The following is a 228,403-nucleotide window of genomic DNA, read 5'->3' as shown; positions in this document are numbered from 1 at the left end:
TGGCCTGCTGTTTCGCGGCGAGCGCGGAGGCGGCCCGCTCGGCCTTGCTCTTGGCCGGGCGGTCGTTGGCGATGAGCACGGCCGCCCAGGGCAGGAAGACCATGCCGGCCGCGCAGAGGACAAGCCACAGTCCGAGCAGCGGCGGGCGGATGCTGACCAGGATCGCGCCGAGGATGAGGCAGAGCGCCCGGACGGTCATCATGGTGACGTAGCGGACCTGACGGCTGCGGTATTGCTCGTCGGGGCTGCGGGCGGCGTCGGTGATCAGAACCGGCTGTTTCTTCACGATGGGGTCTCCGATCGACCCCCCATCATGGCACCGATCCCCGGCCGTCGCCCAGGGACCCCGCAGAGATCGCGCTCAACCGCCGGCGGCGACCCTCGATTCAATCCGGTCGATGACCTCGGTCGCCAGGCTCTCCATCATCGCGATCGCCTCCGCCGGGAAGTCACGCGGGACCACGTCCACTGCGCACAGTCCGCCGATGACGTGTCCCCGATGCGAGATCAAAGGCACTCCGATGTACGCCCGGGCGCCCTCGACCTTCACCAGCCGGGTGTCCCGCCACATCGGGTCCTCCGACAGATCACGCACGATCCGGGGCTGCCGGACGGTGAGGAACGGACGGCAGAACGCCCACTCGATCGGGGTGCCACCGGCCTCGGCGATCCAGGGCGGCAACGGGCCGTGGCCGGCCAGGAACACCTGAGCGCCGTCGAGCAGCACGTCGATCAGGGCGAACGGCGCGCCGAGGCGCCCGGCGAGCTGGTCGACGATGTCCTGGAGGTAGGGCCGCGGCTCCTCGTGGTCGAGCCCGAGGCGGGCCACGTCGAGGAGGCGATCGTGTGGGGCGAACGCGACGCGCGGCCGCTCTTCGAGAAGCATCATGGCTGTCCTCCTGTCGGTGATAGTGCGTCGTAGGTGATGGCGCGGACCTTCAGCGAGCGGCCGGCGACCCGCACCAGGTCACCGGTGATCATCATGTGCTCGGCGACCTGGCGCAGGTCGCTGACCGACTCGACCGGTCGGCGCAGGCCGAGCGCGCGGACCGTGAGATCCCACATCCCGGCCGCGGTCTCGTCCCCGACGAGCTCGGCGAGGGCCCGCAGGGCGTCGGCCTCGGTCGGCCGCTCGGTGTTCGGCGCCATGTGACGTCCCCTTCGCGCTCTGCCTAGAAAAGCTCGATCACTGGTGTGTCGTCGGCGGCCGCCGCGACGCCGGCCTTCTCGCCGTGCGTCACCCGCTGCCGGGACATCACATGCCGGCTGCGCAGCTCGTCGACCGAGATCGTCCGCGCGATCAGCGCGTCGGCCGGCACGCCGCCCTCGGCGTACCCGATGGTGTCCTCCACCTGGCGTTTCACTTGGCTGACGGCGTCTGCTACATGTTCCAGCATCTGACGGCTGATGTCCTGGAACTGGACATGCCCGACGGCGCCGGTGGTCTCGACGGTGAGCGCGTCCGAGCTCTGCCGCACCTGCAGGGCGGCGTCCACGGTGTCGTGCAGGATGCCGGCCACCATCTCCGACATCTCCCGCTGGGCCTGGGCGATGCCGCTGAGGCGGCGGGTCATCGCCGTGTCCTCGGCCGACAGGTCAGTCTTGACGTTCTCGTCGAAGTTGCTGTCGTCGGTGAGCACCGCGTCGAGGCGGGCGGTCAGGTCGGCGATCGTCGTGCCGATGCCGCTGGCCGCCTGGGCCGACCGGGTGGCGAGCTTGCGCACCTCGTCCGCCACGACCGCGAAGCCCTCGCCCGCGTCGCCCGCCCGGACCGCCTCGATCATGGCGTTCAGGGCGAGGATGTTCGTCGCCTTGCTGACCTCCTCGATCTGGGTCACGTGCTTCTTGAGCCCGCGCATCTCGTCCACCAGCGCGCGCACCTGCTCGTCGCGGAAGAGGAAGTAGCGGACCAGCCGGTCGACGAGCTGAGCGTTGGAGTCGCCGGCCTGGGCCAGCTGGTCCTCGGTGCGGTCCAGGGTGCCGGCGAGGCGGACCACGTCGCCCGCCATCACCTCGGCCAGCGAGTCGATCTTCAGCATCTGCCGCACGATCGCCTCCGCGGCCTCCCCGGTCTGCTCGATCACGTCGTGCAGATGCGCGTCGACGATCTGGCAGAACTCGGGGACGGGCCGCAGGGAGCCGGCGACGACGTCAGCCCGCACGGCCGCCTCCGGCGTGGACGGCACCGCCTGTCGGCGGAGTAGGCCGGCCATCGAAACCTCCCATGAAAAGGCTCAACTCAAGCGCCCGGAACGACCTGCTTGATCACGCCGAGGAGCTGGTCCGGCGCGACCGGCTTGACCAGCCAGCCGGTGGCGCCCGCGGACTTGGCCTCGTTGCGCTTGGTCTGCTCGGACTCGGTGGTCAGCATGAGCATCGGGGTGAAGCGCATGCCTGGTGCCTTGCGGGCCTCGCGGACGAAGGTGATCCCGTCCATCTGCGGCATGTTGACGTCGCTGATGATCAGGTTGGGCTTGACGCCCTTGGCCAGCTTCTCGAGCGCCTCCTTGCCGTGGCCGGCGGTCTCGACGGAGTAGCCGGCCTTGGTCAGGATGGACTTCAGGCTCATGAGCATGGTGGCCGAGTCGTCGACGAGCATCACTGTGGTCATGGAGGTTCACTTCCTTGTCGGCTTGCTGTGCCATTGCCCCCCGCGAGCAGTGGCAGCACCTGCTCCGCCAGGAAGGCGTTCGCTGGTGCCGAGCTAATCTTCGGGCGGAAAAGCAGCAGGGCCTGGAGCGCGCCGGTGTGCAAATGGTTGCAACGGCGCAGGTTGACCTTCGGCTTCTCGGTGGCCCGCAGCCAGGCTGCCAGCGGCTCCACCTCGTCGACGGTCACCACGTCGGTCAGGGTCGCGGTCGCCTCATGCAGCTCGAGCGGCAAGGCCGAGCACCTCCTTCATGTTCAGCACCAGCAGCACCAGCCCGTCGCCGAGCAGCGCCGTGCCGGAGAACTCGTCCGCGTACGCGAGCAGGCCCTCCATCGGCTTGAGGATCACGTCGACCTCCCGGTGGAACTGTTCGACCAGCAGGCCGACCCGCTGACCGTGCAGGCTGACGATCAGGATCCGCCGGTCGTCGTTCTCGTCCGGCGTCCACGGCATCCGCAGGGCGGCGGCCAGATCGATCACCGGGACCACCTCGCCACGCAGGACGACGACGTCCTGGTGCAGCACCCGGCCGATCTCACCGCCGGGCACGCGAACGGTCTCGACCACCAGGTCAACCGGGATGCCGAACCGCTGCCCGGCCACGCTGACCACCATCACCTGGGTGACCGCCATCGACAGCGGCAGCCGCAGGCGCGTCACGCTGCCCGTGCCGAGCTCGGATTTCATCGTCACGGTGCCGCCGAGCTTCTCCACGCTCGCCCGGACCGCGTCCATGCCGACTCCCCGCCCGGAGAGATCCGAAACCTGGTCGGCGGTGGAGAACCCGGCGCGGAAGACCAGCTCCACGGCCTCCTGGTCGCCCATGCTCTCCAGCTCCTCCTCGGAGATCAGGCCCTTCTCGTACGCCTTGCGCTTGACCTTGACCGGGTCGATGCCCCGGCCGTCGTCGGCGATCTCCACGACCACCGCGTCGCCGTCGGCGACCGCGCTGAGGGTGATCCGGGCCTGGGGCGGCTTGCCGGCCGCGGTCCGCTCGTCGGGCAGCTCGATGCCGTGGTCGAGGCTGTTGCGCACCAGGTGCACGAGCGGGTCGGCGAGGGCCTCGATGACGTCCTTGTCGGCCATCGTGTCCTCGCCCTCCATGACGAGCTCGATGTTCTTGCCGAGCCGGCGGCTGAGGTCGCGGACGAGGCGGGGGAAGCGCGAGAAGGCCACCGACAGCGGCAGCATCCGGACGTCCATCACCGCCGCCTGCAACTCCTCGGCGATCCGGTGCAGGCCCGAGTACTGGTCCTTGATGCGCCGGCTGAGCACACGGCTGCCGAACTCCTCCTCGGCCGAGTCGGCCAGGAAGGTCAGGCCGTTCTTGGCCACGTTGAGCTCGCCGACCAGCTCCATGAGGTGGTCGACCTTCTCCTGGTCGACCTTGAGGATCTTGGTACCGACCTGGCCGCCGGGATCGTCGGCCCGCCCACGGTCGATCCGTTCCTCCGGCGCGGACCGCTCGATCAGCGCGGGCGGCGGTGGTGCTGCCGGTGGCGCTGGGGTGGAGCCGAGCAAGCGGTTGACGGTCTCGGTCAGCTGCTCGGCGTTCAGATCTGACAATTCAGATATGTCACCCAAGGCGGCCGCGGCGGAGGCGATCGAGTGGGCGATCGAGGCCAATCGGACGCCCCCGACCTCCTGCTGGTCCCGCAGGGAGGTCTGAGCCGCGGCGAGGATCGCGTACGCGTCCTCGACCACGGCCGGGTCCTGAGGGTCGTCGACGACCGGAGCGTCCGCGGCCTCCACTGGTTCCGGCGCCACCTCGCCGTTCAGGAAGCGCCGGAGCGCGTCCCCGTCCAGCTCGACCACCTCGACCTGGTCCGGCACGTAGCGGAACAGGTGGTCGAGCTCGCCGTGCCCGGCCCGGGTGGCCAGCACGAAGCCGATCAGGCAGGCGTACTCGTCGTAGTCGTCCGGCGAGGGCCACTCGTCCGGCGGCACCACGGCGATCCGGGCCAGCGCCGGCACCTGACTGATCAGGTGCAGCGGGTCCTCGGCGCGGAAGAAGCAGCCCTCGTCGGGCAGGTAGCGGGCGAAGCGCAAGGTCGAGGAGGTGGTGGTCAGCCAGGTCGCGGTCGCGTCGAGCCACTCCTGCTCGAAGTGGCTCAGCCACTCCGGCGGCGGGGCGATCACGTGGACGATCGGGGCCTTCTCCACCACCGGGGTGGTCGCGTCGCCGCCGAGCGGGCCGCGCAGCTTGGTGATCAGGATGGCGGCGTCGGCGCCGGCGCTCGCGGGCAGCCGCTCGTGCTGGGTGACGTGGGCCAGCCAGCCCCGGATGAGGTCGAAGGCGGCGAGCAGATCGTCGGTCATGCCCGAGTCGAGGTCGAGCTTCCCACCCCGTACGGCGTCGAGAAGATCCTCGGCGGCGTGGGTGAGCCGGGTCAGCTCGGGGAAGTCGAAGAGGCCGGACGAGCCCTTGAACGTGTGTGCGGCCCGGAACACCTCGTTGACCAGCTCCGGATCGCCCGGGTCGCGCTCGAGCTGGAGCAGGCCCTCGTCGACCGAGGTGAGCAGGTCGGCCGCCTCGGCGAGGAACTGGGCGAGCAGCGGATTCATGCCGGGATGCCCCGTCCCGCGGTGAGCATCCGGGCGACGCGGACCAGGCGCTCGGCCGACACCGGCTTGACCATGTAGAGGTTGGCCCCGGCGGCGTAGGCCCGCTCGGCGTCGCCCGGCCGGTCCTCGGTACTGATCATCAGGACCGGGGCCGGCGTGCCGACCGTCTCCGAGCGCAGCGTCTCCACGCAGGTGTAGCCGTTCATCTTGGGCATGTTGACGTCGACCACGAACAGGTCGAACGCGGTGGTGAGGGCGGCCTCGACGGCTTCCAGCCCGTTCGCGGCCTCCTCGACGGCGAAGCCGGCCTCGGACAGCAGGCTGGTGTGATAGAGCCGCACCGTGGCGGCGTCGTCGACGACCAGCACCTTCACTGGGGTCTCTGTCATCGGTTGGCTCCGGTCGGTCGTTGGTAGACGATGCCCTCCGGCAGGCGGGTGGGTGTGAAGATCGGTGAGATACGGCTCATCGACTCGGAATGACCGAGGAAGAGATAGGCGCCGGGCCGCATCGCGCCGTAGAGGTTCTCGGCCGCACGCCGGCTGGACAGCTCGTCGAAGTAGATGAGCACGTTCCGGCAGAAGATCACGTCGAAGTCGCGGAACGCCCGCATCGCGAGGGTGTCGGTGACGTTGACCTGGTGCAGCGTGACCGCGCCGCGGATGCCCTCGTCGAGCTGATAGCGGCCGCCGCCGACCGGGCTGAAGTACTTGTCCCGCCACTTCTTGGGCACGCGCTGAAGCGAGCGCTCGCCGTAACTGGCGTGCCGGGCCCGGTCCAGGACCGAGCTGTCGATGTCGGCGCCGTGGATCTCCACGTCGAGCCGGTCGATCAGGTCCCACTCCTCGAGCAGGCGCAACGCGATCGAGTACGGCTCCTCGCCGGTCGAGCAGGGCAACGAGAGGATCTTGATCGGCCCGACGATGCGGTTCGCCCCGCCCCGCGCCTCGACGACGTCCGGCAGCACCGTGCGCAGCATCGAGTCGAACTGGTAGTCCTCGCGCAGGAAGTACGTCTCGTTGACGGTGAGCTGGTTGATCAGCTCCTGGAGCAGGTCGTCCCGGGCGCTCAGGCGCAGCGCGGCGAACCAGGTGGTGAAGGTGTCGAACTCGGAGTTCTTGATGCACGTGTCGATGCGCTTGTCGACGAAGTAGCGCTTGGACGGTGCGAACTGGATTCCGGTCCGCTTGTAGAAGTACTCGCGGAACTTCTCGAAATCCGCCTCGCTGAGGCCGGCGCCGGCCGTGGCGGCACTGGTCATTTGACCGCCGCCTCGACCGTGAACCGCAGGAACGGGTCGTCCGGGAAGCGCTCGACCGCCCCGCGCAGCAGCTCGTGGTGCTCGGGCCCGATCGAGGGCAGCAGCGCGTCGATGGCGGCGGTGACCACGTTCGGGTGCGGGTCCTCCCGGATCATGACGGCCAGCCAGGTCATCGCCTCGGGATGCGGCAGATCGGCCAGGACCATCGCGGTCATCACGCGGACGTCGTGGTCGTCGTCGTCGATCAGGCGCGGCAGCAGGGCCGGCACCGAGTTCGGCATGGTGGCCAGCGTCTCGGCCACGGCCGTGCGCAGGCCGGCGTCGTCACTGGCCAGGTGGACGGCGAGCCCCTCGGCCACCTGGGCCGTGTCGTGCGCGGCGAGGGTGGTGAGCATGGCGTCGCGGACCGCCGCCTCGGTCTCGCCGGCGACCCGGTCGAGCAGCGGGGCCACGGCCTCGGCCGAGCCGTCCAGGCCCAGCGCCGCCTCCCGGCGCAACTCCGGGTCGGGGTCGTCGAGCTGGCTCAGCAGGGTGTCGGCCGACGGCGGCGCGGCCGTCTCCTCGGGTGGCGGCGTGTTGCGGCGAACGAGTCCCACGGTGGTCCCCCTTCTCTCTCAACGAACCCAGTCAGCGAGGCGGTCGGCGATCTCGTACGAGGGCAGCGTGAGCGTCGCCCCGCCGCGGCGGGACAGCTCGCCCGGCATGCCCCAGACGACCGCCGTCTCCTCGGCCTCGGCGATGGTGCGGCCGCCGTCGGCCTTCACGGCGGCCATCTCGGTGGCGCCGTCGTCGCCCATGCCGGTCAGCAGCGTGCAGACCAGCCGCTCGGCCGCGATGTGCCGGCGGGCCGAGCCGACCAGGCGATCCACGCTCGGATGCCAGCGGTACTCGGCGGCGGCCGGAACGCTCTTGACGATCAGGCCGTCGGTGCGCCGGGCCACCACCACGTCCGCGCTGCCCTTGCCGAGGTAGATGTGGCCGCGCTCGATGTTCATGATCCGGTCGACCTCGTGCACGCGCAGTTGGCAGATCTCGTCCAGCCGGCGCGCGAGCGTGGCGGTGAAGGAGGCCGGGATGTGCTGCGCGATCACCACCGGCGCCCCGAGCGTGGCCGGCAGCTGCGGCAACAGCTCGTTCAGCAGCGCCGGTCCGCCGGTCGACGAGCCGATCAGCAGCAGGTCGACCTCGCCCGCCTTGCTCGGCTTGCCGGGCGGCGCCTTTTTCTCCGGCGCCGCCTTGAGACGCTCCCGAAGCCCGCGCGACCGGTTGATGCGGGCCGAGGTCGCCGCCTTGACCTTGCTGACGATCTCCCGGGCGACCTCGTCGATGTTCAGCGAGACGGTGCCGCCCGGCTTGGCCACGTAGTCGACCGCCCCCAGCTCCAGCGCCTCGAACGTGACCAGGGCGTTCTTCTCGGTCAGGGACGACAGCATGACGACCGGGGTCGGCCGCTCCGCCATGATCTTCGAAAGGCAGGTGAGGCCGTCCATCTCGGGCATATTGATGTCGAGAGTGATGGCGTCCGGGCGTACGCGATCAAGTTGTTCGAGGGCGTCGACCCCGTTGCGGGCCGTGTGCACCTCGAAACCACCTTCCTCGAGGATGCCCTTGACCGCCCGGCGCATCAGGGCCGAGTCGTCGACGACGAGGACCGACGGTGCCACAGTGGAGTCTCCCGGTCAGACGGTGACGAGGTCGCCGGCCTCCACGACGACCTCCTCGCAGACGACGTCGAGGGCGGCGGCCTGCTCGGCGGCGAGCAGCTGGTCGACCTGGACCAGCAGCAGCATCCGCTTCTGGTCGGGCAGGTTGGCCACCCGCGACACCAGGCGGGCCTGCTCGGCCGAGAGCTGCGGCGCCGGCTCCAGCACGTGCCGGCCGACCCGGGCCACCTCGGCCACCGAGTCGACGATGAAGCCGGTACGGACCCCGTTGATGATCAGGACCACGATGCGCTGCCGCTCGTCCCGCTCGCCGCGGGGCAGTCCCAATCGCGTCCGCAGATCGACCACCGGCAGCACGGTGCCGCGCAGATTGACCAGCCCCTCGACGAACTCGTACGACTTCGGCACCCGGATCAGCGCCTCGGGCACCCGGATGATCTCCTGTACGGCGTCGACGTCGACGGCGTACTCCTCCTCGTCGAGCCGGAACACGACGAACAGCTCCTCGTCGCCCCGGCCGTCGTCGGCCATCCGCTCCTCGGCCATCTGCGGCATGTCCCCCTGACCCTGGTGTTCGGCGATCTCGTTGCGTACCTCGGGCGAGTCGAACATCCGGTTGACGCTCAGGACGGAGACCAGGCGCTTGCCGTCCTCGAGCCGGCACACCGACTCCACCTCGCTCTTGCGCCCGTCCCCCGCCATGAAGGCCGGCAGCGGGGCCACCAGCTGGTGCGGGACGCGCAACACCTCGCGCACGGTGTCCATCACGACGCCGACCACACCGCCGTCGATCGAGACGACGACGATCCGGTTCTGCGGCTCCAGCGGCGTGACCGGCAGGCCGAACACGCGGCGCATGCTCACCACCGGCAGCAGCCGGCCCCGCAGGTCGATCACGCCCAGGACGCGGCTGCCCGCGTTGGGCACGTGACTGACCGACTCCGGCGCCTGGACGATCTCCTGCACCTGGTCGATCGGCAGGGCGTACTCCTGGCCCTGCACGGCGAAGCTGACCAGCTCGAGGGTGTCGTCGCTCTCGCCGTCGCCCTCGTCCTCGCGCTCCATCGACATCCGGCCCGAAGCGCCGGCATCGGCCGCCCGGACCCGCTCGGTGAGCTGGTCGAACTGGCTGCCCACGAGGCGGTCGACGTCGAGGATCGTGGTCATGTTGCCGTCGTCCGCCTTGATCACGCCGACCAGCACGTCCGAGCGGACCGTCGACTGCACGGAGTCGGCCGATTCCAGCGCCGCCGGGTCGATGCTGATCACGCTGGCGACCCGGTCGACCACGAAGCCGAGCGGCACGCCGCCGTCGACGATGATGACCCGCGTGGTCTCGTCGTGCTCCCGCGCGTCCATGTCGCAGCAGTCGCGCAGGCTCACCACCGGCAGCACGCGGCCGCGCAGGTTGGCCAAACCCTCCAGCGAGGGCGGCCCGAGCGGCACCTTCACCACGGCCGGCATCCGGATGATTTCCTGGACCCGGCTCATCGGGAAGGCGTACCGCTCGCCGGCCATGTCGAACGTGACGTAGTCGGTGTTGTCGTCCTCGACGACTGATTCCTCTTCGACGCTCATGAGTGCGCCCCCTTCCTCAGGCGGCGGCGTTCTGAAGCTCGTCGGCAAGGGCGGCGATCTCCTCGACCGCGGCGGCCAGCTCCTCGGCGCCCTGTGACTGTTCGCGGGCCGCGGTGGACGCCTGCGCGGCGAGTTGCTCGGCCTCGTTGGCGGCCGACGAGATCTGTTCGAGCCCGGTCTTGACCTCACCGAGCACGCCGGTGATCTCCTGAGCCGACTCGCGGACCTCCTCGTTACCGGCCCGCACCTGCTGCATGTCCCGCTCGATCTCCTCGAGCCGGGCCGTGGTGACCTTGGCCGCCTCGACCTCGGCCAGCGCCTGGCGGCTGGTCTCCTCGAGGTCGGAGCGGACCTCGACGATCCGGTCCTGCACCGCTTTGACGAGATCCTTGATCCGGTCGGCGTTGTCGGCCGAGTCGCGGGCCAGGTTGCGGATGTCGGTGGAGACGACCGCGAAGCCCTTGCCGAACTCGCCGGCCCGGGCCGACTCGACCGAGCCGTTCACGGCCAGCATGTTGGTCTGGATGGAGACGTTGGCGATCGCATCGACGATCTTGTCGATCCGCCGGGAGATCTGCTCCAGCTCGGTCACCTTGCGGACGCTCTCGATGCCGTCGCGGGACGCCTGGGCGATCGCGTCGATCATCGAGTCGACCGCGTCCTTGTTCGTGTTGAGCAGGCCGAGGATGCCGTCGGCCCGCTCAACCGCGTTGCCGGCCCGGGTCATCGACAGCTGTGCGCCCTGCTCGATCTTCGAGACGGCCTCGGAGGTCTGCTGGCCCTTCTCGGCGGCCGTGCGGGCTCCCGAGTTGATCTCGTTGATCGCGACGTTGATCTGGCTCGCGGCGCGGTTGATCTCCTCCACCGCGGCCGACAGCTGCTCGGCCGCCGAGGCGACCTCCTCCGCGCTCTTGGAGACGTCGGTGCTGTTGCGCAGCCCCTCGGAGATCTCGGCCAGCGACTCGGCGGCCTGATCGCTCTGCCGCAGCGCCTGGGTCTGCTGGTTGACCGTCTGGAGCGACTCCTCGCAGGCGGCCGACTGCTGCTCGGCCGCCGCGGCGATCTCCTCCGAGCGGGTCTTGGCCGACTTCGTCGCGTCCTGCGCCTCGACCGCCGCCCTGGCCATCTCCGTCGCACCGGTCATGATCGTGCCCATGTCGGCCCGGATGGTCTCGAGCTGCTCGGTGATCGACTTGCCCTTCTCCACCTCGCTGCGCGCCGTCTCGGCCGACGACTGCACGCCGGAGGCGATCGTGGTGACGCTCTCGCGCACCTCGTCGATCAGGTCGCGGATCTGCCGGGCGCTGCGCTCACTGGTCTCGGCGAGAGTGCGCACCTCGTCGGCGACCACGGCGAAGCCCTTGCCGTGTTGACGGGCCCGAGCGGCCTCGATCGCCGCGTTCAGCGCGAGAAGATTCGTCTGGTCGGCGATGTGTGCCACTGTCTTGACGATCTCGCCAATTTCGTCGGCTTGCTTCTCGAGCTCGGTGATTGTCACGACCGACGCCGTCTGCCGGGTCGAGGCGTTGTCGACGTTCGCGAGCAGGTTGTTGATGCCGCCGCGGGTCTCGTTGAGCAGGTTCTGCAGGGCCTGGCTGAGCTCGGCCACCTGCCGGGTGGTCGCCTCCTGCCGGCCGACCCGCTCCTCGACCTGGTTCATCGCGGCCAGGCTCTGCTGAGTCGCGCCCGACGCCTCCTCGGCGCCCGCGGAGATCTGCTGCATCGACTCCGTCAGCTGGCGCGAGGCCTCGGTGGCCTCGGCGTTCTGCGCGGAGATCTCGGCGGTGGCGGCGGCGATCCGCTCGGCCGCCTGCTGCTGCTTAGCCACGGACCGGGCCTGCCGGCGACCGGCGTCACTGTCCCCGCCGCGACCGGCGGCGGGGCGGGCCGAGGCCGGCGCCGACGCGGGCCGGCTCGCCCGAGCGCTATCGGTGGCCCGCCCGTTGGCGGAGCTCGTCGTCAAGGGCATGGGGGTGGTCTCCCCTCTCTCTTTCAACTGCCGTGCGCATACGCGTCATGGACAACCGGAGTCGGGGAAAACCGCTGCTAACGCGGGCTTTCCTCACCTCCGGAAATCCTGGCACCGCAGGGTTGACGAGAGAGGAGAAATGGACAGACTTCGACGCAATACCTTCACTTGGCCTTGGCGGCCGCCTTCATTTCCTTCTTGTACGCGCGGACCTTGCCAAGCGACTCACCGTCGACGATGTCGGCCACGGACTTGAACGAGCCCTCGGCCCCGTAGCCGCCGGCGGCCTCGCGCCAGCCGGACGGCTCGACACCGTACTGCTTGCCCAGCAGCGCGACGAAGATCTGCGACTTCTGCTTGCCGAACCCGGGCAGCGAGGCGACCCGCTTGATCAGCTCGCCGCCGTCCTCGACGCCGGCCCACAGGTTGGCGGCGTCACCGTCATAGCGGTCGACCAGCGCGCGGCACACCTCCTGCACGCGGGCGGCCATCGCCTTGGGGAAGCGGTGCAGCGCGGGTGGCTCGGCGAAGATCGCAATGAGCGCCTCGGGGTCGAAGTCGGCCAGCTCCTCGGCCGTGTACGCGTGGCCGAGCCGCTGAGCCAGCACCCACGGCGACGTGAACGCCTTCTCCAGCGGAATCTGCTGATCGAGCACCATGCCGATCAGCAGCGCCAGCGGGTCGGACGAGAGCAGCTTGTTGGCCTCGGCCTCGATCGGCAGGGAAATCGTCATGGCGCTCATCTTCGCAGGCGCCCGTTTCTCCGCTCGCGCACAACCGCCCGGGAGCGCGAGGCTCACCGGGCGGCAAGGGGTTTCAGTCGTCGGCTTTCTAGCTGGCGTAGGCCTCGAGGCGCGACGCGCGCTCGGGGTCGCGGAGCTTGAGCATGGTGACCTTCTCGATCTGGCGGATGCGCTCGCGGCTCAGGCCGAACTCGCGGCCGACCTCGTCGAGAGTGCGCTGGCGGCCGTCGTCGAGACCGAAGCGCAGGCGGATCACGGCCGACTCGCGCTCCGACAGCGTGGCCAGCACGATCTCGACCTCGCTGCGCAGCTCGCCCTGGCCGTGGCCGACGCCCGGCTGGTGCTCGACGGCGGCGACGAAATCGCCCAGGGCGCTCTCGCCGTCCTCACCGACGGCCTGGTCGAGGCTGACCGGCTCGCGGTCGTACGAGATGAGCTCGATGACCTGGAATTCCTGGACGCCCATGGCGGTGGCGATCTCGGCGATGCTGGGCTCGCGGCCCAGCGTGGCGGCGAGGTCGCGACGGCTGCGGACCATGCGGTTGACCTGCTCGACCATGTGCACCGGGATGCGGATGGTGCGGGCCTGGTCGGCCATGGCGCGGGTGATCGCCTGGCGGATCCACCACGTCGCGTACGTCGAGAACTTGTAGCCCTTGGTGTAGTCGAACTTCTCGACCGCGCGGATCAGGCCCAGGTTGCCTTCCTGGATCAGGTCGAGGAAGGCCATGCCGCGGCCGGTGTAGCGCTTCGCGATGCTGACCACGAGCCGGAGGTTGGCCTCGAGGAGGTGGTTCTTGGCCGCCTTGCCCTCGGCGATGATCACGCGCAGCAGGCTTGCCAGGTCGTCGGATGCCTCCGGGAGCTTCTCGTCGGCGTAGAGGCCGGCCTCGATCCGCTTGGAGAGCTCGACCTCCTCGACGGCGGTGAGCAGGCGGGTCCGGCCGATGCCGTTCAGGTAGGCCCGGACAAGGTCCGCGGAGACGCCACGCTCGTCGGTAGCGTCCAGGTCGGTGAGGAGCTCGACACCGTCCGTCATGCTGTTGTCGGTCGCCTTCATCTGCAGGACCACCTTTCAGTCCCCTCCCCGCTGATAAACCGTCTCGAGCTGTCCAGTCACTTGCGTGCCGGTGATCGATAGCTTGGCCCGGGACGCGTTAAGCCGAGGTGAGGCAAGCGTCCAGGTGGCATGAATCAGGGAGAACCCTGACGTCGCCAAGCCGACAAGTGCCCGAAATGCCGGTACCGGTCGGTTGCTGTGCGTCGATACTGTTCCCCACACGCCCTCGAGGAGGAGATGGTTCAGTGGTCTTCAAAAAGATGTTGCAGGCACTGGGAGTCGGCGGCCCGTCGGTCGAGACGGTGCTGGCCAACCCCAACTGCCGGCCGGGCGGATTCCTCGAGGGACAGGTGCACGTCGTCGGCGGCGATCACGCGGTCGACGTGGAATATCTCGCGGTCGGCCTGGTCACGCGGGTCGAGGTGGAGAGCGGTGACAGTGAGTACAACACCGATCAGGAGTTCCACCGCCAGCGGCTGACCGGTTCGTTCCGCCTGGAGCCGGGTGCGAAATACGACGTACCGTTCCGCTTCGACGTCCCGTGGGAAACCCCGATCACCGAGGTGTACGGGCAGCATCTGCACGGCATGACGATGGGGCTGGCCACGGAGCTCGAGGTGGCGCGGGCCGTCGACAAGTCCGACCTGGACGCGGTGGCGGTGCATCCGCTGCCGGCGCAGGAACGGCTCCTCGACGCCCTGCTGCGGCTGGGCTTCCGGTTCAGCCGGGCCGACGTGGAGCGCGGCCGGGTGTACGGGGCGCAGCAGAGCCTGCCGTTCTACCAGGAGATCGAGTTCTACCCGCCGTCGGCTTACGCGAGCGGGATCAACCAGCTCGAGCTGACGTTCATCCCGACGCCGCAGAAACTCCAGGTGATCCTCGAGATCGACAAGCGGGGCGGGCTGTTCACCGAGGGGCACGACGCGTTCGGGCGCTTCGACGTGGACTACGCGACGGTCGACCACACCGACTGGGGTGCGCAGCTGGACAACTGGTTGCGGCAGTCGGCGCAGCGGCGGGGGCTGTTCTTCTAAAGCTCGATCCAGATCGAGCGCGGTCCCACGTTGACGCTCTCGACCAGCATGTGCGCCCGGAAGCGGCCGGTCTCGACCGTCGCGCCCCGGGCGCGCAGTGCTTCGACATAGCGGTTGATCAGCGGCTCGGCCATCTCGGCGGGCGCGGCGGCGGTCCACGACGGGCGGCGGCCCTTGCGAACGTCGCCGTAAAGCGTGAACTGGCTGACCACCAGCAAGGGTGCTTGGGTTTCCTGGGCGGATCTGTCGCCGTCCAAAATGCGCAGTTCATGCGTTTTGCGGGCGAGGTGCTCGGCCTTCTCGGGCGTGTCGTCGTGGGTGACACCGACGAGCACGAGCAAGCCGTCCTCGATCTTGCCGACCACCTCGTCGTCGACGGTGACGCTGGCCCGGCTCACAGTCTGCACAAGAGCACGCATCTACTTCACTCCTCGTACTCGGGCGGCGGCCACGGAGAGTTGCTCGATCTCCTCGGGCGACATGGTGGGCTGCCCGCGCCTGATCTCGACGGCCTCGGGAAGGAGCCGGACGGGGTCGCCGGAGGCGCGCTCCAGGAAGAGGTCGAGGAGCTCGCCGGCGTGACTGCCCAGCTCGTGGTCGATGGCGCCGACGGCGACCTGGGCCAGGATCAGGGCGGCCAGGGCGGTGTCGAGGTCGGCCGGGCCGTCGCCGGCGTTGCGCCAGTCGATGAGGACGGGGCCGCGCTGGCTGAGCACCACATTCTCGGGGTGCACATCGAGGTGGACGAGCGTCTCACCGTCACGCATCGGCGGCAGGTCGTGCAGCTGCCGCAGCAGATCGGCCAAGATCGTGGCGCCGCGATCGACGGTCAGATCGCCGGCGAGCAGGGCCTGAGCCAGGGTGGGTCCGTCGAGGCGCTCCATGACGAGATCGGCGCCGCCGGCCCGGAAGACCTCAGGGACGGGAAAACCGTGCTTCCCGGCGTACGCCATGACGGCCGCCTCAGGCGCAGCGTCACCCCCATGCCGGTAGCGCCGCAGGACCCGGCCGTCACCGAGCGCATAGACATCCGCTTCACGCCCCGAGGCAAACGGCAGCCCCACCGATTCAGGAACCGCCACATCAGGGCCCACCGCATCAGAGCGGGCCGGATCCGCGCCCGTCACGTCGGGGCCCGCCGCACCCTCGCCCGTCAGGCCAGCGCCCGCCGCACCCTCGCCCGTCAGGCCAGCGCCCGCCGCACCCTCGCCCGTCGCGCCGGAGCCCGCCGCACCCTCGCCCGTCAGGCCAGCGCCCGCCGCACCCTCGCCCGTCGCGCCGGAGCCGGCTGCACCCGGGGCCGTCACATCCCGTTCCGTCACGTGCGTGACGGTATCGGAACCGTCGCCCTCTCCGCGCCGCGCCCGTTTTGTCGCGACCGGCGCGCCGGGACCACGCGCAGCCGTGTTCGCGGGCCACGCGCGGCCGTTTTGCGGGCCACGCGCGGCCGTATTCGCGGACCACGCGCGGCCGTATTCGCGGACCACGCGCGGCCGTATTCGCGGACCACGCGCGGCCGTATTCGCGGACCACGCGCGACCGCGGGGCTGTCAGTCGACGGCGTTGCTGCTCGCGTCGCTCGTGTAGCCGTCGACCGGGGTCTCCATGGCGCCGGTGGTGGCGTCGCCGGTCGTCGTGTTGGCCACGCCGGGGCCGGAGCGCGGGCGGGTGCGGAAACTGTTCGGGCCGGCGGTGCCGCCCGTGGTGGTCATGATGCCGTGCTCGGGGTGGGGGCCACCGTCCTGGAGCTGCTCGGTGTCGGTGCCCGCGGCCAGGGTGCTGGACAGGCCGGCGTCGTCGTCGCCCTTCTCGGGGCGGTAGGTGCTGGGCTCGTCGAAGATCCCGGGACCGTAGTCGCCCCCGGCGATCTCCCGCTCGATGCTCTCCTGCGAGTCGCTCATCTCGTTCTTCCTTCTTCCGAAGTCGGCCGCTGCATCGTGCCCGAGCGGCCGGGCCGTAAACCCTCGCTGTGGCCGCCATCATGCGCCCGGGCGACCGTCCCCCGCATGAGCCAGATGACTGCACGCCTGATGACACCACCCGAGCAGAGCGCCGCGAGGGCCGAGCCCAGGGCGTCACCCTCACGGGCGCTGCGGCGGAGTCTGAGCCGGGGCCTCAGCCGGGCGGGGCGAAGAGCAGGGTGCGGACGTCGGGGATCCGGGCGCATGCGTGCTCGATCACGGCGCAGACGTCGGGCCAGGCTAGGCCGCCGGCGCCGCAACCGAGGGCGGGGATGGCGAGCGAGTCGAGGCCGGACCGGGAAGCTCTGCTTGAACTGGAGCGCTGTGCCCGCCCATGACCCCGGCCGTTGACCAGCGCATCGACATCGGCCGCCAGAGGTCTCCTCGCCCTGCCTCGATCATCGCCCGGCCGTCCCCTCGTGAATTGCCGAGCCGGGCGACCGTATCGCCGGGGTACGAGCGGCACGGCAAGGTGGCCGGTGCGGCTTCAGGGGGTGCGCAGGCGGCGGGGGCCCGTGTCGGGGCGGCGGGTGGGGTCGCCTATCTCGGTGGCGGCGTGCAGGACCGAGAAGCCGTCGGGGCGGGCCAGGACCGGGTTGAGGGAAAGGCTTCGGAGGCGGGGGTGGTCGTCGGCCAGGCGGCCGACGCGGAGCAACAGGTCGGTCAGGGCGGCGCGGTCGACCGGGGCCGAACCCCGGTAGCCGTGCAGCAGTGGGGCGGCCCTCGGCTCGTCGACCAGGGCCTCGGCGGCCCGGTCGGTGAGAGGGGCCGCGCGCCAGGCCAGGTCGCCCAGGAGCTCGCTGGCCACGCCGCCCAGGCCGAAGCCGACCACGGGGCCGAAGGCGGGATCCTCCATCACCTCGATGCGGCACGCCACACCGGGGGCGACCATCGTCTGGACCAGCACGTCGGGGCCGAACGCGCCGGCCAGTTCGGCCCACGCGGCCCGTACGTCCTCCTCGTCGGCCAGGGCCAGGCGGACCGCGCCCAGGTCGATCCGGTGCCGCAGGGCGCCGCCCGCGGCTTTCAAGGCGACCGGGTAACCCAGCGACGAGGCGGCGGCCACCGCCTCGTCGGCCGAGGAGGCCAACGTGGACGGGACGACGTCGATCCCGTACGCCGAAAGCAGATCTGAAGGTGGGCCGTCGAGCTCGGCCGCCTCGGGGGCTATGTCGGGCAGCGCGGGCAGGACGCCGGGTGGGCGGCGCAGCCAGTCGGCGTAGTACGCGACCCGGGCCAGGGCCCGCACCGCCTCCTCGACCGACGGGTAGGAGGGCACCTTTGTGGACAGGTCTTCGAGCAGGAACGTGGCCACCGTCGGTTTCTCGCCGGCCAGGGCGATGCTGGCCAGGGCCGCGGCGAAGTCGGCGTCCTCGTCGGCGAGCTGGCCGGGCAGGGGCGGGGCGAAGACGACGACCAGGGCGTCGGCGCGGTCGTCGACGGCGGCGTCGGCCAGGGCGTCGGCGAAGTCGTGGGCGCCGGCCATCGGGCTGATGTTCACCGGGTAGCCCTCGGCCACGGTGAGGCCGTCGGCGCGGCAGGCCGAGACGGCCAGCTCGGAGAGCGCCGACGAGTTGCCGACCACGGCCACCCGGCGGCCGCCGGGCAGTGGCTGGTGGGCGAGGAGCAGGCCGACGTCGAAGAGCTCGCGCACGGTGTCGACGCGGATGACGCCGGAACGGGCGAACAGGGCGGTCACCGCGTAGGGGTCGGGGCCGGGACCGTCGCCGGCCAGGCCGGCCGGGCGGGTGGCCGAGGCGACCGCCACCACCGGTTTGACCCGGCTCATCCGGCGGGCCAGGCGGGCGAACTTGCGCGGGTTGCCGAACGTCTCGAGATAGAGCAGGACGACGTCGGTGCCGGGGTCGTCCTGCCAGTACTGCAGCAGGTCGTTGCCGGAGACGTCGGCGCGGTTGCCGGCCGAGACGAAGCTGGACAGGCCCAGGCCGCGGCGGTCGGCCTCGGCCAGCAGGGCGACGCCGAGCGCGCCGCTCTGGCTGAAGAAGCCGACCCGGCCGGCGGCCGGCAGTCTCGGGGCGAGGGTGGCGTTGAGGCGTACGGCCGAATCGGTGTTGGCCACGCCCATGCTGTTGGGGCCGACGACGCGCAGGCCCGCGTCGTGGGCGCTCTGGATCAGCTCGCGCTGGGCGGCCGCTCCCTCGGCGCCGGCCTCGGCGAAGCCTGCGGAGACCACTACCAGGCCGCCCGCTCCGCTCGCGGCGGCGTCGGCCAGAGCGTCGGCGACACCCTCGGGTGGCACGGCGATGAGCGCCAGGTCGACGGTCGCGCCGGCGTCGGCCGCGGACCGGTAGGCCCTCAGGCCACCCACCCGCTCGGCGCTGCGGTGCACCGGGACGATCGTGCCGGTGAAGCCGCCGTCGCGCAGGTGGCCGAGCATGGCGGCGCCGATGCCCTGGCCGCTGGCGCTGGCGCCGTAGACGGCCACCGCGCGCGGGGCCAGCAGGCGGGCGATCGAGCGGGCCTCGGTGAGTTTCTCGCGGGACTCCTGCACCTCGCGCGATTTCTCGGTGGGCGCGATCGGGAAGCTGAGGTGGACCACGCCGTCCGCGTATTTGCGCTGCACCTGGTAGCCGAAGTCGCTGAAGACCCGCAACATGCCCGAGTTTTCCGGGAGGACCTCGGCCACGAAGCGGGTGATGCCGTTGGCCCGCGCGGCCTCGGCCAGATATTCGAGCAGGACCGAGCCGATGCCGCGGCCCTGATGGGCGTCCTCGACCACGAAGGCGACCTCGGCGTCGGGCGAGTCGGGCCCGAGCCGCTCGTAGCGGCCGACCGCCATGATGCGCGGGCCGGTGACGATGACGAACGCCTCGCGGTCGCGATGGTCGACGTTGACGAAGCGCTCGAGGTCGCGCTCGGGAATGCGCGGGTACGGCGAGAAGTAGCGCAGGTAGCGGGTCCGGTCGCTCATGCGGGAGTGGAACTCCACGATGGCCGGTGCGTCGCCCGGCCGGATCTGCCGGAGATGGACGGCGGTGCCGTCGGAGAGCAGGACGTCGGCGCTCTTGTCCACGGTGGCCGCCCCTCAGTCCCGGGGGTCGTGCGGGTCGAGGCCGTGCAGCGGGAACACCTCGGTGCGGCTGGCCAGGATGGCCCGGTCGACGGCGTCGGGCGTCGTGCCGGGCTGCCAGCGCTCGACCGGCGGCTCGGTGCCGTCGGTCATCGACTCGGGGACCTCTGAGCGGGGGCAACGCTCGGCGGCCAGCTTGCGCCAGGGTGCTGGGGTTCGGGTGTACGGGTCCAGAGGCTCACCGGTCGCGACGGCCAGCAGATGGGCCCAGGCCCGTGGCACGACCTCGACCAGCGCGTATCCCCCGCCGCCCATGGCCACCCAGCGCCCGTCGCACAGCTCGTCGGCCAGCTCGCGCATCGCCACGTACGCCGCGCGCTGGCCGTCGACCGACAGCCGCAGGTCAGCCAGGGGGTCGAGCCGGTGGGCGTCGGCGCCGCACTGACTGAAGATGATCTCGGGTGACCACGCGCGCAGGATCGACGGGACGATCGCGTGGAAGGCCCGCAGCCAGCCGCCGTCGCCCGTGCCCGGCGGCAGCGGGACGTTGACGGCGGTGCCCTCGGCGCCGGGGCCGCCCGTCTCGTCGGCGAAGCCGGTGCCGGGGAAGAGGGTCAGCGGGGTCTCGTGCAGGCTGATCGTCAGGACCCGGGGGTCGTTGTAGAACGCGGCCTGCACGCCGTCGCCGTGATGGACGTCGACGTCCACGTAGGCCACTCGCTGGGCGCCGAGGTCGAGCAGTTTCGCGATGGCGACGGCCGGATCGTTGTAGACGCAGAAGCCGGAGGCGCGCGCGGCCAGCGCGTGATGAAGGCCACCGGAGATGTTGACGGCCCTGGTCGTCTCGCCGTGCCAGACCGCCTCGGCCGCCGCGATGCTGGCCCCGCAGATGCGCGCGGAGGCCTCGTGCATGCCGTCGAAGACCGGGTTGTCGGGGGTGTTGAGGCCCCAGCCGGAGAAGAACGGGTCGATCGGGGCGGCGCGGACCGCGTCGAGGTAGTCGGCGCGGTGGACGCGGGTGAGCTCGGCCTCGGTGGCCGGGACCGGTGTGATCATCCGCACGCCGGGCCGGTCGAGGACGCCCAGCTCACGGGCGAGCGCCATGGTCAGCTCGACACGCACGGGGTTGAGCGGATGGTCACCCATGTCGTAGTCGAGGAGCGCTCGGTCCCACACCACCGCGGTCGTCCGGTCCACCATGCCCGTCATGCTGCCACGCACCCCCGACATCTTCCGGCCGGTGGCGGCGTCCCGCGGCGAACTGTCCGGGTCGGGTAGGGTCTATGCCCACCAGCTCGGGGCCGCTGTCAACCCCATGTAACGAGGTAATATCGCTGCTGGGAGGGCCACACCGTGAATTATCTCGTCGACACCCGGGGCAGGCCGGCTGTTGGCCGTGAGCACTGGGGGGTCGAAGCATGAAGACGTCACTACACAAACACGACCTCGTCGACACAACCGAGATGTATTTGCGCACCATCCTCGAGCTCGAGGAGGAGGGTGTGCCCCCGCTGCGGGCCCGGATCGCCGAGCGGTTGCACCAGAGCGGTCCCACGGTGAGCCAGACGGTCGCGCGCATGGAGCGCGACGGCCTGCTGACCGTCGAGAACGACCGTCACCTCGTGCTGACCGACGAGGGCCGCAACACGGCCGTCTCGGTGATGCGCAAGCACCGCCTGGCCGAGCTTCTGCTGGTCAATGTCATCGGCATGCCCTACGAGGAGGCCCACGAGGAGGCCTGCCGCTGGGAGCACGTGATGAGCGACTCGGTCGAGAAGAAGGTCTACGAGCTTCTCAACAAGCCGACCCGTTCGCCGTACGGCAACCCGATCCCCGGCCTCGAGGCGCTCGGCGTCCCGGACGAGGAGGACGAGGACGTGCTGGACAGCGCGGCCCAGGTCAGCGCCGGCGAGCGCAACCTGGCGTTCCCGGGCCTGACCGGCAGCGTCGTGGTGCAGCGCATCTGCGAGAGCGTGCAGACGAACTCCGACGTGCTGCGCCAGCTGCACGCGGCCGGCATCGACCCGGGCACGACCGTGACGGTCGCCCAGGAGCGCGACGGGGTGACCATCGACCGGTCCGGCGACAAGATCCGGCTGCCGCGGGAGGTGGCGTCGCGCGTGTTCGTCGCGGCGCACTGACCTAGCCGTTCGTCGTGTCCATCGCCTTGGCGTAGGTGAACAGATCTCTGGTCATCGCCGTCACGGCGGTGGACTTCGCGTTTGCGGCGAAGGTGAAACGCAGGGTGCGTATCTGCTTCGCCGCGGTGAGCCAGCCGATCTCGGTGACCGGGCCGTGCCCGCCGCCGGCCGGCGTCTTGAGCAGGTAGGCGGCCTTGCCCAGGCCCTTGAGCTTGATGCCCTTGGCCGGCTTGAGGTCGTCGAGGAACTGCTCGGCGGTGGCCGCGGTGCTTCCGACGACCGACAGCGTCAGGTCCGGATAGGTGGCGTCGACGGTCTGCACCACGCACGTCGAGGTGGACTCGACCTTGGTGGCCGCGGCCACGGTGAACCGGACGCCGATCGCCTCTTGGATGGAGGCGTAGTCCCAGAGGGCGCAGGCGCCGCCGGCCGAGGCCGCGGGCAGCTGCTCGGCCTTTTCCACCGGCGGCAGCGCCGCGGGCTGGTCCACGGGCTTGTCGTCGCAGGCCGCGAGCGCGAGCAGCGTGACAGCGCCGAGCACGACGAGACGCGAGCGCACGGGCGATCCTTCCGGTGTGATCCGGGCACACCGTACTGGTCCGCCTCGCGCAGCGAAAGGCCACCAAAGCCACCCTTAATGTACGGAGGGTAACTTGACACCCGGCGTCAAGGCCCGGGAGGATGGCGCCGTGAGCGAGGACGAGCTGGCCGGGCAGATCGTGCGGCTGCTCGACATCCGCCTGCTCGACCCGCTCGAGGTGCTGCTCGAGGGCGACGACGCGGTCGACGCCCTGCGCTCCCTCGTCCAGGGACGGGCACGGCGCTGGGCCGCCACACTCACCGGCGACGACGAGCGGGCGGCCGTCATGACGGCGGCCCGGCTGATCGCGACGCTCCACCCGGGCGACCGGCCGTTCGACCCGCCGGCCGAGTGGTGGGCGACCCCGCTGGGCCGGGCCGTGGCGCGGCAGGCCGGGCATCCGGGGGCGGAGTCGGTGTCGTACGCCACCGCCGGCGCCATGCTCGGCATCACCCGGCAAGGGGTACACGACCTGGTCAAACGGGGACGGCTCCCCCGCCATCCGAACGGCGGCGTGCCGTCGGCGGCCATCCGAGACCGGCTACGCGGCGACGCGCCGCGAGGAGGACACCATGATTAACGACCGCCTGATCGACGCCGGCGACCTGCCGCTCGCGGTCCGCGACTTCGGCGGCGACGACCCGCCGCTGCTGTTGCTGCACGGCGCCGGCGGCAACCTGGCCCAGATGACCACCCTGGCCCGCGCGCTGCGCCAGAGCCACCGGGTGATCAGCGTCGACCTGCGCGGGCACGGCCGCTCCGGTGAGGGCACGTGGACGTGGGACGCGGCGCTGGGCGACCTGGCCGCGGTCTGCGTCCAGATGGAGCTCGACCGGCCGGCCGTCGTCGGGCACTCGCTCGGCGGCATGCTCGCCGCCCTGTGGGGCCAGCGCCACCCCGAGGCGCCCGGCGTGGTCAGCCTCGACGGCAACCCGCCGCCCACCCGCGTCGAGCACCTGCCCGGCATGGAGCCGCCGAAGGCCGCGGCCGAGCTGAAGCGGCTGCACGCGATCTTCGATCAGCTCGAGGCGCAGGCGGGCCAGGTGATCGAGGCCGACCAGCTGCCCGACATCGTCGAGGCGCAGCGCATGGCCGCCCGCGACATGGGCGCCAACGAGAAGGTCTGGATCGAGGGCTTCCGCCGCAACCTGGTCCACGAGAGCGGCGAGACCTCGACCCGCCCGTCCGCGGCCGCCACGGCACAGCTGCGCGCGCTGATGAACGAACTGGACCTGGGGCCGGTGTACGCGAGCACGACCTGCCCGGAGCTGCTGGTGCTGCCGACCCGCAACCTGCCCGAGCAGGAGCCGTTCGCGGAGCTTTACGCGGCCCACCGCCGCTTCGTGGTCGAGCAGGCCGAGGCGGCCGGGCACCCGCGCTACATCTCGCTCGAGGACACCTCGCACGCGATGGTGATGGAACAGCCGGCCGTGCTGGCCGGGCTGATCACCGACTTCCTGCGTACGGCGTGAGACGCGCAAGGCAGCTGGACCAGCCGGCCTCGTACATCCTCGCGGTCTCCTCATCAAGCCCGGAATGAACGACGCGCACGCCGGTGCCCGCGCCGGCCGGGGTCAGCTCGATGGTGACCCGGCTGTCGCGGTCGTCGCCGGCCCAGCGCCACGACTGCACCAGGCGCCGCGGCGGGTCGAGCTCGAGATAGCGCCCGGCGAAGCCCATGCCGTCGGCGTCGATGCCGAACCCGCCACCCGTCACAGGGTCGGAGAAGGCCTTGGGGTGCAGCTCGGCCGGCCAGTACCAGGCGGCGAGCTCGTCGGCGTCGGTCAGGGCGGTCCAGACACGCTCGGGCGGCGCGTCCACATGGGACGTGATGACAGCCTGCTTGTCTTGGCTCATCACCCGACCCTAGAGCCTCGTGCATGATCGTGGGCATGACTCGTGCTGTTCGGGCTCTGGTCGCAGTCGGCCTCCTGCTGACGACAGTCTCATGTGTCCGGTCACGGCCCGAGTCGATCCCGGAGCGCGCCGGCCTGGGCACTGTGCCCGCCTCCGACCTGGGCTTCGAGCGCCACGCCGGCGCGGTGGACTGGCCGGCGAGCTCGGACTGGGTGCCGCCGGGCAGCGGCCTGCGCGCGTTGGTGCCGCTGTCGTCGTGCGTGCTGGCCCTCGGCGACTACCAGAACGGCTACCGGGCGGTGACCGCGAACTGGACGGGCGGGCCGGCATGCGACCGGCTGCGACTGGACCCGGCGCCCTCGGCCCCGCGTGACAGTGGCGAACGTCCCGACGGGTGGGCGGGCGGCGGAGTGAGCGCGGACGCGGTGATCGTCGAGCCCGGCGGCGCGATCCTCGCGGCTTCCAGCAGCGGCCTGGCTCGGTACCGGGGCGGCAAGCGGGAAGAATTGGCCCGGGCTGATCTGTCGAAGGCCGGCTTCGAGGGGCAGGGCTCCCGCAGCCGGGTGGGTGGCATGGTACGTACGAGCAGTGGGCGCATCATCATCAACGCCGACCTGGTCGACACGGCCGGGCCGCCGCCGGCGGTGCTGGTGTCGGACGACGGCGGCCGGTCGATGCACCGCGTGGACCTGCCCGCACCCGCCGGCCCGCACCCGCCGAGCCGGCAGCTCCTGGCGGTCCTCGCCGCCGACGGCGACACGGTCGTGGCGATCGGATACGGCTGGCAGCATCCTGGGGCCTGGCGCTCCACCGACGGCGGCCGCACCTGGTCGGTGTCGGCGATCGACGGCCTGCCCGAACAGCTGATCCTGACCCGCGTCGTCCACAGCGGCGGCCGGTGGACGGCGTTCGGCGGCGTGGACCGGACGGAGAAAAGGTCGCAGGACACGACGTACGTTTTGACGAGCACCGACGGTCTGCACTGGAAGCCGGGGCCGACCGCGGGCATGGGCGCGGGCCGGATCACGGACGTCACGGTCGACGCGTCCGGCACACTCGTGGCGACCGGCGTGATCGACGACTCCCGCCCGCACGTCGAGGGAGTCCGCGACGACTACTGCGGCGTCGTCTGGCTGGGCGACGGCACCCATCCGTGGCGGCGCGGCGAGCTGGGTTGCGGCGACGCCCCGCCTCAGGCAGTGACCACCTTGCGCGACGGCCGCGTCCTCATAGCGGGCAACCGCGACCTGTGGCTACGCGCCACCACGACCTCATAGCGGGCAACCGCGCCCCGCGGCTACGCGCCACGGCGTCCCCATCGCGGCCATCCCACCCCGCAGCCACGCGCCACCACATCCCATCGCGGACACCACGACCTGCGGCTACGCCCCACCGCGTCCCCATCGCGGACACCACGACCTGCGGCTACGCGTCGCCGGCGCTTTGCGCGCGCCTGGCCCCGGATCGCCCGGGCCGGCGCAGGCAGGCCCAGCGCAGGCAGGCAAGGCATAGGCCCACCCCGCGTAGGCGGGCACGGCGGCAGGCACGACGCAGGCGGGCACGACGCAGGCGGGCACGCAGGCGGGCACGACGCAGGCGGGCACGCAGGCGGGCACGCAGGCGGGCACGACGCAGGCGGGCACGACGCAGGCGGGCACGACGCAGGCGGGCACGACGCAGGCGGGCACGACGCAGGCGGGCACGACGCAGGCGGGCACGACGCAGGCATCGATCTGGGTTACTCGCCGGATGTGACTGGGTGGGCGGCGAATGAGGCGAACAAGCCGATGGCGAGAGCGGCGGAAGACACAAAGGATCGCGCGCAGAACGCCCACATGGTCGGCCAGCAGGCCGACAAGGGGGCGGCCCGGCAAGGAAAGCCCCGTACCCGATGGAACCGGTCGACCGAGACGCGGACGGCGGCCCAGGCGGGCAGTGCGGCAGATCTCGGTGCGGGTCAGCCACCGGATTTGAGTGGGCAGCGGATAAGGGCGAACAAGCCGATGGCGAGAGCGGCGAAGACGCAAAGGATCGCGCGCAGAACACCCACGTGGTCGGCCAGCAGGCCGACAAGGGGGCGGCCCGGCAAGGAAAGCCCCCTACCCGATGGAACCGGCGACCGAGACGCGGACGGCGGCCCAGGCGGGCAGTGCGGCAGATCTCGGTGCGGGTCAGCCACCGGATTTGAGTGGGTAGCGGATAAGGGCGAACAAGCCGATGGCGAGAGCGGCGAAGACGCGAAGGATCGCGCGCAGGACGCCGACATGGTCGGCCAGCAGGCCGATGAGGGGCGGGCCGGCTAAGAAAGCCCCGTACCCGATGGAACCGGCGATCGAGACGCGGATGGCGGGCAGTGGGGCAGGTCTCGGTCTGGGTTACTCGGCGGATTTGAGTGGGCGGGCGGCGGATGAGGCGAACAAGCCGATGGCCAGGGCGACGAAGACGCAGAGGACGGCGCGCAGGACGCCGACATGGTCGGCCAGGAGGCCGATGAGGGGTGGGCCGGCCAGGAAGGCCCCGTATCCGATGGAACCGGCGACTGAGACGCGGATGGCGGCGCGGGCCGGGTCGTCGGCGGCTGAGCTCATGCCTATCGGGAAGCCCAGCGAGGCGCCGGCGCCCCACAGCAGGGCGCCGGCCATGGCGACCGGCACCGAGAGCTGGGTGACGACCAGGAGCAGGCCCAGGGCGGCCGAGGCGGCGGTGACGCGCAAGGTGAGGACGCGGCCCCAGCGCTCGATGGCGTAGCCGCCGAACAGCCGGCCCAGGGTCATCGCGGTGACGAAAACGCCGAAGGCGACGGCGCCGACGGTCTCACTGGCCTGGTAGCCGTCGACGAGGCCGATCGCCAGCCAGTCGTTGGCGGTGCCCTCGGTGAAGCCGAAACCGAGCATGATGAGACCGATCAGCACGGTACGGGGTTCGCGCCAGGCCTGGCGCACGCTCATCGCGGGCTTCTGGCCCGCCGGCAACGGCTGGTGGGGCAGAAATCGGCGTACCACCGGGGTCGTGACGCAAGCCGTGAGAAGCGCGGTGAGATAGAGCTGCGCCCAGATCGGCAGGCCGGAGGCCGCCGCGACGGCGCTGAAGCCGGCGCCGAGCACAGTGCCCAGGCTGAAACCGGCGTGGAAGCGCGGCATGAGGGTGCGACCGACGCGCCGCTCGACGTCGGCCGCCTCGACGTTCATGGCGACGTCCCACGTGCTGTTGCCCATGCCGGCCAGCACCAGCCCGAAACCGGCGAGGGGCACGGAGCCGAGCAGCGTGCCGGTGGCGAGGCCGGTCAGCCCGAGAACCATGGACGTGCTGCCGATGAGAATGGCCCGGGCCGGACCGACCCGCTGCACCAGCGGCCCGGCCAGCGGAATGGCCGAGATCGCGGCTGCGGACAGGCACAACAGAAGCAGCCCGAACCCGGCCGGTGACAGATCGAGCCCGTCGCGCACGGCGGGCGCGCGGGCCAGCCATCCGGCGTACGCCAGGCCGTTGGTGGCGAAGGTGAAACCGACCGCGAACTTCGCTCGGTCGAGGCGCTGGCGATCGAGGTCGATAGCGGTCACGTCTTGAACTTACACGTTAAAGGTCCCTACGCTCGTTTCCTCTAACGGAACGGGGTTTCCCTTATGATGAGCGTGGTGTTCGGACTGATCGCCCTGGCCGAGACGGTGCTGCTCGTTCTGGTTCTCCGGCTCCCGCCACAGTGGACGCGCACCTTGCAGGCCTTGGTCGTGGGCGCTTTGATCTGGGACAACGCCGTGATCGCCCTCGGCTCCGCGATCGGCCCGGGCGCGGCGCTGCAAGCCTTGTCGGTCCCCCGCTACGTGACTCACGCCTTGCTGGTGCCGTTGCTGGTCCTGATCGCGGCGGGCCTGACCGGCGTGGCCGACCTGCGCCCCTTCATCCTGGTGACGGGCCTGCTGATTTCCGTCGGCATCTACGCGGACATCGTCACCCTCGCCCTGGAACCGGCGACGTACGCGGGCACGCTCCGCTACACGAACGCCGCCTCGAACGGCCCGCCGATCCCGGCGATCGTCGTCATCCTGATCCTGATCGCCTTCGGCGTGCTCCTGCTCAAACGCCGGCGATCCCCGTGGCTGCTGACGGGCGCCCTGACCATGCTGATCGCCGCCGCCACCGGCATCCCATGGCTGGCCAATCTCGGGGAACTCGCCTTGGCGGCAACTGTCTGCGTCACCGCGATACAGGCAAGTCCTCACCGTGACCTGGAGCCGCTTCCCACGAACGGCCGAGGTCGACGTTAGCTTGTTGGCCTGTGCACCATCCGAAGACGGCGTCATTGCCCACTAGTTATGGGTACGCATACCCTCAACTAATGGTCGATCTGTTGTCTCTCAACCTGGAAACCCCCCTCACCAAGGAGGAGCTGACCTCTCTCGAGGCCAGCGGCACCGGCCTGATCAGTCGTCCGGCCGGGACGCTGCTGATCGGGGAGGGCGAGGTGACGGACGATCACGCCTTGCTGATTCGCAAGGGCGTGGTGAAGGTGCTGGCCGGAAGCCCTCGCCGGATCGTCTATCTCCGCGGGCCCGGTCAGATGGTGGGCGAGATGGCGGCGATCCGGCGAAAGCCTCGTTCCGCGAGCGTGGTAGCCCTGACGGAGGTCCAAGCTCTACATATCTCAGGCGCCCGGTGGGTGCAGTTCCTCGTCGAGCAACCCCGGGCCGCCCTCGCTCAGATCTACGCACTGGACGAACGCCTTGCCGAGGCGACGCGCAAGAACGTCGACTCATTCCTGGCCGCGGAGCGGAAATTCGCGAAGTCCTTGCTGGAGTTGCACGCGATGGGGGTCGGTGAGGTCACTCAGGCCGGCGTCCAACTGCGATTCAGTCAACGCGACATAGCCGAGATCGCCGGTATCTCGCGTGAGTCGGCGAAGGACACGATCGGCCTGTTGAAGGCACGCGGAGTCATCCAGACCGGCCGCTCGACACTGACGATTCGCGACATGGCCGCGATCGAAGCCATCTCCCTCGGTCACGCGACGGCATGACGTGAAAGCGGGTTGCTGTGGCTGATCTCGATGCACTGAACACGGCGTTCCTGGCGTTCGCCATGCTGGGTAGTGCCGGCTTCAGCTATCTCAAGTCCAGGAACAGGGAGAAGGAGCGAACGATCCGGCTCCAATCACTCCTTGCGAAAGTCTCGGACTCGAATCTGTCCAAGGCCGTCGCCGCTTGGGGCAAACATGAGGAAAGCCGGGCCACGCCGAGCATCCTCTTTCGAGTGCTCGGAAGGAAGTCCGTTGACTCTTAGCCCTCATCCCCGACTGACCCGGCTGCTGAAACTGGAGCTGAATCCGGACCACTTCGTCGTGTTCGGAAGCGCCCCCCTGCTCATGCACGGGCTACGCGACGAGGTGAGCGACCTGGACGTCGTGGCGAGGGGAGCGGCCTGGGAACGAGCGTCAACTCTGGCCGAGAGCCTCGTGACCAGCTCCCTGGGCGGCATGATGGCGAGCTTCGACAACGGCGCGATTCAGGTGTCCACCGGATGGATCTCACCGGGCTGGCGCCCCGACGACCTCATCGACGGTGCCGAGATAATCGCCGGGATTCGCTTCGCGCGGCTCGACCAGGTCTTGGAATACAAGCGCCAGTTGCGGCGGGAAAAGGATCTGAAGGACATCGAGGTCCTGGAACGCAGACTGCAAGCAGGAGACGACAACGACCGCCCCACCCCTTGACGGGATGAGGCGGTCGCTGCCTGGCAATCGCTGATCAGGTTCAGCTGCAGCCGGAGGTGGAGCCGCAGCCCTCGCAGACGTAGCAGCTGCCGGCGCGGCGCATCTTGGTGCCGCAGGTGAAGCAGAGCGGGGCGTCGGCGGACTGGCCCATGACGATCTCGAGGAGCTCCGTGGAGGAGCCGACTGAGGCGGGGGCCGCCTTCTCGGGGTCGGTCGTGGGCTCGGTCACGGTGGCCTTGACCTCGGCCGCCACCTCAGCGGCGACCTCGGCCGGAGGGGCGACCGGGGCGGAGGCGGCCATGCCGGCCAGGTCGACCGCGGCGGTCTCGGCGGCGGCCTCGGCCTGCACCTGGGCGGCGCGCTCCTTGGCCGTGAAGATGCCGAGGTCGGCCCGGGTGTCGTACGGCAGGAAGTCCAGGGCCAGGCGGCGGAAGATGTAGTCCATCACCGAGCTGGCCATGCGCACGTCCGGGTCGTCGGTCATGCCGGCGGGCTCGAAGCGCATGTTGGTGAACTTGCTGACGTACGTCTCGAGCGGGACGCCGTACTGCAGCCCTATCGAGATCGCCACCGAGAAGGCGTCCATGACGCCGGCCAGGGTGGAGCCCTGCTTCGACATCTTCAGGAAGACCTCGCCCAGGCCGTCGTCGGGGTAGGACGACGCGGTGAGGTAGCCCTCGGCGCCGCCGACCGAGAACGACACCGTCTCCGACGGGCGCTTCTTCGGGAGGCGCTTGCGGACCGGGCGGTACTCGATGACCTTTTCCACGACCGGCTCGACAGCGGTCGAGGCCGTGGCCGCGGGCTCGGCCGACGTGGTCGACGCCTTCTTGCCGGCGGCGGAGAGCGGCTGGCCGACCTTGCAGTTGTCGCGGTAGATCGCGAGCGCCTTCAGGCCGAGCTTCCAGCCCTGGTAGTGGATGTTCTCGATCTCCTCGATGGTCGCCGTCTCGGGCATGTTGACCGTCTTGGAGATGGCGCCCGAGATGAACGGCTGAACCGCGGCCATCATGCGCACGTGGCCCATCGGGGCGATCGCGCGCTCGCCCATGGCGCAGTCGAAGACCGCGTAGTGCTCCGGCTTGAGGCCGGGGGCGTCGACGACGTTGCCGTGGTCGGAGATGTGCTCGACGATCGCCTCGACCTGCTCCTCGGGGTAGCCGAGGCTGCGCAGGGCGCGCGGGACCGTCTGGTTGACGATCTGCATCGAGCCGCCGCCGACGAGCTTCTTGAACTTGACCAGGGCCAGGTCGGGCTCGATGCCGGTGGTGTCGCAGTCCATCATCAGGCCGATGGTGCCGGTGGGGGCGAGCACGGACGCCTGGGCGTTGCGCCAGCCGTTCTTGTCACCGATCTTGTTGCCGGCCTGCCACTGCTTGGTGGCCTCCTTGACGATCGCGGTCGCGACGGCGTTGGCCGGGCGGATCGCGTCGTTCGCGGCCGAGTGCTTGCGCATGACCCGCTTGTGGGCCTCGGCGTTGCGGGCGTAGCCGTCGTAGGCGCCGACGACACCGGCCAGCTCGGCCGAACGGCGGTAGGCCGTGCCCGTCATGAGCGAGGTGATCGCGGCGGCGACGCTGCGGCCGGCCTCCGAGTCGTACGGCAGGCCCGACGCCATCAGCAGGGCGCCGATGTTGGCGTAGCCGATGCCGAGCTGGCGGTAGGCGCGGGTGGTGACGCCGATCCGCTCGGTCGGGAAGTCGGCGAAGCAGATCGAGATGTCCATCGCGGTGATGATGAACTCGACGCTCTTGACGAACTTCTCGACCTCGAAGCCGCCCTCGGCGGTCAGGAACTTCATCAGGTTGAGCGAGGCCAGGTTGCAGGACGAGTCGTCCAGCGACATGTACTCCGAGCAGGGGTTGGACGCGGTGATGCGGCCGGTCTCGGGGTTGGTGTGCCAGTCGTTGATCGTGTCGTCGTACTGCAGGCCGGGGTCGGCGCACTCCCAGGCGGCCTTGGCGATGTCGCGGAACAGCTTCTTGGCGTCGACCCGCTCGATCTCCTCGCCGTGCAGGCGGCCGCGCAGGGCGAAGTCGCCACCCTCCTCGTACGCCCGCATGAACTCGTCGGAGACGCGGACCGAGTTGTTGGCGTTCTGGTACTGCACCGAGACGATGTCGGAGCCGCCCAGGTCCATGTCGAAGCCGGCGTCGCGCAGGGCGCGGATCTTGTCTTCCTCGCGCGCCTTGGTCTGCACGAACTCCTCGATGTCGGGGTGGTCGACGTCGAGGATGACCATCTTGGCCGCGCGGCGGGTGGCGCCACCGGACTTGATGGTGCCCGCGCTGGCGTCGGCGCCGCGCATGAAGCTGACCGGGCCGCTGGCCGTGCCGCCGGAGGAGAGGAGCTCCTTGGACGAGCGGATGCGGGAGAGGTTGACGCCGGAGCCGGAGCCGCCCTTGAAGATCAGCCCCTCTTCCTTGTACCAGTCGAGGATCGAGTCCATCGAGTCGTCGACCGAGAGGATGAAGCAGGCGCTGACCTGCTGCGGCGACGACGTGCCGACGTTGAACCAGACCGGCGAGTTGAAGCTGAACACCTGGTGCAGCAGCATCCAGGTCAGCTCGTGGTCGAAGACCTCGGCGTCGGCCTTGGTGGCGAAGTAACCGAAGTCCTCGCCCGCCTTGCGGTACGTCTGCACGACCCGGTCGATGAGCTGGCGGAGCGACTGCTCGCGCTGCGGGGTGCCGACCGCGCCCCGGAAGTACTTGGTGGTGACGATGTTGGCCGCGTTGATGCTCCAGTCCTTCGGGAACTCAACACCGCGCTGCTCGAAGTTGATCGAGCCGTCCCGCCAGTTCGTCATGACGACGTCGCGGCGCTCCCACTCGACCTCGTCGTACGGGTGGACGCCCTCGGTCGTCCAGACCCGCTCGACCCGCAGCCCCCCGCTGCCGGCCGGCGCGCCGTTGCCGTTCGCCCGGCTGCGCTGCCTGCCTGCTGTTACGCCGTCCCCGGCCATACTGCTCCCCCTCGTAACTACTACGTCTGCCACTCGAAAGCCTGCTCTAGCTGTTGATCTTGGGTGCGCGACCGCCGGATCGCGGCGCCACGGCGTGCCGCACCGCGGCCTCCCGGGCGATCGCCGCCTCACGGAGAGCGGTGATCTCCTTCTCGAACTCGTCGAGCGAGTCGAAGGACTTGTACACACTGGCGAACCGGAGGTAGGCCACCTGGTCGAGGTCTCGCAGCGGGGCGAGGATCGCCAGCCCCACCTCGTGGCTGGGGATCTCGGCCGCGCCCTTGGCCCGGACGGTCTCCTCGACCTTCTGCGCGAGCAGCGCGATCGAGTCCTCGTCGACGGGCCGGCCCTGACAGGCCTTGCGAACCCCGCTCATGATCTTCGTACGGCTGAAGGGCTCGGTGACCCCGCTGCGCTTCACGACGGCGAGAACCGCTTCCTCGACCGTGGTGAACCGCTTGCCGCACTCGGGGCACGAGCGGCGGCGACGGATCAGCTGACCGTCGTCGGCCTCACGTGAGTCGACGACGCGCGAGTCGGCGTGACGACAGTACGGGCAGCGCACCGTGAACCCCCTCCAGCAACCCCGCGCAACGGAATCCGGACACGGCAAAACACAGCGTCGCGCTGGTGGACACCAGCTCGCCGCTGTGGACGGCCTGTGGATAACCGGTGGGAGGTAACCCCAACCTGTGGATGACTTACACCCTTGTAACTACTAGATGTTGGGGTAGACGCTATGCCGATGCGGACGCGGGCGCAAGTTCAGCGGCGTGCCGACGCGCCGTATTTTCCGGCTCAACACGAGCGGTTGATCTTTCGTTACGGTTCGAGTCGATCAAGAGCCGTAAGGCAAGATCAAAACATCGCCCGGGTGTACGCCGTAACCGCTCAAGCCATTGAGCCGGCGCAACTCGTCGACGCCCGCTTGACCATGACGGCCAGGCAGCTCGCGCGCCGCGACATCCCAGAGCGTGTCACCCGGCCGGACGACGATGGTAGGCGGCGGGCCGGCGGGCGGCTCGTCAGCCCGCGACGCCGTGGTGAACAACACGGCACTGGCCAGTGACGCCAGGAGGACGAGAAAACCAAGGACCACGGCGCGCCCGCGCCGGGTGAGCCGCAGGGGCGGTTCGACATGCCGTACGCCGTTGGTCACCATCAGTCTCGCCACCCCGCTCGACCTCGGAAAATGATCACGGGAAATGTGATCATCGTACGGGCGTTCGATCGAACGCCCGTACGACGGTCTATCAGAACAGGCGTACGGAAGTCGAGCACTTCCGGGCGACACGCCGGAAGAATGTCGTACAGATGTTTGAATATGTCGTACCGCGCCATTACGGTTCTCCCTCAAGAGGGGTCAGCCGGGCAGGCGCCATCCCCACGGCGTCGCGTTCCGGCTCCGCGAGAGCACCACGTGCCGACGAGGCACTGGCCGACAGGGAGGGCGGACGTGTCGACCGACGACCGGACGAGCCGGCAACATCAGAGCAAGCCTGACAACGGAGCGACCACCACGGCCGCCCTGCGACGTCGCTCGCCGAGCCGCGGACGCGCCGCCGACGCACCGCAACTGCGCTCCGTCACCCCCGTGGTCAGCCAGTTCCCCGACCCGGTCACGGCCGAGCTGACCGCGCGCCAGCGCAAGATCCTCGAGTTCATCCGGGGCTGGGTCGAGCGCTACGGATACCCGCCCAGCGTCCGCGAGATCGGCGAGGCGGTCGGCCTGGTGTCGCCGTCCAGCGTCGCCTATCAGCTGAAGGCGCTCGAGACCAAGGGCTTCCTGCGCCGCGACCCCAACCGGCCGCGCGCGGTCGACGTGCGCTCGCCCAACGAGCTCGTCGACGACGAGGCGCTGCGCTCGGCCCGTCCCCAGCCGGCCTACGTGCCGTTGGTGGGCCGCATCGCGGCCGGTGGGCCCATCCTGGCCGAGCAGGCCGTGGAGGAGTTCTTCCCGCTGCCGCGCGAGCTGGTCGGCGAGGGCGACGTGTTCATGCTCGAGGTCAAGGGCGACTCGATGATCGACGCCGCGATCTGCAACGGCGACTGGGTCGTCGTCCGCCAGCAGCCCACGGCCGACGCGGGCGACATCGTGGCCGCGATGATCGACGGCGAGGCGACGGTGAAAAGCTACCGCCAGCGCGACGGCCACGTCTGGCTGATGCCGGCCAACCCGGCCTTCGACCCGATCCCCGGCGACGACGCGACCATCATGGGCCGCGTCGTGGCCGTGCTGCGCCGGGTCTAGCTAGCGCAGGCCGTAACCCGGGCCGTAGCCCTGCTGCGGGTTGTCGAAGCGGCTTTCGGGGCGGCGGTGGTAGTCGGCGTAGTCGTTGCGCTGCCGTCCCGGCTCCGGGCGGGCCTGCTGCTGGCCGCTGCCGCCGTAGACGCCGCCGCCCTGGGCGCCGCCGCGGGGCGGCTGGCCCTGGGGGCCGCGCGGGGGCTGCTGACCGCCGCGGGGCGGCTGGCCCTGCGGGTTGCGCGAGGGCTGCTGTCCACCGCGAGCCGGCTGTCCCTGCGGACCACGCGCGGGCTGGCCCTGCGGACCGCGCGGTGGCTGAGGCGCACGACCCGGCTCGCCCTGCGGGTTACGCGGAGGCTGCTGACCGCCCCGGGCCGGCTGGCCCTGCGGGCCGCGTGCCGGTTGCCCCTGCGGGCCGCGAGCGGGCTGACCTTGAGGGCCACGCGGCGGCTGACCCTGGGGACCACGCGCGGGCTGACCCTCGGAGCCACGCCCCGGCTGACCCTGCGGACCACGTGCGGGCTGGCCCTGAGGCCCCCGCGCGGGCTGACCCTGGGGACCACGCGCGGGCTGACCCTGCGGACCACGAGCGGGCTGACCCTGAGGCCCCCGCGCCGGCTGACCCTGCGGACCACGCGCGGGCTGACCCTGAGGCCCCCGCACCGGCTGACCCTCGGGGCCACGTCCCGGCTGACCCTGCGGACCACGCGGCGGCGGACCCTCCGGGCCTCGCCCCGACTGACCCTGCGGACCACGCGCGGGCTGGCCCTGCGAGCCACGACCCGGCTGCCCCTGCGGACCGCGACCCGGCTGGCCCTGGGGGCCTCGGGGCTGCTGGCCCTGGGGACCGCGCGGGCCCTTTGCGCCGCCATAAACTCCGGCGCCGGCCGCTGCCGGGACCGCGCCGGCCGGGGCCTTGCCGCCGCCGTAGACCGCGCCCGAGTTCGCGCCGTCCGTCGACGGGCGGGCGGGGGCGCCGCCCTTGCCGCCGTAGACGCCCCTCGGCGGGGCGCCGCCGACGCCGATCAGCTCGGTCTCGGGCTCGCCGTCGAGCGGGTTGTCGAAGCCGTCGACCGGCTCGTCGGGCTCCTCGGCCACCCGCTTACGGAAGCGGACGATGCCGAACACGCCGACGCCGACCAGGATCAGGCCGAGCACGCCGACGCCGGCCACCGCGTACGTGATGTCGCTCAGCTCGAGGTCGGCATACCACTTCTTCTCCTCGCCCGTCCCGCCGTTGGCGGCCGCCTTCGCCACTGTCGTGGCCGGCGTGTAGCGCAGGATGTAGTTGGCCGCCTCGGTGTCACCGCTCATGTCCGACGTCGTGTAGAAGAACTTGCCGTCGGGGCTGTAGGTGACCGCCTCGCCGAGCGTCTCGTTGGGCAGGCCGGTCGTGCGCGGCTTCTCCTTGAGCGCGGCGAGCACATCGCCGTTCTTGACGTCCCACTCGAGCGCGTCGGTGTACGTGCGCAGGGCGACCTTGCCGCCGCCGGGGGCGACCGCGCCACCCGAGATCGTCTTGTTGCCGATGCGGGCGTACGGGTTGCCGGCCGTCTGCGTGCCCGAGACCGTGAGCTTGGCGACGAGTTTCATCGGCACGCCGGTCTTGCCGGTCTTGAGCGCGGCGGTGGGCTGGTAGACGTACGCCGAAGCGTCCTGTTTCTGGATTTCCTTGGTGACGATCAGGGGGGTGCCGTTGCCGTTGAGCAGCAGCGCCTCGGCGTCGTGGTGGGCGTCGGGATAGGTGAGGCGGTAGAGCACCGGCTCGGAGGCGCCGCTGACCGGCATCTTCCACAAGCCGATGGTGTCGCGGCTCTTCTCGTTGTCGTAGTCGTTGTCGCCGATGTCGGCGATCCACAGCGTCGCGCCGTCGGCCGAGAGAACCATGTCCTCGGTGTCGAGCGGGCCCTTGCCGCTGTAGTCGACCTTTTTGACGACCGCGCACTTCGAGTTGAGGAAGAAGATCTTCTTCTTCGCGTCCTCGAGCGAGCCGTCGTTGACGGCGATGAAGCCGGTCTTGGTGGCGACGAGCCCGGAGATCTCGTCGAGCTGCTTGTCGACGATCTTGCAGACCTTCTTGCCCGCGACCGAGGGCGCGCTGACAACAGGTGCCGGATCGTCGGCAAACGCACTGGACGGACCGGCCACCACGAGCCCGGAGGCCACGATGACCGGAAAGACGAGACGCCGCATCCGATCAGTGTCGCATGCGGCGTCCCGTGCCGGTGTTACGCGTGGATCACCTCATCGGTGACGCCGCACGCTCAGTTGCGGAACGACTCCAGTTCGCCAGCAAGTCGCTCGTCGACCCGGATCCGGAGCTCCGTGCCCTCGTCCAAATGGCGGGTTTGCAACACCTGACCGGATCGATGAATTCGGGCGACCAGATCGCCACGGTCATAGGGCAGCAGAACACGCAACTCGACCGCCGGCTTCGGCAGCCGCTCCGCGATGGCCGCGTGCAGCTCGGCGATGCCCTGACCGGACCGGGCCGAGACGAACACCGCGTCCGGCCACGTCCGCTTCAGCCGCAGAACCGTCTCCTCGTCGGCGGCGTCCATCTTGTTGATGACCAGCAGCTCGGGCAGCTTGTCGGCGTCGACGTCGGCCAGCACCTCGCGGACCGCGCTCACCTGACCCTCGGGATCGGGGTGCGAGCCGTCGACGACGTGCACGACCAGGTCGGAGTACGACACCTCCTCGAGCGTGGAGCGGAACGCCTCCACGATCTGGTGCGGCAGGTGCCGGACGAAGCCGACGGTGTCGGACAGCGTGTAGACACGGCCGTCCTCGGCCGCCGTGCGCCGGGTGGTCGGGTCGAGCGTGGCGAACAACGCGTTCTCGACCAGCACACCGGCCTGGGTCAGCCGGTTGAGGATGCTGGACTTGCCCGCGTTGGTGTAGCCGGCGATCGCCACCGACGGCACTCCGCTGCTCTGGCGGCGGGAGCGCTTGGTCTGGCGTACGGTCCGCATGGCCTTGATCTCCCGGCGCAGCTTGGCGATGCGCTGGTTGATGCGGCGGCGGTCGGTCTCGAGCTTGGTCTCACCCGGACCACGGGTGCCGACGCCGCCACCACCGGAACCACCGCCGGCGCCACCGCCCTGCCGGGACAGCGACTCACCCCAGCCGCGCAGACGCGGCAGGAAGTATTGGAGCTGGGCCAGCTCGACCTGGGCCTTACCCTCTTTGCTCTTCGCGTGCTGGGCGAAGATGTCGAGGATCAGCGCGGTCCGGTCGACCACCTTGACCTTGGTCTGCTGCTCGAGGTTGCGCAGCTGGGACGGGGACAGCTCGCCGTCGCAGATGACGGTGTCGGCGCCGGTGGCGACGACCGCGTCCCGCAGCTCCTGCACCTTGCCGCGGCCGATGAAGGTGGCCGTGTCGGGGCGGGAGCGCCGCTGGATCAGTCCCTCGAGCACCTGGGAGCCGGCGGTCTCGGCGAGCGCGGCCAGCTCGGTGAGCGAGTTGTCCGCGTCCTCGACGGAGCCCTCGGTCCAGACGCCGACCAGGACGACCCGCTCGAGCCTCAGCTGACGGTACTCGACCTCGGTGATGTCGGTGAGCTCGGTGGAAAGGCCGGCGACCCGCCGAAGCGAATGCCGCTCCTCGAGCTCGAGCTCTCCGGTCGTGGGATCCGGCTCATCCAGTTCGAGTACGGGTGCCTGGTAAGAGTTTCGCAAAAGTGTGACCTCCTCGGCCCCGATCGTGGCACGTTCCGCCTACGGAGCGCATCCACATAACGTGGCCGGGCGTTATCGATGGAGTGTTGGGATCAGGCATAACGCCCCGAATGGAATCTGCTATTCCACAGGAGCAAGATTACGGTGAAGCACCCGCCAACGTCGGAGGGAACACCGTGGTGACCACCCGCCTGCCCAGCGCAGGATTCTCGATCACGATCCGGATAGCTGTGACCGCGGACGCCTCGTCCATCGGCCGGCTCACCACCTGCGTCGGCGAGGCCGGCGCGATCGTGACCGCTCTGGACGTGGTCGACTCCGACCCGAACCACGTCCTGGTCGACCTCACCTGCGACACCGCCGACTCGGGCCACGCCGACCAGGTCGTCAAGCAGCTGGAGGAGCAGGACGGCGTCGACGTCCGCAAGGTCTCCGACCGCACCTTCCTGCTGCACCTCGGCGGCAAGATCGAGGTCAGCTCCAAGGTCGCGCTCCGCAACCGCGATGAGCTCTCCCGGGCGTACACACCCGGTGTGGCAAGGGTTTGCATGGCCATCGCGGAGAATCCGGCCGACGCCCGCCGGCTCACGATCAAGCGCAACACGGTCGCCGTGGTCAGCGACGGCTCGGCCGTGCTGGGCCTGGGCAACATCGGCCCGGCCGCCGCGATGCCGGTCATGGAGGGCAAGGCCGCCCTGTTCAAGCGCTTCGGCGGCGTGGACGCGTGGCCGGTGGTCCTCGACACGCAGGACACCGACGAGATCGTGAAGATCGTCAAGGCCATCGCGCCGGCCTACGGCGGCATCAACCTCGAGGACATCGCCGCGCCGCGCTGCTTCGAGATCGAGGCCCGCCTGCGCGAGCAGCTGGACATCCCGGTCTTCCACGACGACCAGCACGGCACCGCCATCTGCGTGCTGGCCGCGCTCACCAACGCCCTGCGCGTGGTCGGCAAGCGCCTCGAGGACGTCCGCGTGGTCGTCTCGGGCGCGGGCGCGGCCGGCACGGCGATCATGAAGCTGCTGCTCCGTCAGGGCGTGGGCGACATCATCGCGTACGACCGGAAAGGCGCCCTTCATCGCGGCATGGCCGACATGTCGGAGACCTGGCAGTGGCTGGCCGACCACACCAACAAGAGCAACTACGAGGGTGATCTGGCCGGCGCGATCGTCGGCGCCGACGTCTTCATCGGCGTCAGCGCGCCGAACCTGCTGACCGGTGACGACATCGCCAAGATGGCCGAGAAGTCGATCGTCTTCGCGCTGGCCAACCCCGATCCCGAGGTCGACCCGCGTGAGGCGCGCAAGCACGCCGCCGTCGTCGCGACGGGCCGCTCGGACCAGCCCAACCAGATCAACAACGTGCTGGCCTTCCCGGGCGTCTTCCGGGGCATGCTCGACGTCAGCGCCGAGGAGTTCACCGAGGAGATGGCCCTGGCCGCGGCCAACGCCATCGCGGACGTCGTCGGCGAGGACAAGCTGAACCCGACGGTGATCATCCCCAGCGTCTTCGACCCGCGCGTCACCCCGGCGGTCGCGGCGGCCATCCGTGCCGCCGTCCGGGGCCCGGCCCAGCACAACGCGGCCGCGCTTCCCGAGGTCGAGCTGGAAAAAGCGCCAGAAGAAACCTTTTAAGTACGGATCGTCCGACACCACCCGCCGCAGCGGACAGCTGGGCGGGTGGTCCGGGCCGTCGCGGGCCTCCGGGTTGTCCTGCGACGAAAGCTTCAGGACCAGCCGGTCAGCTCGGCCACGTGGTCGGTGATCAGGCCGGTGACGCCCGCGTCGGTCAGCGCCGGCCACTCGCCCCTGTCGTTGGCGGTCCAGGGCATGACGCCGATGCCGCGGGCGGCCAGGGAAGCGACCGTGTCCGGGTCGCCCAGGACGTCCGCGGTCGACGGGTTGCAGCAGACGACGCCGAGCTCGGTGGCCAGCGGGATCGTGCCGGCCTCGAAGCGGAGGCGGAGCAGGCCGCGGCGGACCGAGGGGGCGGCTCCGCGGACCAGGCGGATCACCTCGGGGTCGAAGCTCTGCACGATCGTGCGGTCGGCCAGGCCGGCCGCGGTCACCATCTCCATGATCGTCTTGACCTCGGGGAGGGTGGCCGGGGGCTTGATCTCCAGAAGGAGCTGCGGGCCGGGCGGCGCCAGCAGAGACAGCGTCTCGGTCAGCGTCGGCACCCGCACGCCCGCGTAGGCCGGTGAGAACCACGAACCGGCGTCGAGCCGGGCCAGCGACGCCGAGTCGAGGTCCCAGACATGGCCGGCACCGGTCGTGGTGCGATCCAGCGTGCGGTCGTGGATGACCACGGGAACGCCGTCGGCCGTCGTGCGGACGTCGAACTCGACGAAGGTCGCGCCGCCGCGCACGGCCGCCACGAAAGCCGGCAGCGTGTTCTCCGGCGCGACCGCCGAATAGCCCCGGTGCGCGACCCGGTGCAGACCGGACCCGGTGCCGCGCTCGGCCGCGTTGGAGCCGGCCGCGCCGGGACCGGCCGCGTTGGAGCCGGCGGGGGTGCCGCCGGGCGGCGTCATCGGGTGAGTGCGTCCAGGTCGGTCTCGCCGGTGGCGACCAGGACGGCCGGGCCGGCCAGCCACCAGGCGTCATTCTCGTCGTGGGTCACGGTCAGGCGACCGCCGGGCAGGTCGACCGCGACGACGCCCTGGGACAGGCCGGCGTCGCGCAGCGCCACCGCGCCCACGGCCAGGGCGCCGGAGCCGCACGCCATGGTCTCGCCGGAGCCGCGCTCGTAGACCCGCATGTCCACGTGCAGGTCGGCGCCCTCGATCGGGGACGCCGGTGTCACGAACTCGACATTCACGCCCGCCGGGAACAGCGCCGGGTCGAAGCCGGGTGAGACGGACAGGTCGAGCGACGGCAGCTTCAGGCCGTCGTGCAGGGCGCAGACCAGATGGGGGTTGCCGCAGTCGACGGCGACGCCCGGGAATGTCAGCGGCCCGGTGGTGGCGGTGCTGGCCGCGTACACCCGAGGGGGTGCCATGCGCACCCGCACCTCGTCGCCCACGAAGAGCGCGACCACGACGCCCGCCCGCGTCGCGATCGGAAGGCCCTCCGGACCGGGAGTGGCGAGCCCGTGGGTGACCAGATAGCGCGCGAAGACGCGGGTGCCGTTGCCGCACATCTCGGCGATCGAGCCGTCGGCGTTGCGGTAGTCCATGAACCACTCGGCCTCGGCCGCGTAGCCCGCACCGTCGGAGTCCTTGGCGGTGCGCACGACGCGCAGGACGCCGTCGGCGCCGATGCCGAAGCGGCGGTCGCAGAGGGCGGCGACCTGCGACGGCGTCAGGTCGAGCGCGCCGTCGGGGTCGGGGACGATGACGAAGTCGTTGCCGGCGCCGTGGCCCTTGGTGAACAACACGCCGTCCATCATCGCGCAAGCGCTAGCGCGTCCGCCACGAGCGTGCCGGACGCTCCGTCGAGCCAGTGGATCGCCGGGTCCCGCCGGAACCACGACCGCTGCCGCCTGACGAACCGTCGTGTCCCCCGTACGGTGTCCTCCTTCGCTTCCGGTGAGGACATCCGGCCGTCGATCTCGGCGATGGCCTGCTGATAGCCGAGCGCGCGACCGGCCGTACGCCCTTCGCGCAGGCCCAGCGGAAGCAGACCCCGGACCTCGTCGAGCAGCCCGGCCTCCCACATCAGGTCCACCCGCAGGGCGATGCGCTCGTCGAGTTCCGCCACCTCGCGATCGACACCGATCTGGAGCGAGGGGTAATGAGGTACCGGATCGGGCAGCGACGCCGTGAACGGTTCGCCGGTCAGCTCGATCACTTCCAGCGCCCGCACGATGCGCCGGCCGTTCGACGGCAGGATGGCGGTGGCGGCCGCGGGGTCCAGGGAGCGCAGCCGGTCGTAAAGGGGCGCGGCGCCGACCGCGGCGAGCTCCTCCTCGAGACGGGCGCGCACCACCGGATCGGTGCCGGGGAACGAGAACTCCTCCAGCACCGCCCGCACATACAGGCCCGACCCGCCGACCAGGATCGGGACACGCCCCCGGGCGATGATGTCGTCGATCGCCGCGCGGGCCAGCCCCTGATATTCGGCCACCGCCGCCGGCTCGGTCACCTCCCAGATGTCCAGCAGGTGATGGGGCACGCCCTCGCGCTCGGCGACGGTCAGTTTCGCCGTGCCGATGTCCATCCCCCGGTAGAGCTGCATGGAGTCGGCGTTGACGACCTCGCCGTCCAGTTCGTGGGCCAGAGCGATACTCAGGGCGGATTTGCCCGACGCGGTAGGCCCGACGACGGTTATCACGCGTGAAGGGGCTGGCGACGGCACGAAGCCACGGTAGGACACTGTTTGGCCACGGTCATCGTCGGGCGCTTCCCCGTAACCCGGTTGGACCTGTGACAATGCGCGAGAAAGAATGCCATGGAGAAGCTTGGCGTTCGACTGTGCTGTGGCGGTGGTCACCGGTCTTCGAGACCGGCGACGCCGGGAAGACGAGGATGGGTCATGAACGACTGGACGGCCTTCGGGCGCGTGGATGCCGACGGCACCGTGTACGTGAAGACCGCTGATGGCGACCGCGTGGTCGGCTCCTGGCAGGCGGGCACCCCGGAGGAGGGACTGGCCCACTTCGCCCGGCGCTTCGCCGACCTGGTGACCGAGGTCGACCTCGTCGAGGCGCGGCTGAAATCCGGAGCGGCCGACGCGGCACACTCGCTGAGCAGCGTCAAGCGCCTGCGCACCGAGCTCGCCGAGGCGCACGTGGTCGGCGACATCGACGGGCTCAACGCCCGGCTCGACAAGCTCGCCACGCTCGCCGAGGAGAAGGCGGGCGAGGCCCGCGCGGCCCGCGAGGTGGCCCGGGGCGAGGCCCTGGCCCGCAAGACGGCCCTCGTCGAAGAGGCCGAGAAGATCGCCAACGAGGCCACCGGCTGGAAGACGGCCGGCGACCGCCTCAAGGAGATCCTCGACGAGTGGAAGACGATCCGCGGCGTCGACAAGAAGACCGACGGCGAGCTGTGGAAGCGCTTCGCGACCGCCCGGGACGGCTTCACCCGCCGCCGCGGCGCACACTTCGCCACCCTCGACGGGCAGCGCAAGCAGGCCCAGACGGCCAAGGAAGAGCTGGTCAAGGAGGCCGAGAGCCTGTCGGAGTCGACCGAGTGGTCGGCCACGGCCAACCGGCTCAAGGACCTGATGGCCGAGTGGAAGGCCGCGCCGCGCGCCGCCAAGGAGGCCGAGCAGCGCCTCTGGGAGCGGTTCCGCGCCGCTCAGGACGCGTTCTTCACCCGCCGCTCCGAGGTCTTCTCGGCCCGCGACGCCGAGTACAAGGGCAACCTCGACCGCAAGCAGGCCATCCTGGCCGAGGTGGAGGCGCTCGACGTCGACGCCGACCCGCGCGGCGCGCAGAACAAGCTGCGTGACGCCCAGGCCGCCTGGCACGACGCCGGCCGCGTCCCCCGCGAGTCCGCCGCCTCGCTCGACCGCCGCTGGCGGGCCGCCGAGGAGCGCATCCGGGTGGCCATGGACTCGGCCTGGCGCAAGACCTCGCCGCAGGACAACCCGCTGCTCCAGCAGATGCGCGAGCAGGTCGCCGAGGCCGAGGACAAGCTGGCCCGGGCCCAGGCGGCCGGCGACGCCCGCCGCATCAAGGAGGCCGAGCAGGCGCTCAACTCGAAGAAGCAGTTCCTCGCTCTGGCCGAGCAAGCGAACTGATCGCCGTCGAACGGCCCGGTCCCCGCGGGGGCCGGGCCGTTTCGTGTCTCAGGCGACCGCCAGGCTGAGGGCGCCGATCGTCTTGGCCCGCTTGGCCTCGTACATCGCGGTGTCGGCGCGGGCGACGACGTCGTCGGTGGAGTCGCCGGCCCGGGCGTGGGCGACGCCCACGCTGACGCCGATCAGGGCCGGCTCGTTCCCGGCCGGGAACGGCTCCGCCACCATCGCGCGGATCCGGTCGCTGATCACGTCGACCGCGTCGGCCCCGCGGCAGACGATGACGAACTCGTCGCCGCCGAACCGGCCGATCAGGTCGTCCTCGCGGACGCAGCCCCGCAGCCGGGCCGCGACACCGACCAGCAGCTCGTCGCCGGCGGCGTGGCCGAGCCGGTCGTTGACCGCCTTGAAGCCGTCCAGGTCGCAGAAGAGCACGGTGAGCCCGGCCGGGCGGGCGGCCAGCTCCGCGGTCACGTGCTCGATCCAGGCCGCGCGGTTGGGCAGGCCGGTCAGCGCGTCCGAGGTGGCCAGCCGGTGCAGGGCCTCCTCGGCCGTGCGCCGGGCCCGGGACAGCCGGCCGATACGCACCATGACGAGCGGGATCAGGGCGGCCGACGAGACCGCCAGCAGGACGCCGTCGGCGGGCTCATCCAGCAGCACCCGGCCGCCGCCGATCAGGGGACCGATCGCGAGCATGACGCCCAGGAAGGTGAGCCGGGTCCCGCTCAGGCGGTCGTCCGGGGCCGGGCCGGGCCGGGTGACGACCGCCACGGACGGGTGCAGCGCGGCGCATCCGAGCGCCATGTAGGCCGCCAGGAACACCATGTTCGTCCAGTCCGCGCGCAGCCCGGACGCGTCGACGGCGAGCGTACCGGCCACGTTGCCGATCAGGGTGAGCCCGACCCCCGCGGCGAGCAGACGGACGGCGGCGACCCGCCCGGCCCCGACGGACGAGACCCGGACCAGGGCACCCAGCGCACCGGTCAGAACGATCACGTTGACGAACGCGCCGATCTGCCCGCCCGTGGAGACCCCGTCCGAGGTCAGCGCCGGGAGGAGAACGAAGTCCCACAGCACGCCGCTCAGCGCCACCGCCGTGATCACCGAGTCGATCACCCCGCCGGCGTCGCCCCGGCCCCGTTTGACCACCACCACGAGCGCCCCGGCCAGGACCACCACGTCGGCCACGGTGAACAGGAGGCTGGCCCCGCTGCCGTCGCCGGTCTCCCGGCCGCGCACGGTGACCAGCCAGATCCACCAGAAGTTGCCGGCGTTGAACAGCGTCAGGGCCGCCAGCAGCAGCCACCACGGCGACCGCTCACCGCGCGGTGACCGCCGCAGACCCGCGCCGACGGCCGGCAGGGTCGCCAGCGTCACCAGCAGAAACGGCCATTGCCGCAGCTCGTACGGCCACAGCAGGTAGCTGGCGACCATCGCGCCGGCGAAGGCCACGTACCACCGCAGCACCATGAACAGCTCATCGGCCGTCCCCGGTGCGGTCTGAGGATCAGACGGCGCAGCCGCCGGTCGACGCCGGCAGCGGGGCCGGGACACCGATCGTGGGCAGGCCGAGGGAGACGCCCTTGAGTTTCGGGGTGCGGCCGGCCTCGAAGGCGTCGCCGGCACGGGTGCGGCGGTAGCTCAGCGGGGCGCCGTCGGCGTTCAGGTGGTGAGGGGCGGCGTACGTGACCACGGTCTCGACGATGTCGCCGGGGCGCGGGGTCAGGTCGCCGGTGGCGAAGTGGACCAGGCGGCCGTCGCGGGCCCGGCCGCTGAGACGGCCCGTACGCTCGTCCTTGCGGCCCTCACCGACCGCGACCAGGACCTCGACCTTCTCACCGACCAGCTTTTTGTTCTCGGCCCAGGTGATCTCTTCGAGGAGCGCGACCAGGCGCTCGTAGCGCTCCTGGACCACGGCCTTGGGCAGCTGCTCCTCCATCACGGCAGCGGGGGTGCCGGGCCGCTTGGAATACTGGAACGTGAACGCGCTGGAGAACCGCGCCCGGCGTACGACCTCGAGGGTCTGCTCGAAGTCCTCCTCGGTCTCGCCCGGGAAACCGACGATGATGTCGGTGGTGATCGCGGCGTCCGGCATGGCGGCGCGGACCTTGTCGATGATGCCGAGGTATTTCTCCTGGCGGTAGCTGCGGCGCATGGCCTTCAGCACCCGGTCGGAGCCGGACTGCAGCGGCATGTGCAGCGAGTGGCAGACGTTCGGCGTCTCGGCCATCGCGGCGATCACGTCGTCGGTGAAGTCCTTGGGGTGGGGGCTGGTGAAGCGGACCCGCTCCAGGCCCTCGATGGCGCCGGCCGAGCGCAGCAGCTTGCCGAAGGCGAGCCGGTCGCCGAACTCCACGCCGTACGAGTTGACGTTCTGGCCCAGCAGGGTGACCTCGAGGACGCCCTCGGCGACCAGGGCCTCGACCTCGGCCAGGATCTCGCCCGGGCGGCGGTCCTTCTCCTTGCCGCGCAGCGACGGCACGATGCAGAACGTGCAGGTGTTGTTGCAGCCGACCGAGATCGACACCCAGCCGGCGTAGGTCGACTCGCGCTTGGTCGGCAGGGTCGACGGGAACACCTCGAGCGACTCGAGGATCTCGACCTCGGCCTCTTGGTTGTGCCGGGCACGCTCGAGCAGCGCCGGCAGCGAGCCGATGTTGTGGGTGCCGAAGACGACGTCGACCCAGGGCGCCTTCTTGACGATGTCGCCGCGGTCCTTCTGCGCCAGGCAGCCGCCGACCGCGATCTGCATGTCGGGGTTCTTCACCTTGGTCGGGCGCAGGTGGCCGAGGTTGCCGTAGAGGCGGTTGTCGGCGTTCTCCCGTACCGCGCAGGTGTTGAAGACCACCACGTCGGCCGACTCGGGATCGGCCGCGCGCACGTAGCCGGCGTCCTCCATCAGCCCGGAGATGCGCTCGCTGTCGTGCACGTTCATCTGGCAGCCGTACGTGCGCACGTCGTACGTGCGGGTGGCGCCTTGAATTTCGGTAGTCATGACAGTTGACCAGGGTACTGCTTATCTCCCCGTGGTGGCGGGGCGCACGTTCCGGCGTTCCGGGCCGTCGTCCGTCTCGATCTCGTCGACATGGACGGCGATCAAGCTGCCGTCCGGCGTCGCCAGGACGTACGCCGAAGGGTCCAGCGAATCGTCGGGCAGAAGGACCGCGGCACCCAGCCGGACCGAGACGGCGCTCGCGGCCGTGGCCTCGTCGACACGCGAGGGCGCCAGATAGACGTCGACCAGTGTCGGAAACTCGCCACCGACCTCGTAGACGTCGCAGAGAACGTCACCCTCGGCTTCCAGGGGGACCACCGAACGCTCCAGCGTGCCCGCCAGAGCGCCGCGCACACGATCCGGGTCGAGGGGGCAGGCGACCGCCCAGTTCCAGAGGCCACCTGTCGGATCGGTGTCAGCCATACCGAACATGGTGGACAATGATGGCCCATTGCGAGAAGTGAGTTACCAGTCCGTGACCATTCTCGGCGTGAACCGATACAAGAGCCCACATAGAGTGTGCCCATCCGGGTGAACCCCAATGACGGGACGGTGGTCCAGCAGTGTCCGACGAGGCTCTCATCGTCCTCGACAAGGTGAACAAGTACTTCGGGCCGCTCCATGTGCTCCAGGACGTGGATCTGTCGGTGGCCCGGGGAGAGGTCGTCGTCGTTATCGGACCGTCGGGCTCCGGGAAGTCCACGCTCTGCCGCGCGATCAACCGGCTCGAGCCGATCAACTCCGGCACCATCACCTTCGACGGCCGGCCCCTGCCCGCCGAGGGCCGCTCCCTGGCCCGGCTGCGCAGCGAGGTCGGCATGGTCTTCCAGTCCTTCAACCTGTTCGCGCACAAGACGATCCTGCAGAACGTCATGCTCGGGCCGCTCAAGGTGCGCAAGGAGAAGCCGGCCGAGGTCCGCGAGCGGGCCATGTCGCTGCTCGACCGGGTCGGCATCGGCAACCAGGCCGAGAAATATCCGGCGCAGCTCTCCGGCGGGCAGCAGCAGCGCGTGGCGATCGCCCGGGCCCTGGCCATGCAGCCCAAGGCGATGCTGTTCGACGAGCCGACCAGCGCCCTCGACCCCGAGATGGTGGGCGAGGTGCTCGACGTGATGACGTCGCTGGCCCGCGAGGGAATGACGATGGTCGTCGTGACGCACGAGATGGGATTCGCGCGGCACGCGGCCAACCGCGTCGTTTTCATGGCCGACGGCCAACTGGTCGAATCAGCGCCGCCGGCGGAGTTCTTCGCCAATCCGAAAAGCGATCGCGCCAAGGACTTCCTTTCCAAAATCCTCACGCACTGATCTGTTGGTCCAACTAGAAATATCGAGGAGCCCAATGATGCGCATCACCCGATTGGCAGCGGCGCTCGGCGCGCTCACGATGGCGTTCGGCGTCGCGGCCTGTGGCGGCGACGACGACTCGGGTAGCAGCGGCAGCGGCGCCACCGGCATCGTCAAGAAGGCCGAGAGCGGCAAGCTGGTCATCGGCGTCAAGGCCGACCAGCCCGGCCTCGGCCTGCAGACCGGCAGCACCTACACCGGCTTCGACGTCGAGATCGGCAAGATCATCGCGAAGGGCCTGGGTCTGGCCGACAGCGGCATCGAGTGGAAGACCACGGTCTCCGCCAACCGCGAGCCCTACATCCAGCAGGGCCAGGTCGACCTGGTCGTCGCGACCTACACGATCAACGACGAGCGCAAGAAGGTCGTCAACTTCGGCGGCCCGTACTTCGTCGCCGGTCAGGACCTGCTCGTCCCGACCGCTTCGACGATCACCGGGCCCGAGTCGCTGGCCGGCAAGAAGGTCTGCTCGGTGAGCGGCTCGACGCCGGCCAAGCGGATCCAGACCGACTACAAGGACGCCAAGCTCCAGCAGTTCGACTCGTACTCCAAGTGCGTGACGGCGCTGGCCGGCGGTCAGGTCGACGCGGTCACCACCGACGACATCATCCTCGCCGGCTACGCCGCGCAGGAGCAGTACGCGGGCAAGTTCAAGGTGGTCGGCAAGCCGTTCAGCGAGGAGCCGTACGGCATCGGCCTCAAGAAGGACGACACCGCCGGCTGCAACAAGATCAATGACATCCTGAAGGCGGCCGCCGCCGACGGGTCGTACAAGAAGGCCTGGGACGACACCCTCGGCAAGAGCGGCAAGGCCGCGCCCGAGCTCGACGCCACCAAGCTGACGAACTGCTCCTGATCCCTCTTCAGTGCCGCGGGGGCCGGTGATCCGGCCCTCGCGGTTTTCTTCGCTCGAAGGTGCCGATGGACGTCTTCTCCGATCCCCTCAACCGTGAGGTCTACCTCACCGGGTTCCTCTGGATCCTGAAGCTCACCCTGGCCGGCGGCGTCGGCGCTCTCCTGCTCGGCGTCCTGTTGGCCGCGATGCGGGTCTCGCCCGTCCCGGTGCTGCGCGCCTTCGGCACGGCCTGGGTGAACATCTTCCGCAACACGCCGCTCACCCTGATCATCTTCTTCTGCTACTTCGGCCTGTTCTCGACGCTCGGCGTCGCGTTCTCCGACGACATCGACCTGAACAACTTCTGGCTCGGTGTCACCGGCCTGGCGGTGTACACGGCGGCGTTCGTCTGCGAGGCGATCCGCTCCGGCATCAACACCGTGCCGGCCGGTCAGGCCGAGGCGGCCCGGGCCATCGGCATGACGTTCCGGCAGACCCTCACGATGATCATCCTGCCCCAGGCCGGCCGCGCCGTGATCGCGCCGCTGGGCAGCATCATCATCGCGCTCTGCAAGAACGCCACGATCGTCGGCACGATCGGCCTCATGGAGTCGTCGAACGCCATGAAGCAGCTGATCAACGAGAACGGCGACGCGGTCGTCCCGATCTTCCTGGTCTTCGCCGGCACGTTCGCGATCGTCCTGATCCCCACCGGCTACGCCTTCGGCTGGCTGGCCAACCGCCTGGCGGTGAAGCGGTGAGGGAGCGGAGCGACCGAACAATTCGGCTCAGCGCACCCGGGGCTCATGCCGTCGCGGAGCGAAGCGGAGAGACAAAATGAGCACCGACGCTGTTCTCTACGATCACCCGGGGCCCCGCGCGAAGGCGCGCAACCGGATCCTCACGGTCGCCTTCGGCGTCCTCCTGCTGGCGCTGCTCTACTGGATCTACCGGAAGTTCGACGAGAAGGGCCAGTGGGCGGCCGCCCTGTGGAAGCCCTTCACCCAGTCGAGCACGTGGACCGACTACATCCTGCCCGGCCTGCTGCACACCCTCGAGGCGGCCGCCGTGGCGGCGGCGCTCTCGCTGGTCTTCGGCGTGATCTTCGCGGTGGGGCGGCTCTCCGACCACTGGTGGGTCCGGGTGCCGGCCGGTGCGGTCGTCGAGTTTTTCCGGGCCGTACCCCTGCTGCTGATGATGTTCTTCATCTTCTTCGGCGTGCCCTACCTGACCGAGAAGCCCATGTCGATCTTCTGGGCGGTGGTCATCGGCCTGACCCTCTACAACGGGTCGGTGCTGGCCGAGGCGTTCCGGGCCGGTGTGAAATCGGTGCCGGCCGGGCAGAGCGAGGCGGCGTACGCCATCGGCATGCGCAAGGGGCAGGTGATGGGGCACATCCTCATCCCGCAGGCGGCCCGCGCCATGCTCCCGGTGATCGTCAGCCAGCTCGTCGTGCTGGTCAAGGACACCGCGCTCGGCTACATCATCTCGTACAACGAGCTGCTCCAGCTCGGCGTCAACAACGTGGCGGCCAACTTCGGCAACGTGGTCCAGGCCGCGATCGTGGCCGCGATCATCTACATCGCCGTCAACTCGCTGCTCACCTCGTTCGCCGGCTGGCTCAGCCGCCGCACCCGGCGCAGCGGCAAGGCGCCCCGCGCCACCGGCCGCGGCGTGATCATGGGAGCAACCGATCCGGGCATGGGTGGTGGCGGCGGTGCCGTCTGAGATGCTGAGCGCATGATTTCCGCCGACGACGCCATTCACGAGCCCGCCAAGGTCCAGTTCGAGGCATTTCTGGACGAGCACCGCAAGGCGCTCCTCGACAGCCTCGACGGCGTCACCGAGGAGCAGGCCCGGGCCTCCCTGGTGCCTTCGCGGACCACGCTGCTCGGGCTGGTCAAGCACGTGACGATGGTGGAGAACGTCTGGTTCGGCGAGGCGGTGACCGGGAAGTCGCGGGCCGAGCTCGGCATCCCGCTCACCGCCGACGAGTCGTTCCTGCTCGACGACGACGACACCATCGAGAGCATCCAGGACGCGTACCGCGAGACCATCGAGAACTCGCGGCGGGCGGCGGCCTCGATCGGCCTCGACGACCTGCTGCCGGGCAACCGGCGCGGGCCGCTCCCGCTGCGCTGGGCCTACATGCACCTGCTGCGTGAGCTGGCCCAGCACTGCGGGCACGCGGACATCCTCCGCGAGCAGCTCGGCCTAACGAGCGAGCTCGGTGACGCGTGACTCGCGCACCACGGTGACCCTGATCTGACCCGGATAGGTCAGCTCCTCCTCGATCTGCTTGGCAACATCCCTGGCCAGGACGGCGGCGCCGATGTCGTCGACGTCGTCCGGCCGGACCATCACGCGGATCTCCCGGCCGGCCTGCATCGCGAAGACCTTCTCCACCCCGACCTTGCTCGCGGCGATCTCCTCGATCCTCTCGAGGCGTTTGACGTACGCCTCCAGGCTCTCCCGCCGAGCGCCGGGCCGCCCGCCCGAGCACGCGTCCGCGGCCTGCGTCAGCACGGCCTCGATCGTCTGCGGCGGCACCTCGTTGTGGTGCGCCTCGATCGCGTGCACCACGTCCTCCGACTCGCCGTACTTGCGGGCCAGGTCGGCGCCGATCAGCGCGTGGCTGCCCTCGACCTCGTGGGTGAGCGCCTTGCCGATGTCGTGCAGGAAAGCGGCCCGCTTCATCGTCGGCACATCCAGGCCCAGCTCGGCGGCCATGATGCCGGCGATGTGGGCGGTCTCCACCAGATGCTTGAGCACGTTCTGGCCGTAGCTGGTGCGGTAGCGCAGCCGGCCCAGCAGCTTCTTCAGCTCCGGGTGCAGGTCGGTGATGCCGACGTCGACCAGCGCGTCCTCGGCCGCCCGGTCGCACAGCACGTCGACCTCGTTCTTGGCGCTCTCGAAGACCTCCTCGATGCGGTGCGGGTGGATGCGCCCGTCCAGCACCAGCTTCTCCAGGGTCAGCCGGCCGACCTCACGGCGAACCGGGTCGAAGCACGACAGGAGCACGGCCTCCGGGGTGTCGTCGATGATCAGGTTGACGCCGGTGACCGACTCGAAGGCCCTGATGTTGCGGCCCTCACGGCCGATGATCCGGCCCTTCATCTCGTCGCTGGGCAGATGAAGGACGCTGACCACGCTCTCCGAGGTCTGCTCGCTGGCGATCCGCTGGATGGCGTCGACCACGATGTGCCGGGCCCGGGTGTCGGCGGTGCTCTTCGCCTCGGCCTCGATGTCCCGCACGATGATCGCGGCCTCGCGCTTGGCCTGCGCCTCGATGCTCTCGACCAGCTCGGCCCGGGCCGCCTCGGCGGTCAGGGCGGCGACCCGCTCCAGCTCGCGGCGCTTCTCCTCCTCGGCGCCGGCCAGCTCCGCCTCCTTGGTGGAGAGGGCGGCCTCGCGCGAGGAGAGGTCGGTGTCCATGCCGGCGAGGCGGCGCTCCCGCTCGACGAGGCGCTCCACCTCCTCGGCGTGCAGCCGCTCCCGCTCGTCGATGCGGGCGGCGCGGCGCTCGACCTCGGCCGCCTGCTCCTTGGCGGTGGCGTTCAGGAGGGCGACCTCCCTCTCGCCGGAGCGGCGGGCGGCGGAACGGACCTGCTCGGCGTCGGCCTCGGCCTGGCGGTGGGCGCGCTCGAGGATGGTGTCGGCCTCGCTGTGCGCGTCCTCGAGGACCCGGCGGGCCTCGGCGCGCGCGGCGTTGGCCTCGGCCTTGGCGGCGGCAGCCTCCGCCCGTACGGAAGCGGCCTTGGCATTGGCGTCGTCGACCTTGGCCAGCGCGTCGTCGACCGCTTGACCCGAACCCTGCGCGTCGGTCTTCTTGAGGTGACGCAGCGCCCGGGCGCCGAGCAGCATGCCGCCCACCACGAAGGCGGCGAGGACGACGATCGCCACCACCAGCACCCAGTCCAGGGCGGTCAGCACGCCGCGTCTCCCTTCGCCGCCCGGCACGACACGCGCGCGGGCCATCTGTGGGATGCCCGACCAAGGCCGCGGATGCGCAGGAGAGATCAGGCCCCTCCGCTGGCGTGGGTACGCCGGGGCCGACCGCTGGTATGTCAAGCCCTCGGCGCCTCGGGTTTCGCGGTTTGGCGCTTCGGGCGGCATCTTACTGGATAAGTGATGCCGTAATGTAATGCGATCTATGTTGTGCGTGTTGCATGCGATGGTCGAACAAACCTTGTGTAACGCGAGGCTAGGTCGCGGATGCCACTTCGGTCAAGGATCCATGATTCGGTGCTGCTTACCCCCAGGTCACCGCAATTCAGGCGTACCTGGACCAGAGATCGCGCATCGGCTCCCACTTCTCACCGAGACCCTCCTTCCAGTACGCGAGCAGGAAGCCCGCCACCGGTTTCGCGGAGTCGTCCCACCAGAGGCCGCTGACGGTTCGGGTGGTTCCGCCCTCGGTGAGACGATACGCGTATTCCACGTAGTTGCCGGTGGTTCGCCCGCTCGGAGTAGGCCCTTCGGTGGCCGGCCCCACCCCCGGCGTGAGCGTGCGGGCGTCGACGGCCTGCCCCATCGCCTTGACACGGGCCTTGTCCCGCTCGGCGACCGAGTCGTACTCGACGAAGATCGCGCTCATGCCGTCCAGCGTGCAGCGGACGCGGACCTTCTCACCCGGGCTCAGCTTGGGGCCGCCCGGGGTGCCGCTGCGGCCGCAGGTGGAGAGATAGGGAAGCCAGCCCTCGGAGAGGGTGACGAGACCGGTGCCGGCGAAGTCAGGCGCGTTGAGAGAGGCCTGGCTCTGCTCGAAGACACCGAGGCTGGTGGGTGCGGCTTCGGGGGTGGGGGCCGCCTGCTCGGGGGCGGTGGCGCGGCCGGCGAAGAATCCGCCGGCACCGAAGAGCAGCAGTCCGGCGATCAGCCCGGCCAGGAGACCGAGGAGGAAGCGGCCGCGGTTGGGAGGCGGGGTCGGCTCGATGCGGCGCCCGGGGGGCGCGTCGAAGCCGTAGGGGTTGCTCTCGGCCGGCCTTTGGTAGGGATCCCCATGGAACGGGCCGTAGGAGGCGCCGCCACCGGACGGGCTCGCCGGATTCGTCGGAAATGGCGGACTTGAGGGTACGCCGGGGTAGGGGGTGCCGCTCGTCGGATCAGGCACTCCGCTGCTCGGATCGGGCGACCCACTGACCGGCCACAACCCACCACCACCGGACGGGCCGCTCGGGGCGCCGCCACCGCTTGGAGCGCCGCCGCTTGGGGAGCTGCCGTCGGCCGGATGGCTGCCGGCACTTCGATACGGCTGGTCGCCGCTCGATGCCGGCGGCCCACTCTCCGCCCAAGGACCAGTGCCGCCCGCCGGGACGCCGCCCGCCGCCGGGACGCCGCCCGCCGCCGGGACACTGCCGCCAGCCGAAACGGGCGACGCACTCACCGGCCAAGGTCCGCCAACGGCCGGGGTATTGCCATAGCTCGCGGCCGGGACGCCACGACGTGCCGGGAGGCCGCCCCCCGCTCGGAGGTCACCCTCCGCTGGGAGGCCGTTCGCCGCCGAGGCACCATCAGGTGCCGGGAAGCCGCTCGCCGCCGGGACGCCACCAGCCGCCAGGGGGCCACTCGCCGCTGGGAGGGCGCTCGCCGCTGGAAGGGCGCTCGCCGCTGGAAGGGCGCTCGCCGCCGGGACGCCACCAGCCGCCAGGGGGCCACTCGCCGCTGGGAGGGCGCTCGCCGTCGCGGCGCCACCAGGTGACAGAGCACTGCCAACAGCCTGGGCGGCGCCAAGTGGCGGAGCGCTACTGGGTGCGGGAGCGCCGCTGTCTGCTGGGTGGGGCGGGACGGTGGGCTGACCGGGGAGGCCGCGGGGTGGCTGGTCGTTCGGGGCCGGCGAAGGGTGCGCAGCCGGGTGGGGCTGCGAGGGGATCGGCGCGGTCGGCTCGGTGCCTTCCTGGAAGGGACCGTAGCCCGGTATACGGCTCTGATCGGTCACAACGTCGCAGATTACCAGGCAGTGGCCAGTGCCGATGTCCTGTCAAGATCGTGATTCGCCGGCGCCGATGCGGTCTCATCCGGCCGTGACCCTGGAGGTCACGGCCGGATGTCGCCGTCAGGCCTGCGACTCGGCGCGGCGCCGCCTGGTCACGAGCAGCAGGACCACGCCGCCGACCACTACGGCCGCGCCGGTGCCGGCCATGCCGGCCGAGTTGGCGCCGGTCAGCGCGAGGATCGGGTTGCCGTCGCCCGAGCCACCGGTGCCGCCGGCATCGTTGGTGTCATTGTCCGGGGTGATGCCGCCGTTCTGGTCGGCGTCGCCGTTCTGATCGCCGTTGCCGTCCGGGCCGGGGTCGGCCGCGGGCGGATTGTCATCCGGGCCGTTGTCGCCAGGCGGGGTCCCGCCGCCGTCGCCGGGCGGATCCTCACCGCCGTCGCCGCCACCGCCGCCGGGCGGGTTCTCACCGCCGCCGCCGGGAGGATTCTCGCCACCGTTGCCGGGCGGGTTCCCACCGCCGTTGCCGGGCGGGCTTTCGCCACCGTTGCCGGGCGGGTTCCCACCGCCGTCACCGGGCGGGTTCCCACCACCGTCACCGGGCGGATTCCCACCACCGTCACCGGGCGGATTCCCACCACCGTCACCGGGCGGATTCTCACCGCCGCCACCGTCGCCGGGCGGCGTGTCACCGCCGCCATCACCACCGCCATCGCCCGGCGGAGTATCGCCGCCACCCGGTGGAGTGTCACCACCGCCGTCACCCGGCGGAGTGTCGCCGCCACCGTCACCGGGCGGAGTGTCGCCGCCGCCATCGCCGGGCGGAGTGTCGCCGCCACCGTCACCGGGCGGGGTATCGCCACCTCCATTGCCGGGTGGGTCTTCGTCGGAGGCCGGGTCGTTCTCGTCCGCGGTGGGGGCCGGGTCGGCCTCGTTCGCGGCGGGCGTGGTGCCGGCCTCGCCGGTGGTGGTCGTGGGCTCCTCGGTGACGATCACGATGCCGCGGGTGGCGGCGTTCGTGGTCGCGGCGCCGGCCGCGTGGGCGCCGGTCAGCGCCGCGACGCCGACCGCGCCGGCCAGCACACCGAGTCGCACGACCGCGCGTACTCCGCGGCGCCGCGCAAGCTGATTGATCCGCATGTTCCTCCCCGTTGTCGCACGCGGAGAGACCACACACATTTCAGCGATCCCCCCGCGATGTGAGGAAGCAACTTAACCGAGGTCAACCCACTCGCGCCATCCACACCCGACAATATGGAGGTATAGAAATACTGGTTGTTATCTATTCCACATTCTCGAGTCGCGCGTACACCAGCGGAACAAGCGCGGGCTGGCCCTCCCACGAGCCGCTCAATCGCAGTCCCTTCCGCGCGCCGCCATCCCCGACCCGCCGGATCACCGCGAACTCGGCCGCCTCGGTCACGACCAGGGCCGGATCACCCGGCACCACCTGATCGTTCAGCGCCGGATCTCCTTCGGCCGCTGACCCGTCGACGGCGATGGTCATGCTGAGCGCCCGTGGTTCGAGCCGCCCATCGGTCTCGAAGAATTCCTGCGCCTGGCCCTCACCACCGAGGATCGCCGTCACCAGCGCCGCCGCGTAGACCGGGTCGCCGGTGGCGTCGTACACCCAACGCGGCCCGAGCACCGAATGCTCGCACGTGCCCACCAGCCAGGAGTCCCCTCCGTCGAGAGGAGCCCCCCGATAGGTGAGCGGGACCTGAAGCGCCGGCCCCTCCCCCGCCCGCACCAGGAGGGTCTCGATGCCGACCTCTCCCGCCGGGTCGTCGAACCGATAGGCCGCAACCCGTTCGAGCCCTGAGCCACCCCCGACGGCCCACTCCCGCGAGGGAAGCCACCCTTCCAACAGCTCGAGTTTGGTGGGACGGATCTGAGCCCGATGAATCAACGCCATGCGCGGCATCGTAGATCCCTCCCACCGGCCGGGTGGGAGGCGTCAGGAGAGGTCGGTGTTTTCGTCGGCCAGGGCGTCGGCGTCCACGGCGTCGGCGAATTCGGCGGCCTCGGCGTCTCGGGCGGCCAAGGCGTCTTTGACGGCGCGGAAGGCGATGCCCGCGGGGTAGCCCTTGCGGGCCAGCATGGCCACCAAGCGGCGGAAGACGGCGTCGGGCGGGCCGGTGGCGGTACGGAGTTTGCGGTCGACCAGGGCTCGGGCGGTGGCAGCCTCGTCCTCGTCGTCGACGGCCTCCAGGGCCTCGCCGGCGGTTTCCGCGTCCACGCCGCGCTGGCGCAGCTCGTTGGCCAAGGCCCGGCGGGCCAGTCCACGGCCGTGATGGCGGCTCGAGACCCAGGCGCGGGCGAAAGCGGCGTCGTCGATGATGCCGACCTCGTCGTAGCGGTCCAGGACCTCCGCGATCACCTCGTCGGAGATCTCCTTGCGGGCCAAAACCTTCGCCAGCTCGGCCCTCGTGCGAGGGCGCACCGCCAGTTGGCGCAGGCAGATCTCCCGGGCGCGCTCCCCCTCGCTCTGCGCCGGCTGAGCCTGCCGCCCGGAGCCACCGCCGCTGGAGCGAGGCTGCTGCGGCTCGTCGCCGCCGAAGCCTTCCCCCTCGGAACCCGACCGGCTGGAACGGGCCTGACGGGAACCGCTGCTGCCGAAACCGCCTCCCCCGGAACCCGAGCGGCTGGAACGGGACTGACGGGAACCGCTACTGCCGAAACCGCCACCACCTGAGCCCGGCCGGCTGGAACGGGACCGGCTGGAGCCGCTGCTGCCGAAGCTGCCCCCGCCGGAGGCGGAACGGCCCGGGCCGGGGTCGTCAGGGTCGTCCGGCCAGAAGCCGGCCTGATCGGCGTCGTCCGGAGTGGACTCGGCTCGGGCAGGGCTGTCCGAGGAAGTCAGGCCCACGCCGAAAGGGTCGGAATGGGACCACGGGAGGCCCTGGCGGGCGGGGCGGGAGGTTCCGCCCGGCGAGTCGCCTCGGTGACGGGGCGGGACGTTGCCGCGTTCCGTTTCGTCGCCGGGGGAATCGCCGGGCGGATGCTCATCGGAAGGGCGGGGCGGCCGGGGCGGGATGGCATCCCATCCGCGCCCGGCTCGCGCGCCGCGTCGTCCGGCCATGTGGTGGACCTGCCTCGATCAGATCAGAAGTCGACCGGCGGGAGCTCCGGGCCGCCGGCGGCGTCGCCGGTGGTCTGGCCCACGCCGAGCTTCTCCAGGATCTTCTTCTCGATCTCGGCGGCGACGTCGGGGTTCTCCTTGAGGAACTCCCGCGCCTTCTCCTTGCCCTGGCCGAGCTGGTCGCCGTCGTACGTGTACCAGGCGCCGGACTTGCGGATGATGCTCTGCTCGACGCCGACGTCGATCAGCGAACCCTCACGCGAGATGCCCTTGCCGTACATGATGTCGAACTCGGCCTGCTTGAACGGCGCGGCCACCTTGTTCTTCACGACCTTGACGCGGGTGCGGTTGCCCACGACGTCGGTGCCGTCCTTCAGGCTCTCGATGCGGCGCACGTCGAGGCGGACCGAGGCGTAGAACTTCAGCGCGCGGCCACCGGTCGTGGTCTCGGGCGAGCCGAACATGACGCCGATCTTCTCGCGGAGCTGGTTGATGAAGATCGCGGTCGTGCCGGAGTTGTTGAGGATACCGGTGATCTTGCGCAGGGCCTGGCTCATGAGCCGGGCCTGGAGGCCGACGTGGCTGTCGCCCATCTCGCCCTCGATCTCGGCGCGCGGCACCAGGGCCGCCACCGAGTCGATGACGATGATGTCGAGCGCGCCGGAGCGGATCAGCATGTCGGCGATCTCGAGCGCCTGCTCACCCGTGTCGGGCTGGGAGACGAGCAGGGCGTCGGTGTCGACACCGAGCGCCTTCGCGTACTCCGGGTCGAGGGCGTGCTCGGCGTCGATGAACGCCGCGATGCCGCCGTTGCGCTGCGCGTTGGCCACCGCGTGCAGGGCGACCGTCGTCTTACCGGAGGACTCCGGCCCGTACACCTCGATGACCCGGCCCCGCGGCAGACCGCCGACGCCGAGGGCCACGTCGAGGGCGATGGACCCGGTGGGGATGATGGCGGTCTCCACGACCGGCCGCTCCCCGAGCCGCATCACCGAGCCCTTGCCGAACTGCTTGTCAATCTGTGCCAATGCCAGATCGAGCGCTTTGTCCCGGTCAGGTCCGTTCCCCATGTCCGCCACCCCTGTACTCGATTTCGCAGGCGTCTTCGCCGATGAGCTTCTGTTCACCACGCGCACCAAGGTAGGGGGTGGGTATGACAAAAATCCGCTGCCCTGCCTCCGGCTGTGGATAACCAAGCCGTTGTGGACAATAGCCGAACACGTGTACGACTATCGAGTGACACGCCAGAACGGGTGTACGAATACAGCGTTATCGCAGGCGGGAGGGCACCCGATCGGGGTACTCGGCCACCACTGCTCGCCAGATGGTAGCCGTGTCGACACCCTCCGCTATCGCCCGATCGATGGTTCGGTCACCCAAGGCCGCAAAAGAGTGATCTGCCGCAATGCTGCGCGCATAGGCGCCACCGAACGACTCACCGAGCCGCTCCCAGAAATCCGTCAACCGCACCCCACGAGGGTACTCAGACCTGATGGGGGTAAAAACGTCTCCATGTCTAGGACCGAAGCTCCGGTCGGCGCGCAGGAGTGGGTGCCGCCCCAGCCATGGAGCATCGACAAGCTCAAGTCCGCCGCGGCCGGCTGTCAGGGCTGTGAGCTGCACGCGGACGCCACCCAGACCGTCTTCGGGCGGGGCGCGCCGAACGCCCGGGTGGTGCTCGTCGGCGAGCAGCCCGGCGACGTCGAGGACCAGAAGGGCCTGCCCTTCGTGGGGCCGGCCGGGCGGCTGCTGCGCGAGGCGGTCGACGACTCCGGCCTGGACGCGGGTGACGTCTACATCACCAACGCGGTGAAGCACTTCCGCTTCGAGATGCGCGGCAAGCGGCGCATCCACCAGAACCCGGGCCCCGCGCACATCACCGCCTGCCGCCCCTGGCTGGTCGCCGAGTTCTCGCTGCTCCAGCCCGAGCTCGTGGTGATCCTCGGCGCCACCGCGGGCAAGGCGCTGCTGGGCCCGTCGTTCCGGGTCACCCAGCAGCGCGGCAAGCTGATGCCGTGGCCGGCCTCGGCCCAGCATCCCGGCGACTTCCCGGTGGCCGAGATCCAGGCTCTCGCGACGTTCCATCCGTCGGCTGTCCTGCGTGCGGATGATCGCGAGACGGCGTACAAAACCCTTGTCGATGATTTGAAGATCGCGGCCGGAGCCTTGGGCTAGCGGTTCAGGAGGACCTCGATCCCGTCCAGGATGCGGTCGAGGCCGAAGGAGAAGGATCGGGACGGGTCGCCGACCGCGTTGTACTCCTGGCCGGCGGCCGTGCCGACGCGGGCGGAGATCGGGTACGCGCCCGGCGTCATGACGCGCTCGAGGATCGGCGCGTTGATCTCCCACCACTCCAGATCAGACATTCCGGACTGCTCGGCCGTGCGGCTGGCGGCGATCGAGGCCCGCGCCGCGGCCGCCGTGAAGCCGCCCACCAGGGTGATCACCTGATCCATCTCGAGATCGGTGAAACCGGCGCCCTCGATGGCGGCCAGCTGCCACTCCCAGCGCTCGGAGCCGTTCGGGCCGATCCACGGGCGGCTCTCCTCCACCTGCAGCAGCCACGGATGGCGGTGGAACTCGTCCCACATCTGCCGCGCCACCCCGGTGAGCCGTTCCCGCAGGTCGCCGGCGTGCGGCGGCAGTTCCTGCTCCCCCATGACCTCGTCGACCATGAGACCGATCAGCTCGGAGCGGCCCGGGACGTACGTGTAGATCGACATCAGTTTGAGCCCGAGCCGGTCGGCCACCTTGCGCATCGAGAACGCGGGCAGGCCCTCCTCGTCGGCCACCTCGATCGCCGCGCGCACCACCTCATCGACGCTCACTCGCTGTTTCGGGCCGCGTGAGCCCTGCGGCGTGCCCAGGGTGCGCCGCCACAGCAGGCCGAGCGTGCGGTCGACGTTCTGACTTTCCATGTGCGGAGGTTACCCCGTGGGGTGTACGGTGTAGCGCGCACCAATTTCCGTAAGGCATACGGAGTTAGGAGCCACGTGAACTCACTCACGGCTGACGGACTACAGAAGACGTACGGAAAGACCCGCGCCCTCGACGGTTTCGACCTGGCCGTGCCCTCGGGCGTGATCCACGGCCTGCTGGGACCGAACGGCGCGGGCAAAACCACTGCGGTCAAGGCGCTGGCCACTCTGATCGATGTCGACGCGGGTGCGGCGACAGTCGCAGGATTTGATGTACGGGGTCAGGCGCCGCAGGTCAGGCGCAGGATCGGCCTCATCGGGCAACACGCGGCGGTCGACGAGATCCTGGGCGGGCGGCAGAACCTGGTGATGTTCGGACGGCTCTTCGGTCTCTCCACGAGCGACGCCCGGAAGCGGGCCGAGGAGCTGCTGGCCGTCTTCGGGCTGACCGAGGCGGCCGAGCGGGCGGTCTCCACCTACAGCGGCGGGATGCGCCGCCGGCTCGACATCGCGGCCGGGCTGGTCATGACGCCGGCGGTGCTCTTCCTCGACGAGCCGACCACCGGCCTCGACCCCCGCGCCCGCAACGAGGTGTGGCAGAGCGTGCGGGAGATCGCCGCCCGCGGCACCACCGTGCTGCTGACCACGCAATATCTGGACGAGGCGGACCAGCTCGCCGCGCGGATCTCCGTGATGAACCACGGGCGGGTGATCGCCGAGGGCACGCCGGACGAGCTGAAACGCCAGGTCGGCGGCGACCGGGTCACCGTCACGCTGCCCCTGCGAACACCCCTGGACCACGTCGCCGAACGGCTCTCCCGGGCGGTCGGCGCGCCCGCGGTGGCCGACGACGACGCGCACAGCCTCACCTTCGAGATCGGCCTGGGCGCGCTGGCCGACGTCGTCCGCGGTCTGGACGAGCTGCGGATCGAGCCCGAGGACCTGGTGCTGCGGCGGCCGACCCTGGACGAAGCCTTCCTGGCCCTCACCGCGGGGGCGTCGCGATGATGACCCTGCGCGCGGGATGGATCATGACGCAGCGGGAGCTGGCCCACTGGGCGCGCCAGCCCTGGACGCCGATCTTCGGCCTGCTCTTCTCGATCATGCTGCTGCTCGTCTTCGGTTTCCTCTTCGGTGGGGCGATCACCGTGCCGGGCGGCGGCGATTACATCACCTTCCTCCTGCCGGGCATGCTCGCGCTGAGCATGATGTTCGGGGTCGAGAGCACGGCCACGGCGATGGCCAACGACGCCCGCAAGGGCATCACCGACCGATTCCGCTCGATGCCGATCGGCAGCTCGTCGGTGGCGCTGGGCCGGGTCGGGGCCGACATGGCCAACTCGGCGGTCGAGCTTTTCGTGCTGATCCTCGGCGGGCTGCTGATCGGCTGGCGGATCAGCTCGGACCCGCCGTCGGTGGCGCTGGCCGTGGTGCTCCTGCTCTGGCTGCGCTTCGCGATGCTCTGGATCGGGATCTTCGTGGGGCTCTCCTTCCGCGGCGACGGGGCCACCATGGCCGTACAGGTGCTGGTCTGGCCCATCGGTTTCCTCTCCACGGCGATCGTCTCGGCCGAGACGATGCCGGGCTGGCTGGGCGCGATCGCCGCGTGGAACCCGCTGTCGGCCACCGCCTCGGCGGCACGCGAGCTTTTCGGCAACCCGACCGGGATCACGTCGGGCCCGCTGGCCGACGGCGCGGTCTGGCTGGCCCTGGCCTGGCCGCTGGTGCTCACGGCGGTCTTCCTTCCCCTGTCGGCCCGGGCCTACCGCCGCCTGCGGGCCTGATCATCGGGCCGGGGCGGTCAGGCCGGAGGGCAGGACGGCCGCGGCCACGGCATCGGCCACCGCCGGGATCTCCTCCTCGTCCAAGGGGCCGATCGAGATGCGGATGCCGTACGGCGTCGATGTGCGGAACAGGGAGCCGGGTGCCACCGCCCACCCGGCGTCCCGCAGCAGACCGACCGCGCGGGTCTCGTCGGGAACGGGAACCCAGACGTTGATGCCGGTCTCGCCCTCGGCCTCGACGCCACGGGCCCGGAGCTCGTCGCGCAGCAGGCGCCGCCGCCGGCCGTACGCGCCGGCGGCGTGCGCCACCAGCTCGGTGACCTCGGGGTCCTGCCACAGACGCAGAAGAGTGCGCTGGAGGATGGTCGACACCCAGCCGGAGCCGATGCGCATGCGGCCGACCACCCGCGCGATCGTCGTCTCGTCGCCGGCCAGCACATTGACGCGCAGATCGGGGCCGAACGGCTTGGACGCCGAGCGGGTGAAGGCCCAGGCGCCGGTGACCGGGCCGATGCAATGCGGGGGCACCTCGGCCAGCTCGGCGGCGTGATCGTCCTCGATGACCAGGAACCCCGGGTATGCCGCGAACAGCGACCGCAACTGCTCGGCCCGTGTGGCGCTGACGGCGGCCCCGGTGGGGTTCTGCGCGCGCACCGTGACGACGGCGGCGCGGGCGCCCGCGTGCAGGGCCGAGGCGACCGAGGCCGGCTCGGGACCCTCACGGTCGAGCGTGAACGGCACCGGGCGCAGGCCCATGGCGGCGAGCAGGTCGAGCAGATTGGACCAGCCGGGGTCCTCGACGGCCACGGCGTCGCCCGGGCGCAGATGGACCGTGAGCAGGCGCTCGATCGCGTCGAGCGTGCCCGAGGTGAGGGTGATGTGCGCGTCGCCGACCGGGATGTCGTCGGCCAGCAGACGGGGACGGGCGGCCTCGATCAGCTCGGGCATGGCGGCCGCCGAGGCGTACCCCTGTGGTGGGTCTTGGAAGACCGGGCCCAGAGGGGGCAGCAGGCGCAGATCGGGCTCGCCGGCCGAGAGATCGCGCACACCCTCGGGAACCGGAAGACGCAGATCGGAGCGTGGGCCGGCCACGGCCGGACGGGGGCGCACGCGCGTGCCCCGGCGGCCGTCGGCCTCGACGACGCCGCGCTGCCGGAGGTCTTGATAGGCCTTGGACACCGTGGCCGGGCTGACATGCAGATAGTCGGCCAGGACACGGATCGGCGGGAGGGCGGCGCCCCAGACGTAGTCGCCTTTCAGCACGCCCGACTCGATGCTGGCCGAAATCGAGGCGGCGCTGTCGCCGGTCACCTGATACTGTGCTGCCACACGACAGAGTTTGTACTAGCACAGCTTGATCCGCAAGTGACCGAGGAGGCCTCGATGTCCGACCTCTATCCCCAGACGGCCCGCACGACGGCCACCCGCTACCGCGAGCGCACCCACTACGACCGCGCCCTGGCCCACGCCATTCTCGACGAGGCGTATGACTGTTCCGTCGCGTTCGTCGTGGACGGCTCACCCCGGGTGCTGCCCACGCTGCACGTCCGCGTGGGCGAGACGCTCTATCTGCACGGCTCCTCCGGCGGGCGTTTCGGCCTGTCGGCCCGGGGCTCCGATGTGGAGGTCTGCGTGAGCGTCACGCTTCTCGACGGCTTGGTGTATGCGCGTTCGCAGTTCCACCACAGCGCCAACTACCGCTCCGTGGTCGCCATGGGCGCGGCCCGGCTGGTCACCGACCCGGCCGAGAAACTGGCCGCGATGACCGCCCTGGTGGAAAAGGTGGGTGCCGGCCGCGCGGGCGACACCCGGCCGCCGACCAAGCAGGAGCTGGCGCAGACCAGCGTGCTCGCGCTGCCGCTGGAGGAGGTGTCGGCCCGCGCCCGCAGCGGCGGGGTGAACGACGCCGAGGAGGACATGCCGCTGCCGCACTGGGCCGGTGTGGTGCCGGTGCGGCGCGAGTTCGGGCCGGCCGAGACCGACACCGGGGTGACCGCCGGCCTGCCCGCCTACCTTCCCGGCGCGGAGCTGCCGTGGGCCTCCGCCGTCCCGCTCGAGGGCCGGCACGTGCGGCTCGAGCCGCTGACGCCGGGCCACGCCGAGGGCCTGGTCGAGGCGCTCGGCGACGACGAGTTGTGGCAGCACTTCCTGGTGCGCCGCCCGCGGACCGTCGAGGAGATGACCGACTATCTCGCCGTTCTCCAGCGCCATCGGTGGAGCGGCTCCCAGGTGTGCTGGGCCCAGGTCGAGCCGGCCACCGGCCGGGTGATCGGCATGACGAGCTACCACGACATCGACCCGGCGCGGCGGTCGCTCGCGATCGGGCACACCATCATCGGCAAGCAGTGGTGGCGCACCGGAGTGAACACCGAAGCCAAGCTGCTGCTGCTCGAGCACGCCTTCGACAAGCTCGGCGCCGAGCGCGTGTTCTGGTACACCGACAATCGCAACGAGCGGTCACAGCAGGCGATCGCGCGGCTCGGTGCGGTTCGCGAGGGGGCGCTGCGGCGTCACCGGCAGCGGCCGGACGGGTCGTGGCGCGACACGGTGGTGTTCGGCATGACCCCGGGCGAGTGGCCGGCCGCGGCGGAGCGGCTCCGGGCCCGGTTGGCGGCGGCCTGACATGCTCGGCGTGACCGATTTCTGGACGTACGTGGTGGGCACGGTGGCGATCATCCTGCTGCCGGGGCCCAACTCGATCTTCGTGCTGTCGACGGCGGCGCGGCGCGGGGTCCGCGCGGGCTATCAGGCGGCGGCCGGGGTGTTCCTCGGCGACGCGGTCCTGATGACGCTGTCCGCGGCGGGCGCGGCCTCGCTGCTGCGGGCTTATCCGCCGCTCTTCATGGTCATCAAGTACGCGGGAGCGGCCTACCTGTTCTGGGTGGGGCTCGGAATCGTCCGCGGGGGCATCCGGCGGTGGCGCGGGAAGTCCTCGGCGGCGCCCTCGGTGATCGAGGAGGTCCGGCATCCGTTCCGGCAGGCGGCCGTGATCAGCCTGCTCAACCCGAAGGCGATCCTGTTCTTCGTCTCGTTCTTCATCCAGTTCGTGGAGCCCGGATACGCGCATCCGGTGCTGCCGTTCCTGGTGCTGGGCGCGGTGGTGCAGTTGTGCAGCGGGCTCTACCTGACGGCGCTGATCTTCGGGGGCAAGTTCCTGGCCGGCCAGTTCCAGCGCCGGCGCCGCCTGGCCGCCGGGGCCGCGGGCGGGGTGGGCGCGCTGTTCGTCGGTTTCGGCATCAAGCTGGCCACCGCCAGCGTGGGTTAGCCGGTCCGAGAGCGCGCGGGCCGGGTAGCGCGCGGACCGGGTGCCGCGCGGGGTGCGGTGGCGCCCCGCGGGGGCGGGGCGCCGTCGCTCGGGTCACTCGTCGCCGAAGTCGCCCTCGTCGTCGCCGCCGAAGGCGTCGTCCATGACCTCGCCGAGGATCATGCCGCCCACGACGCCGCCGGCCACGCCCGCGGCCACGCCGCCCATGCCCATGCCGCCGCGGTGGCGGGTGTGGCCGTGGTAGCCGTGGCCGCCGTGCGCCGGGTAGCCGCCGTGGCCGCCGAAACCGCCTCCGTGGCCGCCGCCGAAACCGGGGGCGCCGAAGCCGCCGGCGCTGCGCAAGCCCTGGTAGCGGCCCGCGGCCTGGCTCACCCAGCCCTCGACGACCGCGTTCCAGTCGGTCGTGTCGGCCTCAGCGTGCGAGACGCGGAAGCGGCCGTACGCGTCGTGGCCGGGCTGGAGGAAGCCGCCGCGCTTGTCGAACTCGAGAACCACCTCGACGCCCTGCGGGTCGGCGATGAAGGTCACCTCGACCTCGTTGATGCCGCCCGCGTACTGCGGCGGCGGGTAGAACTCGATCTCCTGGTAGAACGGCAGGGTCTGGCGCACGCCGTAGATGCCGCCGTGCTCCAGGTCCGCGCTCTTGAACCGGAAACCGAGCCGCGCGAACGCGTCCAGGATCCGCTCCTGCGCCGGCAGCGGGTGCACCGCCACCTGGTCCAGGTCGCCCTTGTCGACCGCCTTCGCCACCGCCAGCTCGGTGCGCAGGCCCATCGTCATGCCGTGCAGGCGCTGACCGTAGACGTCGGTGATCGGGGTCTCCCACGGCACCGGGAACGAGAACGGCAGCGACCGGTTCTCGCCCTTGCGGAGCTGGAACGCCCCGGCCACCGGCAGGCGGTGGAACTCGACGAAACCGTCACCGTGCTCCGACTCGACCCGGGTGACCAGGCCCAGCACGACGCCGTCGATCGACACGTCGTGGTCGCCGCCGGTGATGTTGACCTGGCCGTCCAGCGTCAGGCCGGGACGGGTGTTCGGGTTCGCCAGCACGGTGTCGACGGACGGGCCGCCCACGCCGAAGGCGCGCATCATCTTCTTGAAAACCACCGGATCATTCCTCCTCGAACAAGGCGGTGCGTTCAACTCAACAGACAGGGGTGGCGGATCTAGGTGGCCGACGAGACCGCGGCCGGGGTGTCCGTCTCGTCGTCAAAACGGCCGATCACCTGCTCCAGCAGGTCTTCCAAGGCCACGAAGCCGACCTGCTCGGGACCTGAGCAGACGATCGCCAGCTGGGCGCGGCCCGCTCGCAGCGCCGCCACCGCCTCCACCACGCTCACCTCGGCGCCGACCGTGAAGGCCGGCTCCATCAGGTCACGGGCCGGCGCCTCCCGGCCGGCCGCGGTCGCCCGGACCGCCTCGCGGACGTGGACCACGCCGATCACGTCGCCGTCGTCGCCGGTCACCGCTATCCGCGACCGGCCGCTGCTCAGCGAGGCCAGCTCGACCTCGGCCGCCCCGGCCGTGGCCGGGATGGTGACCAGCTGCGACGTCGGCAGCAGGACCTCGCGCACCTTCAGCGAGCCGAGACCGAGCACGCTGGTCAGCAGCTCGCTCTGCTCGGCCTCGATGAGGCCCTCGGCGCGGGACCGGTCGAGCAGGATGCGCATCTCGGCCGGGCCGTGCGCCTGGGCCAGCTGGTCCTGCGGATGCACGCCGAACGGCTTCAGCGCCGCGTTGGCCAGGGCGTTCAGCACCCGCAGGGCCGGGCGCACCAGCGTGACGAAGCCGCGGAACGGCAGCGCCAGCAGGGTGGCCGACCGCTCCGGGTCGGTGATCGCCCACGATTTCGGCATCATCTCGCCGATGACCAGGTGCAGGAAGGTCACCACGATCAGCGCGATCAGGAACGCGATGACGTGGCTCGCCACCTCGGGCAGGCCCACCGAGTGCAGGGCCGGTCCGAGCAGATGCTCGATCGACGGCTCGGCCAGCGCACCCAGGCCCAGCGAGCACAGGGTGATGCCGAGCTGGGCGCCGGCCAGCATCATCGACAACTCGCGGGTGCCGTCCAGCGCCGAGCGCGCGGCCCGGCTGCCCGCGGCGGCCGCCTGCTCGAGGCGGTGGCGTTTGCTCGCCACCAGGGCGAACTCGGCCGCCACGAAGAAGGCGTTGCCGGCCAGCAACAGGACGATCCAGAGCGCGTTCATCGGCTGATCCGTACGGTCTGCGGGACGTGGCGGTCGACGCTGACGACGCGTACGGAAAGGGAACCGTCGTCGAGAGTGACCGAATCGCCTGCCTGGACCACCCGCCCGAGCCGGGCCATGACCAGGCCCGACACGGTCTCGTAGTCGTCGCCGGCGGGCAGGTCGACGCCGGTCGCGTCGGTGATCTCGTCGATCCGCCAGCGGGCCGGCACCAGCCACGACCCGTCGGGCTCGCGGACCGGCTCGGGCTCGGCCTCGTCGTCCTCGTCGCGGATCTGGCCGACCAGCTCCTCGGCGATGTCCTCGAGCGTGATGATGCCCGCGAAGCCGCCGAACTCGTCGACGACGCAGGCGAGCTGGCGGTGCGCGGACCGCAGCCGCTCCAGCACGGCCGGCAGCCGCAGCGACGACGGCACCAGGATCGGCGCCGACATCACCTCGGAGACGGCGACCTTGTCCCGGTCGGCGGGCGCGATGGCCAGGATGTCGGAGATGCCGACCACGCCGGCGATCTCGTCGAGGACGGCGCCGCGCACCGGAAAGCGCGAGCGGTGGGTGTCGAGCAGCGCCACCACGTCGGCCGCGGTGGCGGTCTGGGCCACGGTGTGCACGTCGACGCGGGGCACCATGGCCTCGGCCGCCGTCCGGCCGCGGAAGTCGAGACCGCGGTCGAGCAGCGTGGACATCTCGGCGTCGAGGCCGCCGTTGGCCCGCGACTCGGCGATGATCTGCTCGAGGTCCTCGGAGGTGGCGCCCTCGGGCAGCTCCTCGATCGGCTCGATGCCGATGCGGCGCAGCAGGCGCCCGGCGGTCTTGTCGAACAGCTTGATCACCGGGCCGAAGACGGTCAGGTACATCAGCGTCGAACGGCTGAGCGCCTTCGCCAGCGCCTCGGCGCGGGCGATGGCCAGGTTCTTGGGGGCGAGCTCGCCGAGCACCATCTGCACGATGGTGGCGATGAGCAGGGCGAACGCCACCGACAGCGGCATGCTCACCGCAGTCGGCACGCCGGCCACGCCGAGCAGGTCGGCGAAACCCTCACCGAGGTACGGCTCGGCGACGTAACCGACGAGCAGCGCGGTGACGGTGATCCCGAGCTGGGCGCCGGAGAGCACGAAGGAGAGGCGTTCGGTGACCTTGAGCGCGCGGGCGGCGGCCTGATCGCCCTGCGCGGCGTCGTGGCGCAGTCGTCCGCGGTCCGCGGCGACATAGCCGAATTCCTGCGCGACGAAATAGCCGGTGACGGCGGTCACCACGATTACCAGGAGAAGGCCGGTAACGATTAACACGGCCGAAGAGGTCCGTACGCGAACGGACGGTCGACGGGGAGCCGGGCCGAGCCCGGCTGACTACTGCCGATCATGGAGAGAGACGGTAGCAAGTCCCGCTGTGTGATCGCTGTGAGCTACGACCCTGCCGGTCGGTCGGCGTAGAACGTGCTCAGGACCATGTTGACCTTGGGCAGATCGGCGGTCCAGTCGAACTCGCGGGTGGCCCAGCTGATCGCGTACGCCTTGCCGTCCGTGGCCAGCCAGCGGGTGCGGACGTGCCGCTGGGCGCCGTCCGCCACGTACGTGTACTCCCAGTCGGCCGCCTTGTTCAACAGCTCCTTCCTCTCGAGGGTGATCTGCTGGTATCCGGGCAGCGCGCCCGAGCGGACCAGGCGCTGGGCCTCGGTGCGGCAGGCCTTGACCGGGTCGCCGGCCGGATCGCGATCGAGGGACAGGGCCATCACGCGGGTGCCGACCGGGTCACGGAAGCAGAAGGTGGTGCCGATCCGCTGATACGTCCAGCCGTCGGGGACCGGCATGTGAAAACCGGAACCGTCCGTGAAATAGGACCATCCGCCCAGCAGGGACCAGCCCTTGACACCCCGGGCGGCGGCACGCTGCGGAGTCACCGGGAGGCCGGACGGAGCGGGAAGGTCGCAAGTCGCCGGCGAGAAACCCGCGGCGACAGTGCGCAAAGGCGACGGCGACGGCGACGTCAGAACGGGAACCGGCACCGCTTTTTCCTCATCACGCTGCACCAGATAGCCGGCCATGATGCCGCCGATGCCGAGCACGGTGACCAGCGCGAGCCCGGCGGCCATCAGGGTGGAGCGGGGCGGCGGCTCGGTCTTCGGCTTGCGCGCGACGATGAGCGGCTCGGCCGGCGGCGGCGGAAGCGCGGCGACGGACGCCCGGGCCGGCGCCATGATCTGATCGATATCGGACCCGACGACGGCCCGGGCCCGGCGCGGCGACGGCACGCCGGCCCGCACCGGGCTCGGCGTCGCCGAGATGATCATCCGGAGCCGGCGCTCCACCTCGGGCGCGCTCAGCCGCTCGCGCGGCTCGTGCCGGAGCAGCCCGGTCAGCACCGGGCCGAGCATGCCGGCCCGCACCGGCGGATCCGGCTCCTCGGTGGCCAGGGCCATCAGGGTGGCCATGGCGTTCTCGCGGGCGTAGGGCGAGCGGCCCTCGACCGCCGTGTAGAGGGTCGCCCCGAGCGACCACAGATCCGACTCCGGCGTCGACGTGCCGTCCCGGGCCCGCTCCGGCGACACGTACTGCGGCGAGCCGACTATCAGGCCGGGCCCGGTCACCGACCCGTCATCCATGAAGGTAGCCAGACCGAAATCGGTCAAGACGACGCGGCCGTCGTGACCGATGAGCACGTTGTGGGGCTTGACGTCGCGGTGCAGCACCCCGGCCCGGTGGGCGGCGGTCAGCGCGTCGAGAACGGCCAGGCCGATGCGGGCGGTGGTGGCCGGCGAATAGGGGCCGTCATCCTGGATGACCTGGTAGAGCGACCGCGACGGCACATATTCCATGACGATCCACGGCAGGCCGTCGGCGTGCACCACGTCGTAGATGCGCACCACATGCGGATGGTTGAGCCGTCCGGCGCTGCGCGCCTCACGAAGCGTACGGTCGCGCAGCCGCACCCGTTCCTCGTCGCTCATCCACTCGGGCGGCACGAACTCCTTGACGGCGACATCACGGTCGAGCATCTCGTCGCGGGCACGCCAGACGCGACCCATGCCACCGGCGCCGACCGGCTCGCCCAGGCGATACCGACCGGCGACGAGCATGCGTTCGACCGCCATCGCGCCCCCTGCCGTCGACCGATCTCCACCATAGACAGGCACCAGCCACCAGCGGAATCACGATCACCCGGCCACCGCGTAGACCACGAGGTTGTCCCGGTAGGACCGCAGCGATCGATCGAAGACCCCGCCGCACGTGATGAGCCTCAACTGCCGGTCCGGCGTCGGTCCATAGACCTCACGGGTCGGAAAATCGGATTTCGGGTACCAACGCGACGAGGTGACGGTGAAGCGCACGATCCGCCCGCCGCGCACCACGTCGATCCGGTCGCCGGCCTTCAGATCACGCAGCCGGTAGAAGACGGCGGGCCCGGCCTTGGAGTCGACATGCCCGGCGATCACGGCCGGCCCGGTGTCGCCGGGCGCGGTGCCATCGGCGTACCACCCGGCCGTGGCGAAGGTCTTGGGCGGTTGCAGGGCGCCGTCCGCCCCGAGGCCCAGCGTCTCGAGCGGCGTGTCGATCCCGATCGCCGCAACCCGCAGCCGGGTGGGTCGCCCGGCAGCGAGAGTGGTGACGGCGCCGAACGGATCCCCCGCCGGCCGAACGGATTCCGCTGCCGGACCGCGTTCGTTCGGGGCGGCCTCCGCGGAATTCGCTGATCCGGGCGCGTCGGCCGGCACCGGCGATCGGCCCTGGTCCGCCTTCGGCGCCCGGTCACTCACGGCGAGATATCCGCCGCCGGCCAGAACCGCGGCCACCGTCGCGGCCAGCGCGGGCAGGGCGAGTCGCGCTTTCATCGACGGAAGATTTTGTACGCGACGAGCAACCACACCAACCGCAAGCCCGGCATCCGATCCACTCGACCCACCCTGCCCGCCGCCGAGCCCGTCACCGGCACCCTCCGCAATGCCCCCACGCCGGCTCACGCCGGCCGGTCCACTGACGGGCCCGGCAGAATCGCCCACGGTCGCCGTCCGCACCCGAGGGGCCGCCACCCGCAGAGGCGGCACCGAAACAGGCGCAACCACCCCACCCCGCAAAGCGACAACAGCCGCCGCCGGCGCGGGAAGACCAGCACCCGGGGCCTGTGCCGCTCGCTCAGCCGCCGCCGGGACAGACAGGCCCGCTCCGGCAGCCTCCGGCGCTCGCTCGACCGCCGCTGGAATGGGCAGGCCAGTTCCCGCGGCCCCCGAATCCCGCCCAGCCGCCGCTTGGGCGGGAAGGTCGACCGGCGCGGAAATGGCGGCGCCCCCGGAAAGTGCAGCCCCAGCAGCCGCCTTGGATCCGGCAAGCCCAGCAGCCGCCTGCGATCCGGCGAGCCCGGCAGCCGCCTCGGACCCGACCAGCCCCATAGCCGCCTCGGACCCGACCGGCGCGGCAGCCGCCTGGGATCGAGCGGGGCCGGCCGGTGTGGGCGGCGGGTCCACCGAGGCTCCCTTCGGGAAGGCTCGGCGGGGGACGGGAGAGGGCTGCTTGGAGAAGGCGGGCTCCAGGCGAGGCTTCAGGTGGGGAACGGAGAGCGCCCCGGGCACTGTGGCGAAAGCGCGGACGACTTCCGGCTTGCCGACCTTCGCGGCTCCCCGGTAGACCGCGTCTTCCGACGGATCGGACGAAGCGGGCGCGCCGCCGGCCGCCCGGGTCAGGTGGTCGGTGGGCTGGGGGTCGCGGCCCGCGGGCGCGGCCGAGTGGGCGGTGGGTAGGGGGTCGCCGCTGGCCGGCGCGGCCGAGTGGGCGGTGGGCTGAGGGTCACGGCCGGCGGGCGCGGCCGAGTGGGCGGTGGGTGTGGTCGAGTGGGCGGTGGGTGTGGTCGAGTGGGTGGTGGGCTGGGGTGGGTGGGCGGCGGTCGGGGGGCCTGTGGACTGCTGGTCGGGGGTCACCTCGTACACCTAAGGAAGCCGGCGGCGGAGGACGGCCGTCAGTGTGCCGATGGCCAAGGCGGCGAAGCCGGCGGCCAGCAGGGCGCCCGGCCATGGGGACCTCGGCGCTGTGCCGCCCTCGCCGGTGGCCACGCCGCCCAGTGGGACCGTGCCCTGGCGCTCGGCGTCGACGTGGAGCTGGGGTTTCAGGCCGCCGCTCTGGTCGTCGAGGACTATCAGTGAATAGACGCTTCCCGCGCCCAGGGTGCACGGCAGCTCGCTCGTTCGGCCGCCGCCGGTCGGCACCACCCGTACGCTCCAACTGCCGGGTTTGACCTCTTTGTAGGCCGTTGTCGTGGCGAACTCGACGCCGTCGGCGATTTTGGTGCCGTTCTTGCCCGCGACGTCGAGGACCGGGGCCTTCACCGAGGCCTGGATGATGCGGACCTTGGATTTGCCGGCGTCGGGGAGCTGGAGATCGTCTTTGATGATGCGCAGGCCCAGGTCGGCGAAGCGGCCCACGCCGGCCACCGTGTAGGCGCCGCCGGAATCAACGCCGACCTCGGTGGTGATCACCGGTTTCTCCGTCGCGGGGGCGCCGGCCTTGCGCATCGCCACCTGGTACGTCCCGGTGGGCAAGCGGAGATATTGCGACATGTCGCCGTACGCCACCGCGCGGAACGTCTGCGGCGCTACCGCTCCGGAGTCCGATTTGAGGTAGACGTCGACCGCCGGCGTGTCCGGCGAGAGGTGGGCCAGGCGCACATAACCGCTGGCCGGGGCGGCTGTGGCGGGGGTGGCGCCGAGCACGGTCGTGGCCAGGACGGCCGCCGCGGCGGCGAGGCGCGCGAGTGGGGACACGGGGCCTCCTCTTCGACTGGCGTCCATATATATCCCTCGCCCGGTGACCTACGCCATCGTCCGGCGCGTTTTTGTCGTACCCCCGAGGGAGCATGGTCTGGTGCAGAAAGTGCTGGAACAGTTCGGGCCGGCCACCCGCGAGTGGTTCACGGCGGCCTTCGCCGCGCCCACCTCCGCCCAGGCCGGCGCGTGGCGGGCCGTCGGCGCCGGCCGCAACGCCCTCGTGGTCGCGCCGACCGGTTCCGGCAAGACGCTGGCCGCCTTCCTCTGGTCGCTCGACCGGCTGGCCCACGAGCCGGTGCCCGACGACCCGCGGCGGCGCTGCCGGGTCCTTTACGTGAGCCCGCTCAAGGCGCTCGCGGTCGACGTCGAGCGCAACCTGCGCGCCCCGCTGACCGGCATCCGGCAGGCCTCCGGCCGGCTCGGCGTCCCGCCGCCCGACATCACCGTCGGCATGCGCACGGGCGACACCCCGGCCGACGAGCGACGGCTCTTCCAGCGGACCCCGCCCGACATCCTCATCACCACCCCCGAGTCGCTGTTCCTGTTGCTCACCTCGGCCGCCCGCGAGTCGCTGCGGGGCGTCGAGACGGTGATCATCGACGAGGTGCACGCGGTCGCCGCCACCAAGCGCGGCGCCCACCTGGCGCTCTCGCTCGAGCGGCTCGACGGGCTGCTCGAGCGGCCGGCACAGCGCATCGGGCTGTCGGCCACGGTGCGGCCGATCGACGAGACCGCGCGGTTCCTGGGCGGCGCCCATGACGTCGAGATCGTCCAGCCGCCGGCCGCCAAGACCATCGAGGTCGCGGTCGAGGTGCCGGTCGAGGACATGACACGGCTCGACGAGGTGCCCGACGACGATCTCGACTCGGGGCGGCACACGCCGTCGATCTGGCCCGCCGTCGAGGAGCGGGTGCTCGACCTCATCGGGGCCCACCGGTCGACGATCGTGTTCACCAACTCGCGGCGCGGGGCCGAGCGGCTGTGCGCCCGCATCAACGAGCTGGCCGCCGAGCGCGCCGGCGTGGAGCTCGCCGAGGCCAAGCAGCCGCCCGCGCAAGTCATGGCCCAAGCGGGGCAGGCCGGCGGCGCCCCGCCGGTCGTCGCGCGGGCCCATCACGGCAGCGTCTCTCGCGAGGAGCGTAAGCAGATCGAGGAGGCGCTGAAATCGGGCGTGCTGCCCGCGGTGGTCGCCACTTCGAGCCTCGAGCTCGGCATCGACATGGGCGCGGTCGACCTGGTGGTGCAGATCGAGGCGCCGCCGTCGGTCGCCGCCGGCCTGCAGCGCATCGGCCGTGCCGGCCATCAGGTCGGCGCCGTCTCGCGCGGTGTCGTCTTCCCCAAGCACCGGGGCGACCTGGTGTCGTGCGCGGTCGTGGCCGACCGGATGAGCGCGGGCGCCATCGAGGAGCTGCGCTACCCGCGCAACCCGCTCGACGTGCTGGCCCAGCAGATCGTGGCCATGGTCGCGCTCGACGCGTGGCAGGTCGACGAGCTGGCCGCCCTGATCCGGCGGGCCGCGCCCTTCGCCGAGCTGCCCGACTCGGCCCTGCACGCGGTGCTCGACATGCTCTCCGGGCGCTATCCGTCGACCGCGTTCGCCGAGCTGCGCCCGCGCCTGGTCTGGGACCGCGGCACCGATGAGCTGACCGGCCGCCCCGGCGCGCAGCGCCTCGCCGTCACCAGCGGCGGCACCATCCCCGACCGGGGCATGTTCGGCGTCTTCCTGGCCGGCTCCGAGCGGGCCTCGCGGGTCGGCGAGCTCGACGAGGAGATGGTGTACGAGTCGCGGGTCGGCGACGTCTTCCTGCTCGGCTCCACGTCGTGGCGGATCGAGGACATCACGCCCGACCGGGTGCTGGTCTCCCCCGCGCCGGGCGCGCCGGCCCGGATGCCGTTCTGGAAGGGCGACTCCCCCGGCCGCCCGATCGAGCTGGGCCGGGCCATCGGCGCCCAGCTGCGCACGCTGACCAAGGCCGGCGACGACAAGGCGACCGCCGCGCTGCGCGAGACCGGGCTCGACGAGTGGGCGGCCAACAACCTCTTGGCGTACGTGCGCGAGCAGCGCGAGGCCACCCGCAACCTGCCCGACGACCGCACCATCGTGGTCGAGCGCTTCCGCGACGAGCTCGGCGACTGGCGGATGACGGTCCACTGTGTGCTCGGTGCCAAGGTCAACGCGCCGTGGGCTCTGGCGATCGGGCGGCGGCTCGCCGAGCGGTACGGGGTGGACGGCGCCGTCATGCCCTCCGACGACGGCATCGTGGTGCGGCTGCCCGACACCGCCGAGGAGCCGCCCGGTGCCGACCTGGTCGCGTTCGACCCCGAGGAGATCGCCCAGCTGGTCGAGGAGTCGGTCGGCACGTCGGCGCTGTTCGCCTCCCGTTTCCGCGAGTGCGCGGCCCGGTCGCTGTTGCTGCCGCGGCGCGACCCGCGGCGCCGGCAGCCGTTGTGGCAGCAGCGGCAGCGCTCGGCCCAGCTGCTCGACGTGGCCCGCGAGTTCGCCGACTTCCCGGTGACGCTCGAGGCCGCCCGCGAGTGCCTTCAGGACGTCTTCGACGTGCCCGGCCTGGTCGGCCTGATGCGCGAGGTCGCCGGGCGCAAGGTCCGGCTCGTCGAGGTCGAGACCCCGCGTCCGTCACCCTTCGCGCGGTCGCTGCTCTTCGGCTATGTGGGTGCTTTCCTGTACGAGGGTGACGCCCCCCTGGCCGAGCGGCGAGCCGCCGCGCTGGCGCTCGACTCGACCCTGCTCGGCGAGCTGCTGGGCCGGGTCGACCTGCGCGAGCTGCTCGACCCCGAGGTGGTCGGCGAGACCGAGGCGCAGCTGCAGTGGCTGACCAGCCAGCGGCAGCCGCGCGACGCCGAGGACGCGGCCGAGCTGCTCCGGCTGCTGGGCGACCTCGCGCCGGCCGAGCTGGCGATGCGCGGCGTCGAGGAGTCCTGGCTGACCACATTGGAGTCGGCCCGCCGGGCCATCCGCGTCCGGATCGCGGGCGAGGAGCGCTGGATCGGCATCGACGACGCCGGCCGCTACCGCGACGCGCTCGGCGTGGCGCTGCCGGTCGGGCTGCCCGAGGCCTATCTGGCGTCGGTCGCCGACCCGCTCGGCGACCTGGTCGCGCGCTATGCCCGCACCCACGGCCCGTTCGCCGCGGCGACGTGCGCGGCCCGGTTCGGGCTGGGCGTCTTCGTGGTCGAGCAGGCGCTGAAAAGGCTGAGCGCCACCGGCCGGGTCTCCTCGGGCGAGTTCTCCCCCGGCGGCGCCGGCACCGAGTGGTGCGACGCCGAGGTGCTGCGCATGCTGCGCCGGCGGTCGCTGGCCGCGCTGCGCCGCGAGATCGAGCCGGTGCCGCCGCGGGTGCTGGCCGCCTTCCTGCCGCGCTGGCACCAGATCGGCGGCAACGCGCGCGGCATCGACGCGTTGGCCGCGTCGATCGAGCAGTTGCAGGGCGTCGCGGTGCCGGCTTCGGCCTGGGAGCGGCTGGTGCTGCCCGCGCGGGTCGCCGACTACGCCCCGCCGCAGCTCGACGAGCTGTGCGCGAGCGGTGAGGTGCTGTGGGCCGGGTCCGGCTCCATCGGCGGCAACGACGGATGGGTCTCGCTGGTCTACGCCGACAGCGCCCCGCTGCTGCTGCCCCCGGCCGACGAGGAGCTCGCGCTGACTCCGCTGCACCAGGAGGTGCTGGAGGCGCTGGGTGACGGCCAGGCGTTGTTCTTCCGGTCTCTTTCCGACCGCGTACGCTCCACCGACGACCAGGCCCTGGCCTCGGCCGTCTGGGATCTCGTGTGGGCCGGGCAGCTCACCAACGACACCCTCGCCCCGCTGCGCGCGCTGCTCGGCGGCAGCGGCGCCCACAAGGCCAAGGCGGCGCCGGCCCGCACCCGCTACCGGCGTCCCGGCCGCCCGTCGATGCCCGCGCGGGGCGGCCCGCCGAACATGGCCGGCCGCTGGTCCCGGCTGCCCGAGCGCGACCTCGACCCGACCCGGCGCGCGGCCGCCCTGGCCGACCTGCTGCTCGAGCGGCACGGCGTGGTCACCCGCGGCGCGGTCATGGCCGAGGGCGTGACGGGCGGCTTCGCCGCGGTCTACCCGGTGCTGGGCGCCCTCGAGGAGCGCGGCGCGGCCCGCCGGGGTTACTTCGTCGAGGGCCTGGGCGCGGCCCAGTTCGCCGTTCCCGGCGCGGTCGACCGGTTGCGCGCCCTGGCCGAGCCGGCCGAGCTGGCCAAGCGCACCGGGCCGGCCGCCCTGGTGCTGGCCGCGACCGACCCGGCCAACCCGTACGGCGCCGCCCTGCCCTGGCCCGAGCGGGTGGTCGACAGCGGCGACGGCGAGCCGGGCGCCAAGGCCGGTCACCGCCCCGGGCGCAAGGCGGGCGCCCTGACCGTCCTGGTCGGCGGCGAGCTGGTGCTGTATGTCGAACGCGGCGGCCGCACCCTGCTGTCCTTCGTGGACGATCCGGAGCTGCTCGTCGCGGCCGGTCAGTCGCTGGCCGCCTCGGTCCGCTCGGGCGCCCTGGGCGTCATGTCCGTCGAGCGCGCCGACGGCGAGTCGGTCCACGCGTCACCGCTGCGGGACGCATTGACGGCGGCCGGTTTCCGTGCCACGCCCCGGGGGTTGCGTTTGCGCGGATAGCTTCGTATGCGCGCTTTACGAGGTGGGACAGCGGGGACAGAAGCCCCCGCTTAGCGTCAATGGGCATGTTAGGAAACCTGATAGCGGCGCTGGCATTGACCGCGCCGGTCGCTGGCACGCCAGTGACACTCGAAGCGGAGCCTGCTCCGACGAACGTGACGGTGGCGTGGGCTTCGCCCACCCACGACAAGGTGGTCATCACCTGGGACGAGACGGGTGACGTCCGCAACCGGATCGAGGCGGTGAACGCCGACGGCTCACCGGCGAACTACCCGCAGTTCGCCGAGGCCGGTCAACCCAACCGGCTCGAAGTGGACAAGTTCTCGGTGGCCGCCGGTGAAAGCGGCGACGTGCGGATCGCCGTGACGGTGACCGGCCCGACCAGCGAGGCGATCAGCGAGCCCGGGCTGTCGCCGGCCTTCGACACCGACATGCCGCCGGCCCCGGTGCTCACGAGCGTGGAGCCGCTGACCGACGGCACCATCAAGGTCAACTGGACTCCCGGCCAGGTCAGGGCGGACGTCAACCCGGGCGACCCGCTCGACGTGCCCGCCGTCCAGCCGCCGCTGTTCGTGCCGGTCGAGCTCTTCACCGACCCGCGTGAGCTGTCCGAGCCGTCCACCGCGACGTCCTTCGTGTTCGGCGGCCCGGCCAGTGCGATCACCGCGGTCGGCGTGCACACCGTGAACGAGTGGACCGTCAACGGCTACCTCGGCTGGCGCGCGACGGCGAGCTACGGCGACGTGGCCGGCACCCGCGTCACCGCCACCATCCCGAGGACCTCTCCCGCGGGCAAGAAGCTGACGATCACCGGCAAGGCGATCATGATCCGCTCCTTCTGCGACAGCGGCCTGCGATGCCAGACCTACGAGTACGACGACGCGGGACGGTCGCTGCGTCTCGAGTACCGCACCGGCGCGGGGGCGGCGTGGCGGACTGTAGCGACCACCAAGGCCGGCGCTGACGGCAAGTACACCGTCAGCACGACCTTCCCCGGCATCGGCGAATACCGCGTCGTGGCGCCGGTGGTCATCGGCAACGGCGACAAGCTCGCCCAGGCGCCGTTCACCACCGCCGCCACCAGGGTCAGGCCCGGCGCGTTGTAACCACCCATTCACCGCGGCCCCGCACGTTGTGCGGGGCCGCCGCACTTCGGGCGATTTGTGCGGCGGGGCAGCGGCGCTCGTCGTCGATCGTTATCGTCTGCGGCCGTGCTAGGAAACCTGATCGCGGCAGTCGCGCTGGCCACGCCAGTCGTCGGCGCGCCGGTGGCGCTGAAGGCGCCGGCCGAGCCCACTCCGTCGAACGTCACGCTGGCGTGGACCTCGCCCGCACACACCGAGTTCGCCGTCACCTGGGAAGAGACCGGGGACGTCCGTAACCAGGTCGCCGTGACCCCGTCGGGCGCCCCGAACAATTTCGGCACCAAGAAAATCGTCGAGGCCGGTCAGCCCAACCGGCTCGTGGTCAAGGTGCGGGACCCCTTCAACGGCCTGGAAGAGGGCAAGGCCTATGCCTTCGCGGTGTCGACGGTCGACGCGGCCGGCGCGGTCATCAGCGAGACCGCCTACTCGCCGGTGTTCGACACGGACGGGCCGCCGACGCCGGTCATCACGAGTGTGACTCCGGGCGCCGACGGCAAGATCGAGCTCAAGTGGGCGCCGGGCAAGACCACGGCCGACACCACTCCGGGCGATCCGCTCGATGTGCCCGCCGAGACCCCGCCACGATTCGACCCGCTCGTGCTGGACGGCGGCGACCCGCGGAGCGTGGCCGAGGCGAGCACGGCGACCTCCTATGTCTATGCCGGGCCGATCACGTCGATCTACAGCGTCGGGGTGCACGCCATCAACGAATGGTCGTTCCCCAATACGCAGGCCTACTGGCCGCCGAACTCGTCGTACGCCAAAGCGGCTGACTCGCAGGTCACCGCAACCGTGCCCAAGACCGTCGCGGCGGGCGGCAAGCTGACCGTCACCGGCACGGCCACCGCGATTCAGCTTTTCTGCGACAGCGGATTGCGCTGCTGGGTCGACAAGCGGGGTGACGAGGGCCGGTCGCTGCGCCTGGAATCGCGCGCCGGCGCCGGTGCGGCCTGGCAGCTCGTGACGACGGCCAAGGCCGGCAAGGACGGCAAGTTCACCTTCAGCGTGGCCTTCCCCGGCACCCGCGACTACCGCGTGGTCGCGCCCGTGATCGTCGGCAACAGCGACAAACTCGCGCAGGCTCCGTTCGCCACCGCGGCGACCACAGTGACCGGCCCGGGTTCCGGCACCGGCGGCCAGCCCGGCGGAGAGCAGCCCACCGAGGAGCCCACCGAACAGCCCGGCACCGGCGGCACCGGCGGTGGCGGCGGCGGCCTGCCGATCACCGGCGCCCCGATCGTCTGGATCTCGGTCGCTGGTGGCCTGCTCCTCGCCCTCGGCGCGGCATTCTTCGTCTCCGGGCGCCTCCGGCGCCGCACGACCTTCACCGCCGAGTAGACGACTCCTCACCGAACGGCCCCCGCCATCCGTGGCGGGGGCCGTCGTGCGTCCGGAGAAGGGCCGTCCTAAGACGACGGTGGGTGTTTGTGCGGTGCGCGCGAGGGGACCGCCGAACACTGTGTCGCGGGTCTATCGTCGGCCGCCATGTTGGGGAACCTTGTTGCCGTGCTCGCGCTGGCCGGGCCGGTGGCCGGCGTGCCGTCGGGGCAGCTCGCGCCGACGGAACCAGCTCCGGCGAATCACTGTGGCGTGGGCATCGGCCGCGCGTGAAGCGGTAGTGGTCACCTGGGGCGAGACCGGGGACGTCCGCAACCGGGTCGAGGTGGTCGAGGCGGACGGCACGGCCGTCCCGGTGGCCCCGATCGTCGTCGAGGCGGGCCGGCCCAACCGGAGCGGACTGCCCGGCTTCGGCGGGCTGCCGATCGCCGCCGGCCTGCGGGTCGCCGTCACCGTCCTCGACGAGGACGACGCTGTGATCAGCGAGGCCGGGCTGTCGCCGATCTTCGACACGAACCGGCCGCCGGTGCCGGTGATCGAGACGGTGACCCCGCGCGAGGACGGCACCGCGCGGTTCACCTGGAGGCCCGGTGCGGTGGTGGACAGCACACCCGGCGATCCGCTCGACGTTCCCGTCGAGGAGCCGCAGTTGCTCATGCCGGTGGCGACGTACCTGATCTTCAACGGCTGGGACGATCTGGCCGACGAGCCGACCACCGACAGGTCGGCCGAGGTGACCGCCGACCGGATGAAGCCGTACTACGTGGGCGTGAAGACCCAGCCGAACGAATGGGTGCCGCCCGGCGGCAAGCTGACCGTGACCGGCAAGTCGGTCAGCCTGGTGCGGGTGTGCGATGCCGGCCCGTGCTGGTGGGTGCCCGAGGATGACGCCGGACGGCTGCTCCGTCTCCAGTCGCGCGCCGGCCGGAGCGCGGCGTGGCAGACCGTGGCGACCACCCGGGCCCTCGCGAACGGCACGTTCGTGTTCGCCGTGAAGTTCCCCGGTGCCGGCGATTATCGCGTCGTCGCCCCGCCGGTCGTGGGGTCGGAGAGCCACGACGCCCTGGCCTACTTCGCCGCCGCGGGCGGTCTCCTCGTGGTCCTCGGCGCGCTGCTCGCCCTGGCCGGGCGGGGTCGGAGACGGGCGTTTGTGCTCTCTGCGGAACAGGGCAGCGAGCTGTGAACTGGGCCACTAGGGTCTGCGGCCATGTTGGGGAACTTCGTTGCCGCACTGGCACTGGCCGGGCCGCTCGCCGGCCTGCCCACGGCGCTGAAAGCGCCGACGGAACCCGCTCCGACGAATGTGACCGTGGCGTGGGCGTCGAGCGCTCATGACGCCGTCGTGGTCACCTGGGACGAGACGGGGGACGTCCGGAACAGGGTCGAGCTTGTCAATCCGGACGGGTCACCCTCAGGGGTGGCGTGGCTGACCGTCGAGGCTGGTCAGCCCAATCAGAGTGCGCTGCCGGGCTTCGGCGGCGTCTACAACAGTGATTTTCAGGTCGCGGTGTCGGTGGTCGACGCGGACGACGAGGTCGTCAGCGATCCGGGGCTGTCCCCGGTCTTCGACACGAACGGGCCGCCGCAGCCGGTCATCGAGACCGTTGTGCCGCGCGAGGACGGCACGGTCGCGTTCAGCTGGCGGTCGGGGACCAGAACGGACACGACGCCGGGTGATCCGCTCGACGTGCCGGCCGAGAGCCCGGCGCGGTTCGTTCCGCTCGCGTCGTACTCGAACTTCAACGACTACGAGCAGTTGGTGCCGGCGCCGGTCGCCGTGACGTCGTTCGTGGTGCCCGAGCGGGACAAGCCGTACAACGTCGGTGTGCGCACGGCGCCGAACGAGTGGACGTTCAACGGCGTCTCGGCCCCGGTGAACGGCACCAAGGTCACGGCCACGATCCCGAAGAAGGTCACCACCGGCGGCAAGCTGACGGTGACCGGCAAGGTGGTCTACCTGACGCGGGCCTGCGACCCCGGCCCGTGCTGGTCGATCGAGAACGACGACGCCGGGCGGCTGCTGCGTCTCCAGGCGCGCACCAGTGCGAGCGCCGCCTGGCAGACGGTGGCCTCGACGCGGGCCCGGGCCGACGGCAAGTTCACGGTCAGCGTGAAATCGCCCGGCACCCGTGACTACCGGGTGGTCGCGCCTCCGGTCGAGCGCGCGGCGAACCGGGACGCCAAGGCCTACTTCGCCACCCCGGCGACGACGACCAAGGCGACCCCACCCGCGGCGGGCGGCGGAGGGGACACCGAGCCCGAGCCCCAGCCCGGAACAGGGACCGGGACCGGGACCGGCGGCGACACGGGCGGCACCGGCGGCGGCTTGCCGATCACCGGCGCTCCGATCGCCGGCATCACCCTCATGGGCGGCCTGCTCGTCGCCCTCGGTGCGGCCCTGCTGCGCGCCGGCCGTCGCCGGACGTCCATCACGGGATAGTCCATTGGAGGCCGGCTCCTGAAAAATAAGGGCCGGCCTTTCGTGGAACGGGACAGCGAATTGTGACCTGAGCCACTAACCTTCGGCCATGTTGGGGAACTTGGTTGTCGCGTTCGCCCTGGCCGGGCCGTCCGCGTTGCTCGCGCCGACGCAGGCCGCTCCCACCAATGTCACCGTGGCGTGGGCGTCGGCCGCCCACGACGCCGTGGTGGTCACCTGGGACGAGACGGGAGACGTCCGGAACCGGGTCGAGCTCGTGAACCCGGACGGGTCACCCTCCGGGGTGGCCGCGCTGACCGTCGAGGCGGGACAGCCCAACCGGAGTGCGCTGCCGGGCTTCGGCGCGATCTACAACTTCGACCTTCAGGTCGCGGTGTCGGTGGTCGACGAGGACGATCAGGTCATCAGCGCACAGGGCCTGTCGCCGGTCTTCGACACGAACGCGCCGCCGCAGCCGGTCATCGAGACGGTCGTGCCCCGCGAGGACGGCACGGTCGCGTTCAGCTGGCGGCCGGGTGCCGAGGCGGACACGACGCCCGGCGATCCGCTCGATGTGCCGGCCGAGACGCCGGTGCGGTTCACGCCGTTCGTCTCGTACTCGAGCCTCAACGACTTCGAGGCGCTGACGCCGGCGCCGGTCGCCGTGACGTCGTTCGTGGTGCCCGACCGGGAGAAGCCGATCCGCGTGGGCGTGCGCACCACGCCGAACGAGTGGTCGTTCAACGGTGAGTCGGCGCCGGTGGACGGCACTCGCGTCACCGCCACGATCCCGAAGAAGGTCACCATCGGCGCCAAGCTGACCGTGACCGGCAAGGCGGTCCATCTGACCCGGGCGTGCGACCCGGGCGTGTGCTGGGCCGAGGAGCACGACGACGCCGGGCGGCTGCTGCGCCTGCAGGCGCGCGCGAACGCCAAGTCGGCGTGGCAGACGGTGGCCACGACGCGGGCCCGGGCCGACGGCACGTTCACGGTCAGCGTGAAATCGCCCGGCACCCGCGACTACCGGGTGGTCGCTCCCCCGGTCGCGCGCACGGCCGACCAGGAGGCCAAGGCCTACTTCGCGACGCCGGCGACAACGACGAAGGCCAAGCCACCCGCGACCGGCGGCGGAGGCTACAACGAGCCCGAACCCGAGCCCGGAACCGCCGGCGGCACGGGCGGGACCGGCGGCGGCGACGGCGGTGGACTCCCGATCACTGGGGCGCCCGCCGCCGCGATCGCTCTGACGGGCGGCCTGCTGATCGCATTCGGTGCGGTCTTCCTGCGCCTCGGCCGCCGCCGGACGTCCGTCACCGGTTGATCGACCGAAGGCCGGCCCAGGACGGGCCGGCCGAAGCGGTCAGAGCTGCGGCGCCACGGCGGAAGCGACCAGCTCGACGTGGTCGAGGTCGCTCATGTCGAGCGCCTGCAGGAAGAGGCGGGACGCGCCCGCGGCCTCGTACCGCTTGATGGTCTCGACGACCTCGTCCGGCGTGCCGACGATGCCGCCGTTCTCGCGCATCTCCGACACCTCGCGGCCGATCGCGGCGGCGCGACGGCTCACCTCGGCGTCGTCGCGGCCCACGCAGAGCACGGCCGCGGCCGAGAAGACCGGCGGCTGGGGGCGGCCGATCTCTGCGCTCGCCGCGCGCACCCGCTCGTACACAGGCGGAATGTCCTCGATCTTGGAGAAGGGGACGTTGAACTCGTCGGCGAAGCGGGCCGCGAGCGCGGGCGTGCGCTTCTTGCCGTGGCCGCCGATGATGACCGGCGGGCGCGGCGACTGCACCGGCTTGGGCAGGCCCGGCGAGTCCGAGACCTGGTAGTGCTTGCCGTCGAAGTCGAACGTCTGGCCGGCCGGCGTCCCCCACAGGCCGGTGATGATCTCAAGCTGCTCCTCGAGCCGGTCGAAACGCTCACCCACGGGCGGGAACGGGATCCCGTACGCCTTGTGCTCGGCCTCGAACCAGCCGCCGCCCAGCCCGAACTCGATGCGGCCGCCGCTCATCGCGTCGGCCTGCGCCACCGCGATGGCCAGCGGGCCGGGCAGCCGGAACGTCGCCGAGGTGACCAGCGTGCCGAGCCGGATGGTCGACGTCTGCACCGCCAGCGCGGCCAGCGTCAGCCAGGCGTCGGTCGGGCCGGGCAGACCGTCGCCGCCCATGGTGAGGAAGTGATCGGAGCGGAAGAAGCCGTCGAAGCCGCTCGCCTCGGCGGTTTGCGCGACCTTCCGAAGATCGTCGTAGCTTGCCCCCTGCTGGGGCTCGGTGAAGATCACGAGACGCATGAATCCAACCCTGCCAGATCCACCAACGATCCGGGCCGGGGCAGTAACGTTTCCCACCATGGCCGGGTATGGATGGATCAGCTTCACCACCGACTACGGGACGTTCGACGGCTTCGTCGCGGCGTGCCACGGATCGATCGCGCGCATCGCCCCCGACGTGCGCGTCATCGACGTGACTCACCACGTGCCGCCGGCCGACGTGGCCCGCGGGGCCGCCGTGCTCGCGCAGACCGCACCGCACCTGCCGCCCAGCGTGCACCTCGCCGTGGTCGACCCGGGCGTCGGCACGGCCCGGCGCGGCGTCGCCATCGGCACGCCGCACGGCGCCCTGGTCGGCCCCGACAACGGCCTGCTGATCTGGGCGGCCGAGGCGCTCGGGGGCGTCGAGTCGGCGTACGAGCTGACGAACAAGGACTGGTTCCTCGGCGACGTCTCGCGCACCTTCCACGGCCGTGACGTGTTCTCGCCGGCCGCGGCCCGCATCGCCGCCGGCGCACCGATCGCCGACGCGGGCGCGGCCGTCGACCCGGGCAGCCTGATCCGGCTGCCGGCCCCGGTCGTGTCCGTCGGCGACGGCTGGCTCGAGGCCGAGGTGATGACGGTCGACCGCTTCGGCAACGTGCAGCTCGCCGCCGAGGGCGAGGCGTTGCGCGGCCTCAGCGGTGACCTGATCGTCAACGGCACGGTGAACGCCCGCCGGGGCACGACCTTCGCCGACGTCGGCCAGGGCGACCTGCTGGTCTTCGAAGACTCGGCCGGGCGGGTGGCGATCGCGGTGAACAACGGCCGCGCGGTGGTCGTGCTCTCGGTCCGGCCGGGCGACGTGGTCCGGGTGGCCGCGCGTCAAGCCTGACGGACGCGGTCGCGGGCTTTGGCGTACGCGCGACGGCCGCCCAGCCGCCACATCAGCCGGGCCGGCAGGGGAAGCTCGGCCATGAAGCGCTTCTCCTCCTCGGGCGTGGCCTCCTCCAGCAGGGCACCCAGGAAGATCAGCGCCATCTTGCCCTTCGGCAGCACCTCGCGGCCGCGCTCGCCCACCGCGGCGCACTCGCGTCAGCTGCACTACTACGAATCGTTGCTGCTCACGGCGCTCGGCCGCAACGACGAGGCCGCCGAGCAGGGCCTCCGGGCGATGACCGTGGCCGGCGCCTCGGCGAGGAACGGCTGGTCGCGGCGGGCACGATGACGCTCGGCTGGGCCCAGGCGGCCGGCGGCGAGGCCGTCCGGGGCCGCCGCACGCTGACCGAGGCGATCCGCCGGGCCACCGCCGTCGGCCAGCGCTGGACCACGGCAATGAGCGAAATGCTCCTGGGCCGTGCCCTGCTGCTGCCGAAGGCGGCAGACAGCGCAGCCGCCGCGGCGGGAAGCGCGGCCGCCGCGCCAGACAGCGCAGCCGCCGCGGAGGAAAGCCCGGCCCCCGCGCCAGACAGCGCAGCCGCCGCGGAGGAAAGCCCGGCCCCCGCGCCAGACAGCGCAGCCGCCGCGGAGGGGAGCGCGGGCGATCCGGAGTGGGCGCTGGCCGCGCTGAGGCGGGCCGTGGCGCTCTTCGTGGCCGAGGATGACGTCGGCAATGTGCTGGCCTGCCTCTTCACCGGGGCGCAGGCACTGCTCGCGGCCGGGCGGCGGGAGGAGGGCGTGCTGCTGGCGGTGAGCGTGGAGCGCCGCGCGGCCCGGCGTGGGATCTTCCCCGGGGCGGCCGACCCGGCCGGATCGGCCGCGCTGGCCGGGGTGGACACGAGCGGGATCGACCCACTGGACGAGACCGCGATGATCACGATGTTGGGAACCGGACCGCGATGATCACGCTGGCGGGGTCAGGCCGCGATGATCACGCTGGCGGGGGCATACCGCGATGATCGCGATGGCGGGGCCAGGCCGCGATGATCGCGTTGGTGGGGGTGGGGTGTGAACGGGCGTGGGCGGGGCAGGATTGAGGCATGCCCGAAGGCGACACCGTCTGGAACACCGCGCGGGTGATCGAGCGCGCCATCGCCGGTGAAGTGCTGACCGGCTCGGACTTTCGCGTGCCTCAGCTCGCCACCACCGATCTGAGCGGCTGGACGGTGGCCGAGTCGGCCAGCCGCGGCAAGCATCTGCTGCTGCGGCTCACCCGGGAGGGCGACAAGCCGCTCACCCTGCACTCTCATCTGCGCATGGATGGCGCCTGGCGTGCGTACAAGCCGGGGGAACGCTGGACCGGCCGCCCAGCGCACCTGATCCGCGTGGTTCTGAAGACCGCCCGCGCGGTCGCCGTCGGATATCACCTGCACGAGGTCGCCCTGCTGCCCACCGCCGACGAGGAGCGGCTGCTCGGCCATCTCGGGCCCGACCTGCTGGGCGCGGATTGGGACGAAGCCGAGGCCGTACGGCGTATCGCCGCCCACCCGGACACGACCATCGCCGAGGCGCTGCTCGATCAGCGGAACCTGGCCGGTGTCGGGAACCTCTACAAGGCCGAGACGCTCTTCCTGCGTGGACTGTGGCCGTGGACGCCGGTGGCCGAGGTGGAGGACCTGTACGGGACCGTCGCGCTGGCGCAGAAGCTGGTCGCCTCGAACCGGGGGCGCTGGACGCAGACCACCACCGGTTCGCTGCGGCGCGGTGAGACCAGTTTCGTCTACGGGCGCCGGGCGCAGCCGTGCCGGCGGTGCGGCGCCGCCATTCAGAAGGACGAGAAGGGCGAGCGGATCACGTACTGGTGCCCGCGCTGCCAAATGAAGTCGGGCGCTTGAGCTCGGACAGGCCCTCGGCCAGGCCGCGGAGCCGGTCGGTGGCGTCGATCAGCGACGTGAAGGCCGGGTGGGATCCCTCGGTGACCGGGTGGCCGTCCTCGGCGACGTAGGCCGCGGCGGCCGCGACCATCCGCTCGTACGCGTCGACGCCCCCGGTGAACTGCTGGGCCAGCGACGCGTGGGACTCCTCGAGGCTCGCCCGTTTGTCGGCCGGGCTCAGCGGCAGGGCACGCTCCACGCTGGCCACCCGCTGGCCGAGGTCGCGCAGCCACTGCTCGGAGACCGCGGCCTCGAGCACCGCGCTCTCGCCGGGGCCGGTGAGCCGGCCGGACAGACCCGAGAGTGTGGACGATGCCCGGTCGAGCCTGTCCCAGGCCTGGGTGATCGCCGAGCCGCGCAGCGCGTAGCGGTTTTTCTGCCGGCGGACCTCGTGCAGGACCGTGCGGCCGGCCGGGAACCGCTCGATCGCGGCGGTGAGCCGCTGGCCGGACAGGGCCGGGTCGGGCGGCGGTGGCGCCGGCGTGGCGGCCAGCTCGCGCAGATCGCTCCACCGCCACCAGGCCAGGGCGACCGAGCCGCCGGCGGCGCCGGCCCAGATGGCGTCGGCGACGCCGATGCCGGAGTACGGGGTGAGGACGGCGGTGGCCGCGGCGAGGCCGCCACCGAGCACGCTCCAGCGGCGCGCCGAGTTACGAAGTCGTTTGAGCCGGCGGAAGTACTTGCTCCGCTCGTCCACCGTCGTCCTCCCCTGTAGCCCTTAACCGGCGGCGGTCGTGTCCCCGCGCTTCTGGTTCATGCTGGCCCGGATCTCGTCGAGGCGGGCGACGCTGGCCGGGTCGGACGCCGGCTGCGCGGCCTGCTCGACGGCCGGCTGCGCGGCGGCGCCGCCCAGCTTCTCGCCCGCCATGCTCGCCCGGATCTGCTCGAGCCGGGACGAACCGGCCATGTCGAGGCTGGATTTCTGCACCTCGAGCATGCGCCCCTCGACCGAGTTGGAGGCGAGCTCCGCGCGGCCCATGGCGTTCGCGTACCGCTGCTCGATCTTGTCGCGCACCTCGTCCAGGGACGGGGTGTTGCCGGGCGCGGCCAGCGACGACATCGACTCGAGCGATTTCGCCACGGTCTCCTGCATCTTGGCCTGCTCGAGCTGGCTGAGCAGGCGGGAGCGCTCGGCGATGCGCTGCTGGAGCACCATCGCGTTGTTCTCCACCGCCTTGCGCGCCTGACCGGCCGCGCCGAGCGCCTGGTCGTGCAGCGTCTTCAGGTCTTCCATCGACTGCTCGCCGGAGACCAGCTGGGTGGCGAGCGTCTGCGCCGTGGACTCGTATTTCTGGGCCTCGGCCTCGTCGCCGCCGGCCCGGGCGCGATCAGCCAGCACGAGCGCCTGACGCGCCATGCCCTGCAGCTTCTCGACCTCGGACATCTGGCGGGACAGCTTCATCTCCAGCTGACGCTGGTTGCCGATCACCGCCGCGGCCTGCTGCACGAGCGCCTGATGCTGTCGCTGCGCGTCCTCGATGGCCTGCTGGATCTGGACCTTCGGGTCGGCGTATTCATCGATTTTCGCGCCGAAGAGCGCCATCATGTATCGCCAGCCCTTGACGAACGGATTCGCCATCTCGCGGTATCCCCTCAATGTCGCTCAGTCGGGTCCGCCACCGACGCAGATCGAGGAGCTGTCGCGATGGCGTTGAATGCCATCGTGACAGCTCGACGCCACCGGCGTCACGTGACCTCGGGGGGATCTCAGGGTCTCCCCCACGGTTCGAGGCTACGCGCATCGCCGGGTCAGGGTCGATCCCGGAGGGGTCCCTGAGAAGTCTCTGGGAACAGGAAGAGCCGGACCACCCGCATGGGTAGCCCGGCTCGAATTATTTCGAAGGGATCAGGCGGCGTACACGACGTCGCGCTTGGGTTTTCTGGTCGTCCGCAGAGTCGCCTTGAGCGGCGTCTCGTGACGAACCGACACCGACAGCGCCTTCTGCTTCTCTTCGTCGACCGGCACCAGCACGCCCTCCATGCCCTCGGCGAGCGACAGCGTGCCGCTGACCTCGCTCAGGAGCTCGGAGAGACGCGCGCCCAGTGCGTCACAGATGGCGGCGAGCAGCTCGCTGGAGGCTTCCTTCTGACCGCGCTCGATCTCGGACAGATAACCGAGACTGACATTCGCGGCGGTGGACACCTCGCGCAGCGTGCGGTGCTGCCCCTGCCGGCGCGCCCTCAGTGCGTCGCCGATAACCCGGCGTAGCAGGACCATGGCACCTCCTCCTGCGGCGGGGCCGCCGGCACACGCCGGAGGCTTCCCGCAACCGTACCCGCTGCCGGCCAGGCCGACATACCGCCCCGCCGAATTCCGGGACAGCCCCGCAGCGGGACACTCGTGCAACTTCCGTGATCGATGAAACATTCCCCAGCTCAGGACGGGGCCGGGGCCTCACACAGACAGTCTGCGAGCAGTTGTAGTGCGCTCGTCACACTTTCGGTCCGGATGGCGGCCCGGTTTCCGTCGAGTTTCAGCTCGCGCACGGTGTCGCCGCCCGGGCCCGAGCAGGCCACGTAGACGAGCCCGACCGGCTTGCCGTCCTGCGGCTCGGGGCCGGCCACCCCGGTGGTCGCCAGGCCCCAGTCGGCCGAGCAGCGCTCGCGGGCGCCACGGGCCAGCGCGACGGCCACGTCGGAGTCGACCGGGCCGCGCTCCTCCAGCAGCGCCTCGGAGACGCCGGCCAGCGCGTGCTTCAGGTCGGTGGCGTAGACCACCAGGCCACCCCGGTAGACCGAGCTCACACCCGGGATCTCCACGACGGTCGAGGCGACCAGGCCGCCGGTCAGCGACTCGGCCGTGGCCAGGGTCTCGTGCCGGTCGACCAGCCGGTGCACGGCGGCCGCGGCCGCAACGTCAGGAGTGTCCACAAATGGATTCTAAGATCGGGCTTCCCGGCGCAGGCGCAGAGCCGCGACCACATAGTCCCCACCGGTCACCACCGTCACCACGAGTGCCGCGCCCATCAGCCAGACGCCGATGACGTCGAACGGCTCGGGCACCGGCCACAGGTACCAGGCGATGGCGGCGATCTGCAGGACCGTCTTGAGCTTGCCGCCCCGGCTGGCCGGGATGATGCCGTACCGGATGACCCAGAACCGCAGCGCCGTGATGCCCCACTCGCGGACGAGGATGAGCAGGGTGACCCACCACGGGAGCCGGTCGTAGACGGAGAGCAGGACCAGCGCCGTGCCGGTCAGCGCCTTGTCGGCGATCGGATCGGCGATCTTGCCGAACGAGGTGACGAGCGACCAGCGCCGGGCGATCCAGCCGTCCACGAAGTCGGTCGCCGACGCCACGCAGAAGACCAGGCAGGCGGCGATCCGCTGGCCGGTGCCGGTCAGGTCGGAGGCGACGACGATGGCCACGAAGACCGGAACGAGCACGATCCGGACGACCGTGAGGATGTTCGCCGGGTTGTAGAGCGACACCACCCGCGGCGCGGCAGCCGGAACCGGCTCGTCGGTCACCGCCGTGACACCGGCGCCGCGGAGATCATCTCGACCGGCACGGCCACGAGGTCGACGCCCTCGGTGCCGGTCACCCGGGCGCGCACGAAATCACCCGGCTTGAGCGCGGCCAGGTCGACTCCTTCGTCACCGGCCACGAGGGTGGTGGAGCCGTCGACCTCGGGCGCCTGGTGCTCGGCCCGGCCCTCGACCTCACCGTCGACGATCGCGTCGACCAGCACCTCGACCGTCGAGCCCAGGCGCTCCTCGGCCCGCTGGTTGCACAGCTCGTCGGCCAGGGTGAGCAGCCGGTCGTACCGCCGCTTGATGGTGTCTTCCTTGACCTTGATCTTGTCGTCGAAGCCGGCGGCCTCGGTGCCGTCCTCGTCGCTGTAGTCGAACACGCCGATCGCGTCGAGCCGGGCCTCGGTGAGGAAGCGGACCAGCTCGTCGACGTCTTTCCTGGTCTCACCGGGGAAGCCGACGATGAAGTTGCTGCGGGCGCCGGCCTCGGGCGCCAGCTTGCGGGCCGAGGCGAGCAGGTCGAGGAATTTCTCGGTGGAGCCGAAACGGCGCATGCGGCGCAGCACGGGCTCGCTCGAGTGCTGGAACGACAGGTCGAAGTAGGGGGCGACGCCGGGCGTGGTGGCGATCACCTCGACCAGGCCGGGACGGGTCTCGGCCGGCTGGAGATAGCTCGCGCGGACCCGGACGATGCCGTCGACCGCGGCCAGCTGCGGCAGGAGCTTTTCCAGGGCGCGGGGGTCACCCAGGTCTTTGCCGTACGACGTGCTGTTCTCACTCACCAGCACCAGCTCACGCACGCCGGACCTGGCCAGCCACTCGGCCTCGGCCAGCAGCTCCTGCGGGTCGCGGGAGACGAACGCCCCGCGGAAGGCCGGGATGGCGCAGAACGAGCACCGGCGGTCGCAGCCGCTGGCCAGCTTGAGGCTGGCCACCGGGCCGCTGTCGAGCCGGCGGCGCAGCACCGTGCGCAGGTGGGCCGGGGTGTGCTCGTCGACCGTGGCGTGGCCGGGGACGACCACCTTGGCCGACTGGCGCTGCACCGGCGTGATCGGCAGCAGCTCGCGGCGGTCGCGCGGGGTGTGCGCGTCGAAGCGCTCACCGGCCAGCACGCCGTCGAGGCGGGCCGCGATGTCGGTGTAGTCGTCGAAGCCGAGCACCGCCTGGGCCTCGGGCAGGCTCTCGGCCAGCTCGCGGCCGTACCGCTCGGCCATGCAGCCGGCGGCGACCACCTTGGCCCCGGTGTCCGCAGCGGCGAGCAGCGTCTCGATCGAGTCCTGCTTGGCTTTCTCGACGAAGCCGCACGTGTTGACGAGCACCACGTCGGCGCCGTCGGCGTCCGTGCTGATCTCCCAGCCGCCGGCGTCGAGGCGCGCGGCCAGCTCTTCGGAGTCGACCTCGTTACGGGCACATCCGAGGGTGAGCAGGGCGACACGGCGGGAGGGGGAAGGAGTTACCGACACCCGACAAGGTTACCGGGCCGCCGGACGCGGCGGTCGGCCCCACTTTCGTTCACCTGCAGTTCACCTTCCGTTCACCCGGGGACCGTACCCCCGAGCACCATGCCTAAAGCCGAAAAGCCCACGCCACAGGCCGAAGCACTGCTCCTCGCGGCCCTCGTCGTCCTCGCCATCCTGATTCGCTGGGTGTCGCTGCCCGAGATGACGAACGACATGAACATCTTCCGCCAGTGGCACAACCAGCTCGGCCGGGCCGGCGGCTGGCGTGGCATCGGCACCGAGATCGGCAACTACAACGCGCCGTTCGTCTACCTGCTGGCGTTCGCGTACTACCTGCCGGGTCCGCTGATCTTCAAGGTCAAGGCGCTGTGGATCGTCTTCGACGTCATCCTGGCCTTCTTCACCTACAAGACGGTCGCCCTGCGGTGGCCGGGCAGCCGCATCCCGGTCGCGGCGGCCCTGGTGATGGTGCTGCTGCCGACCGTGGCCATCAACTCGTCGTTCTACGGGCAGATGGACGCCGCGTGGGCCGGCGCCGCCCTGGCCGGTGTGTACTTCCTACTGCGCGACAAGCCCTGGTGGGGTGTCGCCCTCTGCGGGGTGGCGGTCGCGATCAAGCCGCAGGGCGTCTTCATCCTGCCGCTGGTCCTGCTGCTCGTGATGGCCGGGCGCATTCCCTGGCGTACGTTGCTCGCCGCCCCTGCCGTCTTTCTGGTCCTCGATCTTCCGGCCATCGCGTTCGGCCGCAATCCGATCGAGCTGCTCACGATCTACGACATGAGCCGGCAGGCGCGCAACGTGCCCGAGCTGAGCCTGCGGGCCCCCAACGTCTTCGCCTTCATCCCGGCCACGACGCGCGAGGACACCGTACGGATGCTGGGTTATCTGTTCTGTGCGGCTCTGGTCGTCGGGGTGATCTACGTGCTGGTCGCCAAGGCCTGCAAGATGACGCCGGAGCGGGTGGTCACGGCGGCCGCGCTGTTCGCGATCCTGGTGCCGTTCGCGCTGCCGGGCATGCACGAGCGCTACTTCTACCTGGCCGACGTGATGACGCTGGTGCTGGCCGTCTACCGCCCGCGCCTGTGGTACGTGCCGCTGCTGGTGCAGGCGAGCTCACTGTTGTCGTACGAGCCGTACCTCTTCGGCCGTAACTCGCTGATGCTGCCGGACGTGATCCCCGCGGCTCTGATGCTGGCCGCCCTGATCATCGTCGGCTACCGCCTGCTCAGCGAGGCCTTCGTACCGGAACCCGTAATTCAGTCGTCGAGGCGCAGGGAGGCGAGGGCCTCTTCGAGCTCGTCCGGCTTGATCAGGACGTCGCGGGCCTTGCTGCCCTCGGACGGGCCGACGATCCCGCGGGTCTCCATGAGGTCCATGAGGCGCCCGGCCTTGGCGAAGCCGACCCGCAGCTTGCGCTGAAGCATCGAGGTCGAGCCGAACTGGCTCGTGACCACGAGTTCGATCGCCTGGATCAGCAGCTCCAGGTCGTCGCCGATCTCCTCGTCGATCTGCTTCTTCTTGCTCTGCGGGACCTCGGTGACGTCCTCGCGGAACTCCGGCTCGCGCTGGTCCTTGCAGAACTTGACGACGTCGTGGATCTCTTTCTCGTCGACCCACGCGCCCTGGATGCGAACCGGCTTCGACGCGCCCATCGGCAGGAACAGGCCGTCACCGCGGCCGAGCAGCTTCTCCGCGCCGGGCTGGTCGAGGATGACCCGGCTGTCGGCCAGCGACGAGGTCGCGAAGGCGAGCCGGGACGGCACGTTCGCCTTGATCAGGCCGGTCACCACGTCGACCGACGGGCGCTGGGTGGCCAGCACCAGGTGGATGCCGGCGGCCCGGGCCAGCTGGGTGATGCGGACGACCGAGTCCTCCACGTCGCGCGGCGCCACCATCATCAGGTCGGCCAGCTCGTCGATGATCACCAGCAGATAGGGGTACGGCTTCATGACCCGCTCGCTGCCCGGCGGCGCGGTGATCTCGCCGCTGCGGACCTTGCGGTTGAAGTCGTCGATGTGGCGCACCCCGTTGGCCGCCAGGTCGTCGTAGCGCATGTCCATCTCGCGCACGACCCACTCGAGGGCGTCGGCCGCCTTCTTCGGGTTGGTGATGATCGGCGTGACGAGGTGCGGGATCCCCTCGTACGCGGTCATCTCCACCCGCTTGGGGTCGACCAGCAGCAGCCGCACCTCGTCCGGGGTCGAACGGGTCAGCAGCGACACCAGCAGCGAGTTGAGGCAGGAGCTCTTGCCGGCGCCGGTCGCGCCCGCGATCAGGATGTGCGGCATCTTGGCCAGGTTGGCCACCACGAAGCCGCCCTCGATGTCCTTGCCCAGGGCGACCAGCATCGGGTGGTGGTCGGCGGTGGCCGCCCGCGAGCGGAGCACGTCGCCGAGCGACACGTTCTCCGGGTCGGTGTTGGGGATCTCGACGCCGACCGCGCTCTTGCCCGGGATCGGGCTCAGAATGCGCACGTCGGGCGACTTCACCGCGTACGCGATGTTGCGCGACAGCTGGGTGATCCGCTCGACTTTGACGCCCGGGCCGACCTCGACCTCGTAGCGGGTGACGGTCGGGCCGCGGGTGAAGCCGGTGACCACGGCGTCGACGTTGAACTGCTCGAAGACCCCGGTCAGGGCGGCCATGATCTCGTCGTTGGCCCGGCTCCGCGATTTCGCCGGCGCGCCCTTGCCCAGCAGCGACGGCGGCGGCAGCCGGTAGTCGCCCTCGACCGAGGTGATCTCGAGCTGCTCGGCCCGGGTCGGCGGGTCGGGGGTGTGCTCCGGCGGCTCCGGCTTCTTGCGGCTGGCCGGCACCTTGGGCACCACGATCGTGTCGTGCAGCAGGAAGTCGTCCTCCTGCACGATCGGTTCCTCGTCGGCCAGGCCGATGTCGGCCAGGGAACCCTGCCGACGGCGAGAGGGGCGGCGCTTCTTCGGCGCTTCCTCCTCGTCGCTCTCGACGTCCTCCGGGTCGGACAGATCGGGCACGGGCAGAGGGTCGCGCTCGGTCGAGCGACCGGTCAGGATGTCGACCAGCAGCATGATCCGCTCGGGGATCTTGTTGATCGGCGTCGCCGTGATCACCAGAAGACCGAAGACGAAGAGCAGGACCAGCAGGGGTACGGCGACCCAGGCGGTCACCGCCCGTTCGAGCAGGGCCCCGAAGCCGTAGCCGAGCAGGCCACCGGCCCGGGAGATGCCGACGTCGTCGCCCGGGTGCTCGGAGATGTGCAGCAGGGCGGCGGTCGCGATGATGATCGCGCTCCAGCCGACCAGCGAGCGGCCGCGGTGCTCCGGGTCGGCCGGCTTGCGCATGAGCCGGACCGCGCCGTAGAGCAGCAGCAGCGGCAGGAGCACGGCGAGGCCGCCGAAGAACAGGTGCACCGAGTCGGCCAGCCACTTGCCGACCGGGCCGGCGCCGTCGGCCCAGACCGCGACGCTGATCAGGATCGCCAGGCCGAGCATGAGCAGGCCGGCGCCGTCGCGGCGATGCTCGGGGTCGATGTCCTTGGCGGTGGCGGCCTGCCGGCCGACGCCGCGGGCGGCCCAGCCGACGCCGTGCGCGGCGCCCATCCACAGCGCGCCCAGACCCCGGCCGAGGCCGGTGGCGATCGCCGCGCCGAGCGTGGGGCGGGCCCGGGCGGCCGTACGGGTGCGCGCGGCCGCGGGCCGGGTCGACTTGCGGGCGGGCTGCTTGGCCGGCTGCCGCGCGGCCGGTTGGCGGGCACGACTGGTCGCGGCGCCGCGCGACGTGGACGCGGCGCGACCCCGGCTCGCCGGAGAGGAGCGGCCCGCCATGGTCACACCGTAACGCCGAGACGCTCATGAATCCCGGAGGCGCACCGGGACGAACTAAGATCAACAGGTGCAGCCGCTCACCCAGGAAATGATCACCGCCGCCCTCGACGAGCGCGGCTTCACCTACTTCACCGACGCCGACGGCGACATCGGCGGCAACTTCCAGGGCAACCTGATCTATTTCTTCCGCATCGGCGAACAGCAGGAGATGCTGCAGATCAGGGCCATGGTCAGGCACATCTTCGGCATGGAGGACGTGGTACGCCTCTACGAGTTCTGCAACGCCTGGAACCACGACCAGTTGTGGCCCAAGGCCTACGTGCACATCTCCGACGACGGCACCGTCAACGTGGTCGGCGAGGTCATCGCCGACTGGGAGCGCGGCGTCACCCCGGAACAGCTCGACCAGGTCGTGATCTGCGGCATAGCCACCGGCTGCCAGCTGGCCGACGCCGTGGGCGCCCTCCGCGAGACCAGCGACTGAACAGAAAAGTGCCGGAGGAGCCGATCGGCTCCTCCGGCATCAGGCGCGATCCGCCAACCCGGCAGGGTAGGTGGCGGCGCGCGCGTTACGGGGTGCTGAACCCGAGCGTGTAGTCGCCGGCGCCCGAGGAGGCCACGACCACGTACCGGTAGGTGCCGGAGCGCCCGTTGAAGGTCAGCGACTTGACGTCGTCCCCGGTGGCGGTGGCCACCGTGCGGAAGCCGCGGTTGGTGAGCCGCTGGAGCACCAGGTCGAAGTCGGTGCCGTCGGCCGCGGTCAGGCAGGCCGTCTGCTGTCCGGCATTCGCGCGGAACGCGCCACCGTTGGGCTGGGCCTGAGCGGTGCGTGCCTGCAGCGTGCCGCTGCGCTGGACCGCCTGGTCCTCACAAGCGCCGGCGGCCTCGGCCGGGGGCGCCTCGGCGCCGCCGCCGCTGGTGACCAGGGTCAGGTTGTCGGCCGCCAGGATCTCGTTGACCGGCTGGAAGAAGGTCTCGCCGCCGACCGTGCAGTCGCCGGAGCCGCCCGAGGTGACGCCCTGGGCCTGGTCGCCGGAAAGCCACGGGCCGCCGGAGTCGCCGCCCTCGGCGCAGACGTCGGTGCGGGTGAGGCCGGTGACCGCGCCCTCCGGGTAGACGACCGTCTGGTTCTTGGCCAGGATCGTGCCGCAGCGGGTGCCGGTGGTCGAGCCGGAGCGGCAGATCGCCGCGCCGACCGGCGCCTCGGCGTTGCCGGCGACCGGGAGCTCGTTGCCCTCGAAGTCGTTGACCACCGCCCGCGGCGTCCAGTCGCCGTTGACCTCGACGAAGCCCATGTCGGCGTCGCCCGGGAAGGTCGACGCCCGTACGGTGCCCTGTGCCTGCTGGTTGAAGCCGGTCGTGGTGGTGCCCACCTCGCCGCAGTGCCCGGCCGTCACGAAGCCACCCTCGACCGAGAAACCGATCGAGCAGCGGGCCGTGCCACCGTCGACGGCGATGAAGTACGGGTCGGCGCCGCGCACGTCGAAGAGGGGTTTCGGCTTGGCCGTGCTGGTGATCACCCGGTACGTGCCGGAGGTGACGCCGGCCGCCCGGGCCAGCTTCTTGGCCGCCGCCTGCGCTCCGGGCTGGGCCACCACGACGAGCTTGTTCGTCGCGACGTCCACATACCAGCCGGTCAGGCCGTCCGCGCTCGCGTCGGCGTTGTCGAGCTTCTCCTTGGCCGTGACCAGGGTCTGCTCGCTGCGCTCGACCAGCACCGGCTCGGCGCCGGCCTTGCGGACCGCGGCCTCGGCGCCCTTGTCGGTCACCGCCACCTTGAGGGTGGTGCCGTCGGTCGCCAGCCACGCGCCGCCGAAGTCGGAGCCGGTCTGCGCGGACAGCCGCGCCGTCACCTCGCTCGCCCACTTCGACTTCTGCAGGCGAGCCGTCGCCTGATCACCGCTCAGGCCGAGGTCGCGCTGCATGGCCGCGAGAAGTCGCGCCGTGCCGTCGCCCTTGGCCGCCGGTTTGTCGCTGGACGGCGTGGTGCCGGCCATGGAGGGCAGGGTGAACGCCACCGCTGCCCCGGCTGCCACCACGACCGCCGCCGCCACGGCGATCCGTCTGCGCTGCATCTTGAGGAACTCCCCTCGCCAGCGGTGCCGTGGGGGCGGCACCGGTGACTTGAGGTACGGACGAGCGCAGCGAAAGGTTTAAAAGCGTCTCAGACTTCCACGACCGTGGGCACGATCATCGGACGGCGGCGGTACGCGTCGTTCACCCACCGGCCGACCGTGCGCCGCACGACCTGCTGCAACTGATGGGTGTCGGTGATGCCGTCCTCGGCCGAGCGGTGCAGGGCCGCGGTCAGCAGCGGGATGACCGGGTTGAAGGCGTCCGGGTCCTCGGAGAAGCCCTTGGCCGAGATGCTGGGCTCGCCGACCACCTTGCCGGTCACCGAGTCGATCACCACGGTGGCCGAGATGAAGCCGCCGTCGCCCAGGATCCGCCGCTCGGTGAGCAGCGACTCGCTGACGTCGCCGACCGCGAGACCGTCCACGTAGACGTACCTGTTCTTGACCCGGCCCACGTGCCGGGCGTGGCCCTCGACGAGGTCGACCACGTCGCCGTCCTCGCAGAGCACCACCCGGTCGGGCGCGACGCCGGTCTCGACGCCGAGCTGGGCGTGGGCGCGCAGGTGCCGCCACTCGCCGTGCACCGGCATGAGGTTGCTCGGGCGCACCACGTTCAGCAGGTAGCGCAGCTCACCGGCCGGGGCGTGACCGGAGACGTGCACCTTGGCCGTCTCCTTGTGCACGACCGTGGCGCCGGCCCGGGACAACTGGTTGATCACCCGGTAGACCGAGGTCTCGTTGCCCGGCACCAGCGAGCTGGCCAGCACCACGGTGTCGCCGGGGGCGATGGTGATGTGGCGGTGGTCGCCGGTCGACATGCGGCCGAGGGCGCTCATCGGCTCGCCCTGCGACCCGGTCGACATGAAGACGATCTCGTCGCCGGGCAGGTGGGTCGCCTCGTCGAGGCTGACCAGCAGGCCGTCCGGGATGTTGAGCAGGCCCAGGTCGCGGGCGATGCCCATGTTGCGCACCATGGAGCGGCCGATCAGGGCGACCTTGCGGTCGTACTCCCAGGCCGCGTCCATGACCTGCTGCACCCGGTGCACGTGGGAGGCGAAGCTGGCCACGATGATGCGGCCCTTGGCCTTGCCGAAGATCGCGCTGAGCACCGGGCCGATGTCACGCTCGGGGGCCACGAAGCCGGGCACCTCGGCGTTCGTCGAGTCGGAGAGCAGCAGGTCGACGCCCTCGGCGCCGAGCCGCGCGAAGCCGGCCAGGTCGGTGATGCGGCCGTCCAGCGGCACCTGGTCCATCTTGAAGTCGCCGGTGTGCAGGATCAGGCCGGCCGGCGTGCGCACGGCGACCGCCAGCGCGTCGGGAATGGAGTGGTTGACCGCGAAGAACTCGCAGTCGAACGGCCCGAGGCGCTCGGTCTGGCCCTCGCGGACGGTCAGCGTGTACGGGTCGAGGCGCCGCTCGGCCAGCTTGGCCTCGACCAGCGCGAGCGTGAACTCGGAGCCGACCAGCGGGATGTCCGCCTTGTGGGCCAGCAGGTAGGGCACCGCCCCGATGTGGTCCTCGTGGCCGTGGGTGAGCACGATCGCCTGGATGTCGTCGAGCCGGTCCAGGATCGGCGTGAAGTCGGGCAGGATCAGGTCGACGCCCGGTTGCTCCACGTCGGGGAAGAGCACACCGCAGTCGATGACCAGCAGCTTGCCGTCGAACTCCAGGACCGTCATGTTGCGGCCGATCGCGCCGAGCCCGCCGAGCGGGATGACGCGCAGGGCGCCTTCCGGCAGCGGCGGGGGCGTGTCCAGCTCCTCGTGCGCTTGACTCATTCGCTTGTTTCTATCTCTCTTCTACGGGCTCTTCTACAGGCCGATGCCGGCCGCGGCGGCATCCGTACGCAGCTGGGCCAGCTCGTCGGCGGTCGCCTCGACCAGCGGTGAGCGGACCGGGCCGGCCGGGCGGCCCGACGCGTTGAGACCCGCCTTGACCAGCATGGTCCCCGGCGCCCGGAAGATGCCGGTGAACAGCGGCATCGCCCGGCGGTGCAGGGCGAGGGCGGCGGCGTTGTCGCCGCGCTCGAACGCCTCGATCATGTCTTTGGCGAGAACGCCGGTGAAGTGGGTCGACGTGCCGACCAGGCCGACCCCGCCGATGGACAGCAGCGGCAGCGTGGCGGCGTCGTCGCCCGAGTAGTAGGCCAGGTCGGTGCGGCTGAGCACCCACGACGAAGCGGTCAGATCACCCTTGGCGTCCTTGACCGCCACGATCCGCTCGTGCTCGGCGATGCGGCACATCGTCTCGGTGGCGATGGCCGTGCCGGCCCGGTGCGGGATGTCGTAGACCATCACCGGCAGCCCGGCCGCGTCGGCCACGGTCAGGAAATGCTGGGCGACGCCGGCCTGCGGTGGCTTGTTGTAGTAAGGCGTCACCACGAGCAGGCCGTGAGCGCCGGCCTTCTCGGCGGCGTGCGCCAGCTCGATCGTGTGGGCTGTGTTGTTGGTGCCCACACCGGCGACGATCCGGGCCCGGTCGCCGACCGCGTCGACGACGGCGCGCAGGAGGGTCTCCTTTTCCGCGTCGGTCGTCGTCGGGGACTCGCCCGTGGTGCCGCTGACGACGAGGGCGTCGTTGCGCTGCTCGTCGACGAGGTAGGTGGCCAGTTTCGCCGCGCCCTCGACGTCGAGGGAGCCGTCCGGGGCGAACGGGGTGACCATCGCGGTCAGAAGCCGTCCGAAGGGTCGCGGGTCGTGCGTCATACCCACCAACCTATCGGACTCCCCGCTCAGACGTAGAGCGCGGTGAACGGGGCCCAGGGCAGGTTGCGCAGCACGCTCCAGACGGCCCACACCGCGACAAAAGTGATCAAGACGGCCGGGCTCAGGGTGAGCTGCGGAAGCTTCCAGTTGAACAGCCTTTTCCCGGCCCAGGCCACATACATGTAAAGGAGGAAGGGCACTGCGAAGGTGAAGATCGCGTGGTGGCGGGCGGCGGCCGGAAGATCTCCGTGAAGCAAATACCACGCCGCGCGCGTGCCGCCGCAGCCCGGGCAGACGAAGCCGGTCGTGTATTTCAGCAGGCAGGTCGGTGGCTCGCCGGCGCCGGCCTCGGCGGGATGGGTGGCCAAGGTGTAACCGACAGCACCGCCCATGCAGGCCAGAAGGGCGAACGGCGCGGCCCAGACGGGTGAGCGGGTCCAGACCCGCTGGACGAAGCGGGTGACCCGGTCCTGCTGAGGCTGGGCGTAATAGTCGAGCCACTCCGGCGGCACCGGCGGGCCTTGCACCGGCTGTTCCTCCAGCGCCTTCATGGCCGTCACGCTACACCTTTGAGGGCAGCGGCCAGCGGGCCCGCGAAGTCGCCCCGCTCGGGCACCGCGATGCGCTCGAGGCCCAGCCAGCCGGCCAGCCGGTGCAGCTCGGCGGCGAGAGCGGCCGCGGTCTCCTCCTGGTCGGCGCCGGGCTCGAGCCAGGCCGCCGGGACGAGCAGTTCCCCCGCCTTGCGGTCGGCCTTGAGGTCGACCCGGGCCGCCAGCTCGTCGCCGAGCAGGAACGGCAGCACGTAGTAGCCGTAGAGCCGCTGCGCGGCCGGCACGTAGATCTCGATGCGGTAGTTCATGCCGAACAGCCGCTCGGTGCGGTTGCGCTCCCACACCAGCGGGTCGAACGGGCTGATCAGCGTCGAGGCGGTGACCCGCCGCGGCAGCTTGGCCTCGTGATGCAGATAGGCCGGCGCCTTCCACCCCTTGACCTGCACCGGCAGCAGCACCTTGTCCTCGATGAGCTCGGCCACGGCCCGCTTGAAGCCGTCGACCGGGAGCCGGAAATAGTCGCGCAGCTCGGCCTCGGCGCCGACCCCGACGGCCCGCGCCGAAAGCTCGACGAGGGCGCGGAAGGCGTCCTGCGGGTGTGGCGTCGGCGCGTTGAGCACCGCATAGGGCAGCACCCGCTCGGGCAGGTCGTAGCGCCGGGCGAACGAGGTCGTGCGCTCGGAGGCGGTCACCTGACCGGTGAAGAACAACCACTCCAGCGCCTGCTTGACCGACGACCAGTTCCATCCCCAGTGGTCGGTGCGTTTCGGCTCGTCGTGCTCGATCTGGGCCGCGGTGATCGGGCCGCGGTCGCGGACGACCGCGAGCACCCGCTCGATCAGCTCGGGCTGCTCCTTGGCGATGCGGACCATGCCGCCCCACGCGTAGTCGGCGGCGCGCTCCATGCGCCACCGGAACAGCGGCTGCAGGTCGGTGGTGATCAGCGACGCCTCGTGGCCCCAGAACTCGAACAGCTCACGCGGCTTGCGATAGGCCGCCCGCTCGAGCAGCTCGACCGGATAGGGACCCAGGCGGCTGTACAAAGGCATGAAATGGGCCCGCTGAAGGACGTTCACCGAGTCCATCTGGATCAGGTGGACCCGGCGCAGCACGCGCCGCAGATGGCGCATGTCGGTGGCGCCGCCCGGCTTGGGGTCGGTGAAGCCCTGCGCCGCCAGCGTGATGCGCCGAGCCTGGGCCACGGAGAGAGTCTCGGGAAGTGCCACGAGCCGAACGGTAGACGAGGGGTGTGACAAAAATCCGCCTCGGTAGGCTGCCCGGCATGGCAATCGGCTTCGTCCGTCCCGCTCGCCCCGGCGACGCCCCCGAGATCGCCCGGGTCCAGCTCACCACCTGGCGATCCGCATATAGGCGGATGTTCCCGGCACACGTCCTGGCCAACCTCGACCTCGACTACCTGACCCGTGGCTGGCAGGCCGCGATCGAGGAGCCGCCCTCGGAGAAACACCGGGTGCTCATCGCGGTCGAGCAGAGCGACACCGCGACCCAGGTGGTCGGCTTCGCCGCCGCCGGGCCGGCCGACGAGCAGGCCCTCGCCCCCGAGGAGCCACCGCTGGGCGAGAGCACGGCCGCCGTCACCGACCTGCTGGTCGAGCCGCGCTGGGGCCGCCGGGGCCATGGCAGCCGCCTGCTCAGCGCCGCCGTCGCCCACTGGCGCGACGACGGCTTCGAGCGCGCGGTGGCCTGGGCGTACGAGCAGGATGAAGCCATGCGGAAGTTCCTGGCCTCCGCCGGTTGGGAGCCCGACGGCGCCGGCCGGGCCCTCGACGTGGACGACATGCTCGTCCCCCAGGTGCGGCTGCACGTCGCGGTCGCGGAAGAATAGAAAGGTGACCGCGACCTTCGTCTACGACGGCGACTGCTCCTTCTGCACGACGTGCGCCGAGTTCATCGAGCGCCGCATCCCGACGCACGCCCGGGTGATCCCGTGGCAGTTCGCCGACCTCGGCGCGCTCGGCCTGACCACCGAGGAGTGCGAGGAGGCGGTCCAGTGGGTCGGCCCCGGCGGCGAGCGCGCCTCGGGCCCGGACGCGATCGCCCTGATGCTGCGCGACGCCGGCCGTCTCTGGCAGCTCGCGGGCGGCGCCCTCCAGATCGGACCGGTTCGCCTGGCCGCCTGGCCGGCCTATCGCTGGGTCGCCGAGCATCGCCACCTTCTGCCCGGCGGGACGGCGGCCTGCTCTCTGCCGCAGGCCCAGCGGGATCTCCTCTACGGCAAGACCGCAGAGGTACGGGATCAGCGAAAGGCGCCGCTTCGAACGCCGCGCTGACAGGGTGGTCACCCTCTCTGCCGCGGCTGCCGGGCTGTCCTGCAAGGAAGGCTTCTGTACCATCTCCCTGCTTCGATTCGAACGGGGAGGAAGAAACGTATGCGAGGGAAGATGGCAGCCGGCGTCCTCATGGCGCTGGCCCTGCTGATCCCGGCGGCACCGGCGGCGGCTCAGGCCGCTGCGCCCGGGCTCGACGCGTCATGCCAGACGGTCGAGCGCAAGGTGTTCAAAGACCTCCGCCAGCTCATCACCATCGATCTGGACACCGCCAACGAGGCGGAGGTGCGCCGGCTGGCCTACCAGATCCTGGCCGAGACCACGGCCGAGTCGTTGCCCGTCCTGCCTCCCGCGCTCGAGGAGAAGCTGAAGGGCTCCGCGGACGACCTGCGGGCCTTCCTCAAGAAGGGCTGGCTGGCGGCCTGGGCGCACGATCTGCGGATCTCGATCGGCCGGACGATGGGTGACGACGCGGGGGCCAACGTGAAGGCGGCCGCGAACAAGGTGCTCGACGGCGAGTCCTACGACGCCTACCTGGCCTACCTGAACGAGGGCCTGTACGACGCCCGGGCGCTCGACTGCGCGACCAAGCCCACGCCGACGCCGACCGTCACGCCCACCGCCACGCCCACTGTGACGCCCAGCGCCACTTCCTCGGCCACCTCGAGTGCCCCGGTGACCACCCCGGCCAGTTCCAGCGCCCCCGCCACGCCCGCCGCCGGCGCGGAGGACAACGGCGGCGAGGGCGGCGGCCTGCCCGTCACCGGCACCGCCACCGGCCTCGTGGCCGCCATCGGCGGCCTGCTCCTGCTCCTCGGCGCCGCCGGCTACGTGATCGGCCGCCGCCGCCGCTCGCGCTTCGTGGCCTGAGGCATCTGGTGGACGCCCGCCGCGAGAGCGGCGGGCGTCCTGGTTGCTCTTGCTCGGGATGCAAGGCTTGATGGTCAGCCCGCCCCGGGCTCGGCCGGCTCGTCACGCACCACGCACCGGCTCACCGTGGCGGGACTCGCCCGAACGCCACGGACCCTGGAAACCGCTCCCGGTGGGCAGCGGACGGCGCGGGGGCACGGATGAAAGTTCAGGTCATCGCGCTGGCCGTGCTCGACGACGACATCGGTGACCGGCGATGAGGCGACGCGAACACGTCCCCGACATACTCGGCCGGGACCTACCGCGCCCGGCTCGGCGCTACGTCGAGCTGGGCGCCGCGGTGCGCAGGGAGCGGCGGCGCGCCCACTCGATGGGGCGGACCTTCTCCAGCGGGAGGAAGCTGGCCATCGCGGCCAGATGCGGGGCGAACGAGATGGTGATCATCGAGAACGTCATCACGTGGAACGAGTAGAAGAAGGCGACGCCCCAGTTGCGCCACTTCTGCGGTATCACCCAGATCAGCGGACTGAGCAGCTCGAACAGGATGATCCCGAACTGGGCGGCGATCAGCAGGCCGGGCACCACGGCGATGTGGTCGGCCAGCCAGGTGCCCCGGCGGATGATGGCCTGGGCCAGCACGGCGCTGGTCAGCCAGTCGATGCCGCCGAAGCGGAGCTTCGCCAGGGCGGCCAGGAAGTATGTGCAGATCACCGCGATCTGGGTGACGCGCAGAGCCCAGCCGGCCTTCGCCGACAGCGTCAGGTCGCCGTGCTGGGCCCGGCCCACGGTGGGCAGGACGGCCAGGGCGACGAGCAGCCCGACCCGGTCGTGGTCGACCTTGCCGTAGCTCATCGCGATGATCATCCACTCGAAGTACAGGGCGAAGACCGCCCAGCCGAGGGCCCGGGGCGCCCGCCCGGTCGCGGCGGCCAGCGACAGCACGAGCAGCAGCCAGAACACCCCCCAGACGAGCAGCGGCCCGGGGGTGGGCAGATGCAGGATCCGGCCGACCAGCAACGGCTGGTAGAGGTCGCCCGGGGTGTTGGCGTGCGAGCGCACCCAGGGCGTGAAGACCGTCAGGTCGAGAAATACGAAGACATAGACCAGCGTACGGAACGCGGCGACGCGGCCCAGGGGCACGGGAGCGAAGAGCCACCTCATGGGCGCGTCCAAACGGCCACGACCTCGTCGCGGTAGTCGCCGGTGGGCCGGGCGTGCTCGATGCCGTGCCAGCGGATCACGATCTTGACCGTACGCAGCGGCGCGGCGCCGGGCGTGTGCGACGCGTAGGCGTCGGCGATCTGGCTGAGGCGGGACGGATCCGACTCGTACGCCTGCTGCTGCCCCTCGATCTCGGCCCGCCGGATGCCGCTGTTGCCCTCGGTGATCGCGACCGTGCGGCCGGCCGTGTCGACCCCCTCGACCCGGGTGTCCTTGGCGTCACCGTTGGGGTCGGGCGCGGTCGAGTACATCCGGAACGGGCCGAACGGGAAATCGTCGTCGACGCCCCAGAAGGTGCCGGCGAGCAGCAGCGCGCCGGCGACCAGGGTGGCGACGACCCGCAGGCGGCGGCCACGCACGGTTAGCTCTTCCACAGCAGGACAACCTACCGTGCTCAGTCGAGGAAGCTGTCCAGGCCGATCGTGAGGCCGGGGCGCGAGAGGATCTTCCGTACGCCCAGAAGGACCCCCGGCATGAACGAGACCCGGTCGAGCGAGTCGTGCCGGATGGTCAGGGTCTCGCCCAGGCTGCCGAACAGCACCTCCTGGTGGGCCACGAGACCGGCTGCGCGGACCGCGTGGACCCGTACACCGTCGAGGTCGGCTCCTCGGGCGCCCGGAACCTCTTCCTTGGTCGCGTCGGGCATCGGGCCGAGACCGGCCTCGGCGCGGGCGTCGGCGATGAGGCGGGCCGTGTGCGTGGCCGTGCCGCTCGGCGCGTCCAGCTTGCGGGGGTGGTGCTGCTCGATGATCTCGGCCGAGTCGAAGTAGCGGGCCGCCTTGGCCGCGAACTGCATCATCAGCACCGCGCCGATGCCGAAGTTCGGGGCGATCAGCACGCCGGCCGACGGCCGCCCGGCCAGCCAGGAGCGGATCTGCTCGTGCCGCTGCGCCGTGAAGCCGCTGGTGCCGACGACGAAGCTGATGCCCCGCTCGAGACCCCAGCGCAGGTTGCCCATCACCGCGTCGGGGTTGGTCAGGTCGACGAGCACCTGGGCGCTCGCGGCGGCCTCGAGGTCGTCGCCGCGGCCGAGCGCGGCCACCAGCTCGAGATCGGGCGCCGCCTCCACGGCCTTGCAGGCCTCGGAGCCCATGCGGCCCTTGGCGCCGAGCACGCCCACGCGGATCGGTTCAGTCACTGCGACAACTTAGCCCGGTTGCTCCACCAGCGTTCCAGCAGGCCCACGGCCACGAAGGTCAGGGCCACGTAGAGCCAGCCGACCAGGACGTCGATCACGTAGTGCTCGCCGGTGTAGACCAGCGTGAAGGTCATCGCCAGCGGATAGGCGAACAGCAGCGGCCACCACCGCTTGCGGACCATCGGCAGGAAGAACGCGACCGCCATCATCGCGTACGCGGTGTGCAGCGAGGGCATGGCCGCGACCGGGTTGGACTGCTCGACCTGCAACGCGTTGAGGGTGTTGCCGGCGCCGTGCAGGCCGAGCACCTCCAGACCGCGCAGCGAGAAGCGCATGACGTGCTCGGGGATGTAGTGGTATTCGGAGGCCCACCAGGGCGGCGCCGCCGGATAGAGGAAGTACGTGATCAGGCCGGCCATGCTGAGGAAGATCCACCGGCGCATGAACCGGTACGAGAGCTTGCGGCTGCGTACCCACAGAACGACCGCGACCGTGGGCACGGCCAGGAAGTGCGAGATGTAGATCAGGCTGGTCACCACCTCCCACCACGGCACGTGCTTGGTCCAGAGGTGCTCCTGGAGCCAGACGGTGGGGATGTGGCCGCCGAACATGGCCTTGTCCGCGTCGATCATGGGATAGACGTGCGGGTCGAAGAGCTTGTCGGCCGAGCCGCGGGAGACGTTGTAGAAGACCAGCAGCAGCACCACCGGCAGCCAGTCGCGCAGGAACAGCAGATGCTCGCGCCACGGCAGGTAGTTGCGCCAGGCGATGGTGGCCAGCCAGAGCCAGCCGAACGCGATGAGCACGTCGCTCGTCGGCACGCCCACCAGCGCCACGAACACGGCGAAGGCCGCCGCCCAGATCAACATGCCGATGACCCGGCGGCGGCGCTGCTCCGGGGTGATCTCGGGTGAGGGCGGCGGCTTCTCCAGCGTTGTCACGGGGTCCAAGGTTAACGAGACGGGAAAGCGGACTCGTCGAACGGCCCCACGACGGCCAGCGACATCGGCTGGGCCAGCAGGTCGGCCGCGATCGCGTTGACCTCGTCGGCGGTGACCGCGTCGACCCGGCCGAGCAGCTCGTCGACCGACATCAGGTCGCCGTAGAGCAGCTCCGACTTGGCCAGCCGGCTCATCCGCGAGCCGGTGTCCTCCAGGCCGAGCACGAAGGCGCCCTTGACCATGCCCTTGCCGCGGGCGATCTCCTCGGCGTCCACGCCCTTGGCCGACACCCGTTCGAGCTCGGCCCGGGTGAGGTCGAGGACCTCCTCGATCTTGCCGGGGGCGCAGCCCGCGTAGACGCCGAACAGGCCGGCGTCGGCGTACTGGCTGGCGTACGAGTAGACCGAGTAGGCCAGGCCCCGCTTCTCGCGGATCTCCTGGAAGAGGCGGCTGGACATGCCGCCGCCGAGGATGTTGTTGAGCACGCCCAGGGCGAAGCGGCGCTCGTCGCGGCGGCCGATGCCGACGCCGCCGAGGACCACATGGGCCTGCTCGGTGTCGCGGTTGCGCACGACCGTGTGCGGGCGCTGGGTGGGCACCCGCTTGGACCCCGTGCGCGGTCCGGCCGGATCGGCCGAGCCGGTGTCGAGCGCCGTGCCGGCCAGGGCCTTGCGCACGAGCCGCACGACCGTCGCGTGGTCGAGGTTGCCCGCGGCCGCGATCACGATGTTCGGCGGGGTGTAGCGGCGCTTGTAGAAGCTGTTGATCTGGTTCCGGCTCATCGGGGTGATCGATTCCTCGGTCCCCGAGATGAGGCGGCCCAGCGGGTGGTTGCCGAAGATCGCCTCGGTGAAGACGTCGTGCACCTCGTCACCGGGCTCGTCCTCGTGCATGGCGATCTCTTCGAGGATGACGCCGCGCTCGGTCTCCACGTCGGCCGGCGCGATGATCGAGTCGGCCACCGCGTCGCACATCACGTCCACCGCGAGCGCCAGGTCGGCGTCGAGCACCCGTGCGTAGTAGCACGTGTACTCCTTCGTGGTGAAGGCGTTGGTCTCGCCGCCGACGGCCTCGATCTCGGCCGAGATCTGCAGCGCCGTGCGCTTGTGGGTGCCCTTGAAGAGCAGGTGCTCGAGGAAGTGGGAGGCGCCGGACATGCCCGGCGTCTCGTCACGGGAGCCGATGCCCACCCAGACGCCGAGCGAGGCGCTCCGGGTCGTCGGGATGGCTTCCGTGACGATGCGCAGACCGCTGGGGAGGACGGTGCGCTTGACGCCGTCCTGGAGGGTCTTGGTAGAAACGCGGGCCGGCCTCTCGGCCGGCCCGCGGTTGTTACGAGTTGTCACTGGTGATTACTCGCGGCGCTCGCCACGGTCGCCACCGGAGCGCTGACGGCGACGGCGGGGCTCGCCACCGCCCTCGCCACCACGGTCACCGCGCGGCTCACGCGGCGGACGGCTCTCGCGCTCGCCCGAACCCGACGCGGCGGGAGCGGCCGCGGGGGCCTCCTCGCCCTCGGGGCGGACCTTGTCGAGGTAGATCTTGCCGCGGGCGTCGATGTCCGCGATGGACACCTCGACCTTGTCGCCGACGTTGAGGAAGTCCTCGACCTTCTCGACCCGCTTGCCGTCGCCCACCTTGGAGATGTGCAGCAGGCCGTCGCGGCCCGGCAGCAGCGAGATGAAGGCGCCGAACGCGGCCGTCTTCACCACGGTGCCGAGGAACTTGTCGCCGACCTTCGGCAGCGTCGGGTTGGCGATCGCGTTGATCCGCTCGACCGCGGCCTCGGCCGACGGGCCGTTGGTCGCGCCGACGTAGATCGTGCCGTCGTCCTCGATCGAGATGTCGGCGCCGGTCTCGTCCTGGATCGCGTTGATCGTCTGGCCCTTGGGGCCGATGACCATGCCGATCTTGTCGACCGGGATCTTCACCGAGGTGACCCGCGGCGCGTACTCCGACATCTCGGCCGGAGCGTTGATCGCCTGCTCCATGACCCCGAGGATCGTGGCGCGGGCCTCGTGGGCCTGCTGCAGGGCGCCGGCCAGCACGTCCGACGGGATGCCGTCGAGCTTGGTGTCCAGCTGCAGGGCGGTGACGAACTCGCTGGTGCCGGCGACCTTGAAGTCCATGTCGCCGAACGCGTCCTCGGCGCCCAGGATGTCGGTCAGCGCGACGTACTGCGTCTTGCCGTCGACCTCGTCCGAGATCAGGCCCATCGCGATGCCGGCGACCGGCGCCTTCAGCGGCACACCGGCGCTCAGCAGCGACAGCGTCGAGGCGCAGACCGAGCCCATCGAGGTCGAGCCGTTCGAGCCCAGCGCCTCGGAGACCTGGCGGATCGCGTACGGGAACTCCTCGCGCGTCGGCAGCACGGGCACGAGCGCCCGCTCGGCCAGCGCGCCGTGGCCGATCTCGCGGCGCTTCGGCGAGCCCACCCGGCCGGTCTCACCGGTCGAGTACGGCGGGAAGTTGTAGTTGTGCATGTAGCGCTTGGACTTCTCCGGCGCCAGGGTGTCCAGCGCCTGCTCCATGCGCAGCATGTTCAGCGTGCTCACGCCCAGGATCTGGGTCTCGCCACGCTCGAACAGGGCCGAGCCGTGCACGCGGGGCAGCACGCCGACCTGGGCCGAGAGCGGGCGGATGTCACGCGGGCCACGGCCGTCGATGCGGACCTGGTCGCGCAGCACGCGCTGGCGCACCTCGGACTTGGTGACCGAGCGGAAGGCCGCGCTGATCTCCTTCTCGCGGCCCTCGAAGCGCTCGTCCAGAAGCTCGTGCGCCTTGGCCTTGACCAGGTCGAGAGCCTCCTCGCGCTCCTGCTTGGCCGCGATCTTGAGCGCCTCGGCGGTCTCCTCACGGACGGCCTCGGTGACCGCGGAGTAGACGTCGTCCTGGTAGTCCAGGAAGACCGGGAACTCGACGGCCGGCTTCGAGGCGATCTCGGCCAGCTCGCTCTGCGCGCGGCACAGCTCGCGGATGGCCGGCTTGGCGGCCTCGAGACCGCTCGCCACGACCTCCTCGGTCGGGGCGGTGGCGCCACCGGCGATCAGCTTGACCGCGTTCGGCGTGGCCTCGGCCTCGACCATCATGATGGCGACGTCGCCGTCGGCCAGGACGCGACCGGCGACCACCATGTCGAAGGTGGCCCGCTCGAGTTCCTCGATGGTCGGGAAGGCGACCCACTGGCCGTCGATGTGCGCGACCCGGGTCGAGCCGATCGGGCCGCTGAAGGGCAGGCCGGACAGCTTGGTCGACAGCGAGGCGCCGTTCATGGCGACCACGTCGTACGGGTGGGAGGGGTCGAGGGCCAGCACGGTCTCGACGACCTGGACCTCGTTGCGCAGGCCCTTGGTGAACGAGGGGCGCAGCGGCCGGTCGATGAGGCGGCAGGTGAGGATCGCGTCCTCGCTCGGGCGGCCCTCACGGCGGAAGAACGAGCCGGGGATGCGGCCCGCGGCGTACATCCGCTCCTCGACGTCGACGGTCAGCGGGAAGAAGTCGAAGTGCTCCTTCGGCTGCTTGCTGGCCGTGGTCGCGGAGAGGACGGTGGTGTCGCCCAGCTGGACGATGACCGAGCCGGCGGCCTGCTTGGCCAGCCGGCCGGTGGAGAAAGTCACCTCGCGGGTGCCGAACGACCCGTTGTCGATGACGGCGGTGCGAGATTCGGTGCCGAGAGCGTTCTGCTCTGTCATGTGGTGCGGTACTCCTTCGTCGAGGACCCGGCGGTCTACACAGCGCGGTGGATTTGAGGCTGCCGGTCTTCGATCGAAGTGCCCAGGATTGAAGCCTGGGAACCACTACCGAGGACCGGTGGCTTTGCCTGCGTACCGCGCGGGTCCGTGGGTATTGCTCGGGGGAGCGGCCGTGTGGCCACTCCCCCGGGTGAAACTATCGGCGCAGGCCGAGGCGCTCGATGAGCGACCGGTAGCGCTGGATGTCCTTCTTCTGGACGTAGTTGAGCAGACGGCGGCGACGGCCGACCAGCAGCAGCAGACCACGACGGCTGTGGTGGTCGTGCTTGTGCACCTTGAGGTGCTCGGTCAGGTCGGCGATCCGCTTGGTCAGCATCGCGACCTGGACCTCGGGGGATCCGGTGTCGCTGTCCTTCGACTTGTACTCGTCGATGATCTTGGTCTTGGTCTCTTGATCGAGCGCCATGTTCTCCGAACTTCTGTGTTGCCGGTGATCTCGGGATCCGCACCCGCGGCGTCGGGCAGGCACGCGGAACCGTTGGCTGGATAAGCCAGCCGCGAGTCAACCCTACCAGGCAGTCACCGAAGCAACACTCGGGTCTGTTCCACGTCGGCCCGGATCTGGTCGATCAAGGCCTCGACGGTCGTGTAGGCCACCTGCCCGCGCAGATGGGCGACGAAGTCGATGGCGACCCGCTCGCCGTAGAGATCGCCGTCGAAATCCAGCACGTACGCCTCGACCCGGCGCTCGCGGCCCTCGAAGGTCGGATTGGTGCCAACCGAGATGCTGGTCGGCAGTGGTTTGCCGTCCGCACGCAGGAAGTAGCCGGCGTACACCCCGTCGGCCGGAATGGCCGCGTACCTATGCGTCATCAGGTTGGCGGTCGGGAAGCCCAGCTCCCGTCCGCGCTGGTCACCACGGACCACGACCCCGCCGACCTGGTGGGGCCGGCCGAGGGCGTCGGCCGCCGCCCGCACGTCACCGGCGTCGACACAACTGCGGATGTACGTCGAGGAGAAGACCAGCCCGTCTTCGGAGACCAGCGGCGCGTCCTCGACGGTGAAGCCGAACGAGGTGCCGAGCCGCTCGAGCAGGGCGGCGTCACCGGCCGCCTTGTGCCCGAAGCGGAAGTTGTCGCCGACCACGACCTCCGCCGCGTGCAGCGACTCGACCAGCACGTCGTGCACGAAAGCCTCGGGCGAGAGCTGGGAGAACGCCTTGGTGAAAGGCACCACGCAGAGCGCGTCGGCGCCCAGCTGCTCGATCAGCTCGGCCTTGCGCGCCGGCTCGGTCAGCACGGCCGGGTGCGAACCGGGCCGCACCACCTCGGCCGGGTGCGGGTCGAAGGTCACCACGACCGACTGAAGCCCCAGCTCATGGGCCCGTTTCACGGCATGCCCGATGATCACCTGATGGCCGCGGTGCACACCGTCGAAGACGCCGATCGTGACGACCGACCGGCCCCAGCCTCCCGGCACCGATTCGAAGCCCCGCCACCGCTGCATGTCCGCGTACCCTCCGGTGTTCGCTCGTTAGCGGTTCTCAGCGTATCGGGCGGCGTAGGTCACGCCGGGGCCAGGACGATCTCGGCCCGCGCGCGGCCCTCACGCTCGGAGACGACGGCCAGCACGTCACCCTCCGGAGAGAAGACGGCGTACGGCCCCTCGATGCCGACCGGGGCGAGCGGCCCACCGTGACTGAGCACGTGCGCCTCGTCCGCGGTCGCCTCCCGCTGCGGGAAGGCCCGCCGGGCGGCCTCGGACATCGGCAGCGTCACGACGTCCGGCTCACGCTCGGCCAGCTGGTCGAGGGTGAGCGCCTCGTCGAGGGTCATGCCACCCACCGCCGTACGGCGAAGGGCGGTGAGATGACCGCCGACGCCGAGCCCCGCCCCGAGATCACGCGCGATCGACCGGATGTAGGTGCCGGAGGAGCAGGTGACGTCGACGTCGACGTCGACGAAGTCGTCATCACGCCGGATGTCGAGCACGTCCAGCTTCGAGATCGTGACCCGCCGCGCCGGAATCTCGACCGCCTCACCCTCACGGACCCGCTTATAGGCCCGCTGCCCGTTGATCTTGATGGCGCTCACGGCGCTGGGCACCTGATCGATCTCGCCCCGCTGCCGGCCGAGCCCCTCACGGATGGCCTCGTCGGCGACATGACCGGCCGGCGTGGTGGCGGTGATCTCCCCCTCGGCGTCATCGGTGATGGTCGACTGCCCGAGGCGAATGGTCGCCGAATAGCTCTTCCGAGAGCCGATGACGTACGTCAGCAGCCGCGTCGCCTTGTTGACCCCGATGATCAGCACACCGGTCGCCATCGGGTCGAGCGTCCCGCCATGACCGACCCGCCGGGTCTTGGCCAGCCGCCGAATCCGGCTGACGACGTCATGCGAGGTCATCCCCGCCGGCTTGTCCACCACGATCAGTCCGTCCGCACTCACCCGCCCACCTTAGGGTCCGCCCGTTCCCGTCTCGGCGCGGGCCACCGTCACGGAGAGGCCGCCCGGAGCTCCGCCCCGACCACCGCCCAGCGGGAGGAACGCCAGCGCCACACGGTGCCGGCGAAGCGGATGGCGATGAGCAGGGCCAGGCCGGCCCAGACGCCGCCCAGGCCGAGGTCGAGCCCATAGGCGATCCAGATGGCGGGCAGGAAGCCGAGCAGGGTCGCGGCCAGGGTGATGTCGCGCAGGAAGCGGACGTCGCCGGCGCCGATCAGCACGCCGTCGAGGGCGTAGACGATGCCGGCGAACGGCATCAGCGCGATGAACCACGGCCAGACCACGGCCGCCTGGTCGTGCACCGCCGGGTCGGGGGTGAACCAGCCTGGGATCACGCCGGCGCCGGCCGCGGCCAGCGCCGCGAAGACCACCCCGGCCAGGCCGCCGGCGATGGTCACCCGTTTGGCGACGTCCTGGGCCGCCTGCGCGTCGCCGGCGCCCAGGGTCGCGCCGACCAGCGACTGGGCCGCGATGGCGACCGCGTCGAGGGCGAGCGCGCTGAAGAACCACAGCTGGAGGGCGATCTGGTGGGCGCCGACCGCGGCCACCCCGAACCGGCTGGCCACGGCGGTGGCCGACAGGAAGCAGACTTGGAAGGAGGCGCCGCGGATCAGCAGGTCACGACCGAGGACGACCTGCTGGACGATGATCCGGGGTTCGGGCCGCAGGGCGCGGGTCTCCCGGACGAGCGCGGCCAGGAAGAGGCCACCCGAGACGCTCTGCGCGGCGACGTTGGCGACGGCGGAGCCGTTCAGCCCCCAGCCGGCCGGGTAGACGAGCAGCGGGCAGAGGATGGCCGAGAGCACGTTGGCGCCGAGCACGTAACAGAGCGGGCGGCGGGTGTCCTGGACGCCGCGCATCCAGCCGTTGCCGGCCGCGGCGAGCAGCAGTCCCGGGATGCCGAACGACGCGATCCGCAGCCAGTGGGCGGCGGCGTCGGCCGTCTCCTCGTTGCCGGCCAGCGCGTGCACCAGCGGGCCCGCGCCGACCTGGGCCAGCAGCACCAGGAGGGCGCTCAACCCCAGCGCGAGCCAGGAGGCCTGCACGCCCTCGGCGACGGCCGCGGCACGGTCACCGGCGCCGAAGCGGCGGGCGGCCCGCCCGGTGGTCCCGTAGGCCATGAGCGCGCCGAACCAGGCGGCCACCGACATGACGGTCCCGCTGACGGCGACCGCGGCGAGCGGTACAGCTCCGAGGTGCCCGACGACGGCCGTGTCGACCAGCACGTAGAGCGGCTCGGCGGCCAGCACGACAAGCGCCGGCACCGCGAGCGCCGCGATCCGCCGCGCCGAGGCGGGCGACTCACGAGGCGTGGGGCCGGCCGCGGTGCGGGAGGGCGCCGGACTCGGGGTGCGGCGAGGCCGGGCAGACGGGCTCATGGTTAGTCATGATGCCCGCCCGGCCGTAAGGAGTGCAAGCCGGATGAAGGCTTACTGGCGGGTGTCCATCGACGTCTGCAGGGCGCGGCGCGCGGCCTCGCGGGCCTCGTCGGTGGCGGTGGGCTTCGGCTTGGCAGCCATGATCGTGGTCCTTCCACGGTGGGTGAAGGCGCGAGCGCCTGAGGTTTGGTCGAGCGGAGCGTCGCGGGGCCGGTCCGGGATCGCCGGACGTCTGGCGAGGGCGACGCTGCCCGGGCGGGTGGGCCCGGGTGGCTCGAGGTCTCGCGGCGGGCAGTGGTCACGACCGCGCAAAACCTAATCACCGTTCAGGACCCAAACTATCGTTCAGTTCGACCGGCGGCCGGGTGCTTCCCACGAAGCGGGACACGAAAAAGCCGGTGTCGCCGAAGCGACACCGGCCTGAAGCCGACCCTTACTACTGGGTGAGATTGACGTCCAGAAGATCCTTGACCTGCTGGACGATCTCCTCCGGCGTGCCGTGACCGGTGAAACCGGCCGCCAGCCGATGGCCGCCACCGCCGAGCGCCACCGCCACCGCGCTGACGTCGACCGCGCCCTTGGAGCGCAGCGACACCGCCCACTCCCCGGCCGACATCTGTTTCACCAGCACCGCCACGTCCGCCTCGGCGACGCTGCGGACCGGGTCGATGAGCGATTCCAGCACGTACGGCTTCTGGTCGTACCTCTCGAGGTCGGCCGTCGTCGCGTACGTCCAGACCAGACCGCGCCCACCCGCCGCCGTGACGTCGAGACAGGCCCGGCCCAGCACCTCGCCGGAGAGTTTCATCGCCCCGAAGGGGCGGGTGTCGAAGATCCGCCGCGAGATCTCGGCCGGGCTGATGCCGGTGGCGATCAGCCGGGCCGCGAGCTGATGCACCTCGGGCGTGGTCAGATCGAACTTGAACGAGCCGGTGTCGGTCGACAGCGCCACGTAGAGGCACTCGGCGATCTCGGCGTCGAGCGGCACACCGAGCCGGCTCAGCAGCCCCTCGGCGACCACGGAGGTCGCGGCGGCCCGCGGGGCCACCAGGTTGATGCCGCCGAAGCCGGTGTTCGACGCGTGGTGGTCGAGCACGATCACGGCCGGCGCGGTGGGCAGCAGGCTCACCAGGTCGCCGAGGCGCGACTCGGCCGCGACGTCGAAAACCATGACCAAGGCCGGGTTCTCGTACGCGTCCTGCTCGGCGACCAGCATGTCGCTGCCGGGCAGCTCACGGTAGGGCACGGGAACCTCGAACCGCCCCGGGAACGTCGCCCGCAGCCGGGTCACGCCGAGCCGGCGCAGCCCCAGGCCGAAGCCGAGCATGCTGCCGAGCGCGTCCCCGTCCGGGTTGACGTGACAGATGAGCTGGACCTCGTCGCCGGGCCCGAGCGCGCGGATCGCGTCGATCGCCGCCGTCCACTCGAGGTCGGCCACTCCCCCGATGACCGCCGGCACGCCGGCTTCCCCACCGGCGAGCGTGGCGGCCCCGAAGGACCAGGCGGACCGCGGACCCTCGGCCGGCCGGGGAACGCCCCCGGGGGCCATGCCCCCGGGGATGCTGGAGACGGTTCTCACCCCTGGTCCTCGCGGGCGCCGACCCGCTCGTCCTCGTCCTCGTCGTCCTCGTCGGCCTTGTAGGGGTCGGGATCGCCCGCATACTGCTTGCCGGCGGCGAGCCGCTGCACCTCCTGGTCGCGCAGGCGCGCCTCGGCCAGCAGGTGGTCGATCTCCTTGGCCTGGTCCTGCACGTTGTCGAGCACGAACGCCAGACTCGGCGAGTGCCGCAGCCCCAGGGCGTGGCCGACGCGGCTGCGCAGCATGCCCTTGGCGCTCTCCAGCGCGGCCTTGGTGGCCGCCTGCTCGGTCGGATCGCCGAGCACCGTGTAGTAGACGGTCGCCTCGCGCAGATCGCCGGTGATCCGCGCGTCCGTGATGGTCACCATGCCGAGCCGGGGATCTTTGATCTCTCGTACCAGCGATGCCACCAGCTCCCGTACGCGCTCCGCATGACGGCGCGTCTTGGCCGGGTCCGACATATCGCCCACCTCCGACTGTGATCCCGCGGGTCTCATTACCCCCGCCCAACTGCTGAAGCGTACCCAGCCCGCCCATGGGCCGAACTAGTCGTCCTCCCCGTAGAGACGGCGCTTGACCGAGAGCAACTCGATCTCGGGGCGGCCGGCCATCTGGTTCTCACAGGTGTCGATGACGGCGCGGGCCTGGGACGGCTCGGCGGCGACCACGGCCACGCCGAGCTGGGCGCGGCCGTGCAGGTCATGCATGCCGACCTCGGCGGCGCTGACCTCGTATTTCTTCAGCATCGCGAGGATCGGGCGGACGTAGGAGCGCTTCTGCTTGAGCGAACGCGAGTCGCCGGGCAGGAGCAGGTCGAACACTGCGGTTTCCGTATACATCAGCGGGAAGGCTACCGCCGGGGTACGACAGTTCTCAGCCGGTTTTCCGGGCGATGAGAACGTCGCGCTCGATGCCCTGGTCCACGCGGTGCTCCAGGGGCGCCTGAGGAACCAGGGCGAGCCCGTTGGCCAGCAGGATGTCCTCGGCCAGCTCCCGCTTGGCGACCTTGGTGTTCCACGACAGCCCGATCGCGGCGCCGGGGCGTAGCAGCGGCAGCCAGCCCGGCACCGCCCGCTCCAGCAGGTCGAGCGGCCGCCGCGTGATGCCGCCCTCGTCGTCGTAGCTACCGTGCGCGACCCCGTACGGCAGGTCGGCCACCAGAATGTCGGCCACCCCCCCGCGCAGCAGGCCCTCGAGTTGGGTCGTGTCCGCCTGCAGGACGGTGATCTTCTGCACGGCGCCCGCCTTGTGGTCGTCCTTGCTGGCGGCCATGGTCACTTCGAGCCGGCGGGCGGCCCGTTTGCCCTGCCGCCGCACCGGCACCAGTTCGGCGGTGTGCTTGAGGCGCTTGCGCTTCAGCCAGGTCTGGAGGAACAGTTTGTACGCCTCCACGTCCTTCCCGTCGATCTCCACCCCGACGCCGTCGTAGCCGTACATCAGCGCCTGGTTGAGCGTCGTCCCGCGGCCGCAGAGCGGGTCGAGGACGGTGAGGTGCCCGTCGAGCATCCGCTCTGCCGAGGCCGAGGCGAGCAGGGTGAGGTTGAGCACGAGCTTGGTGAACTGCTCGTTGGTCTTGCCCGCGTACTTCGGAATCGTGATCAGGTCGCTGTCGTACCGCGCCAGCGGCGTCAACGTGAGGGGCCGCAGAAGGTCGTCGACCTGTTCGAAGAGGGCGTACGCCGACGACAGGTTCGACAAATACGAAATGTCCCGCTCCGAGAGAGCCCCGGTGAAGGTCAAGTACTCCACCCCGCCGAGCACGGTCACGTCCGCGTCCGAAATGTCCGAGGACAACACGGACCCGAAGGCCGCGAGCTCAGCGACGGCAAGACGGGAGGCCTGATCGGCGTACACACGATTGGCAGAGGGAGCGAGCAGCAGGGCGTACCGGGACATGGGTGTCATCTTCGCAAGAAAGGCCCCGGCGCCTGAGCGCCGGGGCCTTTCTATGAGAGCTGCTTACGCGCGGGGCTTCTCGCGCATCTCGAAGGTCTCGATCACGTCGCCGACCTGCGGGGTGCCGAAGCCGCTCAGCGTCAGACCACACTCGAAGCCCTCGCGGACCTCGGTCGCGTCGTCCTTGAAGCGGCGCAGCGAGCTGACCGTGACGTTCTCGGCCACCACGACGCCGTCCCGCAGGATGCGGGCCTTGGCGTTGCGGCGGATGAGACCGCTGCGGACCAGACAGCCGGCGATGAGTCCGATCTTGGACGAGCGGAAGACCTCGCGGATCTCCGCCGTGCCCTGCTCGACCTCTTCGTACTCCGGCTTGAGCAGACCCTTGAGCGCGGCCTCGATCTCCTCGATGGCCTGGTAGATCACGCTGTAGTAGCGGATCTCCACGTTCGCCCGGTCGGCCATCTCCTTGACCTTGTTCGAGGCCCGGACGTTGAAGCCGATGATCGTGGCGGTCGCTTCCGAGGAGGCGCTCGCCAGGTTCACGTCGCTCTCGGTGATCGCACCGACGCCGCGGTGGATGACCTTGAGCTGGATCTCGTCCGGAATCTCGAGCTTGAACAGCGCGTCCTCGAGGGCCTCGACCGAACCGGACGAGTCGCCCTTGATGACCAGGGTGAGCGAGGTCTTCTCGCCCTCCTTGAGCTGCTCCATGAGCGTCTCGAGAGTCGCCTTGGACCGCGAGTTGGCGAAGCTCGCCGCGCGGCGGCGGGCCTGCCGCTGCTCGGCGATCTGCCGAACGGTGCGGTCGTCCTCGCCGGCCAGGAACGTGTCGCCGGCGCCGGGCACCGAGGTGAGACCGAGGACCAGGACCGGACGGGCCGGGAAGGCCTCGGACACCGCGTTGCCGTTCTCGTCGAGCATGGCGCGGACGCGGCCGTGCGCGCCGCCCGCCACGATCGAGTCGCCGGCACGCAGGGTGCCCTTCTGCACCAGTACGGTCGCGACGGCGCCGCGGCCCTTGTCGAGGTGCGACTCGACGATCGCGCCCTGTGCCGAGCCGTCGATCGGAGCGGTCAGCTCCAGCGACGCGTCGGCGGTCAGCAGGACGGCCTCGAGCAGGTCGTCGATGCCGATGCCGGGCTTGGCCGCGACGTTGACGAACATCGTGTCGCCGCCGTACTCCTCGGCCAGGAGCCCGTAGTCGGCGAGCTGCTGGCGCACCTTCTCCGGGTTGGCGTCGGGCTTGTCGACCTTGTTCACCGCGACCACGATCGGCACCTCGGCCGCCTTGGCGTGGTTGAGCGCCTCGACCGTCTGCGGCATGACGCCGTCGTCGGCCGCCACGACCAGGATGACGATGTCGGTCACCTGGGCGCCACGGGCACGCATGGCGGTGAACGCCTCGTGACCCGGGGTGTCCAGGAACGTGATCGCCCGGTCCTCGCCGTTGTGCTCGTACGACACCTGGTAAGCGCCGATGTGCTGGGTGATGCCACCCGCCTCGCCGGCGACCACGTTGGTCTTGCGGATCGCGTCGAGCAGCTTCGTCTTACCGTGGTCGACGTGACCCATGACGGTCACGACCGGCGGACGGGTGACCAGACGGTCCTCCGCCACCTCGGCGTCGAGGTCGATGTTGAACTGCGCGAGCAGCTCACGGTCCTCGTCCTCGGGGCTGACGATCTGCACGTTGAAGCCCAGGTGCTCACCGAGCAGCAGCAACGTGTCGTCGGAGCACGACTGCGTCGCCGTCACCATCTCGCCCAGGTTGAACATCTCCTGGACCAGCGAGCCCGGGTTCGCGTTGATCTTGTCGGCGAAGTCGGAGAGCGACGCGCCGCGGGAGAGCCGGATCTCCTGGCCCTGACCCCGCGGAGCGCCGGAGCTCATCTGCGGGGCGGACAGGTTGTCGAACTCTTGACGCCGCTGCTTCTTCGACTTGCGACCGCGGGTCGGCCGGCCGCCCGGACGCCCGAAGGCACCCGCGGCACCGCCGCCACGACCGCGACCGCCGCCACCGGGACGACCCGGAGCGCCGGCACCGGCCGGAGCACCGCCGCCACCACCGGGACCGCCGCGGTAGCCACCGCCACCGCCGCCGCCGGGACCACCGCGGTAGCCACCGCCACCACCGGCACCGCCGCCGCCACCGGGACGGAAGCCGCCACCGGCACCGCCGCCGCCACCGGGACGGAAGCCGCCACCGGCACCGCCACGACCGCCGCCGCCACCGGGGCCGCCACGGCCACCGGCGCCGCCACCCGGACGGCCGGGGCCGGCCGGACGCTGCGCGGGCATGGACGCGGGGCTGGGCCGCGGGGGCATCGAGGCCGGGCTCGGCCGCGGGGGCATGCCCGGCTGGTTGGGCCGGGGCATGGAAGCCGGCGAGGGACGGGCGGCGTTGCCACCCGAGACGCCGAACGGGTTGTTACCCGGGCCACGCGACGGCGGGCGCGGGGTGTTGCCACCGGCGGGGCCGGGACGCGGGCCGGCCGGAGCACCGCCGCCACCCTGCGGGGCGGGGCGGGACGCGGGCGAACCCGGGCGCGGCGGAACCGAGCCGGGGCCGGGACGCGGTCCGGGGCCACGGGGCGCGCCGCTGTCGGCCGGGGGCTGCTGCGCCCGGCGCTCGGCGTCACGCGTGCGGGCGGCCTGAGCGGCCTTGACCGCGGCCTCCTGCTCGGCCTTGAGCGCCGAGGCACGGGCCTCGGCCGCCGCGACCTCGATGTCGTGGGCGCTGGCCGGCTTGGCGACCGGGCCGGGCGTGGGGCCCGGACGGCCGGGAACCGGCGGCTTGGGACGCGCGAAAGAGCCGGGCGACGGGGCGGCCGGCGACGTCGGGGCGCTGGGAGCGCCACCGGCGGCGGGGCCGGGCCGGCGCGGCGGCTGGGGACGCGCGGCGGGCGGAGCCGGGCGAGCCGATGACGGCGCGCTGGGCGCAGCACTGCTGGCGGCGGGCGCGGACGGGGCCGGAGCCGCCGGAGCGGAACCTGCCTCGAGGGCACCACGCAGCCGCCGGGCCACCGGGGCCTCGACCGTGCTGGATGCGGATTTGACGAACTCGCCCATCTCCTTGAGCTTGGCGAGAACGGTCTTGCTGTCGACCCCGAGCTCCTTCGCGAGCTCGTGTACGCGGGCCTTTCCTGGCACTGCACTCCTCACTTCGAGGTCGTGCGAGCGCACCCGCAACGACCTCACTCGTGCACTAGAAGCCTGTTCATTTCAGGGACTTCATCGTGTGCTCATCTAGGTCGTCCTACCTTGCTGGGTCATGACGCGGCCACAGCGGCCGTGTCATCTGTCGTTCCGCACGGCAAGGCCGTACGGATGTGCTCGGCCAGCAATCCGGTGTCAGCAACACCGGTGAGACGCAGCGCGCGCCCGAAGGCACGACGCCGCTCCGCCAGCGCGAAGCAAGCCGGATCGGGATGCAGATGCGCTCCCCGGCCCGGCAGTCGGCGGTTCGGATCGGGCTGGAGCCGGAGATCTTCCCCGGTGCCGGCCGCGACGAACCGAATCAACTCGATGGCCGGCGCACGCTTGCGACAGCCAACACAGGTTCGTGTCGGACCGGCCACGTGAAAGTCTACTCCTCAGACGTCCGGAACGCGTATCCGGTCAGCTTCCCGCCTCGGCCGCATCGCGGTCGGAGGCTCCGGCGGGCTCGTTGTCCGGCCGGATGTCGATGCGCCAGCCGGTGAGCCGGGCCGCGAGCCGGGCGTTCTGACCCTCCCGACCGATCGCCAGCGAGAGCTGGAAATCGGGCACGGTGACCCGGGCCGTCCGGCTGGCCGCGTCGACCACCTCGACCCGCAGGGCCTTGGCTGGTGAGAGCGCGTTGCCCACGAACTGGGCCGGGTCGTCCGAGTAGTCGATGATGTCGATCTTCTCGCCGTGCAGCTCGCTCATGACGGCCCGGACCCGCTGTCCCATGGGACCGATACAGGCACCCTTGGCGTTCACGCCCGGCACTGTCGAATGCACCGCGATCTTCGTACGGTGACCTGCCTCACGTGCGATCGCGGCGATCTCGACGGTGCCGTCGGCGATCTCCGGCACCTCGAGCGCGAAGAGCTTCTTGACCAGCGCCGGGTGTGACCGGGAGAGCGTCACCTGCGGGCCGCGGAAACCCTTGGCCACGTGCACCACGATGCCGCGGATGCGGGAGCCGTGGTCGTACGGCTCGCCGGGCACCTGCTCGGACTGCGGCAGCACCGCCTCGATCTTGCCGAGGTCGACGATGACGATGCCCTTCTCGGCCCGTGCGGCGTCCGCCTGCACGATGCCGGTGACCAGGTCGCCGTCGCGTCCCGCGTACTCACCGAAGTGCTGCTCGTCGGTGGCCTCGCGCAGCCTCTGGAGGATGACCTGCTTGGCGGTCATCGCGGCGATGCGGCCGAAGTCGTGCGGGGTGTCGTCCCACTCGCGCACGACCGTGCCGTCGGCGTCCAGCTCCTGCGCCAGCACCGACGCGACGCCGGACTTGCGGTCGATCTCCACGCGGGCGTGGCTCTGCGCGCCCTCCGTGTGCCTGTATGCCGTGAGCAGCGCGGTCTCGATGGCCGCCAGAATCGTCTCGAACGGGATCTCCCGCTCGCGCTCCAGGGCGCGCAGCGCCGCGAGGTCGATGTTCATTCCTCGCCCTCCCTATCGTCGGTGTCGATGTCGTCGTCGTCCTCGTCGTCGCCGAAGTCGGCCTCGTCGAGCCGCTTGAACTCGATCTGCACCTTGCCGGCGCCGAGTTCGGGGTACTTCAGCTCGTGCGGTGTGCCGTCGACGTCGAGCACGATGCCCTCGTCGCCGGCGTCGGTCACCCGGCCGGTCATGCCGTTCACGGCAACCAGCCGGCCCCGGTTGCGCCGCCAGTGGCGCGGCTCGGTCAGCGGCCGGTCCACGCCCGGCGAGCCGACCTCCAGTTGGTACTCCCCCGCGAGGACCTCGCCACCGCGCTCCTCGGCGGCGTCGAGCGCCTCCGAGATCGCGCGGGAGACGACGGCCACGTCGTCCAGGCCGATGCCGCCGTCGGTGTCGACCAGGACGCGGACCACGTGCCGGCGACCGGCGCGGGCGACGCTGACGTCCTCCAGGTCGTACCCGGCGCCGGCGACCACCGGCTCGATCACGGCGCGGACCCGGGCCCGGGCCGCGGCGAGATCGACGCGGGGCGGAGCGGGTACCCGTTCCTCGGCCTGCCTCTTACGGCCACCAGGCCGGGCACCGGCGCGACCACGCTGCGTCATCGGGCCTCGACCTTTCGTCAAAAAACTCAGAAACGACTCTATGCCGCCGGGCGAAGAGCCCCGCGGCTGACGCAGAGCGTAACGCGCCGGTCGCGTCGAACGTTCGGCGCCGCACCGATTCCGCGCCATCCGCAGGTCACCGGCTGTACCGCATGGTGTTGACTGGCGCCGTGCGCGAGATTCGGGAGATCGGACACAGCCGCCGGTGGCTGCTCGGCACGGCCGCGGGAGCGGGCGCCGCCGCCCTGACCGGCTGCGGCCTGTTCGACCAGGCCGATCCGGAGCCGCCGAAGCCACCCGACCCGCTCGAGTCCCTGCTGGCCGAGGCGGTCGCGCTCGCCACCGCGTACGACCAAGCGATCGTCAGCCAGCCCGGGCTGCGCACCCGCCTCGCGCCGCTGGCCGAGGACCACCGCACCCATGCCGCCGAGATGTCCCGCCTCATCGGCAAGCCCCTGGCGTCCGGTCCCGCGCCGAGCGCGAGCGCCGGGCCGGCGACCACGGTGGCCGCCCTGCGCCAGGCCGAGCTGGCCGCGCAGAAGACCGCGGTCGCCGCCTGCAAGGTGGCCGCCACCGACCGGGCCGGCCTGGTCGGCTCCATCGCCGCCTGCCGCGCCACCCACGCCGAGGCCCTGCGATGAACGCCGCCGGCCGCGCCACCCACGCCGAGGCCCTGCCATGACCAAGATGAACGAGCAGCTCGGCGCCGCCCTCGCCGCCGAGGAGGCGGCCATCTACGCGTACGGGGTGATCGGCGTCCACCTCGACAGCGACGGCGACGTGACCGAGGCCCGGGCGGCCGAGCAGGCCCACCGGCAGAAACGCGACTACCTGGTCGGCCGGATGTCGCAGCTGAAGGCGAGCGCCGCGCCCTCACCGGCCGGATATCAGCTGCCGTACGAGGTGACCGACCGCGCCACCGCGCTCAAGCTGGCCATCCAGATCGAGGACGGGGTGGCGCAGGGCTGGCGCCCGGTGCTGCCGGTGACCGAGGGCGCCGAGCGGTCCACCGCCCTGGCCGCGATGACCGAGGCCGCCGTACGGGCCACCCGCTGGCGCCGGCTGGCCGAGGTGGCCCCAGCCACGATCGCCTGGCCCGGACGCCCCGATTAGTCCGTTTTACCGCTACGCGCTGTAGACCTTTCGCGTACACGTTCATCCCACAGAATGACGGGGTGCTGGAGGAGATCGATCTCACTTCGCCCCGCGGGCGGCTGGCCGAGCGGTTGCACGACGTCATCGAACGGCGATGGCCGGCCGAGGTCCACGCCATCGGGGTGTACGGATCAGTCGCGCACGGCGACGACCACGACGGCAGCGACGTCAACGTGCAGGTGATCACCTATCGCCCGGGCGCCGGGCCGAAGCCGGTCCTGCGCCGGGTCGACGGCATCCTGGTCGACCTGCGGGTGACGACCGGCGACGAGGGCATGCGCCAGGCGCGCGAGGTGACCCCGCGCTGGCCGCTCGCCGCCGACCGGCTGGTGAGCACCCGGCCGCTGCACGACCCGCGGGGCTGGTTCGGCGCCCGGCGCGACGCCCACCTGGCCCGGCTGGCCGAGGCCCGGCCGCCCGAGTTCACCGGTGCGGCCCGGCACGACTGGGAGGTGGCGGCGGCCGCGCACGACCGCGCGGTCCGCCTCGCCGAGTGGTACGAGACGGACGCCGCCCTGGTGATGATCGCCGAGGCGCGGCTGTACGCGGCGCTGGTGGCCGGCCTGCTCAGTCGCACCTATTTCCGCAACAAGGCTGACGCGGTCAAGCGGACCGGCCTGGCCGGAGCCGACGTGCAGGAACTCGCCTCGGTCCTCAAGGCGCAGGCCGAGGACCTGACCGGCCGGGGCTGCCCGGTCGACGGCAGCCTCCGCGACCTGCTGTCCTAAGGCAGGGTGAGAATCTCCGAGCCCTCCTCGGTGACCACCAGCGTGTGCTCGAACTGGGCGGTCCACTTGCGGTCCTTGGTGACGACCGTCCAGCCGTCCTTCCAGATCTCGTACTCGTGGGTGCCGAGCGTGATCATCGGCTCGATGGTGAAGGTCATCCCGACCTCCATCACCGTGTCCAGGCGCGGATTGTCGTAATGCGGGATGTAGAGCCCGGAATGGAACGTCTCACCGATGCCGTGACCGGTGAAGTCGCGGACCACCCCGTAGCCGAACCGGCGGGCGTACGCCTCGATGACCCGCCCGATCGCGTTGATGGGGCGGCCCGGCGCGACCGCCCGGATACCGCGCATCATCGCCTCGTGGGTGCGCTCGACCAGCAGCCGGGCCTCGTCGCTCACCTCGCCCACGCAGAACGTGGCGTCGGTGTCGCCGTGCACGCCGTCGAGATAGGCCGTGACGTCGACGTTGACGATGTCACCGTCCTCGAGCACCGTCGAGTCGGGGATGCCGTGGCAGATCACCTCGTTGAGCGAGGTGCAGCAGGATTTCGGAAAACCCTTGTAACCCAGTGTCGACGGGTACGCGCCGTGATCGCACAGGAACTCGTGGACCACCCGGTCGATCTCGTCGGTGGTCACGCCCGGCTTGCAGTGCTCGCCGGCGAGCTGGGTGGCCCGCGCCGCCAGACGCCCGGCGATCCGCATCTTCTCGATGGTCTCGGCGGTCTGAACGTGGGATCCACGCCACTCTTTCGGGCGCTTCTTACCCACGTACTCGGGTCGGACGATCTGTGCCGGGACCGCCCGCCAGGGCGACTGTTTTCCCGGCATCAATGGGGCACGAACGGTCATCGCCCCAGCCTATCGCCGCCATGCGCGCGATCCTCGCCCATGGGCACAGCCCGGTAACAGGTCCGTTGACCTTAATCAACCGGTTCTTGCCGCGTTTCCGGCGCTGTGTAATCGTGTGTTCGTGGATCAAGAGGGGGCCGACCCGAACTTCACCGCGACCGGCGTGGTGACCGGGAACAGGGTGACCGTGACCGTGACCGGCGAGGTGGACATGTCCACCGCCGACGCCATGCTCCGCGCCGCGACAGTGGACGGCGCCGCCGCGGCCACGCTCGACCTGCGTGAGGTCAGCTTCTTCGACTCCGCCGCCATTCACGCCTTGTTGCAGCTCGCCGACCGCTACGGCGAGGCCCTGCTCGTGCACCCCTCGGGCCAGGTCCGCCGGGTGCTGGAGATCTCCGGCCTGTCGACCCAGCCCTGGCTCAGCGCGGACTAGACAGCGGCCGTCGCAAGGTCACCGAGGTGCCCTGCGCCGAGCGGCTGACCGACAGCTCGCAGAGCGCGCCGATCAGCGCCAGGCCGCGGCCGCGGAAGCCCTCGGAGCTGGTGTCGCGCCAGGTGCCCGTGTCGTGCACGGTGACCACGACCGCGTCGTCGGTGAGCGAGGCCTCCACAGTGATCACCGGCTCGGCCGGCTCGACCGGGTGCTCGATCGCGTTGGCCGCCGCCTCGGAGACCGCCACGGTCAGGTCGAAGACGTCGTCCTCGGGCACGTCGTTCCCGGTCAGGAAGTCCTCCAGCCGCCGGCGCAGCACGCTGAGCCGGCCCGGCTCGGCCGGCAGCCGCAGCACGAACTCGCGGGGCTCGGTCACCTCCAGCGCCAGCAGCGCGATGTCGTCACGGCGATGCCGGCGCGCGGCCTTGGCCAGCAGCCCGTCGAGCAGGTCCTCGACGTGCTCGGCCGGCTTGGCGGCGTCGGCCGTCAGGTCGGCCAGTCCGCTGTCGATGCCCAGCTTCCGGTCCTCGACCAGCCCGTCGGTGTAGAGCAGGAGCCGGCTGCCGGGCGGCACCCGCGCCTCCATCGTCGGATAGGCCGACCCGGCCAGGGCGCCGATGGGCGGGCCGAGCGCCGACGGATAGAGGAACGTGCCGAGCTCGCCCGGATGCACCATCACCGGCGAAGGGTGCCCGGCCGACGAGTAGTGCAAGCTACGGGCCACCGGGTCGTACCGGACACAGACGACGGTCGCGAACTGACGGCGGCCCAGGTTGTCCACGAGCCGGTTCAGCCGGGTCAGGGACTCACCACAGTCGAAACCTTCCAGGATGTAGGCCCGCAGAGCGTTGCGCAGCTGGCCCATCACCGCCGCCGCCTGCACCCCCTTGCCCACCACGTCGCCGATGATCAGGAAGAGCTGGTCGCCGGGGGCGGCGATGACGTCGTACCAGTCGCCGCCGACCTCGGCCTCGTTGCTGCCGGGCAGATAGCGGCTGGCCACGATCGCGCCCGGCATCCGCGGCAGTGACTGCGGCAGCAGGCTGTGCTGCAGCGTGGTGGCGATCCGGTGCTCGGCCTCGTAGAGGCGCGCGTTCTCCAGCCGCAGCCCGATCAGGCGGGCCAGCTGGGCCAGCACCGCCGGCTCGAGGGCGCCGCCGGGCGACGACCACACCCGCAGCTCGCCCACGGTGGCGCCGGACGTGTCGGGCAGCGGCAGCACGGCGTCGGGCTCGGCCGCCGGATCGGCGCCACCGTCCACCTCGGCCCGTGCGCCGGGCACCGACACCACCACCCGGCCGGCCGAGGTCATCGCCCGCACGTGCCGGGCCGCGACGTCCAGCACCTCGGCCGTGGTGCGCACGGTGTTGACCGCGGCGGCCGTGTCCACCAGCCCGCGCAGCCGGCTGATGATCTGGCGGCGGGCCTGGCCCAGGTCGAGGTTGGCCCGGACCCGGGCGACCAGGTCGCGGGCCGAGAACGGCTTGACCAGGTAGTCGTCGGCGCCGGCGGCGAGACCCTCGACCGAGGCCTCCTCTCCGGCCCGGGCGGAGAGCACGACGATCGGCACGTCGCGGGTGCGCTCGTCGTCGCGCAGGGCGGCGATCAGCCCGAAGCCGTCCAGCCGGGGCATCATCACGTCGGTCAGCACCAGGTCGAAGCGGCCGCGCCGGACCAGTTCGAGGGCGGCCTGGCCGTCCACCGCGGTGGTCACGTCCCAATGGGGGCGCAGCAGGCGGGCCACATGGTCACGCAGATCGGCGTTGTCGTCGACGAGCAGGATCCGGCCCGGCCGGCGGTCGTCCGAGGGCGACGGCAGCGGCAGCGTGACCGGCTCGTCGCCGGTCCACCAGTGCTCGGCCTCCTCGACGTACGGGCGTGGGTCGATCTCGGGACCGAGCGGCTCCCCGCGCTGGACGACCCGGTCGGCCGGCAGATGCGCCGTGCCGAAGGGGACCCGGACGGTGAAGACGCTGCCGAGACCCGGCGTGCTGGTGGCGGCGGCCGAGCCACCGTGCATCTCGGCCAGCTCGCGGACGAGCGCGAGTCCGATGCCGGTGCCCTCGTGGCTGCGCGACCAGGCGCCGGTGACCCGGTGGAAGCGGTCGAACAGCAGCGGCTGCTGATCGGCCGGGATGCCGACGCCGGTGTCCTTCACGGACAGCACCGCGTAGCCCGCGTCCGGGCCGACCCGCACCTCGACCCGGCCGGCCGGGGTGAACTTGACCGCGTTCGAGAGCAGGTTGAGGACGATCTTCTCCCACATCTCGCGGTCGACGTAGACCGGCGCCGCCAGCGGCGGTGTCTCCACGACCAGTTCCAGGCCGGCCCGCTCGGCCGCGGCGCGGAACGTGCTGGCCAGCCGGGCCGTGTAGTCGGCCAGGTCGGTCGGCAGATAGGCCGCCCGCAGCCGGCCGGACTCGAGCCGCGAGAAGTCGAGCACCGTGTTGACCAGCTTGAGCAGGCGCAGGCCGTTGCGCTGCATCGGCAGCAGCCGCTCGCGCTGGGCCGGGGGCAGCGCCGGGTCGCCGAGCAGATCCTCCAGCGGCCCGAGGATCAGGGTCAGGGGTGTACGGAACTCGTGGCTGACGTTCGAGAAGAAGTTGGTCTTGGCCTGGTCGAGGGCGGCCAGCTCGGCGGCGCGGGAGCGCTCCTGCTCGTACGCCCGCAGGTTGCCCACGGCCCGGGAGATCTGCGCCGCCGCCAGTTCGAGGAAGTCGCGGTAGGTGCCGCCCAGCGAGAGGTAGCGGCTCAGCCCGACCACCAGCGCGCCGACCGTGGTGGTGCCGACCGTGATCGGCAGCGCCAGTGCCTCGCCGGACGCGTCCCGCGGCGGGTCGGCGATCTCGGTCAGCGGCACCCGGACCGGCTTCCCGCTCTCGATCACCTGCCGGGCCACCGGGAGGTCACCTTCGTCGTCGTCGAGGACGAGGCGGGCGAAGGGCACGTCCTTGGGGTTCTCGCCGAGCACCTCGACGGCCTCGGCGGCCAGCGCCGCCTGATCGGGTGAGTCGGCGAGGCGGGAGCCGAGCGCGCTCAGCGTGCGCACCCGGCGCGTGTTGAGCACCCGGCCGGTGGTGTCGCTGACGATGCAGAAGACGCCGGCGACCTCACCCGGCGCCGTCCGGATCGGATCGTACGAGAGGTCGAAGTAGGCCTCCTCGAGGAAACCGTGCCGCTCCAGCAGGAAGGCGAAGTCGGTGCCCCAGAACGCCCCGTCGTTGTCGACGACACCGGAGAACAGGCCCTCGAGCAGCGGCCACGTCTCGGACCACATCTCGCTGCAGGGCCGGCCGAGATAGTCGGGGTGCTTGCCACCGAGGACCGAGATGTACGCGTCGTTGTAGAGCGCGCAGTACTGCGGGCCCCAGAGAAGGGCGATCTGGGCCCGCGAGGCGAGCATCGTGGCCACGGCCATCCGAAGCTCGGACGGCCACCCGGAGGGATGACCGAGCGGACTGCGCGACCAGTCGAACTCGAGCATGCGGCGGCCCATCTCACCGCCGCGCTCGAACGCCGTGCGCAGCTGGCCCGGGAGTACGCCGTCCGGACCCTCGCCCAAGGGGACCTCCCCGCACGCTTCACCGACCGTACGGATAGGCACCGTAACACCGGGCCACCGGTGTCACACGGCGAGTGCCGCCTCCCCGAGCCCCGCCCGCTTCGCCGCGGCCTCCACCAGGCGCGAGAAGACACGCAGGTCGTTGGTGCGCTCGGGATGCCACTGCACGCCGATGGCGTACGTCAGGGCCGGATCCTCGATGATCTCGATGACCTGGTCGTCGGGGCACCAGCCGGTGGCGGTGAACGAGCCCGGGTCGTCGACCGCCTGATGGTGGAAGGAGTTCACTGTCAGGCGCTCGCCGAGGAGCTCGTGCGCCCGCGAGCCGGGCCGCACGGTCACGTCGTGCCGCCCGTAGGCGGCGGCGCCGGCGGCCAGCGGGTCGGTGCCGGGCGCGCCCCGGTGGTGGTCGCTGCCGAGCAGGTCGGGCAGGTGCTGGTGCAGCGTGCCGCCGCCGGCCACGGCCATCACCTGCATGCCGCGGCACACGCCGAGCACCGGCAGGTCGGCCTCGAGGGCGGCCTTCATGAGCATCAGCTCGGCGGTGTCGCGCTCCTTGTCGACCTCGGTCTCCGGATGCCGCTCGGCGCCCCAGTAGGCCGGATCGATGTCGTTGCCGCCGCTGAAGACGATGCCGTCCAGCGACTCGACGACGTCGGTTCCGGGCTCGTCCGGGGTGATCAGCACGGCTCGCCCACCGACGGCGTGCACGGCTCGCACGTACGTCATGGGGAGCATGCCCGCCATGAGGTCGTTGCCGTCGTACTGCACTTGCCGGGAGTACGCGGTCATGCCGATCAAGGGCCTGCGCATGCGGTGATTTCCTCCTGTGTCTCAGTTCCGGGCCGCGGTGGCCAGCGCTCCGAACAGGCGCCGGTCACGAACCACTTCCGGGTGCCACTGCACGCCAAGGACGAACCGGCGGCCCGGGTCCTCCACGGCTTCGGGGAGCCCGTCCTCGGCGCGGCCGGTGACGGTGAGCGTGCCCGGATCGGCGACGCCCTGATGGTGGAAGCAGCGGATGGCCAGGTCGTCACCCATCAGGGTGGCGATGCGGCTGCCGGGCTCGAACCGCGCGTCGTGCTCGCCGTACACACCCGGCGCGGGCCGGTGCTTCTCGTGCCCGAGCAGGTCGGGCAGATGCTGGTGCAGCGTCCCACCGGCGGCGACGGTGAGCAGCTGCATTCCCCGGCAGATGCCGAGGACCGGCATGTCCATCTCCAACGCCGCGCGGACCAGCCGCAATTCCGCGGTGTCCCTCTCAGGGCGTACGACGGTGTGCGGGCCGGGCTCCTGGCCGTACATCTCGGGGCCGAGGTCGGGACCGCCGGCGAGCACCAGCCCGTCCAGCGCACGCAGCACGTCGGTGTCGTCCTCCTGGGGGATCAGGACGGGCCGTCCACCGGCCAGCGTGACGGCGGCGACGTAGTCGTGCGGGATCAGCGTGGTCGGCAGATCCCGCCAGACACCCCACGTGGCGTTCTCCACATAGGTCGTGATGCCGATGATCGGGCGCATCGCCCCACCGTAACCAGATCATGTTTCTGTTCCATCGCCTTTTCGGCGTAATGGGGGTGTGGGGTGTCACCTCATTACGAGGTGACACCCCACCACGGGCCCTTCTGTCCCACCTACGCAGGGATCGACCTGTGCGGGCGGGGATTCGACCCCTTCACCCCTCTCGGGCGTAAAAGGGACGTGCCCATGGAAACGACCTCTCAAACGTTCACAGCGGAGTTACATAGGCGCCGGTGATTCCACCGTCCACCACGAACTGCGAGGCGGTCATGAACGAGGCGTCGTCGCTGGCCAGGAACGCCACCGCCGCCGCGATCTCCGCGGGCTCGGCGAACCGACCCATCGGCACGTGCACGAGCCGCCGGGCCGCCCGCTCCGGGTCCTTGGCGAACAGCTCCATCAGCAGCGGGGTCGCCACGGGTCCCGGGCAGAGCGCGTTGATCCGGATGCCCTCCCGCGCGAACTGCACACCGAGCTCGCGGGTCATCGCCAGCACGCCGCCCTTGCTCGCCGTGTACGCGATCTGCGACGTGGCCGCCCCGAGCAGCGCCACGAACGACGCCGTGTTGATGATCGAGCCCTTGCCCTGCCGCTGCATGTGCGGAATCGCGTATTTGCAGCAGAAGAAGACCGACGTGGTGTTGACCTTGAGTACGCGCTCCCACGCGTCCAGGCCGGTGACCAGGATCGAGTCGTCGTCCGGCGGCGAGATGCCGGCGTTGTTGAAGGCGATGTCGACCCGTCCGTGCCGCTCGGCGACGCCGTCGAACAGCCGCTTGACCGACTCCTCGTCGCTGACGTCGCAGGCCACGAACTCGCCACCGACCTCGTCGGCGACCGCCTTACCGGCGTCTTCCGAGATGTCCACGGCGATGACCTTCGCGCCCTCGGCGGCGAACCGCCGGGCGGTGGCCAGCCCGATACCGCTGCCGGCGCCGGTGATCACGGCGACCCGGTCCCGCAAACGCTCCACTTACTCTCCCATCGCAAGGAACACGTTTTTCACATCGGTGAAGCTGAGCAGCGCGTCCGGGCCGAGCTCGCGCCCCAGCCCGGACTGCTTCATGCCGCCGAACGGCGTCCAGTACCGCACCGACGAGTGACTGTTGACACTCAGCGCGCCGGTCTCCACGGCCCGCGAGACCCGCAGCGCCCGGCCCAGGTCGCGGGTCCAGAGCGAACCCGACAGCCCGTACTCGGTGTCGTTGGCCAGCCGGACGGCGTCGGCCTCGTCCTTGAACGGCAGCACCGACAGCACCGGCCCGAAGACCTCCTCGCGCCAGTGCCGATCATCGGCCGAGTGGGCGAGCAGCACGGTCGGCGGGAACCACCATCCGTCCCCGCTGGGCGCCTGCCCGGCGAAGGCGACATCGGACCCTTCCACGTACGTTGCGACGCTTTCCCTGTGCCCGGAAGAGATCAGCGGTCCCATCTCGGCCGTCGCGTTCGAGGGCTCCTCGACCCGGAACGCCTTGACCGCCGGCTCCAGCAGCGACAGGAACTTGTCGTAGACCGACTCCTGCACCAGCAGGCGCGAACGGGCGCAACAGTCCTGCCCGGCGTTGTCGAAGACGGACGCCGGGGCCGACGCCGCCGCTTTCTCGAGGTCGGCGTCGGCGAAGACGATGTTGGCGCTCTTACCGCCCAGCTCCAGGGTCACCCGCTTCACCTGGTCGGCCGCGCCCGCCATGATCGACTTGCCGACCTCGGTCGAACCGGTGAAGCAGACCTTGCGCACGGCCGGGTGGGTGACGAACCGCTGCCCGACGATCGAGCCCTTGCCCGGAACGATCTGGAACACGTCGTCGGGCAGGCCGGCCTCGAGCGCCAGCTCACCGAGCCGGATCGCGGTCAGCGGGGTCAGCTCGGCCGGCTTGAGCACCACCGTGTTGCCGGCCGCCAGCGCCGGGGCGAAACCCCAGCCGGCGATCGGCATCGGGAAGTTCCACGGCACGATGATGCCGACCACGCCGAGCGGCTCGTGGAACGTCACGTCGAGGCCGCCGGCGACCGGGATCTGGCGGCCGCTGAGCCGCTCGGGCGCCCCGGCGTAATAGTCGAGCACGTCGCGGACGTTGCCCGCCTCCCAGCGGGCGTTGCCGATGGTGTGGCCGGCGTTGCGCACTTCGAGCTCGGCCAGCTCGCCGAGGTGCTGGTCGACCACCGCGGCGAAGCGGCGCAGCAGCCGGGCCCGGTCGCCGGGCGCCACCGCACGCCAGGCCGGAAAGGCTTTGTGCGCGCGATCGATCGCCGCGTCGGTCGCGGCCAGATCCAGCGACGGGACGGTGGTGAAGACCGCGCCTGTTGCTGGATTGATCACGTCAGTTGTTGTCACAGGCGGATCCTTACACAGGTTCGGGTGGGCCGGCGCCGGCCCTGTGGATAACCCGGCGGCTGTGGACAACGCGGCCGGGGCGCCCCGGGTGGCATAAGATCTGGGCCCGCCCCCTGGTGGGGCGGGGCCTCACATCCGCTCGAAACCGCGCCGCAATTCCCAGTCGGTGACGGCGGCGTCGAAGGCGGTCAACTCCACCTGGGCCATGTTCGCGTAATGCCCGACCACCTCCGCGCCGAACGCCTCCCGAGCCACCTCGCTGCCCAGCCACAACTGCTGGGCCTCCCGCAGCGTCGTCGGCACCCTCTCCGCCGCCACGTCCTCGTACGCGTTCCCCGGCGTCTCCGGCTCCAGTTCGAGCTCGTTCTCGATGCCGTGCAGCGCCCCCGCCACCAGCGCCGCGATCGCCAGGTACGGGTTGACGTCCCCACCCGGCACCCGGTTCTCCACCCGCATCCCTTGTCCGTGGCCGGCGATCCGCAGCGCGCACGTCCGGTTGTCGACGCCCCAGCGCAGCGCGGTCGGCGCGAACGAGCCGGGCTGGTAGCGCTTGTACGAGTTGATGTTCGGCGCGAACAACAGGCTGAACTCGCGCATCGTGGCCAGCAGCCCGGCCAGCACGCGCTGCCCGGTCTCGCTGAGGTGGGCCGGACCGTCGCCCAGCATCGCCGACTTGCCGTCGGAGCCACGCAGCGAGAAGTGGATGTGGCACGAGTTGCCCTCGCGCTCGTTCGGCTTGGCCATGAAGCTCAGCGACATGCCCTCCTGGGCGGCGATCTCCTTGGCGCCGTTCTTGTAGATCACGTGGTTGTCGGCGCAGGTGAGCGCGTCGGCGTAGCGGAACGCGATCTCGTGCTGGCCGAAGTTGCACTCGCCCTTGGCGCTCTCGGGCAGCAGCCCCGCCCCGTACATCTCGTTGCGAATGCGCCGCAGCAGCGGCTCCACCCGGGCCGTCCCCAGCAGCGAGTAGTCCACGTTGTACTGGTTCGCCGGGATCAGGTGGCGGTAGCCCTTGTCGAAGGCCTGCTCATAGCTGTCGCGATAAAGGACGAATTCCAGTTCGGTTCCGGCGTACGCCGTCAGGCCGTGCCCGGCGAGACGGTCAAGCTGCCGTTTGAGGATCTGCCGGGGTGACGCGTAGACCGGATCACCGCCGGTCGTCTCGAGGTCGGCGAGGACCATCGCCGTGCCCGGCTGCCACGGCACGGGCCGCAGGGTGGTGAAGTCGGGCTTCATCACGAAATCGCCGTAGCCGCTGTCCCAGGACGACGACTCGTACCCGTCCACGGTGTTCATGTCGACGTCCACCGCGAGCAGATAGTTGCAGCCCTCGCTGCCGCCGGTGGCGACCTCGTCCATGAAGTAGCGGCCGTGCAGGCGCTTGCCCTGCAACCGCCCCTGCATGTCGGTGAGGGCCAGCAGCACGGTGTCGATGCTGCCGTTGTCGACCGAGACGTCCAGTTCCTCGAGATCCATGCGGTTCTCCTCTTCGAGAGGCCGGGCGGTGAGACCGCCCGGCCCTTCAGATCATTCCGTGGGCATGGTCTGTTCGCCGTGTGCGGCTTTGTCGATCAGGTTCTGCTTCGGTCCGGTGAACCACTTGCGGGCGCTCGCGAACCACCAGATCGTGGCCAGGCCGAGGACGACGATCACGGCGAAGATCGTGTAGTTGAAGTTGGACGCCGTGATCGGGCTGGCCGTCGGCAGGACGAACAGGATGCAGATGATCACGACCCAGACGATCGCCAGCCAGCCGACGACCGCGCTCCACTTGCCGAGGTGCCACGGCCCCCGCTCGAAGTCGGGGTTGACCCGCCGCAGGAAGACCGGCACGACGTACGCGATGTAGAGGCCGATGACCGCGATCGAGGTGGCCGCCAGATAGGCGGTGGTGTTCCACAACGACGGCAGCACCAGCAGCGTGGAGCAGGTCACGCAGAGCCAGATCGAGTTGGTCGGCGTGCCCGTCCGGGGGTTGACCTTCTTCCACAGCCGCGAGCCCGGCAGAGCGCCGTCACGCGCGAAGGCGTACGACATCCGGGAGTTGGCGGTGACCGACGCCATGCCGCAGAACCACTGCGCGACCACGCAGATGAACAGCAGGAACGTGCCGGTGTCGTGGCCGACGGCGTCGATGAAGATCTGCGCCGGCGGCAGGCCGAGGTCGGTGCCGAGCGCGCCCTCGTAGTCCTGGATGGACCAGGTGATCGCGAAGAGCAGCACGAAACCGGCGATCACCGAGACCACCACGGACATCACGATGCCGCGCGGTGCGGCCCGGGCGGCGTCGTGCGTCTCCTCGGCCACGTGGGCCGAGGCGTCGTAGCCGGTGTACGTGTACTGGGCCATCAGCAGGCCGAGCAGCACCGCGTACACCCCGGCCCCGGCGAAGGTGAAGCCGGTGGAGTTGTGCACCTCGGTGAAGACCTCGGAGATCGGCTTGTGGTTGTCCGGCACGATGGCCAGCACGCCCACGATGACCGCGACGCCGACCAGGTGCCACCACGCGCTGACGTCGGAGAGCACCCGGACGAGGTTCACGCCGAACGTGTTCAGCAGGCCGTGCACGATGATGATGACCAGGAAGACCAGGAAGGTCCGCCCGGTGGTGACCTCCCAGTCGAAGGCCAGGCTGAGGAAGGCCGAGGTGGTGATGGCCGCGCCGAAGTCGATGGCGGCGGTGACGGCGACCTCGCCGAGGAAGTTGAACCAGCCGACGAACCAGGCCCATGCGGCCTTGTTGCGTTTGGCCAGCGCGGCCGCCCACCAGTACAGCGCGCCGGCGGTCGGATAGGCCGAGCAGACCTCGGCCATGGCCAGGGCCACGAAGGTCACCATGATGCCGACGAAGAGCCAGCCCAGGGTGATGGCGACCGGGCCACCGGCGTTCATGGCGATGCCGTACGACGTGATGGCGCCGGCCAGAATGGAGATGATCGAGAAAGAGACCGCGAAGTTCGAGAAGCCGGACAGTCGGCGGTGCAGCTCCTGCTGGTAGCCGAGTTGGGCGAGGCGTTCTTCGTCGGTGCTGGGTGCGGGGTTGACGCTCATGTGCGGCTCCCTTACCGAGGGGTTGCTGTGACCTGGGCCACGGCGTGCCGTGATGATCTCGCCGGACTGTTACGCGCGTCAATGATCAGCGTTAATTGCGTTGCTCCCGGCCCCGGCGCTCCCGCACACTCAGGACAGTTCAGGCATTCGCGAGTCCTCGGCAGACGTCGCGAACCATGGGGCGCACAGCGGCGCCCCGCTCCCGCGGCGGTGCGGGGCGCGGTCACCTCTCTCTCACACGGCATCGCCGTGCCCGGCGCCCGCTCCGCACCGCCGCACCTCACGTTCAGTACTCCGTGCGCTACCCTCCGCTGCCACATGTCTGACGATTTGTCCAAAAAATCTGTAGCCCCGGTACTAGAAATTCGCTGGTGATGGGCATAGTCTCTGTGGTGTCGGCCACGCACAGCCGACACGCAACTGGCAACCGACGCCCCTTCGGGCCTAGCTCGACGGGCTCAGTTGGAGAAGGAGGACGAGATACCGCAGCAACGCGTCATCACAACGTCCCCGACCCGACAAGAGGTGATCGCAGCCGATGCCCATCACTCAGGTGGCCCGCTAGCGGCACGCAAGCGGACGACCTCACTTGCCGACGACGGTCGGCATCAGAATTGAAAAGCCAGGGCCCCGGTTACCCGCCGGGGCCTTGGACTGTCTTCCCCCTCGCCCCACAAGGGCATCCCCCCTCGCCACGGAAGGCACGATGAACAACACGTCCTTCGACGACGCCGACTTCCCGGCGTACACGATGGGCCGCGCCGCTGACATGATCGGCGTGACGCCGGCCTTTCTCCGCAGCCTCGGCGCCGCCGGCCTGATCGAGCCCGAGCGCTCCCTCGGCGGCCACCGCCGCTACTCCCGCCACCAGCTCCAGCTGGCCACCCGCGTCCGCCAGCTCCTCGACGAGGGCATGCCGATCACCGCCGCCTGCCGCATCGTCAAGCTCGAGGACCGCCTGGCCGCCGCCCACCGCCGCATCCTCGACCTGGGCGGCACCCTCACCCCCGACGACGACGCCGACATCCCCACCCAGACCCACCCGGACATCGCAAAGACCCAGTACTACCGCGCCCCCTGACTTCCACCACCCACGCCGGCCCGACTTCCACTCACCCCACGAAAAGTGCGGGACCCATCGTCCCCACCCCTTCACCCGTGAGAGCGGCGGCCGCGCGGAACAGCCGACGCGGCCAGCCCTTCACGTGCCTCGGCGAACAGCGACTCGGTGAGGTCGAGGACCAGGACCGGCATCGCGACGTAGGTGAGCCATGCGGGGCTAACGGATCTTCGCGGGCAGCGGCCCAAGCTTGATCCACCTAGGCTGTGTGGATGACCAGCGTGCTCAACGTCGATGGCGTCAGCCGCGCGTTCGACGGCCGGCCAGTTCTCTCGAACATCTCGTTCCAGGTGGCAGGCGGTCGGATGACGGGCTTCGTCGGTGCCAACGGCGCCGGCAAGACGACCACCATGCGAATAATTCTCGGAGTGCTCGCGGCCGACAGCGGGGAGGTGCGCTGGCAGGGCGAACGGCTCAGCCGGGAGGTCCGGCAGCGGTTCGGATACATGCCGGAGGAACGCGGCCTCTACCCGAAGATGACCGTGTCCGAGCAGATCGTCTATCTCGGACGGTTGCACGGGCTGACCCGGGCCGCGGCCACCGAGAAGACGGCGAAGCTGCTCGACCGGCTCGGCCTGGGTGAGCGGGCCGGCGAGAAGCTGGAGAAGCTCTCGCTCGGCAACCAGCAGCGGGCGCAGGTGGCGGCCGCTCTGGTGCACGACCCGGAGATGCTGGTGCTCGACGAGCCGTTCTCCGGCCTCGACCCGCTGGCCGTCGACGTCGTCGTCGATGTGCTGCGCGAGCGGGCCACCAACGGCGTGCCGGTGCTGTTCTCCAGCCACCAGCTGGAGCTGGTCGAGCGGCTCTGCGACGACCTCGTCATCATCGCGGGCGGCACCATCCGCGCCGCCGGCGACCGGTCGCGGCTGCGGACGACCTACGCCCAGCCCCGCTTCCAGCTGCACGCCGACGCCGGCGTGGAGTGGGTGCGTGAGCGCCCGGGCGTCACGGTGGTCGAGCTCGACGGCACCCGCGCCGTCATCGATCTGGCCGATGGCGCCGACGACCAGGAGTTGCTGCGGGCGGCGCTCGACCGCGGGCCGGTGCGCTCGTTCGGGCCGGTCACCCCGTCGCTGGCCGAGATCTTCCGAGAGGTGATTCGCTGATGAGCACGTTGGCGGCGGCGCGCGTGGTGGCGGCCCGGGAGATCCGGGTCAAGCTGCGCGATCGTACGTTCCTGTTCAGCACCGTCTTCTTCCTGTTCATCGCGGTCGCCTCCACAGTGCTGCCGGCCGTGCTCGACGGCGGGCCGTCGTCGGTGGCCGTGGCCGACCAGGCGACCGCGGGCGTCCTCCAGCAGGCCGGTCTCGAGGTGCGCCAGGTTGCCGACGACGCGGCAGCCGAGCAACTGGTCCGCAGCGGCGACGTGGACGCGGCCGTCGTGGCCGGCCCGACGGTGCTGGCCATGGACGACAGCCCGGGCGAGGTGGTGCGGGCGCTCAGCACCGAGCCGCCGGTGCGGCTGCTCGATCCGAGCGACGTCGACCCGTTCCTCCAGTTCGCGGTGCCCTTCGCGATCGCCTTCGTCTTCTTCTTCACGTCGTTCCTGTTCGGGGTGCAGATCGCGCAGAGCGTCACCGAGGAGAAGCAGACCCGGATCGTCGAGATCCTGGTGGCCAGCGTGCCCACCCGGGCCCTGCTGGCCGGCAAGGTCACCGCGCTCACGCTGCTCGCGTTCGGCCAGGTGGCGCTGATCGCGATCGTGGCCGTGGTGGGCGCGCGGTTCGCCGGCGTCGACGCGAACGTGCTGTCGCTGCTGGAGCCGACGATCGGCTGGTTCCTGGTGTTCTTCGTCTTCGGCTTCGTCATGCTGGCCACGCTCTGGGCCGGCGTGGGCGCGCTCTCGGCCCGGCAGGAGGACATCAGCGGCGCCTCGGCCCCGGTGCAGATGCTGGTGATGATCCCGTTCTTCGCCACCATCTTCCTGATCGACAACGACGCGGCGATGCGCGTCCTGTCGTACATCCCGTTCTCGGCGCCGGTGGCCATGCCGGTCCGGCTGTTCATCTCGGACGTGGCGGCCTGGGAGCCCGTGGTCTCGCTGCTGATCCTCGCCGCGACCGCGGTGGCCCTGCTGGCCGTTGGTGCCCGCATCTACGAGGGTTCGCTGCTGCGCACCAACGGCCGCACGTCGCTGGCCACGGCCTGGAAGTCGAAGGCGGCTTAACCGACGCGGCGGACAATGGCCAGGAGCGATTCCTGGACGTCCTCGATCGGGCGCTCGGGCATGAAGACCAGCCAGTCGACGGCGACGACGAGGCCGACGCCGAACAGGGCCGACGACGCGACCCGCACGTCGAGCTCGGCCGGCAGGTCGCCGGAGCCGACGCCCGCCTGCAGGGTCTCGGCGATCACCCCGATCGCCTGCTCGCGCAGCAGGACCAGGGTCTGCTGCCACTCGCGGTTGGTGCGCCACATCTCGGAGAGCAGCAGCTGGGCGAAGGCGCGGTAGCGCCGGATGTACTCCAGCTGGCTGCGGACGAGAGCGGCCACCGCCTCGCGGGGTGGCAGGCCCTCCACGGCCGCCCGGAACTCCGCGGTGAGCAGCCCCACGCCGTACCGCAGAAGCTCCTCGAAAAGATCGGTCTTGCTTTTGAAGTTGTAGTAGACCGTGCCCTTGGCCACGCCGGCCCGCAGCGCGATGTCGTCGACCGTCGTGGCCGAGAAGCCCTGCTCGGCGATGAGCTCGACGGCCGCCTCGAAGAGACGTTGCCGGGTGTCCTCCCGGCGCCGTGTCCGCCCGTCCGCCACCACAGCCCCCTCACAGGACATCACAGCACGAGTTCCGGGTGGAGGTCCGAGCTGGTCATCCGCCGGCCGCGCCGGGCGGCCAGCCAGGTCAGTGTGACGGCTGCTGTTCCGTACGCCATCAGCACCAAAATGCCCTGGATGACGGTACCCCACGGGCCGCCGTCGACCGCGTGGCGAGCCGCCCCCACCACGTACGTCATGGGTAGCAGGGGGTGAATCGCCTGGAAGAAGCCCGGCGAGGTCTGTACGGGGTACGTGCCGCCGGACGAGGTGAGCTGGAGCATGAGCAGCGCGAGGGCCAGGATGCGGCCGGGCGCGCCGAAGACCGCGCCCAGCATCTGGATGATCGCGGCGAACACCGCGGCGGTCAGCAGGAGCAGTCCCCAGGTGGCCATCGGGTGGACCGGGTCGAGGCCGAGCCCGAAGTGCACCACGGCGAACAGGATCGTCGCCTGCACGAGCCCGATCGCCACCGCCGGCAGCAGGCCGGCGAACACCACGCGCAGGGTCGGCGTCCTCGCCATCAGGTAGCGCCGGTTCAGCGGCTTCAGCACGAAGAACGTGATCATCGCGCCGACCCAGAGGGCCAGGGCCAGGAAGTACGGGGCGAAGCCCACCCCATAGGTGGCGGCCGGATGGCGGACCGTGCGGTCAAGCGAGACGGGGTCGGCCAGCACGCCCGCGCGGTCGCTGGTGTCTTGCCCGTACCCCGGAATCTGTTGGGCACCGTCGGTCAGCCCGGCGGCGAGCTGCCCGGCGCCGGCCTGGAGGTCGCCGAGGCCGTCGGCGAGCTTGTGGCCGCCGGAGGAGAGTGTGGTGAGCCCGCCGCTGAGCTGCCGGGCGCCGTCGGAGAGCCGGTAGATGCCGTTCTTCAGGTCGGCGGCGCCCTGTTCGGCCTGGTCGGTGCCGGTGCTCAGCTTCCTGGCCCCGGTGGCGAGACTGTCGAGGCCGGTGGCGAGCTGGTCGACCTTCGCGCGGGCGTTCCGCACGTCGTCGGCCAGGTGGGGCGCGGCGGCGGCGATCTGCCGTGCGGTGGCGGCGGTCTGCTTCAGGTCGGCCCGCAGGGCGTCGAGGTCGGCGCTGTCCACTGTGCTCTGTACCTTCTGGGCCGCCGAGACCAGCTGAGCGGCGAGGGCCTTGGCCTCGGACAGCCCTTCGGTGCCGGCGGGCAGGGTGTTCAGATAGCGCTGGAGCTGTTCGGCGTTGTCGACGGCCTGATCCGCGGCGGTGTCGATGGTCGTGATGTTGGCCGCGAGGGTGTCGGCGCCGCGGGCCACGAGGGTCGCCGCCGTCTGGAGGCGCTCGGCGTTCTCGCGCAGCAGGGGCTCGGCCTTGTCGGCGGCGGCGTCCACAGCGGACGCCAGCTGACGGCCACCGCTCGCCGCCCGCGCGGTGCCGGTGGCGAGCTGGTCGGCGCCCGCGCTGAGCTGGGCCAGGCCGTCGGCGAGGTCGCCGGCGCCACCGGCGGCCGTGCCGAGGCCGTTGCTCAGGGTCTTCGCGCCGCTCTCGGCGTCGTCGATGCCGCCGGACAGCCGGTTCGCGCCGGAGCGGGCCGACTTCGCGCCGTCGTCGAGCTTGTGGGCGCCGTCGGCCGCCTTCTGAGTCTGGGTCTTGAGGTCGGTGAAGCCGATCAGCATCTTGTCGTAGTAGCCGGCCGAGGCGCTGTCCGAGGCCGCCGCCTGCACCTCCTGGAAGGCCGAGCGGGCGAAGACGCCGGAGAGGTAGTTGTTGGCGTCGTCGCTGACGGCGACGAGCTGGGCCGCCTTGGGGGCGACGCCGGCATCGGGCGGGGTGACCAGGTCGGCCGAGAAGTCGGCCGGGATGCGCAGCAATAGTTGGTACTCGCCGTCGGTCAGGCCCTTCTCGGCGCCGGCCTCGTCGGTCACGTGCCAGTCGAAGACCTGCCGGTCCTGAAGCTTCTGGGCCAGATCCTGCCCGGCGTGCAGCTTGGTGCCGTCCTGGGCGGTGGCGGCGCGGTCCTCGACGACGAGCGCGGCCGGGATGTGGTTGAGGCGCCCGTACGGATCCCAGAACGCGTACAGATAGAGCGCGCCGTAGAGCAGCGGGATGACCGCGATGACGACCAGGGCCGCGGTGGTGAGGCGGCCGCGCAGGAAGCGGCGGATCTCCAGACCGGCCAGCGACAAAGTGGACAGGCCCCTCATCGCTCCTCCTCACCCAGCCGGATCACGGTGGCGACCCGCTCCGGGTCGATTTCGCGGGCGGTCACGAGCACGGCCGTACCGCTCGCGGCGATCTCGTCCAGCAGCTCCCAGAGGTCCTCGCGCTCCCGCCGGTCGAGCCCGTCGTCCACCCCGTCCAGCGCGATCACCGCCGGCTCTTCGAGACGAGCCAAGACCAGGCCCAAGATCTGTTTCTCGTACGGGGTGAGGTCGCGTCCCTGCTTCTCCGCGTCGAGCCCGAGCAGGGGCACTCCGGTGGCCGCGGACCTCGATCGCCCGAGCAGTGCCAGCCGTTCCCGCACGTGCTCAGTGACGGTGAAGACAGGTTCGGGCCCCTCGACCTCGGGCACGTAGCCGAGCGAGGCGGTGCCGGTGAGCTCGACCGTCCCGGCGCTGAGCCGGAACCGCCTCGCCAGCGCGAGCAGCGCGGTGGTGCGCCCGCTGCCCGGAGGCCCGACCACCGCGACCAGCTCACCAGGCTCGACGTCGACGTCGAGGTCCTGGAAGAGCCAGCGGCGCCGGTGGCGGACGCCCGCCCCGCGCGCGGTGACAACCGACATGTCCGGCCTCCATTTAAACTGACTGGTCAGTTCAAAAACATACCCGCGTGTTTGCCGGGATCCGTCACAAGTGATGGACCTCACGGGTGGGCCCACGGCAGGATCGTGGTCATGTCGACGCGATGGGGCATGACCGTTCCGCTGGCCGGGGTACCGCTCGCCGATCACGCCGCCGTCTACGCGGCCCTCGAGGAGGCCGGCTTCACCGACGTGTGGAGCTCCGAGGTGAACGGCTCCGACGCCTTCACCCCGCTCACCCTCGCCGCCGCCTGGGCCCCCTCGTTCGGCCTCGGCACGGCCATCGCGCCCGTCTTCACCCGCGGGCCCGGCCTGCTCGCGATGACCGCGGCCGCCCTGGCCGAGACCGCGCCCGGCCGCTTCCAGCTCGGCATCGGGGCGTCCTCGCCCGTGGTGGTCGGCGACTGGAACGCGGCCGACTTCACCGAGCCGTACGCCCGCAGCCGCGACATGCTGCGCTTCCTGCGCGCCGCCCTGGCCGGCGAGGTGGTCGACGGCGACTTCGACACCTTCTCGGTGCGCCGCTTCCGCCTCGAGCGCCCGCCGGCGACGCCGCCTCAGATCCTGCTGGCCGCGCTGCGCCCCGGCATGCTGCGCCTGGCCGCGGCCGAGGCCGACGGCGTCATCCTCAACTGGCTCTCACCGGGCGACGTCCCGACCGCGCTGGCCGAGGTCAAGGGCGCCGCCGCCGGCTTCGAGGTGGCCGCGCGCATCTTCGTCTGCCCGACCGACGACGCCGCGTACGCCCGCACGGTCGGCCGCCGCATGATCACGTCGTATCTGACGGTGCCGGCCTACGCCGCCTTCCACCGCTGGCTCGGCCGCGACGAGATCCTCAGGCCGATGTGGGACGCGTGGGCGGCCGGCGACCGCAAGGGCGCCCTGGCCGCCATCCCGGACGAAGTGGTCGACGACCTGATCGTGCACGGCACCCCGGCTCAGTGCCGGGCCCGGGTCGAGGCCTACGCCGCGGCCGGCATCACCGTCCCGGTGATGGCCCTGCTGCCCACCCCGGCCCTGAACTCGGGCGACTTCCCCACCATCCGCGGGGTGCTGACCGATCTGGGCCGGGCCTAGAACAACACGGTCGCGAAACTGCCGGCCGAGACGAAACCGGTCCGCGCGTAGACGCGGCGGGCCGGCGCGTTGTAGTCGTTCACGTAAAGACTCACCGTGGGCGCCACCCGCCGCAGCGCGTCGCGGACGACGGCGGCCATGGCGGGGGCGGCCAGGCCCCGGCCTCGGTATTCCGGGTCGACCCATACGCCCTGCACCTGGGTCGTGCGCCGGGTGACGATGGCCAGCTCGGCCTTGAAGATGACCCGGTCGCCGACGAAGCGCGCGTACGCCCGCTTGCCCTTGACCAGCTCCGCGATGCGCCGCCGATAGCCGCGGCCGCCGTCGTCGAGCAGCGGCGAGACGCCGACCTCCTCGGTGTACATGGACACGGCGGCCGGGAAGAGCTGGTCGACCTCGCCCGGCCGGACCAGGCGCACCTCGGGGTCGGGCGGCACCACCGGGTCGCGGTCGGCGACCAGCAGCGGCTGGTCGGGGCGCACCTCGCGTGCCTTGCCCCAGTGGCCGCCGAGCCGGTCCCACAGGTCGAGGACCTGCTCGGAGCGGCCGATGATGGACGAACAGATGCGCGGCTCGGCCCCCAGCATGTCGGCGAACGCGGCGGTCGCGGGCGGGGTGGCGCAGAGCGGCACCAGATGGGCGCCCGACCAGATGATGGACTCGACGCGGCGGCCGGGCCCATACCCGAAGATCCGCCCGTCGGAGCGCCACCAGTTCAGGCCGTGCGCCGCCACCCGCTCGGCGATCTGGGCGCCGGCGTAGGGGTCGCGGTCGAGGATCTTCTCGACCGCCGCGCGCTCGGACTCACCGAGCTGGCGAATCGGCACCGTCAGCACAGGTATCACATTGCCAGATCCACCCCGGCCCACACCCGTCGCAACCCCCTCCTTCGAAGAAACCCTTGTCGCCGATGCGTTGCCGATATATCGTCTAACTATCGACAACAGATCGGAGAAGGTCATGAGGTACACCCACGAAGGTCCCCACGGACGCCGCCACCGCGGCGGCTTCGGCTTCCCGGGCGGTTTCCCGTTCGGCGGTGGCGGTCCCGACTTCGGCGGCTTCGGCCCCGGCGGCCCGTTCGGTGGCCCCGGCGGTCGCGGTCAGCGCCGCGGCGGCCGCGGTCAGCGCCTCAACGTCCGCCCGGCCGTGCTGGCGCTGCTTCTGGAGCGGCCGATGCACGGCTACGAGATGATCCAGGAGCTCGACTCCCGCACGAACGGCATCTGGCGCCCGAGCCCCGGCTCGGTCTACCCGACGCTGCAACTGCTCGAGGACGAGGGCCTCATCGAGGCCGAGGCGAACGGTGGGCGCAAGAGCTACCACCTGACCGCCGACGGCCGTCCCGAGGCCGAGGCAGCCGCGGAGAACCCGCCGTGGGCCCGCATCGGCGACGACACCATGTCGCAGGTGCAGGACTTCCGCGACGCCGCCGCCGGCATCCTGGGCGCCCTGAAGCAGGTCGGTTTCTCCGGCACCGACGAGCAGCGCCAGAAGGCGCTCGAGGTGCTGAACGAGACCAAGCGCAAGCTGTACGCCATCCTCGCCGACAGCGAGTAGGCCGTGCGGCCGACCGGAGTTCCCGGCCGACGGCCGAACACCGGGGAAGGCGTACAGCCTTTTCCGTTCCTCCTAGCCACCCCGCCCACGCCGACGAACTGGGTGCACCTCTTCCGGCACCTCTCGTCCGCGCGCTCACCGAACCCTGAAACGCGACAGGCCCCGCCGAAACGGCGGGGCCTGTCGTTCGTGGCGCGCGTCAGTGCACGGTCACCCGGGGGCCGGGGACCAGGTCGCGGAGCTCCTCGGGGAGGTCGGCGCCCATCTCGTCGGCCAGGCGCAGGGCCTCTTCGACCAGGGTCTCGACGATGATCGACTCGGGGACCGTCTTGATGACCTGGCCCTTGACGAAGATCTGGCCCTTGCCGTTGCCGGAGGCCACACCCAGGTCGGCCTCGCGGGCCTCGCCGGGGCCGTTGACGACGCAGCCCATGACGGCCACCCGCAGCGGGACCGGGAAGCCGTCGAGGGCCGCCGTCACCTGCTCGGCCAGGGTGTAGACGTCGACCTGGGCCCGGCCGCAGCTCGGGCAGGAGACGATCTCGAGGCCGCGCTCGCGCAGGCCCAGCGACTCGAGGATCGCCTGGCCGACCTTGATCTCCTCGACCGGCGGGGCCGACAGCGACACCCGGATGGTGTCGCCGATGCCCTCGGCCAGCAGCGCGCCGAAGGCGACCGAGCTCTTGATCGTGCCCTGGAAGGCGGGGCCGGCCTCGGTGACGCCGAGGTGCAGCGGGTAGTCGCACTGCTCGGCGAGCTGCCGGTAGGCGCGGATCATGACGACCGGGTCGTTGTGCTTGACCGAGATCTTGATGTCGCGGAAGCCGTGCTCCTCGAAGAGCGAGCACTCCCACAGCGCCGACTCGACCAGCGCCTCGGCGGTGGCCTTGCCGTATTTCTCCAGCAGGCGCTTGTCGAGCGAGCCCGCGTTCACGCCGATGCGGATCGGGATGCCGGCGTCGGAGGCCGCCCGGGCGATCTCTTTCACCTTGTCGTCGAACTGGCGGATGTTGCCCGGGTTGACCCGGACCGCCGCGCAGCCGGCGTCGATCGCCGCGAAGACGTATTTCGGCTGGAAGTGGATGTCAGCGATCACCGGGATGCCGGATTTCTTGGCGATCGCGGGCAGCGCCTCGACGTCGTCCTGCGACGGCACGGCGACCCGGACGATCTGACAGCCGGCGGCGGTCAGCTCGGCGATCTGCTGAAGGGTCTTGTTGACGTCGGCCGTGAGCGTGGTCGTCATCGACTGCACACTGACCGGCGCGCCGCCACCCACCGGCACGTTGCCGACCATGATCTGGCGGCTCTTGCGGCGGGGAGCCAGCGGCGGAGGGGGCACTGCCGGCATTCCGAGACTGATGGCGGTCACTTCACATCACCTGTTGAAGATCGTGATCGGGTTGACGATGTCGGCGGTGACGGTCAGCAGGGTGAACGCACCACCGATCAAGATGACTGCGTACGTGACAGGCATCAGTTTGTAGTAGTCGACGCGGCCCGGGTCGGGCTTCTTGAGGCGGGCGTAGAGCCAGGAGCGCACCCGCTCGTACCAGGCGATGGCGATGTGCCCGCCGTCGAGCGGGAGCAGCGGCAGCAGGTTGAAGATGCCGATGAACACGTTGAGCGAGATGAAGATCGTGAGGAACAGCTGCGGCACGCCGTTGGCCAGGGCCTCGCCGCCGAGCCGGCTGGCGCCGACCACGCTGATCGGGGTGTTCGGGTCGCGCTCGTCGCCGGTGATCGAGTGCCACAGGGCGGGGATCTTGTCGGGGATCCGCTTCATCGCCTCGAACGTGTTCTCGACCAGGTACCAGCTGTAGTCGAAGGTCGCGGGCACGGCCGAGGCCACGTTGTATTTGATGATGCCCGGGATGCTCGGGTCGTCCCAGCCGATGGCCGCGATCGACACGGTGGTGGTCTTGGCGTCGTCGCTCTCGTCGGTGATCGCCGCGCGCTCGGCACTGACCAGGTTGACCTCGGCCTTGCCGGGGACGCCGTCGCGGGAGTACTCGAAGGCGACCTTGCCGGCCGGCAGCGAGCGGATCTTGTTGACCAGGTCGCCGTACGTGGTGATCGGCGTGCCGCCGACGTTGGTGATCAGGTCGCCGTCGCGGATGCCGGCCGCGTAGGCCGGGCCGGCGATGGCGCCGTTCACACCGGGCTTGCAGTTGTCGGCCGTGGCCCCGGCCGGAGCCGTGCCCGCCCAGACGCAGGCCGGCGCGTCGATGACAGGCCGTTCCTTGAGCTGGAGGGCGGTGGTCGTCGGGTACGACGTGTTCTGCAGGCCGAACGTGAACGCGGCGATCCAGGTGGCCACGATGGCCAGCAGGAAGTGGGTGATCGAGCCAGCGGACATCACGATCGTCCGCTTCCAGACCGGGAACCGCCACATGGCGCGCGGCTGGTCCTCGGGGGCGACGTCGTCGTCCTGCGGCGTCATGCCGACGATCTTGCAGAAGCCGCCGAGCGGGATCGCCTTGAGGCCGTACTCCGTCTCACCTCGCCGGAACGAGAAGACAGTGGGGCCGAAACCCACGAAGTACCGGGTCACCTTCATGCCGAATCGCTTGGCAGTGATCATGTGACCGGCCTCGTGGAGGCTCACCGAGATCAGGATGGCCAGCGCGAACGCGGCGACACCCAGCCAGTACAGCATCAAGCTCCTTTTGCCGCAGTATCAAGCCTGGCGATCACGTCATGTGCCTGGGCGCGCGCCCAATTCTCGGCGGCGAGCACTTCCTCGACGGTACCCGGCTCGGCAAAATCCGGGGCCGTCGCGAGCACCTCCGCGAGCGTGTCGACGATGCCCAGAAAAGGTAGCCGACCGGCGACGAAAGCGGCCACACACTCCTCGTTGGCCGCGTTGTAGATGGCCGGGCGGCAGCGCCCCTCGCGGCCGGCCTGCTTGGCCAGCCGGACGGCCGGGAACGCCTCCTCGTCGAGCGGGCGGAACTCCCAGTTGTGGGCCTGGCTCCAGTCGACGGCAGCGGCCGCGCCCGGCACCCGCTCGGGCCAGGCCAGGGCCAGCGCGATCGGCAGCCGCATGTCGGGCGGGCTGGCCTGGGCCAGCGTCGACCCGTCGGTGAACTCGACCATCGAGTGGATCACCGACTGCGGGTGGACCATGACCTCGATGTCGTCGTACGGCACGGCGAACAGCTCGTGCGCCTCGATCACCTCGAGCGCCTTGTTGACCATCGTGGCCGAGTTGATCGTCACGACCGGGCCCATGTCCCAGGTCGGATGTTTCAGCGCTTCCTCAGGTGTGACATTCGTCAGCTCCTCGCGGCGGCGGCCGCGGAACGCTCCCCCGCTGGCGGTCAGTACGAGCCGGCGCACCTCTTCGCGGCTGCCGCCGCGCAGGCACTGCGCGAGCGCCGAATGCTCCGAGTCGACCGGGACGATCTGGCCCGGCTTGGCGATGCGGCGGACCAGCGGGCCCCCGGCGACCAGTGACTCCTTGTTGGCCAGGGCGAGCACCCGGCCCGACTCGAGGGCGGCCAGGGTCGGTGCCAGGCCGAGGCTGCCGACCACGCCGTTGAGCACGACGTCGCACGGCCAGCGGGCGAGCTCGGTCATCGCGTCGGGACCGGCCACGATCTTGGGCAGCTTGAAGTCGCCGGTGGCCCAGCCACGCCGCTGCGCCTCGGCGTAGAAGGCGAGCTGGAGATCCTGGACGACCGAGGAGCGGGCCACGCCGACCACGTCGACGCCCAGCTCGAGGGCCTGGGCGGCGAGCAGCGCGACGTTGCCGCCGCCGGCGCCGAGGGCGACCACCCGGAACCGGCCGGGGTTGCGCCGCACGATGTCGATGGCCTGAGTGCCGATGGATCCGGTCGAGCCGAGCAGGACTAGGTCGCGCATGCCGCCCATCTTCCCGGATCGCCGGAGATCGCTCGCGTCGGCCTGTGGATAACTGGGTACGTCCCTGTGCATGCCCCAGTGGTTGATCTCCCTCTTTCGGCCATTGAAGGGGCGTGACCTCGCGTTGCACGCCGCCGCGGTCACCTTTTACGCCGGAATCGCGGTGGTTCCGATCGCTTTGCTGGCCATCTGGGTCACCGGCTTGATCGCGGGGGCCGATCGGGTACGCCGTCTCACCGGCCACACGATCAACGCGCTGCCGAGCGAGATCGGCGCGCCGCGGGCCCTCTCCGCCCTGATCGACGCCGGGCTGCACCTGACGCCGTGGTTCGCGCTCGCCAGCCTGCTGCCGGCCACCTTCTACGGCGAAGGGCTGCGCCGGGCCTTCGTCTCGTTGCGAGCGCCCGGCAGCGAACCTCTCGTCGGCTGGCGGGGACGCCTGCTGTGGCTGCCGATCCTGGCCGCCGCCCCGGCCCTGCTGCTGGCGATGTTCCTGGCCCTGCCGTCGACCAGCGGGCTCTGGGTGCGCGGCGGCTGGTACTCCGTACTGGGCGTGGTCTTGTCGTTCCTGGCCTGCTGGCTGCTGCTCACGCCGGTGGTGATCTGGGTCTACCGGTACGTGGCCCCGGGCCGTCCCCGATGGCTGTCGACCATCCTCATCGGGTCCTTCACCGCGGCCAACCTGTCCGGCTTTCTGCACGGCTTCGTGCTGTTCTGTTCCCTGCCGCTCGACCTGGGCGCGCCCTTCGGCGGGTTCGACGCGATCGGCGGAACGATCGCCGTGGGGCTCTGGCTGTATCTGTTCCATGTGATTGTGCTCGCCGGATATGCGGCCACACGGAGTGCCAGCCTGTATCAGACCGCCAGATTTCGCGCCGATTAGCGGAGTGATCTTCACATAACAGCGCGCTACGCTCCCAAGCCATGACCACTCTCCCCCTGCGCTCCGACGTGGTGATCATCGGAGCGGGCCACAACGGCCTCGTCTCCGCGATCCTGCTGGCGCGTGCCGGCCTGAGCGTCACCGTGCTCGAGGCGGCGAACGTGATCGGCGGTGCCACGCGCACCGAGCGGCCCTTCCCGGCCGCACCCGGTTTGGGTCAGTCCACCGGTTCCTACCTGCTCGGGCTGATGCCGCCCGAGCTGCTGCGCACTCTCGACGTCGACATCCCCGTGTTGCGCCGAGACCCGCACTACTTCCTCCCCACGCCCGGGCCGGCCGGCTCGCCCCATCTGCTGTTCGGGCGTGACCAGGCGGCCACCCGGGCCCAGCTCGAGCGCTTCTTCTCGCGCCGCGACGTCGCGGCCGACGAGCAGCTCGCCGTCGAGATCGCGGCGCTGCGGTCCGACCTGGCCCCGGCGTGGCTCGAGGAGCCGGGCACGGTCGAGGAGATCGCCGACCGGCACATCCGGCCCCAGCTTCAGAGCACATTCGTTGATCTCGTACGGGGTTCGGTCGCCGACTATCTGGCCCGGTTCGGCTTCAAGAGCGAACTGCTGATGAGCATGTACGCGGTGACCGACGGGCTGTCCGGCCTGAACGCGGGCCCCGACGACCCCGGCACCGGCCACAACTTCCTGGTGCACAACATGTGCCGCCTGCCCGGCTCGGACGGCACCTGGATGATCGCCGAGGGCGGCATGGGCACGGTGTCGCGCGTCTTCGCCGACGCCGCGCGGGCCGCCGGGGCGCAGATCCTCACTGATGCCCCGGTGGCCTCGGTGACCGTCGACGGCGGGGCCGCGAGCGGCGTCGTGCTGGCCGACGGCCGCTCGATCGCGGCCCGGGTCGTGCTCGGCAGCTGCGACCCGTACCGCCTGATCGACCTGGTGCCCTCGGGCACCCTGCCCTCGTCGCTGACCGACCACATGGCCTCAGTCCGCAAGACGGGCACCACCCTGAAGATCAATATGGCGCTGCGGGGCCTGCCCCGGTTCTCGTGCCTCCCGGCCGGCAGCCCGTCGCCGTTCGGCTCCACCATCCACCTGCTGCCCGGCTCGGCCGGCCTGGCCGGCGTCCCCGGCACCGACTCACCGATGGCCGCGCTGCGCGCCATGTGGGCCGACGTCCAGGCCGGGCGGCTCCCCGAAGAGCCGACGATCGAGTGGTACCTGCACACGACGGTCGACCCGTCGCTGCGCGACGCCGAGGGCCACCACTCGTCGGCGCTGTTCGTGCAGTCGGTGCCCTACCAGCCGGCCGGCTCGACCTGGGAGGCCGAGCTGCCGGGCTACGTCGACAAGATGCTGGACATCGCCGAGCGGTACGCGCCCGGCACCCGCGACCTGGTCGTCGACACGATGCCGCTGACCCCGCCCGGCATCGAGGAGCACTTCGGCATCACCGGCGGCCACATCCACCACGTGGACAACACGGTCGCCTTCAACGAGCGCATGCCGTACTTCACCGGCCTCGACGGCCTGTACGCGGGCTCGGCCGGCACCCACCCGGCCGGCAGCGTCATCGGCGCCGCCGGCCACAACGTGGCCAAGCGCATCCTGAAGGACCTGGGCGTCGCCTAGCGCCACCGCCCACACCGCGGCCCCGCCTCCCCACGAGACGGGGCCGCCCAGGCCTGTTGAGCTGATCAGCCGGGAGGCCCCGCCCCCTGATACCTGTCCATGCGCGTCTTCCGGCACGGTTCGGTCCAACGCTGCGACCGGCCGGCCGCGACGACCAGGGCCGGCGCGGCCGCTATCGAGGTCGCCGCGCCCCGCGAGGCTGGGCGGTCGTGGCCACGAACCGGTCGACGAGGGTGCCAGGGCGCCGGGCCGGTGAAGTCCCGGGCGGCTGGTGAGTCGGGGCTCGCGCCTCGGGCCGGGAGGTGGCTTTGGCTCTCGAGGGTGACCACTTACGCACGTCGCTCGGGTGGGGTGAGCGCTCTGGGCGCGCAGCGACCAGCTCGCCCCGCCCGAGCCCTCGGCGGGAGCAGCGGTCTGTACGCCCCACCCCGCTACGACATCGATTTATTCGGCGTTTTTCGTCGCCCGGATCTTGTGACCGACACTCGTGAGGCACCGGCCGCTGGGGAGGTCGAATTTCCAGCCGTGCAGCTGGCACGTGAGGACGTTTCCGTCCACCATGCCGAAGCGGCTGAGGTCGGCCTTGAGATGCGGGCAGCGCCGCTGGACGGTCCAGTCGCCGAATTGCGTGTCCTCGGCCTCGACGGCCTTCTCGTGCTCGTCGTACCAGCCCTCGGCGTATTGCAGGCGCTCCTCGGAGAGGCACTTGAAGAACGCGTAGACGAATTCGTTGTACTGCCCGATGCGCGCGGCGGAGAAGCGGCAGCTCAGGAACAGCGAGTTGACCCAGTCACCCTCGTCGATGTGAATGAGGTGCTCGACCAGGGCGCGGCCGGTCTTGAAGCGGTAGCGGACCTTTTCGTCGGCGTACGGGCGGACCTGCTTGCCGGGGAAGTCGACGACGATCGACTCGAGGATCTCGCCGGTCGGGCCGAAGCTGTCGGTGAAGTCGAAACGGACCGGGCCGCCGACGCCCTGCGCCATGTAGATGGACTCTTCGAGCAGGGGCTCGATGCGCTTCTTGAGCTCACCCAGCACGTCGATCTCGGGGTGGCGCCAGGACGCTTTCTCGGCCTCGATGATCGGGGCCTTGCGCTCGCGCATCTCCTCGAGGTGCTGCTTCTTGTTGGCGAAGAACTCGTCGACCGGGACCGGATGCGTTGTGGTGGCCCCCTTTTCGGACATTTCCGTCACGGAACCCGGGAGCAGGACGATGCCGTTCGTGCCGCCGACCTTGGCGTACTCGGTCATGAAGACCGACTGGTCGGGGAAGATGTTGCCCTCGTCACCGAAGATGTCGTTGAACTGGTAGAGCTCGTCGTCGAGGAAGCAGGGCGGGCCGGCGATCGGGAAGACGTGGTCGGCCTTCAGGTCGTCGATGTAGCGCCAGGTGCGGTCGAACTGGCGGTCGCGCTTCTGCTTGCCGAACGCGGTCTTGGCGGCGTCGGGCAGCTCGTAGACCATCGGGTACCAGATCGCGCCGGAGAACTGGAGCATGTGCGCGTGCACGTGACCGAGCTCGGCGAAGCGGCTCAGGTCGGAGGGGCGGGCGTCGTTCTGGTTGAGCACCCGGATGCCGTCGTGCTCGACCCACAGCGAGGAGTCGCCGATCGGGCCGTCGGTCGGGCTGATCAGCGCCTGGATCATGATCTTCAGGCCGCCGTCGAGCTCGTGCACCTCGTCCGACTTGGTCCGCAGGAAGCTGGTGAAGCCCAGCTCGCGCAGCTCGTCCTCGAGCTGGCTGGTCGGATATTCCGGCAGCAGCACCGTCGCCTTTTTGTTGATGTAGCGCTTGAGGTGCTTGGCGTCGAAGTGGTCGCGGTGCAGGTGCGACACGTAGAGGTAGTCGACGTCGCCCAGGGTCTCCCAGTCGAGCTGCGAGTTGTCCGGGAATGGGAACCATGATGCGAAAAATGCGGGATTGACCCACGGATCGCACAGAATGCTGCCGGCGGCGGTGTCGATCCGCATGCTCGCGTGCCCAGTGCCCGTGATCCGCACCGTTTAACTCCCTCGATCCAAGAACCCGACCGCATCGAAGGTACCGGGTCCGGGTTGGTGGTCCGCGCGCGGAGCCGCCGTGCGAGACTGATCAGGGATGAGAACGCCTTCGAGGAAGGACTCCGGCGTGTCTGCGGAAGAACATGAAGAGGTCTACGCGCCCGATCAGCTCAAGCCGGGCAACCGGAGGCGGGGACAGAAGGGCGCGATCATCTCGGCGATCGTCATCCTGATGTTCTTCTGGGGCAACCACGAGGGCAACACCGAGAACATCTGGCTCGTCGTCTTCGCGGTCGGCCTCGTCGTCGCGGTGATCGCCGACGCCGTGCTCCGCCGCCGGGGTCTGCGCCCGAGCGAGCAGTAATCTCGCGCATCACGAAAAAGGGGCCCGTCAGGGCCCCTTTTCCTTTTATCGGCGTCTGGTGAGGATGTCCTTGACCTCGCGCAACGCGGCGTCCACCTCGGCCTCGAAGTAGCCACCCGGCACGAGGCCGAACTGCAGCATGTCAAGATCGTTTTCCGGTACGGGCATGGGCCCGCGCCCGGTCATCGCCTGCAGGATGCCTTCGAACAGCCGGTCGACCTGCATCGGGTCGTAGCCGCTGCCGAAGCGACGGGGCTGGAACGTGCGGCGCAGCTGGTCGACGCGGTAGAGCTCGCCACCCGGCTCGCCCATCGGCGGCGGGAGCTGCGGCTGCGGCGGTCCGCCGTAGCCGCCCTGCGGCGCGCCGCTCATCGGGGCGTTGCCCATGGGCGGCGGGCCACCCATCGGGGGGCCACCCATCGGCGGCGGGGCGCCGTAGCCGCGCGGGTCCTGCTCACGGGGCATGCGGATCTCGGCCGTCATGTCGGTCTTGCCGTGCCGGCCGGCCTCGAAGCCGTCGAACCCGCCCGTGTTGTCGAAACCACCGGTGTTGTCGAAGCCCTGGTCGTACCCGCCCTGGTCGTAGCCGCGAGGGTCACGGGGGTCCCGCTGATCCCGCGGGTCGTACGCCGGCGGGGGCGGCTGCTGAGCCGGGCGCTGTGGCAGCTGAGGCTGCGGCGGCTGACCGTAGCCGGTCGGCTCGTCGAAACGGCCGCCGTACGGGTCGGGCGGCGGCATCTGCGGGCGCTGCTGCTGCATGCGGTCGGGCGCCATCCGGTCCGGGGGCGGCATCCGGTCGGGCATGCGGTCGTCCCGGATCGGCGGGGCGGGCAGGCGCTCGGTGGGCGGCGCCATCCGCCCGGCGGCGGCCGCGTTGATGCTGCCGGTGTTGGCGCCGGCCGGCGGGCGCGCGAAGCTGCCCGTGGTGAGGCCGCCGCGGAGCGAGTCGCGCATCGGGTCGGGCGCGGGGGCGCCACGGCCGCCGCGGTCCTCGAGCTCGGCCAGCTGGCGCTCGACGCGGTCAAGGTGAAGGTCGACCTGCCACTCGTCGTAGCCGCCGAAGCGCACGCGGAAGACCACGTCGTGCACCTCCTGCGCGCCCACGGGCGGGCCGGACTGCTCGCCGGCCAGCGTGGCCTCGACCCGGTCCAGGAAGGCGTCGACCTCATCGACCTTGTAGCCGCGGCGCAGCGCACGCCGCCGGAAACGCTGCCCCTGACTCGTCACAACGTCTCCCACTCCGCTCGCTGGGACCTGAGCCCAGTCACTGTGCCACCTCCGCGTCGGCGGCGCCCCCAGCGCTCGCCTCCGTAAGCTCGCCCGCGGCCAGCTGGCCGCACGCGCCGTCGATCTCCCGGCCCCGGGTGTCGCGAACCGTCGTCGACACTCCGGCCTCACGGAGGCGGCGGACGAACTCGCGCTCGACCGGTTTCGGGCTCGCATCCCACTTGCTGCCCGGTGTCGGGTTGAGCGGGATGAGATTCACATGCGCCAGCTTGCCGTGCAACAGCTTGCCGAGCAGGTCGGCACGCCAGGGCTGATCGTTGACGTCCCTGATCAGGGCGTACTCGATCGAGATCCGGCGTCCCGTCTGCGCCGCGTAGTCGAACGCGGCATCGAGCACCTCGGCCACCTTCCAACGCTGGTTGACGGGCACTAGCTCATCGCGCAGATCATCATCGGGGGCGTGCAGGGACAGCGCAAGGGTCACGTTCAGGTCTTCGGCCGTCAGCCGGCGCATAGCGGGCACTAGTCCCACGGTGGAGACGGTTATGTGCCGTTGCGAAAGTCCCAGGCCCTCCGGCGCCGGGGTGGTCAGCCGGCGGACCGCCTCGATCACGCGGGGGTAGTTGGCCAGCGGCTCGCCCATGCCCATGAAGACGACGCGGGACAGCCGCGGCGGCGAGCCGGTGACCGCGCCCGAGGCGGCGACACCGGCCAGGTAGACGACCTGGTCGACGATCTCGGCGACCGACAGGTTGCGGGTCAGGCCCTGCTGGCCGGTCGCGCAGAACGGGCAGGCCATGCCGCAGCCGGCCTGGCTGGAGACGCAGGCGGTCACCCGGTCGGGGTAGCCCATGAGGACGCTCTCGACCAGCGCGCCGTCGTGCAGCCGCCACAGCGCCTTGCGCGTGGCGCCCTCGTCGCAGGCCAGCTCACGGACCGGGGTCAGCAGCGTGGGCAGCAGGTCACCGGTGAGCCGGGCGCGCGTCTTGGCGGGCAGGTCGGTCATCTCGTCGATGTCGCGCACGAGCCGGCCGAAGTAGTGGGTGGAGAGCTGCTTCGCGCGGAACGCGGGCTCGCCGAGGGCGGTCACCGCGGCCTGGCGGGCGGCGAGGTCCATGTCGGCGAGGTGCCGCGGGGGCATGGCGGGGCGGCGACGGGTGGTGACCGCATCGGGCTTGTCGGGGCTGGTCGGGATGACCGGAAGAATCGTCATGGCAGAACAAGTCTCGCACGCTCGGGGAAGTTCACTGGGCCCACGCGATCAGGGCGAAGAGGAGGTACGCGGTGGGCACGGCGAACAGGATCGAGTCGAGCCGGTCCATCAGGCCGCCGTGGCCGGGCAGCAGGTTGCTCATGTCCTTGACGCCCAGATCGCGCTTGAGCATCGACTCGGCCAGGTCGCCGATCACCGCGACCACCGAGATCAGGGCGCCGAACAGCAGACCCCAGTACACCTGGATGTCGAGCAGGAAGTAGAGCAGCAGCGCGCTGCCGATCGCCGAGGCGCAGACCGAGCCGGCGAAGCCCTCCCAGGTCTTGCCGGGGCTGATCGACGGGGCCATCTTGTGCTTGCCGAAGAACACGCCGGTCGCGTAGCCGCCGGTGTCGGAGAGCACAACGGCGAGCAGCGTGCAGAGCACCCGCCACTGGCCTTTGTCGTGATCGGGCAGGAAGAGCAGGATGCCGAAGCTGAGCAGGAACGGCACGTAGACCGCGACCAGCACGCTTGCCGTCAGGTCGCGGCGGAAGGCCTCGGCGCCGTCGGCCAGCCGCCAGACGATCGCGGCCAGCACGGTGACCACCAGGCCGATCAGCAGGGCGTCGGTGCCGCTGTACCAGGCCAGGCCGGTCATCAGGACCGAGCCGCCGATCAGCGGGACGGCCGGCGCGTTGGCGCCCGCCGAGCGCAGGGCCCGGGTCATCTCCCAGACACCGACACCGGACGCGACAGCGATCACGGCGAAGAAGGCCGGCTCCCAGAAGAGCAGAGAGGCGAGGACGGCGACGACGAGGCCGACGCCGACCCCGATGGCGGCCGGCAGGTTGCGCCCGGCACGGCTGGTCGTGGGCTCGCCCACTCCCTTGCCGGCACGGCGCTTGCCCGGGCCCTTCTTAGGCTCGGGTTGCGAAGGCTCGACCACTGGCAGCGGACCCGTGGGCACATCCTCGGCCGCGTGCCAGGCCGTGTCGTCGCCGGAAGTGCGCCCGGCACGCGGATCGAGGTATGACATCAGACCTCGAGCAACTCGGATTCCTTGTGCTTGACGAGCTCGTCCACGACGGCGACGTAACGGTGGGTCACGTCATCGAGCTCCTTCTCGGCGCGGCGGCCCTCGTCCTCGCCGGTCTCGCCGTCCTTGACCAGACGGTCGATCTGCTCCTTGGCCTTGCGGCGCACGTTACGGATGGCCACCCGGCCCTCCTCCGCCTTGGAGCGCGCGACCTTGATCATCTCGCGGCGCCGCTCCTCGGTCATCTGCGGCAGGTGGATGCGCAGCTGAGTGCCCTCGTTGTTGGGGTTGACACCGAGGTCGGAGTCACGGATCGCCCGCTCGATCGGCCCCAGCTGGGACGTGTCGTAGGGCTTCACGATCACCATGCGCGGCTCGGGGACGCCGACCGAGGCCATCTGCGTCACCGGCGTGGGCGCGCCGTAGTAGTCCACCAGGATCTTGGAGAACATGGCCGGGGTGGCCCGCCCCGTGCGAATGGCGGCGAACTCCTCCTTGGCGTGCTCGACCGCGCTCTCCATCTTTTCCTCGGCCTCGAAGAGGGTCTCGTCGATCACCGGCTCTTCTCGCCTCCTAGCTTTTCTCGGTGGTACGGGGATATCGAGGGGTCTAGGCGGTGATCAGGGTGCCGATCTTGTCGCCGCTGACGGCGCGCACGATGGTGTCGTCGCCCTCCGCGCCGAACACCAGCATCGGCAGCTTGTTCTCCTCGCAGAGGCTGAACGCGGCCTGGTCGGCGACCCGCAGCCCGCGCTGCAGGATCTCCTGATAGGTGGCGCTGTCGAGCTTCTGCGCGGTGGGATCGATGCGCGGATCGGCCGTGTAGACGCCGTCCACACCGTTCTTGCTCATCAGCACGATGTCCGCGTGGATCTCGAGGGCGCGCTGGGCGGTGACGGTGTCGGTGGAGAAGTACGGCATGCCGGCGCCGGCGCCGAAGATGACCGCGCGGCCCTTCTCGAGGTGGCGGATGGCGCGCAAAGGGATGTACGGCTCGGCGACCTGGGCCATCGTGATCGCGGTCTGCACCCGCGTCTCGATGCCTTCCTTCTCCAGGAAGTCCTGCAGGGCGAGCGCGTTCATCACGGTGCCGAGCATGCCCATGTAGTCGGCCCGGTTGCGGTCCATGCCGCGCTTCTGCAGCTCGGCGCCGCGGAAGAAGTTGCCGCCGCCGACCACGACGGCGACCTGGATGCCCCGGCGGATGACGGTGGCGATCTGGCCGGCGATGCCCTGCACGACGTCGGGGTCGACGCCGACCGCGCCACCACCGAACACCTCGCCGGAGAGCTTCAGCACGACGCGCTTGGGCTTGTCGGTCACCATCGAGACCCGCCTTCTCTTAGTACTCAGCTGAGACCTTATGTGAGGAGGAGGCCGGGCGCAGAATCGCGTCCCCGGCCTCCCTAGCCTCAAGCTCGGTAGCCGGGATTACTCCTGGCCGACCTCGAACCGGACGAACCGGGTGATGTTCAGCCCGGCCTCCTCCGCGATCTGCTTGACCGTCTTCTTGTTGTCGACGACCGACGACTGCTCGAGCAGGACGTAGTCCTTGAAGAAGGAGTTCACCCGGCCCTCGACGATCTTGGGCAGGGCCTTCTCGGGCTTGCCCTCCTCCTTGGCGGTCTCCTCGGCGATGCGGCGCTCGGACTCGACGACCTCGGCCGGCACCTCCTCGCGGGTGAGGAAGCGCGGGCGCATGGCGGCGATCTGCATGCCGATGCCACGGGCGTCCGCGTCGGCCGCCTCGTCGTCCTTGCCCGAGTAGGCCACCAGGACGCCGACCTGCGGCGGGAGGTCCTGCGCCTTGCGGTGCAGGTAGACCGCGACGGTGCCGTCGACGATCACGAAGCGGTTCAGGACGATCTTCTCGCCGATCTTGGCCGAGTACTCCTGGATGGTGTCGGCGACCGACTTGCCGTCCTCGAGCACGGCGGCCGAGAGGGCCGCGGCGTCGGCGAGCTTGTTCTGCGCGCCGAACTCGACCAGCCGCTGACCCAGCGCGACGAAGTCGGGGGTCTTGGCGACGAAGTCGGTCTCGCAGTTGAGCTCGAGCAGCGCGCTGCCCGAGTGGGCCACGATGCCGTTGGCCGCGGTGCGGCCGGCCCGCTTGCCGACGTCCTTCGCACCCTTGATGCGCAGGAACTCGACGGCCTTGTCGAAGTCGCCGTCCGCCTCGTCGAGGGCCTTCTTGCAGTCCATCATGCCGGCAGCGGTCAGATCGCGGAGCTTCTTCACGTCCGCGGCGCTGTAGTTAGCCATGACTCTCTCTCGATGTCAGTTCGGGTTTGGCTGACTTACTCGGCGGGCGTCGCGGCGGCCGGCACGGGCTCGGCCTCAGCGGCGGGAGCCGCGGCCGGAGCCTCGGCGGGGGCCTCGGCGGCCTTCTTCTCGGCGCCCTCGTACAGGTCGCGCTCCCACTCGGGCAGCGGCTCGCCGGCGGCGACGGTGCCCGGCTCGGGCTTCTCGTCGGCGCCACCACGGCCACGGCCGGAGCGGGCGATGAGGCCGTCGGCCACGGCGGCGGCGATGACCTTGGTCAGCAGCTCGGCCGAGCGGATCGCGTCGTCGTTGCCCGGGATCGGGAAGTCGACCTCGTCCGGGTCACAGTTGGTGTCCAGCACCGCGATGACCGGGATGCCCAGCTTGCGGGCCTCGTCGACGGCGATGTGCTCCTTCTTGGTGTCCACGACCCAGATCGCCGACGGCGTCTTGGTCATGTCACGCAGACCGCCGAGGGTCTTGGTGAGCTTGGTCTTCTCGCGGAAGAGCTGCAGGGTCTCCTTCTTGGTGTACCCGGCGGCGGTACCGCTCAGGTCACCCAGGGCCTCGAGCTCCTTCATCCGCTGCAGGCGCTTGTACACCGTCTGGAAGTTGGTGAGCATGCCGCCCAGCCAGCGGTGGTTCACGTACGGCTGGCCGACCCGCGTCGCCTGCTCGGCGATGGCCTCCTGCGCCTGCTTCTTGGTGCCGACGAAGAGGATGTGGCCACCCTCGGCGACGGTGTCACGCACGTACGCGTAGGCCTTCTCGATGTAGTCGAGGGTCTGGCGCAGGTCGATGATGTAGATACCGTTGCGCTCGGTGAAGATGAAGCGCTTCATCTTCGGGTTCCAGCGGCGGGTCTGGTGCCCGAAGTGGACACCGCTCTCCAGCAGCTGGCGCATGGTCACGACGGCCATGGTGGGTTGCTCCCTGTCGTCCCTGGTTGGCGCGCTCACCGGCGGTGAGCGCCCTGGCGCCCGGTCGCCGGCCACAGTCGGACCCGAGATGATCGAGACCAGGGAGGGCCGTCGCCGCCGGAGGTTGAGAACCCGGCGGAGGGCGCGCGAGGTCGGCCGCGCTAGGCGGTCGCCGGCAACCAGCATACGCCAAGCTTCGAGCGGCCTCCTATCCCGTCGCCAGCCCGGCCGCGATGAGCAGGATCAAACCCACCGGGAGGTACGCCACCGGAGGGCGCACCCAGGCCTCGCGCGTGATCGAACCGCCCCGGGCCACCGCGAAGAGCCCGATGCCGGTGAGCGCGAAGCCCAGCGTGAGCAGCACCGCCGGGACGATGGCGCCGGCCGACGGGTCGCCGGTGAAGGTGACGTCGAACAGAAGGCGCACGACGGGGATCAACAGGACGATCATGACGATCGCGACGAGGAAGGACGTCGCGGGACGCTTGGACTGGTAGACGGGGGTTCGCGGCGTGATGGGAGGCACCAGGGTGGTGGGCTCCGCCACCTTCTCCTCCGTCGTCGCGGGCGGCTTGATCGTCGGATATTCCGGACCCCGGACCGGCACCCGCACGTCCGTCTCGGCCGGCCGGGCATGACTGCCGGTGGAATCGGGCCGCTGTTCGGGCAGGCGGAACGCGCCGCTCGGCCGTTCGTGAATGCCCGAGTCGTACGGGTTGCCGATCTGATGGGAGCCGGAGACTTCGGGGCTGGTGCTCCGGGAGTACTGACCGCCCGAGTACCAGCTCGGCTCGGAGTCGTCGGCGTAGCGGTGTCCTTCCACGATGTCGCAACTTAGGTGACCACGGTCGCCGATGCCACACGTGGGCCCATAACACACCGATCCGGTGACTCTGAGGTTTTCCACAATCGCGCTCCGTCCACAGGGCCGGTCGCACGCGGCCTCCGATCCGGGCACGGTGACGGCCATGACGACGCAAAGACGGGCGGTGGGCGCGTACGGCGAGCGGGTCGCCGCCGAGCATTTCCGCGATGAGGGCCTCGTGATCCTCGACCAGAACTGGCGCTGCGCCGACGGCGAGCTCGACCTGATCCTGCGCGACGGCGAAGACCTCGTCATCTGCGAGGTCAAGACCCGGCTGGGCGACAGCTACGGCCCGCCCGCCGAGGCCATCACCCCACGCAAGGTCCGCAAGCTGCGGCAGCTCGCCCGTCGCTGGCTCGACGAGAGCGGCCTGCGCTACCGCGACGTGCGCTTCGACGTGGTCGAGGTGATGCCGCAGAAGAAGGGCGCCACTCTGATCAACCACACGCGCGGGGCGTTCTGATGAGCTACGCGCGCGTGCTCTGCGTCGGCCTGGTCGGCATGACCGGCCATCTGGTCGAGGTGGAGGCCGACCTGTCCCCCGGGCTACCGGCGGTGGTGCTGACCGGACTGCCGGACACGGCATTGCACGAGGCCCGCGACCGGGTGCGAGCCGCGGTGGTCAACTCGGGCCAGCAGTGGCCGAACCGCCGGATCACGGTCAACCTGCTCCCGGCCGCCGTACCGAAACACGGCAGCGCCTTCGACCTGGCCATCGCCGCGGCGTTGCTCTCCGGCGCCGGCGAGCTGCCGTCCAGCTCGCTCGAAGGTGTGGTGATCCTCGGCGAGCTCGGTCTCGACGGCGCCGTGCGCCCGGTGCGCGGCGTGCTGCCGATGGTGGCCGCGGCGGCCGGCGCCGGCATCCACAGCGTGGTCGTGCCGCTGGACAACGCCCGCGAGGCGACCGTCGTGCCCGGGGTGACGGTGCGCGCCGTCGACAGCCTGCGCCGGTTGGTCGCCTTCGTCCGCGACGGCGAGGAGTTGCTCGAGCCGCCACCGCCCGCGCCGTCTTCTCCCCCGGCCGGCCCCGATCTCTGCGACATCGCCGGGCAGGCGCTGGGACGCTACGGATTGGAGGTCGCGGCCGCCGGCGGGCACCATCTGTCGTTGTTCGGACCGCCGGGCGCCGGCAAGACGATGTTGGCTGAGCGCCTCCCGTCGATCCTGCCCGAGCTCGGCGACGAGGCGGCGCTCGAAGTGACGGCGCTGCACTCGATCGCCGGGCGGCTCCCGCCGGACGCGGGCCTGATCCGCCTGCCACCGTTTCAGGCGCCGCACCACACGGCCAGCACGGCGGCCCTGATCGGCGGCGGCAGCGGCATCCCCCGCCCGGGCGCGTTGTCGCTGGCCCACCGCGGGGTGCTCTTCCTCGACGAGGCGGCGGAGATCAGAAACTCCACGCTGCAGGCCCTGCGCCAGCCGCTGGAGACCGGCCATGTGGTCCTGGGCCGGGCGAAGGGGACGATCCAATATCCCGCTCGGGTGCAGCTGGTCATGGCGGCCAACCCGTGTCCTTGCGCGAGCCCGGCCGGCGACCAGAACTGCACCTGCACACCCCTGGCGCGCCGGCGCTATCTGGCGCGCCTCTCGGGGCCTCTGCTCGACCGCGTCGACATCCGGCTGACCCTGCATCCGTTGACGGCGGCGCAGCTGATGACGGCGACGGCTCCCGCGCCGACGTCGGCCGAGGTGTCCGAACGGGTGGCCAAGGCCCGCGCCGCGGCGGCGGCGCGCTGGGATCGGGTCAACGCCGAAATTCCGGGCCCTGAACTGCGGCAGGCGCCCTGGCGGCTGCCGGCCCACGACACCGCGGAACTCCAGAAGGCTCTCGACCGGGGAATGCTGTCGGCACGCGGCTTCGATCGGGTGCTGCGGCTGGCCTGGACGATCGCCGACCTGGACGGGCGGGACCGGCCCGCCCGCGACGAGGTCTCCGAGGCGATCCAGCTGCGGATGGGCGAGTCCCATGGCTGAGGACGGGGAGCGGGCCGCCCGGGTGGCCTTGACCTGGCTGGCCGAGCCGGGCAACCGGATGGTGTGGTCGCTGGTGGAGGAGTGCGGCGCGTCGGAAGCCCTCGACCGCCTGGTGCGCGGCGAAGTGGAAAGCAAGGCGATTCAAGCGGCCGTACGGGCGTATGAAGCCGACCTCGAACCCGAGCGGCTCCGGGAGCTGACGGTCGGGCGGGCAGACCAGCTCGGCGCGCGGATCGTGGTGCCGTCGGACGAGGAATGGCCGCGCCGGGTCGATTCGCTGGCCACGCTGTCGCTGGAGGGCAACGGTCGGATTCTGCGGGACGTTCGCCCGCCGCTGTGCCTATGGGTGCGTGGGGCGTGGCCGTTGGGCGAGACGCTCGAACGGTCGGTGGCGGTGGTCGGGGCGCGAGCGGCGACGGCCTATGGCACGCACGTCACCGGCGAGATCTCGTACGGACTGGCCGAGCAGGGCTGGACGGTGGTGTCGGGCGGCGCGTTCGGCATCGACGCGGCCGCGCACCGGGCGGCGATGGCGGCCGGCGGGCGGACGGTCGCGGTGCTGGCGTGCGGGCTCGACCGGCCCTATCCGGCGGGGAACTCGGCGATGTTCGAGCAGATCGCGGAGAGCGGCCTGCTGATCAGCGAATGGCCACCGGGCGCCGAGCCGCTGCGGCATCGCTTCCTGATCCGCAACCGGGTGATCGCGGCGGCGACGGTCGGCACGGTGATGGTGGAGGCGGCGGCCCGCAGCGGGGCGTCGCAGACGCTGAGCCGGGTGCTGGCCCTGAACCGGACGGCGATGGTGGTGCCGGGCCCGGTGACGTCGGCGGTCTCGGTGGGCTGCCACGAGCTGCTGCGCGAGCGCCCGGAGGCGATCCTGGTCACGGGCGTGGACCACGTCCTGGAGGCGGTCGGCCGGGTCGGCGAATATCTGGTCGATCCGCCGCGCGGCCCCACACACGCACGCGACGCCCTCGACGAGGAGTCGGCCCTGGTGCTGGAGGCGGTCCCGCGAAGGGGAACGGCCTCCCCCGAGGAACTGGCCGCCAAGGCCGGCCTGGACTTGAGAACCGTTCTGCGCCGACTGTCCCTACTGGAGGTGGCCGGCATGGTCGAACGCCGCGGAACGGCCGGCGTCGCGCTGACCCGCTCCCGCGCATCACCCGCGTCACCGCACCAGGACGAGCCGGCGCCGTCCGACCGGCACGACTGAGGGGCGACGAGCCTTTCGGCCCGGTCGCCCGGAATCGCGCGGCGGGGGTCGGCTGCCCGCGCCGGCGGGTCAGTCTTCGGAGTCGTCCAGGTCCCGGCGATGCACCTTCATCCACGCCTCGACATCGTCGGTCATCCACACCTTGCCCTGAGCAAGATCGGCGACCGGCTTGGGAAAGTCGGCGCGGCTGGTGATCTGGTACGCACGCTGCCGGCTGACCCCACCCAGTCGGATGCGGATCTCGTGCGCCCCCATGAGCCGGATCGGTTTCGCTGCCACATGATCGACCGTAGGCGTGAGACTATTAGTCAGTCATAAAGTTGATAGGAGACAGCTAGTCATGAGTCATCTAAGCTGTCATCATGACTAGGCGACGCCAGAGCCACCCGCCGGTGCCCGTGTCACCCACACATCGACGCACATGGCGCTCCTTCTGGCGGCGATGCACCTGCGGTTTACCCGCCCCCTGCGTCGACAGCCTGGTACCCGCCCCACCGTTGCCGTTCCCCGCCCCGCCCTCCCGCGATCCCCTCCATCCGCGAGCTTTCCCGTCCCCACCAGGCACCGATCCGACACAGCAGAGGAGGTCATCAGGCCGAACCCCGGTATCCCTGCCACATATGCCGCCCGGCGGGCACAGCCCTCCACCTCGGAGGCCCCCTATCCGCCGGGCGGCAACCCCCTCGAGCGCAACCCTTCACACCCGGCCCCGCCCTGAACCGCACACCCAACGGGGGCGGCCGCCGTCACCCCAGCCGGCCTGACGGCGGCCGATCCCCCTGACCTCAGCCACCGGAGCTCGGGCCACCCGAGCGCCAGATGAATGACCACAGTGCTTCCCAGCGTCTGGCGGCGCCGGGAGGCCACCGACGGTGGGCGCCAGCCGCTGATCCCCGACCGGCGCCCGCCAAGAACAGCGGTGGGCGAAAGGCGACCGGCCCACCGCCACAAAGCTCGGACCACCGGCCCGTGTCCTCCCGGCACTCACGGCCGGTGGTCCGAGCCATGCCCGGTCCCCGCAATACCGACCCCACAGGACGACCCCGGCAGCCGGCGTCGACAGGACGCTGCGCCACCCAACGTCAGCACGACGCTGGGCGCGCTACGACACCCAACGTCAGCACGGCGCTGGGTGCGATTCACCACCCAAGGGTCGGCACGGCGCTGCGGCAGACAGGACTGCGTCAGCAGGACGGGCACGGCGGGATGGTCTCGACGGACAGCGCCGGCACACGGCGCCGGCGGGGTGGAGCAGCGAGGCCGCGGGCGGCGGGGGGCGGGGGGCGGGGGGCGGGGGGCGGGGGGCCTTGACGCGCGCGGCGTGCTCGGACGAGTGGCGTTCAGCCTGCAAGTGCATCCGGAACGCGGTGGAGATCGTCGCGGTTGCGGTGAGGGGCGGCGGGGCTGTTGATCGGGCTGTGGGGCGGAGCGTGATTGAACGGGCGACGGCCGGGGCCGACGGCGCTGAGGCGCTCGGTGGACTGTCGCCCGCCCTGCCGCGCGATCAAGCTCGGCCTTCTCAAGCGCGGCACGTTCATCGTACTAACGCCTCGTCGTACGTACAATATGACGGAGCGACGTGATCACGTAAACTGTGAACATGATCGATCCTTCTGCGGACCGTGCGGTGTTTCGCCAGTTGGCTGACCTGCTCCGCAATCAGATCGAGTCCGGGGAGCTGGGGCCCGGTGAGCCGCTGCCCAGCGAGCTGCGGCTGGCGCAGGAGTACGGGATCAGTCGCACCACGGTCCGCCAGGCGATCGGCCAGCTGCGGACGGAAGGGCTCGTCACCGTCGACCGGCCGCGCGGCACGTTCGTCCGCGTGCCGGAGCCGACCGAGCTGATCACCCTGGCCCGCGGCGAGCGAGCCGGCGCCCGCATGCCCACCGACGCCGAGCGCCGCAAATACCGCCTCGGCGAGGGCGTCCCCGTCCTGGTGGTCACCGCCACCGACGGCACCGAGACCGTCCACCCGGCCGACCGCGTCCAGCTCACCCGCCCCTGACCGCCCCGCCACGACGCCCGGGGAAAGGGACGGCGCAAGAAGACGCCCGCAGGAAAGAGACGGCGCCAGAACACGCCCGCGGGAGAAGGCCGCGTCAGAAGACGCCCACGGGAGAAGGCCGCGTCAGAAGACGCCCACGGGAGAAGGCCGCGTCGGAAGACGCCCATACGAATGGGCCGCGCCGCAAGGCGCCCGCGGACAAGGGGCCGCGCCAGAAGATGCCCACGGACAAGGGGCCGCGTCAGAAGGCGCTACAGGAGACGGGACCCGTCAGAAAAGGTCGTAGTCGGCTCGGGCCAAGGCGAAACCGTGGCTCGACCCGGTGTCCTCGCAGGTCAGTGCGCGGGCCGTGCTGTCGCAGCGGATGGAGCCGGCGCGCAGGGCCTCGCCGTACTCCAAGGTTTGTGTGGCGGAGCCGGCCAGCGTGTCGCCGGCGCAGGTGAAGCCGGCCTTTCCCTCCTCGAGGAACATGCCGTTGCCCCAGGCCTGCCGGCAGTCCTCGGGCTGCGGTGGCGGGGACCAGTTCTTGTCGAGGATGTCGCAGCGGACCGAGCTGGTGGTCAGCGCGCACACGATGTTCTTCGACGGGGACTGGAAGGTCGCCTCGGTGACCTCTTTGACGGCGCTGCCCAAACCGGCGACGGCCGACGGGGTCGGCGCCGGCGACCCGGTCGGTGTGGGCGCGCCCGAGCCCAGGAGGGAACAACCGGAAAGTGTGGCCAGCAGGGCAAGGGCCAGGAAGCAACGGAAGCGTGCCATGGTGATCGGCAGTGTAGTGCCGATCGACCAGCGTGGCCGCTTGACGGGGACCGGGTCGAGCGATGACGGTCGACACGATGGATACGCGGGACATGCACGAGCGGCTGCCGGAGGCGATGCGGCAGGCCGTCGACGACTTCGGGCATCATCTGGCGCGGGTCGACAACCGGTCGGCCCACACCGTACGGGCCTATCTCGGTGACGTGATCTCGCTGCTGGACCACGCTGTACGCCACGACGTGACCTCGCTCGGCGATCTCGACCTCGGCCTCCTGCGGGGATGGCTGGCGGCCCGGATGCGCGACGGGGCGGCCCGCACCTCCCAGGCCCGGCGGGCGACCGCGGCGCGGGTCTTCACCGCGTGGGCGTTCCGCACCGAGCGGATCGGCACCGACCCGGGCGCCCATCTCACCAGCCCGCGCGCCCACCGCACCCTCCCCACCGTCCTGCGCGCCGACCAGGCCACCGCGCTGATCGAAGGAGCCAGGGCGGAGCGCCCCCAGACCGAAGCCGAGATGATCGACGAGGCGGGACGGCGGCGGGACGAGGCGCCGAACGATGGTCCGGACGCCATCGCCCTGCGGGACCGGGCCGTGCTGGAACTGCTTTATGCGACTGGCGTACGGGTCAGCGAGCTCTGCGGCCTCGACCGCGCCGACCTCGACGAGTCGCGCCGGCTCGTGCGCGTCTTCGGCAAGGGCGCCAAGGAACGGGCCGTCCCTTATGGCCTACCGGCCCAAAAGGCCCTCGACGACTACTTGCGGCACAGCCGCCCCCAGCTGGCCGGCGAGGAAAGGGACGGCGAGGGAAGGAGTGGCGAGGGAAGGAGTGGCGAGGGGAAAGGGCGCGCGAAGGCGGGCGGCGGGAAGGCGGGCGGGGACGCGCTGTTTCTTGGGGTCAAGGGTGGGCGGCTGCAGCAGACCGTGGTGCGGCGGATCGTGGACGCGGCGGCGCGGGAAGCCGGGCTGCCGCACACCAGCCCGCATGATCTGCGGCACTCGGCGGCCACACACCTGCTGGACGGCGGGGCGGACCTTCGGGCCGTGCAGGAGCTGCTCGGGCATTCCTCACTTTCGAGTACCCAGATCTACACGCACGTGTCGACCGAGCGGCTCCGGGCCGCCTTCAAACAGGCGCACCCCCGGGCGTGACCCCGTACGATCAGGGGGTGAGCGCCGGAGAACCGCCCGCAGCCCTCCCCGGCGCCCGTCTTCTCTTCTCGCTCGATCCGGGCGTGTCCTATCTCAACCACGGCTCCTTCGGCGCCGTACCCGTCGGCGTGCAGCGCGCCCAGCAGCGGCTGCGCGACGAGGTCGACGCCAACCCGATGGCCTTTTACGCCGGCGAAGGGCTGATGGACCGTGTCGTCCATACCCGACGCCATCTCGCCTCCTTCCTCGGCGCCGACCCCGACGGCAGCGCCCTCGTCGCCAACACCACCACCGGCGTCTCGCTCGTCCTGAACTCTGTGCGGCTCGAGTCGGCCGACGAGGTGCTGCTCACCGATCACGGCTACGGCTCCGTCTTTTTCGCCGCCCGCCGCCAGTGCCGCCGGGCCGGGGCGACCGCCCGGACCGTCGCCCTGCCGCTGGGCGCGAGCAGCGCCGAGGTCGTCTCGCGCGTGCGGGCCGCGCTGCGGCCGGGGAAGACCAAGCTGCTCATCGTCGACCAGATCGCCTCGGCCACCGCCGCCTGCCTTCCGGTGCGGGAGATCGTCGCCGCCGCCCACGAGCACGACATCCCGGTGCTGGTCGACGCCGCGCACGTGCCGGGGCACATCCCGGTCGACGTGGCCGCGATCGGCGCCGATTTCTGGGTCGGCAACCTGCACAAGTGGGCTTTCGCCCCGCGCGGCACCGCGCTGCTCTCCGTCGCCCCGCCGTGGCGGCGGCGGATGGAGCCCTTGGTCGTCTCGTGGGAGCAGGAGCAGGGATATCCGCTCGCCGTCGAATATCAAGGCACGATCGATTACACGCCCTGGCTGGCCGCGCCGGCCGGCCTTTTCACGCTCCGCACGCTCGGCTGGGAGGCCGTCCGCGCGCACAATGCGGCCCTGGCCGCGTACGGCCAAAGGGTCTTGGGTGAGGCTCTGGGCGTGACCGATCTCCCCCACCCGGGCCACCCGGAGGTCGCGATGCGGATCGTGCCCCTGCCGTCGGGCCTGGCCACCACCGCGCCCGAGGCCTACGCGCTGCGCACACTGATCGCCGAGAAGCTGGCCGCCGAGACCCAGGTGAACGCCTGGGGCGGGCGCGGCCTGCTCCGGCTGAGCGCGCAGGTCTACAACCGGGCCGAGGAGTACGACCGGCTGGCCGAGCGGCTGCCGCAGCTGCTGCACGAGTCAAAGCGGCAGTAGCCGGACCCGGCCGAGGCCGAGCAGCGCCAGCGGATCGAGGTAGAGCTCGCCCCGCCGCAGGCCCCAGTGCAGGCCCGGATGACCGGCTTGCAGAGCGCCGATCACCGCCCCGCCCGCCACCACGTCACCCCGGGCCACCGAGGCGGTCACCGGCTCGTACGTGGTCCGCAGACCGCCGGCGTGGGCGATGCTCACGACGCCGCGCCCGGCCAGCTCACCGGCGAAGACCACCGTCCCCGGACCGGCCGACGAGACCGGCGTGCCCGGCTGGCCCGCGAGGTCGACCCCGCGATGCCCGGTCAGCCACGGCTGCGCGGGCGGATCGAACCGGCGCACCACTGTGGGCGCCGACAGGGGCCAGCCGAAGGACAGGACCGCGAGCAGGAGACCGAGGAAGGGCATGACCGAAACCCTGCCGTGTCCCCAAGGTCGAAAAAAGGGGCTGTGGATAACCCTCTAGTTGCCGAAGCCGGCGTCGTCCGGCAGTGAGATGTCCGGCTTCTCCAGCTCTTCCACGTTGACGTCCTTGAAGGTCATCACGCGGACGTTCTTGACGAACCGAGCCGGTCGATACATGTCCCACACCCAGGCGTCGTGCATCTCGACCTCGAAATACACCTCGCCGTCCGAGTTGCGCACGTGCAGATCGACCTGGTTGGCCAGGTAGAAACGGCGCTCGGTCTCCACCACGTAGGAGAACTGGCGGACGATATCGCGGTACTCCCGGTAGAGCTGCAGCTCCATCTCGGTCTCGTACTTCTCGAGATCCTCTGCGCTCATCGCTTTTCGCCCTCCATGGCCTCATCTTCCCCCACACAAGGCGACGGCTGAGGCTGGTCGCCCGACGCCACGCCGACGGTACCCCCAACGGCCTCGGTTGCATCAAACAGTACCGGCGCGACCTCGGCCGGGGCGGGTCGGCGGGCCCTCGGCGGCCGGTTGCCGCGACCGGAGGCCGCGGCCACGTTCACGTACGAGAATCGGTGCTCGGCGCACGGCCCGTGCTCGCGCAGCGCGGCCGTGTGCTCGTCGGTGATGTAGCCCTTGTGCACGGCGAACCCGTACGCCGGGAACTGGTCGTGCAGTTCGACCATCAGCCTGTCCCGGGTGACCTTGGCCAGCACGCTGGCCGCGGCCACGCACGCGGCGACCCGGTCGCCTTTCCACACCGCCAGGCCGGGCACGCCGAGGCCGTCGACCGGGAAGCCGTCGGTCAGCACGTACTCCGGCGGGGTGGCCAGCGACGCGAGCGCACGGCGCATCGCCGCCAGGTTGCAGACGTGCAGGCCGCGGGCGTCGACCTCGGTGGGCGGGATGATCACCACGGACCAGGCCAGGGCCCGGGCCACGACCTGGTCGTAGACGCGCTCGCGGGCGGCCGCCGTCAGCAGCTTGGAGTCGGCCAGCTCGTCGATCTCGCCGCGCTTGCCCTCGGGCAGGATGGCGGCGGCGGCCACCAGCGGGCCCGCGCAGGCGCCCCGGCCGGCCTCGTCGGCGCCGGCCACGGTGCCGAAGCCGCGGCGCTGGAGCGCGCGCTCCAGCGCGTAGAGGCCGCCCTCGCGGCGCACCACCGTGCGGGGAGGAGACAGCATCACAGGCCCCGCAGCAGCTCGGGCAGCTCGACCGGGTAGATCAGCTCGGAGCTGGCCTCGATCTCCTCGGCCGACCACCACCGGTGCTCGGTGATGGTCTCCTGCTCGTCGTCGTCCATGCCGGCCATGTCGATCTGGATCTCGGTGACCCGCAGCAGGAAGAAGTCCTGCTGCTGCCGGTAGTCGCGGCCGTCGTAGCTGAACTCGGCCACCTGGCGCCAGATCGGCTCGCCAAGATCATCGACGCCGGCCTTGAGCCCTATCTCCTCGAAGAGCTCGCGGACAGCGGCCTCGGCCACCGTCTCGCCGTCGGCCAGGCCGCCGCCGGGGGTGAACCACCAGCGATGGCCGGGACGGGCCGGGTCGCCGCCGTGCAGCAGCAGGGTGCGCCCGGCCTGATCGACGAGGAGCACCCGACCGGCGCGTCGGTTGATGACGGTCACGGGAACAAGCCTATTGCGCCCAGCGTGGATCTTCCGACCGGGTGTTACTTCGCATCGGGGATGGCGTCGAAGCCGTCCGGCACCGAGAGCCAGGTGGCGCGGCTGACCGGCCAGAAGACCGTGAAGGCGCGGCCGACCACCGAGTCCTCGGTGATCGTGGCCTCGGTGATGTTGTGGTCGCTGTCCTGGTAGTGCTCCAGGGAGTCGCCGGAGGCGGCCCGGTGGTCACCCATCACCCACAGGCGCCCCTCGGGCACGACGATGTCGAAGTTCGTGCTCGCGGGCGGGTCCTGGGTGCCGTCGGAGTCCTTGTAGATGTACGGCTCGTCGAGCGGCACACCGTTGACGATCAGCTTGCCGGTGCCCGTGTACTGCACGTGGTCGCCGGGGGTGCCGATGATGCGCTTGATGAAGTCTTCGCCCTCGGCGCCCGACTGCCACTCCCGGGGCGCCTCGAAGACGATGATCTCGCCGCGCTTGGGCTCACGGAAGTCGTAGACGAGCTTGTTGACGAGCACCCGGTCGAGCACGTTGAGCGTGTGCTCCATCGAGGGCGACGGAATGTAGAACGTCTGCAGCACGAAGGCGCGGACCAGCACGGCGACCAGGATCGCCACACCCAGGAGAATCGGAAGTTCGCGCCAAAAGGAACTTTTGCGCTTCGGCTCCGTCTGCTCGTCAATCACGATGGGAGCCTACGACGCCGAATCGAGAACGGCAGTCCGGAACGCGCGGATAACGCCCCACTTAAGAGAAAAGGAAGTGCGAAAAGTTCCGTCGAAGGGCTGTGTTTCCGCTCCGGAAGGCCGGCCGCGGTCGGATGGTTCTCGGCGTACGTCTTCCACACGTCGGGCACTGAGAGGCTGGTGAACCGGCTGCTCGGCCAGACGATGACGAATGCCCGGCCGATCACGTTGTCGATCGGGACGGGACCCTGACATCGGGCGTCCTGCGAGACCTCGCGATGGTCGCCCATGACGAACATCTCACCGGCTGGGACGGTGACCTCGGTGAAGCGCCGGCTCGTGCACTGGTTCGGGTTGGGCGGCTGGTTGAGGTCGGAGTTGAAACCCTCGGCGATGTACGACTCGTCGATGCCCACGCCGTTGACCGTGATCCGGCCCTTGGCGTCACAGCAGGCCACCTTGTCGCCGGGCAGCCCGATCACCCGCTTGATGAAGTCGCGCTCACCCGGGCGGCTCACCCCGACGAGGTCGCCGACCGTGCGGCCCAGCTTGGCGACGAACGAGTTGCTGACCTCTTCGGTCACCTCGGGCGCCCAGTTGTCGGTGCCGCGGAAGACCACGATCTCGCCGCGGACCGGGTCACGCATGTCGTAGACGACCTTGTTGACCAGCACCCGGTCCTTGATCTCCAGGGTGCTCTGCATCGACCCGCTGGGGATGTAGAACGCCTGCACCAGGAAGGTGCGGATCAGCACGGCGAGGCAGAAGGCCACGATCAGCAGGAGCGGCAGCTCCTGCCAGAGCGGCATCTCCTTGCGCCGGATCATGGACCGCCGCCGTCGCTCGGACGGCCGGTAGCCCTCCATCGGTTCCACGCTTCGCATCTCCCGCCGCCGACCGAAAACGCCCCGGATACAGCACTACCGCCCGAGTATCTCCCTAGGGAAACTTACGGGCGGTAGCACAGGATCGATCAAGATCAGACGGTCTGCTTCTCGCGAAGCTCCTTGATCTTGGCCTTCTTGCCGCGGAGCTCACGCAGGTAGTAGAGCTTGGCGCGGCGGACGTCACCGCGGCTCACGACCTCGATCTTGTCGATCGCCGGGCTGTTGATCGGGTAGCTCCGCTCGACACCGACGCCGAAGCTGATCTTCCGGACCTTGAAGGTCTCCCGGAGGCCGGCGCCCTGCCGGGCGATCACGACGCCCTGGAAGATCTGGACGCGGGAACGGTTACCTTCGACGACTCGCGCGTACACCTTGAGGGTGTCGCCGGCGCGGAAGTTCGGAATGTCGGTGCGCTGCGACTGGGCGTCGAGAGCGTCCAGCGTGTTCATCGCTGCATCCTCGTACTCAAAGGCGCACCGGGAGTTCGGTGCGCGGCGGGTGATCCTGGCCCCTCACCACTCCAAGGGACCCTCGATCCCACTCCACGGCGCGGAGTGAAATCGGCAACCTCACTACTTTGCCACAGAGGGAGGCGTGATCTGAAATCCACCCTCGGCCAAAGCCGCTTTATCCGACTTGTCCAACAAATCCGGCGGGTAGGACGCCATCATGTCCGGGCGGCGGGAAGCGGTCCGCAACAGGCTTTGCGTACGGCGCCACCGCGCGATCCGGCCGTGATCGCCCGAGCGCAAAATGTCGGGAACATCCCGGTCTCGCCACGAGGCTGGCTTCGTGTAGACGGGCGCCTCGAGCAGACCGGCGGAGTGCGACTCCTCATCCAGCGACGAGGCGTTCCCGAGCACTCCAGGAAGCAACCGGGTGACGGCCTCCATGATCACGATGACCGCGACCTCGCCACCGAAGAGCACGTAGTCACCGAGCGAGATCTCGAGCACCGGCATCCGGGCAGCCGCGTCGTCGATCACCCGCTGATCGATGCCCTCATAGCGCCCACAGGCGAAGATCAAGTGATCGAGCTGCGCGAGCGAGTACGCGTCGGCCTGCGTGAACGGCTTTCCTACCGGCGACGGCACCACGAGCGTGCCGGGCCCGATCGCGTCGAGGGCCTGCCCCCAGGGCTCGGGCCGCATGACCATGCCCGGCCCGCCGCCGTACGGCGTGTCGTCCACCGTCCGGTGCACGTCGCTGGTCCATTTACGCAGATCGTGCACGTCCACGGACAGCAGCCCGGTCGACTGCGCCTTGCCGACCAGCGACAGGTCGAGCGGCGCGAAGTAGTCCGGGAAGATCGAGATGATGTCGACGCGCATCAAAGGTCCAGCAGACCCTCGGGCAGGTCGACGACGATGCGCCCGCCGGCGAGATCGACCGTGGGCACGATCGCGCTCACGAAAGGGATCAGCGCCGTGCCGCCGGCCACCTTCGAGAGAACGATGAGGTCGGACGAGGGCGCGTGCTCGATGCGCTCGACCGTGCCGTAGAGCTCCCCGGAAGCGGACTCGACGCGCAGACCGACCAGCTGGTGGTCGTGAAACTCGTCCGGGTCCTCGGGCGGCGCCAAGGAATCGCTGTCGACCTGGAGCCACACGCCACGCAGGGCCTCGGCGATGTTGCGGTCGTAGATGTTCTCGAACACGGCGATACCGCGGCCTTGATGCCAGCGGATCTGCTCGAGCACGAGTTGCTTGGGCACTTGGAAGACAGCACCGGCGGGAACGGCCGCCGGGCCGGTGCTGACACGGCGGTCCTTGGGGACCTCCGTGACGAACACCGACCCGGGGACGAAACGAACTTCTGGTTCATCGGTCCGCACGACCACCGAGACCTCGCCCCGGATCCCGTGCGGCTTACCGATTTGGCCGACGACGAGAAGCATCGATCAGTACGCGTCGACGATGTCCACGCGGATGCCGCGCCCACCGATCGACCCGATGACCTGCCGCAGGGCCTTGGCCGTACGCCCGCCACGCCCGATGACCGTTCCCAGGTCCTCGGGGTGCACGCGAACCTCGAGCCGCTTGCCGCGGCGCGAGTCGACCAGTCGGACCCGGACGTCGTCCGGGTTGTCGACGATGCCCTTGACGAGGTGCTCCAGCGCCGGCCGGAGCGCCCCGTCAGCTCGCGTCGGCGCCGGCACCGGCCGGGTCCTCTGCGGTCTCGGCGACGGCCTCACGGTTGGGCTCGTCGGGCTTGGCGGCCTTGGTCTGCGCCGGCTTGGCCTCGGCGGCCTCCGGAGCGGCGGCGACCTTGTCCGACTTCTTGGGGGTCTTGGCGGGCGTCTCGGCAACGCCGGCGGCGGCCTTGGCCTCGGCCTCGTACACCTCGGCGCGGCTCTGCTTGGCCTCGGCCACCAGCAGCGGCGGCGGGGCCGGCAGACCCTTGAACTGCTGCCAGTCGCCGGTCTTCTCCAGGATGCGCTGCACGGCCTCGCTCGGCTGCGCGCCGACCGAGAGCCAGTACTGCACCCGCTCGGACTTGACCTGGATCACCGAGGGGTGTTCCTTCGGCTGGTAGATGCCCACGTACTCGATGGCACGGCCGTCGCGCTTGGTGCGCGAGTCGGCGACGACGATGCGGTACTGCGGGTTGCGGATCTTGCCCATCCGCAGAAGCCGGATCTTTACGGCCACGGTTGTCTTCGCTCCTGAATGCGTGAGTTTTTGAGCCGACGGCCACCCACGTGGGGTTGCGGGGACCGATGTCTCGCTGGACTGGCTGCACCGGAGGGTTAGAGGGCGCTCCGATGTACCGACCAAGGAACCATTCTGCCAGATGACCGGCCGTGACTCCCAACCGGGCGTCAAACGCGCGCGACGACCGGCCGATCCCAGCCGTCGGGCAGTGCCACCGGCGTCTCCCAGGACGGATCGGGCCGGAAGTCGGTCCACGTGCCGTCGAACGGGAACTCGGCCGCCTCGATCTGCTTGACCACGCGGTGCCCCTCGGCCCAGACGGCCGCCGGGTCGGGCACCCAGTAGTGCTCGGGCAGCTCCAGGCGCTCGGTGAACTCGTCCTCGTCCTTCCACTCCCACTCGAGGTCGGAGGTGGCGACGATGTCGAGGTCCTGGTCGATCACGTCGATGCCGGCCACGTCGCCGTCGTCCCAGCGGACGGGGCCGTCTTCCAAGTTCACGTAGTACGCCGCGAAATTGTCCAGTTCATCCCTGAAAAACCAGACAGAATGGTTCGCGCCGGCGGGGAAGAACCGCAGGACGCCCGGCCCACGCCACTCGGCGAGCTGAACAGAGCGCGGCGCGGCGATCCACTCGGCGAACGACGGGAAGTCACGCGGACCACGTCCGTCGGCAGCCGTCTCCACGGCGATCACCGACCCCTCGTCGACCCAGAGGAGCAGGCCCCGCTCGTCGTCCGAGACGACCCGGCCGGGGTGCACGAACCCCAGCCGGCCGCGGTGCGTGTCGCGGTGCAGGACCAGACGGCCCGGAGCGAACGCCATCAGTAGGAGCGGGCCAGGATCGCGACCAGGCCGTCCTCGTCACCCGAGTCGGGCATCGAGCCGTCCGCGCGGACCAGGCAGCGCACCGTCACCGCCTTGCCGTTGGCCTCGGCCTCGCCGTCCTCGCCGACCGCCGACCACGGCACCCGGGCCCAGCCGGTCTGCGCCGCCTCGATGGCGTCGCCGAGCGTCTTGACCTCGACCGTGTTGGCCGCCCGGAACGCCAGCGCCTCGTCGTAGAGCCGCTGCTGGTCGGCCTTGAGCGCGCTGGTGACCGCGCCCACCACGTCGCCGATCGCGGTCGGCGTCTTGGAGCCGTCGACCCGGCGGGCGATCGTGACGTTGCCGGTGGCCAGGTCGCGCGGGCCGACCTCGATCCGGATCGGGATGCCCTGGAGCTCGGCGTCGACCGCCCGGCGGCCGAACGGCACGTCGGAGCGGTCGTCCAGCTTCACCCGTACACCCGCGGTCTTGAGGTCCTGGAACAGCTGAGTCGCGGCCTCGGCCACGCCGTCACCGGCCTTGACCACCATGACCTGGACCTGGACCGGCGCCATGACCGGCGGGAGCCGCAGGCCGTTGTCGTCGCCGTGCACCATGATCAGGCCGCCCAGCATGCGGGTGGACGTGCCCCACGAGGTGGTCCAGGCGTGCTCGACGCCGCCGGCGGCCGACGAGTAGGAGATGTCGAACGCCTTGGCGAAGTTCTGCCCGAGCTCGTGCGACGTGCCCATCTGCAGCGCCTTGGTGTCACCCATCATGGCCTCGACGGTCATGGTGTTGGTGGCGCCGGCGAAGCGCTCCTTGCGGGTCTTGCGGCCCGGCACGACCGGGATGGCGAGGAAGTCCGTCATGAACGCCTCGTAGACGTTGCGGTGCACGTCACGGGCGTGCTCGCGGGCGTCGGCCTCGCTGGCGTGGGCGGTGTGGCCCTCCTGCCAGAGGAACTCGGTCGTCCGCAGGAAGGTCCGCGGGCGCAGCTCCCACCGGACCACGTTGGCCCACTGGTTGAGCAGCAGCGGCAGGTCACGGTAGGAGTCGACCCACTTGGCCATGAACTCGCCGATCACGGTCTCGCTCGTCGGGCGGACCACCAGCGGCTCGGACAGCTCCTTGCCGCCGGCGTGGGTGACCACGGCGAGCTCCGGTGAGAAGCCCTCCACGTGGTCGGCCTCGCGGCGCAGGTAGCTCTCCGGGATGAACAGCGGGAAGTACGCGTTCTGGACACCGGCCTGCTTGATGCGGGCGTCCATGTCCGCCTGCATCCGCTCCCAGATCGCGTAACCGACCGGCCGGATGACCATGGTGCCGCGCACCGGGCCGTTGTCCGCCAGTTTCGCCTTGGCGATCAGGTCCTGGTACCAGCGAGGAAAGTCCTCCGCACGCGGAGTGAGCACTCGAGCCACGAGGGGACATTCTAGTCAGGGGCCGTGCAACCACTCCGACAGGCATCCCGTGTCCTAGGTGGAAGGGCGGTGCGGATGACGGCCACGGACGATTTCGATGACTTCTACCGGGACACCTCGCGGAGGCTGGCCCGATACGCGTACGGCCTGACCGGCGACGCCGCCGAGGCGCAGGACCTGGTGCAGGAGGCCTATGCGCGGGCCTGGCAGCGGTGGCGCCGATTAGCCGGCTATGAGAACCCCGAGGCCTGGTTACGCCTGGTGGTCAGCCGTCTGGCCGCGGATCGGTGGAGACATTTGGGTGTACGCCGGAACAGGCTCACGAACGCACCGGCGCCACCACCCGCGCCGCCGCCCTCGGAGGACACCGTCCTGCTCGTGAAGGCCATGCAGACGCTCCCGGCCGTCCATCGCCAGGCGCTCGCCCTGTACTACCTGCTCGACCGTTCGGTGGCCGACATCGCCGCCGAGACCGGCGCCTCCACCGGCACGGTCAAGTCCTGGCTGTCCCGAGGCCGCGCCGGCCTGGCCGCCGCCATCGGCCCGATCTCGCAGAAGGAGGAGAGCCACGATGCCCGCTGACCTCGACGACATGCTCGCCCAGCTCGGCCGCGACGCCGACAGCATCCCGCTGGCCGGCGCGCCGCACGCCCGGCAGCGCGGCCGGCAGCGCACCCACCGCCAGGCGGGCGTCTCGGCCGCCCTGGCGGTCTGCCTGGTGGCGGTCGGCGTGGGCGTGGCCCTCTACCGCCCGCATCGGGAGACCGACCGGACGGTCTCGCCGACGCCGTCGAGCCGGGCCCTGACCGAGGTCGGCTCCCCGGTGAACACGGGTGGTCCCGCCTCCTCGGTGGCCCAGGCCGTCCGGGACGGGAAGCTCTTCTCGGCCTGGGTGACGCCCGGCGGCGAGATGTACCTGAACGCGGCCGACCTGCACACCGGCGCGGTCCTCTGGGACATCGCCGAACGGGCCGGCGCGGTGACCGACGTCCGCGCCCTTCCCGGCGCCGTGATGGTCCGCGTGGAACGGTCCGTCGCCTTCTACGACCCGGCGAACGGCGACACGATCCGGCGGTTCCAGGTCGACGACGCCGACGAGCTCGTCCCGTACGACAACGTCCTGGTCCGTCTTTCGGCCTCGAACGGCCAGGTCGTGGCCCGCGACCTCCGGACGGGCCGGCCCGCCTGGTCGGACACCTCGCATCCCACGGCGCGCGTCCTCTCCGACGGCGACCGTCTGATCCAGGTGACGAAGGCCGGCCAGATCCTGGTCCGGAACGCCGCCGCGGGCACGGTGCTGCGGACCATCACGCCGGCCAAGCCGCCGGGCTCCCAGTTCCTGATCGCCGGTGGCCGGCTCTTCCACGAGACGATCCCGTGTTGCGACACCGCGGCCTACCGCATCGTCGCGACCGACCTGACCACCGGGAAGTCGGACGTGATCTTGAGCGCCGGCCCGGAACGGTTCATCGGAATGGACGCCTGCGGGACGAACCGGCTTTGTATCCTCGACGCCGGTCCTCAGAACACCCGGCGGGTGACCGCGCTCGACGTCGTGAGCCGCAGGCAGCTGTGGCGCTCACCGGCCCCCGACTCCTCGGCGGGAATCTCGGCGAACGGCGAGAACGTGCTCGTGGGAGGTCCCGGCACGACGGCGGTGCTGCTGGCCCCGGACGGGTCCTCCTCGTTCCGGACGCCCGACGCGAGCGTGAGCTGGCTGGGCGACGACAAGCTGCTGATGACGCCGGCACTCGCGGCCGGCCCGGTCACGACATACGGGATCGCCGACCGGCGGCTGACCCGGCTCGGCGACCTTCCGCGCCGGATCGGGCCCTGCGTGAACACCGCCGATCGGCTGGCCTGCCCCACCGAGGACAGCCTGCGGCTCTGGAGCCTTACCGGATGACCTGACCGCGCAGCACGATCCGGCTGGGCGCGCGCACGACGCGCAGATCGCGCCGGGGGTCGGCCTCGTAGACCACCAGGTCGGCGAGGCCGCCCTCGACGAGCCCCGGAAAGCCGAGCCACTCGCGGGCCCGCCACGAGGCACTGGCCAGAATCTCCCCGGCCGGCAGGCCCGCCTCCTCGAGGATCAGCATCTCCTCGGCGACCAGCCCGTGCCGGATGCCTCCACCGGCGTCGGTCCCGACGTAGATCGGCACCCCCGCCTCGTACGCCGCCCGCACCACCGACGGGAACCGGTCACGCAGCTCGATCATGTGATCGGCGTACCCGTCGAACTTCCCCCGCGCCTGCTCCGCGATCTTCCCGAACGTCCTGATGTTGATCATCGTGGGCACGAGGGCCGTCCCTCGCCGCGCCATCTCGTCGATCAGGTCGAGCGACAGCCCCGTCCCGTGCTCGACGGAGTCGACACCCGCCCGCACCATCATCGCCACGCCCTCCTCGGAGAACGTGTGCACGGCGGCCCGCACCCCGGCGGCGTGCGCCGCCTCGACCGCCGCGGTCATGGTCGCCTCGTCCCACGAGGGCGCCAGGTCACCGACCCCCCGGTCGATCCAGTCCCCGACCAGCTTGACCCAGCCGTTACCGGCCTTGGCCTGCGCCGCCACGGCATCGGCGACATCAGGAGCCTCGACCTCGATCCCCACCCCACGCAGATAGCGTTTCGGCGGCGCCACATGCCGCCCGGCCCGGGCCAGCCGCGGAATCCCCGCTTCGTCATCCAGCTCCGGATACGGAAACGGCGACCCCGCATCCCGCAGCGCGAGCACTCCGGCGTCCCGATCCCGCCCCGCCAGCTCCCGAGCCTGATCAAGGCTTTCGATGGGCTTGGCCCCCAGAGCGATCCCGAGATGGCAGTGCGCATCCACCAGCCCCGGCACCACGAACCCACCGTCACTGATGGTCTCCGCATCCCGGACCGGCTCGAACGTGACCCGATCCCCCACCAGCCAGAGATCCTTCACGTCCCCATCGGGCAGGATTGCCCCGCGCACATGAAAAGCCATAGGACAGTCCTACCCGACGGCACATTCACCTGTCAGGGCTGGTCGGCCTCTCTGAGCCGATCCCGCTCACGAGTCCACGCCGGCAGGTCGAGCGTGATCCGCCATGGCTTCTCGATCGCGACTCGCTGATCGCTTTCCTGCTGAAGGCGATACTGGCCATCCGCATCGAGGGCGAACTCGGTGAACGTCACGCGTTCAGCCAGCGGATCAATGATCCAGTAGAGCGGGATCCCCGCTCGGGCGTAGTCATCCCACTTACGTTTTCGATCGTAGATCTTGGAGGATGGTGAGATCACCTCGACCGCGAGAGAGACGTCTTCCACACGTTGCGGCGATCGAAGGCCTTTCGAGAACGGAATGACCACGACGTCCGGACGGCGCTCGTTGCGACCGTCCAGCCAAACCGACTGGTCCGAGCTGAGATAGAAGTCGGGTGGCCGATACTGATGCATCGCCATCAAGACGTAGGTGCTGATGTTTTGATGCAGAGGCACTGCGGACGGGGTCAAGACGAGCCTTCCGTCGATCAACTCGTAGTGGAGATCCTCGGGAAGGTCCACCAGGTCGTCGACAGTCAGGTCTCGCCGCTCGAGCAGGCGCGGATCAACGAGCTGCAGGGAAGCGGTCATCGATTCCTCCTCGATGGGATCGCCACTCATCATACTAGCTCCGCGCCTAGTTGCTCCATGACATTTTCCGGTCACCGGCGAGGCCGGTTGTTGCTTCTGATCCGGTCCCGCCGCCGCGTCCAGGCCGGAAGGTCCAGCGTGATCTCCCACGGCTGATGAACCGTCACGAGAGCGCTCGTCTCGACCACCTGGTCGTACACCCCCGGAGCGCTCAGCACGAACTGAGTGAAGGTGACCCGCTCGGCCAGCGGGTCGACGATCCAATAGGACGGAATCTCCACCGCCGCGTACTGCTTGAGCTTGAATCCTCGATCGGTCGACTTTGAAGAGGCCGAGACGACTTCGACGGCAAGGAGGACGTCTTCCGGAAGGACCGGCGAGCAGTCACCGCTCTCCTCCCGCAGAAGAACGACATCCGGATGAAGCTCCGTACCCGGCCCGATCAGGACCGCCTGCTCTATGTTGATCATGAACTCGTCGGGGCAGTTCACCTCGATGGCGTCGCCGATCTTCTTGCTCAGAAGCTGATGCGTGGTCTTGGCTCGGGGGGACAAGACAAGCCTTCCTTCGATCAATTCATATCGAAGATCCTCAGGAAGGTCGGCAATGTCGTCGACAGTCAGGTCCCGCCGCTGAAGCAGGCTGGGGTCGGGAAGCCGAAGTGCAGCGGTCATCGATTCCTCCTCGATGGGATCGCGACTCACCATACTAGCTCCGTGACTAGTTGCTCCGTGCCATTTCGGACTCAGCTGCCTACGCCATCGTAAAACGAGCCCCCCGTCGATCAGCTCACAGCGCGGATCGTCCGGAAGGCTCGCCAGGTAGTCGACGGTCCCGACGGGCACGGGGGCAGTCATGTGACTACTTTATGCCCGACCAGGCATGGTCAGCGGTTGTCGTCGTCCTTCTGCTGCTTCATCAGCTTGTTGAAGTCGAGGTTGGGCAGCTTGAAGCCGCCCGGCCCGCCCGCTCCGCCCAGGGCGTTCGGGTCGAGGCCCGGCGGGAGCTGGGGCATGCCGCCCGGGAAGCCGGCCGGCAGGCCGCCGCCTCCGGCGCCGGCGCGGGGGCGGTTGCCGCCCTTCGTGCCCTTGCGCTTGTTCTTGGGGCTCTTCGTGGCCTTGCGGCGGCCGCCGGGCAGGCCCATCATGCCGCTCATCTGCTTCATCATCTTCTGGGCGTCGGTGAAGCGGTTGAGCAGCTGGTTGACGTCCATGACGGTCACGCCGGAGCCGTTCGCGATGCGGGCGCGGCGGGAGCCGTTCAGGATCTTCGGGTTCTGGCGCTCGCCGGGGGTCATCGACCGGATGATCGCCGTGACCTTGTCGAAGTGGCTGTCGTCGAGCTCGTCGAGCTGGGCCTTCATCTGCCCCATGCCCGGCATCATGCCGAGGATGTTGGCGATCGGGCCCATCCGGCGCACCGCGATGAGCTGGTCGAGGAAGTCCTCGAGGGTGAAGGTCTCACCGGCAAGCAGCTTGCCGGTCATCTTCTCCTTCTGGTCCTCGTCGAAGGCCTGCTCGGCCTGCTCGATGAGGGTGAGCACGTCGCCCATGCCGAGGATGCGGCTGGCCATCCGGTCGGGGTGGAAGAGGTCGAAATCTTCGAGCTTCTCACCGGTCGACGCGAACAGGATCGGCTCGCCCGTGACGTGCCGGACCGACAGGGCCGCACCGCCTCGGGCGTCACCGTCGAGCTTGGAGAGGACCACGCCGGTGATGCCGACGCCGTCGCGGAACGCCTCGGCCGTCTGCACCGCGTCCTGGCCGACCATGGCGTCGATGACGAAGATGACCTCGTCGGGGTCGACCGCGGCCCGGATGTCGGCCGCCTGCTTCATCATCTCGGCGTCGATGCCGAGACGGCCGGCGGTGTCGACGATGACGATGTCCTTGGCCGACCGCTTCGCGTGCTCGATCGAGTCTTTCGCGACCTGGACCGGGTCGCCGACGCCGTTGCCGGGCTGCGGGGCGTAGACCTCGACGCCGGCCCGGCCGCCGAGCACCTGGAGCTGGTTGACCGCGTTGGGGCGCTGGAGGTCGGCCGCGACCAGCAGCGGCTGGTGTCCCTGGTTCTTCAGCCAGCGGGACAGCTTGCCGGCCAGGGTGGTCTTACCGGAGCCCTGGAGGCCGGCCAGCATGATCACCGTGGGCGGCTGCTTGGCGAACTGGAGCCGCCGCCCCTCGCCGCCGAGGATGTTGATGAGCTCCTCGTGGACGATCTTGATGATCTGCTGGGCCGGGTTGAGGGCCTGCGAGACCTCGGCCCCGCGCGCCCGCTCCTTCACGTTGAAGATGAAGGACTTGACCACGGGCAGCGCGACATCGGCCTCCAGCAATGCGAGACGGATCTCGCGTGCGGTGGCGTCGATGTCGGCATCGGTGAGCTTGCCCTTGCCGCGGAGCTTGGTGAAGATCCCGGAAAGGCGGTCACTCAAAGTGTCAAACACGGTGCGACTTCCCCATGGTCAGAAGGTGGGTGGTGCACCGCAAGCCTAACCGGCCGCGCGCAGCCTTACTTGTTGCGCATCCGGTAGGTCTTCGTCGCGGCCTCGATCCGCCGCTGCGTACGCCCGTCCTGAGAGATCGACTTCTTGGCCTTGGCGTAGAGGAAGTAGCCGCCGCCGATCACCAGAGCGCCCACGATCAGGTAGAACAGCACCGGCCCGATCAGGTTGGCCGCGACCCAGCCGACCACGACGACGCCGGCGATCAGTGCCACGAGAAATGCGATGGCCTTGCCCATCTTCAGCCTCCCCAGGTTGTGAATCCACCATGACTCAGAGAAGCAACCCGCCGCATCAGCCGTATCCCTTAGGGGTCGGCCCCTGAAGATCGGCCACGTCACACCGGCAAATCGCGTATACCGGTGATATAGGGCGTCACTTACGGCGCGGGCGCCAGTTGAGGGTCACAGCGACAGCGACTGACCCCGGCGGAAGGACGACGGCGTGCCCTTGCGGCGGATCCTCGGGCTGGCGCCCTGGCCTGTCCGGCGGCGCGTGATGCGCCAGATGGAGCTGCGGCTCCTGCCCCACCTTCCGGCCGATCGCCGGCTTCGGGCGGCGCGGCGGGTGGTTCCGCTGGGACCCCGGCGCCGGCTCCTGCCACCTGCGGCCGAGGCGCCGGCTCTGCGGGTCCGCACGGCCGCGGCGCGCCTCGAGGCCCGTCGTTCCCTCTGGTCAGATCCGGCTTCCGTACGGCGTGAGAACCTCGACCGGGTCGTCGCGTCGCTGGCCACCGCCGGCATCGACTGGTTTCGCGTACCCACCGAATCGCTGACCCGTACGGCCGTGGCCGTGCCCGAATCCGACCGCGCCCGGGTCCTGGCCGCGCTCGAAGCCCTCACCTCGGCCGAGGTGGGCCGCCTGGAGATCGCCGGCCGCCGCGACACCACCCGCCTGCTGCGGGTCTGCTGGCCGGTCACCGACCACGGCGGCCACCTCGTCTACGGCACCGAGTACGCCTGCGACGTCGAGCTGTGGCGGGCCGCCGACGGCCGCCTGAGCGCACCGCGCCCCAACCCGGTGGCCGACTCGATCCCGGCCGGCGAGCCGGCGACGCTCGCCCCGGAGCCGGTCTTCGGCTCGTTCGGCGTGCCCGGCCCGCTGCCGCGCTACCGCACCCGCGAGGTCTTCACCATGGTCAGCCCCGACCGGGTGGCCTTCCCGGTCGACGCCGTCTACACCTGGGTCGACGGCGCGGACCCGGCCTGGTTCGAGCGCAAGGCGCGGGCACTGCGCGACAACGGCTGGGTGGCCGCCTCGAACGGGCAGACCGCGAACCGGTCGCGCTTCGCCTCCCGCGACGAACTGCGCTACTCGCTGCGCTCGCTGCACGCGTTCGCGCCCTGGATCCGGCACGTCTTCCTGGTCACCGACGACCAGGTGCCGGCCTGGCTCGATCTCGACCGGGCCGACCTGACAGTGGCCAGCCACCGGGAGATCTTCGGCGACACCGGGCGGCTGCCGACCTTCAACTCGCAGGCGATCGAGTCGCGGCTGCACCGCATCCCGGGCCTGGCCGAGCATTTCCTCTATCTGAACGACGACGTCTTCCTGGGCCGCCCGGTGCCGCCCGAGATGTTCTTCACGCCGGGCGGGCTGACCCGGTTCTTCCCGTCCGGGGCCCGGGTCGACTCGTCGCCGCGGCGGCCCGGCGACACCCCGGCCAACTCGGCCGGCAAGAACAACCGGGACCTGATCCGGGACACGTTCGGCCGGGTGCTGACCCGCAAGATGAAGCACACGCCGCACCCGTCGCGGCGCAGCGTGCTGGCCGAGATCGAGCTGCGCTTCGCCGACGAGGTCCGTGCCACCTCGGAGCACCAGTTCCGGCACCCGGATGACATCGCGCTGCTCTCCGGGCTCCAGCAGTACTACGCCTATCTGACCGGGCGGGCCGCCCCCGGCGAGATCGAGTACATGTACACCGACCTGGCCGACCCGTCGACGCCGTTCCGGCTGGCCCGGCTGCTGCACAACCGCAACCTCGACGCGTTCTGCCTCAACGACACCGACTCGCCGGCCGCGCTGGCCGGCGAGCAGGCGGCGCTGCTGGCCGAGTTCCTCCCGGCCTATCTGCCGTTCCCCTCGCGCTGGGAGCTCAGCACACCCCGCGCGGGCACCATGTCCGCGTCCTCGACCCGCCGGCCCGTGATCGCACGGCAGGCGACCCGCCACCGTCTAGCCGAAAGGCCCCTGTCATGAGCGTGGACGTAGTGATCCTCGGCCTCGGCTACGTCGGGCTGCCGCTCGCGCAACAGGCGGCCCGGGCCGGGCTCACCGTGACCGGCTTCGACGTGCAGCCTCCGGTGGTGGCCTCGCTGGCCGCCGGCCGCTCGCACGTCGACGACCTGAGCGACGCCGACGTCGCCGAGATGCTCGCGGCCGGCTTCCACCCGACCACCGACGAGCGGGCCGTCGCCGCCGCCGGGACGGCCGTCATCTGCGTACCCACCCCTCTCGCCGAAGGCGACGGCCCCGATCTGCGCGCGGTCATCGGCGCCACCGAGGCGATCGGCCGCAACCTGCGCCCCGGCATGCTGGTGGTGCTCGAGTCGACGACCTATCCGGGCACCACCGACGAGGTCGTCCGGCCGTTGCTGGAAAGGCTTTCCGGGCTGACCGCCGGCATCGACTTCCACCTGGCGTTCTCGCCCGAGCGGATCGACCCGGGCAACGAACGGTTCGGCGCCCGCAACACCCCGAAGGTGGTCGGCGGCTACACGCCCGCCTGCACCGACCGGGCCGCCGCCTTCTACGGCCGTTTCGTGGACACCGTGGTCCGCACCCGCGGCACCCGCGAGGCCGAGACCGCGAAGTTGCTCGAGAACACCTATCGGCACGTGAACATCGCACTGGTCAACGAGATGGCCCGGTTCTGCCACGAGCTCGAGATCGACCTGTGGGACGTGATCCGGGCCGCCGCCACGAAGCCGTTCGGCTTCCAGGCCTTCTATCCCGGGCCCGGCGTGGGCGGGCACTGCATCCCGATCGACCCGAACTACCTGAGCCACAACGTCCGCAGCCGGCTGGGCTATCCGTTCCGTTTCGTCGAGCTGGCCCAGGAGATCAACGCAACCATGCCCGACTATGTGGCCCGGCGGGCGCAGAACCTGCTGAACGCGGACGGCCAGGCCGTGCACGGGGCCACCGTGCTGCTGCTCGGGGTCACCTACAAGCCGAACATCGCCGACCAGCGTGAGTCGCCGGCCACCCCGCTGGCCCGTCAGCTGGCCGCGCTAGGCGCGACAGTGCTCTACCACGACCCGCACGTTCCTCAGTGGACGGTGGGCGACGTGGAGGTCTCCCGCACCGACGACCTGGAGGGCGCCGCCACCTCGGCCGACCTGGTGATCCTGGTGCAGAACCACCGCGAGTACGACGCCGACCACCTGGCCGGCCTCGCGAAGCGCTTCTTCGACACCCGCGGCGTCACCACCGACCGCCAGGCGCACCGCCTCTGACCGAATCGCCGGTGGCGGCGGCACCGGCCAATAGTGGATCATGCGCGCCATGCGCCGCCTCGCCCTGCATGTCGCCGTCGCCCTGACGGTCGCCGCCCTGTTCGCGGCGGCCGCCGCCTGGCCGGCCTGGCACGCGTTCGCCGGCGATCTGCCCACCGACGAGCGGATGCACGCGCTGGCCGGGATGGTGGTGGAGGGCTCGGAGAAGGGCACCGACATCAGCCGGGTCGACCACGTCGCCGGCTCCAGCTACGGCGACGACGTGGCGGGCGGCTCCAACCCGCTGCTCGGCGTGGACGATTACGGGCCGGGTTTCGCCGAGACGTCGTTCGGCGCCGCGAAGACGGACCTGACGGCGGCCCGGCAGCGCCTGGAGGCCGACGGATGGCGTGTCGGCGCGGACGGCGACGGGCTCACCGCGGCCAACGACGACTGGCGGCTGACGTTCCGGCCGACCGACGGCGAGGGTTCGGACGCCGTGCTGAAGGTGCAGCGGGCCGCGCCGATCGCCGCGCTGGCCCTGACCGCCCTGGCCTGGATCGCCGGGCTGGTGATCGGATGGCGTGCGGCCGGGCGCTTCGACAACCCGCTCGGCCTGGCCGCGCTCGTCTTCCTGGCCCTGAACACCCTCAGCGTCACCGGAAGCCTGCTGGAGGACGCGATCGCGGTCCGCGGCACTGGGCCTTTCCCGCTGCCCTGGGACTTCGCGTTCTTCTACGGGGCCCGGCCGTTCGTGGTGTTCGGACTGGCGCTGACCGCGCTCACCCTGATCTTCGGGGGCCGGGCGCGGGCCGTCCACTCCTCCGGCACCGACAGGCCGTCCGCCCGCTCCTGAATCAGATAGCGCGGACGGCCGCGCACCTCTTCGTGGATGCGGGCCAGATATTCGCCGATCACGCCGAGCCCGAGCAGCACGAACGTGCCCATCACCAGCAACAGCAGGATGACCGTGGGGAAGCCCTCGACCGAGCCCCCGCCGATCCAGCGGATCAGCGTCTGCGCGCCGAGCAGCACCGCGAACGCGGCGAAGGCCATGCCGACCAGGGTCACCAGGTGCAGCGGGGCCGAACTGAACGAGGTGATCCCGTTGACGGCCAGGCGGAACAGCGACCGGATCGTCCAGCGGGAGCCGCCGCCCTCGCGGTGGTCGATGTCGACCTCGATGGTGCTGCGGCGAAATCCGATCCAGCTGCTGGTGCCACGAAAGAACGACGAATGCTCGGGCAGGCGCAGCAACGCGTCCAGGGCGGCCCGGCTGAGCAACCGGAAGTCGGTGGCGCCGATCAGGTCCACTTTGGTCAGTCCGGTGAACGCCCGGTTGAACAGCCGGCCGCCGAGCCGCCCGATCAGCCCCTGCCCGGTGCGGTTGCGCTTGACCGCCTCGACGACGTGCGCGCCCTCGCGCCAGCGCTTCACCATGGCCGGGATCGCCGTCGGCGGGTGCTGCAGGTCGGAGTCGATGACCACGACGGCGTCGCCGCTGGCGTGCTCGAGCCCGGCCAGCACGGCCGGCTCCTTGCCGAAGTTGCGGGAGAGCTGGACGCCGCGCACCCGCCGGTCCAGCAGTGACTGCCGCACGATCCGGTCCCAGGAGTCGTCGCCGGAGCCGTCGTCGACCAGCACGAGTTCGTAGCGCAGCCCGGCGCCGGTGAGTACCTCGGTGAGCCGGCGCACGAATCGCTCGACGCCCGGCCCCTCGTTGTAGACCGGCGCGACCACGGAGATGAGCGCGCTCATGCCCGGGCAAACGACGCGCCGGAGCAGAAGGTTGCGATTTACCGGAGAAGCTCGGCCAGGGTCGGCGGTTTCGCCCGATCGACGATGATCGTGCGGACGGTGTCGTGGTCGCGGTAGAGCCGGGACAGCCGTTCGGAGAACACGTCCTCCCACGAGCGGTCGGGCCGGTGCTTCTCCCAGGTCACGCGGTCGGGCAGATATTCGAGCAGCACGCTGTGGTCCCCGCCGGCCTCGGCCGCCGCGCAGTCGGTCATCACCACCGGCCGATGGTCCGGACTGACCAGCAGCCGCTGGCGCAGGGTCAGCACGACGTCGCGCAAACCGGCCGCGTCCATCCCGATCACCACGTAGAGGTGGACCGGCGGCCGGGCGGTGGCCACCGGCGCGTAGCCCGGCCCCGCCGGCGGCCGCGCGCCACCCCGGTTCCTTCCACGCCACCGGTGCAGCACCGCGCGCACAGGATTGCGGAGCGCCGACACCGGCCCGAACCCGAGCAGGCGGTCGGCCCGCTTGCGCTCCCGGTCACGTTCCCGCCGGTACGTCTCGGCCAGCCGCCGCTCCTCGACAAGCCGAGCCTCGAGCGACCGCAGCCGCCCCGCCATCGCCGCCAGCTCCCAGCGCGCCCGCTCCATCCCGTCAAGCGCCCGCCCCGGCGACACTAGCGCCCGCTCCCGAATCCCCAACGCCCCTTCGTCAGCCCACTCTTGAAGCCCACGCGGCCCTCCCCCGCTCCCGCGAGCCCCTTCTTCAACCCGGCGCGGCCTTTCCTGAAGCCCGCGCACCCCGCTCTCGACCCCGCGCGGCCCTTCCCCAAACCCGCGCGGGCCTTCCTCAAGCACACGCGGGTCTCCCTCAAGTACACGCGGGCCTTCCTCAAGCACACGCGGGCCTTCCTCAACCGCGCGCGGGCTTTCCTCGAGTCCGCGCGGACCCTCCTCAAGCGCGCGCCGGCTTTCCTGCGGGCCGGGCAGCCGCTCCGGGGCGAATTCCCGCACGTCTAGCCCCTCACCCGGGCGCGCAGCCCGCTAAGCCAGGTTGCGGCGGCCGCCGCGCCGTTGGAGAAAGCCAGCTCGGTGCAGCGCCCGCGCAGCGCCGCCCGCACCTCGGGGCGCACGACGGCGTCCAGCACCTGCTCCAGCTCGTCCGACTCCGGGTCCTCTACGGTGAGCGCCACCCCGGCCGCGTCGGCGAATCGGGCCCGCCCGCGGTCCTCCTCCCGGCCCGGCACGAAGACCGTGGGGATGCCGTAGGCGAGCCGCTCGTGGAACGCGTCGTAGCCGGCCCCGGTCACCGTCAGGTCGAACGCCCGCAGGCAGCGGCTGGGCGGCTCGTCCCGGACGACCCGGAAGCCGTGCCGTCCCAGGTGTTCCGCGATGCCCGCGACGGTGCCGGGCGCCAGCAGGGCCAGCGGCCCGTCGCCGAGCCCGAGTTCCTCGCGGGCCGCGGCCGGCTCCAGCAGCTCGCCCGGGTCGAGGAACAGGACGGGATCGACGCGGTGGGCCCGGTCCTCGTCGGGTACGGCGAGCGCGGCGAACTCGCCCGGCTCCAGCACGTGGACGCCGTCCCACCCGGCGCCGGGGTGGCGTGGGCGCAGGGCGCGGCGCATCCACACCCAGACGATGTCGGTCCGCTCCCGGGCGGCCTGGACGATGCCCTCGTGCGGCACGCCGTCGACCACCACGACTTCGGGCGCGTGCAGCTCGGCGAGGTGGGTGAGGCGGTCGCGCAGCAGGCGGTTCCAGCGCGCTTCCGAGGCGCCGAGCGCCTCCCGTGACGGCAGCCGCTCCGTGAGAAAGCCCTCGGCCTGAGCAAGGGCGGAGGCAGCTTGCGGGGAGGGGCGTGGCGAGGCGGCGTAGAAGGAGCCGGGATGTGGCGAGGCGGCGTGGAAGGAGGCGGGGTGGGATGACGTGGCGATGATGGCGGCCATGTCGCTCGGCAGGCGGCGGGCGATCGCCGTGCACACCTTCGCGCCGTCGTCGCCGAGCATCAGCAGGCGGCGGGGTGGGGCGATCACGACCGGGCGCGGGTCGCGCCGGGGGCCGGGCACGTTGAGGCGGGGCCGGATGCCGTAGCGGGCCAGCCGCGCCAGGTGCGAGCGGTGGCCGTAGTGCCGCTCGGCGAACTCGCGGGCCCGCCCGACCACGCCCCGGTAGCGGTCCGGGTCCGCGTAGACCTCGCGGACCAGCGACGCGACCCGGCCCGGCGACGAGTAGAGCGCGGCCCCGCCCAGGAACGGCCGCAGGTGCTCCCCCACGATCACCGGCACCCCGGCCGCCATCGACTCCAGGGCCGAGCGGGAGAACGTCTGCTGGAAGTCGATCAGGAAGTCGAGGGTGCGCAGGAACTCGCCGGGCAGTTCGGCCCCGTACGGGACCAGTTCCCAGTGCGGGAACGGTGAGCTGTCGCCGAACCACCGCACCCGCAGGTCGCCCAGGTCGATCGGGAACGGCCCGCGCAGGCCCACGACCGGCTCGCCGGCTACGAAGCCGTCCCGGTCGCGCCACCAGTGCGCGACGTCGATGATCTCGTGCCAGTCGGTCGTCGTCACCCGCACGCCGGGCGCGACCCGCAGCAGCTGTTCGCGGGCCTGCGGGCCGGTCGGCGCCCACGCCGCCTCGGCGCCGAACCAGCGGCGGGCCTGTTCGTAGACCGTGGGCTCGACCGGTGGCTTGCCGACCACCAGGACCGTCCGTTCCGCGCGTACGGACAGGGCGGCCGGGCGGGTCCACGGCCGCCGGACCACCAGCAGCCGCGCCGCGACCGGCTGGTCGTCGCGGGCCAGCGTGGCCGCCCCGTCGCGGATCAGGTCGCTGATGCGGGGCCGGAAGCCGAAGCCTTCGGCCGCGCGGGCGTCCGGCGCGTGGATCAGCACGGTGCTCAGCGCCGCCTCGGCCTGGGCGTGCACCTCGGCCGCGACGGCGGCCGACGCCCCGCCGGGTTGCCGGAAATCGGCCAGGACGGCCACGTCGTGCACGGTCACAGGCTGCCTAACGATCTTGACAGGGGGCCGTGACGCCGGGCGAACCGTTCGGCAACCGAAGAGCGCCGTTACCGCACCCATTCAACGGTAATCATCACTGGATCCGGGTCGAACTAGGTCGGTGAACGCGGCGGTGGCAACCGCAGCGGCCCCAACCGAAAGGCAGTCGATGCGCTCCTCGATCACCAAGCGTCTGGCCCTGATCGCCATGATCCCCGCCACCCTCTTCGCGATCGTTCTGCTCGCCTCGCCCGCCAACGCCGCCGCCGTCAGCACGACGCAGCTGAGCGCCGACATCGTGACCCTGACCAACCAGCAGCGTGCCGCGCACGGCTGCAAGGCCCTGAAGGTGGACGCCCGCCTGACCAAGGCGGCCGCCGGGCACAGCGCCTACATGGCCCGCGGTGGCGCGTTCAGCCACACCGGCGCCGGCCGCTCGAGCTTCGTCACCCGTGTGAAGGCGGCCGCCTACCCGCGCCCGCTGAGCGAGAACATCGCGTACGGCTACCGCACCGGCGCCGACGTCGTGAAGGGCTGGATGGCCAGCCCGGGTCACCGCGCCAACATCCTCAACTGCAAGGCCAGCACGGTCGGCGTGGCCACCGCCTACGCGGCCAACGGCAACCCGTACTACACCCAGGACTTCGGTTACTGACCGACCGTCTCGAGGGCCTCACCGTCACCGGTGGGGCCCTTTTTCAATAGGGCCTCGATCAGGCACTGCTGAGCGGCCAGCGCGTCGGAGACCTCGCGGTGCCGGTCACCCGCGTGCAGCAGCAGCTCCTCGATCGCGCCGAGCACCCGCCGCTGGGTCTGGTCGAGCACGGCCCGCGTCTCGGCCTGCGCCTTGCGGTGGGCCCGCTGGAGGGTGGCCAGGCGCCGGACGACCAGCAGCAGACCGCCGATCAGCACGGCGAAGAACAGACCGAGGACGGTGAGGGCGACGCCGACGTATCCGGTCAGCGCGGCCGCCGCGACCGTGGCGCAGAGCACGGCGGCGCCGGCGAGCAGCCCCGCCTGGCGTCGTGTCAGATTCCGCAGCCGTCGCATCGGTTCCCCCTCGTCCCTCTCGTCAACGCGGCACCGTGAAACCGGGTTACGCCCGGCAGAACGGCACGCCCGCGCGCTGCGACGTGGCCACGTTCAGGGCGACGTCGAAGCGGCGCAGCGACTCGGGATAGAGGGCGGCGAACTCCTGCCGCAGCGCGCACCGCCGCTGGTCACCGGCCGGGGTGCGATCGAAGTCGGCCATCTCGACGGCGATCCGGTTGTAGAGCCGGGCCTGCTCGCTTCCCATGAAGGTGTCCCGCTGGCTCTTGTTGGCGGCTGCCGACACGGCCGTCGCCCCCGCCAGCAGCACGACCGCGGCCACCAGCACCCATTGCCGGCGCCGGGCCGCCATCAGGACGGCCGCCACCACGATCAGGCCGCCGGCCGTGGTGGTCACGGCCGAGTCCCGCCAGCCGAGGCCCCACACGGACATCTTCTGCACGTCGGCGTTGAGTGCGCCCATGCCGGCCGCGAGCAGCACGGCGGTCACCGCGACGACCGCGAGCGCGGCCGCGGGCCGACGGTCCACTGCGGACAGACGCGGCAGGTCACGGATCGCGTGCCAGGCCAGCGGGGCCAGCACGAGCACGGCGGCGACCAGGACGATGCCGATCAGCCAGGAGCCGCGGGTGGCGGCCTGCCACATGAGCGGCGGCAGCCACGCGATCGCCCGTACCGGAAGGGTCTCGAAGGTCTCGGGTCCGAAGTGGACGTCGGAGCCGCGATAGCACGGGCCGGTCGCGCAGTAGCGGTGGATGACCACCCGTACGGCCAGGAAGACCGGAAGGAAACCCACCCAGAGCAAGCCGGTCGCCTTGGCCGGGGCCGAGGTGAGCATCTGGCGCGGGCCCTGACCGAGCACCAGATATCCGCGGGCGAGGACGGCGACAGTGGCCAGAGGCGGTGCCAGGTAGGCGATTTCGTTGAAGGCGGCCAGCGCGGCACCGCCGATCACGAGCAGCGGCGCCCACCAGAGCCGGAAGCGCACCAGGCGGCACAGCGCGGCCGCCACGCCCAGCATCAGCGCCGCCGACGCGAGATAGAGCCCGCCGAACAGCACGATCGGACTCGATCCGCCGGCCGCCACGAAACCGGCGGCCACCGCGAACGGCACCACCGGCGCGGCCACCGACGGCGGCTGCCCGAACAGCCTGCCCCGCGACACCACGCTCTCCACCAGCAGCAGCGCCACCACGCACAACAGCAGCGCCGACACGAACGAGACGAGCCGGAAGGCCACGTTCGCCGGCAGGCCGGCCACGTCGCCCAGGGTGTACGCGGCCAGGTCGAGCGCCTTCTCCAGCATCCGGCCGAAGAGCCGGAAGTTGCCCAGCCGCAGATATCCGGGCAGCGAGTCGACCGTGTGCGGCACGATCCGCAGCGGGTCGTCGCGGAACAGCCCGCCGTGCCAGTAGATGTTGAACCGGTGGTCGCGGCTGGGCGCCAGCGCCACCAGCGGGGCCAGCACCGGCAGCGGCACCAGCACGGCCCGCAGCAGGGCCCGCCGCCAGAGGGCGCCGACCGGCGGCCCCTCGACCACGAAGCGCATGGCAACGCGAGGGGCGGGCGGGGCGTCGACCGTGGGGGCGCTCATGCCATCGCCAACGAGCGGGCGCGCCCGGGATTACGCGGCGGCCTCCAGCAAGCGGGCCAACGTCGGTGGATCCCTGGGATCGATCACCACCGCGCCCACCGCCCGGTGATCGCGGCAGAGTTGCGAGATCCGGCCCGCCAGCAGCGCCTCCCAGCCCTCGCCGGTGTCGTGCCGCGACCAGGTCTGCGGGTCGGGCAGATATTCCAGCACCACGCCCGGCACCCGCAGGCCGTTCAGCGCCGGCTGGTCGGTCACCACCACGGGCAGGTGGTCGGCGTCGACCACGATCCGCTGCCGCAGCGCGCGGACCAGCGCGTGCGAGTCGGCCCGGGACAGCCCGATCGCGACGTAGACCCGGGCCGGCACCGGCGGCGCCACCGGCCTCGGGGGCGCGGGCTCGGCCGCGGGCCCGTGACGCAGCCGCCGGGCGGCCCGGCGGGCGATCAGCGGGCCGAAGCGCACCGGGTCGCGGGCCAGGTCGACCAGGGCCCGGCCGAGCAGGTAGGAACGGCTGCGGCGCAGGGCCAGCACGAGATCGCGCTGGCGGTCGCGCTCGCGGAGGGCGGCGTCGCGCTCGTCCTCGACCCAGCGCAGCCGACCGGTCAACGTGGCCACCTCCCAGCGAGCCAGCAACTCATCCAACCTGGGCCCCCACCGCGGTGTGCTGGGCGACCCACGCGGCGGCGTCGCCGGCGCCGTCGCCGAGGGAGATCCCGGCGCAGCGCCGGCTCAGCGCCTCGCGCGCCTCGCGGACGGCCAGCCGCTCCAGCGCCTCGGCCGCCTCGTCGTCGGTGGTGGCGCAGATCGCCACCCCGGCCGCGGCGGCGAAGCGGGCCCGCGCCAGCTCGTCGTCGCCGGCCTCGGGATCGGGCACGAAGACGGTCGGCACGGCCGCGCCGAGCAGTTCGTGGAAGCTCGTGTAGTCGGCCCGGGAGACGGCCAGCGCCACCTCGCCGAGCCCGGCCTGGACCGTCCGGAAGCCGGGCAGGCTCGCCTCGACGCCACGACACAGCAAGGTCTGTTCCCGGGTCCGGCGCCGCGGCCGCGACGGCAGATCGACGATGGGGTCCACTGTGGTCACTGCGGCGCGGGCGGTGGTGGTCCAGCCCTCGTCGCCGGCCGCGGCGAACTCGCCGGGTTCGAGGATGCCGGCGAACAGGGCGCCGCGGGCGGCCCATTCGCCGCCGGTGCCGCGCTTCCACATCGCCGGGCGCAGCCACAGCCAGCGCGGGCCGGTGTTCTCGGCGACGGCGGCGGCGATGCCGTCGTGCGGCACGCCGCCGACGAGGACGGCGCGCGGGGCGTACAGCTCGATCAGGTGCCGCAGGCGGTCGCGGGCGAAGCCGGTCCAGCGCGGGTCGGAGACGCCGAGCTCGGCCGCGGTCGGCAGATATTCGGTGAGCAGGCCGGCCGCGTGCGCCGCGGGCAGACCGGCCGAGCCGGCCACCACCACGGCCTCCAGCCCGGAGGGCAGGCGGCGGGCGATGGCCCGGAACTTCGCGATGTCGTCGGCCACGAACAGGACCCGCCGGGCGGGCCGGGCCAGGCTCACGGCGGCCCGGATCGGCTGCGGCGGGCCGGGCATGACGCCGAGCGAGGCGAGCCGGGCCAGGTGCGAGGCGCGGCCGAACTGCTCGGTGACGAAGGCGCGGGCCCGCCGGACCAGGGCGTCGTAGGCCGGGCGGTCGGCGTGCAGGCGGTGGACCAGATCCCGTACGCCGGAAGGGTCTGTGTAAAGCGCGGCCTCGCCGAAGACGGACCGAAAGCGCGGCGCCATGATGACCGGGACCCCGCTCGCCATGGCCTCGAGGACCATGCGGCCGGGCTCGGCCACCTCCGCATCGGGAAAGCAGACGAAGAAGTCGAGCGTGGCCAGGAACTCACGCGCGGACTCGCCGTCGTGCGGTCCGTCCCGGCCGACCACCGGAGCGGCGCCCCGGCGGCGTTCGGTCCGCCACTCGGCGACGTCGATGATCTCGTGCCAGTCGGTGCCGGTCAGGGCGGCCCGCGCACCGGCGCTGTCACGGACCCGGGCGCTGATCGGCGCCCACACGACGTCCTTGCCGTAGTAGCGCTCGACACGCTCGTACACATCATCGGACGGCGCCTGATCGAGGACGACGATCGTGTGCCCGGCCCGGACCTTCGGCGGCGCCGGCAGGTCGCGCGTGAAGATCAGGGGCTGGCGGATCAGCAGCACCTTCGCCTCGATCTCGGCGCCGTCGTCGTGGGCCAGCTCGGCCAGACCGTCGCGCAGGCAGGCGACGATCCGCGACTGGAACGGGCGGCCGTGCCGCAGGTGCGGCGACGGCAGGTGGATCAGGACGGTGCGCAGACCGGCCGCGGCCTGGGCCCGCACCTCGGCCACGATGCTCGCCGAGGTGCCGCCCGGACAGCGCAGGTCGGACAGGATGGCGACGTCGTACACGGGTGGATCAACGAGAAGCGGCTAAGGTGCGATACGGACAATTCGCCCCCTGAGGAGGACGCCCGCCCATGCACCCCCTCGCCGTCGCCGCCCTCCAGGCCCGCTCCGTCGCCGCCCGGGAACCGCTCGCCCGCGCCGGCCTCACCGGGGAGCTGGCGCGGGTCATCGCGTTGCAGAACCTGCGCCCGGACGACCTCGCGACGGCGCTGACCATGCTCGAAGGGCTCAGCGATCCGGAGTTTCAAGGGCTGCACTGCCAGGTCGCGTACGCCACGGGCGCGCACGCCTCGGCCGCCGCGCTCCTCGCGTCCTATTCGGACGTTGATCCACTGGTTCGGCTGAGCCTGGGCCTCGATCTCGGCAATCCGCACGCCGGCGGCAGCGGCCCCTGGGACCTCGGCCGGCTGATGCCCTCGGTGTCGGTGACCGAGGGCGCCGGATCGCCGTTCGACCGGCTCGCCGCCCGCCCGGCCCAGCGCACCGGGCACCCCCGCCGGATCACCTCGATCGTCACCACCCACCGGCCCGACCGGCGGCTGCTCACGGCCGTCCGCTCGCTGGCCGGCCAGACCTGGACCAACCAGGAGATCCTGGTGATCGACGACGGCTCGCCGGCCGCGTACGACGCGGTGCTGCGGCAGGCCGCCGCCCTCGATCCCCGGGTGCGGCTGATCCGGATGGTCGCCACCGGCGGCGCCTACGTGGCCCGCAACGCCGGCCTGGACGCGGCCACCGGCGACTTCGTGACCTTTCAGGACGCGGACGGCTGGTCCCATCCGGCCCGGCTGGAGAGGCAGGTCGCACCGCTGCTGGCCGACGAGGCGCTGTTCTCGGCCGTACCGGCCGGCATCCGGGTGACGCCGGAGCTGGTCGTCACCCGGCCCGGCGTGACCGACTTCCGGTCGGACGACCTCTCGTCGCTGATGGTCCGGCGTGGCGCCGGATATTTCGACCCGATCCGATTCGGCGCCGACGAGGAGTACGTCGCGCGGGCCCGCTCGGTCCGCCGCCTCGGTGAGGCGCTGACCCTGATCCGCCGGGCCGGGGACGACCGGGACGACGGGCCGGTCGGGTGGATCGACCCGGCGCGCCGGTCGTACCGGTCGGCCTTCGAGACGGCGCACGCTCAGCGGGCCACCGGCTGGGCGGCGCCGCGGCGGCTGCGCGGGGAGACCGGGGCCCAGGCGTACGACGTGGTGCTGGCCGGCGACTGGACGACCGCCGGAGGCGCCGGCGCGGCCGGGATCGGCCAACTCCGCGCGCTGGCCGCCCGTGGGCTGCGCGCGGCCCTGCTCCAGCTCGACGTGCTGGCCCATCTGCGCGAGGGACCGCGCAACCTCGACCCCGCGGTGCAACGCCTGATCAACTCCCGCGAGCTGACCCAGGTCGAGATCACCGACGACGTCCGGGCCCGGCTCGTGGTGGCCCGCACGGCCCGGGTGCTCGAGCACGCGCCCGACCTGCCCAGCGGCGTCCGGGCCCAGCGAGTGGTGATCGAGGACGCCGCGGTCTCCGAGCCGGCCGCGGCGGCGGCCCTGCGCCTGTTCGGGCGGCGGCCGCTGTGGGCGCCGGCCGGCCCGGACGGCCGCCGGCGCCTGGCCGCCGAGGCGGCCTCCCTCGACCTGCCCGGCACCCTGGACACCCATCAGTGGCGGCTGGACCGGCGCGGGCCGCGGGCCGACCGCCCGGTGGTCGGCCGCTGGTGCCGGGGCGGCCGGTCCGAGTGGCGCCGGCTGCGCGCGGAGCTGCCGGACACCGGGCGGATGGACGTGCGGCTGCTCGACGCGGCCGGCACCGCCGGGCGCTCGTTCGGCCGGTTCGGGCCGCCGCGGAGCTGGCTCGTCTACTCCCCGGACGACGTCAGCCCGCGCTCGTTCCTCTACCAGATCGACTTCTACCTGCACCTGCCGCCGGACGACGTGCCGGCCGACCCCGACCCCGACGTGCTGGCCGCGCTGGCCGCCGGCTGCGTGGCGGTGCTGCCCTACCGCTACGCCGAGGCGTTCGGCGACGCGGCCGTCTACTGCGCGCCCGCCGAGCTGCTCGACACCGTGCGGATGCTGCACGGCAACCGCCGGGCCCTGCGCGAGCAGGGCGAGCGGGGCACCGATTTCGTCCGCCGCCACCACGCCCACGAGCTGTACGCCGACCGCGTGGCCGTGCTGGCAACGCAGCCGTGACGATTTGGCACCCGCCGAACCGTCAAGCCGCCGCTCCCGCCGCCGATTCATAGGGGCACAACAGCAGATGCTCGGAGCGGCCCCCGCCGCCCCGCGCGGGCGGCGTTCCCCCGACGTCAACCGCGACCGCGACCCCCGCCGTCCCCCGCGGCGGGGGTCGCGCCGTCTTCCGCCTCAGGCCCGCACTGTCGATTGTGGATCGGCGAGCGCCACCCAGCGGCCCGGCAGCGGGCGCTGCGCGGTCAGGCCGAACCCGCCCTGCCGCGGCACCGGCGACTCGTCCACCACGACCACCGCGCCGGGCGCGAGCCGCCGGCCCAGCACGTGCAGCGCCGGCGTCAGCGCGTTCGAGGACGTGGGGGCCAGCGAGCCGTCGACCACCAGCAGGTCGATGTCGTGCAGGCCGTCGAGGGCGTCGACGTCGTACCAGTCGACCGCGCCGCCCTCGACCGACAGCTCGGTCACCCCGGCGTGCCGCACCTCGACCGTGCTCAGCCCGTGCTCGGCCAGCAGGGCGCGGGTGCGCCCGGCCCGGCCCCGATCGTGGTCGGCCACCACCAGCCGGCCGCCGCGGGCCTCGACCGTGTAGCCGAGCCAGATCGTCGACGGCCCGCTGCCCAGCGCCACCGTCGTCGCCGGCGCCCGGTCCCGGGCGATGTGCACCAGGCCCAGCAGGTCGGAGGGGTTGAGTGTCACCCCGGCCGGCATCGGAGCGCGCGGGGTGATCCACTGGAAGAGCTGGACCAGGGCCTCGATCTCGCGGCTCTGCTCACGCAGCAGGAGCTCGGCGCCGCGGCCGGTCAGGCGTTCGGCCCGGGCCAGCGACTCGGTCAGCTCCTGGTGCCGGTCGCCGGCGGCCAGCCGTTCCTTTTCGACCGCGGCGAGCACCCGTCGCTGCAACTCGTCGACGACGGTGCGGAGGTCCCGTACGGCGGCCTGGGTCGATCGGTTGACCCGCCCGATCCGCCGGGAGAGATGGATGACGCCGGCCAGCACGGCCGCCAGCAGCAGGGCCAGCAGGCAGGTGGCCACCGCGGCCTGGTCGATCGCCGCCGCCACGGCCACGCCGGCCGAGCCGGTCAGCACGACGGCGACGCCGGCCCACTGGCGCCGGGAGAGGCTGGTCAACCGGTTCGCGTACCGCCGGGCCCGGCGCCGGAGCCTGCGCCTGATGATCTCCTTGGTCGCCCACACATCGAAGTAACGCGGGCATCGGCCGGGTCGTTACGCGACCGCGCTTCTACGCGACCGCCAGGGGCAGCGACTGCCGGACCCAGTCGACGAACGCCGCCGGATCGTTCGCCTTGGCCGCGACCGCGCGGGCGCGCCGGCTCTGCTCGGCGAACAGGGCCGGATCGGCCCGGTAGCGCGCGATCAGCGGCTCGGCCTCGGATCGGGCGCAGTAGACGGCCGCGTCGCCGTAGAGCGGCGCGTACCTCTCCGGCATGACCACGACGCAGCCGGTCTGCGCGGCCTCGATCGCCGGGCGCGAATACCATTCGGCCGACTCGCGCGGCGGGAAGTGCAGGTAGAAGTCGAGCTGGTGCAGGAACGGGCGCGGGCCCAGATCGGCCGGCTGATAGCCGAGCCAGGTCGGCGCGAGCGCGACGGAGGTCTCGCCGGCGGGCCGGTCGGGCAGCCGGATCCGCACGTCGGCCGTGGGCAGCCGGCCGAAGACGGCCAGGCTCTCGGCGGCGGCCGAGGGCCAGCAGGCGGTGTCGCACAGGTCGGTGCCGACGATGGCCGGGCCGGGCGCGGCCGTGGTCCGGTCGGCCACCCAGCCCGCCGCGGCGAGAGCGAGGGGCAAATTCACAGGCGTGGTTTCCGTACGCAGCAGAGCCCGCACCCCATCGTCCTGCGGAACCCAGACCGGCTCCGGCCCGAAGAGGCGACGGGCCGCGGCCGTGCACATCGCCGGGTCGTAGCGCTGATCCGATCCGTCGGCCCGGGCCGGGGCACGGTCGGCCACCACGACGGTCCGCCCGGCCCGGATCCCGCTGCCGAGGCCGCCGGTGAACTGGAGGACCGCGGCCTGGCGCACGATCAGCAGCGCCGTCTCGGCGCTCTCGTCCGGGGTGAGCCAGTCGACCACGCCGTCGTTGACCAGGTCCTGGACCGGGGCGCAGGCCGGCATCCGGCGCTGGTAGACCGCGCGCAAGGAGTCGAACTGCAGGAGGCCGACGCTGAGTCCGGCCGCGGCCAGCGCGCGCATCTCGTCCAGGGCGGTGCGCTGGGTGCTCTCCAGGAAACGCCAGTCGGCCACCATGAGCACGTCGTAGCGCCGGTCGCGGACCGTGCCGAGAAGGTGGCCGGGCGCCGGGAACGGGCGGTCGGCGCCGTCGGCCGGGCGGAAGGCGCTGGCCCGGCGGGTCGCGATGAGCTGGTGGTGGCGCTGATAGGCCGACATGTAGGCGGTCCGCGCCGGATGCATCCACTGTGCACGGATCTCGGAGCGCGACAGCGAGCCGGCCGACAGCCGGATGAGAGCCAGCGGCTTGGAGTCGACGTGGCGCACCCGCCCGGCGCCGAACGCGGCCCGGATGCGGCCGATGTACTCGGAGTCGGCGGCCTTGCGGAGACGGTCGAAATAGCCGACCGTGCGCAGCACGGTGCCGCGCCGGATCAGCAGCGACGACGGGTTGAAGCGGCCGCTGCGCACGCCGGGCCGGGTGCACAGCAGCTGGTCGGTGACCGCGAGCCCGTCCGAGGTGGTGGCGACCAGCCGCCGGTCGTCGATCAGCGGCCGCACCTGGAGCTCGAGGCGGCGCGGGTGCGACCAGTCGTCGGAGTCCTGGAAGGTGGCGAACTCGCCGCCGGCCGCGTCCAGGCCGGCGTTGCGGGCTGCGTACGTGCCTGAGTTGACCGGCATCTTCAGCAGCCGCACCCGGTCGCCCAGCGCCACGGCCTCGTCCAGGATGGTGTCGAACTCCGGCGGCGAGGCGTCGTCGACCAGGATCACCTCGGTGTTGGCCCAGCTCTGGGCCAGGATCGAGCGGACCGCGGTGATCAGGCCCTGGTCCGGGCGGTACGAGGTGAGCACCACCGAGATCCGGTGCGGCCCCTCGACCTTGTCGACGTCCGCCGCGACGAGCTTGTCGAACGGCGTGGCCCCGTCGCCGAGGGTGAAGGCGGGCGAAGGCAGCAGCGAGCCGAAAGCGGTGTGCCACGGCTCGGCCGCCCGGTCGGCCACGAACGGGTTGAGCAGGTCGGCCACCAGGCTCTTGCGGGCCGGCTCGCCGATCTTGCGGTAGCGCCGCAGCAGCTTGCGTGCCCGCTCCGGCCCCTCGTGGGCGAGCGCCAGCTGTGCGTGCAGCAGCTGGTTGGCCGGTGAGAGCGCCCGCGCCCCCAGCGCCCGCCGGGCCAGCTCGAAGACGGCCAGGGCGTCCTCGGCGCCCGAGTCCAGGACCAGGCTCTGCGCGACCGCGGCGACCCTCGGCGCATCGATTTTGCGGCGCCGCCGGCGCAGCCAGCGCCGGTCGCCTCGCCGCGCCGCGTCGACCAGCTCGTCCAGCGTGCCGTGCGGGCCGAGCGCGGCCCGGGCGAGCAGCACCCGCGCGTCCAGCGAACGGTTGCGGACGGCCGTGGCGGTCAGCGCCAGGCGCAGTCGGGGCCCGATCGCCCGCACATGATCATCGAGCAAATGGGAATTGTTTGTTCCGATCATGGGCGGCGGGTGGGGCGGTTGGGCTGGGGGTGGTGCTGCATGCCGAGACCAACGCCGCCATCCCGGCACCGGTGACGGGCTCTCAGACCGCCGCGAGCACCGCCGCGCCCACCCGGTCCCGCTCGGCCTCGTCGGCCCACGAGCCGACCAGGTAGAACGCGTCCACGACGTCACCACCGAGGGTGGAGATGCGGGCCGCGCGCACGTCCGCCCCCGCCTCGTCGAGCGCCGTCGCCACCCGGAAGAGCAGCCCGGCCGAGTCGGCCGCGCGCAGCTCGAGGATCGCCGCGTCGGTGGCCGCGCCGCGCTGCCACACCACCCGGGGCGAGGCCGTGCCGCCGCGCGCGCTCATCGCCCGGGCCCGCACCCGCTGGGTCACCGAGACGTCCCCGGCCGCCACCCGGCGCAGGTCGGCCGCGAGCGCCACCGGGTCGTACGGGCTGCCGTAGCGCGGCTGGGTGAGGAACTCGACGATCGCCCGGCCGTCCACCGTCGCCGTGTTCGCGCCCACCACGTCCAGCCGGTGCATGGCCAGGCAGGCCGCCACCTGACCGAGCAGGCCCCGGCGGTCGGCCGCGGCCACCGCGACCCGGTCGCCGTCCAGGTGTACGGCGGGCAGGCCGCCCTCCAGCAGCTCCGGATCGGGCGCCGGCGGCTCGGGCAGCTCGCCGGTGTCGAGCCGGGTGTGCACCCGGCTCACCAGCTCGGCCATCAGCCGGCCCTTCCAGTCCGACCAGGCGGCCGGGCCGGTGGCCCGCGAGTCGGCCCGGGCCAGCGCGTGCAGCAGGTCCAGGGTGCCGGCGTCGCCGACCGCCTCGGCCACCGACGAGATCGTCTTGGGGTCGCTCAGGTCGCGCCGGGTAGCCACATCGGGCAGCAGCAGGTGCAGCCGTACGAGCTTCTCGATCGTGGCCACGTCGGCCGGGGGCAGGCCGATCCGGGCCGCGATCTCGGCCGCGATCGGGGCGCCGACGACGCTGTGGTCGCCGGGCAGGCCTTTGCCCACGTCGTGCAGGAAGGCGCCGATCAGCAGCAGGTCGGGCCGCTCGACCTCGCGGGCGTAGGAGGTCGCCTCGTACGCGGCCTGCACGAGATGCCGGTCGAGCGTGTACCGGTGGATCGGGTGGTGCTGGGGCAGGCTGCGCAGCCGGGCCCACTCGGGCAGCCAGGCGTCGGTCAGCCCGTAGCGGTCGCAGGTCTCCCACGTCGGCAGCAGGCCGGGCCCGGAGCCGAGCAGCGAGACCAGGGCGGCCCGGGCCTGCGGTGGCCACGGGTTCGGCAACGGCGGGCAGAACGCGGCCAGCCATTCGCTGGTGGCGCGGGCGATCGGCAGCCCCACGGTGGCGGCCGCGGCGGCCACCCGCAGGGAGAGGCTGGGGTCGGGTACGGGCCCGATGGCGGTGCGGGCGAGCACGAGCTCGCCGTCCTGCTCGACGACGTCACGGGCGACCGGGCGGCGGGTCGCGGGGCCGCCGGGCAGGCCCCGGCGACGGCCGCGCAGCCGGTCGGCCGCGCGCCAGGCGTCGTCCAGGGCGTGGGCAATGGTCCGGGCGTCGCCGGCCACCCGGCGCAGCAGCGCGTCGCCGTCGTCGAGGTCGAGCAGCTCGGCCACCGCGGCCCGCTCCTGGGCGACCAGCCGGTCGACCCGGCGGCCCACGGCCAGGTGCAGGGCGTCGCGGGTGTCGAGCACCCGCAGGTTGGCCGCGCGGACGGCCGGGCGCATCGTGTCGGCCACACCGGCCCGGCCGATGGCGCGCAGGATGGTCACGTCGCGCAGCCCGCCGGCCGCCTCCTTGAGGTCGCCCTCGAGCAGGAAGGCGAGCTCGCCGTGGCTCGCCCAGCGGGCGGTGGTCAGCTCCTTGAGCGGGGGCAGCAGCCGCACGGCGGTGCGCCGCCATTGGTCCGAGGCGGCCGCGACCAGCTCGGCGCTCAGGCTCGCGTCGCCCGCGATGTGCCGGGCGTCGAGCAGGCCCAGGGAGACCTTGACGTCGTCGTGCGCGACCGACAGCGCCTCCGGCAGCGTGCGCACGGAGTGGTCGAGGCCGAGCCGGGCGTCCCAGATCGGATACCAGAGGGAGGCGGCGATCCGGTCGATGCCGGCCGCGCCGTTGTGCAGCAGCACAAGGTCGAGATCGCTGTAGGGCGCGCAGTCGCGCCGGCCCAGCCCGCCCACGGCGACGAGGCTCACGCCGGGCAGGTGGGCGGGGAACATGCCGGTCAGCCAAGCGCCGAGCGCCGCGGCCCGTTCCTCACGGGCGGCGGCGCCGATGTGCTCGCGCAGCTTGGCCGGCGAGCCGCCGGCGGGCACCGAGGGTGGCGCCGGCGGCTCGCTGGTCATGCGTGTCATCTAATTCTGTGCTCTCAGAGCGCGTCGAGGCCGCGCTCGCCGGTGCGGACCCGGATCACCTCGTCGACCGAGGTCACCCAGACCTTCCCGTCACCGATCTTGCCGGTCTTGGCCGCGGTGACGATGGCGTCGACGATCTTGTCGACATCGATCTCGTCGGTCACCACCTCGACCTTGATCTTCGGCAGGAACTCCACCGTGTACTCGGCGCCCCGGTACACCTCGGTGTGGCCCTTCTGCCGTCCGTAGCCCTGTACCTCGCTCACGGTCAGGCCGGTCACCCCCAGAGCGTGCAGGGCCTCCTTCACCGCGTCGAGCTGGTACGGCTTGATGACCGCGGTCACCAGCTTCATGCTCAGTCCCTCTCTCGGAGCAGTCATGGTCTTATCTAACCGGCGACCTTCTGGCTGACGTCAGCCTTGCCGTCAGCGTCCACACCCTGACCCGGCTTGAGGCCGGCCATGGCGAACGCGCCGCCACCGCCCGAGCCCGCCGCGGGGGTGAGGTCGTAACCGGTCTCGCCGTGATCGGCGATGTCGATGCCGCCGACCTCGGCCTCCTCGCTGACCCGGCCGAGCTTGACGGCCTTGAGGATCAGCGCGAGCACCAGGGCGATGACGAACGAGTAGACCGTGACGGCCGCGCTGCCGACGAACTGCCGGCCCAGCTGGGTCAGGCCGCCGCCGTAGAACAGGCCGTTCTCGCCGCCGAGGACGTCGGTCATGGCGCCGTTGACCTGGGTGGTGGCGAAGAAGCCGATCGACAGCGAGCCGATCCAGCCGCCGACGAAGTGGACGCCGACCACGTCGAGCGAGTCGTCGTAGCCCAGCTTGTACTTCAGGCCGACAGCCAGCGCGCAGACCGCACCGGCGATGATGCCGATCAGGGCGGCCGGCAGCGGGGCCACGAAACCACAGGCCGGAGTGATGGCGACCAGACCGGCGATCGCGCCCGAGGACGCGCCGACCAGCGTCGGCTTGCCGTCGCGCAGCCACTCCACGATGATCCAGCCGAGCAGAGCGGCGGCCGTGGCGACCTGCGTGTTGACGAAGGCGACACCGGTGGTGCTGTCGACGGTCAGCTCGGAGCCGGCGTTGAAGCCGAACCAGCCGAACCAGAGCAGGCCGGCGCCGAGGGCGACGAACGGCACGTTGTGCGGGCGCATGTTCTCGCGCGGCCAGCCGATGCGCTTGCCGAGCACGAGAGCGACCGCGAGGGCCGCCGCACCGGCGTTGATGTGCACCGCGGTGCCACCGGCGAAGTCGAGCGCGTGGAGCTTGGCGCCGATCCAGCCGCCGCCCCAGACCCAGTGCGCGACCGGGACGTAGACGATGGTGAACCAGCCGATCGCGAACAGGACCCAGCCGCCGAACTTGAAGCGGTCGGAGAGCGCGCCGCTGATCAGGGCGACGGTGATGATGGCGAACATCATCTGGAAGGCCATGAAGACGTAGACCGGGATGCCGGTCTCGCCCCAGATGTCGCCGGCCCAGCTCGTACCGGTGCCGAAGTACTGGGTGAAGCTACCGATGAAGTTGTTGAGCCCCTCGCCGTCGTTCGAACCGAACGCGAGCGTGAAGCCGTAGAGCACCCAGAGCACGGAGACGATCCCGATGCTCGAGAAGCTCATCATCATCATGTTCAGCGTGCCCTTGGACCGGTTGAGGCCACCGTAGAACAGCGCCAGGCCCGGGGTCATGAGCAAAACGAGCGCAGACGACAGGAGCAACCAGGCGGTATTGCCGGTATCGATCTCCACGCTGCCTCCTCTCGGAATGAAGGTGTCCTCGTACACGACCCTCAGAGCAGCGTCGCCCCATCGGCCGGTTGATGACGGGAGCCTTCCGTTCCGCTGTTTCACGCACGGTCTACGCGCGATTTCCGGCGCGTGACGGGTTGTTTCGTACGTGTGAAGAAACTCTCACAGCCCGTAAGGGCCGATTGCCCGAATCAGCGAAGAGCGTATTCGAGCGTGTGGCGCTCGTAGTCGAGCAATCGAAGATCACGCATGGGTCGCCGCAGGTGGCCCTTGTGCACGATGCGGACGAAGGCCGGGTCGCCGGCGGCCGCCATGCGACGGATGCCCTCGACGTGGTCGACGATCCTCTTGCGGATCGTGCGGACCAGCCGGTGCCGGTCGCGGGGGATCAAGCCGTAGGCGTCGGCGAAGAGCCTCAGGCGGCGCGGCCGGTTCGGCCTTTTCCAGCCCAGGGTGTACGAGTCCCGGTCGCTGAACAGGGGCACCCACGTCCAGGCCGCGTAGGCCACGTCGTAGATGCGGGCGCCCGGCGAGGCCAGGTCGAAGTCGATCAGGGCGAGCGTGCCGTCGGGCCGCCAGACCACGTTGTGCGGCGCGGCGTCGTGGTGGCAGATCACCTCGGTGTCCGGCGGCGGCGGGCCGAACGAGCGCCACACCGCGTTCGGCGGCGGCACGAAGCCGTACTGCGCGTCGTGGAACATGCGCAGCATGGTCGCGACGGTGACCAGGGCCTCCTCGGTCACCCAGTGCGGCGCCAGCGGATATTCGCCGCACTCGCCGTCGAGGTAGGAGAGGACCTCCCGGCCCTTCTCGTCCATGCCCAGGGCGTGCGGCGAGCCGGTGAAGCCGACCCGCTCGAGGTGGTTGAGGAGCCCGTGCACGGCCGGGGTCCACGGCCCGGCGTTGCGCCGCACGGTGTCGCCGACGCGCGAGACCGTGCTGACGTTGCCGCCGTGGAGCGGAATCTCCCGCACCGGCTCCTGCGTCACCAACACCCTCCCCCGCGCCGTAAGTCTCCCCTGAGACTACGCGGCGCCACCAAGCAACGCTTCGACGAACGCGGCCGGCTCGAAGGGCGCGAGATCGTCCGGACCCTCGCCCAGACCCACCAACTTGACCGGAATGCCCAGCTTGCGCTGGACGGCGATGACGATTCCGCCCTTCGCGGTGCCGTCCAGCTTGGTGAGGACCACACCAGTAACGTCCACCACTTCAGTGAACACGCGCGCCTGCTCGAGTCCGTTCTGTCCGGTTGTCGCGTCCAGGATCAGCAGCGTCTCGTCGACCGGGCCGTGCTTCTCGACGACCCGCTTGACCTTGCCCAGCTCGTCCATGAGGCCGACCTTGTTCTGCAGGCGGCCGGCGGTGTCGATCACCACGGTGTCCACGCCGATCTCGATGCCCCGCTTGACCGCGTCGAACGCGACGCTGGCCGGGTCGGCGCCCTCGGGCCCGCGCACGGTCTCGGCGCCGACCCGCTCACCCCAGGTGGCGAGCTGCTCGGCGGCGGCCGCGCGGAACGTGTCGGCCGCGCCGAACAGCACGCTGCGCCCGTCCGCGATCAGCACCCGGCCGATCTTTCCGCAGGTGGTGGTCTTGCCGGCGCCGTTCACGCCGACGACCATCATCACGCCCGGGCGGCCGTCGTGCGGCGCCGTCTTGAGGGCGCGGTCCATGTCGGGCTCGAGGGCGGCGGTCAGCTCCTCGGCCAGCTGCGCGCGCACCTCGGCCGCGGTGCGGGTGCCCAGCACCCGGACCCGCTCGCGCAGCCGCTCGACGATGACCTGGGTGGCCTCGACGCCGACGTCCGCGGTGATCAGGGTGTCCTCGATCTCCTCCCAGGCGTCCTCGTCGAGGTGATCACGGGAGAGGACGCTCAGCAGGCCCCGGCCGAACATGTTCTGCGAGCGCGAGAGGCGGGCCCGCAGCCGCACCAGGCGGCCGGCGGTGGGCTCCGGCTGCTCGATCTCCGGCTTGACCTCGACCGGCTCCGGCTTCTCCTCGACGATGAGCGGAGGCAGCTCCTCGTCGCGGACCGGGGGCACGACCACCGGAGGCGCCTGCTCGTCGACGGCGGGCTTCTCCAGCGTCGTGGTCCCGCCCTGCGGGGGGAGCTCCCGGCGGCGCATGCGCGGCACCACCAGGCCGACCGCGCCGGCGATCAGGACGACGAGCAGGATTACTGCGGCGACGACGTATTCCATGCGGAAATCCTGACAGATGAGCCGTCCGCCCGTGGCGTCGCCCGTGCAGTGGCGGCCTGCGGCCCTCGTGCAGGAAGATGGGACGCCCCCACCCCTGAGCGCTAAGGACCCCCACCCGGTGACTGCTCACCTGCTCATCGGCCCGCTGCTGCGCCGGGTCGTCGGAGATCGCGCCACCATCTGGGTCGAGACGACCGAGCCGGCCTACGTGCGCGTCGAGGCCGACGGCGGCGGTTCCGGCTCGGCGCCGACCTTCTCGGCGTACGGGCATCACTACGCGCTCGTGGTCGTCGAGGGCCTCCGCCGGGGCGCCGCCAGCGCGTACACGGTCCATCTCGACGATCGTGTGGTCTGGCCCTCGGCCGAGTCGACCTATCCGCCGCCGGTCATCCGGACCCGCCCCGAGGACGACGCCGGCGAGCCGGTCCGCATGATCTTCGGCTCCTGCCGCGAGGCCACCCCGCACGCCACCGGGCGCCGCCTCCCGCCGGACGCCCTCGACGCGTACGCCCGAAGGCTGATGGAAGACCCGCAGAACCCGGAGCTGAGGCCCGACCTGATCGTCCTGCTCGGCGACCAGGTGTACGCCGACAAGACGTCGGCCAAGGTCAAGCGCTTCCTCCGGCGGCGCCGCGCGGCCGGCCACGACGGCCCGTCCGACCAGGTCGTCACCTTCGACGAATACACGAAGCTCTACCTGGAGTCGTGGCGCGACCCCGAGGTCCGCTGGCTGTTCGCCACCGTCCCCACCGTCATGATCTTCGACGACCACGAGCTGATCGACGACTGGAACACGTCGGCCTCGTGGCGCGCCGACATGGCGAAACAGTCGTGGTGGACCGAGCGCATCACCGGCGGCCTCGCGTCCTACTGGGTCTACCAGCACCTGGGCAACATGAGCCCGGCCGACCTCGAGACCGACCAGCTCTTCCAGAAGATCACCACGGTCGACGACGCCACCGACCTGCTGCACGAGTTCGGCCGCTCCCTCGACACGGGCGAACAGCCGTACCAGTGGAGCTACGCGCTCGACATCGGCCGCACCCGCCTGGTGATGCTCGACAACCGCTGCAGCCGCGTCCTGACCCCCGGCCGCCGCGAGATGCTGCCGGCACAGGAGTGGAACTGGTTCATCGACCAGGCCCACGGCTCGTACGACCACCTGGTCGTCGGCTCGTCACTGCCCTGGCTGATGCCGCCCGCGATCCACCACCTGGAGGCGTGGAACGAGCGCACGGCCGACTCGTCCTCGCCCCGGGTCAGCGCCGCCGCCGAGAAGCTGCGCCGCGCCGTCGACCTGGAGCACTGGGCCGCCTTCAGCCGCTCCTTCAACGCCCTGGGCGAGCTCTTCCGCCGCTTGGGCGAGGGCGGCTCCGGCGCCCCCGGCCACCGAGTGGGCGCCGGCGGCGCGTACGCGGCCCCCGCCTCGATCAGCGTCCTCTCCGGCGACGTGCACCACTCGTACGTGGCCGAGGTCGACTTCGGCCACGCCATGGCCACCCCGGTCATGCAGCTGACCTGCTCGCCGGTGCACAACCAGGTGCCGGCCGTGATGCGCCCGCTGATGCGCTTCGCCTGGTCCCGGGCCGCCGCCAAGGGCGTCCGGGGCCTGGCCCGCTCGGCCGGCGTCGACAAGCCGGCCTGGCGCTGGAAGCGCCTGGCCGGCCCGTATTTCGGAAACGCCATCAGCACCCTGCGCCTGAACGGCCACGAGGCGACAGTGCGGGTCGAGGGCACCGAGAAAGACGGCACCCTGTTCGAGGTGGCCGAGGTGACCTATCCGAAATAACGGGGATGCGGCACCATCTCCTCGATGGCTACCTGGACAGCACCTTCGGTCAATCGCACCGGCGAGCCCCACACCGGCCCCGAGCGGGCCATGCTGCAGGGCTGGCTCGACTGGCACCGCGGCACCCTGCTGAGCAAATGCGCCGGCTTGACCGCCGACCAGCTCCGGCAGGCGTCGGCCGCCCCCTCCAACCTGACCCTGCTCGGCCTGGTCCGCCACATGAGCTACGTGGAGCGGGTGTGGTTCCGCGACCGCATAGCAAAGGACCCCACGGCGACCCCGTTGTACGTCTCCGACGCCCGCCCCGACGCCGACATCGAGGACGTGGCCGACGCCGACCCCGAACAGGCTTTCGCCGTCTTCGCCGAGGAGCGGGCCGCCGCCGACCGGTCCGTCGCCGACTTCGACCTGGACCAGGAGTTCGACCTGCGCGGAGGCCCTCGTTCCCTCCGCTGGGTCTACCTCCACATGATCGAGGAATACGCCCGCCACAACGGCCACGCCGACCTTCTACGAGAGCGCATCGACGGCGCCACCGGCGGCTGAGGACCCCAACCGGAACACGGCCGCATTTCCGGGTCCGAAAGGGTGATCCGCCGGAACACCGCATGATCGCTACGCTCTGAGATCAACCGGCTCCGTTGCGCCGTCCGGCCGTCCCACATGGGGGTGCGTGGTGGTCTCGATCAACGACTATTACCTCAACGCTTCCGCACGGGATCACAGCGGCCTGCGCTACGACCACGAGAACGACGATCCGGCGGAGCGGACGCCGGGCCGCTTGCCCGACGGCCTGACCGTGCGCCGCATCAGTCGCGGTGCGAGCAGATCCACGCCCGCCCCGCGAGTCGAGCCCTCACGGCGCCGAACGCTGGCCGGCGCGATCAGCAAGCTCCAGGCGAGCACTCCGGGTATCGGAAGCAAAGGGCTGGTCCGGCGTCTCCGTGAGCAGGGCTGGCCGGATGTGACGAAATCCGAGGTGGAGGCCATCATTCCGGCGCCGCCGGGTCCCGCTCTCCACGGCACGCCACCAACCACGAAGCGCCCGGCCATTCCCCAGTCGCCCACGATCAGTACACGGAAAACGAGTTCGCAGGCGGAGAAGGAGCGGCGCGCGAAGCTGGTGGCGGAGATCGACCGTCTTCGGGCGCGTCACCGCGGTATCGGCGCTGTCCGGCTGACCGAGGAGTTGCGGGCGAAGGGATGGCGGGACGTTTCCGTCGACCAGGTTCGGGCGATCGTCACTCCGGCTCCGGCGAAGCGGAAGCCCGCTCCGAACGCCGTCACTCGTCCGGTGCCGCAGCCGCCGTCGAGTCGTGCCCGTCGTGTGGGTGCCCGATCTCCGTCGTGGGAACTTGCCGCTGTTCCTAGGCGGGCAGGTCGAGGGCTTTGCGGAGGTAGTCGACGTGCTGGGGGCCGGACCAGCGGTAGGCGGACAGGCCGGCTGACCGGGCGCCGCGGACCACGCGGTCGTCGTCGTCGACGAAGAGGACGTGTTTGGGCTGTTCGCCGATCAGCTGGCAGGCGCGCTCGAAGTACTCGGGGGCCGGCTTGTGGACCTTGATCTCCCAGGAGCTGATGACCACGTCGACCTCGTCGGTCAAGGCCAGGGCCTCCAGGTCGGCCCGCAGGCGGTCGGTGGCGTTGGTGGCCAGGCCCACCTTGCGGCCGGCGGCGCGGACCGAGCGGATGAAGGCCAGGGCGTCGGGGTCGGGCTCGCCCCGGTACGTCTGCCACTCGGCCACCGCCTCGGCCGCGTTGTCGATGGGGAGGCGGTCGGCCACCAGTTTCATCCACTCGGCGTCGGTGATCTCGCCGGCCATCGCGGGACGGTAGATGTCCCACGACATCGACGTCTCCAGCAGGGACGCCGGCTTGAGGCCGTACTTCACCTCGACCGCGATCATCGGTGCCGGGTCCCAGCGGCGGAGCACGCCGTCGAAGTCGATCAGCAGTGCCTGTGCGCGGTCGCGCGCCATGTCAGTCCTCCGGTTCGCGGTTGAGGCGCTGGCTGATCACCTGGGTGACGCCGGAGCGCATCGTGACGCCGTAGAGGGCGTCCGCGACCTCCATCGTGCGTTTCTGGTGCGTGATGATGAGCAGCTGGCTCTTCTCCCGCAACTGTTGGAAGAGGGTAATCAACCGGCCCAGGTTGACGTCGTCCAGGGCCGCCTCGACCTCGTCCATGATGTAGAAGGGCGAGGGGCGGGCCCGGAAGATCGCGCAGAGCATGGCCACCGCGGTCAGCGAGCGCTCGCCGCCGGAGAGCAGCGACAGGCGCTTGATCTTCTTGCCGGGCGGGCGGGCCTCGACCTCGACGCCGGTGGTCAGCATGTCCTCGGGGTCGGTGAGCACCAGGCGGCCCTCGCCGCCGGGGAAGAGCACCTGGAAGACGAGCTGGAACTCGCGGGCCGTGTCCTCGAAGGCCGACGCGAAGACCTCGAGGATCCGGTCGTCGACGTCCTTGACCACGGTGAGCAGGTCCTTGCGGGTGGCCTTGAGGTCTTCGAGTTGGTCGGAGAGGAACTTGAAACGCTCCTCGAGCGCCGCGAACTCCTCCAGGGCGAGCGGGTTGACCTTGCCGAGCAGGGCCAGGTCGCGCTCGGCCTTGTTCGACCTTTTCTCCTGCGTCGGCCGATGGAAGGGCACGGGTTCCGGTACGGGCTTGCCGTCCTTCTCGGCCTGGGCCACCTCGGCCTGGGTGGGCGGCACTAGCTGCTCCGGGCCGTACTCGGTGATCAGCGTGTCGACGTCGAGGGAGAAATCCTCGGCCGCCTTCGCCTCGAGCTGTTCGATGCGCATGCGCTGCTCGGCCCGGGCCACCTCGTCGCGGTGGACCTCGTTGGTGAGCCGCTCCAGCTCGGCGACGAAGCGCTTGGCGCTCGCCCGTACCTCCTGAAGCTCGGCCTCCCGGGCCGTGCGGGCCTGGGCCAGCTCGTCGCGGACCTCGATGGCCGCGGCCAGCGAGACCGACACGCGGGCCAGCGCGGCCGCCGCGCCCAGGGCGACCGCCCGGGCGATCTCCGCGCCGCGGGCCCGGGCCGCGCGGCGGGCGGCCGCTCGCTCGCGAGCCTGCCGTTCGGCGTTGGCCTGGCGGAGCAGGGAGTCGGCCCGGCCGGCAATGGAGGCGACCCGTTCCTCGGCGGTGCGGACGGCCAGGCGTACCTCCATCTCGTTCTGCCTTGACTGCGGCACCAGCGCGGCCAGCCGGTCGCGCTCGTCGGTGGAGGGTTCCTCGTCGATTGGGGTGGCCTCGGCCAGCCGCAGGCGCTCCTCGAGCTCGGCCACGCGGATCAGGTCGGCTTCGCGGGCCGACTCGGCTTTCTGCCGGGAGGCGCCGAGGCGCTCCGACTCGGCCTTGGCCGAACGGGCGGCGGCGCCGAGCTCGGCCAGTCGGCGGGCGGCCGCGTTGCGCTCACCCTCGGCCGCGCGTTTGGCCTGCGCGGCCACGTTGACCGCTTCCTTGTGGCGCGCCACCTCGGCCCGGGCCTCGGCGAGCTGCGATTTCAGCGCGCCGATGGACGCCTCGGCCTCGGCCCGGCGGGCCTTCGCCTCGTCGACGGCGGCTTGGACCTCGATGTAACTGGAGGCTTTTCCGGAGCCTCCGGCGGCGGCGTACGCGCCCAGGACGTCCCCGTCCGGCGTGACCGCCCGCAACTCCGCGTTTCCGGCGATCAGCGCGGCGGCGGACGGAAGATCATTGACGAGTACGACGTCACGCAGCGCCCGATGCAGCGCGGGCCGCACGGTCTCGGGGCAGTCGATCACGTCGGGCGCCCAGATGGCGCCGTCCGGCAGGGCGGGGCGCAGCGCGTCGAGCGTGCCCTGCATGCCGGGCCCGGCCGGCGAGGCGACCACGAGGGCGGCCCGGCCGGCGTCGGCGATCTTGAGAGTGCGCATCGCCTCGACGGCCTCGTCCACTCCGGAGAGCGCGACCGAGTCGGCGAGCGTGCCCAGCGCGGCGGCGACCGCCGCCTCGTGACCGGGCCGGACCGTGAGCATGGAGGCCAGGCTGCCGAGCAGGCCCGGCACCTCGGCCTCTTTGGCCAGCAGGGCGCCGGCGCCGTCCTTGCGCTGGAGGCCGAGGGCGAGCGCCTCCTCGCGGGCCTTCCAGCTCGCGGCGTCCTTCTCGGCGGCGCGCTCGGCGTCGGAGAGCTCCTTGACCACCGCGGCCGCGCGGTCCTGCTCGGCCACCGCCTCGGCGTGCCGCGCGTCGAGCTCCACGTTGTCGCGGTCGGCCTCGGACGACTCGGCCGCGACCATGTCGACCTCGGTCTGCGCGGCCTCGGCCCGCATCATCGCGTCGGTGTGGGCGGCGGCGAGCCGCTCGATCTCGTCGGTGGCGCCCTCGGTGCGGGCGCGGGCCGCGTTCACGTTGCCGACCAGCTTGGCCAGGCCCTCACGGCGGTCGGCGATCGCCTTGGCCGCCGAGCGCAGGGCGCCCTCGGCCGCGGCCAGCTGGCGTTCCAGGTCCTGCCGGTGCTCGATCGCCTCGGCCAGGCGCATCTGGTCGTCGGTGAGCGCCTCGCGCAGCTCCTCCTCCTGCTCGCGCACCCGCTCCGACTCGGCGACCAGTTGGTCGGGGTCGCGGCCGGGCCGCTCCTCGTCGGGCGTGGCCGCGAGGTGGCGCAGGCGCTCGGTGGCGAGTTGCTCGGTGGAGCGGAAGCGCTCCTGGAGGGCGGACAGCTTGTACCAGGTGTCCTGGGCGGCCTGCAGCAGCGGCGCGTCCTCGGCGTGGGCCAGCTCGAGGTCGGCCAGCAGGCGCTGGATCTCGCGGTTCTCCGCCTCGACCTGCTGGCGGCGCTCCCTCATGGCCGACTCGTCGGCGATCTCCTTGTCGAGGGTGGTGCGCAGCGTGTGCAGGTCGTCGGCGAGCAGCCGGAGCCGGGCGTCGCGCAGGTCGGCCTGGATGCCGGCCGCACGCCGGGCCACCTCGGCCTGCTTGCCGAGCGGCTTGAGCTGGCGGCGGAGCTCGGCCGTGAGGTCGGTCAGCCGGTTGAGGTTGACCTGCATCGCGTCGAGCTTGCGGATGGCCTTCTCTTTGCGCTTGCGGTGCTTGAGGACACCGGCCGCCTCCTCGATGAAGGCGCGGCGGTCCTCGGGCTTGGCGTGCAGCATCGCGTCGAGCCGGCCCTGCCCGACGATGATGTGCATCTCGCGGCCGATGCCGGAGTCGCTGAGCAGCTCCTGGATGTCGAGCAGGCGGCACGCGTTGCCGTTGATCTCGTACTCGCTGGCGCCGTCCCGGAACATGCGGCGGGTGATCGAGACCTCGGTGTACTCGATCGGCAGCGCGCCGTCGTTGTTGTCGATCGTCAGCGTCACCTCGGCCCGGCCCAGCGGGGCCCGGCCGGACGTGCCGGCGAAGATGACGTCCTCCATCTTGCCGCCGCGCAGCGCCTTGGCGCCCTGCTCGCCGAGCACCCAGGCGATGGCGTCGACGACGTTGGACTTGCCGGAGCCGTTGGGGCCCACCACACAGGTGATGCCCGGCTCCAGCCGCAGCGTCGTAGCGGAGGCGAAGGACTTGAAGCCCTTGACCGTGAGGCTCTTGAGGTGCACGGATTTCCCGGGGGTCAGCGGTACTTACGTTTGGTGCAGGCTACCCGCAGCGTGCGCCGGTGGCCCTACCCGCAACACCCGTCGCCCCGGAAATCGGGCAAAAAGATGCGCGCCGCCACGGAGTGGAGGCGCGCCATTTTTCAGGGGGTGCGTCGAGGGGACAAGTGGGCCGCCGGGTCACGACGGCCGTAGGGCTCAGGTCAGCGCCGGCTCGGTCAGCCGTGCGAAATCGTCTGCCTCCGCGGCTGCCGCCGCGAGACGATCATTTTCCGCCCGCAGGCGGGTGACCTCGAACTCCAGGGACTGAACCCGGGAACGCAGTCGGGTGACCTCGTCGAGCAGGCGCCGATCGGGCGCCGCACCTACGTGGCCGAAGAGGGCCTTCGCCATGGTGACTCCTTGAGAAGCTGTGCTTCTTCTTGTGGAAAGCGTTGCCGGAGAGGCCGGCGCTACGCGCGCCCAGTGCACCGCGCATCTATGCTCAAGGGCACGCATGAGCACAGAGCTATGCACCGTCAGATGTGTTTCTTAAGGTGCAGATCCTCACGTCCAGCTGGAGCTGTCCATTCCAAACAGGGCATGAGTGGGCGCGACTGGCGACTTCTCCATAGTCCGCCGGAACCCAACTCTCGTCAAGCCGTGGGGCCTGCCACTGGCACGGAGCGAGAGTGAATCTTGCCACCTTGACGGCTTCACCTGGGCTTATATGGCCGTCCGGCCGTTATGCGCGCGCGAGGAAAGATCCAAAACGGTCCGGTAAACGCGAATCCGGACAAGTACTGTCATAAGGGTAGGCAAATCGGATGAAAACCGTCCAATTGTGTCGCCTACCCGACACGCTCCCGCGCCCGGCGGCGGTCCGTCGTTGCCCCCATCGTGAATCCGACCCCGTCGCGAGAGCGAGTCTGCCTGCTCACCGGCGGCGGGTACCCGTACCGGCGGGACGCGCTCAGCGGTTGGTGCCGCACCCTCGTCGAGGGGCTGCGCCGGTTCCGCTTCGAACTGCTCACCGTCACGGACCGCGAGCCGCCGTCCGCACCCGCGTACCCGCTGCCCTTCAACGTGCGCTCGGCCCGAGCCGTCGCGATAGACCGATCCTCCGCCCGCCCCGAACGCCGCCGCGGCGACTCCGACGACCGCGTCCGCTCCGCCGCGGCCCTGCTCAGCAGGGGCCTGCTGGGCGACCGGGACACCGAGAGCCGAACCAGAGGCGCCCGCGAGCCCGGAGAACCGGGCGACAGGGGCGACCACCCCGGCCGGCGCGAAGCCCGGAGCCCGAGCAATGGCTTGGGTCCCGGTGATGGCTGGGGCTCTGAAGGCCGGGGCGGCCGCGAGGGCGAGGAGGCCGCCGAGGGGTGGGGCGTCCATGAGGGCGGAGCCCGCGAAGCTTTAGACGGCCGCTCCCGCGAAGCCAGAGATGGCCGCTCCCGCGGAGCCGGAGACGGCCGCTCCCGCGAAGCCGGAAACGGCCGCTCCCGCGAAGCCGGAAACGGTCGCTCCCGCGAAGCCGGAAACGGTCGCTCCCCCGGAGCCGAGGACGGCCGCTTCCCCGAAGCCGGAGACGGTCGCGAGGGTGGGGTCGTACCCGCCGACCTCGTCTTCTCCGAAGGGTTGCGGCAGATCGCCGAGCTGGCGGCGGAGCGGCCCGCGATCCTGGCCTCGCTGCCGCTGGCCGACGCGCTGGCCGAGGCGTGGCGGTCCGAGGGGCGGCTGAGCATGCGGGACGCGCGCACGGCGGCCACGCTGCTGCGGCACGCTCTCGGCGCGCTCACCGTGCCGATGCCCGAGGCCGACCTGGTGCACTGCGTGGGTGGCACGACGCCGCTGCTCACGGCGCTGGCCGGGCGCTGGCGGACGGGGACGCCGCTGCTGCTCACCGAGGCCCGCACGCCGGTCGCCCGGCACAAACCGCACGAGGAGCGGCTCTCCCCCGCCGTCCGCACGGTGCTGCGCCGCTTCCGCGGGGCGGTCGCCCGGACCGGATATGCCGAGGCCGGGCTGATCGCCCCGCTCAGCGCCTATCACCACAGCTGGGCGCTGCGGCACGGCGCCCAGGCGACCAAGCTCGTCCAGGTGCCGGCCGGTGTCGACCCGTCGGAATATCCCGGCGCGGCCGAGCTCGACACCGAGCCCGCCGTGGTGTGGGCGGGCAGCGGCGGACCGGACAGCGGGCTGACCCCGCTGCTGGCCGCGTTCGAGCAGGTCGTGGCCGCGGTGCCGTCGACCGTGCTGCATCTGGTCGGTGTGACCGCCGCCCACGAGGACCACTGCGCCGAGCAGATCGAGCGGATGCGGCTGGGCCGGGCCGTACGGCTTCACCCGCTGCCGGCCGACCCGCGTGATCGTTACACCGCGGGGCACGTGGTGGCGCACGTGCCCGGGCCCGCCGACCCGCCGTACCGCCTGATCGAGGCCATGATGTCGGGCCGCGCGGTGGTCGGCGTCGACGTCGGCCCGGCCGCCGAGACGCTGGGCGACGCCGGCGTGCTCGTGCAGCCCGGCGACCCGGCCGAGCTGGCGATCGCCGTCACCGATCTGCTGCGGTCGCCGTCGCGGCGCCGCCAGCTCGGCGACGCGGCCCGCCGGCGCGCGCTCACCCACTTCACGAACGACCGGGTGGTCCGCGTGTACGGCGCCCTCTACTCCGATCTCGCGGCGCCCCCGCCGGCCGCCGCCTTCGAACTGGCTCTCGCGGTGCCGGCACCTCGGTCGGAACCGCCGGTCACACTCCGCTGGCTAGTCCGGGAGGACAGATGACGATCACCCCCGCCCGTCCGGAAGGACAAACGACGGTCACCCCCGCGCGCCCGCGCACCCACACGCCCCGCAAGAGGCGGCACCGCGTCCCGGCACCCCCGCGCCACGCGATCAGCCTCCTGCCCGAGGCGCCCGAGACACCCGGGGCTCCCGCAGCCACACCGGCCACCGATCCGGGACCGCCCCACGCCCCGGCCACCGATCCTGGATCATGCCCCGCGCTGGAGGCGGAGCTCGGATCACACCATGCGCTGGCGGCCGACTCCGGATCACGCCACGCGCTGGCGGCCGAGCCTGGATCACGCCACGCGCTGGCGGCCGACTCCGGATCACGCCACACGCTGGAGGCCGAACTGCGGTCTCGCCGTGCGCCGGCGGCCGAGCCTGGATCACACCTCTTGGCGGTGGCCGAACCGCGCTCACGCCGCGCGCCGAGGGCTGAGCCGCGGTCGCGCCGTGTGGTGGCGGCTGAGCCGAGGTCGCGGCGCGCGCCGGTTCGGCGTACTTATCTGCGGTCGGCTCTTCTTCGCTGTGCTCTTTATCTAGGGCCGCTCAGCGTCGCCGTGGCCGCGGCCGAGCCGCTCGGGCGGGTCGCCTGGCCGGTGCCGATCGCCACCCTCCTGCTCGGATGGTCGGCCGCTCAGGCCCTGACCAGCACCGGCGCCGCGGTCGCTCGGCAGGCCGGGCCGTCCGCCGCGGCCCGGCTGGTCGGCTACGGCTTCGCCGCGGTCGCCGCCCTGTGGTGCGCCTTGGTCTGGGTCGCCCCGGCCTCCCTGGTCGGCCCCGAGCGAGGGCTGGCCCTGGTCGTCGGTCTCGGTGGCCTGGCCAGCCTGGCCACCGTGACCGCCGCCGTGGTCACCCGCTCCGAGGCGGCTCTGGTCGGGTGGAGCCTGCCCTGCTGGCTGCTCGCCGCGGCGAGCCTGGCCGGGCTGGCCGGGCTGGCCGGGCTGGCCGGGCTGGCCGGGCTGGCCGGACTGACTGAGCTGACCGGGCTGACTGAGCTGACCGGGGCGGCCGGGCTGACCGGAGCGGCCGGGCCGACTGGAGCGGCCGGCGGCTCGGTCGCCGGTGGGCTGCCGGTCGGCACCCTGCTGCCGGCCGCGATCGTGGTGGCCGCCGTGCGCGCCTTCCGGCCGGTCGTCATTCCCGGCCTGCGCGGCCGGATGCCCCGCCCGACCCGGCCCGAGCTGCGGCGCGGCGGCATGTTCGGGGTGATCGGCGCGTCCCAGGCGATCTGCGTGGGCCTGCTCTGGCAGGCCGGGCCGTCCGGCTCGACCGCGCCCTTCTGGCTGCCGCTGCTATTGGCCGTGCCGATTCTCGAGGCGCTGATCGGCTGGCACACCGACCAGGTCGACGCCGGGCTCGACACCGCCGCCGACCAGGCCGGATATCGCAAGCACGTCCGCGGCGTCACCCTGATCACGCTGGCCGGGCTGCTGCCGCCGCTCGCCGTCGGGGTGGCCCTGGCCGTCGGCGCCTACCAGCTTCCCGCCGACGCCGGGGAGGACGTGCTCGGCCTGGCCGGTGGCACCCTGCTCGGCGGCGTCTTCGCCGTCACGTTCCTGCTGGCCGCGCGCGGGCGCACCGGCCTCGCCGCGACTCTGGCCGCGGCGCCTCCGGTGGCCGTCGCCGCCCTCCCGATCCTTCCGCTGCCCGCGGCCGGCCCTCTGCCGGACGCCGTCGCCGTGCTCGCCGCGACCCACCTGGCCGGCCTGCTCATCGTCGCCATGACCGCCGCCGACGGACGGAGAACACCGTGACCACCGCCGCCGCCGGAGGGAGAGCACCGTAACCACCGCCGCCAGAGCGCAGAACACCGTGACCACCGCCGCCAGAGCGCAGAACACCGTGACCACCGCCGCCCGAACAAAGACCGCCCGAACGAAGAGCACCGCCGCCCCGACGCCGAGCACTGTGACCACCGCCGCCGAACGGAGAACACCGTGAAGACCCTCTTCCCCCCGTACGCGCACCCGTCGCCCGAGCTGCCGCTGGACGGTGACACCTGGATCGTCCGGGATCTGCCGGGCGAGCGCCGCAGCCTGCACCAGTCGCTGGGCCGCATCGACCTCGACTGGGGCAGCCGCTCGCTGGCTGACGTGCTGGCCGACGTGGACGCCTGGCGTGAGGACGGCGCCGAGGGACTCTTCCTCGACCGCGCCCCGGCCGGTTCCGGCGGGGTCGGGCCGGTCGCGCTGACCATCCGGCTGGCCGCCCGCCGCGGGCTGCACCGGGTCGTGCTGAACCCGGGCGTGCCGACGCACCCGCTCTACCGGGATCTCGGCGTGCGGATCTGCACGTTCGAAGGCCCCTGGGAGGCCTATCAGAGCTGGGACGGCGACGGTGTACGCCCGGGGGACGGGCACATCGTGCACGGCGTGCCGACCGCCCTGCTCACCGCCGCCCGCCGGCTGATGGGCCGCCGCGGCGCCGGTTTCGGGCTGGCCACCGACGCCAGCCCGTACATCAGTGCCGGATCGTTCGCGGGCGGGGCTGGCAGCGGGGGCAGCTGAACGACGAGCGGTTCATGAACTGCTCGCGGCGGATCGGCGTGCCGCAGCGGTGGCAGGGCTCGCCCTCCCGGCCGTACGCGTTGAGCGCCCGGTCGAAGTAGCCGCTCTCGCCGTTCACGTTGACGTAGAGCTCGTCGAAGCTGGTGCCGCCGGCCACGATCGCCTCGCCGAGGACGTCTCGGACGTGCGCGAGGAGACGGCGTACGGCCGGCCTGGTCAATTGATCTGTCGGCCGTGCGCCGTGGAGCTGGGCCCGCCACAGCGCCTCGTCGGCGTAGATGTTGCCCACGCCGGAGATGAGCGTCTGGTCGAGCAGGGCCCGCTTGATCTCGGTGTGTTTGCCGCGCAGCCGGGCCACGAACGCCTCGTCGTCGAAGAGCGGGTCCATCGGGTCGCGGGCGATGTGCGCGATCTCGTCGGGCAGCTCGGCGCCGCCCTCCGACAGCGACAGCCCGCCGAAGGTCCGCTGGTCGACGAAGCGCAGCTCGGGGCCGTCGTCGGTGAAGGTGAACCGGATGCGCAGGTGCTTCTCGTCCTCGGCGTCGGCCGGCTGCATCAGCAGCTGGCCGCTCATGCCGAGGTGGCCGATCAGCGCGTCTCCCGAGTCGAGCGGGAACCACAGGTATTTGCCGCGGCGGGCCACGTCCACGATGGTCCGGCCGGTCAGCAGGGCGATGAAGTGCGCGTCGCCGGGCAGGTGCCGGCGGATCGCGCGGGGGTGGTGCACCTCGACGGTCCTGATCGTCCGGCCGGTCACCCACTTGGCCAGGCCTTGCCGGACGGTCTCGACCTCGGGCAGCTCGGGCACTCGACGTCTCCTTACAACGTGTACGGCCACACGGCGACCAGGTAGGCGCCGTACCAGAGGCCGAACGCCGCCCAGGCCGTGATCGACAGGATCGCCACCCGGGGCCGGGCCCGGGAGGCGGCGATCGCCGCGGGAAGCAGCGTCAACAGTACGGGGACGAGCAGCCGCGGCTTCGAATGGTAGAAACCGGCCTGCCCGTAGACGAGCACCATGGCGATCAATCCGTAAACGGCGAGCGGCGGCCAGGGCTTCCCGGCCATCGCCACCCAGGCCGCGGCCACCGCCGCGATGAGGATGATCGCCACGCTGATCGGCACCCAGCCGTCGCCGGTGCTCAGTGTGGTGGCCAGGAACTTCACCGTGCTGGCCCCGTAGTCGAAGGCGGTGCCCCACCCGGCCGCCTGGATCCGGAACCAGGCCGCCGGATCACCGACGCGCCACCCGACCCAGGCCAGATAGAGCGGCACCCCGGCCAGCGCGACCGTCGCCGCCAGCAGGGGCTTCCACGCCTGCCTGCGATCTTCCCGTACGGCGAGCAGGGCCGCGACCGCCAGGGCGACCGCGGCCGCGGCACCGGTCGGGCGGGTCAGCGCCGCCAGCACACCCAGCAGGCCGGCCGCCCACCACACTTTTCGGTGTGCGGCGACCAGCATGCCGGCGACCAAAGCCAGAAAGACCGCTTCCGAGTACGCCATGGAGAAGACGATGGAGACGGGGGCCGTGCAGCAGATCGCGACCAGGGCCCAGCCCGCCCGCTTGGTGTGGAGCGACGTGCCGAGCAGGTGAAGAGCGACCACCATGCCGGCCGACGCCACCCAGCTGACGATCAGGGCGGCGGTCGAGGCCGGGATGCCGACCGCGGACACGGCCCGGATCAGCAGCGGGTAGACCGGGAAGAAGGCCAGCTCGTTGCCCTGGAGCCGGCCGGCCAGGTCGTACGTGTAGTCGTGCGGGTAGCCGTTGACGGCCACCTTGAGGAACCAGCCGGCGTCCCAGACGAGCAGCCGGTTGCGTACCCCGATGGGATCGTCGGAGGCGGCGTCCAGCCAGCCCAGGATGACCAGTTGGGCCACGCGGGTCAGCGCGAAGATCCCGATCGCGACGCCGACGCCCCGCCAGGCGCCCGCGGCATTCCAGAGCCGAGGGCGCTGTTCCGCCGCGACAGTCACTCGGTGTCTTTTTCTTCCGCTTTGTCGAGAAGGGCGCCGTCCGGCTCGGCCGTACGCTCGGTCAGGATCCGCCAGGCGGCCGCGGCGGCCCGCTGCTCGGCCTGCTTCTTGCTGCGGCCCTCGGAGCCGCCGTAGCGCTCACCGGCCACCACGACCCAGGCCGTGAAGGTCTTGGCGTGGTCGGGGCCCGAGTCCTCGATCACGTAATCGGGCACGCCCAGGCCGAGGGCGGCGGTCAGCTCCTGCAGGCTCGTCTTCCAGTCGAGGGCCGCGCCGCGGCTGGCCGACTCGACCATCAGCGGGTCGAAGAGCCGGTGGATCACCTCGCCCGCCGTGTCCAGGCCGTGGTCCAGGTAGATCGCGCCGAGCAGCGCCTCGAGCGTGTCGGCCAGGATGCTCGCCTTGTCGCGGCCGCCGGTCGTCT

Annotated in this window: 212 protein-coding genes and 1 pseudogene (2 of these 213 cut by a window edge); 67 read left to right on the top strand and 146 right to left on the bottom strand. The window is 71.2% G+C overall.

Annotated features, from left to right (window positions below; all coding sequences use genetic code 11):
- The 15 genes from CRP55_RS06615 to sigB all read right to left on the bottom strand — a co-directional run.
- Positions 1-286, bottom strand: partial view of a DUF3099 domain-containing protein gene (locus tag CRP55_RS06615; protein ID WP_097318625.1) — the 5' portion only. The gene continues 110 nt to the left of window position 1, outside the view; only the first 286 of its 396 coding nucleotides appear in the window; the start codon lies at positions 284-286; its stop codon lies beyond the left edge, outside the window.
- Between the two features lie 75 nt (positions 287-361).
- A complete protein-coding gene (locus CRP55_RS06610; RefSeq protein ID WP_245922811.1) occupies positions 362-889 on the bottom strand; it encodes a GAF domain-containing protein in 528 nt (175 codons plus the stop codon).
- Positions 886-1,149, bottom strand: coding sequence for a hypothetical protein (locus tag CRP55_RS06605; RefSeq protein ID WP_097318623.1), 264 nt, complete (start codon positions 1,147-1,149; stop codon positions 886-888). Before CRP55_RS06605 ends, CRP55_RS06610 begins: the two co-directional genes overlap by 4 nt.
- A gap of 23 nt (positions 1,150-1,172) precedes the next feature.
- Positions 1,173-2,213 carry a methyl-accepting chemotaxis protein gene (locus CRP55_RS06600; protein WP_097318622.1) on the bottom strand — a complete coding sequence of 347 codons (1,041 nt, stop codon included), beginning with the start codon at positions 2,211-2,213 and terminating at the stop codon, positions 1,173-1,175.
- Positions 2,214-2,239: 26 nt separating this feature from the next.
- Positions 2,240-2,611: a response regulator gene (locus CRP55_RS06595; protein ID WP_097318621.1), complete on the bottom strand. Its 372-nt coding sequence runs from the start codon at positions 2,609-2,611 to the stop codon at positions 2,240-2,242.
- Positions 2,608-2,883: a hypothetical protein gene (locus CRP55_RS06590; protein WP_097318620.1), complete on the bottom strand. Its 276-nt coding sequence runs from the start codon at positions 2,881-2,883 to the stop codon at positions 2,608-2,610. Before CRP55_RS06590 ends, CRP55_RS06595 begins: the two co-directional genes overlap by 4 nt.
- The gene (locus tag CRP55_RS06585; protein WP_097318619.1) at positions 2,864-5,215 is read right to left on the bottom strand and encodes a chemotaxis protein CheA; all 2,352 of its coding nucleotides are present in this window, start codon (positions 5,213-5,215) and stop codon (positions 2,864-2,866) included. The genes CRP55_RS06590 and CRP55_RS06585 overlap by 20 nt, the downstream gene beginning before the upstream one ends.
- Complete coding sequence (locus CRP55_RS06580) at positions 5,212-5,604, bottom strand: response regulator (RefSeq protein ID WP_097318618.1); 393 nt, start codon at positions 5,602-5,604, stop codon at positions 5,212-5,214. Before CRP55_RS06580 ends, CRP55_RS06585 begins: the two co-directional genes overlap by 4 nt.
- Entirely contained in the window at positions 5,601-6,476 is an 876-nt protein-coding gene (locus CRP55_RS06575; RefSeq protein WP_097318617.1) for a CheR family methyltransferase, read from the bottom strand. The genes CRP55_RS06580 and CRP55_RS06575 overlap by 4 nt, the downstream gene beginning before the upstream one ends.
- On the bottom strand, positions 6,473-7,072 hold the full coding sequence (locus tag CRP55_RS06570; RefSeq protein ID WP_097318616.1) for a HEAT repeat domain-containing protein: 600 nt from the start codon (positions 7,070-7,072) through the stop codon (positions 6,473-6,475). The genes CRP55_RS06575 and CRP55_RS06570 overlap by 4 nt, the downstream gene beginning before the upstream one ends.
- A gap of 18 nt (positions 7,073-7,090) precedes the next feature.
- Positions 7,091-8,140: a chemotaxis-specific protein-glutamate methyltransferase CheB gene (cheB, locus tag CRP55_RS06565; RefSeq protein ID WP_097318615.1), complete on the bottom strand. Its 1,050-nt coding sequence runs from the start codon at positions 8,138-8,140 to the stop codon at positions 7,091-7,093.
- A 15-nt stretch (positions 8,141-8,155) separates the two neighbouring features.
- Complete coding sequence (locus CRP55_RS06560) at positions 8,156-9,718, bottom strand: chemotaxis protein CheW (protein ID WP_097318614.1); 1,563 nt, start codon at positions 9,716-9,718, stop codon at positions 8,156-8,158.
- Between the two features lie 16 nt (positions 9,719-9,734).
- On the bottom strand, positions 9,735-11,687 hold the full coding sequence (locus CRP55_RS06555; protein ID WP_097318613.1) for a methyl-accepting chemotaxis protein: 1,953 nt from the start codon (positions 11,685-11,687) through the stop codon (positions 9,735-9,737).
- Positions 11,688-11,851: 164 nt separating this feature from the next.
- Complete coding sequence (locus tag CRP55_RS06550) at positions 11,852-12,421, bottom strand: HhH-GPD-type base excision DNA repair protein (protein ID WP_179855022.1); 570 nt, start codon at positions 12,419-12,421, stop codon at positions 11,852-11,854.
- 97 nt (positions 12,422-12,518) lie between these two features.
- Positions 12,519-13,490 carry an RNA polymerase sigma factor SigB gene (gene sigB, locus CRP55_RS06545; RefSeq protein WP_097318611.1) on the bottom strand — a complete coding sequence of 324 codons (972 nt, stop codon included), beginning with the start codon at positions 13,488-13,490 and terminating at the stop codon, positions 12,519-12,521.
- A 245-nt stretch (positions 13,491-13,735) separates the two neighbouring features.
- Between sigB and CRP55_RS06540 the strand changes: the two genes are divergently transcribed.
- Positions 13,736-14,524: a sporulation protein gene (locus CRP55_RS06540; RefSeq protein ID WP_097318610.1), complete on the top strand. Its 789-nt coding sequence runs from the start codon at positions 13,736-13,738 to the stop codon at positions 14,522-14,524.
- On the opposite strand, the gene dtd is transcribed toward CRP55_RS06540, so the two are convergent.
- The 5 genes from dtd to CRP55_RS06515 form a co-directional block, all read right to left on the bottom strand.
- A complete protein-coding gene (dtd, locus tag CRP55_RS06535; RefSeq protein ID WP_097318609.1) occupies positions 14,521-14,943 on the bottom strand; it encodes a D-aminoacyl-tRNA deacylase in 423 nt (140 codons plus the stop codon). The genes CRP55_RS06540 and dtd overlap by 4 nt on opposite strands.
- The gene (locus CRP55_RS06530; protein ID WP_245922809.1) at positions 14,944-15,846 is read right to left on the bottom strand and encodes a phosphotransferase; all 903 of its coding nucleotides are present in this window, start codon (positions 15,844-15,846) and stop codon (positions 14,944-14,946) included.
- A gap of 228 nt (positions 15,847-16,074) precedes the next feature.
- Positions 16,075-16,425, bottom strand: coding sequence for a hypothetical protein (locus CRP55_RS06525; RefSeq protein WP_097318607.1), 351 nt, complete (start codon positions 16,423-16,425; stop codon positions 16,075-16,077).
- A gap of 547 nt (positions 16,426-16,972) precedes the next feature.
- Positions 16,973-19,519 (bottom strand): bifunctional acetate--CoA ligase family protein/GNAT family N-acetyltransferase, encoded by a 2,547-nt coding sequence (locus CRP55_RS06520; protein WP_097318606.1) that lies wholly within the window; start codon positions 19,517-19,519, stop codon positions 16,973-16,975.
- A 12-nt stretch (positions 19,520-19,531) separates the two neighbouring features.
- On the bottom strand, positions 19,532-20,716 hold the full coding sequence (locus tag CRP55_RS06515) for an acetoin utilization protein AcuC (protein WP_438865755.1): 1,185 nt from the start codon (positions 20,714-20,716) through the stop codon (positions 19,532-19,534).
- 218 nt (positions 20,717-20,934) lie between these two features.
- Between CRP55_RS06515 and CRP55_RS06510 the strand changes: the two genes are divergently transcribed.
- Positions 20,935-21,657, top strand: coding sequence for an iron-dependent transcriptional repressor DtxR (locus CRP55_RS06510; protein WP_097318605.1), 723 nt, complete (start codon positions 20,935-20,937; stop codon positions 21,655-21,657).
- Position 21,658: 1 nt separating this feature from the next.
- Here CRP55_RS06510 and CRP55_RS06505 read toward each other — a convergent pair whose 3' ends face one another.
- A complete protein-coding gene (locus CRP55_RS06505; RefSeq protein ID WP_245922808.1) occupies positions 21,659-22,216 on the bottom strand; it encodes a hypothetical protein in 558 nt (185 codons plus the stop codon).
- A gap of 130 nt (positions 22,217-22,346) precedes the next feature.
- Here CRP55_RS06505 and CRP55_RS54380 point away from each other — a divergent pair, with 130 nt between their 5' ends.
- Entirely contained in the window at positions 22,347-22,817 is a 471-nt protein-coding gene (locus CRP55_RS54380; protein WP_097318604.1) for a hypothetical protein, read from the top strand.
- The gene (locus CRP55_RS06495) at positions 22,810-23,709 is read left to right on the top strand and encodes an alpha/beta fold hydrolase (RefSeq protein ID WP_097318603.1); all 900 of its coding nucleotides are present in this window, start codon (positions 22,810-22,812) and stop codon (positions 23,707-23,709) included. The genes CRP55_RS54380 and CRP55_RS06495 overlap by 8 nt, the downstream gene beginning before the upstream one ends.
- Here CRP55_RS06495 and CRP55_RS06490 read toward each other — a convergent pair.
- The gene (locus tag CRP55_RS06490; protein ID WP_097318602.1) at positions 23,684-24,094 is read right to left on the bottom strand and encodes an SRPBCC family protein; all 411 of its coding nucleotides are present in this window, start codon (positions 24,092-24,094) and stop codon (positions 23,684-23,686) included. The two genes, CRP55_RS06495 and CRP55_RS06490, sit on opposite strands and share 26 nt — an antisense overlap.
- Before the next feature lie 35 nt (positions 24,095-24,129).
- On the opposite strand from CRP55_RS06490, the gene CRP55_RS06485 reads away from it, so the two are divergent.
- A complete protein-coding gene (locus CRP55_RS06485) occupies positions 24,130-25,371 on the top strand; it encodes a WD40/YVTN/BNR-like repeat-containing protein (RefSeq protein ID WP_143234427.1) in 1,242 nt (413 codons plus the stop codon).
- A gap of 148 nt (positions 25,372-25,519) precedes the next feature.
- On the opposite strand, the gene CRP55_RS56165 is transcribed toward CRP55_RS06485, so the two are convergent.
- Positions 25,520-26,059, bottom strand: coding sequence for a pentapeptide repeat-containing protein (locus tag CRP55_RS56165; RefSeq protein ID WP_369076898.1), 540 nt, complete (start codon positions 26,057-26,059; stop codon positions 25,520-25,522).
- A 410-nt stretch (positions 26,060-26,469) separates the two neighbouring features.
- On the bottom strand, positions 26,470-27,654 hold the full coding sequence (locus tag CRP55_RS06475; RefSeq protein ID WP_097318600.1) for an MFS transporter: 1,185 nt from the start codon (positions 27,652-27,654) through the stop codon (positions 26,470-26,472).
- Positions 27,655-27,729: 75 nt separating this feature from the next.
- On the opposite strand from CRP55_RS06475, the gene CRP55_RS06470 reads away from it, so the two are divergent.
- The 4 genes from CRP55_RS06470 (at position 27,730) to CRP55_RS06460 (ending at position 29,801) form a co-directional block, all read left to right on the top strand.
- Positions 27,730-28,359, top strand: a complete 630-nt coding sequence (locus CRP55_RS06470; RefSeq protein WP_143234425.1) for a hypothetical protein — start codon at positions 27,730-27,732, stop codon at positions 28,357-28,359.
- Between the two features lie 71 nt (positions 28,360-28,430).
- Positions 28,431-29,108 (top strand): Crp/Fnr family transcriptional regulator, encoded by a 678-nt coding sequence (locus CRP55_RS06465; protein ID WP_097318598.1) that lies wholly within the window; start codon positions 28,431-28,433, stop codon positions 29,106-29,108.
- A 17-nt stretch (positions 29,109-29,125) separates the two neighbouring features.
- Entirely contained in the window at positions 29,126-29,371 is a 246-nt protein-coding gene (locus CRP55_RS51965; protein WP_143234423.1) for a hypothetical protein, read from the top strand.
- Positions 29,361-29,801: a hypothetical protein gene (locus CRP55_RS06460; RefSeq protein WP_097318597.1), complete on the top strand. Its 441-nt coding sequence runs from the start codon at positions 29,361-29,363 to the stop codon at positions 29,799-29,801. Before CRP55_RS51965 ends, CRP55_RS06460 begins: the two co-directional genes overlap by 11 nt.
- 40 nt (positions 29,802-29,841) lie before the next feature.
- Here the strand turns inward: CRP55_RS06460 and CRP55_RS06455 are convergent, their stop codons facing one another.
- The 3 genes from CRP55_RS06455 to CRP55_RS06445 all read right to left on the bottom strand — a co-directional run bounded on the left by CRP55_RS06455 (position 29,842) and on the right by CRP55_RS06445 (position 33,928).
- Positions 29,842-32,766: a vitamin B12-dependent ribonucleotide reductase gene (locus tag CRP55_RS06455; protein ID WP_097318596.1), complete on the bottom strand. Its 2,925-nt coding sequence runs from the start codon at positions 32,764-32,766 to the stop codon at positions 29,842-29,844.
- Between the two features lie 46 nt (positions 32,767-32,812).
- A complete protein-coding gene (gene nrdR / locus CRP55_RS06450) occupies positions 32,813-33,331 on the bottom strand; it encodes a transcriptional regulator NrdR (RefSeq protein ID WP_097318595.1) in 519 nt (172 codons plus the stop codon).
- A gap of 273 nt (positions 33,332-33,604) precedes the next feature.
- Positions 33,605-33,928, bottom strand: a complete 324-nt coding sequence (locus tag CRP55_RS06445) for a LysM peptidoglycan-binding domain-containing protein (RefSeq protein WP_097318594.1) — start codon at positions 33,926-33,928, stop codon at positions 33,605-33,607.
- 294 nt (positions 33,929-34,222) lie between these two features.
- Between CRP55_RS06445 and lexA the strand changes: the two genes are divergently transcribed.
- Complete coding sequence (gene lexA, locus CRP55_RS06440) at positions 34,223-35,017, top strand: transcriptional repressor LexA (RefSeq protein ID WP_097318593.1); 795 nt, start codon at positions 34,223-34,225, stop codon at positions 35,015-35,017.
- Here the strand turns inward: lexA and CRP55_RS06435 are convergent, their stop codons facing one another.
- Positions 35,018-37,204 (bottom strand): hypothetical protein, encoded by a 2,187-nt coding sequence (locus tag CRP55_RS06435; protein WP_097318592.1) that lies wholly within the window; start codon positions 37,202-37,204, stop codon positions 35,018-35,020.
- 71 nt (positions 37,205-37,275) lie between these two features.
- Positions 37,276-38,694, bottom strand: coding sequence for a GTPase HflX (gene hflX / locus CRP55_RS06430; RefSeq protein ID WP_101536168.1), 1,419 nt, complete (start codon positions 38,692-38,694; stop codon positions 37,276-37,278).
- A gap of 176 nt (positions 38,695-38,870) precedes the next feature.
- On the opposite strand from hflX, the gene CRP55_RS06425 reads away from it, so the two are divergent.
- Positions 38,871-40,328, top strand: a complete 1,458-nt coding sequence (locus CRP55_RS06425) for an NAD-dependent malic enzyme (RefSeq protein ID WP_097318590.1) — start codon at positions 38,871-38,873, stop codon at positions 40,326-40,328.
- 92 nt (positions 40,329-40,420) lie between these two features.
- On the opposite strand, the gene CRP55_RS06420 is transcribed toward CRP55_RS06425, so the two are convergent.
- The 3 genes from CRP55_RS06420 to miaA are packed head-to-tail and all read right to left on the bottom strand — an operon-like array spanning position 40,421 to position 43,010.
- Entirely contained in the window at positions 40,421-41,227 is an 807-nt protein-coding gene (locus tag CRP55_RS06420; protein ID WP_097318589.1) for a glycerophosphodiester phosphodiesterase, read from the bottom strand.
- Complete coding sequence (gene dapF / locus CRP55_RS06415) at positions 41,224-42,072, bottom strand: diaminopimelate epimerase (RefSeq protein ID WP_097318787.1); 849 nt, start codon at positions 42,070-42,072, stop codon at positions 41,224-41,226. Before dapF ends, CRP55_RS06420 begins: the two co-directional genes overlap by 4 nt.
- A gap of 8 nt (positions 42,073-42,080) precedes the next feature.
- Complete coding sequence (gene miaA / locus CRP55_RS06410; protein ID WP_179855021.1) at positions 42,081-43,010, bottom strand: tRNA (adenosine(37)-N6)-dimethylallyltransferase MiaA; 930 nt, start codon at positions 43,008-43,010, stop codon at positions 42,081-42,083.
- A gap of 159 nt (positions 43,011-43,169) precedes the next feature.
- Between miaA and CRP55_RS06405 the strand changes: the two genes are divergently transcribed.
- Positions 43,170-44,378 (top strand): DUF349 domain-containing protein, encoded by a 1,209-nt coding sequence (locus CRP55_RS06405; protein ID WP_097318588.1) that lies wholly within the window; start codon positions 43,170-43,172, stop codon positions 44,376-44,378.
- A 48-nt stretch (positions 44,379-44,426) separates the two neighbouring features.
- Here the strand turns inward: CRP55_RS06405 and CRP55_RS06400 are convergent, their stop codons facing one another.
- Genes CRP55_RS06400 through CRP55_RS06390 form a run of 3 tightly spaced genes read right to left on the bottom strand, consistent with a single transcriptional unit; the run spans position 44,427 to position 47,793 of the window.
- On the bottom strand, positions 44,427-45,845 hold the full coding sequence (locus CRP55_RS06400; RefSeq protein ID WP_097318587.1) for a GGDEF domain-containing protein: 1,419 nt from the start codon (positions 45,843-45,845) through the stop codon (positions 44,427-44,429).
- Positions 45,846-45,882: 37 nt separating this feature from the next.
- Positions 45,883-47,370: a tRNA (N6-isopentenyl adenosine(37)-C2)-methylthiotransferase MiaB gene (gene miaB / locus CRP55_RS06395; RefSeq protein ID WP_097318586.1), complete on the bottom strand. Its 1,488-nt coding sequence runs from the start codon at positions 47,368-47,370 to the stop codon at positions 45,883-45,885.
- A gap of 21 nt (positions 47,371-47,391) precedes the next feature.
- The gene (locus tag CRP55_RS06390) at positions 47,392-47,793 is read right to left on the bottom strand and encodes a hypothetical protein (protein WP_245922806.1); all 402 of its coding nucleotides are present in this window, start codon (positions 47,791-47,793) and stop codon (positions 47,392-47,394) included.
- A gap of 140 nt (positions 47,794-47,933) precedes the next feature.
- Here CRP55_RS06390 and CRP55_RS06385 point away from each other — a divergent pair, with 140 nt between their 5' ends.
- The 5 genes from CRP55_RS06385 (at position 47,934) to CRP55_RS06365 (ending at position 51,792) form a co-directional block, all read left to right on the top strand.
- On the top strand, positions 47,934-48,677 hold the full coding sequence (locus tag CRP55_RS06385; RefSeq protein WP_097318585.1) for an amino acid ABC transporter ATP-binding protein: 744 nt from the start codon (positions 47,934-47,936) through the stop codon (positions 48,675-48,677).
- Between the two features lie 37 nt (positions 48,678-48,714).
- Positions 48,715-49,572, top strand: coding sequence for a glutamate ABC transporter substrate-binding protein (locus CRP55_RS06380; protein ID WP_097318785.1), 858 nt, complete (start codon positions 48,715-48,717; stop codon positions 49,570-49,572).
- A 65-nt stretch (positions 49,573-49,637) separates the two neighbouring features.
- Positions 49,638-50,312, top strand: coding sequence for an amino acid ABC transporter permease (locus CRP55_RS06375; RefSeq protein WP_097318584.1), 675 nt, complete (start codon positions 49,638-49,640; stop codon positions 50,310-50,312).
- 76 nt (positions 50,313-50,388) lie between these two features.
- Positions 50,389-51,279, top strand: a complete 891-nt coding sequence (locus CRP55_RS06370; protein ID WP_097318583.1) for an amino acid ABC transporter permease — start codon at positions 50,389-50,391, stop codon at positions 51,277-51,279.
- Between the two features lie 12 nt (positions 51,280-51,291).
- Positions 51,292-51,792, top strand: coding sequence for a DinB family protein (locus CRP55_RS06365; RefSeq protein WP_097318582.1), 501 nt, complete (start codon positions 51,292-51,294; stop codon positions 51,790-51,792).
- Here CRP55_RS06365 and rny read toward each other — a convergent pair.
- The 7 genes from rny to CRP55_RS06330 all read right to left on the bottom strand — a co-directional run bounded on the left by rny (position 51,766) and on the right by CRP55_RS06330 (position 60,038).
- Complete coding sequence (rny, locus tag CRP55_RS06360) at positions 51,766-53,481, bottom strand: ribonuclease Y (protein ID WP_097318784.1); 1,716 nt, start codon at positions 53,479-53,481, stop codon at positions 51,766-51,768. The genes CRP55_RS06365 and rny overlap by 27 nt on opposite strands.
- A 343-nt stretch (positions 53,482-53,824) precedes the next feature.
- Complete coding sequence (locus tag CRP55_RS06355; protein WP_097318581.1) at positions 53,825-54,664, bottom strand: hypothetical protein; 840 nt, start codon at positions 54,662-54,664, stop codon at positions 53,825-53,827.
- A gap of 942 nt (positions 54,665-55,606) precedes the next feature.
- On the bottom strand, positions 55,607-56,626 hold the full coding sequence (locus tag CRP55_RS51960) for a hypothetical protein (protein WP_179855020.1): 1,020 nt from the start codon (positions 56,624-56,626) through the stop codon (positions 55,607-55,609).
- Between the two features lie 142 nt (positions 56,627-56,768).
- Positions 56,769-57,401, bottom strand: coding sequence for a CG0192-related protein (locus CRP55_RS06345; RefSeq protein WP_097318580.1), 633 nt, complete (start codon positions 57,399-57,401; stop codon positions 56,769-56,771).
- 42 nt (positions 57,402-57,443) lie between these two features.
- A complete protein-coding gene (locus tag CRP55_RS55985; protein WP_342751522.1) occupies positions 57,444-57,950 on the bottom strand; it encodes a regulatory protein RecX in 507 nt (168 codons plus the stop codon).
- A gap of 641 nt (positions 57,951-58,591) precedes the next feature.
- Positions 58,592-59,638: a recombinase RecA gene (recA, locus tag CRP55_RS06335; RefSeq protein WP_097318782.1), complete on the bottom strand. Its 1,047-nt coding sequence runs from the start codon at positions 59,636-59,638 to the stop codon at positions 58,592-58,594.
- A gap of 199 nt (positions 59,639-59,837) precedes the next feature.
- A complete protein-coding gene (locus CRP55_RS06330; protein ID WP_097318579.1) occupies positions 59,838-60,038 on the bottom strand; it encodes a DUF3046 domain-containing protein in 201 nt (66 codons plus the stop codon).
- A gap of 42 nt (positions 60,039-60,080) precedes the next feature.
- Here CRP55_RS06330 and CRP55_RS06325 point away from each other — a divergent pair, with 42 nt between their 5' ends.
- The gene (locus tag CRP55_RS06325; RefSeq protein ID WP_097318578.1) at positions 60,081-60,743 is read left to right on the top strand and encodes a UdgX family uracil-DNA binding protein; all 663 of its coding nucleotides are present in this window, start codon (positions 60,081-60,083) and stop codon (positions 60,741-60,743) included.
- Here the strand turns inward: CRP55_RS06325 and CRP55_RS06320 are convergent.
- Positions 60,740-61,486 (bottom strand): TetR/AcrR family transcriptional regulator, encoded by a 747-nt coding sequence (locus CRP55_RS06320; protein WP_097318577.1) that lies wholly within the window; start codon positions 61,484-61,486, stop codon positions 60,740-60,742. The two genes, CRP55_RS06325 and CRP55_RS06320, sit on opposite strands and share 4 nt — an antisense overlap.
- 75 nt (positions 61,487-61,561) lie before the next feature.
- Between CRP55_RS06320 and CRP55_RS06315 the strand changes: the two genes are divergently transcribed.
- Together CRP55_RS06315 and CRP55_RS06310 are read left to right on the top strand one after the other, a co-directional pair.
- Complete coding sequence (locus CRP55_RS06315; protein ID WP_097318576.1) at positions 61,562-62,494, top strand: ATP-binding cassette domain-containing protein; 933 nt, start codon at positions 61,562-61,564, stop codon at positions 62,492-62,494.
- 23 nt (positions 62,495-62,517) lie between these two features.
- Positions 62,518-63,270 (top strand): ABC transporter permease, encoded by a 753-nt coding sequence (locus tag CRP55_RS06310; RefSeq protein ID WP_245922804.1) that lies wholly within the window; start codon positions 62,518-62,520, stop codon positions 63,268-63,270.
- On the opposite strand, the gene CRP55_RS06305 is transcribed toward CRP55_RS06310, so the two are convergent.
- The gene (locus CRP55_RS06305; protein WP_097318574.1) at positions 63,271-64,599 is read right to left on the bottom strand and encodes an aminotransferase class I/II-fold pyridoxal phosphate-dependent enzyme; all 1,329 of its coding nucleotides are present in this window, start codon (positions 64,597-64,599) and stop codon (positions 63,271-63,273) included.
- Between the two features lie 54 nt (positions 64,600-64,653).
- Between CRP55_RS06305 and CRP55_RS06300 the strand changes: the two genes are divergently transcribed.
- Entirely contained in the window at positions 64,654-65,892 is a 1,239-nt protein-coding gene (locus CRP55_RS06300) for a bifunctional pyridoxamine 5'-phosphate oxidase family protein/GNAT family N-acetyltransferase (RefSeq protein WP_097318781.1), read from the top strand.
- A gap of 1 nt (position 65,893) precedes the next feature.
- Positions 65,894-66,535: a leucine efflux protein LeuE gene (gene leuE, locus CRP55_RS06295; protein WP_097318573.1), complete on the top strand. Its 642-nt coding sequence runs from the start codon at positions 65,894-65,896 to the stop codon at positions 66,533-66,535.
- A gap of 93 nt (positions 66,536-66,628) precedes the next feature.
- Here the strand turns inward: leuE and CRP55_RS06290 are convergent, their stop codons facing one another.
- From CRP55_RS06290 to CRP55_RS06265, 6 genes are all read right to left on the bottom strand, one after another.
- Positions 66,629-67,645, bottom strand: coding sequence for a sporulation protein (locus CRP55_RS06290; protein WP_097318572.1), 1,017 nt, complete (start codon positions 67,643-67,645; stop codon positions 66,629-66,631).
- A 59-nt stretch (positions 67,646-67,704) separates the two neighbouring features.
- On the bottom strand, positions 67,705-68,748 hold the full coding sequence (locus CRP55_RS06285; RefSeq protein WP_101536167.1) for a hemolysin family protein: 1,044 nt from the start codon (positions 68,746-68,748) through the stop codon (positions 67,705-67,707).
- The gene (locus CRP55_RS06280) at positions 68,745-70,037 is read right to left on the bottom strand and encodes a hemolysin family protein (RefSeq protein WP_097318571.1); all 1,293 of its coding nucleotides are present in this window, start codon (positions 70,035-70,037) and stop codon (positions 68,745-68,747) included. The genes CRP55_RS06285 and CRP55_RS06280 overlap by 4 nt, the downstream gene beginning before the upstream one ends.
- Positions 70,038-70,153: 116 nt before the next feature.
- Positions 70,154-71,839: a serine/threonine-protein kinase gene (locus CRP55_RS06275; protein WP_097318570.1), complete on the bottom strand. Its 1,686-nt coding sequence runs from the start codon at positions 71,837-71,839 to the stop codon at positions 70,154-70,156.
- Positions 71,840-71,902: 63 nt separating this feature from the next.
- Positions 71,903-72,577, bottom strand: coding sequence for a class F sortase (locus CRP55_RS06270; protein ID WP_097318569.1), 675 nt, complete (start codon positions 72,575-72,577; stop codon positions 71,903-71,905).
- A 1,089-nt stretch (positions 72,578-73,666) separates the two neighbouring features.
- Complete coding sequence (locus tag CRP55_RS06265; protein WP_245922803.1) at positions 73,667-74,497, bottom strand: DUF4397 domain-containing protein; 831 nt, start codon at positions 74,495-74,497, stop codon at positions 73,667-73,669.
- Positions 74,498-74,606: 109 nt separating this feature from the next.
- On the opposite strand from CRP55_RS06265, the gene CRP55_RS06260 reads away from it, so the two are divergent.
- The 7 genes from CRP55_RS06260 (at position 74,607) to CRP55_RS06235 (ending at position 85,353) form a co-directional block, all read left to right on the top strand.
- A complete protein-coding gene (locus CRP55_RS06260) occupies positions 74,607-79,130 on the top strand; it encodes an ATP-dependent helicase (RefSeq protein WP_097318780.1) in 4,524 nt (1,507 codons plus the stop codon).
- Between the two features lie 65 nt (positions 79,131-79,195).
- Complete coding sequence (locus tag CRP55_RS06255; protein WP_143234419.1) at positions 79,196-80,236, top strand: hypothetical protein; 1,041 nt, start codon at positions 79,196-79,198, stop codon at positions 80,234-80,236.
- A gap of 105 nt (positions 80,237-80,341) precedes the next feature.
- A complete protein-coding gene (locus tag CRP55_RS06250) occupies positions 80,342-81,613 on the top strand; it encodes a hypothetical protein (protein ID WP_097318566.1) in 1,272 nt (423 codons plus the stop codon).
- A gap of 147 nt (positions 81,614-81,760) precedes the next feature.
- Positions 81,761-81,886, top strand: coding sequence for a hypothetical protein (locus CRP55_RS55550; RefSeq protein ID WP_281260756.1), 126 nt, complete (start codon positions 81,761-81,763; stop codon positions 81,884-81,886).
- Positions 81,887-81,893: 7 nt separating this feature from the next.
- Complete coding sequence (locus CRP55_RS06245; RefSeq protein ID WP_097318565.1) at positions 81,894-82,796, top strand: hypothetical protein; 903 nt, start codon at positions 81,894-81,896, stop codon at positions 82,794-82,796.
- Between the two features lie 24 nt (positions 82,797-82,820).
- Positions 82,821-84,053 carry a hypothetical protein gene (locus CRP55_RS06240; protein WP_097318564.1) on the top strand — a complete coding sequence of 411 codons (1,233 nt, stop codon included), beginning with the start codon at positions 82,821-82,823 and terminating at the stop codon, positions 84,051-84,053.
- 88 nt (positions 84,054-84,141) lie between these two features.
- Complete coding sequence (locus CRP55_RS06235) at positions 84,142-85,353, top strand: hypothetical protein (protein ID WP_097318563.1); 1,212 nt, start codon at positions 84,142-84,144, stop codon at positions 85,351-85,353.
- A 39-nt stretch (positions 85,354-85,392) separates the two neighbouring features.
- On the opposite strand, the gene CRP55_RS06230 is transcribed toward CRP55_RS06235, so the two are convergent.
- Positions 85,393-86,319 (bottom strand): LLM class F420-dependent oxidoreductase, encoded by a 927-nt coding sequence (locus tag CRP55_RS06230; protein ID WP_097318562.1) that lies wholly within the window; start codon positions 86,317-86,319, stop codon positions 85,393-85,395.
- Between the two features lie 58 nt (positions 86,320-86,377).
- Between CRP55_RS06230 and CRP55_RS06225 the strand changes: the two genes are divergently transcribed.
- On the top strand, positions 86,378-87,172 hold the full coding sequence (locus tag CRP55_RS06225) for an SAM hydrolase/SAM-dependent halogenase family protein (RefSeq protein ID WP_097318561.1): 795 nt from the start codon (positions 86,378-86,380) through the stop codon (positions 87,170-87,172).
- Here the strand turns inward: CRP55_RS06225 and CRP55_RS52790 are convergent.
- A complete protein-coding gene (locus CRP55_RS52790) occupies positions 87,163-87,318 on the bottom strand; it encodes a hypothetical protein (protein ID WP_179855019.1) in 156 nt (51 codons plus the stop codon). The genes CRP55_RS06225 and CRP55_RS52790 overlap by 10 nt on opposite strands.
- A gap of 1 nt (position 87,319) precedes the next feature.
- Between CRP55_RS52790 and CRP55_RS06215 the strand changes: the two genes are divergently transcribed.
- The 3 genes from CRP55_RS06215 (at position 87,320) to CRP55_RS06205 (ending at position 89,051) form a co-directional block, all read left to right on the top strand.
- The gene (locus CRP55_RS06215; protein WP_097318559.1) at positions 87,320-87,505 is read left to right on the top strand and encodes a hypothetical protein; all 186 of its coding nucleotides are present in this window, start codon (positions 87,320-87,322) and stop codon (positions 87,503-87,505) included.
- Positions 87,502-88,119 (top strand): hypothetical protein, encoded by a 618-nt coding sequence (locus CRP55_RS06210; protein WP_097318558.1) that lies wholly within the window; start codon positions 87,502-87,504, stop codon positions 88,117-88,119. Before CRP55_RS06215 ends, CRP55_RS06210 begins: the two co-directional genes overlap by 4 nt.
- 137 nt (positions 88,120-88,256) lie before the next feature.
- Entirely contained in the window at positions 88,257-89,051 is a 795-nt protein-coding gene (locus CRP55_RS06205) for a DNA-formamidopyrimidine glycosylase family protein (protein ID WP_097318557.1), read from the top strand.
- Here the strand turns inward: CRP55_RS06205 and pspM are convergent.
- The 6 genes from pspM to rimO all read right to left on the bottom strand — a co-directional run bounded on the left by pspM (position 89,008) and on the right by rimO (position 94,027).
- Complete coding sequence (gene pspM, locus CRP55_RS06200; RefSeq protein WP_097318556.1) at positions 89,008-89,787, bottom strand: phage shock envelope stress response protein PspM; 780 nt, start codon at positions 89,785-89,787, stop codon at positions 89,008-89,010. The genes CRP55_RS06205 and pspM overlap by 44 nt on opposite strands.
- Positions 89,788-89,808: 21 nt before the next feature.
- Positions 89,809-90,669 (bottom strand): PspA/IM30 family protein, encoded by an 861-nt coding sequence (locus tag CRP55_RS06195; protein WP_097318555.1) that lies wholly within the window; start codon positions 90,667-90,669, stop codon positions 89,809-89,811.
- A gap of 267 nt (positions 90,670-90,936) precedes the next feature.
- On the bottom strand, positions 90,937-91,308 hold the full coding sequence (locus CRP55_RS06190) for a helix-turn-helix domain-containing protein (RefSeq protein ID WP_097318554.1): 372 nt from the start codon (positions 91,306-91,308) through the stop codon (positions 90,937-90,939).
- A 158-nt stretch (positions 91,309-91,466) separates the two neighbouring features.
- Positions 91,467-91,961: a CinA family protein gene (locus CRP55_RS06185; RefSeq protein ID WP_097318553.1), complete on the bottom strand. Its 495-nt coding sequence runs from the start codon at positions 91,959-91,961 to the stop codon at positions 91,467-91,469.
- Positions 91,962-91,970: 9 nt separating this feature from the next.
- Complete coding sequence (gene pgsA / locus CRP55_RS06180; RefSeq protein ID WP_097318552.1) at positions 91,971-92,561, bottom strand: CDP-diacylglycerol--glycerol-3-phosphate 3-phosphatidyltransferase; 591 nt, start codon at positions 92,559-92,561, stop codon at positions 91,971-91,973.
- Positions 92,558-94,027: a 30S ribosomal protein S12 methylthiotransferase RimO gene (gene rimO, locus CRP55_RS06175; RefSeq protein ID WP_097318551.1), complete on the bottom strand. Its 1,470-nt coding sequence runs from the start codon at positions 94,025-94,027 to the stop codon at positions 92,558-92,560. The genes pgsA and rimO overlap by 4 nt, the downstream gene beginning before the upstream one ends.
- 99 nt (positions 94,028-94,126) lie before the next feature.
- On the opposite strand from rimO, the pseudogene CRP55_RS54365 reads away from it, so the two are divergent.
- A pseudogene (locus CRP55_RS54365) lies at positions 94,127-95,008 on the top strand (glycosyltransferase 87 family protein); the annotation flags it as partial.
- A 272-nt stretch (positions 95,009-95,280) separates the two neighbouring features.
- On the opposite strand, the gene CRP55_RS06165 reads toward CRP55_RS54365, so the two are convergent.
- Complete coding sequence (locus tag CRP55_RS06165) at positions 95,281-97,824, bottom strand: FtsK/SpoIIIE family DNA translocase (protein ID WP_097318549.1); 2,544 nt, start codon at positions 97,822-97,824, stop codon at positions 95,281-95,283.
- Between the two features lie 88 nt (positions 97,825-97,912).
- Here CRP55_RS06165 and CRP55_RS06160 point away from each other — a divergent pair, with 88 nt between their 5' ends.
- Positions 97,913-98,308 (top strand): YbjN domain-containing protein, encoded by a 396-nt coding sequence (locus CRP55_RS06160; protein ID WP_097318779.1) that lies wholly within the window; start codon positions 97,913-97,915, stop codon positions 98,306-98,308.
- Positions 98,309-98,393: 85 nt separating this feature from the next.
- Here CRP55_RS06160 and CRP55_RS06155 read toward each other — a convergent pair whose 3' ends face one another.
- The 5 genes from CRP55_RS06155 to CRP55_RS06135 form a co-directional block, all read right to left on the bottom strand.
- Complete coding sequence (locus CRP55_RS06155; protein ID WP_097318548.1) at positions 98,394-99,899, bottom strand: S1 family peptidase; 1,506 nt, start codon at positions 99,897-99,899, stop codon at positions 98,394-98,396.
- 89 nt (positions 99,900-99,988) lie between these two features.
- On the bottom strand, positions 99,989-101,677 hold the full coding sequence (locus CRP55_RS06150) for a ribonuclease J (RefSeq protein ID WP_097318547.1): 1,689 nt from the start codon (positions 101,675-101,677) through the stop codon (positions 99,989-99,991).
- Positions 101,678-101,710: 33 nt separating this feature from the next.
- Positions 101,711-102,604 carry a 4-hydroxy-tetrahydrodipicolinate synthase gene (gene dapA, locus CRP55_RS06145; RefSeq protein WP_097318546.1) on the bottom strand — a complete coding sequence of 298 codons (894 nt, stop codon included), beginning with the start codon at positions 102,602-102,604 and terminating at the stop codon, positions 101,711-101,713.
- 26 nt (positions 102,605-102,630) lie between these two features.
- Entirely contained in the window at positions 102,631-103,155 is a 525-nt protein-coding gene (locus CRP55_RS06140) for a DUF2752 domain-containing protein (protein WP_097318778.1), read from the bottom strand.
- Between the two features lie 5 nt (positions 103,156-103,160).
- Positions 103,161-104,381: a winged helix-turn-helix domain-containing protein gene (locus tag CRP55_RS06135; RefSeq protein ID WP_097318545.1), complete on the bottom strand. Its 1,221-nt coding sequence runs from the start codon at positions 104,379-104,381 to the stop codon at positions 103,161-103,163.
- Between the two features lie 56 nt (positions 104,382-104,437).
- On the opposite strand from CRP55_RS06135, the gene CRP55_RS06130 reads away from it, so the two are divergent.
- The 3 genes from CRP55_RS06130 to CRP55_RS06120 all read left to right on the top strand — a co-directional run bounded on the left by CRP55_RS06130 (position 104,438) and on the right by CRP55_RS06120 (position 106,313).
- Complete coding sequence (locus CRP55_RS06130; protein ID WP_097318544.1) at positions 104,438-105,001, top strand: GNAT family N-acetyltransferase; 564 nt, start codon at positions 104,438-104,440, stop codon at positions 104,999-105,001.
- A gap of 4 nt (positions 105,002-105,005) precedes the next feature.
- Positions 105,006-105,446: a thiol-disulfide oxidoreductase DCC family protein gene (locus tag CRP55_RS06125; RefSeq protein ID WP_097318543.1), complete on the top strand. Its 441-nt coding sequence runs from the start codon at positions 105,006-105,008 to the stop codon at positions 105,444-105,446.
- Between the two features lie 99 nt (positions 105,447-105,545).
- Positions 105,546-106,313 (top strand): LPXTG cell wall anchor domain-containing protein, encoded by a 768-nt coding sequence (locus tag CRP55_RS06120; protein WP_097318542.1) that lies wholly within the window; start codon positions 105,546-105,548, stop codon positions 106,311-106,313.
- 318 nt (positions 106,314-106,631) lie between these two features.
- On the opposite strand, the gene CRP55_RS06115 is transcribed toward CRP55_RS06120, so the two are convergent.
- From CRP55_RS06115 to rimP, 18 genes are all read right to left on the bottom strand, one after another.
- Positions 106,632-107,474 (bottom strand): MFS transporter permease, encoded by an 843-nt coding sequence (locus CRP55_RS06115; protein WP_097318541.1) that lies wholly within the window; start codon positions 107,472-107,474, stop codon positions 106,632-106,634.
- Complete coding sequence (locus CRP55_RS06110; protein WP_097318540.1) at positions 107,471-107,908, bottom strand: hypothetical protein; 438 nt, start codon at positions 107,906-107,908, stop codon at positions 107,471-107,473. The genes CRP55_RS06115 and CRP55_RS06110 overlap by 4 nt, the downstream gene beginning before the upstream one ends.
- A 20-nt stretch (positions 107,909-107,928) precedes the next feature.
- Positions 107,929-108,672 (bottom strand): 4-hydroxy-tetrahydrodipicolinate reductase, encoded by a 744-nt coding sequence (dapB, locus tag CRP55_RS06105; protein WP_097318539.1) that lies wholly within the window; start codon positions 108,670-108,672, stop codon positions 107,929-107,931.
- The gene (locus CRP55_RS06100) at positions 108,669-109,541 is read right to left on the bottom strand and encodes a phosphatase PAP2 family protein (RefSeq protein WP_097318777.1); all 873 of its coding nucleotides are present in this window, start codon (positions 109,539-109,541) and stop codon (positions 108,669-108,671) included. The genes dapB and CRP55_RS06100 overlap by 4 nt, the downstream gene beginning before the upstream one ends.
- An 83-nt stretch (positions 109,542-109,624) precedes the next feature.
- Positions 109,625-110,959 carry a M16 family metallopeptidase gene (locus tag CRP55_RS06095; RefSeq protein WP_097318538.1) on the bottom strand — a complete coding sequence of 445 codons (1,335 nt, stop codon included), beginning with the start codon at positions 110,957-110,959 and terminating at the stop codon, positions 109,625-109,627.
- A 6-nt stretch (positions 110,960-110,965) separates the two neighbouring features.
- Positions 110,966-113,305 carry a polyribonucleotide nucleotidyltransferase gene (locus CRP55_RS06090; RefSeq protein WP_097318537.1) on the bottom strand — a complete coding sequence of 780 codons (2,340 nt, stop codon included), beginning with the start codon at positions 113,303-113,305 and terminating at the stop codon, positions 110,966-110,968.
- Positions 113,306-113,501: 196 nt separating this feature from the next.
- Positions 113,502-113,771: a 30S ribosomal protein S15 gene (rpsO, locus tag CRP55_RS06085; RefSeq protein WP_097318536.1), complete on the bottom strand. Its 270-nt coding sequence runs from the start codon at positions 113,769-113,771 to the stop codon at positions 113,502-113,504.
- Between the two features lie 113 nt (positions 113,772-113,884).
- Positions 113,885-114,811, bottom strand: coding sequence for a bifunctional riboflavin kinase/FAD synthetase (locus CRP55_RS06080; protein ID WP_097318535.1), 927 nt, complete (start codon positions 114,809-114,811; stop codon positions 113,885-113,887).
- 59 nt (positions 114,812-114,870) lie between these two features.
- The gene (gene truB, locus CRP55_RS06075) at positions 114,871-115,752 is read right to left on the bottom strand and encodes a tRNA pseudouridine(55) synthase TruB (RefSeq protein ID WP_097318534.1); all 882 of its coding nucleotides are present in this window, start codon (positions 115,750-115,752) and stop codon (positions 114,871-114,873) included.
- Between the two features lie 47 nt (positions 115,753-115,799).
- Positions 115,800-117,188: an MATE family efflux transporter gene (locus CRP55_RS06070; protein WP_097318533.1), complete on the bottom strand. Its 1,389-nt coding sequence runs from the start codon at positions 117,186-117,188 to the stop codon at positions 115,800-115,802.
- Between the two features lie 436 nt (positions 117,189-117,624).
- On the bottom strand, positions 117,625-118,767 hold the full coding sequence (locus CRP55_RS06065; protein WP_245922802.1) for a DHH family phosphoesterase: 1,143 nt from the start codon (positions 118,765-118,767) through the stop codon (positions 117,625-117,627).
- Positions 118,764-119,228, bottom strand: coding sequence for a 30S ribosome-binding factor RbfA (gene rbfA / locus CRP55_RS06060; RefSeq protein ID WP_097318531.1), 465 nt, complete (start codon positions 119,226-119,228; stop codon positions 118,764-118,766). The genes CRP55_RS06065 and rbfA overlap by 4 nt, the downstream gene beginning before the upstream one ends.
- A gap of 84 nt (positions 119,229-119,312) precedes the next feature.
- Positions 119,313-119,606, bottom strand: coding sequence for a DUF503 domain-containing protein (locus CRP55_RS06055; protein ID WP_097318530.1), 294 nt, complete (start codon positions 119,604-119,606; stop codon positions 119,313-119,315).
- A 34-nt stretch (positions 119,607-119,640) separates the two neighbouring features.
- A complete protein-coding gene (locus CRP55_RS06050) occupies positions 119,641-120,663 on the bottom strand; it encodes a TRM11 family SAM-dependent methyltransferase (RefSeq protein WP_097318529.1) in 1,023 nt (340 codons plus the stop codon).
- 63 nt (positions 120,664-120,726) lie between these two features.
- Positions 120,727-123,816, bottom strand: a complete 3,090-nt coding sequence (gene infB, locus CRP55_RS06045; protein ID WP_097318528.1) for a translation initiation factor IF-2 — start codon at positions 123,814-123,816, stop codon at positions 120,727-120,729.
- Positions 123,817-123,935: 119 nt separating this feature from the next.
- On the bottom strand, positions 123,936-124,244 hold the full coding sequence (locus tag CRP55_RS06040; protein ID WP_097318527.1) for a YlxR family protein: 309 nt from the start codon (positions 124,242-124,244) through the stop codon (positions 123,936-123,938).
- A 40-nt stretch (positions 124,245-124,284) separates the two neighbouring features.
- Complete coding sequence (gene nusA, locus CRP55_RS06035) at positions 124,285-125,301, bottom strand: transcription termination factor NusA (RefSeq protein WP_097318526.1); 1,017 nt, start codon at positions 125,299-125,301, stop codon at positions 124,285-124,287.
- Positions 125,298-125,906 carry a ribosome maturation factor RimP gene (gene rimP / locus CRP55_RS06030; protein ID WP_097318525.1) on the bottom strand — a complete coding sequence of 203 codons (609 nt, stop codon included), beginning with the start codon at positions 125,904-125,906 and terminating at the stop codon, positions 125,298-125,300. Before rimP ends, nusA begins: the two co-directional genes overlap by 4 nt.
- A 170-nt stretch (positions 125,907-126,076) precedes the next feature.
- On the opposite strand from rimP, the gene CRP55_RS06025 reads away from it, so the two are divergent.
- The 3 genes from CRP55_RS06025 (at position 126,077) to CRP55_RS06015 (ending at position 127,789) form a co-directional block, all read left to right on the top strand.
- Positions 126,077-126,547, top strand: a complete 471-nt coding sequence (locus CRP55_RS06025) for a hypothetical protein (RefSeq protein WP_342751517.1) — start codon at positions 126,077-126,079, stop codon at positions 126,545-126,547.
- 46 nt (positions 126,548-126,593) lie between these two features.
- The gene (locus tag CRP55_RS06020) at positions 126,594-127,019 is read left to right on the top strand and encodes a ferritin-like domain-containing protein (RefSeq protein ID WP_097318775.1); all 426 of its coding nucleotides are present in this window, start codon (positions 126,594-126,596) and stop codon (positions 127,017-127,019) included.
- Positions 127,020-127,081: 62 nt separating this feature from the next.
- Positions 127,082-127,789, top strand: coding sequence for a nucleotidyltransferase domain-containing protein (locus CRP55_RS06015; RefSeq protein ID WP_097318524.1), 708 nt, complete (start codon positions 127,082-127,084; stop codon positions 127,787-127,789).
- Here CRP55_RS06015 and map read toward each other — a convergent pair.
- Entirely contained in the window at positions 127,786-128,643 is an 858-nt protein-coding gene (map, locus tag CRP55_RS06010) for a type I methionyl aminopeptidase (protein WP_097318523.1), read from the bottom strand. The genes CRP55_RS06015 and map overlap by 4 nt on opposite strands.
- Before the next feature lie 121 nt (positions 128,644-128,764).
- Here map and CRP55_RS06005 point away from each other — a divergent pair, with 121 nt between their 5' ends.
- Complete coding sequence (locus CRP55_RS06005; RefSeq protein ID WP_097318522.1) at positions 128,765-129,079, top strand: STAS domain-containing protein; 315 nt, start codon at positions 128,765-128,767, stop codon at positions 129,077-129,079.
- On the opposite strand, the gene CRP55_RS06000 is transcribed toward CRP55_RS06005, so the two are convergent.
- The 7 genes from CRP55_RS06000 to CRP55_RS05970 all read right to left on the bottom strand — a co-directional run bounded on the left by CRP55_RS06000 (position 129,066) and on the right by CRP55_RS05970 (position 139,545).
- Positions 129,066-132,575, bottom strand: coding sequence for a SpoIIE family protein phosphatase (locus CRP55_RS06000; RefSeq protein ID WP_097318774.1), 3,510 nt, complete (start codon positions 132,573-132,575; stop codon positions 129,066-129,068). The two genes, CRP55_RS06005 and CRP55_RS06000, sit on opposite strands and share 14 nt — an antisense overlap.
- A 129-nt stretch (positions 132,576-132,704) precedes the next feature.
- Positions 132,705-133,454, bottom strand: coding sequence for a gamma-glutamyl-gamma-aminobutyrate hydrolase family protein (locus tag CRP55_RS05995; protein ID WP_097318521.1), 750 nt, complete (start codon positions 133,452-133,454; stop codon positions 132,705-132,707).
- Positions 133,455-133,475: 21 nt separating this feature from the next.
- Positions 133,476-134,159: a gamma-glutamyl-gamma-aminobutyrate hydrolase family protein gene (locus tag CRP55_RS05990; RefSeq protein WP_097318520.1), complete on the bottom strand. Its 684-nt coding sequence runs from the start codon at positions 134,157-134,159 to the stop codon at positions 133,476-133,478.
- A 208-nt stretch (positions 134,160-134,367) separates the two neighbouring features.
- The gene (locus tag CRP55_RS05985; RefSeq protein WP_097318519.1) at positions 134,368-135,132 is read right to left on the bottom strand and encodes a 3-oxoacyl-ACP reductase; all 765 of its coding nucleotides are present in this window, start codon (positions 135,130-135,132) and stop codon (positions 134,368-134,370) included.
- Positions 135,133-136,494: an aldehyde dehydrogenase family protein gene (locus CRP55_RS05980; protein WP_097318518.1), complete on the bottom strand. Its 1,362-nt coding sequence runs from the start codon at positions 136,492-136,494 to the stop codon at positions 135,133-135,135. It lies immediately after the preceding gene.
- A 129-nt stretch (positions 136,495-136,623) separates the two neighbouring features.
- Positions 136,624-137,970: a glutamine synthetase family protein gene (locus tag CRP55_RS05975; RefSeq protein ID WP_097318517.1), complete on the bottom strand. Its 1,347-nt coding sequence runs from the start codon at positions 137,968-137,970 to the stop codon at positions 136,624-136,626.
- 51 nt (positions 137,971-138,021) lie between these two features.
- Entirely contained in the window at positions 138,022-139,545 is a 1,524-nt protein-coding gene (locus CRP55_RS05970; RefSeq protein WP_097318516.1) for an amino acid permease, read from the bottom strand.
- 706 nt (positions 139,546-140,251) lie between these two features.
- Between CRP55_RS05970 and CRP55_RS05965 the strand changes: the two genes are divergently transcribed.
- From CRP55_RS05965 to CRP55_RS05955, 3 genes are all read left to right on the top strand, one after another.
- The gene (locus CRP55_RS05965; RefSeq protein WP_097318515.1) at positions 140,252-140,626 is read left to right on the top strand and encodes a helix-turn-helix domain-containing protein; all 375 of its coding nucleotides are present in this window, start codon (positions 140,252-140,254) and stop codon (positions 140,624-140,626) included.
- A gap of 251 nt (positions 140,627-140,877) precedes the next feature.
- Entirely contained in the window at positions 140,878-141,771 is an 894-nt protein-coding gene (locus CRP55_RS05960; RefSeq protein WP_097318514.1) for an ABC transporter ATP-binding protein, read from the top strand.
- Complete coding sequence (locus tag CRP55_RS05955; RefSeq protein WP_097318513.1) at positions 141,771-142,832, top strand: ABC transporter permease; 1,062 nt, start codon at positions 141,771-141,773, stop codon at positions 142,830-142,832. The genes CRP55_RS05960 and CRP55_RS05955 overlap by 1 nt, the downstream gene beginning before the upstream one ends.
- Here CRP55_RS05955 and CRP55_RS05950 read toward each other — a convergent pair.
- Genes CRP55_RS05950 through CRP55_RS05940 form a run of 3 tightly spaced genes read right to left on the bottom strand, consistent with a single transcriptional unit; the run spans position 142,829 to position 146,159 of the window.
- Positions 142,829-143,416, bottom strand: a complete 588-nt coding sequence (locus CRP55_RS05950; protein WP_245922801.1) for a TetR/AcrR family transcriptional regulator — start codon at positions 143,414-143,416, stop codon at positions 142,829-142,831. The two genes, CRP55_RS05955 and CRP55_RS05950, sit on opposite strands and share 4 nt — an antisense overlap.
- 20 nt (positions 143,417-143,436) lie before the next feature.
- On the bottom strand, positions 143,437-145,581 hold the full coding sequence (locus CRP55_RS05945; RefSeq protein WP_179855017.1) for a YhgE/Pip domain-containing protein: 2,145 nt from the start codon (positions 145,579-145,581) through the stop codon (positions 143,437-143,439).
- The gene (locus tag CRP55_RS05940; protein WP_097318512.1) at positions 145,578-146,159 is read right to left on the bottom strand and encodes an ABC transporter ATP-binding protein; all 582 of its coding nucleotides are present in this window, start codon (positions 146,157-146,159) and stop codon (positions 145,578-145,580) included. The genes CRP55_RS05945 and CRP55_RS05940 overlap by 4 nt, the downstream gene beginning before the upstream one ends.
- Before the next feature lie 129 nt (positions 146,160-146,288).
- Between CRP55_RS05940 and CRP55_RS05935 the strand changes: the two genes are divergently transcribed.
- The gene (locus CRP55_RS05935; protein WP_245922846.1) at positions 146,289-147,254 is read left to right on the top strand and encodes an LLM class F420-dependent oxidoreductase; all 966 of its coding nucleotides are present in this window, start codon (positions 146,289-146,291) and stop codon (positions 147,252-147,254) included.
- On the opposite strand, the gene CRP55_RS05930 is transcribed toward CRP55_RS05935, so the two are convergent.
- Positions 147,251-148,090: a GNAT family N-acetyltransferase gene (locus CRP55_RS05930; RefSeq protein WP_097318510.1), complete on the bottom strand. Its 840-nt coding sequence runs from the start codon at positions 148,088-148,090 to the stop codon at positions 147,251-147,253. The genes CRP55_RS05935 and CRP55_RS05930 overlap by 4 nt on opposite strands.
- A 124-nt stretch (positions 148,091-148,214) precedes the next feature.
- On the opposite strand from CRP55_RS05930, the gene CRP55_RS05925 reads away from it, so the two are divergent.
- Positions 148,215-148,814 (top strand): PadR family transcriptional regulator, encoded by a 600-nt coding sequence (locus tag CRP55_RS05925; protein ID WP_097318509.1) that lies wholly within the window; start codon positions 148,215-148,217, stop codon positions 148,812-148,814.
- A 199-nt stretch (positions 148,815-149,013) separates the two neighbouring features.
- On the opposite strand, the gene ispG is transcribed toward CRP55_RS05925, so the two are convergent.
- Genes ispG through dxr form a run of 3 tightly spaced genes read right to left on the bottom strand, consistent with a single transcriptional unit; the run spans position 149,014 to position 152,690 of the window.
- Positions 149,014-150,186 carry a flavodoxin-dependent (E)-4-hydroxy-3-methylbut-2-enyl-diphosphate synthase gene (gene ispG / locus CRP55_RS05920; protein ID WP_097318508.1) on the bottom strand — a complete coding sequence of 391 codons (1,173 nt, stop codon included), beginning with the start codon at positions 150,184-150,186 and terminating at the stop codon, positions 149,014-149,016.
- Positions 150,187-150,192: 6 nt separating this feature from the next.
- Entirely contained in the window at positions 150,193-151,473 is a 1,281-nt protein-coding gene (locus tag CRP55_RS05915) for a M50 family metallopeptidase (RefSeq protein ID WP_097318507.1), read from the bottom strand.
- On the bottom strand, positions 151,473-152,690 hold the full coding sequence (dxr, locus tag CRP55_RS05910; RefSeq protein WP_097318506.1) for a 1-deoxy-D-xylulose-5-phosphate reductoisomerase: 1,218 nt from the start codon (positions 152,688-152,690) through the stop codon (positions 151,473-151,475). The genes CRP55_RS05915 and dxr overlap by 1 nt, the downstream gene beginning before the upstream one ends.
- 61 nt (positions 152,691-152,751) lie before the next feature.
- Between dxr and CRP55_RS05905 the strand changes: the two genes are divergently transcribed.
- A complete protein-coding gene (locus CRP55_RS05905; protein WP_097318505.1) occupies positions 152,752-153,564 on the top strand; it encodes a YhjD/YihY/BrkB family envelope integrity protein in 813 nt (270 codons plus the stop codon).
- A gap of 41 nt (positions 153,565-153,605) precedes the next feature.
- A complete protein-coding gene (locus CRP55_RS05900; protein WP_097318504.1) occupies positions 153,606-155,204 on the top strand; it encodes a phytoene desaturase family protein in 1,599 nt (532 codons plus the stop codon).
- A 444-nt stretch (positions 155,205-155,648) separates the two neighbouring features.
- Here the strand turns inward: CRP55_RS05900 and CRP55_RS05895 are convergent, their stop codons facing one another.
- Positions 155,649-157,205 carry a Rieske 2Fe-2S domain-containing protein gene (locus CRP55_RS05895; RefSeq protein WP_097318503.1) on the bottom strand — a complete coding sequence of 519 codons (1,557 nt, stop codon included), beginning with the start codon at positions 157,203-157,205 and terminating at the stop codon, positions 155,649-155,651.
- 127 nt (positions 157,206-157,332) lie between these two features.
- Here CRP55_RS05895 and CRP55_RS05890 point away from each other — a divergent pair, with 127 nt between their 5' ends.
- Positions 157,333-157,569 (top strand): DUF2631 domain-containing protein, encoded by a 237-nt coding sequence (locus tag CRP55_RS05890; RefSeq protein WP_245922800.1) that lies wholly within the window; start codon positions 157,333-157,335, stop codon positions 157,567-157,569.
- Between the two features lie 45 nt (positions 157,570-157,614).
- Here CRP55_RS05890 and CRP55_RS05885 read toward each other — a convergent pair whose 3' ends face one another.
- The 8 genes from CRP55_RS05885 to CRP55_RS05850 all read right to left on the bottom strand — a co-directional run bounded on the left by CRP55_RS05885 (position 157,615) and on the right by CRP55_RS05850 (position 165,032).
- Positions 157,615-158,796 carry a DivIVA domain-containing protein gene (locus tag CRP55_RS05885; protein ID WP_097318499.1) on the bottom strand — a complete coding sequence of 394 codons (1,182 nt, stop codon included), beginning with the start codon at positions 158,794-158,796 and terminating at the stop codon, positions 157,615-157,617.
- A gap of 37 nt (positions 158,797-158,833) precedes the next feature.
- Positions 158,834-160,009, bottom strand: coding sequence for a dual-specificity RNA methyltransferase RlmN (rlmN, locus tag CRP55_RS05880; protein ID WP_097318496.1), 1,176 nt, complete (start codon positions 160,007-160,009; stop codon positions 158,834-158,836).
- A gap of 31 nt (positions 160,010-160,040) precedes the next feature.
- Entirely contained in the window at positions 160,041-161,027 is a 987-nt protein-coding gene (locus CRP55_RS05875) for a phosphatidate cytidylyltransferase (protein ID WP_097318494.1), read from the bottom strand.
- A complete protein-coding gene (gene frr, locus CRP55_RS05870) occupies positions 161,027-161,584 on the bottom strand; it encodes a ribosome recycling factor (RefSeq protein ID WP_097318491.1) in 558 nt (185 codons plus the stop codon). Before frr ends, CRP55_RS05875 begins: the two co-directional genes overlap by 1 nt.
- 52 nt (positions 161,585-161,636) lie before the next feature.
- Positions 161,637-162,353 carry a UMP kinase gene (gene pyrH / locus CRP55_RS05865; RefSeq protein ID WP_097318489.1) on the bottom strand — a complete coding sequence of 239 codons (717 nt, stop codon included), beginning with the start codon at positions 162,351-162,353 and terminating at the stop codon, positions 161,637-161,639.
- A 105-nt stretch (positions 162,354-162,458) separates the two neighbouring features.
- Positions 162,459-163,289, bottom strand: a complete 831-nt coding sequence (tsf, locus tag CRP55_RS05860) for a translation elongation factor Ts (protein WP_097318487.1) — start codon at positions 163,287-163,289, stop codon at positions 162,459-162,461.
- Between the two features lie 35 nt (positions 163,290-163,324).
- A complete protein-coding gene (gene rpsB, locus CRP55_RS05855) occupies positions 163,325-164,209 on the bottom strand; it encodes a 30S ribosomal protein S2 (RefSeq protein WP_097318484.1) in 885 nt (294 codons plus the stop codon).
- Between the two features lie 208 nt (positions 164,210-164,417).
- Positions 164,418-165,032 (bottom strand): hypothetical protein, encoded by a 615-nt coding sequence (locus CRP55_RS05850; protein ID WP_097318482.1) that lies wholly within the window; start codon positions 165,030-165,032, stop codon positions 164,418-164,420.
- 145 nt (positions 165,033-165,177) lie between these two features.
- Between CRP55_RS05850 and CRP55_RS05845 the strand changes: the two genes are divergently transcribed.
- Genes CRP55_RS05845 through dprA form a run of 3 tightly spaced genes read left to right on the top strand, consistent with a single transcriptional unit; the run spans position 165,178 to position 168,261 of the window.
- Positions 165,178-165,537 carry a YraN family protein gene (locus CRP55_RS05845; RefSeq protein WP_097318480.1) on the top strand — a complete coding sequence of 120 codons (360 nt, stop codon included), beginning with the start codon at positions 165,178-165,180 and terminating at the stop codon, positions 165,535-165,537.
- Positions 165,537-167,048: a YifB family Mg chelatase-like AAA ATPase gene (locus tag CRP55_RS05840; RefSeq protein WP_097318477.1), complete on the top strand. Its 1,512-nt coding sequence runs from the start codon at positions 165,537-165,539 to the stop codon at positions 167,046-167,048. Before CRP55_RS05845 ends, CRP55_RS05840 begins: the two co-directional genes overlap by 1 nt.
- The gene (gene dprA / locus CRP55_RS05835; protein WP_097318475.1) at positions 167,041-168,261 is read left to right on the top strand and encodes a DNA-processing protein DprA; all 1,221 of its coding nucleotides are present in this window, start codon (positions 167,041-167,043) and stop codon (positions 168,259-168,261) included. Before CRP55_RS05840 ends, dprA begins: the two co-directional genes overlap by 8 nt.
- A gap of 69 nt (positions 168,262-168,330) precedes the next feature.
- Here dprA and CRP55_RS05830 read toward each other — a convergent pair whose 3' ends face one another.
- Entirely contained in the window at positions 168,331-168,516 is a 186-nt protein-coding gene (locus CRP55_RS05830) for a DNA-binding protein (RefSeq protein WP_097318473.1), read from the bottom strand.
- Between the two features lie 1,345 nt (positions 168,517-169,861).
- Between CRP55_RS05830 and CRP55_RS05825 the strand changes: the two genes are divergently transcribed.
- Positions 169,862-170,266 carry a winged helix-turn-helix domain-containing protein gene (locus tag CRP55_RS05825; protein WP_097318771.1) on the top strand — a complete coding sequence of 135 codons (405 nt, stop codon included), beginning with the start codon at positions 169,862-169,864 and terminating at the stop codon, positions 170,264-170,266.
- A 270-nt stretch (positions 170,267-170,536) separates the two neighbouring features.
- On the opposite strand, the gene CRP55_RS05820 is transcribed toward CRP55_RS05825, so the two are convergent.
- Entirely contained in the window at positions 170,537-171,025 is a 489-nt protein-coding gene (locus tag CRP55_RS05820) for a DUF6636 domain-containing protein (RefSeq protein WP_097318470.1), read from the bottom strand.
- A gap of 77 nt (positions 171,026-171,102) precedes the next feature.
- On the opposite strand from CRP55_RS05820, the gene CRP55_RS05815 reads away from it, so the two are divergent.
- Complete coding sequence (locus CRP55_RS05815) at positions 171,103-172,176, top strand: tyrosine recombinase XerC (protein WP_097318770.1); 1,074 nt, start codon at positions 171,103-171,105, stop codon at positions 172,174-172,176.
- Between the two features lie 17 nt (positions 172,177-172,193).
- The gene (locus tag CRP55_RS05810) at positions 172,194-173,381 is read left to right on the top strand and encodes an aminotransferase class V-fold PLP-dependent enzyme (protein ID WP_097318769.1); all 1,188 of its coding nucleotides are present in this window, start codon (positions 172,194-172,196) and stop codon (positions 173,379-173,381) included.
- On the opposite strand, the gene CRP55_RS05805 is transcribed toward CRP55_RS05810, so the two are convergent.
- The 13 genes from CRP55_RS05805 to proS all read right to left on the bottom strand — a co-directional run bounded on the left by CRP55_RS05805 (position 173,367) and on the right by proS (position 181,873).
- Positions 173,367-173,831, bottom strand: coding sequence for a murein hydrolase activator EnvC family protein (locus CRP55_RS05805; RefSeq protein WP_438865767.1), 465 nt, complete (start codon positions 173,829-173,831; stop codon positions 173,367-173,369). The two genes, CRP55_RS05810 and CRP55_RS05805, sit on opposite strands and share 15 nt — an antisense overlap.
- Before the next feature lie 6 nt (positions 173,832-173,837).
- The gene (locus tag CRP55_RS05800) at positions 173,838-174,161 is read right to left on the bottom strand and encodes a DUF2469 domain-containing protein (protein WP_097318465.1); all 324 of its coding nucleotides are present in this window, start codon (positions 174,159-174,161) and stop codon (positions 173,838-173,840) included.
- Complete coding sequence (locus CRP55_RS05795; RefSeq protein ID WP_097318463.1) at positions 174,158-174,973, bottom strand: ribonuclease HII; 816 nt, start codon at positions 174,971-174,973, stop codon at positions 174,158-174,160. The genes CRP55_RS05800 and CRP55_RS05795 overlap by 4 nt, the downstream gene beginning before the upstream one ends.
- Entirely contained in the window at positions 174,973-175,416 is a 444-nt protein-coding gene (locus CRP55_RS05790; RefSeq protein WP_097318461.1) for an NUDIX hydrolase, read from the bottom strand. Before CRP55_RS05790 ends, CRP55_RS05795 begins: the two co-directional genes overlap by 1 nt.
- Before the next feature lie 44 nt (positions 175,417-175,460).
- On the bottom strand, positions 175,461-176,102 hold the full coding sequence (lepB, locus tag CRP55_RS05785) for a signal peptidase I (protein ID WP_097318460.1): 642 nt from the start codon (positions 176,100-176,102) through the stop codon (positions 175,461-175,463).
- Entirely contained in the window at positions 176,099-176,986 is an 888-nt protein-coding gene (gene lepB, locus CRP55_RS05780; RefSeq protein WP_097318458.1) for a signal peptidase I, read from the bottom strand. Before lepB (CRP55_RS05780) ends, lepB (CRP55_RS05785) begins: the two co-directional genes overlap by 4 nt.
- A 95-nt stretch (positions 176,987-177,081) precedes the next feature.
- On the bottom strand, positions 177,082-177,438 hold the full coding sequence (rplS, locus tag CRP55_RS05775) for a 50S ribosomal protein L19 (protein ID WP_097318456.1): 357 nt from the start codon (positions 177,436-177,438) through the stop codon (positions 177,082-177,084).
- A gap of 123 nt (positions 177,439-177,561) precedes the next feature.
- Positions 177,562-178,320, bottom strand: coding sequence for a tRNA (guanosine(37)-N1)-methyltransferase TrmD (gene trmD / locus CRP55_RS05770; RefSeq protein WP_097318454.1), 759 nt, complete (start codon positions 178,318-178,320; stop codon positions 177,562-177,564).
- Positions 178,320-178,886, bottom strand: a complete 567-nt coding sequence (rimM, locus tag CRP55_RS05765; RefSeq protein WP_097318452.1) for a ribosome maturation factor RimM — start codon at positions 178,884-178,886, stop codon at positions 178,320-178,322. The genes trmD and rimM overlap by 1 nt, the downstream gene beginning before the upstream one ends.
- A gap of 3 nt (positions 178,887-178,889) precedes the next feature.
- A complete protein-coding gene (locus CRP55_RS05760; protein WP_014447131.1) occupies positions 178,890-179,147 on the bottom strand; it encodes an RNA-binding protein in 258 nt (85 codons plus the stop codon).
- A complete protein-coding gene (gene rpsP, locus CRP55_RS05755; RefSeq protein WP_097318450.1) occupies positions 179,125-179,640 on the bottom strand; it encodes a 30S ribosomal protein S16 in 516 nt (171 codons plus the stop codon). Before rpsP ends, CRP55_RS05760 begins: the two co-directional genes overlap by 23 nt.
- A gap of 170 nt (positions 179,641-179,810) precedes the next feature.
- Complete coding sequence (locus CRP55_RS05750) at positions 179,811-180,467, bottom strand: ribonuclease FAU-1 family protein (RefSeq protein ID WP_097318447.1); 657 nt, start codon at positions 180,465-180,467, stop codon at positions 179,811-179,813.
- Positions 180,467-181,873 (bottom strand): proline--tRNA ligase, encoded by a 1,407-nt coding sequence (proS, locus tag CRP55_RS05745; RefSeq protein WP_097318445.1) that lies wholly within the window; start codon positions 181,871-181,873, stop codon positions 180,467-180,469. The genes CRP55_RS05750 and proS overlap by 1 nt, the downstream gene beginning before the upstream one ends.
- A gap of 75 nt (positions 181,874-181,948) precedes the next feature.
- Between proS and CRP55_RS05740 the strand changes: the two genes are divergently transcribed.
- Positions 181,949-182,455 carry a SigE family RNA polymerase sigma factor gene (locus CRP55_RS05740; RefSeq protein ID WP_097318442.1) on the top strand — a complete coding sequence of 169 codons (507 nt, stop codon included), beginning with the start codon at positions 181,949-181,951 and terminating at the stop codon, positions 182,453-182,455.
- Positions 182,445-183,779, top strand: a complete 1,335-nt coding sequence (locus CRP55_RS05735; protein WP_097318439.1) for an outer membrane protein assembly factor BamB family protein — start codon at positions 182,445-182,447, stop codon at positions 183,777-183,779. The genes CRP55_RS05740 and CRP55_RS05735 overlap by 11 nt, the downstream gene beginning before the upstream one ends.
- Here CRP55_RS05735 and CRP55_RS05730 read toward each other — a convergent pair.
- The 5 genes from CRP55_RS05730 to CRP55_RS05710 form a co-directional block, all read right to left on the bottom strand.
- Positions 183,769-184,845, bottom strand: a complete 1,077-nt coding sequence (locus CRP55_RS05730) for an amidohydrolase family protein (RefSeq protein WP_097318437.1) — start codon at positions 184,843-184,845, stop codon at positions 183,769-183,771. The two genes, CRP55_RS05735 and CRP55_RS05730, sit on opposite strands and share 11 nt — an antisense overlap.
- A gap of 32 nt (positions 184,846-184,877) precedes the next feature.
- The gene (locus tag CRP55_RS05725) at positions 184,878-185,474 is read right to left on the bottom strand and encodes a Uma2 family endonuclease (protein ID WP_097318768.1); all 597 of its coding nucleotides are present in this window, start codon (positions 185,472-185,474) and stop codon (positions 184,878-184,880) included.
- Positions 185,475-185,545: 71 nt separating this feature from the next.
- Positions 185,546-186,331 (bottom strand): Uma2 family endonuclease, encoded by a 786-nt coding sequence (locus CRP55_RS05720; protein ID WP_245922799.1) that lies wholly within the window; start codon positions 186,329-186,331, stop codon positions 185,546-185,548.
- Between the two features lie 29 nt (positions 186,332-186,360).
- Positions 186,361-187,920, bottom strand: a complete 1,560-nt coding sequence (ffh, locus tag CRP55_RS05715) for a signal recognition particle protein (RefSeq protein ID WP_097318434.1) — start codon at positions 187,918-187,920, stop codon at positions 186,361-186,363.
- A gap of 65 nt (positions 187,921-187,985) precedes the next feature.
- A complete protein-coding gene (locus CRP55_RS05710) occupies positions 187,986-188,216 on the bottom strand; it encodes a hypothetical protein (protein WP_097318432.1) in 231 nt (76 codons plus the stop codon).
- Positions 188,217-188,421: 205 nt separating this feature from the next.
- Between CRP55_RS05710 and CRP55_RS05705 the strand changes: the two genes are divergently transcribed.
- Positions 188,422-190,179 (top strand): stealth family protein, encoded by a 1,758-nt coding sequence (locus CRP55_RS05705; RefSeq protein WP_097318430.1) that lies wholly within the window; start codon positions 188,422-188,424, stop codon positions 190,177-190,179.
- The gene (locus tag CRP55_RS05700) at positions 190,176-191,438 is read left to right on the top strand and encodes a nucleotide sugar dehydrogenase (RefSeq protein WP_097318428.1); all 1,263 of its coding nucleotides are present in this window, start codon (positions 190,176-190,178) and stop codon (positions 191,436-191,438) included. The genes CRP55_RS05705 and CRP55_RS05700 overlap by 4 nt, the downstream gene beginning before the upstream one ends.
- Before the next feature lie 714 nt (positions 191,439-192,152).
- On the opposite strand, the gene CRP55_RS05690 is transcribed toward CRP55_RS05700, so the two are convergent.
- From CRP55_RS05690 to CRP55_RS05675, 3 genes are all read right to left on the bottom strand, one after another.
- Positions 192,153-193,175: a glycosyltransferase family 2 protein gene (locus CRP55_RS05690; protein WP_097318423.1), complete on the bottom strand. Its 1,023-nt coding sequence runs from the start codon at positions 193,173-193,175 to the stop codon at positions 192,153-192,155.
- Positions 193,176-193,213: 38 nt separating this feature from the next.
- A complete protein-coding gene (locus CRP55_RS05685) occupies positions 193,214-193,807 on the bottom strand; it encodes a hypothetical protein (RefSeq protein ID WP_097318420.1) in 594 nt (197 codons plus the stop codon).
- A gap of 365 nt (positions 193,808-194,172) precedes the next feature.
- Entirely contained in the window at positions 194,173-196,149 is a 1,977-nt protein-coding gene (locus tag CRP55_RS05675) for a glycosyl transferase (RefSeq protein ID WP_245922798.1), read from the bottom strand.
- Positions 196,150-196,324: 175 nt separating this feature from the next.
- Between CRP55_RS05675 and CRP55_RS05670 the strand changes: the two genes are divergently transcribed.
- The gene (locus CRP55_RS05670) at positions 196,325-196,810 is read left to right on the top strand and encodes a CAP domain-containing protein (RefSeq protein WP_097318415.1); all 486 of its coding nucleotides are present in this window, start codon (positions 196,325-196,327) and stop codon (positions 196,808-196,810) included.
- Here the strand turns inward: CRP55_RS05670 and CRP55_RS05665 are convergent.
- From CRP55_RS05665 to CRP55_RS05650, 4 genes are read right to left on the bottom strand one after another with little or no spacing between them, the layout of a single operon-like run.
- Entirely contained in the window at positions 196,804-197,205 is a 402-nt protein-coding gene (locus CRP55_RS05665) for a hypothetical protein (RefSeq protein ID WP_097318414.1), read from the bottom strand. The two genes, CRP55_RS05670 and CRP55_RS05665, sit on opposite strands and share 7 nt — an antisense overlap.
- A gap of 46 nt (positions 197,206-197,251) precedes the next feature.
- On the bottom strand, positions 197,252-198,799 hold the full coding sequence (locus CRP55_RS05660; RefSeq protein WP_143234417.1) for a hypothetical protein: 1,548 nt from the start codon (positions 198,797-198,799) through the stop codon (positions 197,252-197,254).
- A gap of 30 nt (positions 198,800-198,829) precedes the next feature.
- Positions 198,830-199,414 (bottom strand): hypothetical protein, encoded by a 585-nt coding sequence (locus CRP55_RS05655; protein ID WP_245922843.1) that lies wholly within the window; start codon positions 199,412-199,414, stop codon positions 198,830-198,832.
- A 19-nt stretch (positions 199,415-199,433) separates the two neighbouring features.
- Positions 199,434-201,227 carry a glycosyltransferase gene (locus CRP55_RS05650; protein ID WP_097318406.1) on the bottom strand — a complete coding sequence of 598 codons (1,794 nt, stop codon included), beginning with the start codon at positions 201,225-201,227 and terminating at the stop codon, positions 199,434-199,436.
- A 68-nt stretch (positions 201,228-201,295) separates the two neighbouring features.
- Between CRP55_RS05650 and CRP55_RS05645 the strand changes: the two genes are divergently transcribed.
- A complete protein-coding gene (locus tag CRP55_RS05645) occupies positions 201,296-203,407 on the top strand; it encodes a glycosyltransferase family 2 protein (protein ID WP_097318404.1) in 2,112 nt (703 codons plus the stop codon).
- A gap of 174 nt (positions 203,408-203,581) precedes the next feature.
- Here CRP55_RS05645 and CRP55_RS05640 read toward each other — a convergent pair whose 3' ends face one another.
- From CRP55_RS05640 to ftsY, 7 genes are all read right to left on the bottom strand, one after another.
- Positions 203,582-204,535, bottom strand: coding sequence for a class I SAM-dependent methyltransferase (locus CRP55_RS05640; protein ID WP_143234415.1), 954 nt, complete (start codon positions 204,533-204,535; stop codon positions 203,582-203,584).
- A gap of 112 nt (positions 204,536-204,647) precedes the next feature.
- Positions 204,648-207,047 (bottom strand): glycosyltransferase, encoded by a 2,400-nt coding sequence (locus tag CRP55_RS05635; protein ID WP_245922797.1) that lies wholly within the window; start codon positions 207,045-207,047, stop codon positions 204,648-204,650.
- 106 nt (positions 207,048-207,153) lie between these two features.
- Positions 207,154-209,418, bottom strand: coding sequence for a [protein-PII] uridylyltransferase (locus CRP55_RS05630; protein WP_097318399.1), 2,265 nt, complete (start codon positions 209,416-209,418; stop codon positions 207,154-207,156).
- 14 nt (positions 209,419-209,432) lie between these two features.
- Positions 209,433-209,771 (bottom strand): P-II family nitrogen regulator, encoded by a 339-nt coding sequence (locus tag CRP55_RS05625; protein WP_097318397.1) that lies wholly within the window; start codon positions 209,769-209,771, stop codon positions 209,433-209,435.
- Between the two features lie 35 nt (positions 209,772-209,806).
- Positions 209,807-211,177 (bottom strand): ammonium transporter, encoded by a 1,371-nt coding sequence (locus CRP55_RS05620; RefSeq protein ID WP_097318765.1) that lies wholly within the window; start codon positions 211,175-211,177, stop codon positions 209,807-209,809.
- Between the two features lie 191 nt (positions 211,178-211,368).
- Positions 211,369-212,166 (bottom strand): phosphotransferase, encoded by a 798-nt coding sequence (locus CRP55_RS05615; RefSeq protein WP_097318764.1) that lies wholly within the window; start codon positions 212,164-212,166, stop codon positions 211,369-211,371.
- A gap of 36 nt (positions 212,167-212,202) precedes the next feature.
- Positions 212,203-213,381, bottom strand: a complete 1,179-nt coding sequence (gene ftsY / locus CRP55_RS05610) for a signal recognition particle-docking protein FtsY (protein WP_097318395.1) — start codon at positions 213,379-213,381, stop codon at positions 212,203-212,205.
- Positions 213,382-213,499: 118 nt separating this feature from the next.
- Here ftsY and CRP55_RS05605 point away from each other — a divergent pair, with 118 nt between their 5' ends.
- On the top strand, positions 213,500-215,170 hold the full coding sequence (locus tag CRP55_RS05605) for an alkaline phosphatase D family protein (RefSeq protein WP_245922796.1): 1,671 nt from the start codon (positions 213,500-213,502) through the stop codon (positions 215,168-215,170).
- A gap of 24 nt (positions 215,171-215,194) precedes the next feature.
- Positions 215,195-215,716 (top strand): DinB family protein, encoded by a 522-nt coding sequence (locus CRP55_RS05600; protein ID WP_097318392.1) that lies wholly within the window; start codon positions 215,195-215,197, stop codon positions 215,714-215,716.
- A gap of 821 nt (positions 215,717-216,537) precedes the next feature.
- Here the strand turns inward: CRP55_RS05600 and CRP55_RS05595 are convergent.
- The 3 genes from CRP55_RS05595 to CRP55_RS05585 form a co-directional block, all read right to left on the bottom strand.
- Positions 216,538-217,149, bottom strand: coding sequence for an HAD-IA family hydrolase (locus tag CRP55_RS05595; RefSeq protein ID WP_097318390.1), 612 nt, complete (start codon positions 217,147-217,149; stop codon positions 216,538-216,540).
- 1 nt (position 217,150) lies between these two features.
- Entirely contained in the window at positions 217,151-220,732 is a 3,582-nt protein-coding gene (gene smc, locus CRP55_RS05590) for a chromosome segregation protein SMC (protein ID WP_097318388.1), read from the bottom strand.
- A 195-nt stretch (positions 220,733-220,927) separates the two neighbouring features.
- Positions 220,928-221,122, bottom strand: a complete 195-nt coding sequence (locus tag CRP55_RS05585; protein WP_097318386.1) for a hypothetical protein — start codon at positions 221,120-221,122, stop codon at positions 220,928-220,930.
- A 486-nt stretch (positions 221,123-221,608) separates the two neighbouring features.
- On the opposite strand from CRP55_RS05585, the gene CRP55_RS54360 reads away from it, so the two are divergent.
- From CRP55_RS54360 to CRP55_RS05565, 3 genes are all read left to right on the top strand, one after another.
- Positions 221,609-223,489: a DUF3492 domain-containing protein gene (locus tag CRP55_RS54360; protein ID WP_245922795.1), complete on the top strand. Its 1,881-nt coding sequence runs from the start codon at positions 221,609-221,611 to the stop codon at positions 223,487-223,489.
- A 563-nt stretch (positions 223,490-224,052) separates the two neighbouring features.
- On the top strand, positions 224,053-225,249 hold the full coding sequence (locus CRP55_RS05570; RefSeq protein ID WP_245922794.1) for a hypothetical protein: 1,197 nt from the start codon (positions 224,053-224,055) through the stop codon (positions 225,247-225,249).
- A gap of 183 nt (positions 225,250-225,432) precedes the next feature.
- Entirely contained in the window at positions 225,433-226,002 is a 570-nt protein-coding gene (locus tag CRP55_RS05565; RefSeq protein WP_097318384.1) for a spherulation-specific family 4 protein, read from the top strand.
- On the opposite strand, the gene mutM is transcribed toward CRP55_RS05565, so the two are convergent.
- The 3 genes in view from mutM to rnc are tightly spaced (at most 11 nt apart) and all read right to left on the bottom strand, a layout consistent with a single transcriptional unit that may run on beyond the window.
- Positions 225,956-226,810, bottom strand: a complete 855-nt coding sequence (gene mutM, locus CRP55_RS05560) for a bifunctional DNA-formamidopyrimidine glycosylase/DNA-(apurinic or apyrimidinic site) lyase (protein WP_097318382.1) — start codon at positions 226,808-226,810, stop codon at positions 225,956-225,958. The two genes, CRP55_RS05565 and mutM, sit on opposite strands and share 47 nt — an antisense overlap.
- Positions 226,811-226,821: 11 nt before the next feature.
- Positions 226,822-227,979, bottom strand: coding sequence for a mannosyltransferase family protein (locus CRP55_RS05555; RefSeq protein ID WP_097318379.1), 1,158 nt, complete (start codon positions 227,977-227,979; stop codon positions 226,822-226,824).
- Positions 227,976-228,403, bottom strand: the 3' portion of a protein-coding gene (gene rnc / locus CRP55_RS05550) for a ribonuclease III (RefSeq protein ID WP_097318378.1). The gene runs 334 nt beyond the window's last position; 428 of the gene's 762 nt are visible here — the last part of the coding sequence; the start codon falls outside the window, past its right edge; its stop codon occupies positions 227,976-227,978. The genes CRP55_RS05555 and rnc overlap by 4 nt, the downstream gene beginning before the upstream one ends.

This window comes from Paractinoplanes atraurantiacus (assembly GCF_900215205.1).
In the GTDB taxonomy this organism is placed as follows: domain Bacteria; phylum Actinomycetota; class Actinomycetes; order Mycobacteriales; family Micromonosporaceae; genus Actinoplanes; species Actinoplanes atraurantiacus.
Note: the sequence above shows the minus strand (reverse complement) of the source record. Positions and strands in the feature narration are given on the sequence as shown.

Coding starts and splice junctions, on each gene's coding strand:
- CRP55_RS06610 (WP_245922811.1), bottom strand. CDS start 889: ATGATGCTTCTCGAAGAGCGGCCGCGCGTCGCGTTCGCCCCACACGAT.
- CRP55_RS06605 (WP_097318623.1), bottom strand. CDS start 1,149: ATGGCGCCGAACACCGAGCGGCCGACCGAGGCCGACGCCCTGCGGGCC.
- CRP55_RS06600 (WP_097318622.1), bottom strand. CDS start 2,213: ATGGCCGGCCTACTCCGCCGACAGGCGGTGCCGTCCACGCCGGAGGCG.
- CRP55_RS06595 (WP_097318621.1), bottom strand. CDS start 2,611: ATGACCACAGTGATGCTCGTCGACGACTCGGCCACCATGCTCATGAGC.
- CRP55_RS06585 (WP_097318619.1), bottom strand. CDS start 5,215: ATGAATCCGCTGCTCGCCCAGTTCCTCGCCGAGGCGGCCGACCTGCTC.
- CRP55_RS06580 (WP_097318618.1), bottom strand. CDS start 5,604: ATGACAGAGACCCCAGTGAAGGTGCTGGTCGTCGACGACGCCGCCACG.
- CRP55_RS06575 (WP_097318617.1), bottom strand. CDS start 6,476: ATGACCAGTGCCGCCACGGCCGGCGCCGGCCTCAGCGAGGCGGATTTC.
- CRP55_RS06560 (WP_097318614.1), bottom strand. CDS start 9,718: ATGAGCGTCGAAGAGGAATCAGTCGTCGAGGACGACAACACCGACTAC.
- CRP55_RS06555 (WP_097318613.1), bottom strand. CDS start 11,687: ATGCCCTTGACGACGAGCTCCGCCAACGGGCGGGCCACCGATAGCGCT.
- CRP55_RS06550 (WP_179855022.1), bottom strand. CDS start 12,421: ATGACGATTTCCCTGCCGATCGAGGCCGAGGCCAACAAGCTGCTCTCG.
- sigB (WP_097318611.1), bottom strand. CDS start 13,490: ATGAAGGCGACCGACAACAGCATGACGGACGGTGTCGAGCTCCTCACC.
- dtd (WP_097318609.1), bottom strand. CDS start 14,943: ATGCGTGCTCTTGTGCAGACTGTGAGCCGGGCCAGCGTCACCGTCGAC.
- CRP55_RS06525 (WP_097318607.1), bottom strand. CDS start 16,425: ATGAGCGACTCGCAGGAGAGCATCGAGCGGGAGATCGCCGGGGGCGAC.
- CRP55_RS06515 (WP_438865755.1), bottom strand. CDS start 20,716: ATGGTGGACCGGACGACCGCGGTGGTGTGGGACCGAGCGCTCCTCGAC.
- CRP55_RS06510 (WP_097318605.1), top strand. CDS start 20,935: ATGAAGACGTCACTACACAAACACGACCTCGTCGACACAACCGAGATG.
- CRP55_RS06495 (WP_097318603.1), top strand. CDS start 22,810: ATGATTAACGACCGCCTGATCGACGCCGGCGACCTGCCGCTCGCGGTC.
- CRP55_RS06490 (WP_097318602.1), bottom strand. CDS start 24,094: ATGAGCCAAGACAAGCAGGCTGTCATCACGTCCCATGTGGACGCGCCG.
- CRP55_RS06485 (WP_143234427.1), top strand. CDS start 24,130: ATGACTCGTGCTGTTCGGGCTCTGGTCGCAGTCGGCCTCCTGCTGACG.
- CRP55_RS06465 (WP_097318598.1), top strand. CDS start 28,431: ATGGTCGATCTGTTGTCTCTCAACCTGGAAACCCCCCTCACCAAGGAG.
- CRP55_RS06455 (WP_097318596.1), bottom strand. CDS start 32,766: ATGGCCGGGGACGGCGTAACAGCAGGCAGGCAGCGCAGCCGGGCGAAC.
- CRP55_RS06445 (WP_097318594.1), bottom strand. CDS start 33,928: ATGGTGACCAACGGCGTACGGCATGTCGAACCGCCCCTGCGGCTCACC.
- CRP55_RS06435 (WP_097318592.1), bottom strand. CDS start 37,204: ATGCGGCGTCTCGTCTTTCCGGTCATCGTGGCCTCCGGGCTCGTGGTG.
- CRP55_RS06420 (WP_097318589.1), bottom strand. CDS start 41,227: ATGACGCCGCCCGGCGGCACCCCCGCCGGCTCCAACGCGGCCGGTCCC.
- CRP55_RS06405 (WP_097318588.1), top strand. CDS start 43,170: ATGAACGACTGGACGGCCTTCGGGCGCGTGGATGCCGACGGCACCGTG.
- CRP55_RS06400 (WP_097318587.1), bottom strand. CDS start 45,845: ATGGTGCTGCGGTGGTACGTGGCCTTCGCCGGCGCGATGGTCGCCAGC.
- miaB (WP_097318586.1), bottom strand. CDS start 47,370: ATGACTACCGAAATTCAAGGCGCCACCCGCACGTACGACGTGCGCACG.
- CRP55_RS06390 (WP_245922806.1), bottom strand. CDS start 47,793: ATGGCTGACACCGATCCGACAGGTGGCCTCTGGAACTGGGCGGTCGCC.
- CRP55_RS06380 (WP_097318785.1), top strand. CDS start 48,715: ATGCGCATCACCCGATTGGCAGCGGCGCTCGGCGCGCTCACGATGGCG.
- CRP55_RS06375 (WP_097318584.1), top strand. CDS start 49,638: ATGGACGTCTTCTCCGATCCCCTCAACCGTGAGGTCTACCTCACCGGG.
- CRP55_RS06370 (WP_097318583.1), top strand. CDS start 50,389: ATGAGCACCGACGCTGTTCTCTACGATCACCCGGGGCCCCGCGCGAAG.
- CRP55_RS06365 (WP_097318582.1), top strand. CDS start 51,292: ATGATTTCCGCCGACGACGCCATTCACGAGCCCGCCAAGGTCCAGTTC.
- CRP55_RS51960 (WP_179855020.1), bottom strand. CDS start 56,626: ATGCGGATCAATCAGCTTGCGCGGCGCCGCGGAGTACGCGCGGTCGTG.
- CRP55_RS06345 (WP_097318580.1), bottom strand. CDS start 57,401: ATGGCGTTGATTCATCGGGCTCAGATCCGTCCCACCAAACTCGAGCTG.
- recA (WP_097318782.1), bottom strand. CDS start 59,638: ATGGGGAACGGACCTGACCGGGACAAAGCGCTCGATCTGGCATTGGCA.
- CRP55_RS06325 (WP_097318578.1), top strand. CDS start 60,081: ATGTCTAGGACCGAAGCTCCGGTCGGCGCGCAGGAGTGGGTGCCGCCC.
- CRP55_RS06320 (WP_097318577.1), bottom strand. CDS start 61,486: ATGGAAAGTCAGAACGTCGACCGCACGCTCGGCCTGCTGTGGCGGCGC.
- CRP55_RS06310 (WP_245922804.1), top strand. CDS start 62,518: ATGACGCAGCGGGAGCTGGCCCACTGGGCGCGCCAGCCCTGGACGCCG.
- CRP55_RS06300 (WP_097318781.1), top strand. CDS start 64,654: ATGTCCGACCTCTATCCCCAGACGGCCCGCACGACGGCCACCCGCTAC.
- leuE (WP_097318573.1), top strand. CDS start 65,894: ATGCTCGGCGTGACCGATTTCTGGACGTACGTGGTGGGCACGGTGGCG.
- CRP55_RS06285 (WP_101536167.1), bottom strand. CDS start 68,748: ATGAACGCGCTCTGGATCGTCCTGTTGCTGGCCGGCAACGCCTTCTTC.
- CRP55_RS06275 (WP_097318570.1), bottom strand. CDS start 71,839: ATGGCGGTCGAACGCATGCTCGTCGCCGGTCGGTATCGCCTGGGCGAG.
- CRP55_RS06270 (WP_097318569.1), bottom strand. CDS start 72,577: ATGAAAGCGCGACTCGCCCTGCCCGCGCTGGCCGCGACGGTGGCCGCG.
- CRP55_RS06255 (WP_143234419.1), top strand. CDS start 79,196: ATGTTAGGAAACCTGATAGCGGCGCTGGCATTGACCGCGCCGGTCGCT.
- CRP55_RS55550 (WP_281260756.1), top strand. CDS start 81,761: ATGTTGGGGAACCTTGTTGCCGTGCTCGCGCTGGCCGGGCCGGTGGCC.
- CRP55_RS06240 (WP_097318564.1), top strand. CDS start 82,821: ATGTTGGGGAACTTCGTTGCCGCACTGGCACTGGCCGGGCCGCTCGCC.
- CRP55_RS06235 (WP_097318563.1), top strand. CDS start 84,142: ATGTTGGGGAACTTGGTTGTCGCGTTCGCCCTGGCCGGGCCGTCCGCG.
- CRP55_RS06230 (WP_097318562.1), bottom strand. CDS start 86,319: ATGCGTCTCGTGATCTTCACCGAGCCCCAGCAGGGGGCAAGCTACGAC.
- CRP55_RS06225 (WP_097318561.1), top strand. CDS start 86,378: ATGGCCGGGTATGGATGGATCAGCTTCACCACCGACTACGGGACGTTC.
- CRP55_RS52790 (WP_179855019.1), bottom strand. CDS start 87,318: ATGGCGCTGATCTTCCTGGGTGCCCTGCTGGAGGAGGCCACGCCCGAG.
- CRP55_RS06210 (WP_097318558.1), top strand. CDS start 87,502: ATGACGCTCGGCTGGGCCCAGGCGGCCGGCGGCGAGGCCGTCCGGGGC.
- CRP55_RS06205 (WP_097318557.1), top strand. CDS start 88,257: ATGCCCGAAGGCGACACCGTCTGGAACACCGCGCGGGTGATCGAGCGC.
- CRP55_RS06195 (WP_097318555.1), bottom strand. CDS start 90,669: ATGGCGAATCCGTTCGTCAAGGGCTGGCGATACATGATGGCGCTCTTC.
- CRP55_RS06190 (WP_097318554.1), bottom strand. CDS start 91,308: ATGGTCCTGCTACGCCGGGTTATCGGCGACGCACTGAGGGCGCGCCGG.
- CRP55_RS06165 (WP_097318549.1), bottom strand. CDS start 97,824: ATGGCGGGCCGCTCCTCTCCGGCGAGCCGGGGTCGCGCCGCGTCCACG.
- CRP55_RS06160 (WP_097318779.1), top strand. CDS start 97,913: ATGATCACCGCCGCCCTCGACGAGCGCGGCTTCACCTACTTCACCGAC.
- CRP55_RS06155 (WP_097318548.1), bottom strand. CDS start 99,899: ATGCAGCGCAGACGGATCGCCGTGGCGGCGGCGGTCGTGGTGGCAGCC.
- CRP55_RS06150 (WP_097318547.1), bottom strand. CDS start 101,677: ATGAGTCAAGCGCACGAGGAGCTGGACACGCCCCCGCCGCTGCCGGAA.
- dapA (WP_097318546.1), bottom strand. CDS start 102,604: ATGACGCACGACCCGCGACCCTTCGGACGGCTTCTGACCGCGATGGTC.
- CRP55_RS06140 (WP_097318778.1), bottom strand. CDS start 103,155: ATGAAGGCGCTGGAGGAACAGCCGGTGCAAGGCCCGCCGGTGCCGCCG.
- CRP55_RS06130 (WP_097318544.1), top strand. CDS start 104,438: ATGGCAATCGGCTTCGTCCGTCCCGCTCGCCCCGGCGACGCCCCCGAG.
- CRP55_RS06120 (WP_097318542.1), top strand. CDS start 105,546: ATGCGAGGGAAGATGGCAGCCGGCGTCCTCATGGCGCTGGCCCTGCTG.
- CRP55_RS06115 (WP_097318541.1), bottom strand. CDS start 107,474: ATGAGGTGGCTCTTCGCTCCCGTGCCCCTGGGCCGCGTCGCCGCGTTC.
- CRP55_RS06100 (WP_097318777.1), bottom strand. CDS start 109,541: ATGTTGATCTGGGCGGCGGCCTTCGCCGTGTTCGTGGCGCTGGTGGGC.
- CRP55_RS06090 (WP_097318537.1), bottom strand. CDS start 113,305: ATGACAGAGCAGAACGCTCTCGGCACCGAATCTCGCACCGCCGTCATC.
- rpsO (WP_097318536.1), bottom strand. CDS start 113,771: ATGGCGCTCGATCAAGAGACCAAGACCAAGATCATCGACGAGTACAAG.
- CRP55_RS06080 (WP_097318535.1), bottom strand. CDS start 114,811: ATGCAGCGGTGGCGGGGCTTCGAATCGGTGCCGGGAGGCTGGGGCCGG.
- CRP55_RS06070 (WP_097318533.1), bottom strand. CDS start 117,188: ATGAGCCCGTCTGCCCGGCCTCGCCGCACCCCGAGTCCGGCGCCCTCC.
- rbfA (WP_097318531.1), bottom strand. CDS start 119,228: ATGTCGGACCCGGCCAAGACGCGCCGTCATGCGGAGCGCGTACGGGAG.
- CRP55_RS06055 (WP_097318530.1), bottom strand. CDS start 119,606: ATGTATACGGAAACCGCAGTGTTCGACCTGCTCCTGCCCGGCGACTCG.
- CRP55_RS06050 (WP_097318529.1), bottom strand. CDS start 120,663: ATGTCCCGGTACGCCCTGCTGCTCGCTCCCTCTGCCAATCGTGTGTAC.
- nusA (WP_097318526.1), bottom strand. CDS start 125,301: ATGAACATCGACCTCGCGGCGCTGCGCGCCCTGGAGCGCGAGCGGGAG.
- rimP (WP_097318525.1), bottom strand. CDS start 125,906: ATGACGCAGCGTGGTCGCGCCGGTGCCCGGCCTGGTGGCCGTAAGAGG.
- CRP55_RS06020 (WP_097318775.1), top strand. CDS start 126,594: ATGAACGAGCAGCTCGGCGCCGCCCTCGCCGCCGAGGAGGCGGCCATC.
- map (WP_097318523.1), bottom strand. CDS start 128,643: ATGACCGTTCGTGCCCCATTGATGCCGGGAAAACAGTCGCCCTGGCGG.
- CRP55_RS06000 (WP_097318774.1), bottom strand. CDS start 132,575: ATGGGCCGCCGCATGCTCGAGTTCGACTGGTCGCGCAGTCCGCTCGGT.
- CRP55_RS05995 (WP_097318521.1), bottom strand. CDS start 133,454: ATGCGCAGGCCCTTGATCGGCATGACCGCGTACTCCCGGCAAGTGCAG.
- CRP55_RS05990 (WP_097318520.1), bottom strand. CDS start 134,159: ATGCGCCCGATCATCGGCATCACGACCTATGTGGAGAACGCCACGTGG.
- CRP55_RS05975 (WP_097318517.1), bottom strand. CDS start 137,970: ATGGATCTCGAGGAACTGGACGTCTCGGTCGACAACGGCAGCATCGAC.
- CRP55_RS05970 (WP_097318516.1), bottom strand. CDS start 139,545: ATGAGCGTCAACCCCGCACCCAGCACCGACGAAGAACGCCTCGCCCAA.
- CRP55_RS05965 (WP_097318515.1), top strand. CDS start 140,252: ATGAACAACACGTCCTTCGACGACGCCGACTTCCCGGCGTACACGATG.
- CRP55_RS05960 (WP_097318514.1), top strand. CDS start 140,878: ATGACCAGCGTGCTCAACGTCGATGGCGTCAGCCGCGCGTTCGACGGC.
- CRP55_RS05955 (WP_097318513.1), top strand. CDS start 141,771: ATGAGCACGTTGGCGGCGGCGCGCGTGGTGGCGGCCCGGGAGATCCGG.
- CRP55_RS05945 (WP_179855017.1), bottom strand. CDS start 145,581: ATGAGGGGCCTGTCCACTTTGTCGCTGGCCGGTCTGGAGATCCGCCGC.
- CRP55_RS05940 (WP_097318512.1), bottom strand. CDS start 146,159: ATGTCGGTTGTCACCGCGCGCGGGGCGGGCGTCCGCCACCGGCGCCGC.
- CRP55_RS05935 (WP_245922846.1), top strand. CDS start 146,289: ATGACCGTTCCGCTGGCCGGGGTACCGCTCGCCGATCACGCCGCCGTC.
- CRP55_RS05925 (WP_097318509.1), top strand. CDS start 148,215: ATGAGGTACACCCACGAAGGTCCCCACGGACGCCGCCACCGCGGCGGC.
- CRP55_RS05915 (WP_097318507.1), bottom strand. CDS start 151,473: ATGCTGTACTGGCTGGGTGTCGCCGCGTTCGCGCTGGCCATCCTGATC.
- dxr (WP_097318506.1), bottom strand. CDS start 152,690: ATGGGCGGCATGCGCGACCTAGTCCTGCTCGGCTCGACCGGATCCATC.
- CRP55_RS05905 (WP_097318505.1), top strand. CDS start 152,752: ATGCCCCAGTGGTTGATCTCCCTCTTTCGGCCATTGAAGGGGCGTGAC.
- CRP55_RS05900 (WP_097318504.1), top strand. CDS start 153,606: ATGACCACTCTCCCCCTGCGCTCCGACGTGGTGATCATCGGAGCGGGC.
- rlmN (WP_097318496.1), bottom strand. CDS start 160,009: ATGACGATTCTTCCGGTCATCCCGACCAGCCCCGACAAGCCCGATGCG.
- CRP55_RS05875 (WP_097318494.1), bottom strand. CDS start 161,027: ATGTCATACCTCGATCCGCGTGCCGGGCGCACTTCCGGCGACGACACG.
- pyrH (WP_097318489.1), bottom strand. CDS start 162,353: ATGGTGACCGACAAGCCCAAGCGCGTCGTGCTGAAGCTCTCCGGCGAG.
- tsf (WP_097318487.1), bottom strand. CDS start 163,289: ATGGCTAACTACAGCGCCGCGGACGTGAAGAAGCTCCGCGATCTGACC.
- rpsB (WP_097318484.1), bottom strand. CDS start 164,209: ATGGCCGTCGTGACCATGCGCCAGCTGCTGGAGAGCGGTGTCCACTTC.
- CRP55_RS05845 (WP_097318480.1), top strand. CDS start 165,178: ATGACGACGCAAAGACGGGCGGTGGGCGCGTACGGCGAGCGGGTCGCC.
- CRP55_RS05840 (WP_097318477.1), top strand. CDS start 165,537: ATGAGCTACGCGCGCGTGCTCTGCGTCGGCCTGGTCGGCATGACCGGC.
- dprA (WP_097318475.1), top strand. CDS start 167,041: ATGGCTGAGGACGGGGAGCGGGCCGCCCGGGTGGCCTTGACCTGGCTG.
- CRP55_RS05830 (WP_097318473.1), bottom strand. CDS start 168,516: ATGGGGGCGCACGAGATCCGCATCCGACTGGGTGGGGTCAGCCGGCAG.
- CRP55_RS05825 (WP_097318771.1), top strand. CDS start 169,862: ATGATCGATCCTTCTGCGGACCGTGCGGTGTTTCGCCAGTTGGCTGAC.
- CRP55_RS05820 (WP_097318470.1), bottom strand. CDS start 171,025: ATGGCACGCTTCCGTTGCTTCCTGGCCCTTGCCCTGCTGGCCACACTT.
- CRP55_RS05815 (WP_097318770.1), top strand. CDS start 171,103: ATGGATACGCGGGACATGCACGAGCGGCTGCCGGAGGCGATGCGGCAG.
- CRP55_RS05800 (WP_097318465.1), bottom strand. CDS start 174,161: ATGAGCGCAGAGGATCTCGAGAAGTACGAGACCGAGATGGAGCTGCAG.
- CRP55_RS05795 (WP_097318463.1), bottom strand. CDS start 174,973: ATGCTGTCTCCTCCCCGCACGGTGGTGCGCCGCGAGGGCGGCCTCTAC.
- lepB (WP_097318458.1), bottom strand. CDS start 176,986: ATGCGAAGCGTGGAACCGATGGAGGGCTACCGGCCGTCCGAGCGACGG.
- rplS (WP_097318456.1), bottom strand. CDS start 177,438: ATGAACACGCTGGACGCTCTCGACGCCCAGTCGCAGCGCACCGACATT.
- trmD (WP_097318454.1), bottom strand. CDS start 178,320: ATGCGCGTCGACATCATCTCGATCTTCCCGGACTACTTCGCGCCGCTC.
- rimM (WP_097318452.1), bottom strand. CDS start 178,886: ATGCTTCTCGTCGTCGGCCAAATCGGTAAGCCGCACGGGATCCGGGGC.
- CRP55_RS05750 (WP_097318447.1), bottom strand. CDS start 180,467: ATGGCGTTCGCTCCGGGCCGTCTGGTCCTGCACCGCGACACGCACCGC.
- CRP55_RS05740 (WP_097318442.1), top strand. CDS start 181,949: ATGACGGCCACGGACGATTTCGATGACTTCTACCGGGACACCTCGCGG.
- CRP55_RS05735 (WP_097318439.1), top strand. CDS start 182,445: ATGCCCGCTGACCTCGACGACATGCTCGCCCAGCTCGGCCGCGACGCC.
- CRP55_RS05730 (WP_097318437.1), bottom strand. CDS start 184,845: ATGGCTTTTCATGTGCGCGGGGCAATCCTGCCCGATGGGGACGTGAAG.
- CRP55_RS05725 (WP_097318768.1), bottom strand. CDS start 185,474: ATGACCGCTTCCCTGCAGCTCGTTGATCCGCGCCTGCTCGAGCGGCGA.
- CRP55_RS05720 (WP_245922799.1), bottom strand. CDS start 186,331: ATGACTGCCCCCGTGCCCGTCGGGACCGTCGACTACCTGGCGAGCCTT.
- CRP55_RS05710 (WP_097318432.1), bottom strand. CDS start 188,216: ATGGGCAAGGCCATCGCATTTCTCGTGGCACTGATCGCCGGCGTCGTC.
- CRP55_RS05700 (WP_097318428.1), top strand. CDS start 190,176: ATGAGCGTGGACGTAGTGATCCTCGGCCTCGGCTACGTCGGGCTGCCG.
- CRP55_RS05690 (WP_097318423.1), bottom strand. CDS start 193,175: ATGAGCGCGCTCATCTCCGTGGTCGCGCCGGTCTACAACGAGGGGCCG.
- CRP55_RS05685 (WP_097318420.1), bottom strand. CDS start 193,807: ATGGAGCGGGCGCGCTGGGAGCTGGCGGCGATGGCGGGGCGGCTGCGG.
- CRP55_RS05670 (WP_097318415.1), top strand. CDS start 196,325: ATGCGCTCCTCGATCACCAAGCGTCTGGCCCTGATCGCCATGATCCCC.
- CRP55_RS05665 (WP_097318414.1), bottom strand. CDS start 197,205: ATGCGACGGCTGCGGAATCTGACACGACGCCAGGCGGGGCTGCTCGCC.
- CRP55_RS05660 (WP_143234417.1), bottom strand. CDS start 198,799: ATGAGCGCCCCCACGGTCGACGCCCCGCCCGCCCCTCGCGTTGCCATG.
- CRP55_RS05645 (WP_097318404.1), top strand. CDS start 201,296: ATGCACCCCCTCGCCGTCGCCGCCCTCCAGGCCCGCTCCGTCGCCGCC.
- CRP55_RS05630 (WP_097318399.1), bottom strand. CDS start 209,418: ATGACACGCATGACCAGCGAGCCGCCGGCGCCACCCTCGGTGCCCGCC.
- CRP55_RS05625 (WP_097318397.1), bottom strand. CDS start 209,771: ATGAAGCTGGTGACCGCGGTCATCAAGCCGTACCAGCTCGACGCGGTG.
- ftsY (WP_097318395.1), bottom strand. CDS start 213,381: ATGGAATACGTCGTCGCCGCAGTAATCCTGCTCGTCGTCCTGATCGCC.
- CRP55_RS05600 (WP_097318392.1), top strand. CDS start 215,195: ATGGCTACCTGGACAGCACCTTCGGTCAATCGCACCGGCGAGCCCCAC.
- CRP55_RS05595 (WP_097318390.1), bottom strand. CDS start 217,149: ATGGCGCGCGACCGCGCACAGGCACTGCTGATCGACTTCGACGGCGTG.
- CRP55_RS05585 (WP_097318386.1), bottom strand. CDS start 221,122: ATGGCGAAGGCCCTCTTCGGCCACGTAGGTGCGGCGCCCGATCGGCGC.